This window comes from Pseudomonas sp. 10S4 (assembly GCF_034344865.1).
Lineage (GTDB): Bacteria > Pseudomonadota > Gammaproteobacteria > Pseudomonadales > Pseudomonadaceae > Aquipseudomonas.
On record NZ_CP133774.1, the window covers coordinates 4,532,169 to 4,761,631 of the forward strand.

A 229,463-nucleotide genomic window follows, 5' to 3' on the forward strand; every position below is an offset into this window, starting at 1 on the left:
TTTGGAGCTGGATGAAACCCGTCAGCCCGTGGCGCTTTTCTGCGTTGGCCAACCGGCAGTTTGATCGGCAGACTGAACATCGCCACTCAACGGATAGCGATTTTTCGACACAGGCAGGAGCCAGTTCGTAGCATGAAAAATACCGATGCACTCTTTCAACCCGATCGCCGTGATGCTTTCGACGAGCCCGCCACGGAGCGTGCAGCCATTGCCTGCATCGAAGCGTTTACCGACGCCTTCAACGCTCGGGACCTGGTGGGCATGGATCGCTTTCTTCACTTTCCTCACGTCATCCTTTCCGGGGAAAACCTGGTGATCTGGGACCGGGCCGGGCAGCTGCCGGATGATTTTTTTGTTGAGTTGACGCGCCAGACGGGCTGGGACCATACGGTTTACCAGGATAAACGTGTGGTCCTGGTGAGCCCTCGAAAGGTCCATTTGTATGTTCGGTATTCGCGCAATCGAGCGGATGGGGCCGTCATCACGTCTCATGAAAACCTGTGGGTGGTGACTTGGGACGAAGGGCGGTGGGGAATAAAACAGCGTTCGTATTGAGCCGCCCGTTCATCAAGACCTCACCGGAGCTGCCGAAGGCTGCGATCTTTTGACGTTGATCTTTTTCGACGGTGCTGAGATCAGGATCAAAGATCGCAGCCTTCGGCAGCTCCTACAATCTTCAGCGGAGACAGAAATGAGGTCGCCCCACATTCAATCAGGGCTCAAACGTAGTTCCATGATGATCGTGCGTTCAGCACCGTGAAACTCATCACGAACCTTTCGAAAGCCCAACTTCACGTAAAAGCCTTCAGCGGTAATGGAGGAGGGCACGCGCAAGACGTCGATGTTTGCGTCATTGGCGACGGCTTGAAGCGTGGCCATCAACTTCCTGCCAAGTCCTATCCCTTGATGGGCTGGGCTGACGAATACACTGCGGACAACATCACGGTCGAGGCTGGCGGTTGCAACGACTTGATGCGCGATGGTCGCCACAAAGACTTGGCGTTGGCCCATCAAAGTAAGAATGCACTCGGTAGAAAAGCTTTTTCCACCTGCGCAATGATGTCGGGCGTGTAGTCCTGGGCGTTGGAGTGGCGCAGGGACTGGATGATGACCTGGCTGATGGCTGCTGCATCCTGCAGGGTTGCGAGCCGAATCTGGTTGCTCACGTATAGACAACTCCAGGCGTTACACAGTCAATGTTGGAGCGAGCTTGCTCGCGATAGCGGCGTATCAGTGACCATCCCTATGACTGAATGACCGCAATCGCGAGCAAGCTCGCTCCCACAGGGGATTTGTGTTGTTCGGGCGATCAGGTGGCTTCGGCGCCCGGTTACTTATTCCGCGAGCCGTCAAACCACTCCATTGCCGTGCGCCAGATGCAGATCCCCAGGAAGTACGCCGACATCAGCAGCCAAAGCCCCATCACCAGCGGGTTGATCACCGGGTGGTTGACCACCAGCGACAAACTACACAGCAACCAGATGGCGGTTACGGCGATGTTGATCGGCATGAACTTGCGCACCCGAAACGGGTGCAGGAATTTCATTCGGGTCACGGTCAGCAGCGCCAGGCCGATGACGGTGAGCAGCGTCACCCACGGAGACGGGGCGATGATGTACAGGCACAACGCGACGACGTTCCACGCGGCGGGGAAGCCCTGGAAGTAGTTGTCTTTGCTTTTCATGTTGACGTTGCAGAAGCAGAACAGCGACGAGACGAGTATCAGCGACACGGTCAGCAGCAGCGTGTAGTCAGGCAACGGGATGTAGCGGTAGATGAACAGCGCCGGGATGAACACGTAGGTCAGGTAGTCGATGACCAGGTCGAGGATCGAGCCGTCGAAACTCGGCAGCACTGATTGCACATTGACCTTGCGTGCCAGCGCCCCGTCGAGGCCGTCGACGATCAGCGCCACGCCCAGCCACAGCAGGCAATGGACCGGCTGGTTTTCCAGCAGCGCGAGGGTGGCCAGGAAGGCAGTGACCACGCCGGTCGCGGTAAAACCATGGGCGCCCCATGCTTTGAGCCTGGCGATGTGTAAGGTTGATATCACGGGGGCGTTCTCCAAAAAGTGAAGCAAGCCAGTCAGCACCCTTCTATTGGGGGCGTCGGCAAACCGGGTCGGGTTGCAGGTATCGACCGGGAATCCGGGGATAAGGTTCACCACCTTTAAATCTTAGCGCGCTGTAGAAAAATACTTCGGATAAATCTACAGGGATGTTTGCCGAAAGGAGGCACACACACTTTGTGGCGAGGGGGCTTGCCCCCGTTGGGTTGCGAAGCAGCCCCCTATGTTTCCCGCACAGACCGTGTCCACAGGTTTGACGACTGCTGCGCAGCCGAACGGGGGCAAGCCCCTCGCCACAGGGTTCGCGTGGATGCTGATTTTTGTTACAACACCTTGCTCATAAACACCCGGCTGGTGCCCTCCGGCAGGCATGGCACTTCGCCAAAGCGCTGCCAGCCGTGCTTCTCGTAAAACGCCGGGGCCTGGAAACTCAAGGTATAGAGCACCGCCGAAAGACAGCCGCGACGGCGACCTTCGTCTTCACAGGCCTGGAGCAGTCGTGAGCCGAGTCCGGAGCCGCGCAGCGATTCGGGCAAGTAAAACAAGTCGAGAAACAGCAGGCCTAGCGATGTCCGCCCGGTCATCCCGCCCAAAACCTGTTGGGTCTCAGGATCGCGGATCGTCACCGCCAGTGCCTGCCGGTCGTTGATCCCGGTCGCCTGATCATTAAAAGCACTGAGCCCGGCACTGAGCACGTGCGCGACTTCAGGCTCGATCACGTCGCTGACGACGATCTGATGCTGATCCATGGCTGGGTTGATCCTCTGGGTAGCGGGTTAGCGAGGGTAGAACACTCGCAGCCGATGGTCATCGGGGTCAAGCGCGACGAAGGTGCGACCGAAATCCAGTTCCGTGGGCGGTTGCAGGATGCTCAAGCCGAGGCTGGACCATTTGGCAAAAATTGCATCGACCTGTTCGGCGGACTCAACCGGAAACGCCAGCTCCATGCCGCCGCCGGACATTCCCACCGCCGGCTCAGCGGTGTGCCGCGACCAGAGCCCCAGCTTATAGCCGCCATCAAGCACAAACAGCGCAAAGGTCGGGGATTCTTCCACGGGTTTGAGGTCCAGCAGAAACTCGTAAAACCGCGCACTGACGGCGGGATTTTCGACGAAAAGCAACATATAGCGAGGCGTGATCATGGGACGGCTCCGTTGTAGGTCGCACAAGCATAGAAGGGGGCAGTGTCAGTTTCTGTCAGTAGCGTGAGCGCTCGCGGTTTGACGGGTTCACGTCGGCCAAACGGTGCTGGCGCAATTGCCGGGCGGGGCTATCGTTGCCTGACTGCGTTTTGCCTATTAGCGCCACGCCGATTAATGAGGACGTCGTCATGAACACCAGCGATTTGCTCGAACAACTGTTGCGGGCCGGCCAAGGCTCCACGGCGCAACCGGGTGGCGCTTCGTCGTCCCAGGGAGGCCTGGGCGGTCTCGGCGGATTGCTCGGCGGCCTGCTGGGTGGTGGCGCCGGTTCCAGTGCTGGCGGTAGCGGGTTGGGTGGCTTGCTCGGTGGTTTGCTGGGTGGTGGCTCAGCGTTGGGTGGCTCGACCCAGAGCCGTTCTTCGGGTGGCACCAACTACGCGGCGCTGGCGTCCCTCGGGATGATGGCGTTCCAAGCCTATCAAACCTGGCAGCGCAGCCAGACCTCAGCGCCGCAACAGGCGCCGCGCACAGCCGACCTGTTGTCCGGCCCGGAAGTCGAGGAGCACAGCCACGCGGTGCTGCGCGCGTTGATCGCTGCCGCGAAGGCTGACGGCCGGATCGACGACAAGGAGAAACAGATGATCAGCGCCGAAATCGGCCGCCACACCGACGACCCGCAACTGCAGCAATGGCTCGACGCCGAAGTCGCCCGGCCATTGAACGCCGCCGATGTGGCGCAATCGGCCACCGATCCGGCCATCGCTGCGGAAATGTATTTGGCTAGTGTGATGGTGGTGGACGATCAGCAAGATGCTGAGCGTAATTATCTGGATGAACTGGCGGCGGCGCTGAAGATTGATCCGCAGTTGCAGGTGCATCTGGAGCAGCAGGCCAAGGGTGGCGCGGTTTAGTTGCCCATGTCTTGAGTGATGCGTTGTTTATTCGGCCGCCTTCGCGAGCAAGCCCGCTCCCACAGGGGGTTTGTGAACGGCACAAATCAAGTGGGAGCGGGCTTGCTCGCGAAGAACGATAACGCGGTCGCTCTGCCGAAACCCCCGCATTCCCTGGAAAAAATCGCCCCTGCCCATGGATTCAATCCCTTAGAATCGCGCCTCGGTTATAAAAACGGCTCAGGGACGCAGTAAATGGCACTCAAGGTAATGGTGATCGGCGGCTACGGAAACTTCGGCAGCATCGTCTGCCGGCATCTGGCGGTGATGTCGGGCATCGATCTGGTGATCTCCGGGCGCGATCCCCGCAAGTTGTCAGCCAAACTCGAAGCATTGAAAACCCAATCCGGCAAAACCTGTGAAGGCTGGTGCGGCGATGCCATGGGCGTCGATTTCAAGTCGGCCCTGAGTTCGCTGGGCGTTCAATTGGTCATCCACACCGGCGGCCCGTTCCAGGGACAGTCCTATGCGGTGGCCGAGGCTTGCATCGAGGCGGGCGTGAATTACTGTGACCTGGCCGACTGCCGCACCTTCGTCAACGGCATTCATGTGCTGGACGCCCGGGCCAAAGGCGCGGGTGTGGCGGTCCTCAGCGGCTGCAGCTCGGTGCCGACGTTGTCGTCGGCGATCATCGATCAGCACCGCGGGCGGTTTAAACGCATCGATTCGATCGAACACGGCATTACGTCCTCGGCCAAGATGCCGGGGCTGTCCACCGTTGCCGGCGTGCTCGCTTACGCTGGCAAACCGATCAAACAGCTGAAGAACGGGCAGGTGCACGAAGTGCTCGGCTGGCAGGACCTGACCTTGCGCAAGATGCCGCAGATGGGGACGCGGGTGCTGGCCAATGTCGATGTGCCCGACATGGACATCTTCGCCGGTCGTTACGGCGCCCACACCTTGCGATTCAAGGCCGGCGCGGGGCTCAAGCTCGGTGGCGTGGCCAACTACTTGTTGGCCCAGGCCCTGCGAACCGGGCTGATTCGCGACTACGCACCATGGGCCGCCCGGTTACACCGCTGGGGCTGCTGGTTCGAACGATTTGGCGATGGCAAAAGTGCGATGTACATCGACGTCCAAGGCCTCGGCATGGATGAAAAGCCACAGTCCTTGACCGTGCAGCTCACCGCGTTCAACGACAAAGGACCCGAAATCCCGAGCTGCGCCGCCGTCGCCCTGGCGGCGAAAATGCTTCAGGGCTATGTGCCCGAACCCGGCGCTCGACCGTGTGTCGGTGAAATCAGCGTCGATGAATACATGGCTGCCATTAACGACCCGGACAATCTGCAGATGTCCGTGGTTTTTTCTGACGGGCAGGGCTGAACATGCTCTACCTCGGCCTCAAATATGCCCACATCATCGCCGCGATTTTTCTGTTTGGTTTCGGTATGGGTTCCTACCTGTATCTGATCGCCGCCAGTCGCACGGCCAATCCGCTGGTGATCGCCCACGTGGCGCGAATGGTGGTGCGGTTCGACACCTGGATCACCACGCCGGCAGGCTTCATTCAAATCTTGACCGGGTATGGGTTGGTGAAACTCAGCGGGCTGCCGTTGGCCACGGAATGGGTGCTGACGGCGCTGGTGATTTTCCTGTGCACCGGGGCGCTCTGGCTGCCGGTGCTGGTACTGCAGAAGCGATTGCAGGTGCTGGCGTTGAGCGCGACGGAAACGGGGCAGGGGCTTACCGTCGAATACGATGCGGTTTACCGCAAGTGGTTCTGGATGGGCGTGCTCGGGTTTCTGGGGATGTTCGTGATTGTGCTGATCATGGTCACCCGAATGACGCCGGGGCAGTGGGTGGCGATGCTTGGGTAGTCTTGCACTTGATTATGATGTTGCTGGATATGCCGTCTTCGCGAGCAAGCCCGCTCCCCCATTTGGAATGCATTCCCTCTGTGGGAGCGGGCTTGCTCGCGAAGAACGATAACGCGGTCTATCTGGCCTAGCGTATAAACGCCTGCAAATCGGCCGTCAGCTTGTTGATCGCCGCTTTGAAGTCATTGACGGTGATCTTCTGACTGGTATTGCTCAACTGCTCGCCAAACACCTTGCGCACCACTTTGGCCACGACCTGGTTGTTGCTCGCGTCCACCAACTCGGCTTCAAGAAACAGCGTGGTGTCCTGAGTGCGATGGCCGGAAGCGGCACTCACCCCACCAACCACCGCGGCGACCGGTACTACTTCATACCATTGCATACCTTCGTTAGACGCGGTTACACCGGTGATAGCCGCCCGCAGGACAAGCGTTTTGGAGCCTGGCGGTGCTGCCTTGGCACTGCTCACGATGCGGTATTTCTGCCCGAGCACACCTCTGGCGTTGCTGGTCATGTAGTTCTGCAATTCTTGCAGCGTCCGGAGGTCGACTCGATCGTTGGGTTTTGGCGCCGGATAAAGCTCAAGTTTCATGAAGGCCACGGTGTCATAGGCGTTGGGGTTCCACGACGGGCTGACCCAGCGCATGGCTTTCTCGCCGCTGGTGGTGGTCACTTCCTGAAGGTTGTTGTAGTTGGGCAGGAAGCCCGAGTACTGGTCCTGCTCGGTGACTTTGGAGGTGCAACCGCCCAGCAACAGACTGGCTAGTGCGGCGCCGACGAATATTTTTCGGGACAAGTTCATAGTGCTGTGTGCTCCGTGGGGTGATGTCGTTATTTTTCGATAACGGTAGTTCAAAAACGCCAGGTCATGTTCCCGGTCACGGCTTGAATCCAGGCATTGTCGAACTGACCTGACGTTCGCACGCCTGATACGGTTTTGGTTTGATCCACCGGCATGTCGCCGAGCCAGACCAAGGCCCAGCTGACGTTGACGTCGGTATCCTTGTTCAGCGCATAGGTGGCTCCAGTGCCCAGGCGCCAGGATTCGCCCATGGGTGCGTTCAGCGTGCGGTTGGCGTCCGACACGGCACTGCTGTCATACGCCACGCCGACGTTCCACAACAGTTGACGGGTGGCTTGATATTGCGCGCCGAGCGCCAATTGCCAGGTGTCCTTGAAATGAGCGTTGACCGTGGTCGATTGCGAACCGGCCGCCGTGGTATCGACCTGCACCGCGACATCGCCGAACTGCGACCAGTCTTGCCAGTTCACCGTGGCCAGCAAGGCCCATTGCGGATCGAGTTGCTGGAAAAGGCTCAGGGTTGCGGTTTGTGGTACTTGCATGTCGAGTTTGGTGTTCAGCCCGTTCAGACGATCAAGTCCGGGACCGGTGCCGTGGATATTGAGCTTGTCTTCGAAATTCAGATCGACTTTGCTGGTGTAGGCCAGTCCGATCCGCGTGCCGGGTTGTGGGGCGTAGATCACACCCAGGTTGGCGCCATAGCCCCAAGTGCTGTCTTCGTATTTAAAATAGCCGTCGCTGCGGTTGGTCAGGCCAAATGGCGAGCGGTCGATTGCTGTCTGGTCCTGCAACATGCCATACATGGCTTTTACTCCAACGCCCACCGACCACTGATCGTTGAAGCGGTATGCCACGCTGGGCACCAGGGACAGCCCGGCAAGGCTGACGTTCTGCGCAAAATAGCGTCCGGACCAGTCATTGTTGTAGTTCGCCGCCAGCCCGAAGTCACCGTAAGAGCCAAAACCAACGCTCCAGTTGTCATCCAGTTGATGACTGATGAAGAAGCTACCGCCGGGGATGGGGTCCAGAGCATTGCCACTGCCGCGGCCTGTACCGTTGGTATTGGCATCCCGGTCGAACGTCAGGTTGCCATAAAGGAGTTGCGCACCGGCTGTGATCTGCGTTCCCTGCAAGTAACTCAGACCCGCCGGATTACTGGCGATAGTGGAGGGGCCTTGAGCCCGAGCGGCGGCACCCGCGTTGGCCAGGCCAACGTTATCGGTGCCAATTTCGTAGAGCATGATGCCGCCGGCATGGGCGTACTGGCAGTAAAGCGCGAGCAGGGTGACGGCGGGCAGGGTGCACGTTTTCTTTTGCATGGAATTCCCCTTTACCTCAACAAACCTCCATCAGAATTGCGGGTGGCGAGCCGTGGCCACCCGCAAGTTCCACTGCTTACTTGGCCATGGCGGCTCGGGCCGCCTCGATCTTGGCCTTGACGGCATCGAGGTTGAAGCTCGCGCCTTTCTGCATCGGCGGATACTCGATCGCCGTCTGCGCCAGTTTGATCACCTGATCCTGCACAAACACGAAGCGCCAGAACTGGAACTTGAACCACTGGAAGTATTCCGCGAGCCGCTGGCCGCCTGGTCTTCCGGCCAGCCCATGCGCTCGAACGGGTCGAGGCGCAGGTTGGTCAGGATCGGCATGTCCAGCGCGACCTTGGCGCCCAGCCAGCCACCGGGCTGATCGATAAAGCGATACTTGAAGTCATCGATACGAATCGCGCCCAGGGTGCTTTCGCCGAAGTAGAAGATTTCATGGCGATTTGATGGACCTTTGCCGGTGATCATCGGCGTCTGGTCATAGCCGTCGAGGTGAACCTTGTAGGTGGTGTCGCCCAGTTGTTTGCCTTTGAGCAGTTCAGCCGAAATGTTCGGGTTACCGGCCGCCGTGATGAAGGTCGGGAACCAGTCCATGCCGGACATGATGCCGTTGGAGATGGTGTTTGGCGGCACTTGGCCCGGCCAGCGAATGATCGCCGGTACGCGGAAGCCACCTTCCATCACCGTGCCTTTGCCCATGGCAAACGGGGTGGTACCGCCGTCCGGCCAGGTGAAGTTTTCCGCGCCATTGTCGGTGGTGAACATCACGATGGTGTTGTCATCCATGCCGTCTTTTTTCAGCTTGGCCATGACGTCGCCGACGATATCGTCAAGCTGCGCCATCCCCGCTTCCTGCTCCGACCAGCCATTTTGCGAATTACGCATCGCTTCGTATTTGTCAGACAGGTGCGTGACGATGTGCATGCGCGTCGGGTTGAGCCACAGGAAGAACGGTTTGTTGTCCTGTTTGGCCTTGTCGATGAAGGCGAAGGCTTTGGCTTGAATCTCGTCATCGACGGTTTTCATCCGGTCTGGATAAAGCGTCCCGGCGTCTTCGATTTTCTGTTTGCCGACCTTGCCCCAACGCGGCATGACAGTCGGGTCATCCGTGGCTGTCGCCCAACTGTGCACCATGTTGCGCGGGCCGACGGAATCCAGAAGCTCCTTCGGATAATTAGGGTGAGCGGGGTCTTCCATGGCGTCGAGGTGATAGAGATAGCCGAAAAATTCATCGAAACCGTGCACGGTCGGCAGGAACTGATTCAAGTCGCCCAAGTGGTTCTTGCCGAACTGGCCAGTGGCGTAACCCATGGATTTAAGTGCAGTGGCAATGGTCACTGCTTCGGCGGGAATACCAATAGGGGAGCCGGCCTGGCCGACCGTGGTCATGCCGGTACGAATCGGTAATTCACCGGTAATGAAGTTGGCGCGCCCGGCCGTGCAACTGGCCTCGGCGTAGTAATCGGTAAAGCGCATGCCTTCATTGGCGAGTTGATCGAGGTTCGGTGTCCGACCTGCCATCATGCCCTGGTTGTAGACGCCGATATTGGACCAGCCGATATCATCGCCCATGATCACCACGATGTTGGGAGGCGGCTTGTCGGCGGCCATTGACGTTGCGGGTACTGCCATGATCGATAGCAATGCCGTTGCGGCAAACACGGTGGACAGTGATTTACGGTTCATGCCGAGCTCCTGCAAACATTAAACAATGTTTCGAGATGAGCCCCCTGATAAATCCTCGCTCGATATTCGAATCCCCTGAAAGAGCCTAGGTATGAAGCTCGAAATATCAAGAAAATAAATGATCATCACACCAGAATGGTTGCTGGCATTGATAGCTCGCCCTGTATGAAGGATGAATCGGCGTTGCTTGCGTGAAATTATTGCTGTAGTTTTTCATGAAATTATAAAAACATAATTTCATGGAGCATCCTGTGTTTCAGCAATCCAAGCGACATGTCGCCAGCTATTACGCCCACAGTTGCGCCAATCTCCTGAGCTCTCGGCCTGCGCTGGTGGGGGAGCAAGACACCGAAGTTGTGATCATCGGTGCGGGTTTCAGTGGTCTGCATACCGCGTTGCGTCTGGCTTTGGCCGGCAAGCGCGTAACGCTGCTGGACGCCAGTCGCGTGGCGTGGGCTGCCTCCGGACGTAACGGCGGACAGGCCATTCTTGGCTGGTCGTGTGACATGCCACCACTGGAAGCTGCGCTAGGGTATGAACGGGCAAGGCGACTGTGGGACGGTATGCGCTGGGCCGCACAGGAGTTGCGCGAATTGTCTGGGCGCCATGGTTTCGATTGCGATTATCGCGCCGGCCATCTCTGGACCTCGGTCATGCCCCGTCGGGTCAGTCTGTTGACCGAATGGCAACACGAGGCCAGCCACAAATGGGGCCACGATGGATTGCAGTTCATCCCTCGTGAGCAATTGCCTGAATGGGTGGCCAGCGAGCGTTATCAGGCCGGTCTCTACGACCCTGAGGGTGCGCACCTCAATCCGCTAAAACTCGCACTGGGCCTGGCGGCTGCTGTCGAGCGTGCTGGCGGCTGTATTCATGAACAAAGCAAAGCGTTGAGCTACCGAGAGGAGGGCGGCCGATTTCTGGTGAACACCGAGCGTGGGTCAATTCGGGCGGATGTGCTGGTGCTTGCCTGTAATGCGTATCTGGATCGACTCGACCCGAAATTGGCCAGTTGTGTATTGCCGGTGGGGACTTATCAGGTCGCCACGGCGCCGCTGACGCCAGAGCAGGCCACGGCGCTGCTGCCGAGCAATGTCTGCGTCACCGACAACCAGTTCGTCCTCGATTATTTCCGGCGCACGCCAGATAACCGCCTGCTGTTCGGTGGTGGCTGCACCTATCTGGGCGGCATGCCCAAGGACATCGCCGGGGCGACGCGACCTTTTCTGGAACGGGTGTTCCCGCAGCTAAAAGGTGTCGAGTTGGAGTTTGCCTGGGGCGGGCATATCGACCTGACCCTCAACCGCACCCCTGACATTGGCCGACAGGGCGACCGCTACTGGCTGCAGGGCTATTCCGGGCATGGCGTCCTTCCAACGCTGGCGGCGGCCCGTGCCGTGGCCGATGCCATTCTCGGCCAGCCGGATGAATTGACGTTGTATCAGGGCCTGAGTAATGGCAGTTTTCCCGGCGGTAAATACCTGGCAGCGCCGCTGGAAGCTATCGGCAAGGCCTGGTATCGGCTGCGCGACAGCATCTGATGGACCATTTTCGGGAATCCCTGGCATGAACAAGCAAGAAGAAATTGCCGCACTCGCGATCCTTATTCACGACCTGCGCAAACACAAGAAATACACCTTGAAGGACCTAGCCGACAAAATTGGCCGTTCGGTGGGTTTTGTGTCGCAGGTCGAGCGTGGCTTGTCACGGCCCACGGTCGCCGACTTGACGGCGATCAGCGAAACCCTGGGCGTGCCAACGACCTATTTCTACAGCTTGCCCAAACCCAAGGAATTGCCATGGGTGACCCGGCCAGACGAACGCCGCACGCTGTACTACGCCAACGGCATTACCGACATTCTGGTTTCACCGAAGATGAGAGCCTCGTTTTCCATGCTTGAAAGTCATCTCGAAGCGGGTGCCAGCAGCGGTGAGCGGCACTTGAGTGACAGCTCGGAACAGGGCGGCTACGTGCTCGAAGGCGAACTGACGCTGTGGCTTGGCGATGATGACGAGCCAGCCACTTTGCAGGCTGGGGACAGCTTTCAATTCGACAGTCACACCCGTTGCCGCTACGGCAATCTCACCGAGCATCTCACGCGAGTGCTTTGGGTCTACACCTGATAACAATAAAAGGAACAACAACGATGGATGCTGCCTGCTCTGATCTGCTGGCCGAAGTGCGTGCCTTTCGCCAACGCTTCCCCGAGGTGCGTTACGTCGACCTCATTTCCCTGGACATTCCAGGGCATTTTTATGGCAAGCGCTACCCCGTAGAAATGCTGGAAAAGGTTGCCGCCGGCAGCGCGCTCAAGCTGCCGCAAAACTGCGTGCTGCTGGGTACGCAGGGAGGGCTGTTCAAGATTGGTGACTACTGCTTCAACGACGGCGACCCGGACGCGTTGCGTCGGCTGGTGCCGGGCACGCTCAAACCGGTGACCTGGGAGGCGCAGCCACTGGGGCAGATGCTGATCACCTCGGATGGCACCCAGAAGCCGATTGTTTTCGAGCCACGCGAAGTGCTCGCACAAGTCCTTGATCGGCTGGCGGGTAAAGGCATTCATCCGGTGGTGGCGTTCGAACTGGAGTTCTATCTGTTCGATAAAAAGCTGCGCGACGGCGTGCCTCAGTTCGCTCGCGATCAACTGAGCGACGATGCCGATGACCAGCCGAATATGCACATCGAACGCCTGTCGCGCTTTGCGCCCGTACTCGATGAAATGGTCGACGCCGCGCGGATTCAGGGCATCGATACCACGGTGATCACCGCTGAACTGGGGCCAGGTCAGTTTGAGATCAATTTCGGTCACCTTGATGAGGGGCTGCGTGCCGCTGACTGGGCGGCGCTGTTTTGCCGCAGCACCCGTGGGGTCGCCCTTAAGCACGGTTACCGTGCCAGTTTCATGGCCAAGCCTTACTTGCAGCATCCGGGCAGTGGCATGCATGTGCATGTCAGTCTTTACGACGCGGCGGGTAATAACGTGTTGGCCGCCAACCGCCAACAATCCTTGCGTCATGCAGTGGCCGGTTGCCTGGAGTTGCTGCCTCACTGCATGCCGATTTTCGCGCCGAACCAGAACGCTTTGCGGCGCCTGGGCGGCACGGTGAACGTAGCGACGAAAGCGAGCTGGGGTTACGAGAACCGCGATGCTTGCCTGCGCATTCCCGAGTCAGATTCGAAAAACCTGAGGATCGAACACCGACTGGCCGGCGCCGATGCGAATCCGTACCTGGTGCTGGCGGCAATTCTGGTGGGGTTGGAGCGAGGGTTGGATACGGGGTTGGAGCCGATCCCGTCGCTTAATGACGACCGCAACAGCGGCATCGACTTCCCGCTGGAAATGCTCGATGCCGTGCGTGCCATGCAGCATCAGCCGCAGTTGCGCGAAGGCTTGGGCGCCGAGTTTGTGGATGTGTACTGCGAGAACAAACGCCAGGATCACCTGGCGTTCCTGCAAGAGATCAGCGCTCGCGAATACCGCTGGTACCTTTAAAACCTGAGTCGACATCCTCGTGGGAGCGAGCTCCCACAGGTTGTGCGCCTCAACTGATTTTTCGGCTGGCGCCCTCCCAATATTTCTCCCTGACCTGCCGACGCAAGACCTTGCCGACGACCGAGGTCGGCAGTTCGGTGACAAACACCAGCGACTTCGGCGCCTTGTAGCCGCCCAGCCGAGTACGGGTTTGTGCAATCAACTCTTCGCACGTCACTGTTTCACCCTGACGCAGGATCACTTCGGCATGCACCGCCTCGCCCCATTCCGGATGGGGAATGCCGACCACCGCGGCCATCAATACCGCCGGGTGCGCGGCGAGGGCAGCTTCGACTTCCACCGCGTAGACGTTGAAACCGCCGCTGATGATCATGTCCTTGAGCCGGTCAACGATATACAGATAGCCGTCACCATCGAGATAACCGAGGTCGCCGGACTTCCAGGCACCGTCGTCGAACTCCGCCGCTGTCGCTTCCGGGTTCTCGTAATAACCCTTGATGATGGCTTTGCAGCGAATGCGGATTTCACCGGTTTCGCCCACCGCGAGCGGGTTACCGTCGGGGTCGGCGATGAACACTTCGACACCGGGGGTAGGGCGACCGGCCGATGACAAGTGCCGCAACGCAGCGGCATCGCCGGGTTGGTGAGCGGCCTTGTCCAGCGAGGCGATGATCATCGGCGATTCGGTGGCCGCGTAGCCCTGGACGAAGATCTGCCCGAAACAGGCGACCAGTTCGCCGAGCTTGTCCGGGCTCATGGGCGCGGCACCGTAGATCAGCGTGGTCAGGGACGAAAAGTCCTTGGGCGCCGCCCGTTGCATTTCCAGCAAACGGTAGAGCACGGTTGGCACCAGGAAGGAATGGGTGACCCGCTCCTGTTCGACCTGTTGACGCCAGGACTCCATGTCCAACTGGTTCATGGTCAGGTTGGTGCCGCCGCCATACACCGTCGGGAAAAACAACATCAAGGTGCCGTGGGACAGCGGCGACACATGCAGCAACCGGGTAGCGCTGGACAGCCCCAGGTCAGTGTTGATGAACGCTGCATCGCGGCAGGCCATCCAGTTGTCGATCGAATACATCGCGCACTTGCCCTTGCCGGTGGTGCCACCGGTGAAGCGCAACATGCAGATGTGTTGGTCGGTATCGAGGCTCACGTCGTTATCGGCATCGGACGCGGCGTCCACCAGCGACCAGAAGCTGTGGACCCCGGCCAGTGTGGCTTGCTCTGCGGTGGGCGGGTCCATCACCACAATCTCGCAGCCGCGACTGCGCAGCATGCCGTAGTAACTGTCCAGCAAGCGGGTTTCGATAAACACGACTTTGGGGCGAACCAGATCGATCTGCCGCGCATGTTCGTCGAGCGGGTCGCGCAGATTAGTCATCACCACCGTGCCTTCTTGCTTGAAGGTACTGGGAAACATCATCAGGCTGAGGTTGTCGTTCTCCAGGATCAGCATGAAGCGTTCACCCGCGCGCACCTGCAGCATGTTGCGCAGGACGTCGGCCACGCGGTTGGTCAGCAGGTGGTATTGCTCATAGGTGTAGCGCCGGTTGCGCTCGATGTTGACGATCGCCTCCTGCTCGCGATGACGCAGGGCGAGCAGGCGCATGATCCGGCAAAAATTCATTTTCATGGGTGAGTGCTCTCGGTAGCCCGCAAGGATCGAAACGCCGGGTTACCGGGCACGCATGCGCGACGCAGCATCGAGGCGGATCGTTTCGCCGTTGACGTAGGCGTTCTCGATCAGGAAGGCGCAGCAATGGGCGAATTCGCGGGTGTCGCCCAGGCGCTTCGGTGCTTCCATCTGCTCTTTGAGCGAGTTGAGGATCTTCTCGTCGAGCCCGGCGACCATGGTGGTCAGGAACAGCCCCGGTGCAATGGCGTTGACCCGCACGCCAATCGCGCCCAGCTCGCGGGCAGCCGGCATGTTCAAACCAATGACGCCAGCCTTGGTTGCGGCGTAGGCGCACTGACCAACCTGGCCTTCGTACGCCGCGCCGGACGAGACGTTGATCACCACGCCGCGTTCTTCGCCGGCTTCGGCTTCATTGTTGGCCATGTGCTCGGCGCACTTGGACATGACGTTGAACACGCCGTTGAGGTTGATCGCCGTCGCCTGGGCGAAACGCGCCAGTGGCGCGGCCTTGCCTTCCTTGCCCAATACTTTGAACCCGGTCGGCACGGCGGCGCCGTTGATGCACACATGGATCGCGCCGAAGCGGGCGATGACGGCCTCGACGGCGTTTTGCACCGAGGCTTCGTCGCTGACGTCGGTTTGTACGAACATTGCGCGTTCGGCGCCCAGTTCAGCCACGGCTTTTTGCCCGGCCTCGACGTTGATGGTCGAAGATCGCCACGCGGGCGGCTTTCTCTTCGATCAGGTAGTGAGCGGTCGCCAGGCCCAGGCCCGAAGCACCGCCGGTGATAACCACGACTTTGTCTTGAATACGCATGTGAGTGTCCCTGTTCGCTGCCCGGCCCAAGTGGGCCGGGTTGTTATTGTTGGAGGTCGAACCGACGGTCGATCAGAACGCGTTGACCCCGGTCAGGGCGCGGCCAATGATCAATTGCTGAATCTGCGTGGTGCCTTCGGGGATCGGCACGATGATCGCTTCACGGGCCAGTTTCTCGACCAGGAAGTCGGTGGTGACCCCGGCGCCGCCGTGAATCTGCACGGCTTGGCGGGCGATGGTCACGGCGGACTCACAGGCGAAATACTTGGCCATCGCGGCTTCCATTTCCGCCGGGATGCCGGCACCGATCATCTCGGCGGCGCGGTAGGTCAGCAGGCGCGCGGCGTCGACGTTGGTGGCCATTTCCGCGAGCATTGCGCTGATCAATTGGTGGCCGGCAATCACTTTGCCGTGCTGCTTGCGCTCCTTGGCGTAGCGCACCGCTTCTTCCAAAGCGCGACGGCCGATGCCCAGGCCTTGGGCGGCAACGAACACTCGGGAACGCTCGAAGAACGACAGGGTATTTTTCAGCGCTTCGCCTTCGTTGCCGATGATGTTGCTGGCCGGCACCCGCACGTCGTTGAGGAAGATCTGCGCGGTGGACTGGCTGTTCCAGGCCATTTTGTGGATGTTCTGCACTTCGTACGGGTGTTCTTTGCGGTCCAGCAGGAAGTGCGTCAGGCCCTTGCGCGGATCATCGCCGGTGCGGCAGGTGCAGATCAGGAAGTCCGAGTAAGAACCGTTGCTGATCCAGGTTTTTTCGCCATTGATGATGAAGTCATCACCGTCGCGACGGGCGCGGGTTTTGATTTCCAGCACGTTGGAGCCGACGTCGGGCTCGGAGATACCGACGCTGACAAACAGGTCGCCGCTGATCAGGCCCGGCAGGTAGCGTTCGCGCAGATGATCCGGGGCGAGTTTTTCGAGCATTTGCGCGCCGAAGGAGTTGATCACCACCGGCGTCGACAGGTCCACCGAGCAGGCGGCGACTTCTTCGAAGAGCATGATCATGGTCGGCCAGTCCAGGCCCAGGCCGCCGTGGGCTTCGCTGACGGCGCCGCTGATCATGCCGAACTCGGTGAGCTGGCGCATGACCTCGGCCATCTTCTCTTTCGGGATGAACTTGTCGCGGTATTCCTGGTTGAAAATCGGATCGATCTTGTCGGCCAGGAAACGTCGGAAACTCTCGACGGCTTCGAGTTGTTCGGGGCTGCGCATTACGTGTCCCATGGGGTTCTCCTTAAGTATTTTTGTTGGCGAGAATGTTGACGGCGACCACGGCTTCTTCGATGCCGAACAGGCCACCACCGTTTTCCTGAATGGCAATGCGCGCACCCTCGACCTGACGCTTGCCGGCTTCACCGCGCAGTTGCGTGACCAGTTCATGCAGCTGTCCCAGACCAGTCGCACCAATCGGGTGGCCCTTGGATTCGAGGCCGCCGGACGGGTTGATCGGCATCCGCCCGCCGACCGTGAAATCACCGCGTTCAGCCGCCGGGCCGCCTTCGCCGAATGGCACCAGCATCAGCGACTCGGCGTTGAGGATTTCACCGATGGCCGAGGCGTCATGGACTTCTGCGACATCGACGTCAGCCGGGTCGATGCCGGCCAGGGCGTAGGCCTTTTTCGCCGCCAGGTGCGCGACGATTTTTTCCGGTTCGTCGAGGCCACGATGGGTGCCGGTCTGCACGACGCTGGCCAGCACGCGAACGGCGCGATCGCCGGCGTTTTTCAAGCGCTTGAGACCGTCGGCGTTGCACAGCAGCACGGCGGCGGCGCCGTCGCTGATCGGCGAACACATGAGCGTGGTCAGCGGGTAGCAAATCGGCGGCGAGGCCAGCACTTCATCGATGCTGAAGGCTTGCTGGAACTGCGCCAGCGGGTTGTGCACCGAGTGTTGGTGGTTCTTCGCGGCGACGGCTGCGATCTGTCGTTGCGTGGTGCCGTAACGCAGCATGTGGTTGCGACAAATCGCGGCATACACGTCCATGAACACGCTGTACGGGCGTTCGGAAACCGTGCCCGGCGGCGGCACAATGCCTTCGCCCATGGCCAGCAAGGTGTGCTTGTTTTGCTCGACGGTGGACACGTCCCAGCCGCCATCGAACACGGCAAACATCTTCGCCTTGTCGGGGATGTTCATTTTCTCGGCGCCGACCGCCAGGGCGATGTCGCACTGACCGGCCCGCAGCGCCAGGGTCGCGAGGTTGAACGCGGCCGAGCCGGAGGCGCAGGCGTTTTCCACCGAGAACACCGGCACGCCTTCGATGCCGATGCGGCGCATGGCAATCGGGCCGGGAATGCCGGTCTGGCCCTGCAACATGCCATTGGTCATGGTGCTGTAATACACCGAGCCGACGTCCGCCGTGGTGGCGCCGGCATCCTTCAACGCCAGGCCCACGGCTTCCTCGACCATGTCGTAGACGCTGCGCTCCAGCAAGCGGCCAAACGGCGTCATGCCAACGCCCACTACGTAGATATCGTTCATTGTCTGTTCCTGCTGATTCCGGGGGGCGGAGACGGGGCGGCCTAGCGGCCCTTGAAGTTCGGTGCGCGTTTTTCGCCAAAGGCCTGCAAGCCTTCCTGGAAATCGGCGGTGCGCAGGTGCTGGCGCAACATCACTTGCTCATGCAGCAAGGCGTCGTCGCGGGATTTGTCCGCCGAGGTGCGAGCGACTTCTTTCATGCGGCGCAGGGCAATCGGGCTCTTTTTCGCGATCTGATTGGCCAGCGCCAGGGCGGCGTCGGCGAGTTCGGCATCGGCGTGGACTTCACACACCAGGCCATAGACTTTCATCTCGGTGGCCGACAGGGATTTGCCGGTCAGCAGCAAGTACATCGCCATGTTCAACGGGATCAGCCGTGGCAATACCGCCGCGCCGCCGGCACCCGGATACACCCCGAAGTTGGCGTGGGCGTCAGCGAGGGTGGCGGTTTGCGCAGCCACTACGATGTCGGCGCACATGGCCAGTTCGAGGCCGCCGGCCATGGTCACGCCGTTGAGGGCGGCGATCACCGGTTTGGGGAAGTTGCGCAACTGGCCGAAGACCTTGTTGGCGCGGTCGAGAAAGTCCGCTTCGCCGGCCGGCAGGCTTGAACCGGCCAACACTTCCTTCAAGTCAGCACCGGCGCAAAAGGCCGGCCCGTTGCCGGTGAGGATCACCACCCGCAGTTCGTCATTGAGGGCAATGTCGTTCAGGCAACGTTCGAGCTCGGCGAGTGTCGCCAGGTTCAACGCATTCATGGCCCGGGGCCGGTTGAGCGTCAGGCGCGCCACCGGGCCGACGATTTCATACAGCAAGACCTCTTCACTCATGACAACTCCCCTTTATTGTTCTTCGCACTGTTGGCGTCGTTGATGGGCCGATAGTAGGAAGGGCGCCAAGGGCTGCGCAGGTCATTGCAACGAAAGCGGTTGTCCGCAGGGGGAGGTGCAGGTCTTGTGCCCTACGAACACTTTGTGGTGAGGGGGCTTTTGTGGCGAGGGGGCTTGCCCCCGTTCGGCTGCGCAGCAGTCGTCAACCAGTCGGCGCGGTGCGTCAGGCAAATCAAGCTGCTGCTTTTGGGGCTGCTTCGCTGCCCAACGGGGGCAAGCCCCCTCGCCACAAAAGCCCCGCGCCACAAGTGTTATGTGTTCCGCCTCCGCGCCTGTGAAGACAGACGAATTGATCGAGAAGACCGGCGGGTCACGGGCGCTTGCTTGCACCATCGCTACGGCTATCCAATAACAATTAGAGAGAGACCCTGCGATGAAAACATTCCGTGTCGTGCTGACGGTGTCCGTGTTGGCCGCCAGTATTGCCGGTGCTTTGCACTGGTCACGCGGCCAGGCCGGTGTTCCCTGGCAAGCGGTTCAAAACAGCGCAGGGCAGGGCGGCCAGAAAGTGGCGACGGCGGCGACCATTGCGGTCAACGCGGCCACGGCGCACACCATGCCAGCGGTCGATCCGCAGGTCGAAGCCGACATCCAGCACGGATTTATCGCCACCATCCCCGACGCCGAAACCACCGCTGCCGATGGGCATGTGGTGTACAGCCTCAAGGGCTACGAATTTCTCGACAGCGCCGAGGCACCGGCAACGGTTAACCCGAGTCTCTGGGGCCAGGCACGCAAAAGCATGGCCGCCGGGTTGTTCAAGGTCACCGACGGGTTTTACCAGGTGCGCGGTCTCGACCTGACCAACATGACGATCATTGAAGGCCAGACCGGCCTGATCATCGTCGACTGCAACCTCGCCACCGAAGTGGCGCATGCGGCCCTTGAGTTGTACTACCAGCATCGGCCGAGAAAACCGGTGGTGGCGGTGTTTTACAACCACAGTCACGTCGATCACTTCGCGGGCATTCGCGGCATCGTCGATGAAGCGGACGTGAAGTCGGGCAAGGTGCAGATCATTGCCCCGGCCGGGTTCATGGAGACAGCAGTCGCCGAAAACGTGATGGCTGGCAACGCCATGAGCCGCCGCGCCGAATACCAGTTCGGTACCACGTTGCCGCGCAGCGCCCAGGGCCAGATTGACCTGGGCGGCGCGAAGGCGTTGTCCAACGGCACCATCACCCTGATCCCGCCCACCCTCGAACTCAGCAAACCGGTGCAAACGCTGAATATCGATGGCGTCGAGATCGTCAACATGCTGGCCCCCGGCACCGAGGCGCCGGCCGAGTTCATCCATTACTTCCCGCAGTTCAAGGTCCTCGATACCGGTGAATTGGCACTGCCGACCCAGCATCAATTATTGACCCTGCGCGGTGCGACCATTCGCGATGGCCTGGCCTGGTCGAAATACCTCAACGAAGCCCTGCATCAATTCGCCCCCGGCGCCGACATTCTGGTCGGGCAGCATGGCTGGCCGGTGTTTGGTCACGAGCGCGTGGTCAACTATTTGTCCAAGCAACGGGACATGTACAAGTGGTTGCACGACCAGTCATTGCGCCTGATCAACAAGGGCTACAAACCGGTCGAGATGGCTGAATACATGCGTGATCACGTCCCGGCGAGCCTGGCCAGCGAGGCGTTTACCCATGGTTTCTACGGTTCGGTGCAGCGCAACTCCAAGGCTGTGTATCAGCAATACATGGGCTGGTATGACTCCAATCCGGCCAATCTGGATGCGCTGTCCGACACGGATTACGGCAAGAAGTTTGTCGAGTATGGCGGCGGTGCCGATGCGGTGCTGGCCCGTGCCCGCACTGACTTTGCCAACGGTGAATACCGCTGGGTGGCACAAGCCATGAGCCATTTGATCTACGCTGAGCCGAACAACAGCGCCGCGCGTGAACTGGCGGCCGATGCCCTTGAACAACTGGGTTATCAGGCTGAATCGGCGGTCGAGCGCAACAGCTACCTGGCCGCCGCCATGGAGCACCGCAGCGGTGGCAAGAAACTCGCCTCGCCGCTGCGCACCGCCAGCCCCGACATGCTGCGGGCGCTGACCATCAACAATATTTTCGACTACCTGGGTGTGCGGCTGAAGGCTCCGGATGTTGAGGGCAAACACATCGTCCTCAACTGGAACTTCACTGACGTCGGTCCGTCGGGCCAGCGCTACATGCTCAATCTGGAGAACTCGGCGCTGACTTACATCGCCGATTACAACGCTGACAAGGCTGACGCCACGCTCACCCTGACTCGTGAGACGCTGAACGCGATCCTGGCCGAAAAAATGTCTCCGATTGAAGCAGTGTTCAAAGGTGACTTGAAGATCGATGGCAGCAAAATGGCGGTGTATGACGTGCTGGGTTCGTTGGACAAATTCTCCCCGGACTTTGAGTTGGTCGGGCCGAATGCGTCGGCACACTAGAGGCGCAGCGTAAAGGCGCACGGCTTGTCGGCGATGGTGTTCTTGAAATCGCCTTCGCGGGCAAGCCTTGTTCCTACAGAAAGCCATTTTTCGATACTGGAGAGCCTGACCATGCACGCTGCGCTACACGACTCCAACACGCAGGCCGATACGCTCGCCGAACGGGTGGCGGATGTTCTCGCCCGTCAGCAGGCCGCCTCTTTGTCCGAGGGACCTCCGTCGGCGGACTTGCGCATTGCACGGATCAACCGGGTGATCAAGCTGTTGCTCGATCATCAGCAGCCACTCTGCGAGGCCTTGGCCAAGGACTTCACCTGGCGCAGTCATGACCAATCGCTGATGGCCGATGTGCTGTTGCCGGTGCAGGGGCTCAAATACGCCCGCGACCATGTGCACCGCTGGATGCACCCGCAACGGCGCAAAGCCGAACTGGGCAGCGGTTGGCTGGGCGCCAGGGCCGAGATTCACTTTCAGCCGCTGGGCACCATCGGCATTATCTCGCCGTGGAATTTCCCCATCGCCATCGCGCTGGGGCCGTTGGCCGAGGCGCTGGCGGCGGGTAACCGGGCGATTCTGCTGTTTTCCGACCAGTCCCCGGCCACCGCAGGATTGTTGATTGAACTGCTGGCCGAACAGTTCGATGACACCGAAGTCGCGGCGTTTATCGGCGGTGCCGAACTGGGCGCGGCATTCTCCGCGATGCCGCTGGATCACCTGGTGTTTACTGGCAGCCCCCGGGTCGGGCGCCTGGTGATGCGCGCTGCCGCAGAAAATCTGACGCCGTTGACCCTTGAACTGGGGGGCAAATCGCCGACGATCATCGGCCAGGGCGCTGACCTGGAAAACGCCGCCCGGCGTATCTGGGCCGGGAAGGGCATCAGTAGCGGGCAGGCCTGTATCGCGCCGGATTACGTTTGGGTGCACGAGGCGGATCGCGAGCGGTTGTTGAGCTGCATGCAAGCCGAACTGCGGCGCCTGTTCCCGACGCTGCTCAATAACCCGGACTACACGGCCATGGCCACGCCCGGTCAATACCGACGGATGCAAGCCTGTGTGCACGACGCCCGCCAACACGGTGTACGGGTGATCGAGGTCAATCCGGACAACGAGGACTTGAGCGCTTCGCGCAAGATCGCCCCGACCCTGCTGGTGGACCCGCCGGACAGCACGCTGGCGATGCAAGAGGAAGTGTTCGGCCCGCTGCTGCCGATCCGCAGCTATCGCCACCTCAGCGAGGCGCTCGACTACATCAACGCGCATCCGCGACCGCTGGCGCTGTACTACTTCGGCCACGACCGTGACGAGGCCCGGCATGTGCTGGAACGCACCCATTCGGGCGGCGCGTGTATCAACGAAGTGATGCAGCACCTGTTCCAGAACGACTTGCCCTTTGGCGGCTGCGGTCACTCGGGTTTTGGTCGTTATCGCGGTGGTTATGGTTTCAAGGCGTTCAGCCTGGAACGTTCGGTGTTCACACCACCGTTCTGGGACGTCATGGGCCTGCTGCGGCCGCCTTACGGCACGCTGTTTCAACGGGTGATGGGCGCGCTGTTGAAACCCTGACTCAAGCCATACACAAATCCAATGTGGGAGCGGGCTTGCTCGCGAAAGCGGTGTGTCAGCCAATATCAATGTTGGATGTGATGGCCTCTTCGCGAGCAAGCCCGCTCCCACAATGAGAACAAGGAACTCCTGATGATTGCGTTCAAACCACTTGCCCTGGCAATCTGTTGCCTGGCACTCGGCACCCAGTGTTTCGCCGCACCCAAACGCCCAAACATCGTAGTCCTGGTCGCCGACGACTGGGGCTACAGCGATGTCGGCTCCTTCGGCAGTGAAATCGCCACGCCGAACATCGACACCCTGGCCCGCGAAGGTGTGCGTTTCTCCGATTTCCACGTGACTGCGTCCTGTTCGCCGACTCGCTCAATGCTGATGACCGGCGTCGACAACCACCGCAATGGCGTCGGCAACATGCCGGAAACCATGCCCGACGAACACCTGGGCAAACCCGGCTACAGCGGTGTGCTCAACGACAATGCGATCACCGTCGCCAGCCAGCTCAAGGACGGCGGTTATCACACCTACATCACCGGCAAGTGGCACTTGGGCAAAACCGCCGACACCTTGCCCAACAACCGTGGCTTCGAACGTTCGTTCATCCAGGCCGATAGCGGCTCCGACAACTGGGAAGAGCGGCCCTACGCGCCGCTGTACGACAAGGCTGCCTGGTTCGAGAACGGTCAGCCGGCGCACCTGCCCAAGGATTACTACTCCTCGACCTTTATCGTCGACAAGGCCATGGAATACATCGCGGCGGATCGCAAGGACGGCCAACCGTTTTTCGCCTACCTCGGGTTTCAGGCCAATCATGTGCCGGTCCAGGCGCCCAAGGATGTCATCGACAAGTACCGTGGCCGGTACGACCAAGGCTGGACGGCCTTGCGCCAGGCCCGTCGTGAGCGCGCCATCGAACTGGGGTTGATTCCCGCCGGGAGCGGCATGCAAACCATGGCCAGCACCGCCGACTGGGATGCCCTTGACGAGCATGAAAAACGTTACGAAGCCCGACGCATGGAGGTGTACGCCGGCATGGGTGAAACCATGGACCGGGAAATCGGCCGCCTGATCGCCCACCTCAAAGCCACCGGCGATTACGACAACACAGTGTTTGTATTCCTCTCCGACAACGGCAGCGAACCTACCGATCCGTACGCAATTCCAGCGATCCGGCTATGGCTGGAAATGCACTACACCCGCGAGCTTGATCGCCTGGGCAGCAAGGGCGCGTTCACCAGCATCGGCCCGAGTTGGGCCAGCGCTGCCGCGTCGCCCCTGAGTGGCTACAAGTTCTTTGCCGGCGAGGGCGGATTGCGCACGCCGTTGATTGTGTCCGGCGTGCCGAGCATGCAAACCAACCGCATCGTCAAAGCGTTTACCCACGTCACGGACATTGTCCCGACCTTGCTCGATGTCGCCGGGGTTGCCGCGCACAGCGGTGAATATCAGGGACGGGCCGTAGAGCCGATGATCGGCAACAGCCTGGTGCCAGTGCTGAAGGGCACAACGGATCGCGTGCACCCCGAAGACCAGGCCATCGGCTATGAACTGTCCGGCAGCGCAGCGCTGTTCAAGGGTGATTACAAACTGGTGAAAAGCCTGAAACCGGTGGGCAATGAGCAATGGCACCTCTACAACATCGCCACCGACCCCGGAGAAGTGAATGACCTGCAACAGCAAATGCCCGAGCGCTTTGTCAGCATGCAAGCCGACTACGCCGAGTACGCCCGCCTCAACGGTGTACTGCCGATGCCGGCCGGTTATGACTACATGCACCAAGGGCAAATGTATGCCTTGAAGCACGTGGTGATGCCCAAGCTCAAGGCTGCCGCACCGCCGATTGCAGCGGTGCTGCTGTTGTTGGTGGGCGTGCTGGTGTGGCGTCGTCGTCGCAAGCAGGCGGTTTGAATGATGATCGACGAGGTCGATGAGTGGGGGCGCCGGCTGATTCACCGGCGCAAGGTCGAATGCCAGGGCTTTTTGCGCACCGATGGCCTGTGGGATATCGAAGGGCGGTTGAACGACAGCAAAACCCATCCGGTGACCCTTGCTGAAGGCCGGATCGTCGCGGCGGGGCAGACCTATCACGGCATGTGGATTCGGCTGACCCTGGACGATGACTTCATCGTGCGTGAGGTTCGGGTATCGATGCCTGACGTGCCGACCAGCGAATGCCGTGGGGCAATGCCGGCCTATGAAAAACTGCTGGGGGAACGGATCGGGTCAGGGTTTTCGCGGCGGATCAAAGAACTGTTTGGCGGGATCGGCGGTTGCGTGCATTTGACCGAGTTGCTGCTGCCGATTGCCACCACGGCGTTCCAGACGATTCCCATGGCCCGCGCGATGGTTGCGCCGCGTACGGCCGAGGATGTCGAGGCTTATCGTGATGCTACCGGGCGGTTGCTTAACACCTGTCACGCGTTGCGCGAGGACAGTCCGGTGGCGGTGTTCCTGAAAAAATGATGTTAGGTCTTCCTGGACCTTAAAATCTGACACTGACCCTGTGGCGAGGGAGCTTGCTCCCGTTGGACTGCGAAGCAGTCCCTTTCTTTTGCGAACAAAGGGGGCCGCTTCGCAGCCCAGCGGGAGCAAGCTCCCTCACCACACAAGCTCGCTCCCACAGGGGATGTGTGTTTAGCCGATCTGCAACCGTTCTATCCGGCTCTCATCCAGACCAGCCTTGCGCAAGATCTGCGCCGTGTGCTCCCCACGCTTGGGCACTGAACCCGCTGCCGAAGGCGTCGCCGAAAACCGTGGAGCCGGTGCGGCTTGCAATACGCCTTCGGTGCGCGAATACACGCCACGCTCGGCCATGTGCGGATGGTTCAGGGCTTCGGCCGGGGTCAACACCGGGGCGAAGCAGGCGTCGCTGCCTTCCAGCAGGTCGATCCAGTGCTGGCGGGGCTGGCTGGCAAACACCGTGGCCAGTCGTTCGCGCAACGTGCCCCACAGGCGCGGGTCGTAAGGTTTCTTGAAGTCCGGATCGTCGCCTAACCCCAGTTTGTTGAACAGCAGCGCATTGAACTGCGGTTCAAGGGCTTGCACGCTGACGAACAAGCCATCGGCGCAGGCATACGTGCGGCCCCAATGGGCGCCATCAAGCAACCCGCAACCGCGTTCCAGCGGCTGTTGGCCGGCGGCATGCGCCGACAGCAAGAGGTTCATCAGGTTGGCACTGCCGTCGACAATCGCCGCGTCCACCACCTGACCGACACCGTTGGTGCTGGCATTGATGATCCCCGCCAGAATGCCCATCGCCAGGTACAGCGCGCCGCCGCCCAGATCACCGACCAGAGTCGGCGGCGCCATCGGTGGCTGGCCGGCCTCACCACTGAACCACAAGGCGCCGGACAGGGCGATGTAGTTCAGGTCGTGGCCGGCGGCCTGGGCCAATGGGCCGTGCTGGCCCCAACCGGTCATGCGCCCGTAAACCAGACGTGGATTGCGTGCCAGGCACACTTGCGGGCCCAAGCCCAGGCGTTCCATGACGCCGGGGCGCATGCCTTCGATGAGCGCATCGCAGCCTTCGATCAGACGCAGCACCGCTTCGATGGCTTCGGGGTCCTTGAGGTCCAGGGCTATCGACTGTTTGCCGCGATTGACGATGGCGTGCTGGCCCAGGTCGAGCAGGTCGGCGCCCTTGCTGCCGGCACGCTCCACCAGAATAACCTCGGCGCCCATGTCCGCCAGCAACATGCCGCAAAACGGCCCCGGCCCGATGCCGGCAATTTCGACGATACGAACGCCGTCCAATACGCCCATGTGCGTACTCCTTTGGATCAATGGATTGAGGGATTCAATGTTGCATGGCGAGTGAGGAGGGACAGGTCATTGCGGGTTGAACGGTGATCCGCAGAATGCCCATAGTCCCATGTGGGAGCGGGCTTGCTCGCGAAGAGGGTGTGTCATTCCACACATGTGTTGAATGTGAAACCGCTTTCGCGAGCAAGCCCGCTCCCACATTTGATTTGCGTTGGGTTGGGTTAGCGGCGAAGCAGCAGGAGGGTCATCACGCTGTGAAACACCACTGCGGGCCACAACAAGAGACCGCTGCTGACAAACACCCCGACATACGCCAGGTACAGCGCAATTGCCCCGTTGTAGACCTGCATCGCCCGCACCGCGCCGACACTGATGGGTCTCGGCCAACAAGCAATCCCAAGCGCAATCAGCGCAATCCCGAAAAACCGCGCAAACAGATTGGTCACGTCGGTCCCGACAATCCCCAGCAGCACATTGCTGACAATGCCGGGGGTGAGCAGCAGGGCCACGCCGGTGGCGAGTTCGACGACGGCGGCAACCGTCAGCAGCTTAGGCGTGGTGATGAGCGGCGCTGGGTTCATGATCGTCCCTTTGGGTGATGGCGGTGCCGGCCGCGCGGTCCTGGCGGATAAACTCGGCGGCTTTTTCGCCGATCATCACGGTGGCGGCCGTGGTGCTGCATCCAATGATAGTCGGCATGATCGACGCGTCGACCACGCGCAAGCCTTCCAGGCCGTGCACCTTAAGCCGGGCGTCGACCACCGCCATGGCGTCGGCGCCCATTTTGCAGGTGCCCACCGGGTGATAAAGGGTGTCGGAACGGTTGCGCAACACCTGCTCGATCTCGGCATCGGTGTTCATTGGCGCGTCGATTACATCCCGAGGGCTAAGCGCCTTGAAGGCCGGAGTCGCCATGATTTTCTCGATCACGCGGTAGCCTTTTATCAGTGTCTTGATGTCATCGGGATGGGTCAGGAACGCCGGATCAATCAGCGGCGGCACCATCGGGTCGGTGCTGGCGAGGCTGAGCTGGCCGACACTTTTCGGGTGCAGCAGGCAGGCATGCACGCTCAAGCCGTGGCCGCGATACAACGTGCGCCCATGGTCGGCAAACATGGCGATGGTCAGGGCCAGTTCGATGTCTCGCCTGCGGCAGGTCCGGGGTGGTTTTGACGAAGGCGCAGGCCTCGGCGAAATTAGTGGTCAACGGGCCGCTGCGCTGTCGCCAGTAGCGAAACGCGGCTTTGGTGATGTCCCAAATGCCTGCCAGCGATAAGCCGATCAGGTGCCGGGATTTGACCCGGTAGGAATGCACGTAATCGATGTGATCCACCAGGTTGCGGCCAACACCGGGCAGTTCATGCACCACCGGAATATCGAACTTCAGCAGTTCTCCTTTCGGGCCGACCCCGGACAACAGCAATAGCTGCGGCGAGTTGAACGCGCCGGAGCTCAGGATCAGCTCATGTCGGGCACGCAAGGTACGCTTGACACCGTTTTGCAGGAATTCGATGCCCACCGCACGCTTGCCGTCAAACAGGATTCGGGTGGCGTGGGCGTGGGTTTCGATGCTCAGGTTCTGCCGCTGGCGATTGGGCGTCAGGTAAGCGCGGGCGGCGCTGCAACGCTGTCCGTCCTTTTGCATCACTTGCACGCGGCCAAAGCCTTCCATGCTCGCGCCATTCTGATCCGGGCACGCCGGGTAACCCGCCTGAATGCCGGCCTCGACGAAGGTCTCGCCAAACGGGTTGGGCGAGGAATGGAAGCGTACGTTCAGCGGGCCGTTCTGGCCGTGCAATGGGTCGGTGAAGTGTTCGTTGTGTTCGGCGCGCTTGAAGAACGGTAGCACCTCCTGATAGCTCCAGCCCGGGTTGCCCAGGGCGGCCCAGCGGTTGAAATCCTCCGGGTGGCCGCGGTGATAGGCCATGGCATTGATCGAAGAACTGCCGCCCAGGGTCTTGCCCCGTGGCTGATAACCGACCCGACCATTCAAGCCGGACTGCGCCACCGTCTGGTACTGCCAGTTGTTGATCGAAGTCGGAACCATCGCCGCGACACCGGCCGGCATGTGCACCAGCGGGTTGGTGTCCGGCCCGCCGGCTTCGAGCAGGCAGACCGAAATGTCCGGATCTTCCGACAAGCGACTGGCAACCACGCAGCCGGCAGCGCCCGCGCCAACTACGATGTAATCGAATTGCGTGTTCTCGTTCATGCGTTCTTCTCTTTATTCGCTGCACAACGTGAACGCATTGTGGGCAGAACCACCCTGGCGTTACCGGTCAATTGAATGAATTCAAAGGTCAGCGGGACAGGTGACTAACACGCCAAGCACCGGAACATCCGGGATACTGGCCGGGTGGGTCATTGACCCAGGCGTGGCCTGCGGTGAACATCGGCTTTCGCATCCCTAGCAGGCAGGCTCATGTCAGATTCGAAAATGTCAGGTTCGGAATTGGATTCGCCCGACACCGAACCGTCGTTGCGTGAAGACGCGTTGCAGCCCACCACCATCGGCAGCTACACCGTGGCCATCGCCCGGGCGCTGGACGCCAGCGGTGTGGACAGCAAGCGGATCTTTACCGCCATCGGTATTCCGCTGGACGTCTCCACTGACCCGATGACCCGCCTGCCGGCCGCGACGATGAGCAAGCTGTATCGAGCCTGCGTCGATGTGACCAACAACCCGTATTTCGGCCTGACCGTGGCCAAACACATTCACCTCACGCATTTGCATGCCTTGGGCTATTCACTGGCGGCCAGTGGCACGCTGCTGGATTTCTGCCGGCGGCTGGAGCGCTATTTCCGTCTGGTGTCCCAGGTTGCCAAGGCCAGTCTCAATCAGGCTGACGAGCAGGTGTTGATGCGCTTCGATCACTTGGTCGGGCTCAGCAACGAGACCGAAGATGCGTTTTTCGGTTTTCTGATTCGTACCATGCGCCTGCTCTACAAACAGGAATTCAAACCGGTTCGCGTGGAGTTGTGCCGGCCGATGCCCCACGAGGGCGCCGGCCCGTATGAAGCGTTGTTCAGGGCGCCGGTGTTGTTCGGGCAGGCGAGTAGTTTGCTGGTGTTCGACAAGGCCGAACTGGCACAACCGCTTAGCGGCTCCTGCCCGGAGCTGGCCCAGGTCAACGACAACATCATCATCAGTTATCTGGCGCGGCTGGACAAAAGTGACGTGATCACCGGGGTGACCCAGAAGATCATCGAGTTTCTCCCGGACGGTGATTGCAGCCGTGACAAAGTCGCCAGTGCGCTGTGCATGAGCCCGACCAAACTGCAGCTCAAACTGTCCCAGCGCGGCACCCATTTCCAGCAACTGCTCGATGACACGCGCAAAGAGCTGGCCTGCAGTTACCTGAGCCAGGCCTCACGCCCGGTGACCGAAATCACCTTTCTGCTGGGCTTCAGCGACACCAGCAACTTCACCCGTGCCTTCAAGCGCTGGACCGGACTGTCGCCGACGGATTTCCGGCAGCAGTTCTAAACCGTCCAACGCTAACCCTGTGGGAGCGAGCTTGCTCGCGAAAGCGGTGTGTCAGTCGACTTCGATATTGACTGACACTGCCTCTTCGCGAGCAAGCCCGCTCCCACATAAATCCCAACCACATCCCACATAAATTGCGCTGACCGACGATTTGGCCCAATTGACCGGCAGCCTGCCGGTCGCTCGCGATACAACAACCTCGACCGATCCGGCCAGCGCCCCCGCGCAGGAGTGCACCGGCCAGTCGCATGTTCTTGAATCAGCCAAGGCGAGCACGCTAGATGAATAACAACAATAAGATCTGCCATCCAAATCTGCGACGTGGGCTCCTGGCATCGGCGGTTCTCGCCGGGCTGGGTATCGGTCCCGTCTATGCTTTTGAGTTCAACACCGGCAACGATGACTTGTCGGTGCGCTTCGACAACACCCTGAAGCTCAACTATGCCCAGCGGGTCGAGGGCGCGAACAGCAAGCTGTCCAATACCTGGAACAGCAACGACGGTGACCGCAACTTTTCGGCGGGCAGCCCGGTCTCCGAACGCCTTGATGTGCTGTCGGAACTGGACGTGGTGTTCAAGCAGAACCTGGGTTTTCGGGTCAGCGCCAACAGTTGGTACGACCATGCCTATGACGACGTTGGCAGCACCAACCCGTCGACCAATCAGCTGAATAACGGCAAGCCCGATTCGAACCGCCAGAGTGGCTATGTCGACCGCTACTACAACGGACCGTCCTCCGAGTTGCTCGATGCGTTTGTGTTCGGCAGCACCGAGATCGGCGACGAATCGTTGCTCAGCGGCAAGTTGGGCAAGCACAACGTGTACTGGGGCGAAAGCATTCTGGCGTTCGCCCATGGCAACAGCTACGGCCAGGCAGGCCTGGACCTGACCAAAGCACTGACCGTGCCCGGTACCGAATCCAAAGAGCTGTTTATTCCGCGTAAACAGTTGTCCACCAGCCTCACCGTCAACTCCGAATTGACCCTCGCCGCACAGTACTTTTTCGGTTGGGATGCCTCGCGCATTCCGGAGTCCGGCACCTTCCTGGGCTTCAACGACGGGATTCAGAATGGCGGCCACGATCTGTCGCTGATCGGCGGCGCCAACCCGTTGTTCGGCGTGCCCGGGCCGGTGGGGGCGAACGAGTACCTGCGACTCAACAACGGCCATACGTTTACGCCGAGCCAAAGTGGTGACTTCGGCCTGATGGCCAAGTGGAGCCCGGCATGGCTGGACGGCACGCTGGGTTTCTACTACCGCAAAACCTCCGACATGCTGCCCAACATTGCGCTGCAACCGACCGCCGTTGGTATCCCGCAGCTGATCTCGGGTAACGCAGGCAGCTACAACCAGTTTTACGTGGATGACATCGACATCTACGGCATCAGCCTGGCGAAAAACATTGAAGGGGTCAGCTTCGGGCTGGACGTGAACTATCGCCACAACATGCCGCTGTCCAGCGTGCCGGCCACTGTCAATCCTTCGCCGGCAGCGGCGGGGCAGCCGGGTGTTATCAGCAGCTTCAACGGCGAAAACGGCGTCGCCCGCGGCAACACCGTGCACGCGGTGCTCAATGGCTTGACCACCTTCGGCCCGACGCCGGTCTGGGACACCGCGCCGTTGCTGGTGGAAGTGGCGTATAGCCGCTGGCTGGACGTGACCGAGAACCAGCAGTTGTTCAAGGGCGATGACTGGTACCAGGGCATCGATAAGGTCACCAAAGACAACTACATCATGGGGATGAACTTTACGCCGACCTGGTACCAGGTTTTCCCCGGCATCGATATGTACCTGCCGGTCAGCTACAACGTCGGCCTTGCAGGCCAGTCCTCGGTGCAATTGGGCGGTAACAAGGGCACCGGCAGTTACTCGGTCGGGGTCGGCATGGACGTGCGCACTCAGTACCGCTTCGACCTCAAGTACGTTGATAACTTCGGCGACTTCGACACGTGTGGCTCTGCCGGCAGTGCCTCGGCACATGGCGACGGTGCCGCGCCCGGCGCCAACGGCCAATACAACTGCGTTCCAGGCCAGGCCACTTCGTTTGCCGGCATCCCTGCGCAGCTCAAGGATCGCGGCATGGTTGCCCTCACATTCAAAACCACCCTCTGAACCAAGAGCTGTGTGTTAACAGGAGACACCCCATGAATTTCGTCAAATCAATCCTGGCCAGCGCTCTGGCGCTGACCGTTGCCTCATCTGCCTATGCCGCCGTCAGCCCTGACCAGGCGGCCAAACTGGGCAGCAGCCTGACCGCCGTCGGCGCGGAAAAAGCGGCGAATGCCGATGGCACTATTCCGGCGTACACCGGCGGCCTGACCACGATTCCGGCTGAATTCAAGACCGGTGATTCGTTCCGCCCGGACCCGTACGGCAATGAAAAACCGCACCTGGTGATCACCACCCAGAACCTCGCCGAGCAGAAAGACAAACTCACCGCCACCACCCAGGCGCTGCTCACCCGTTACCCGACTTATCGCCTCGACGTGTACCCGACCCACCGCACCATTGCGTTGCCCAAAGGGGTGCTGGACAACACCGCGAAAAATGCCGTGACCGCCAAGACCACCGACGGTGGCCTCGGTCTGGAAAACGTCTTGCCGGGCGTGCCGTTCCCGATTCCGGCTGACGGCAACGAAGCGATGTGGAACCACTTGCTGCGCTATCAAGGCGTGGCGATGACCAACAAGTACGACTCCTGGAACGTTGACTCCTCGGGCGCGGCCTCGCTGAGTTCCACCGGCAACTTCTTCATCGAATACCCGCTGTACGCGCCGGCACGCCCGGCTGGCCCGGTATCCGCCGATGAGGTGTTCTACAAGATCAAACTGGCTTACTCGGGTCCGGCCCGTCGCGCCGGTGAAGCACTGTTGCTAATGGACTCGGTCAACCCGCTGAAACAGCCGCGTCGCGCCTGGCAATACCTGCCGGGGCAACGTCGGGTGAAGCTCGCGCCGGACCTGGCCTACGACACGCCAAACCCAGGCACTGTCGGCGCCGCCACCTACGACGACGCGTTCCTGTTCAACGGAGCGATGGACCGTTACGACTTCAAACTGGTGGGCAAAAAGAACTCTACGTGCCGTACAACACCTACAAGTTGAGCTACCACAAAGACGCGGCCGACGTGATGAAGGCCAACCATGTGAACCCCGATCTGCTGCGCTGGGAGCTGCACCGGGTGTGGGTGGTCGAGGCCACGCTCAAACCGGGCAAGCGCCACATCTACAGCAAGCGCACCTTCTATCTCGACGAGGACAGCTGGATTGCTTTGGCATCCGACGAGTATGACGCCCGTGGCCAGCTCTACCGTGGCGGCTTCTCGCACCTGACCTACAGCTACGACGTGCAAGCCCCGGACACCATCAACCACATGCTCTATGACCTGGTTTCCGGCGCCTACAACATGAACGGTTTCTACGGTCCTTACGGTGGCTTGAAGTACATCGAGCCACTGTCCAAGGCCCAATGGTCCGCCGAGTCGCTGGCCGGTACCGGCATCCGTTAACCCCGATCCCTGTAGGAGCGAGGCTTGCCCGCGAAGGCGGTGTGTCAGTCGACATCATCGTTACTGATACACCGCCTTCGCGGGCAAGCCTCGCTCCTACAAGGAGGCGGTGGTGTGCACCCGAGATAATAAAAATGACAACGATCAAGTGGTTTTTGCTGGCCGCATTGGCGGCAGCGATGGCGGTGCCGTTTACCCATCCGGCGGTGGCCGGTGAATTTGCCGATGTGCTCGATACACCTGCGCTGCCCAGCGCCCTGGCGGCCCACGCCACACTGACGGGATTGGCCCGGGCCGGCGAGCGGTTGATTGCCGTGGGTCAGCGCGGGCACATTTTGTACTCCGATGACGCCGGCCAACATTGGCAGCAGGCCTCGGTGCCGGTCAGTTCCGACCTGGTGGCGGTGCACTTTCCAAATCCGCAACAAGGTTGGGCGGTGGGGCACGATGGCGTGGTGTTGCACAGCAGCGACGCTGGCCAGACCTGGAACCGACAACTGGACGGCCGTCAGATCGGCCCGATCATGCTCGACTATTACCGGCAGCAACTCGCCCGCCAACCGGACGACGCCGACCTGCAAGCGCGGGTCAATGACGCTCAACGCATGGTCGAGGAGGGCGCCGACAAACCCTTCCTGGATGTCTGGTTCGAAAGCGATCAGGTCGGCTACATCGTCGGTGCCTTCAACCTGATTTTTCGCACCGACGATGGCGGTCGCCACTGGACGCCGTTGCTGGAGCGCACCGACAACCCGACTGCGCTGAACCTCTATGCGCTGCGCCCGATCGGTGACCAATTGTTCATCGTCGGCGAGCAAGGGTTGGTGTTGAAACTGGATCGTCCAAGCGCTCGATTCAAGGCAACGCCCACGCCCTATAACGGCAGCTTTTTCGGCATCACCGGCAAACCCGGGGTTGCGCTGGTATTCGGCTTGCGCGGCAACGTCTACCGCAGCACTGACGACGGCGCGAGCTGGAACAAAGTCGAACTCGGTTTGCCGATCAGCATCACCGCCAGCAGTGTGACCGCCGACGGCCGGATCGTCCTGGTCAGCCAGGCCGGGCAAGTGTTGGTCAGCGCTGACGACGGCGCCAGTTTTCAGATTCAACCGAACACTTCACTGGCCCCGGTGGCCGCCGCACAGATCACTAAAAGCGGCGCACTGGTGCTCGCGGGCACCCGTGGTTTGCGGCAATTGCCCCTCGAATAAGCCCGGCATAACAAAGAGAACAGCATGATGGGTCACTACGAACTTGAAACAATGCCGGTCATCCGCGAGCTCAAGGGCTTCGATGCCCGCTCCGGAAACACCCTGGAACGGCTGATTTTTAACAACCGACTGTGGGTGGTGCTGGCCTGTTTGCTGGTGACGCTGGCGCTGAGTTTTTTTGCCTCGACCCGGCTGACGCTCAATGCCAGCTTCGAAAAAATGATCCCTCAGAGCCAGCCCTTCATCAAAAACTACCTGGAAAACCGTCAGGCCCTTCGCGGCCTGGGCAACGCGGTGCGGGTGGTGGTGGAGAGCAGCAACGGCGATATTTTCGATCCGCATTACCTCGATGCCTTGAAGGAGATCAACGACGAACTGTTCGTGACCCCGGGCGTTGATCGTGCCTGGATGAAGTCCCTGTGGACCCCGGCCGTGCGCTGGACCGAAGTCACCGAAGAAGGTTTCCAGGGCGGGCCGGTGATGCCCGACTCCTACGACGGCTCGGCCCAGAGCGTTCAGCAGTTGCGGCAGAACATTGCGCGCTCGGGGATCGTCGGTAGCCTGATCGGCAACAACTTCAAGTCGAGCATGATCTTCGTGCCGCTGCTGGAGAAAGACCCGGTTACCGGCCAGGGCATCGACTACCACCAGTTCTCTAAAACCCTCGAAGAGAAGCTGCGCAACAAGTACGAATTCGAAGGCCGGGTGCGGGTTGCGGGGGAAGAGGGCAAAGGCCCGATCAAGATCCGCGTGATCGGCTTCGCCAAACTGGTCGGTGACCTGATCGATGGACTGATGCAGGTGATGCTGTACTTCGGCGTCGCCGCGCTGATCGCCACGGCGATCATTTTTACTTCACCCGCTGCGTGCGCAGTACCGCGCTGGTGATCCTCTGCTCGGTGATCGCTGTGGTCTGGCAATTGGGCCTGGTGGCGCTGTTCGGTTTTGCCCTGGACCCGTTTTCGATTCTGGTGCCGTTCCTGGTGTTCGCCATCGGCGTGTCCCACGGCGCGCAGAAGATGAACGGGATCATGCAGGACGTCGGGCGTGGCACCCATCAACTGGTCGCCGCGCGCTACACCTTCCGCCGCTTGTTCCTCGCCGGACTCACCGCGTTGCTGGCCGATGCCGTGGGTTTTGCGGTGTTGATGCTGATCGATATCCCGGTGATCCAGGACTTGGCCATCACCGCCAGCATCGGCGTCGCGGTGCTGATCTTCACCAACCTGGTGCTGCTGCCGGTGTTGCTGTCCTACTGGGGCGTCAGTCGCAAAGCCGCCGTGCGCAGCTTGCGCGCGGAAAACGAAGAGCTGCGCGGCAAAGGCATGGGCGCGCTCTGGAGTTTCCTCGACAAGTTCACCGAACGCCGCTGGGCCACCATCGCCGTGAGCGTGGCGACGGTGTTGGCGGTGGGCGGGATTGTCGTCAGCCATCATCTGAAGATCGGCGATCTGGACCCCGGCGCCCCGGAACTGCGCGCCGATTCGCGTTACAACCGCGACAACGCCTACATCACTGCCAACTATTCGCTGTCCAGCGATCAGTTCGCGATCATGCTCAAGACCCCCAGCGAAGGCTGCCTGAAATACGAAACGCTGGTGGAGGCCGATCGCTTGGGTTGGCTGTTGCAGCAGCAACCGGGCGTGCAAACCACCGTGTCGCTGGTCAACGCGGTGCGGCAGATCACGGCTGGGTCTTACGAAGGCAACCCGAAGTGGCTGACCATCGCTCGCAACCAGAATGTGCTGAATTACGGCGCGCAGCAGGCCTCGGTCAGCAGCCCGGACCTGTTCAACAATGATTGTTCGATGATGCCGATCGTGGCCTACCTGTCCGATCACAAGGCCGAAACCCTGGACCGCGTGGTGCAAGTCGCCGAAACCTTTGCCCGTGAACACAGCAATGGTGATCGCCAGTTTATGCTGGCCGCCGGCAGTGCCGGGATCGAAGCAGCCACCAACATCGTTGTGCGCGAGGCCAACCGGACCATGTTGCTGTACGTCTATGGCGCGGTGATTGTGTTGTGTTTCATCACCTTCCGCAGTTGGCGAGCGGTGGTGGTTGCTGTGGTGCCGTTGATGTTGACCTCGATTTTGTGCGAAGCGCTGATGGTCTGGCTCGGCATGGGAGTGAAAGTCGCGACGCTGCCGGTGATCGCCCTCGGCGTGGGGATTGGCGTCGACTACGCGTTGTACTTGCTGAGTGTGCAGTTGGCGCAGCAGCGTGCCGGGTTGTCGCTGACCGAGGCGTATCGCAATGCGGTGGCGTTCACCGGCAAGGTCGTGGCGCTGGTCGGCATCACCCTGGCGGCAGGCGTCATCACTTGGGCTTGGTCGCCGATCAAGTTCCAGGCGGACATGGGCATCCTGCTGACCTTCATGTTTATCTGGAACATGGTCGGGGCGTTGGTGCTGATTCCGGCGTTGTCGCACTTTTTGCTGCGTAAAGTGCGCTAGCTCTCAAGACCACTGCAGGCCCTGTGGGAGCGGGCTTGCTCGCGAAAGCGGTCTGTCAGTCAACTTATGGGTTGAATGTGCTGGCGCCTTCGCGAGCAAGCCCGCTCCCACAGGTTTTGCGTACTTTCAATGAGGCCTGGTGCTTGCCCGCCGCCGCCAACAGATTTTTCAAGCAAGGGATGCGGCGGTGAAACACTTAGGCATCGCGCAGCAAGTCGTTGGCGTTGAGCAGCTCGTAGGCGATCTCCGGGCGCTTTTCCAGGCTTCGGCGGATGGCGGCCGGAATCGCCGCGCGGGTCTTGCGGCATAGGCCCGGCAGTTCCTCGATCTGTATGCCGATGCCGCGCATGGTTCGCACTTCGTTGAAGCTCGGCATCAGTTCAACTCGAATGCCTAAGCGCCCGTACATCAGCTGCTGCACGTGTTCAAGGTCGGCCAGGCTTTGCAGGTTTTCCAGGCGCTCAAGCAGGCGTTTCTCATCCTGACGGGTCAGAAACAGGATGCGCACGTCCGCGCCGGGAGTTTCCAGCAACGGGTCACGCCCGCAAATGCAGGCACCGGGTGGGCAGGGTGAACGGATCGGGGCCGAGGTCGTCATGGGCTCAATCATAGTGGCCCGTGATCAGTTTTGCCCATAGCGTTCGAGCGCAGACCAAGGGCAGGCATTTATACAAGCCTGCCCCTGATACTCACGCGAGTGAACATAGGTGGTTAGTGAGGCGCTGGCCCTTCGTATTGAACGAGGATCGCATTGGCCAGGTCTTCGTCGGTGGCGTTGAGGCCAGGGTTGTCCTGGCGGATCTGATGCAACACCGCTTCCATGTAGACCCCACGAATAGCGCCGTCACTGGCGACAAACGCAGAGACGTCATCCCGAGCCGGAATCACCATTTTGTGGTCTTTGAAGGTTGAATAAAGGGAAGCGGAAACCCCTGCCGAGGTCGCAACATCCTTGCCGCTTACGGCCAGGGCTGACCCGATGGGCAGGCACAATATCAGAGAAGTAATGAGTAGCATGCGGCGCATGGCGTCGTCCTCCAACAGCGTAAAGCGAAAAGGAAGTAACACATTACTTAGGAGGTGCGGCGGGGCTCAGGAGTTCAATTCCTGCGCACAAACCTTGTAGAAGGGAATCAGTCATAAGTGCTGTAGGGTCCCGTCGTTCCCAAGGAGAGTAGAGATGATCGAACTGGCAACGTGGTACTTGACGATCCCGGTCGGAACACCCGCCAAAGTCATCGATACGCCGCGACTGTTGGACTGCTATACCGATCAGTACTTTAGATCCGGCGATTCACTTTTCTTCTGGTCACCACAAATTCCCCCTATGGGAGTGAGCCTGCTCGCGAAGGCGGAGTGTCAGCCGACATCCTTGCTGGATGTGCCGCCCTCATCGCGGGCAAGCCCGGCTCCCACAGGGTCCGGTGTTGATCGGTAATTACGTGCCCAACGCCGATTCACTGTGGGAGCGGGCTTGCTCGCGAAGGCGTCAGACCAGACACCCTTTAACTGGCAGACAAGTCAGATATGGAAAGCCTGACGCCCAACCAACAACCATTTCCCATGTTGTTTCTGCCAAATCTGCAGGTTCTCGATCTCGGTCGGCACCACTTCAGTACCGTTGAGCGCCTGTGCCGAGAAGTGGTTGCGGACCAGCGCCGTATCACCCGACAGGGTAATGGTCTGGTTCTGCATCTCTAATGTCTTGAACGCGCTTTTGCCCGTTTTGATATCGGCAATGAAGGCTTTCTTGTCCTGGATTTTACCGCTGGAATGCCCATAGCTCAGGTTGGCCGCCGTCAGCGCTTCCAGGCCGGGAATGTCCTTGTGCAGCATGGCTTGGGTCAGATGGTCCACGGCTTGCGCCACGTCTTTGTCCGCAGCAGCCGGGGCGGCGGCGACATAGCCGCTGAAGAGACAGAGAAAACCGATCAGCACTTTGGTTTTTGTCATGGGTGTTTCCTTGTTGTTGTGGGGGGCGCGACTGATTAATTTGTCAGTCGTCGTACAACGTAGCAGATATTTTAGGGAGAAGTCAGCAAGCGATTCGGGCGTTTACCGCCATTTGTCGGGCGCGAGGAACGGCCCTTCAACTCGACACTTCCAAGGGGAAACGACCCACGGAAGCTCGACCATGAATGATCAAGCAAAGCAGCAAGCCTTGGCTGCGTGGTACCAATTGCTGAGACAACCCGAGATCCGCATGGACAGCGAAGAGCACTACGACGAACTGCTGAAGGCTGCCGATGAGATGGAACGCAAAGGACTCATCAACAGCGCAGAGTGGCGTGTGCTGGTGCGGGAGGCGGGCGTCGTCTTTGCCAATTCGATAGCGGGACTGGGAGGTGGGACCTGAATCGGTGTCCAGAGCGGTTTATATCGGCACCGCAGGCTGGAGCGTGCCCCGGGAACACGGGGCGATGTTTCCTGATACCGGCACCCACTTGCAACGGTATGCCGCGCAACTGTCAGCCGTTGAAATCAACAGCTCTTTCTACCGCCCGCATCAGCCACAAACCTATCGGCGCTGGGCAGAGTCGGTGCCGTCGACGTTTCGTTTTTCGGTGAAGATCCCCAAGCTCATTACCCATGTTCAGCGCTTGCAGAACTGCGAAGCGTTGCTCGACGAGTTCCTTGCTCAATGCACGCAGTTGGGCGACAAGTTGGGTTGTCTACTGATCCAGTTGCCGCCGTCGCTGGCCTATGACGCTGAAGTAGCCGCAGGGTTTTTCCGGATGCTGCGCCAGCGTTATGAGGGTTCGGTGGTGCTTGAGCCTCGACATGAAACCTGGCGTGCGGCCAATGGGTTGCTGATCGAACAGAGGATCGCTCGGGTCGCGGCCGATCCATCGCCCATCACCGGTGGCGGGGTCGCGAGCGGGTGGTCGGGCGTACGTTACTGGCGGCTGCATGGCTCGCCACGGATTTATTACAGCGACTATGAGCTGAGTCGATTGCAGGTATTGGCTGCGCAGATTCAAGCGTCGGTGCGGGCGGGGGCCGAGACGTGGTGCGTTTTTGATAACACGGCGGGTGGGTTTGCCACTGGTAATGCGTTGAGCTTGCAGGCGCTTCTGAAACCATCCGTTTGATGGTCTCTGTGGGGGCCTCTTCGCGAGCAAGCCCGCTCCCACAATTGGGCGGTGTCGTATGTGCAGATGTTGTGTTCACCGAAGATCCCCTGTGGGAGCGGGCTTGCTCGCGAAGAGGCCGGCCCAGACACCTCAAACCCACACCATCCACCACCAGGTTTTGCCAGCCACCGCCGATATATCCAGACACAGATACAGACCACCAAGTCGGGAACAGACGCGCGGGTTTGCCGTGTCGTGATATTCTGCCCGCCAACTTGCTTTGACCTATTCAGTTCGTTCGCCCTAGCGGCGTGCAAACAGGATCAATGTCGCTCAAGTAGCTGAAGCCAATAATGATAAAAAGTCAGTTCAGTAGGGACATATAAACTGAGGTCGATGGAACCGTCGGCCTTGTGTGCCCACCCTCCAATCCTGATGTGCGGGAACCCACGACATGCTGCCTGCGTGCCGTGAACCAGGGGCCTTCGCGTGTGAGGATGGAAGGGCGGATGGCGTTTTATCATAGGTGCAACAGATGCTTAAAAAACTGAACACGGCCCTATTGGGGCTGGCTTTGTCGATGGGGATCACGTCCGTTCACGCGGAAGAGGCAAAGAAAGTCGATGTGCTGCTTATTGGCGGCGGCATCATGAGCGCGACCCTGGGTGTGTGGCTCAATGAGTTGCAACCGGACTGGTCGATGGAAATGGTCGAGCGCCTCGACGGCGTCGCCCTGGAAAGCTCCAACGGCTGGAACAACGCCGGTACCGGTCACTCCGCCCTGGCAGAGCTGAACTACACCCCGGAAGACGAGAACGGTAAAGTCCAGATCCCGAAAGCCGTTGAAATCAACGAAGCCTTCCAGATCTCCCGTCAGTTCTGGTCGTGGCAGGTTCAGCAAGGCGTTCTGAAGAACCCGCGTTCGTTCATCAACTCCACTCCGCACATGAGCTTTGTGTGGGGCGATGACAACATCAAGTTCCTGAAAAAACGCTACGAAGCCCTGCAAGCGAGCCCGCTGTTCGCCGGCATGCAGTACTCCGAAGACCCGGCTGTGATCAAGAAGTGGGTTCCGCTGATGATGGAAGGGCGTGACCCGAACCAGAAAATCGCGGCTACCTGGACTCCGATCGGCACCGACGTCAACTTCGGCGAAATCACCCGCCAGTTCGTTGCGCACCTGCAAACCACGCCTAAGTTCGACTTGAAACTGTCCAGCGAAGTACAGGACATCACCAAGAACGCCGACGGCACCTGGCGCGTAAGCTACAAAAACCTGAAAGACGGCACCACCACCGAAACCGACGCCAAGTTCCTGTTCATCGGCGCGGGCGGCGGTGCACTGCACCTGCTGCAGAAGTCCGGCATTCCTGAAGCCAAGGAATACGCAGGCTTCCCGGTTGGCGGCTCGTTCCTCGTGACCGACAACCCAACCATCGCCGAACAACACCTGGCCAAGGCCTACGGCAAAGCCTCCGTTGGCGCACCGCCTATGTCCGTTCCGCACCTGGACACCCGTGTCCTGGACGGCAAGCGCGTCATCCTGTTTGGCCCATTCGCGACCTTCAGCACCAAGTTCCTCAAAGAAGGCTCGTACCTGGACCTGCTGACCAGCACCACCACCCACAACATCTGGCCGATGACCAAAGTCGGCATCAAGGAATACCCACTGGTTGAGTACCTTGCTGGCCAACTCATGCTGTCCGACGAAGACCGCATGAACGCCCTGAAAGAATACTTCCCGAACGCCAAAGCCGAAGACTGGCGCCTGTGGCAAGCCGGCCAACGCGTGCAAATCATCAAGCGTGATGAAGCTGCGGGTGGCGTGCTGAAACTGGGTACTGAAATTGTTACCTCCGCTGACGGCACCATCGCCGGTCTGCTGGGCGCTTCCCCAGGCGCATCGACCGCTGCACCGATCATGCTGACCGTGCTGCAAAAGGTCTTCAAGGATCAGGTTGCAACGCCGGCGTGGCAGGAAAAGCTGCACCAGATCGTGCCGAGCTATGGCACTCAGTTGAATGGCAACCCAGCCAAAGTGGCTGAAGAGTGGGCTTATACCGCCAAGGTATTGCAGCTGACTCCGCCGCCGGCGATTCCGCAGTTGGCGGCTCCGGCTGCTGCTCCGGCTCCGGCTGACGCTGCGAAGGCTGTTAAGCCTAACGCTGCAAGTGATATGGCTCTGTAACTAGAAGCCTTATTTGAAAAAGCCCACTGAACCGGTGACGGTCAGTGGGCTTTTTTGTGGGCGGGGTTCAGCTCTGGCAGGCAACGCAAAATCCGATGTTGGCAAATACCTGTGGTGAGGGGGCTTGCCCCGTTGGGCTGCGCAGCAGCCCCAAAGCAACCTCACTCATTGCCACACATCAACTCCAAACTCTCAATCCACTCACTGCTAGCCTCGAACCGCACGTAATACGCCTGCTTCTCCAAACCACTTAACCGAGTGAAAAATGGAAGGAAGTAGTTATCGTTGTAATACCCCTGAGCCCCCTGCATATCGCCTCCCCACCAAGAAGCCTTGTAACCCTCAAACGCAATCCACGGCGGCGGAACAGCCCATCCCGACCCCTGAACAACACCCAGAAAATCGACGCTATTCGTCACCATACGAACCGTTGTGGCGTTGAACTCAGAATCGGAGTTGAAGTAGATCAAGTGCTCGTCTTTACGGCCGTTGGAATAGCGCTTTACGGGATGGTTATTGAATGGTTTTTCAACCACGAAACTGAAATTCGATTCGACCAGTGCTGCGAATTCATCAGCGTCTTCCGGTGTGGTTAGAAAAGTAGAGTAATAGGCGAGAACACCGACATCCTCCAACGGCACCACTGGCGGATAGTCGGCAAAGGGACGAGCGGGGCCTAATAACGGCGGAGTAAAAACCGACTTCAAATCTGGAAGGGAGTAACCGACGACTTGCTCTTGAGGGCCGCGTCTAACGAGGCTTTTCAGTCCACTGAGAATGCTCATTTCCTATCCTCGATCCTTGAGATTTCCAATCAGTTTCGTAAGCGGGCAGGCATCACACCTTGGCTTGCGAAATACGCACAGACGATCACGACTCGGGCAGTCCCTGTACAACCAGTTCGATTAGCCGCATCAGCCCTTTGGCCAACGGGATAACCAAACCGCTGACGTTAGTCGTCTTCGTATCATCACATGCACAGACGACGGGTCAGATCATTCAGAAGCCATCGGCCTGCTTTCCCTAAAGAGCGATTTTGCATGTGCGCTGCGTAGATCGTAAGTGTGTCTGGTGTGCGCTGAAGTTCGGCGGTTAACTCAAGCGGCAGGAGGCGTCCTGAAGCCAGATGATCCGTAATCAGATGCTCTGGCATTCGGCACCAACCGAACCCGGCGAGCAAAAAATCCAGCCGCCGTGCCAAATCTACAAACCGCCACTGGTGACTGCCCGTCACTCCATCGCTAGGGCCGTCGGGAGAAACCGGATCGGAAAGTACCAGTTGCACATAAGGCTTGAGGTCTGCACTTGTTGCCCGATGGCCTAACATCGCCAGGGGATGCCCGCTGGCGACTACTGGCCTCAAGTCGACGCTGAGCAGCGGCAGTGCGACGACATCGTCGGGCACTGTCGGAATCAATGTGCAAAGCGCCAGTGCCGCATCGCCGTTGCGCAATCGGCGCTCTGCGCCGCCCAAGCCTTCTGTAGAAAAACTCACTGCCAGATGCGGAAAAGCCTCGCGGAGAGCGCGCAGGCTTTCGATGAGCGGTGCGCTAGGGACCAAAGGGTCTATGGCGAGCGTCAACTCCGGCTCAACCCCTGCTGCCGTACTTGCTGCCATTGCTTCAAACTGGGCAGCGCTTGCCAGCACTGCGCGCGCTTGAACCACTAGCACTCTACCGACCTCAGTGAGCGTTGGGCGATGGCCGCTGCGATCAAACAGCCTCACACCTTGAACTGACTCAAGTGTGGCAATCGACTGGCTAATGGCAGATTGAGCACGCCGCAGGTGACGTCCCGTTGCCGAAAAACTGCCTGTATCAGCAATGGTTACAAGGATCCGCAACTGATCCAGGCTGAGATTTCCGATCATGAACCATCACTTAAACAGATGGACTTAATCATATTTACATCACTCCTGCTTAGAGATCGCATTGGGTAGAGTGTGTCGCACATCGCCTAAAGCGACAACGCAAAACCTACCGCCGCGTCACCGCGCAGGAGTTACTTCCATGTCCAGGCTTCTCTCCATTGAAACCAGCTCACGTGGGGATGCTTCAATCTCCCGGCAGCTCACTCGCCGATTTGTCGCCGCGTGGGAAGCTGCACACCCTAGGGGCGCTATAAAAATACGGGATCTAACGGACACTCCGCTTACGTTCGTGACGGCCCCCTGGTTACAGGCTTACTTCACCCCGCAAACCCAACATTCGCCTGAAATGAAAGCCGTGTTGCAGCTATCCGATGAGCTTACGGCCGAGTTGCTGGAAACCGATCACGTGGTTATTTCAACGCCGGTCTACAACTATAACGTCCCTGCGGCGCTCAAGGCGTGGGTGGATCACGTGGTACGTAAAGGCCTGACCTTGGGCTTTGATGGTAAAGGGCTGGTGACCGGTAAAAAGGCAACGGTGCTGCTCGCCTCGGGAGGTGTTTACACCAACGACTCCCCGATTAGAGACCGTGACATTGCGACCCACTATTTGAAACTGATCCTCAACGTCCTGGGTATCACTGATGTCACCTTTATTGCGGCCGGCGGCGCTAAAGCGGTAGATCTCGGAGAAATCGGTATGCACGATTTTCTAGATGCATTTGATCATCAAATTCAAAAGTCGCTGGTTTAGACAGCATTTCTCCTGACCCATATGATTCTGCTCTATCGACTTCGCGTGGTTAAACGGGCATCCACTTATGCGGCAGTAACTGATCGATTTCACTTGCTCGTTGTGTCGGTAGACTCGTGAGAACATCTTTATCCGCGATGGACTAAGTTCTCTGAGGCTGACTACGTGGCGCACATAGATGCCATCAAGTTGCTGATGGCCGGAAATCCGCACCACCAGGTCGAGGAATACTGGGAGCTCTGAGCAGATCAGAGGCTGGGGCGAGTTTTAGCCAACTTGGAGCACTCCCGAGAGGTAGCTATGGGGCGATTGCAGCCGGCTTGTATCGGCCAGAAGCGGTCGTTCAATCTCGGTTTGCTAGCGATTCGGCAGCGAACTTCCGCAGTTGACGACTACATAGCTGAACCCAATTCCTCTTACACCACCTCTGGTTAAAAATTGGTCATGACGCACTAGGGGCAAGCCTTTGAACAGGCATTTAATAACCGTCAATTGGACAGTGGGCAGGTGGTCTATCGGGCCTGCGATGCTATGCAGCAGACGATTTTAGGCCATGTGAGTCATGACCACAGTAAGCCTTATCTAACAGTGGATATGGCGGTGATCCGGCGTGCTTTTGAGCTTGCGCTGGCATAGTGATATCGACGATTCTTCGCTGGACATGCATGACGCCACGCTGGAACAGCTTCACGAAATCGTGGCCTTCGCCGAGCGGTTGAAAGAGGGGGCGTTGGTCGAAATGTATCAGTGGGAGCGAAAGGCTAATGGCGTCGATGCTCGGCATCTGATTTTGCCCCTAAAGGGCTATGCCGGATACAACACGAAAAGTTGTGGGAAAAGTTCGCTGCGTACCACTGGCCTGTGATTGGGCCTTTGGCAGCAACTCATGTAATGGATAACAACCTCATATACTAATAGACAAGGAGACAAGCATGGCTGGCGAACTTTATGTAGAGTCCCTCAGTAGCAGTGACGTGGATAACCTTGTCCGGTGTGGCGGCGAGTTAATAGAATCCGTATTCCACTCGGACAAAAGTGACTTGGCTGTTCTGTATACTCGGGCAGCCCTTGCTGCCGGAGCGCAAAATAGAACAAACCTGCCAGCACACTGCTACATCCGCTTTACGCAAAACAAAACCACGCAAATGGATGTCCTTCGGATGGGCAGGATACTGAATCAGACCTCTCGTCCTCCGGTCATCGTTTCAACAAGGCAGACCCTTGCTGGCTGGGCTCTGCTCAATGATATCCAAAAGGCACAACTACTCTGGGTAGAGCTTGGCAGAGCAGCCGTAACGCTCGAGTTCTACAAGGTCGGACTTTCAACCGTGAATTCCTACTACAAGGATTTCACCATGGTTCCAGAGTGAATTCGACAGACAAAGCAAACAAGCCGAGTTGTTCAGGGGTGCCTGCAAGCCACTGGTGTCCAGCACGGCACGCTGGAGCAGGCAGTACACGACTGCACCGGCCAAAATGCCGATGAAATGAACATGAATAACCCAAGATTGGAATTGTTCGGCATGTCACCCAAAGCATGGTTATTACCTTTGCTTTAGGCATTGCACTGATTCTCCTGTTTAGCATCTGGATCGGCCTGCTTGCCGTCGTGATCATATCTGGCGTAATCCAATATCGAAATATCGAGCAGGTCGACCAGAGGCAGCGTATGAGGTCACTGAAAACAGCACTCGGCAACTGTGGAATGACGGTCCAAAAATGTTCGCTTCCCACAAGCGGTCTGCGGCTCAGCCCAACAAGCCCGAATAGCACGGAAAAGAAATGGCAACATACATTATCCAGGCAGTGATATGGACCCTGTGCGTAGGAGCGCTTTGGATTTCGTACTGTAACTATTCACGCTACATCGACGCGAGGCGGGACCCTGAAAAATCTAGGCGCAGTCTGCAAGCCGCCCTGTACGCGCGTAACGATGCTGCTATCGGACAGGCGGAATTCGAGGAGATTGAAAGCTCGCATTACCGTCCTTACCTGAAGCGTTTCAGAGTTGCGATTTTCTTAAGTTTAAGTTTTGGGGTTGTGGGTTTGACTCTCCTAATCGCTTAGTCGCGAATAACATTTCGAGCCATGGAAATGAACGCTGCACACCACAGGCTCTTGATTGGGCCTTTTGCATTACCAGGATGCGGGTTTCGCACTCGTGAAAACTGAATTGCCTTGGGTTTTATAGATACCTTCCAAGCTCGCTGCGTACAGTTTTCAAACTCTACCGGCGACTGTTTCGCAGAGAAACGGGGTGACCGCTTTTGGCCGATTTCTGCCGTAGCGGACGTTCAGATGAAGATAAGGGGGATGCCAGATATCGGAAAAGGGCCGCAATGACCGATTGCACATTGACATCACGGGAGGGCGCGCCGAAACTCAAAAAATAACCCCCGCAATGATAAGGATATCCTGTAATGAAAAAGCGTTCTTTTCTGGTTCCTCTGGCTACCCTGGCCGCAGCAATAGCCACAGAACAAGCTTCAGCGATAGCTACCCATGAGGTTGTCGAGCCCGGTACCGACGTCACGAACACGTTCCAGGCCGATGCCCAAGGCGAAAACCTTTTGGTACGCAGTGGCAATGATCAATTCGCCTTTGTTCTCAAACGTGGGGACCAAGGTCAGATGATGGCTTACCACAGTTCTCACAGTTCTCATGCCTCTCACGTTTCTCATGCCTCCCATACCTCGGGCTCCTAATGGCGCTCTCAGATACGCTCGTCTTTGACGAGCGGCTTTATGACGTGCAGGTTCTGCAAAAAGCCGCTTATCGCTCAATCAATTCACTGACGGTTGATATCACATCAACGGGGGGCAATTTATCTGCGCCTTATCCTCGAATATTGGTGTTGACGAGCCTTCCTTTCTGTTTGCTATCCAAGAGTTCAAGAAGGACGTACTTGACTACCAGCTACGCCACCGGCTGAACGCAGAGACGCAGCCGATCAAGAACCTGATCCTTGGGCTGGCTTTTTCAAAAACCGGGCTGACTAGTGAGTAAATTCCAGAAGCTGGAGTTCTACGCGCAGCAACACACCTACGAGTTGCTGCCCTTCAAATTTGACCGCCTGAATGACGATGAGTACGTCATCACCAACATGGCCGGTGAGTTTCACGTCATACCGGCGCCGATGCTTGAGCCGATCATAAGCAAGACGCTCGCGCTCTCATCAGAACTGATCGCTACGCTGCGGTCCAAACAGTTCATTCGCTTCTCCAACGAGGAGGCGCCACTTCAGCTTCTGGCACTCAAGATTCGCACGCGGCTATCCAGGCTGGCCCAGTTCACCAATCTGCATATCTTTGTGGTGACCCTTCGCTGCGACCATAGCTGCCCATATTGTCAGGTGTCGAGGCAGTCGGAGAGCAAAGGCGAATTCGACATGACTACGGAAATGGCAGACAAGTCGTTGGATTTCGTTTTCAGGTCTCCGAATCCAGCCATCAAAATTGAGTTTCAGGGTGGCGAGCCGCTGCTGAACTTCGAATTGGTGAAGTACGTCGTTCTTGAGGCAAAAAAACGTAACCTCAAGGAAGGGCGTGACCTGCGGTTCGTCATTGCGACCACGCTATCGCTACTGACCAATGACATGCTCGATTTCTGTAAGCAGCACCATATCGTGCTTTCATCTTCTCTCGATGGGCCAATGGATCTGCATAATGCAAATCGCCCACGGCCTGGCCGAGATAGTCACCAGCGTTTCGAGGAAGGCTTGAAGAAAGCCCGTGCAGCCCTCGGCTATGATCAAGTGTCAGCCCTGATGACAACCACAGATAAGAGCCTGCCACGAGCACGTGACATCATTGATGAATACTTACGCCTGGGCTTTGATGGCATTTTCCTGCGCACGCTTTCCCCTTATGGCTTTGCGATCAAGACCAAGAAATTCATGTCCTATGACACGGAGCGCTGGCTGGAATTTTACAAGGAAGGTCTGGAGTACATCATTGAACTAAACAAGTCGGGCATACGATTTGTAGAGCAGTATTCCGCGATCGTGCTGACAAAAATGCTGACATCGGGGGACCCAGGGTTTGTTGATTTAATGAACCCTGCCGGTGCTGGTATTGCAGCCATCGTGTTCAACTATGACGGATCGGTCTACGCCTCAGATGAAAGCCGTATGCTTGCCGAAATGGGTGATCATACGTTCCGGTTGGGGAGCATTCTTGAGAATTCATATGAGGAGATCATCCTCTCTGATCAACTTCTGGATGCACTGGAAAACTCCTTCACTTTAAGTGCCCCCATGTGTTCTGACTGTGCGTTCGAACCCTACTGTGGTGCTGAACCTGTCTACCATCACGCAATACACAAGGATGTGGTGGCAAGAAAGCCTGAGTCGGCTTTCTGCAAGCGGAATATGTCGATCTTCAGGCACCTCATTGAACTGATGGGAAGCGATGAGCAAACGAAACGGATTTTTATGGGGTGGGCCAACCGATGCTGAAGCTCGGCGGAAAGATTATCCGAATACATGCGGTTGATGTTGATAAGGCCATCACCTTAGCCAAAGTATCAACCAGTCGAAATCTGCCTGAAGTTTTGCGACGAGAAATGGCCTATCTGGTTTCCGATAACCAGATACCTCACGGATTTGCGCACTATCTGCTGGTTGATAAACATCGGCATCTGGTTGATGCGCTCCCTTCCGGTTCCGACTTCTCAATTCTACCGGAGGACTATAGCTATATCGGTGATGGCGACGTTATCCGGCTTTCAGCGGATCGTCAGAGCATCCGAGTGTTGTTTCGTGCATCGTCGCCGCATAACAGTATCCTGGTAACAGAGCAGTGTAATCATTACTGCCTTATGTGTTCCCAACCGCCGAAAGCCGCTGATGACTCATGGATACTCGACGAAATCGAGAGCCTGATTCCGCTGATTCCAAAAGATACCCGCGAGCTGGTGTTTACTGGGGGCGAGCCTACGACCAATCGGGAGCGCTTCCTTAAAATCATCAGCCTCACAAAAAGTTATCTGCCAAGAACCGCAATCCACATTCTCTCGAATGGGCGCAGTTTCAAAGACCCAGCGTTCGCTGAACAGTATGCGCAGATTGAATTGTCTGACGCGATGATCGGAGTTCCTGTCTATTCAGAAGATCCGACACTGCATGACTACATCGTTCAGGCCCGAGGCGCATTCGATGAAACCATTCAGGGCATTCTCAACCTGAAGCGCTTGGGTCAGAAGGTTGAGATCCGAGTGGTCATTCACAAGCTGTCGGTGCAGCGCCTGCCAGAACTGTGTGAGTTCATCGCACGCAACCTGCTGTTTGTTGACCATGTGGCGCTGATGGGCCTTGAGATGATGGGCTTTACTAGGGCCAATCTTGATGAGCTGTGGATCGACCCAATCGAATACAAAGACACACTCAGCAAATCCGTTGGCATCCTCTCCAAATACGGAATGAATATCTCGGTCTACAACCATCAACTCTGCTTAGTGAACTCAGATATTTATCCCTACTACCGCAAGTCAATCAGTGACTGGAAGAATGAATACGCCGTCGAGTGCGAGGTATGCACTCGCAAGTCGGACTGCGGAGGATTTTTTTCGTCAGGGATCAAGCATGGCTACAGTAAGAGTCTAATACCTTTTTGTTGATCTACGTTAAAGGTCGGCATCAAGATTATTCTATGAGTTGTTGCGCAGCGGAGTAAGTTTAAATTATAGAAAAATACAGTCGACATAAAAAGCCAATATCCAATGAGTCGTCAAGTTTTTTGGCGAGAGAGATATCAGGACTGAATTTACCTGAAGGGTCTCTTGCCCTTGATTTGGGGTGCGGCTATGGTCGAAATTCCGCACTATTATCAAGGTACTTCGAGAATGTAATAGCCGCTGATATTTCTTGTAAAGGTTTCAGTAGTTTATGGTATTTGGATTGTAAAAATATACACCCGGTGATCCTTGATTGCGGGCAATTACTCCCGTTTTTAAATAATACATTCTCAGCTGTAATAGTTGTGCATCTATATCATGAAGACTTAATTGCCAACTTGATTGATATAATCCAGCCGGGCGGCTTTTTTATTTATGAAAGTATTTCTGGTAATGGCGAAAACTGGCGAGAGTTGAGTCTTTTTGGAGAAGTAAAAAGGCTTTTGGAAAAGCAGTTCATTGTCAAGTATTACTTAGAGAGCCCTGTAGGTCCTGACAAAAAAAATGCCACCGTGAAAGTGGTTGCCCAGAAGAAAAAACTGAATCGCTCGCAGCTTTATAGGCGCATCTGGTCGTCGGCTTCGGGTTCAGGCTGTGTGAAAATGCCAAGGATTGCGAAACGTTAGGACGGGCTTCTGGCGTCGATGTAGAAAATCCAATTTGACGTTTTTACACACTCAGGGCCGATAGCTGCCCTAAGATTGAAGCCTCACACGCCTCAGAAACCTCCCACACCCAATTAGGCTTGCCCGTCAGACCCCCACTCGCTAACCGCCCTCCCGTCGCCGCCAATGCAGCGACCGGGTGTGGTAGCCCGATCTTCATAGAACCCCAATCCATTGGAGTTCAAATGCTCGACAAAGACGTAAATCCATCCGAAACCCCAGAGTCCCCAAAAACCGACTCAACACCTGTGTGTTCCTGCCTAAACTCAAAAAAACTCCATGACGCCTTGATCCACGCCATCGAGCAATACTTGACGTCACGTCCATCCAAACCACCGCTCGCCGACCGTCGCCGCCGTTCTTTCTTCCTCACCGATCCCAGCGTAGATAAAGAAAGCCTCCTGGCCCACTGCTGCGAAACCCTCGCGTCCGCGAACGTCATGGCCAGTGAATTGGCGTTCAGCCTCACCGGCCCGCAATGCAATCTGATGTTGGGAATCCAGCAGATGATTTCCCTGGCAGAGGTGTCGGCGAACCGCGTTCTGGATCAGGTCGATCCACAGGAGTAGGTGAGGGCATCACCATTCCCGCTGTGCAATGAAAAGCCCGCTGACTCTTAGATAGTCAGCGGGCTTTTTTGCATTCAAGGGCCAGCCAACCAATGCGGCGAGATAAACACCTCGCCAACCCAATCTAACCGGATCAGGCAATAATTCAGCAGAATGCAGCCATCGCCCCCACCTCCCCAAGCCTTACCCTATCCGCAACGCGGCTCACCGCAGCCGCCAACGTTCCTCGACGGTCGACCACCAAACCGACCATCCCCGTCATCCACTTGAACGATTCAGCACCGACACTACTCCTCTTATATTCAACCTCTGACTTAAAAGGTGACCGCAATGGCCAAGACTTACAGTTACGCCGCGCAGGGTTCCAAGGACTCGCTCAAGCCTTTCACCTTCGAACGTCGCGCCCCAGGCGCGGACGATGTGCAGATCGATATCCTCTATTGCGGCGTGTGCCATTCCGACCTGCACACCGTGCGCAATGAGTGGCACAACACGCTGTACCCCTCGGTGCCGGGCCATGAAATTGTCGGTCGAGTGACTGCGGTCGGTGCAAATGTCAGCAAGTTTAAAGTGGGCGATCTGGCCGGCGTTGGCTGCATGGTCGACAGTTGCCAGCACTGTGCGTCGTGCGCGGAAGGCGAGGAGCAGTATTGCGAGAGCGGTTTCACCGGGACTTACAACGGTCCGGTGTTTGGTGGCGAGAATACGTTTGGTGGTTACTCGGACAATATCGTGGTGAAGGAGAAGTTCGTTCTGCGCATTTCCCACGACAACGCCAATCTGGCCGCCGTCGCGCCGCTGCTGTGTGCGGGCATTACCACGTATTCGCCGTTGCATCACTGGAAGGTCGGGCCTGGCAAGAAGGTCGGGGTGGTTGGCCTCGGTGGTCTGGGGCATATGGCGGTGAAGATTGCGCATGCCATGGGCGCGCATGTGGTGTTGTTTACGACGTCGCCGAACAAGCGTGAGGACGGTTTGCGTCTGGGCGCGGATGAGGTGGTGGTGTCGAAGAATCCGGATGAGATGGCGAAGTTTGCCAACACGTTGGACTTCATTCTGAACACGGTGGCCGCGCCGCATGATCTGGATGCTTTCCTCAATCTGCTCAAGCGCGATGGCACGATGACGCTGGTGGGTGCGCCGGACAGTCCGCATCCGTCGCCTTCGGTGTTTAACCTGATCTTCAAGCGCCGCAGTCTGGCGGGGTCGTTGATAGGCGGGATTCAGGAAACCCAGGAGATGCTGGATTTCTGTGCCAAGCACGGGATTGTTTCGGATATTGAGATGATTGATATCCAGAACATTAACGAGGCTTATAGCCGCATGCTGAAAGGCGATGTGAAGTATCGGTTTGTGATTGATATGAACAGTTTGAAGAAGGAAGCCGAGGTTGCTTGATCGGTTTTTGGATCAAAGGATCGCAGCCTTCGGCAGCTCCTACGGGGGAGGGCGCATCTGATATGGTTTTTTCGGCGTCACCTGCATCTGTAATGCACCGGGCCGGCGGCTCACAATGCCGGCACGGTTCGCGGTCGCGGCCGGTTTGCACCGCACATTCATGATGTAGGAGGCCCGATGGGTAAGATGGCGATTTTCCTGGGTGGATTTCTGGTCCTGACCATATTGCTGGGGGCCCTTGCCACGATTTCTCCCGTTTAGTCTTTCCTGATCCGCAAACAGTACAACGCCTCCACATTGGGAGGCGTTGCAGTTTTCAGCGTTAGGGTTTGTGTTACTTCACTTCAAAGCGGTCCAGGTTCATCACTTTGGTCCACGCGGCCACGAAGTCTTTGACGAACCGCTCCTTCGCGTCGCTGCTGGCATAGACTTCCGCCAATGCCCGCAACTGCGCATTCGAACCAAACACCAGATCAACCCGGGTTGCCGTCCATTTCACTGCGCCAGTTTTGCGGTCGCGGCCTTCGAATTCCTCCTTGGTCTCCGACGTCGGTTTCCACTCAACGCCCATGTCCAGCAGGTTGGTGAAGAAGTCGTTGGTCAACGCTTCAGGCCGCTGAGTGAAGACGCCGTGCTTGGCTTGGCCGATGTTGGTATTCAGCACCCGCAGGCCGCCGATCAACGCGGTCATTTCTGGCGCGGTGAGGGTCAGCAGTTGCGCCTTGTCGATCAACAGTTGCTCGGCCGGAACGCGGTAGCGGGTTTTCAGGTAGTTGCGGAAGCCGTCGGCGATGGGCTCCAGGAAGCCGAACGATTCCACGTCCGTTTGCTCTTGGGTGGCGTCCATCCGTCCTGGGGTGAACGGCACCGTGACGCTGTGGCCAGCGTTTTTTGCCGCTTGTTCGACGCCGGCGTTACCGGCGAGCACGATCAGGTCGGCCAGGGAGACTTTCTTGCCGCCGCTGTTGAACTCGCTTTGGATACTTTCGAGTTTCGCCAGCACCTTCGCCAGTTGTTCGGGCTGGTTGGCTTGCCAGGATTTTTGTGGCGCCAGCCGCAGACGTCCACCGTTGGCGCCGCCGCGTTTGTCGGAGCCACGGAAGGTGGAAGCGGCTGCCCAAGCGGTGGACACCAGTTGTGAAACGCTCAGGCCCGAGGCGAGGAGTTTGCCCTTGAGTGCGGCGATGTCGCTGTCGTTGACCACGGCATGGTCGAGCGCAGGGATCGGGTCTTGCCACAGCAGTTCTTCGGCGGGCAGTTCCGGGCCGAGGTAGCGTGAGAGTGGGCCCATGTCGCGGTGGATAAGCTTGAACCAGGCGCGGGCGAAGGCATCGGCGAGTTGGTCGGGATTGGCCAGGAAGCGCCGTGCAATTGGCTCGTAGATCGGGTCGAAGCGCAGCGCCAGGTCCGAGGTCAGCATGGTTGGGTTGCGGCGTTTGGACGGGTCGTGGGCATCCGGGATGGTGCCGGCGCCGCCGCCATTTTTGGGTGTCCACTGGTGCGCGCCGGCCGGGCTTTTCGTCAGTTCCCAATCGAAGCGCGAACAGGTTTTCCAGGTAGTTGTTGCTCCCACTGTGGTCGGGGTGGTGGTCCAGGTCACTTCCAGGCCGCTGGTGATGGTGTCGGCGCCTTTGCCGGTGCCGAAGCTGTTCTTCCAACCGAAGCCTTGTTCTTCCAGGCCCGCAGCTTCGGGTTCTGCACCGACGTTGTCGGCAGGGCCGGCGCCGTGGGTTTTGCCGAAGGCGTGGCCGCCGGCGATCAGCGCCACGGTTTCTTCGTCATTCATGGCCATGCGGCCGAAGGTTTCGCGGATGTCTATGGCGGATCTGATCGGGTCTGGCTCGCCTTCCGGACCTTCCGGGTTGACGTAGATCAGGCCCATTTGCACGGCAGCCAACGGGTTCTCAAGGTTGCGACCGTGGTCGGTGCGGCTCTCCTCATTTTTTCCCGGTTCGGCTACGAGTGGACCTTCGCCGGGTGCTTCCACGGGGGCGTTTTCTTTGCCGTAGCGGGTGTCGCCGCCGAGCCATTTGTTTTCAGAACCCCAGTACACGTCTTCGTCCGGTTCCCACACATCGGGACGACCGCCGGAATAGCCGAAGGTCTTGAAGCCCATGGACTCCAGCGCGACGTTGCCGGTGAGGACGATCAGATCGGCCCAGGAAATGTTCTGGCCATACTTTTGCTTGATCGGCCAGAGCAGCCGGCGCGCCTTGTCGAGGCTGACGTTGTCCGGCCAACTGTTGAGCGGCGCAAAGCGTTGCTGGCCGGAACCGGCACCGCCACGGCCATCACCGGTGCGGTAAGTGCCGGCAGCGTGCCAGGCCATGCGGATAAAAAACGGCCCGTAGTTGACCGAAGTCCGCCGGCCACCAGTCTTGGGAATCGGTCATCAGCGCATTCAGATCGGCTTTGACCGCCGCAAAATCGAGTTTTTTGAACGCATCGGCGTAGTTGAAGCCCTTGTCCAAAGGATCGGACAGGGTCGAGTGCTGGTGCAGGATTTTCAGATTCAGTTGATTCGGCCACCAGTCGCGGTTCATCGTGCCACCGCCAGCGGCGTGATTGAACGGGCATTTCGATTCGTTTGCCATGTAAGAGCTACCTTCGGTCGTGTTCATCCAGCCATCCGGCCCGGCCTGGGCCCGCAATAGCAATGAGCGAAATCAATGACATAGGCTGCTGGGCCAAGCAGTTCGATCAACTGCTCATTGTGGCCACACGGGACGTCTAGAGATTGGCGATCGATTCGCCAGCACGCGGGCCCACGGCAAGCCTGTGACTCTTTCTTATCTCTTCATCAGGTATTGAACGGCCAGCGTACGCCGGCGCACGGGTAAGACTAGACCCTCTGAGGCGGACTGCTAATAGGCGCAGTGTTGGGGTGTGATAGGCGGAATCTTTTGCGCGCACAGCAGGAGCAAAGCTTGCTCGCGATAGCGGTCTCACGGGTGCCTTCGCCGGCAAGCCGTGCTCCTACGGGTGCGGCAAGCTATAAGTACTCAACACCTTAATGGCTGCTCACCCTGCCAGTTTGTCTGGAGCTGCGTCTAACATGGAAAATCCGCTGAATCTACCCGTCCAAACCGCAGCGAAAGCGGTTTTGCAGCAACTCGTCGAGCATATAACGCCAGACTCCACCGAAGCATCCATTGCTCACCTCTCCGCACAGGCACTGGCCCGATTGGGCTATCTCGACACCTGGTATTACGATTGCCCGGCCTTCGTGCTACTCGGGTCTCGCAGCTTGCTCTCGATTTCAGGGCGCGATTACCGGCCGAGCGATGAGGCTGTTGGTCTCCACAATTTAATAACGGTCGATTTGAGCCCAAAATCCGGCAATGTCTGGGGCGACTGCGCGCGTTCGTTTTATATGGAGGACGGCGTGTGCAGAGCGGTGCCCATCGGGGATGAATTCGGCAGAGGGTATGCGGTTGAGCGGCTGTTACATGAGTCGATGTGCCGTTTTACCCGGCCAGACACTACCTTTCATGAGCTGTATGAGTTCACCAATGATTCCATCATTTCGGCCGGGTTTGAGAACCTCGACTTCAGCGCGAATGTTGGGCATAGCCTGTGCGAGCGGCGGGGCGACAGGTTGTATATCGAGGCCGGGAATGACCGGCGTTTAGGGGAGGTGGAGTGTTTTACTTTTGAACCTCATATTCGCCAGGTCGAAGGTGTCTGGGGGTTTAAGCATGAAAACGTTTATTTCTTCAATGACGTTGATTACCCGACTGAGCTTTGAGTGAAAAGGCGACGGGTATTTTTATTGTAGGAGCAAAGCTTGCTCGCGATGGCGATCTCACGAACGCCATCGCCGGCAAGCCGTGCTCCTACAGGTGCCCCCGATCCGTTCGATACCAAGCAACCGGCGAAAGCAGCAGAACCGCCAACAAAAACGCTACCTGTGAAAGATAGAACGGCTCAAGCCATTGCTGATTCACGGCCACGTAAAACGTGTTGTGAGCGACATCTGCGATGATGATGGCCGCCGTGAGTGCGATGCCTGTCCGGGGGTTGATGAAAAGCAGCAGTGCCGCCAAAGGATCAAGAATCGTCAGTGCCCCCAGAACACCCGGCTGGCCCAATAAGCTCCATTCCCGTAGCCGTAGTCCCAGAAAAATCCATGTTGAAAATCCGCCCGCAAATGATTGGCCGTGGCGACCAAAAGACAGCAGGCGAATAACACGCGGATGGCAAATGATGCGCCAGGCATGGGCCTACGATTCACTCTCACGCCAGCGCCGCGCCTGCACAATCACCGCCGGTGCAAAGTGCAGCACCACCATCCGCACCAGGTGATGCGTCAGGATGAACACCACATTCAGCCCGCCACCGAACGCGACGATGGCGATGGTTTCGATGGCGCCGGGCATGTAGGCCATCCACAAGGACAACGGATCGCTGCCCAGGACTCGTCCGGCCACGCCGGCAAATGCGGCGGCGATCAGCAGCATCAGGGCGACGGCCATCACCCCGGCGCGGCCATGGCGGATCAGTTCTGCGAAGGAGATGTCTTTGAATTTCGAGCCAATGAGCACGCCAATGATCACTGTTGCGGCATCGACGCTCCATTCCGGCATTTGGAAGTTGTGGAGATAGCCCATCTTGATAGAGGCGGCGGTGGCGACGATAGCGGTGAGCATGAACGGTGCCGGGACGCCGATGCGCAACAACAAGCGGCCGATGCCGATGCTCAGGGTGATCAACGACAGCACCGTGAGCACGGTGCTGAAGACTAGCGGGCTGCTTTCGGCAAGCGCCATGCCGGTTTGCGCGGGAATCAGAAAACTGACCAGCACAGTGATCGACAGCAGCCGCACCAGGTGCACGACGATGACTTTGCCGGACGCTCGCTCGGACTCGAGCAGATCAAACACCGCAGCGAGGGCGCCGGGGTAGACGGCCAGCAGCGAGTCCTTGAGGTTCCAGCCCGAGACCTTGAACAGCCAAAAACTGGCCATCGCAATCTGGGCGGTCAGGCACAGGAATAGGATGCCGAGGCTGGGTAACATAGCGGCGGCAGTGTGGCTGTCCCACGCCTTGAACATCAGGCCGGTGGCGATCCCCAGCACGATTTGTATGAAGCCGAGGCCCAAGGGCAGGGTGGGGGCGAAGCGCAGGTTGCTGGCGATTAGCGAGGTGGCGAGAATCGAGCCGAGTAACAGGCCATGGGGTACGCCGAGATACTGCAGCGCGGTGCCGACACCGGTGGCGATCAGCAAACACAGTAAGGTCTTCATGAGTCTTCCTTGATTCTAGTGTTACTGAATGTGTCGTCCATTTAGGCCATGCACGTTCTCCCATCTAACGGTGCGCGGGTCAAGTGGTTGAGCGCTTCTATCTCGCGATGGCCCAACGTAATCTGTCACCTCGACATTTGGAGGGAACCCAACCATGCCGCTCACCTATCGCCCAGTCAGTGCTGAAGATGTACTGACGATTTGCGAATTTCCTCAAGATCCCCAAGAACTGTTTTTTATGTTCCCGACCGGCCAGTACCCGCTGACGGAGGCGCAACTGGGCGCATCGATTGCCAAGCGCTCGGACTCGACGGTGATCGAGCAGGACGGCGCCATTGTCGGGTTTGCCAACTTCTACAAGTTTGAGCGTGACGGGATCTGTGCGATTGGCAATTTGATTGTGTCGCCCGAGGCGCGAGGGCAGGGTGTGGCGACGTTTTTGGTGGCGACGATGGAGCGGCTGGCGCTTGAGCGTCATGGGGCGCGGGAGGTGCAGTTGTCGTGTTTTAACGAGAATACCGCGGGGCTGATTTTGTATCCGAAACTTGGGTTTGTGCCGTTTGATATTGAAGAACGGGCGTCGCCGGACGGGCGTCGTGTGGCGTTGATTCATTTGAGGAAGGTTTGGGGATGAATGTTTTCAGGGCTTGAATGTGCGGTGAGTTTTAGGACCTCTTCGCGGGCAAGCCTCGCTCCTACGGGGGGACGGGGTGATCAACAAAAAAGCCCCGATGCCTTTTATGGGATCGGGGCTTTTGTTAGTGGGCTTTAAACGCTGCCTTCCACGTCTTCGAGGCTGAATGTCTCGGTGTGGTCGTCGTAGGAGAAGATCTCCGCGTAGCGGCCCCAGGTAATCACGCTTTCCAGGGTTTTTTCGACGAACGCATCGGTCAGCGAATCTTCCAGTTCCTGCTCAAAACGCACTCGCGGCGCGCGGTGGCCGTTGCGTTCCTGCAAGACCTGGCGGATGCGGGCCGCCAGTGGCACGTGTTTGACCAGGTGTTCGGCGAACAGGGTTTTGCGCTCTTGGGTGCCGTAGTCGGCAAAGAGTTTGCCGGCCTCGGTCAGGGTGATGTCGGCGCCTTTGAGTTCGGCGAAGCCCAGGTGTTCGAGCATTTCCGCGACCGGGAACAGGTCGTCCACTTCCAGCAAGCGCCGTTCGGCGACGTCGGGCAGGCCGGCTTCGCCGTTATAGGGCTCGGCCGCCAGGGTTTCGATCAGGCCGGCAATCAAGTTGGTAGAGACTTCTGGCAGCGGGCTGCCCATTTTCAGTTCGGATTTGCCTGTGCTCGTGGCGTCTGCGCTGCGGCGGTCGGTCATCAGGGCATAGATGTCGTCGACCATTTGCCGAAAGGTCGGGTCCAGTCGGTTGCGTGGGTGCTCGAACGGTACTTTGATCTCGGCGACCACGCGCCCTGGGTTAGAGGACAGCACCAGGATGCGGTCGCACATCAACACCGCTTCTTCGATGTTGTGGGTCACGATCAGAATGGATTTGATCGGCAGTTGTTTACCGCTCCACAAGTCCAGCAGGTCGGTACGCAGGGTTTCGGCGGTCAATACGTCGAGGGCGGAGAAGGGCTCGTCCATCAACAGCAGCGTCGGGTTGACCACCAGGCCGCGGGCGAAGCCGACCCGTTGGCGCATGCCGCCGGACAATTCCCGAGGGTAAGCGTTTTCGAAACCATCGAGGCCGATCAAGTCGATCGCCGCCAGTGCGCGTTTGCGCGCTTCCTTGCGTTCGACCTGTAGCGCCTGCAACCCGGCCTCTACGTTCTCGAGCACGGTCAGCCAAGGGAACAGCGCAAAGGTCTGGAAGACCATGGCCACGCCTTCCGCCGGCCCGTTGAGCAAGTGGCCGTTGTAGCGGACTTCGCCCGATGTCGGTGGGATCAGGCCGGCAATGATGCGCAGCAACGTGGACTTGCCCGAGCCGGAGCGGCCCAGCATGCCGACGATCTCGCCTTCACGCAGCGTCAGGTCGACATTGGTGAGTACTTGCAACTCGTCCTTGCCCTTGCCAAACGCCCGGCTCACGTTGTTCAACGAGTAGATTTCGGGGGATGCCTGTGTGTGTTCGGTGTAGGTATTCATGACATCGAATCCCGTTAATTGAGACGGAGTTTGTTTTCAGCAATGGCGTACATCGGTCGCCATACCACGCGATTGAAGGCCACCACAAAGAGCGACATCACCACCACGCCGAGGGTGATTTTCGGGAAGTCACCGGCGGCCGTGTTTTCGGCGATGTAAGCGCCCAAACCGTGGGCTACCACCTTGTCCTGTCCCCATGAAACGAATTCGGAAACGATACTGGCGTTCCACGCGCCGCCAGACGCGGTGATCGCCCCGGTCACGTAATACGGGAAGATGCCCGGCAACATGATCTTGCGCCACCACAGCCAGCCGCGAATGCGGAAGTTCGCCGCCGCCTCGCGGAAGTCGTTCGGGAACGCGCTGGCGCCGGCAATCACGTTGAACAAGATGTACCACTGCGTCCCGAGCACGATCAGCGGGCTCAGCCAGATGTCCGGGTTCAACTGGTAACGCAGAATCACGATGACAAACACCGGGAACAGCAGGTTGGCGGGGAAGGCCGCGAGGAACTGCGCCAGCGGCTGGATTTTCTCGGCCAAGTGCGGGCGTAAACCGATCATCACCCCCAGCGGCACCCAAATCAGCGAGGCCACGGCGATCAACAGCACCACTCGCACCAGGGTAATCAGCCCCATGACGAGCACGTGCCCGACCTCGCCAAGTGTCACTTCGCTGCTCATATAGAGGCCGATGTGGTACAGCGTGTAAAGGGTCAACACGGCAATCAGCGTGCCCCACACCCAATCGATCAGCCGTGAAGTGGCCGGGTTGACTGGCGTGGTGGTGCGGTTTGTGCGCGGCAAGCTGAAGCGGCGGTTGCCGATTCGGCCGACGGTGCGGGTGATCGGGCGCAAGATGCGCTGGACCATGCGGGTGCGCTGGATCAGTTTCAACACCCAGGACTCCGGCGCGCCGGCCTGGGAGGCGGTGTTTTCCATGCGGAACTTGTCGGCCCAGGCTACCAGCGGGCGGAACAGGAATTGGTCGTAGATCAAGATCACTGCGATCATCGCCAGGATGACGTAGCCCACGGCATGCAGGTCTTGCTGCTGGATGGCGACGGCCAGGTACGAACCCACGCCCGGCAGCATGACGGTCTTGTCACCAACAGTGATGGCTTCGGAAGCCACCACGAAGAACCAGCCGCCGGACATGCTCATCATCATGTTCCAGACCAATCCCGGGATGGCGAACGGCACGTCGAGCTTCCAGAACCTCTGCCAGCCGGATAGCTGGAGGTTGCTGGACACTTCTTCCAGGTCACGGGGCAGCATGCGCAGTGACTGGTAGAAGCTGAACGTCATGTTCCAGGCCTGACTGGTGAAGATGGCAAAAATGGCGGCGAACTCAGCGCCGAGCACTCGCCCTGGAAACAACAGCAGGAAAAACGTCACCGTGAACGAGATGTAGCCCAGCACCGGTACCGATTGCAGGATGTCCAGCACCGGCACCAGCAATTTCTCGGCGCGCCGGCTTTTGGCCGCCAGGGTTCCGTACAGCAGGGTAAAGACCAGGGAGGCAGCCATCGCTGCGAGCATGCGCAGGGTGGTGCGCATCGCATACTCGGGCAGGCTGGATGGGTCGAGTGAGATGACTTCACCTTGCAAGGTGGACATCGGCGCCCAGGTTTCCCGTGCGGCTATCGAGAAAAATAGCAAGAAGCCAATCACCAGCGGCAAAGCGACCAGGTCCCAGCGGTTGGGCAGTAGTCGCAGCGTCGTGGCCGGGATGTAGTGGCGCAATACCTTGTTCATATTCAGTGATTCCAACAGCGATCTGAGTGGAAGGGCAGGACCACAAGTCAGTACTTTCTTGAGCGCGCGCGTCTGAACCACAACACGGCACACCCTTGAGGGTTGGCAAAGAGCAGAGTGAGGTCACGCAAACGGACGCTGAAGGCACCAGCCCAAACGCCACGTTGAACTCATCAGGCAACAGGGCGTGGGACTTTCGTGAGCTTAGCTTCTGTCTGCATGACCCACCGAGAATGGGCAGGGTCCATGGCCGGACGCTCCTTTGGCAGGTTGGGCATTGGGGGGCCTGATTGAGGCCATCGGGCCAGCAATTGCGGGGTTCATCGACGCTGGCGTCGATGCACCGCTACGCTGGCGCGGATTATACGTTTCCAATTGTTACAAAAACATAAATTACCTGTCATGTTTACGTATTAAAACCATCGAAAAGCGACTAGCGGTGGTGCGTAAGTTGGGGCTGTGGGGGTTGTTCGGGCCTCTAGCGGGCGAGCCTTGCTTCTACAAGGGGAGGTGTCGTTCAGGGAATGGAGGGCGGGATTCGCTCAGGAGTTTGCTGAATGCCTGTTTGTCGATCGGGCGGCTCATAAAGAAGCCTTGCACCTCGTGACATTGATCTGCGCCCAGAATGTTGAGTTGCTCTTCGGTTTCGACCCCTTCGGCGGTCACGGTCAGACCCATGGCCTTGCCCAGTCCGATGATCGCCTGAACCACCGCGCGGTCGTTGCCGCCGCTGCTCATCGAGGCGATGAAGCGTTTGTCGATCTTGATCCCGTCGAACGGGTAGGCACGCAGGTAGCCGAGTGAGGAATAACCGGTCCCGAAGTCGTCCATGTTCAGGCGCACGCCCAGTTCCTTGAGCGCGTTCATGGTGGTGAGGGCGCCGTCGATGTCGTTGAGCATCACGTTTTCGGTAATCTCCAGTTCCAGGCGACTGGCCGGGAAGCGCGTTTCGACCAGCACCTCGCGGACATCCTCGACCACGTCACTGCGGGCGAATTGTGCCGGGGAAAGGTTGACCGATAACAGTAAGTGGGCCGGCCAGGTCAGGGCGGTTTCGCAGGCTTCGCGTAAAACCCAGCGGCCCAGCGGCACGATCAGGTCGGTTTGCTCGGCCAAGGGAATGAACACTCCGGCCCGAGCAGGCCTTCGAGGTCGGATGCTGCCAGCGAACCAGCGCTTCAACCGAGACAATTTCCTTGCCGTCGACTTTGTAGCGCGGCTGGTAATGCAGTACAAACTGCTGGTTCTGCACCGCCAGGCGCAGATCGTCTTCCAGTTGGCGACGCTGTTGAATCTGGTCGTTCATGTGCGCTTCGAAATAGCACCAGGTGTTTTTACCGTCGGACTTGGCCTTGTACAGCGCGATGTCGGCGCAGCGGATCAATTCGCCGGGCAGGTAACCCTGGCGGCGGCTGAGGGCTATGCCGATGCTGGCGCCGATATGCAGCGCATGGTTTTCATAAGGGATGGGCCGGTGCAGGCTGGCGATAAGTCGGGTACAGAATTTGTCGATTTCGCTGTGGCTGTCCATGCCGTGCAGCACCACGACAAATTCATCACCGCCCAGCCTGGCCACGATGTCATGGTCGCGGGTGCATTCACGCAAACGGGCGCCGACCTCCTGCAACACCGCATCGCCGGCAGGGTGGCCGAGGGAGTCATTGATGGGCTTGAAGTTGTCCAGATCCAGCATCAATAACGTCAGCGGCGCCGAGTACTCTTTGAGCAGCAACGCCTCGTCAAGGTAGCGCGCAAGCTTGTTGCGGTTGGGCAAACCGGTCAGCGCATCGTGCATCGACAGATGCTGGATTTGCGCGTGGGCGGCGACTTCATCGGTGATGTCGCTGGCGGTGCCCCGATAGCCAATGACGGCGTGGTGGTCGAAAATCGGCCGGGCAGATACGCGGCAGTAGCGTTGTTGTCCGGTGTGATCGCGGTAGGTACAACGCAGGTCGCTGACATCGGCTTGCTCGGTCAGTTTGTTCAACCAGAGTGCCAGGGGCGTGGTGTCGCAATACAGCAGTTGCTCGATGTTTTGGCCCACCCATTGCTGATTGGAGAACCCAGTCACTTCACTGAATCGCCCGGACAGGTAGGTGATGGACTGGCGTTGATCAATTTCCCAGATCCAGTCCGACGCCGCTTCCGCCACTGCACGAAAGCGCTCTTCGCTGGCTTCCAGCGCCTGGTTGGCGGCTTGCAACTCCTCATAACTGGTGTCGACATACCGCGAGGAGCGCAACGCATAGCGAAAGAAATAGGCGGTCAGCAACATCAGCACCGTCAATGTCCCTGCCAGCGGCGGCAGTAATGACCACAATAAATGCTGCCCGGGCTTTTCGAGTTTGGCGATCAGGCTATAACCGGTGCTATCCAGGGGGACCTGCGGCAGGTTTTTAGCGATGCTGGCATCGGCGGCGAGGCTCAACTCCTCCAAGCCATAACTGACGCCCAGGCTATGCAGTTTGGTCGCGGCCAGTTGATCGACGAACACCAGCAGCGAGGTGCTTTTGGGGTCCGCTATCGTGCGGTCGTCATTGGGTATGACCGCCGAAGCGGTCAGCAGCGCCGGCCGACCCTCGAACATCGTGTACAGGCTCATCGGTTTGGTCAGGTCGGCCTGGCCCTGAACCTGATCGATCAGCGTCGCGGCAGACGCGGTCAGGTAACTGGAAAAATCACCCTGGACCAACTGCCCCCGAATCACCGCGTACTTGGTGCGCTCCCGATCAACGACAAATACGCCTTCGTAGCCATCGTTGGTGAACAGCGTTTTCCCGATATTTTGCTGGGTATAGGCCCAATCGGTGTCCACTTGGCCATTCAAATGCTCATAGGCGGACGTCCAGTAGGCATAACTGGTGATGTAGTTTTTTGATGCGGTGACGCGGTTTTCCAGCGCGCGTTCGGTGTAGAACCGGGTATCGCTGAGGTCTTCGGCGTCGAGGCCGGCGGCGATGCTGAACAGCGTGCCGAGCGCGATACCGACCCCAGCGATAAACACAATGCCCATTGCAAACGCCAGGCGCCGTGTCACCGAGCTTTGGCGGGTATGGGCCGGGGCCGCATAGGCTGAAAGGTCCATTGACTCGTCCTTGATCCATTCTCACAGCGTCTGGGCAACCTGAACTGTTGCATTGCTCAGGCTGGCCAGCGATTCAGTCATCCGCGATCGTCGGTGATGAATCTATTGGCGAGAGTATAGGCAGCGTGGACCAGAACGCCGGGCCATCCCTGGATTTGCGGTGTTTGTTCGGGCCTCTTCGCGAGCAAGCCCGCTCCCACCGGGGTTTTTTGTTGTACACAAATGAGTGTTCCAACACAGATCCCCTGTGGGAGCGGGCTTGCTCGCGAAGACGTCAGCCCAAACACCACACTTTCCAGATCCTCATCAACGACCGCTAAACACCGCCACCCTGCGCTGCGCAAACGCCGCCAACCCTTCACCAAAGTCGCTGCTCTCACAGGCCTGTCGCCGCAACTCGGCAATCTGCTCCATCGCCTGCACCGGCATCGGTTGCAAATCTTCAAGAATGCGCAGCTGTTCCTTGACCGCCGCCACCGCCAGCGGCGCTTTGGCGGCGATGCCCTGGGCCATTTCCAGGGCGGTCGCTTCCAGCTCGCTGCTGTCGACCAAGCGGTTTATCACGCCAAACCGTTCCGCGCGTTGCGCGTCGAGTTTCTGCGCGGTGAAGAACATTTCCTTGAGCACATGAATCGGCAAGTTGTTGAAGAATCGCAGCAAGCCGCTGGTGGTGTAGGGCAGGCCAATGTTCACCGGGGTCATCGCAAAACTGGCGCTGTGGTCGGCCACCACCAGGTCGCAGCTCATCGCCAGGTCCACCGCGCCGCCCCACACTGAACCGGAGATCAACGCAATGACCACGCCGGGGTAGGCGCGGATCCGGCGCAATACTTGTTCGAGGGGTTTGCCGTAGGCGATCGGGTCGCGGTCGTGTTGCAGTTCGCGAATATCGTGGCCGGCGCTCCACACCGGTTGGCCCACTTCAGTACCGAGTATCACCACGGGCACGCGTTGAGCGGCGAGGGCGGCGAGGCTTTCGTCGAGGGCGCTCAGCAGTTGGGCGCTGAGGGCGTTGCGGTGGGTGGGATTGCTGAAGACCAGTCGGGCGATGCGCTCATCGATCTGGTGGACGGTGACGGTCGAGTTCATTGGGCGGTTCCTGTGGCGTGTGCGGATGAGTCGTCGGTGTCCTGGAACACGACGTTGGCGGCGAGCAGGGCGTTGATCGAAGCGGCATCTAACCCCGCCTCGCGCAGCACCTCTATAGTGTGTTCACCCAACAGCGGTGGTGGGCGGCTGGCGGCGCTGTCGGTAGCGCTGAACACCGGCGTCACCACTTGGCGAAGTGCACCGAGGGTCGGATGGTTGAGGGTTTCAGTCAGTTGGCTGTGCAGCACTTGCGGATCGTCGAAAACTTCGTCGAGGGTGTTGATCGGGCCGGCGGGCAGGCCGGCCTCGATGAACAGCTCGGTCCACGCGTGTTTGCTGCGGGTTTTCAGACGGCTTTCGAGGATCGCCTTCAGCTCTTCGCGACGCTCGACCCGAGCTTCATTGGTGGCGAAGCGCGGATCCTCTGGCAGAGAAGGCAAGTCCAGCAACACGCACAAGCGTCCCCACATGGCCGAGGTAATCGGCGCCAGGTTGAGCGGACCGTCCAGGGTCTGAAACACGCCATAAGGCGCAATCACCGAATGTGCATTGCCGGTACGGCGGGGCACATCGCCGAGGCTGAGATAACGTTGGCCATGCACGCTCAACAACCCCACCAGACTAGCGAGCAACGACGTACTGACATGCTGGCCGCGCCCGGTCGTCGAGCGTTCCAGCAGGGCGGCCATCACTGCCGTCACCAGCCACATCCCCGAGGTCAAATCACCGATGGCCGTGCCGGTGCGGGTCGGGTCGCCGTCGACGAAGCCGGTCAGGCTCATCAGCCCCGAGTAGCCTTGGGCGATCTGGTCGAAGCCTGGCCAACTGCTCATCGGTCCGTCGGCACCGAAGGCGTTGATGCTGCCGAGGATCAGTCGTGGATTGCGCGCACTCAGCACCTCAAAGCCGAGGCCCATGCTTTCCAGGGTGCCGGGTTTGAAGTTCTCGATCACCACGTCGGCGTCGTCGATCAGTCGCTGGATCGTGGCCAGTCCTTCGGGGCGGCGAAAGTCGATGCACATCCCGCGCTTGTTACGGTTGCACGAGAGGTAATAGGTGCTGACGCCCCGATCGAACGGGCCCCAGGTGCGGCTCATGTCGCCGGTCGGGCCGGGCTCTCGATCTTGATCACGTCGGCGCCGAGGTCGGCCAGCACCATGGTGGCAGAACGGTCCCGACAGTGCCCGGCTCAAATCGACAATCTTCACGCCTTTTAACGCTTGCATAGGGTTCTCCAGTTCACTGATCAGGGCGCTATTGCGGCAGGGTTTGATCACGGGTTTCGACGGCAAACGGCAGGATCAGAATCCCGGCCACGAACGCGGCGGCGGTCCAGGCGATGGGCGCGCCGAGCGAGCCGTGCCAGTGAATGGCCGCCGCCAGCAGGAAGTTGACCCCGGCGCCGATGAAGCGCCCGACCGAGGCGTTGAAGGCGAATGCCGTGGCGCGGATGCGGGTCGGGTATTGCTCGGGCAACCAGAGCGAGAAGATCGCGAAGTTGCCGCCGAAGAAACCGAGGAACACCAGCGACACCATGAACAGGTGCAGGCCATCGTCCATGTAAAACACCCAGCCAAATGCGACCACGATTGAGGCGGCCATGCCGGCGAAGTAGATGCCCAGCGCCTTGCGCCGCCCGACACGTTCCGCCAGCCACGGCGCGATAAGACAGCCGAGGATGGTGCTCAGCGACAGGATCGCCGCGCCAATCGAGGCCAGGTGTACCGCGCCGACATGGTCGATGCCGGCGCGGGTCGCCAGGGTCACCACGGCGGTGGCTTCGTACACCGAACCGGCCCACAAACCGACAATCGCGACCCCAACCAAAGCCGAGCTGGTGAGCGTGCGGCGACGAAACGCCGGGGCGAAGATTTCCAGCCACGAGCTATGCGCTTTAGCGCCTTTGACGTGGATGACAGGCTTGTGCGGTTCTTTGACTTTCAGCGCGGTATAGATCGCCACGAACGCGGGGAACAGGCCGCAGAGAAACATCACGCGCCAGCCATAAGTGGCGCCGACGGTGTAGTTGAGCAACGCGGCGATAAAGAAGCCCAGGTAGTAGCCGGTTTGCAGGTAACCGGCGCCCATTTTGCGGCGGTCTTCCGGCCAGCACTCGGCCACGTAGGTCCCGGCCAGTGCCCACTCGCCACCGACGCCGATTCCGGCGATCAACCGAAACGCCGCCAGTTGCCAAATGTTCTCGGAAAACGCCGCCGCGCCGGTAAACAGTGAGTACACCAGGATGCTCGCCGCCAGCATCTTCACCCGGCCAAAGCGGTCGGCCAGCGGTCCCCAGATAAACGACAGACCCCAGCCGATCAGGAACAAACCGAATAGCAGGGAGCCGTACATGGCGATGTTGGCAGGGGTGGCGGTGATGCCGGAGTTGGGCAGCAACTCGGTCATGGCCGGGATCAGCACCAGGGCGAAGATGACCGAATCCACGCCATCGAGCACCCATCCCAGGTAGACCGTCCAGAAGCCGCGAATCTGCTCGCGGGTCAGGGGCGTTTTGATCGGTTTCTCGCGTGTTGCAGATGCAGTCATTGCTCTAGACATGGCGATCTCCCAGTGGCCTTTTTCAGGCCTATGGAAGCGCTGCCCGGCGGTTGCGGCCGATAGCGCTTCGTTTGTTGTGAGACGAGTCTAGGCGCGGTATCTCATAAGCCTCAAATATGATATTCCTCTGCTCCCAACGGAAAATACGATGGCTTCGGAGATGCCCATGGACCTGCGCCAATTGCGTTATTTCATCAAGGTCATCGAGTGCGGCAACATCACCCGCGCCAGTGAAGCACTGCACATCGCCCAGCCTGCGATCAGCCAACAGATGCGCAATCTGGAGCAGGACATGGACATGCAACTGCTCGAACGCAGCGTTCACGGCGTGGTGCCGACGGCGGCGGGACGCACGTTGTATCGGCATGCCGTCGAGCTGCTGCGCCAGGCCGATGGCACCCAGGAACTGTTGCGCCAGGACGCCGAGTTCCCGAAAGGCAAGGTCTCGGTCGGCATGCCGTCGAGTACTGCGCGGATGTTGGCGATCCCGCTGGCGCGGACCATCCGCAGCCGTTATCCGGGGATCAAACTGGAACTGATCGATGCGCCGAGCGCCGAGCTTGGCGGCCTGATCACCGTCGGGCGGGTGGCGCTGGCGGTGAACGTCGATGTGGTCGAAACCCGAGGCGTGGTCTCGCAACGACTGCTCACTGAGACGTTGTACCTGGTGGCGTGGCCGGAATTTGCTTTACCGGATGGCCGGTGTCGATTGAGGTCCTGGCGAAGATGCCGCTGGTGCTGCCTTGTGCGCCGAACACGATTCGCAGTCGGGTCGAATCGGCTTTTCAAGAGGCCGGCCTGCAGTGTGAGGTGGAGTTTGAGGCCAACTCCACGGACCTGCTGTTCTCGGCGGTCAAGGCCCGGCTCGGCGTGACGATCCTGCCGTGGGCGGCGGCGCATGTTGAGCTGGAGCAGCACAAGCTGAAACTGGCGAGGATCGATCATCGACTGTTCACCCGGGAGCTGTCGTTGTGTTGGCATGACAGCGCGGTGCAGAGCAATGCGGTGCAGAAGGTCAAGGCGACCATTTTTGAGTTGTTCGACGGGTTTGAGCGCCAGCCGGGATGGGCGGATGGGCGGTGATGCGGCATTTTTGTGTTGTGTTTGAGGGCCGTCATCGCGCATACACCACGAATCCCGGATCAGTTGTACTCTTCAAGCCACCACCAAGCCCCACCTTCAGGATCAACCACTGTGAGATAGACTCAACACGGTGTACCGAACGGTGGGAGTAACACCTGTGGCGCAATTCAGATGGACTCGCTAATCACCGCAGCAGCCCGAGCACTCGCGGCGGGTGACCCCCTCGGTGCGCTGAACCGCATAGCCTTGCGCGACGATGCGCCGGCGCTCGCGCTGCGGGGCATTGCAATGGCGCAGCTCGGTGAGCTGGTGCGAGCCCGGGCGCTGGTGCAACGGGCGGCGCGGGCCTTCGGGCCGAAAGAGGCGTTGGCGCGAGCGAGGTGTGTGGTCGCAGAGGCTGAGATCGCACTGGCCTCTCGGGATTTGGGTTGGCCGGTAAAGGCTCTCGGCACGGCACGTTTGACGCTTGAAGCCCACGGCGATTTCGTCAACGCCGCCCATGCGCGCTATCTGGAGATTCGGCGCCTGCTGCTGATCGGGCGCCTGGATGACGCGCAGCACCTACTCACCGAACTTGACCCTGCGCCACTGCCGCCGGCCTTGCGCACCGTCCATGAACTGGTCGTGGCCGGGATCGCGATGCGGCGCCTGCAATCGAACATGGCACGTGCTGCGCTGAGCAGAGCCGAAGAGGCCGCCCGGCAAGCAGCGATTCCCGCTCTTAGCTCCGAGGTTGAACACGCTGTCCTGGCGATGAACACGCCCGTCGCACGACTGATTGCCCAGGGCCAGGAACGTCCGCTGTTGCTGGACGAAGTCGAAGCGCTGCTCGCCTCAACCTCGCTGGTGGTGGACGCCTGCCGCTACAGCGTGCGCGGCGCCGGCATGTCGGTCTCACTGGCCTCGCGCCCGGTGTTGTTCACCATCGCCCGGGCACTGGCCGAAGCCTGGCCCGCTGACGTGCCGAGAGAAACGCTGATCGCCCGAGCCTTTCGCTTGAAACTCAGCGATGAATCCCATCGCGCCCGGTTGCGCGTCGAGGTCGGTCGCCTGCGTGCGGCGCTTGAGCCGCTGGCCAGCGTGACCGCGACCCCGCGCGGGTATGCCCTGGTGTCGCGGGATGAAACCGACGTCGTGCTACTGGGGCGGCCCGTTGAAGAAAAATTCGCTGCGTTGTTTGCCTTCCTCGCTGACGGGGAATCGTGGTCGAGCTCCGCCCTGGCGCTGGCCCTTGGCACCAGTCAGCGCACGGTGCAACGGGCACTCGACACACTGGCGGCCGACGCCAAGGTGCAATCATTCGGACGCGGACGGGCGCGGCGCTGGATGACTCCGCCGGTGCCGGGTTTCGCGACGACTTTGTTACTCACGGCGCCGTGGCCCAGTGATTAGGATCACCTCACCAACCCGTGACGAGGAAACCATCATGAAACACTCAGCAGCCGAAATCCTCCGTGAATATGGCCCTTTTGCCGGTGTCGACGCTGTGCATGGCGTGAGCTGGGACGGCCAGAATGTCTGGTTCGCCAGCGGCGAAAAACTCAACGCCCTCGACCCGGCCAGCGGCCAGCCCCTGCGCTCGATCGACGTCACTGCCGATGCGGGCACCGCGTTCGACGGCGAGCACCTGTTCCAGATCGCCGCCGACCGTATCCAGAAAATCGACCCCAGGACTGGCCGCGTGCTTCACACCATTCCCGCGCCCGGCCCCAGTGATTCCGGGCTGACCTGGGCCGAAGGAACGCTGTGGGTGGGCGAGTATCGCGACCGTAAAATTCATCAGATCGATCCCGAGACCGGGGCGATTCTGCGCACCATCGAGTCCAACCGTTTTGTCACCGGCGTGACGTGGGTCGAAGGCGCGTTGTGGCATGGGACGTGGGAGGGCGATGAGAGTGAATTGCGGCGCGTAGATCCGGCATCGGGCGAGGTGCTGGAAAGCCTGACAATGCCCGCAGGCGTCGGCGTCTCGGGGCTTGAGTCCGATGGCGCCGATCAGTTCTTTTGTGGTGGCGGGGGTAGTGGAAAATTGCGGGCGGTTCGTCGGCCGAAATGAGGTCGAATAGATAGTTTTGCGGCGGCTAAATGGGCCTCTTCGCGAGCAAGCCCGCTCCCACAATGGACGGTTGTGAACATACTGTTTGTGAACGACAACAATCCAGTGTGGGAGCGGGCTTGCTCGCGAAGGGGCCCTAAAGACAGCAAAAAAACTGTCTGACAACAAACCAGTGTTCGCCACAAGCGCGCAGGATCGTATGATTGGCGCTTCCCCTCGCCACTCACAAGGATCAACCCATGGCTTTAAGCAAGCGCGATCAGGCGCACATCGAACGTCGCCTGGTCGCCACCCTGACCGAAGCCTGTGAAACGGCCAAAGCGGAAATCGTCGGCTTCTGCTGGCTGACCCACGAGGTTGATTACGCCGAGTTTCCTTCCAGTCTGCGGGTGATCTGGGTCTTCGATACCGAGGCTGAAAAGCAACAGGCATTGTCCAGCGGCCAGGGCGAACGCATGGTCGAATTGACGGCCGAGGCGTTAGCGCAAGCGGACGTACTCGTCAGCCCGGTCGCGGCTCATGTGCAGTTCGATTCCGAAGAACAATGCCAGCGAGTTAACGGCGGCAATTGGGCGCAACGCCTGGCGCGCAAACGCTAGACGCGGATGGCTGTAAACGCGGTCAACGTAGGAGCTGCCGAAGGCTGCGATCTTTTGACGTTGCCTTTTGAAAGACCCAATCAAAAGATCGCAGCCTTCGGCAGCTCCTACCGGGGGCGATTTTCAACGCGGTGAATGTGGTCGACTCACAACCGCACTCACAACCCGGCGCCGATCAATTTGAGGTACTCGGGGCTCTCGGAGATCGAGTTGTGCCCCACACCGTTGATGACCTTCAGCGTCGCCACACCCGGAGTGAACTGTCCATAGAGCCGCTCTGTGCTCACCCGCGGTATCACCTCGTCGTGTTCAGCCATGATCAACAGTGTCGGGACGCTGATGTGCGCCGCGTATTTCCTTGAATCAAACGTGTCCTTCAACAACCACTGCACCGGAAAAATCGGGAACTGGCGGGCGGCGAGTTCCAAAAGGCTGTCGTAGGGCGTGATCAGGATCAAGCGCGACGCCGGGCGTTGGCTGGCGAGGCGGATGGCAACGCCGGTGCCGAGGCTGCGACCGACCACTGCAATCTGCGGGTGTTCGGCGTAGACCCGGTCAAACAAATCAAGCGCATCGCGGGCAATCGCTTCCTCGGAAGGTGACCCCGAGCTTCCTCCGAAGCCTCGGTAGTGCAGTAGATAGATCGCCTCGTCGGGGAAGGCTTTGGAAAACGACGGCAGGTTTCGAGAGACGTCCTCGGCGTTACCACCGAAATAGATCAACGCCTTGGGGCCCACGTGTGGCCTGACGGATACCTGCAGGTCCGCGTCGCTAACCGACAGTTTGAGCAACGTATCCGGGGTCTCGATGGTGCTGGGTTGGGGGAAGTAAATCAGGGCGCGCTGAAACACGAACAGCGCGGCACAGAGCAGCAAGTACACGGCTGCAATCGATACGAGGATGTACACCAGGATTCGTGGCATGCGCCTGCTTTTTCTGGACAACATTGAGTGCTCTGGGCCTGAAGACGGCGTTAGCAGTCTAGTCCATTGATTAGCGGGCCACCCGCCGCAAAATGCTGTCCGCTACCAGGCCGAATCGCCCCGCAACGCCACATCGGCGCCATCCGTCGCAGATGAAGAAAAGACGCCAATCCATTCACATCAACGTATTTTTCGGCAACCCCAACAACCCGTTCAGCGTATTCATGATCGCCTGCTGCCGCGCCCGATCCACCTGATGCCCGGCCTCGGCGGCGGCCACATCCGCAGCGCAATGAGGGCACGTCACTTCATGCGGGTGGATGTACTGCAAACATCCCCGGCACAACGCCAACTGCGTCGGAATGCGCCCTTCGTCCGGTGATTTCTGGCCCTGATTCGCCCAGGCCAGTTTGATCACCTGACCACTGTCGCTAACGCTGCTCACCGTTTCGCCGGTCTCGATGCGTTCAGTGATGAGATCAAAACGCCCGACCGCGAAGGATTTTTGCGCGGCGTCTTCAATCTTGACGATGCGTTCGCGCAGCCCGCGTTTTTGCAGGTCCAGCGCGCGGTAATGGCAGTACGGGTTGTTGCCGGGTTTGCCGAGCAAGGAGTGCGAAGTCCAGGTGCAGCCGCCACGGCAGACGTCGTTGTAGTAGCAGCTGCGGCAGTAGCCCCACAGGTCGTCGACCGAGCGCAAGCGACCAAAGTGCATGCCTTCGCTGTAATGCCAGATGTCGTGCAGGCTCATGTTGCGCACATTGCCGCCCGAAAAACCGACGGTGGCCAACGAAGGGCAGCCTTTTACGGTGCCATCGGCCTCAAGTGCCAGCACGGTTTGCCCGGCGGCGCAGCCGCTCCAGTGCACGCGTTCGTCGCCGAAGCCGCGCCACATGTGTTCATACGGGCCGTAGTAACCGATGTTGTTGCCGACGTTCATCAGCAAACCGCGATCGACGCCTTCGCGGTAAAGCCGTGCCAGCAACGGCATCACTTCCAGCAGTTGATAGGGTTGCAGTAACAGCTCCGGGTGATCGACGGCGTTGCCCATGGCGACGGTCAACTGGATCTGCCAATGGGTGGCGCCGAGGCCGATGATCACCTCCATCAATTCGGGCAAATCGGGCAATGTGGCGGCGCCGATCTGGGTGTTGACGCTCACTGCCAGCCCGGACTGTTTGGCGCGGCGCAGGGTATCCACGGCTTTGTCGAATGAGCCCGGCACGTTGCGCACGGCGTCATGCAGCGGTGCCAATCCATCCAGGGAAACACCGACACCATTGAGCCCGGCATCCACCGCGGCCTGCATTTTCGCCGGCGTCAGGTTGCGCCCGCCGGTTTGAATCGCGCAGTACATGCCGTGATCGTGGATGGCCTGGATCAGCTGGGTCCAGTCCTTGCGCAGATAGGCTTCGCCGCCGATCAGGGTGATCTCGCGGGTGCCGAGCGCGGCCAGGGAGTCGATGACGTCGAGGCATTCCTGGGTGTTCAGTTCATCGGGTCGCCGATGGCCTGCGCGGGAGCCGCAATGCAGGCATTTGAGGTCGCAGGCCAGGGTGATTTCCCAGACCACATGCACAGGCACGTAACGTTTGAGGTCGGTTTCACTGAGGTAGCGGGCAGGGCGATTGTCTGACATGTGAGCTCCTTGCGCACAGTTGTGGCGAGGGAGATTGCTCCCGTTGGACTGCGCAGCAGTCCTTTTCCCAAGGGCCGCTTCGCGGCCCAACGCGAGCAAGCTCCCTCGCCACAGGTTACTCATCGTTAGTTCAGGCAGCGCTAGCGCGCTTCCAACCGTGCGATTTCGGCGGTCAACTGCTCCAGCGCACTGCGCAAGGCGCCGCTGTGAGCCACTTGCTGTTCGCCGCGCTGCACCACCGATTTCAGTTGCGCCAGGTCACCCGTGGTTTGCGCCTGCTGCACTGCGACGGCGTAGAGCGGCTGGACGTGATGAGGCGGCTCCACCGGGCCAATCACGGGCGATGGACTGACGGCGGCGTGCTTGACTTGATGCCAGACGCCCTGCTCGTAGTAGCGATAGTCGACAAAGCCGCTGACCCAGTCCGCGCCGAGGATGCCCTTCAAATGAAAGGTCTGGGCGATCTGGCTGAGTGGGCCGCTAGGGCTGCCATCCAGGGTGAGGATGATGTGGCTCTCGGCCGTCGGAATCAGTTTGGCCTCGGAATATTCACCCCAGACCCGAGCACGGAAGTGCACTGGCGGATGGGTGGCTTGAACGAGGCTGGCAATACCGCTGACTTTCTTTTTAACCGTGTCCACCAACAGGTCCAGGGTTAAAACCGGTGCGCCGATTAGATGATTGCTGACGTTGAGGCGAGTGTGGAAAAGTCCGATTGACATGGTGCAACTCCCTTAAGTGTATTCAGGACAAACCAGGCACATTGAGTGTCCGGGTCAGCGGCGTTCGAGTCGGCTGATTTCGCCCTTGGCGGCTTCCAGTGCGCTTTGCAGTTGTGGCTGCTGATCCAGTTGTTGCTTGGCCAGGCTCGCGAGGTTTTTCATCTGGGCCAGGTCACCGCTGGCAATGGCGCTTTGAATCGGCGCTGCATACAGCGGCAGGATCGGCGAATACGAAAAATGCGGCGGCATAACCGGGCCGGGCTCCAGCGGCGGGAAGGCAGTGGAACGCACCGCTTCGGTGAGATGAGCCGGAACGTTATTCACCTCGACCCAGCGTTGACCATCAAGGTAGGAATAGTTGGCGACACCGTCCTTCCAGTCGGTGCCGACCACCAGGCGTATCTTGAAATTCACGATGGAGTTCGAGCCTGGGCCGCCGTGATTGCCCTGTGCGGTGATCAGGATTTTGCTGACACCGGGTGACATCACAGTCAGGTAGGTGTATTCGCCCCAGACATCGGAATGGATATCCAGCGGAGGGTTGGTGGCCTGAGTGATTGTCGCGGTGCCGCTGACCGTCTCTTCAGGGGTAAAGACCAGCAGATTGAATGCCAGGCTTTGTGCACCCGGTGCCGAAGTACCAATTCGATAGGCGAGTGGGAATAAACCGACAGGTTGTTGGTGAGTACCAGACATGGTTATTGCCTCCATTGCAATAAGGGGAGAAAACAGAGCTAGTGTTTTTCCTGGCGCGAAACTTCCTTGGCCAGTGTGTCGTAAGCGGTCTGTAGCTCTTTGGGTTCAGGCTTCGATGCGTCGCGTTGTTTCAACAACGCTTTCATCTGTTGCAGGTTGCCTTCCTTGATAGCGTTCTGGATGGCGACCCCGTACGGCGGGATTGGATGAGAAGATGAATGGCTCATAGCGACTCCTTCCGTGGTATTAGCAAGTACTGCCGTCATTAGCAGTTTTTGCAGTTAAGCAGGACTCTTTAAATATGCAATGTCCAATGGAGGCATAATGCCTTTTAAATTTTTAATCCGGTTTTACTCATCGCGAAGTGTTTGGTTGACGCTAGTTTGATATTGAGAATGGCGATTAAGAATGGCCGATTCAGCTTTTTTCTCATAAATAACCGACGTCCTTATCGCCATTAATAATGACTTTTCAATATAACGTTTGGCATTAAACTGCAGTGTCTTTTGATATTGGTTTCAGGCCAAAAACCGGGAGTACAAAATGACCGAGCGCCACCTGATTCACACAGAAACCCTGTCGAACGGATGCAAAATCGAGGTGAAAGCCAAGATCCTGAGGGACGGCTCGTTGGAAATGTTCATCGGTGTCTACCGGCCAGATGGCACGGTTATCGTTGAGGACAACGACCCGTCGCCGCATCTGCTGGACATGGAAGCCGCGCTGGACTGGGGAATTGATATCGCCAGAAGTGTCGGTAACGGTCAGAAAGCCTGACCGTTATTCAGGACGCCAGATATCGCCCAAACCAATCCAGCGTCCGGCTCCAGGCGAGCTTGGCAGCGGCTTCATCGTATCGAGGCGTGGAGTCGTTGTGAAAACCATGATTCACGCCTGGATAAATGTAGCCTTCATAGGTTTTGCCCGCCGCTTTCAATGCCTGCTCGAAGGCCGGCCAGCCTTCAGTGATGCGGGTATCCAGTTCGCCGTAATGCAGCATGAGCGGCGCCTGGATTCGCGGCACATCCTTGGCTTCGGGTTGTCGGCCATAGAAAGACACTGCCGCCGCCAGTTCCGGGTAGGCCACCGCCGCCGCATTGACGACGCCACCGCCATAGCAGAAACCGGTGATGCCGACTTTCCCGGTACCGGCGGCGTGATTCATCAGCCACTCGATGGCCGCGAAAAAGTCATTCATGAGTTTTTCCGGGTCGACAGTCAGTTGCAGCTCACGACCCTTGTCATCATTGCCGGGATAGCCGCCGACCGACGTCAGGCCATCGGGGGCGAGGGCGATGAAACCGGCCTTGGCCACGCGCCGGGCAACGTCTTCGATGTAAGGGTTTAGCCCACGGTTTTCATGCACGACCACCACCGCCGGCACCTTGCCGGCGGCTTTCGCCGGGCGCACCAGATAGCCGCGAACCTGGCCGTGGCCCTTGGGTGACGGGTAGGTGATGTACTCGGCGAGGATGTCCGGGTCGGTGAATTCCACTTGCTCGGCCAGGGCGTAATTCGGGCTAAGGGCGGCGAGCAGCGCGGACGCGGTCAACCCGCCGAGGGCGAACAACGCCGCGCGGTCGAGAAACTCCCGCCGGTTGATCTGGCCATGTACGTAGTAGTCGTAGAGTTCCAGCAACTCAGGGGCGAAGTCTTTCGCCGTCAGACGGTTCATTGGCTTGCTTCCTGTCGATTCTGCCTAGGCATTGCTCACTTTGGCGGTTCGAATGAACAACGCGCGCACCTTGTCCCAGAAGTTGCCGCCCAGCACGAAAAAGCTGCCGATCAGCATCAGGTCGCCCAAGACTTGAACCTGCCAGAGGTTTGGCCGCAGCCCCGGCCAAATGCTGTCGACGTAGGGTTCAAGAAAGGCCGAGATCAGCGGCACGCAGAACATGACGAGCCCGATGCTATGCCGCACCGGGCCGACTTCGAGTTCGGCGCTGGGCGCCAGTGAGGTCACGTAACCAAACACGCTGCGCTTCAATTGCTGGAAGCCGGCCTTGCCCATGACGGCAATCACCAGAATCAGCAGGACCTTATTGCTGATAAACAAGACTCCCGTCAGCGCGGCGACCTTTGAACCCGGGACACCGACCGCTGCCGCGAGCGGCACCATCAACCACGACCCCAGCATCAAACACAAAATGACGATGCCCAGTTTGAAGCGCCAGCCGGCTGAGTGAGGTTGGGTAGTCATGAGGGCCGTACCTTTTCTGGATGGACTGCAGCGGTTAGTGGCACTTGAAAAGCGTAGCAGCTGATACGCCGCTACGGACGAGTTCGCGTTTTGATTGGGGCGGCTATGCTCCAAGTCATCTATCTGGTCGGGCCCCGTCATGTATCCACGTGCAGCCATGTTGATCCGGTCAGGATCGCTCCTGTTGCTGGGCGCGCTCGGCCTCAGCGGCTGCATGCGTGTGGGGCCGGACTTTCAGTCCCCCGGCGAAGACTGGGTCAAACACTGGAGTACGCCGGCGCTGGAGCAATCCAGCGAACGGGGTACGAACCCGGATATCCGTCAGTGGTGGCAAGTCTTCAATGACCCGGTGCTCGACCAACTGATTGCTGACGCCGATGCGCACAACTCCAGTCTGAAGATTGCCGGCCTGCGGATAATGGAAGCCCGGGCGCAATTGGGCATCGCCCAGGCCGGACGTTACCCGCAACTGCAACAGGCCAGTGTCGACGGCCTCTACGTTGCACGCCGTCAGTACAGCGGCAGCAATCCGCAGAACAGCCAAATCTGGCAATTCAGTGAAGGTTTCGACGTAGCGTGGGAACTGGACTTCTGGGGCCGCTTCAGTCGGGCCATCGAGTCCTCGGATGCCAGCTACTTCGCTGCCCAGGCCAACTACGAAGACGCGCTCGTGCTGCTGCGCGCCCAAGTGGCGGACACCTACTTTTCACTGCGCACCACCGAGGCGCGATTGCGCGTCGCCCGCGACAACACCCGGCAGCAAGAGCGCAGCCTGGACATCACCCGCAAACTGTTCAACAGCGGCCAGACGGCTGAGCTCGATCTGCAGCAGGCCAAGACCCAGTACCTCGGCACCCTGGCGAGCATTCCCAATCTCGAAGATCAGCTGCATCGAACCCGCAATGCCTTGTCGGTGCTGACCGGGCAAGCGCCGGGTGAGTTGCCGCAAGTGACGGACAATGAAGGGCTGATCCCGCTGGTGGACCGCGCCGTGCTGCAGGATGTGCCGGCCAACCTGCTGCTGCGCCGGCCCGATGTGCGCGCGGCCGAGCTGAACGTTGCTGCCCAGTCGGCGCTGATCGGCGTGGCCGAAAGTGATTTTTATCCGTCGCTGAGCTTGGTTGGCAGCATCGTCTGGTCGGCCAGTTCGGTGGGCGGCACGTCCAACAACCTGGACTTTATCGGAGGCCCCAGCCTGCGCTGGAACCTGTTTGATCACGGCAAGATCAGCAACAACGTGCGGGTGCAAGACGCGCGTTTGCAGCAGTTGATCGAGTCTTACCGCGACACTGTGCGCCAGGCCGCCCGCGAGGCTGACGATGCCGCCAGCGGCCTGAGCAAATCCCTGGAGCGCGAACGCATCCTGCGCCAAGGCGAGGTGGCGGCCAAACGTTCGCTGGTGCTGGCTAGCGCGCAGTATCGCGAAGGCTTTTCAGACTTTCAGCGGGTGCTGGATGCCCAGCAGGCATTGCTCCAGCAACAGGACAACTACCTGATCAGCCGCAGCGATGCCGTGAGCAACCTGATTGCCCTGTACAAAGCGCTCGGCGGTGGCTGGTACGCCGCCCAGCCAACCATCGACAGCGCCACGCGCAAGCAAATGGAAAAACGCACGGACTGGGACGACCTGCTGGACGACCCCACCGCTGCGCAGCCCGCCTATCCACTGCCCGACAAGGTGAATAACCATGAGTGAAGCCGCACCGCCCCCTGTCGAAGCGTCGGCGCCGAAAGCCACGGCACCGGCCGCCGACCCGGCGAAAAAAGGCATCAAGTGGGTGCTGCTGTTGATCATCCTCAGCCTTGTCTGGTACTTGCTCGCCGACCGCTTCACGCCTTACACGCAGCAGGCGCGGGTCGGGGCGTTTGTCATTCCGGTGGCGGCGGAAGTGGCGGGGCGGGTGATCCGCGTCAACGTGCGCAACAACCAGGACGTCAAGGCCGGGGACATTCTCTTCGAGGTCGATCCGCAGCCGTATCAGATCGCCGTTGATCGCGCTCGCGCGGACCTCGAATCGACCCGTCGCCAGATCGGCGCCGGCACCGCTGGCATCGCCTCGGCACAAGCGTCGTTGCGATCGGCCCAGGCCAACGAGCTCAAGGCGCGACAGGATAATCAGCGGCTGGAAGGCTTGTATCGCGAAGACCGGGGCACGGTGTCTGTGCGTCTGCTGGAAGTGTCGCGGGCCAATCTCGAACAGGCCGCCAGCCAAGTAGAGGCGGCCCGTGCCGAAATTCAACGGGCGAAGGAGCAGGAGGGCGGCAACGAGGCGGAGAACGCACAACTGCGCAGCGCTGCGACGGCGTTGTCGAAAGCCGAGCTGGACTTGGCCAATACTCGCATCTACGCGCGTTCGGCGGGTTTGATCACAGACCTGCGCACCGACGCCGGACAGTTCGCCGCCGGCGGCAGCCCGGTGATGACCCTGATCGCCATCCACGATGTGTGGATCAGCGCCGACATGACCGAAAACAACCTGGGCCTGATCCAGCCCGAAACCCCGGTGGCCATTGTGCTGGATGCGCTGCCGGGCGAAGTCTTCGAGGGACGTGTGCGCAGTGTCGGTTATGGCGTCAGTGTTGGCCAACCGACAGCGCCCGGCACCTTGCCGAGTATTCAGAACAGCCGTGACTGGTTGCGCCCGGCCCAGCGCTTCCCGGTGGTGATCGAGTTCGGCGAAGACGCCTTGAACAGCCTGCGCGACAGTCGCGCCATCCGCGCTGGCGGTCAGGCTGAAGTCATGGCGTTCCCGAGCCAAGGCAACCCTTTGAACCCGCTCGGCCGGATATTTTTGAGTCTGATGAGCTGGTTGTCGTATGCCTACTGAGCGCACCGCCCGGGATCAGCGCGCCCTGCGCCTGGCCACGGGTACGGCGCTGTGCCTGGCCGCCAGTTTCGGTCTGGCATTGCCGATTCCCTTTCTCGCGCCCGTTTTGGCGCTGCTGTTCCTTGCCACCCTTAATCAGCCGCTGCCGCTCAAGGCCGGGGTGGCACTGGCGTTGGTGGCGATGCTGACCACCGGCATCGGGCTGTTGTTGATTCCGCTGCTGCGCTATTACCCGGTCAGTGGGCTGTTGCTGATTGGCCTCGGTCTATTTGTGGTTTTTCGTTTTGGCCTGCGCGGCGGCAACAACCTGATCGTGACGTTTCTGGTGATTGGCTTGACCATGATTTCGGCGGCCGGGTTCGCCAGTTTCGACCTGGCACTGATGGTCATCGGAGCGCTGGTCAAGGGTTTGCTGCTTGCCGTGATCGTCGTGACATTGAGTCATGGGCTGTTTCCCGAGCCGGCCAATACACCGCCAGCACCCGCCGCGCTGACACTGCCGGCGGAAGACGTCGACCGGGTCGCTTTGCGCGCCACGTTGATCGTGTTGCCGGCATTCCTGCTGGCGCTGATCGATCCGGCCCGCTACCTGCCGATCATCCTGAAAGCGGTCAGCCTCGGTCAGCAGAGTTCTACCACGACCGTGCGCAACGCCGGTCGCGAGTTGCTCGGCTCGACGCTGCTCGGTGGCGCATTGGCGATCCTGTTCTGGTGCGCCCTGAGCCTGTTTGTGCACCTGTGGATGTTCTTTCTGTGGATGCTGCTGTTCGGCCTGGTACTGGCGCGCAAACTCTATGCCCTGAGCCCGACCCGCTTCAGCCCGGGATTCTGGCTCAACAGCCTGATCACCCTGATTATTCTGCTGGGCCAGTCGGTGCAGGACAGCGCCGCCGGCAAGGACGTCTACACCGCGGCCGCCGTGCGCATGGGGCTGTTTATCCTGGTGACGTTGTATGCCTGCCTGATGGTTTACCTGCTGGAGCCACGCCGAGTGAACATTGCCTGAACGTAAGCTGAACGGTAATCCAATGACAAGCACTTCGCAGGAGGGCGCGCCTTACACTTCGACACCTGTCCAACCCCCGAAGTCAAAGCCATGTCTGAAGCGTTCGAAGTCCCAAGCCCACACGAAGAACATGTCGAACACGTCACCCACCACGCCCATGGCAAGGGTGATAATTTCGCCAGCAAGATCGCTGTCATGACGGCCATCATGGCGACCGTGGGCGCGTTGCTCAGCTATCAGGCGGGCTCCACGGAAAGCGAAGCGGCGATGGACAAGAACAACGCCGCCATCGAGAAAACCGAAGCGTCCAACCAGTGGAATTACTACCAGGCCAAGTCCAGCCGACAGAACCTGTCCGAACTGGCGACCCACATCCCCGGCCTCGATGCCGCGCACTACGTCGCCGAAGCGGAACGCTACAAGAAAGAAAAAGAAGTGGTGCGCAAGAAAGCCGAAGCGCTGGAGGAGGAGGTTCGCGTGTGGGATGCGAAGTCCGAGGAGGCGTTGCACCAGCATCACCGCTGGGCCCAGGCGATGACAGCGATTCAGATCGCCATTTCCCTGGCCGCGATCACCTTGCTGACCCGCAAGGAGTGGCTGAAAAAACTCGCCTACACCGCAGGCGGCGCCAGTGTCGTGTTGGGCACACTGGCCTGGCTGCATATATAAACCACGCCCCGAGGGCACGGCCTGGCGCCGTGCCTATTCAATGCCCGCCCACCACCATATGAGTGAACGGCGCCACATACGCCTGCAACGTCACCAACCCGCCGACCAGAATCGCCAGCACGATCGAGTGGAAAAACACGTAGCGCAGAATCTCCCCTTCATGGCCGTACCAGCGTGTTGCGGTAGAGGCGACCACGATTGACTGCGCATCGACCATTTTGCCCATGACCCCGCCGGAGCTATTAGCGGCGGCCATCAGGATCGGGCTGATCCCCAGTTGTTCGGAAGTCACCCGTTGCAAGCCGCCGAACAGCACGTTGGAAGCCGTGTCCGAGCCGGTCAGCGCCACGCGCGAGCCAGCCGAGCAGGGTCGCCGAACATCGGGTAGAAAATCCCGGTGGCGGCGAACGCCAGGCCCATGGTTGCGTCGAGTCCCGAGTAGCGCGTGAGGTAACCCAAGGCGAGCATCGCCGCGATGGTAATCAGCGAAAAGCGCACCACCCACAGCGTTCGCAGGTACTGGCGCGCCAGTTGCGGGATCGAATAGCCCATCAGCAACCCGCCGATAATCGCCGACAACAAGATCCCGCTGCCGGTGGCGGTGAACCAGGTGAACTTGTAGATCGCTTCTTCGGTTTTCGGTTGTGGCACTACCGGCGGCACCTTCTGGACTTGCTGGTGCAGGGTGGTGAAAGTCAGGGCTGGCGAGAAGATCGGGTTCGCCTCGATCAGCGGTTTGCCCTGCGGGTCGAGCATCGCTGAGTGGGTTTGTGGGTCGGTGACGGCGCGGGTATCGAAGAGGTTTTTAAAGCCCTGCGTGCCCCAGGCGAACACGAAAACCGTCAGAATGATCCACGGCATCCAGGCGCGCATGACCGCCGGTTTGGCGTCGCTGGCGAAGGTTGCGCTGGCCACGGGTTTCTCATCGTCAGCCGCATCGATTTTCGAGTTATCGATACGCCCCGACAGGGCTGCCGAGGTGTAAACGGTGGCGGGTTTCCAGACCTTGAGGAACAAGGTCAGGCAGGCCATGGAAATCAACGCGGCAATCACGTCCACCAGCATCGGTCCGTGGTAGTTCGACACGATGAATTGCGGCACGGCGAAACTGACCCCAGCCACCAGAATCGGCGGCCAGATTTCCAGCATCTTGCGCCAGCCGGCGAAGGCCCAGATCAACCAGAACGGCACCAGCACCGAGAAGAACGGCAACTGGCGGCCGACCATCATCGACAGCTCCATTTCATCCAGCCCGGTGACCTTGGCCAGGGTGATGATTGGCGTGCCGAGGGCGCCGAACGCCACGGGTGCGGTGTTGGCGATCAACGCCAGACCCGACGCGGCCAATGGCGAGAAGCCCAACCCGATCAGAATCGCCCCGGTCACCGCTACCGGTGTGCCGAACCCGGCCGCGCCTTCAAAGAACGCGCCAAAGCAGAAGGCAATCAGCAGCAGTTGCAGGCGTCGGTCATCGGTGATGCGCGCCAGGGAATCCTGCAGCACTTTGAACGAGCCGTTCTCGGTGGTCAGCCGGTGCAGGAAGATGATGTTCAGCACGATCCAGCCAATCGGCAGCAAGCCGTTGGCCGCGCCAAACAGCGCCGCCGAGCCCGCCATGTTCGCCGGCATGCCGAAAGCGAAAATCGCGATCAACAAAGCCGAACCCAAGGCCAGCAATGCGGCCATGTGTGCCTTGATATGAAAAAAGCCAGGGACGCCAGCATCACCACCACCGGCGTGGCCGCCATGGCCGTCGATAACACCGGATTGCCGAACGGGTCGTAGATTTGCTGCCAGACCATGTTCCACCTCTGCTTATTATTGTTGGAGGCGCAAATCCGTTGCGGGGTAGGTTGTCTGGAGTATAGGTGGCAATTCGCCGCTGTCCTTGCCGGGCTTGGCTTGAGGTTTATGGTGGTCTGTTGGGCCACTTCGCGGGCTTGCTCGCGAAAGCGGTCTTCAAGTCACCACAGTTTCTCGCTTGACCCTGAACCCGCTACAGGGTGTCCACTCTCCCCAAACAGAACACCCATGGAGCGACCGATGAGCGCAGGACACAGTCACGGACAAGCACGGGCCGGGCACGAGAAAAAGCTGTGGTTCGCCTTGGCGTTGACCACCAGTTTCATGGTCGTAGAAGTCATCGGTGCTTACGTCACCGGCAGTCTGGCGTTACTGTCCGATGCGGCGCACATGCTGACCGACGCCACCGCGTTGGCGATCTCGCTGGTCGCCATCCAGATTGCCAAACGCGCGGCGGACAAGAAGCGCACCTTCGGTTATGCCCGGTTTGAAATCCTCGCCGCCGCGTTCAACGCCATTCTGCTGTTTCTGGTTGCTATCTACATTCTGTACGAGGCCTATCAGCGCTTCCGGACCCCGACAGAAATCCAGTCCACCGGCATGTTGATCGTCGCCGTGATCGGGTTGTTGGTGAACCTGATCTCGATGCGCCTGTTGATGTCCGCCAGTGACGAAAGCCTCAACGTCAAAGGCGCGTACCTGGAAGTCTGGAGCGATATGCTCGGCTCCATCGGTGTCATCGGCGCGGCACTGATCATTCGCTACACCGGCTGGTCCTGGGTCGATTCGTTCGTCGCTGCCGCTATCGGTTTATGGGTGCTGCCCAGAACCTGGGTATTGCTCAAGGAAAGCACCAATATCCTGCTGCAAGGGGTTCCCGAAGGCATCGATATCAATGAAGTAGAGGCGCGTATCCGGGCGGTTGACGGCGTCGAGGACCTTCATGATCTGCACATTTGGGCGGTGACCAGTGGCAAGAACGTCCTGAGTGCGCACTTGGTGGTCCAGGGTTCTTCCGAGGCCGGGCAAGCCGTATTGGCTGAAGTGACACGCCTGATGAGCGAGGCCTTTCACATCAGCCACACGACCCTGCAACTGGAGCACTCGCAGTTCCATGCCGGGCTCGAAAAAGACCTCGGCATGGAGCACTAGCCGGCGGTGGATTCCTGCCGTTTGGATGGCCAAGGGGTTTGCCCGTCGAGGTTGGGAAACACCAGCCTGAACACCGTGACGCTGCCCGGCAGGCTTTGCACCTCGGCGCTGCCCTGATGCAGGCTCATGATCGAACGCACAATCGCCAGACCAAGCCCGGTCCCGCCTTCAGCGCGGGACCGGCTGGTGTCGACCCGATAGAAGCGGTCGAACAAATGCGTCAGATGCTGCGGTTCAATCCCGGCGCCAGGGTTGCCCACCAACAGTGAAACCTCGCCGGCATGGTTTTCGATGATCACCGAAATGGCCTGGCCGGGCGGGCAATGGCGTATGGCGTTGGACATCAGGTTGGAAATCGCCCGCTGGATCATCAACCGGTCGCCAAGGGTCGAGCCGCTGCCGGTAACGCTCAGGCTGATCCGTTTCTCTTCCGCCGACAGTGAAAACAGATCGACGACTTTCAACGCTTCATCCTCCAGCGCAATGGTCTCGAACGGGACCAGCGCGGCGGGGTGACTGACCTGCGCCAGAAACAGCATGTCTGAGACAATCCGCGTCACGCGGCCCAACTCTTCGGTGCAGGACTCCAGCACCGCTTTGTACTCCTCGGCCGGTCGCTCCCGGGACAGGGTCACCTGAGCCTTGCCCATCAGGTTGGTGATCGGCGAACGCAGTTCGTGGGCCAGGTCATCGGAGAACTGCGACAACTGCTGAACATCGCCGTCGAGGCGGTGCAGCATGAAGTTGATGCCGTGGGCCAGCTCACTGAGTTCCTGGGGCATCTTGACCACCGACAGTCGATGGCTGAGGTCCTGCGCCGAGATCATCGCCGCGACCTTGCGGAACTCGCGCAACGGCGCAAGGCCTCGCTGGACCACGGCCCAGGCGCTGATGCCGATGAGGATCAGCAGCAACGGCAAGGCAATGATCGTCGAGCGCAGGTACGCACTGAGCAGCGTGTCGTCGTTGGCGCAATCAATCGATAGCAACACGGCGACGCTCGTGCCGTTGGGTAGTCGAATGAGCCTGGACGCAGTCAGGAAGTGCCGACCTTCAGCATCAGTACTTCGGGAATACGAAACCTGGTCGATGGCCGATGCCGCGGCCTTCAACTCGACCCTTGGGTCGGTTAACCCCGTGCCGAATTTCAATAGCGGCGAGCGCAGATTCTTCAGGTCATAGAGGGTCAGGTTCAGGTTGTCATGGCCCATTACCTGATCAAGCAACGCGTGGGGTTCGGCGTTGATGTCGCCGGGTTTTTCATAGCTCGAAAGGCTGTGCTCGATCTGCTGCATTTTGCTGTCGAGGCTGCTTTTGGAGAGTGTGTCCAGCTCATGGGACAGTGCGATAAACGCGAGCACCGCTAGCAACACCACCAGCAACGCCCCCAGAATACTCACGGTCAAACCCAGTCGCATCGACAGGCTCGCCGGCTTCATTCCCGGGCCTCCAGCACATAGCCAACGCCGCGCAGGGTATGGATCAACTTGTTGTCGAACGGGTCATCGATCTTCGCTCGCAGGCGCCGGATCGACACCTCGACCACGTTGGTGTCGCAGTCGAAATTCATGTCCCAGACCAGCGAAATAATCTGTGTACGAGAGAGCACCTCGCCTGACTGGCGCATCAGCAGGTGCAGCAACGCGAACTCCTTGGTCGTCAGGTCGATGCGCTGCTCGCCACGAAAGGCCCGGTGGCGGCCCTGATCGAGTTCGAGGTCGGCAACTTTGAGCACTGGCGGCACGGGAATGTGCTCGCTGCGACGCATCAAGGTTCGGACTCGGGCCAGCAGTTCGGGAAACTCGAACGGCTTGACCAGATAGTCATCGGCGCCCAGATCGAGGCCTCGAATTTTATCCGCCAGACGCCCGCGTGCGGTCAGCATCATCACCCGGGTGTTGCTGCTTTGGCGCAGTTGCTCAAGCACACTCCAGCCATCAAGTTGCGGAAGATTGGCATCAAGTATTACCAGGTCGTAGGCCTGTTGGCGGGCCAGATGAAGTCCATCTGCACCATTCGCGGCCCGGTCAACTACATAGCCACTTTCCGTCAGGCCCTGATGCAAGTACTCGGCAGTTTTAAGCTCGTCCTCAACTACAAGGATTCGCATGATAGTTCACCTTTTTAAATAACAAAAAATAGTGGGATTACTCAGAAAAGTTAGTTGTTGTTTTAGGGTTCTCTGACCGAATGTAAAGTGCGTTTGAAACGCTTCAATGATCGCCACCGTAAAGCCTGAAGCTGCTACAGGGTCAAGCCAAAGCCTTGTTCTTGAGCGGTTAATTCAAGGTTTGCGACAACATGTCGCATGAGTCTGGACGGCTTACATGGTTGTGAGACTTCGGCAAGTGCTGTGCGGCGGATAATTGGCCAGCATTTGTTTCTTCATATTGCTTGTGGGGTTATTAGGTTTTTACCCCTCCATATTAGTGCAAGAAGTACCGCCAGAACGTTGGATAACGTATTTGTAATTTTGCAGTCACCTTGTTGATAGTTGTGCAACTCTACATTGATGCCATTGAATTATTAGTGCTTTAAAGGAAGTCTGAAATTGCGCTGGCATCGAACGTTAATAATTCCCCTGAACATAAGCAGAATTCTCGGTTTAAGTTGCCTGCTCTCATGGGCCGGTTCCAGCGTTGCGGCAACTTCGGCCTCATCAGCGCTGACCATGGATCAAGCCCTGCAAACGGCGTTTGCCAACAACCCTGACCTGGCAGCGGCCCAGTGGGAAATCGGCATCGCCCAGGGCGATCGGCAGCAAGCGGGATTGATCCCCAACCCCGAAGTGTCCTGGGAGGCGGAAGACACCCGCCGCAATTCGCGAACCACGACGGTGATGCTCAATCAACCTATCGAACTCGGTGGCAAGCGCGGGGCCCGGATCGACGTCGCCAGTCGCGCCCAGGATGCGGCGGGCATCGAGTTGGAGCGCAAGCGCAACGTGTTACGGGCCGACGTCATTCAGGCGTTCTACGGAGCCTCGACAGCGCAGCAACGGTTGTTGCTGTCACGCCAGTCGCTGGAACTTGCGGAACGCGGTGTGCGGGTGGCGCAAGGGCGGATCAACAGCGGCAAGTCATCGCCGGTTGAAGGGACGCGCGCCGAGGTGCAGCTCTCGGAGGTCAGCCTGGAACTCAGAAGGGCCGAGCGCGACGAGGCCAGTGCCTGGCAGCAACTGGCGCAGGTCATGGGGGCGCCGCTGCCGACCTTCGTCAGCGTGAGCGATTCTGACCGCTTGATGCCCGCCGTGCCGCCCGCTTCGCGGCTGCTGGCACGCATCGAAGACACCGCAGAACTGCGACTGGCCAAGCTGCAGATCGATCAGCGCGAAGCGTCCCTGGGCCTGGAAAAAGCCCAGCGGATTCCAGACCTCACGGTGAGTGTCGGCAGCCAATACAGCGAGCTGGAGCGCGAGCGGGTCAACGTCGTCGGGCTGTCGATGCCGATCCCGCTGTTCAACCGCAATCAGGGCAACATCCTCGCCGCCGCACGCCGCGCCGATCAGGCCCGCGACCTGCGCAACGCCAGTGAGCTGCGCTTGCGCACGGAAATCCAGACCACCCTGGATCAATGGCTGACCGCCAACACGGAAATCCAGTCGTTCGACCAATCGATCCTGCCGGCGGCGCAAAGCGCCGTCGACACCGCGACCCGTGGTTTTGAGATGGGCAAGTTCAACTTCCTCGACGTGCTCGATGCCCAGCGCACCTTGATCAGCGCCCGCGCCCAATACATCCAGGCGATTGCCGAGGCCACTGACGCCTGGGTGCGCATCGAGCGGATTTTCGGCGATGTCGAGACGCTCGCGCGCAGCCGTTGATTTCATTTTTTATCGCTGCCCGGTCAACGGCGCGGCGCAGGGAGTCTCCATGGAAAAAAAACACCTATTTGTCACCGCACTGACCCTCGCGGTGGGCATTGGCATTGGCTCATCCTGGATGGGCGGCGCAGCGTCACCGACGGCCGCCGTCCAGGCGCAGGACGAACAGGGCCACGACGATCACGCCGGCGAAGATGAAACGAAAGCCTCCCACGCCGAAGGCGAAACCGAAGAAGGTCACCTGACGCTGAGTGCCGAGCAGATCGCCTCGGCCGGTATCCAGTTGGCCGAAGCCGAGGCGCGGGACATCAGTCTCTCGTTGCCGTTTCCCGGCGAAATCCGTTTCGACGAAGACCGCACCGCCCACGTGGTGCCGCGTGCGCCGGGTGTGGTCGAGTCGGTGCACGTCAACCTCGGTCAGTCGGTGAAGAAAGGCCAGTTGCTGGCGGTCATCGCCAGCCAGCAGATCTCCGATCAACGCAGCGAACAAGCCGCCGCACAACGGCGTCTGGAGTTGGCGCGTACCACCTACGCCCGTGAACGGCAGCTATGGCAGGACAAAATCTCTGCCGAGCAGGATTTCCTCCAGGCTCGTCAGGCCCTGCAAGAAGCAGAAATCGCCCTCGGCAATGCCCGCCAGAAAATCAGCGTGCTCAGCGGCAGTTCGGTGGCCAGCGGCGGTAATCGCTATGAACTGCGGGCGCCGTTCGACGGTGTGGTGGTGGAAAAACACTTGGGGTTGGGGGAGGTCGTCAGCGAAACCACCAATGCTTTCACACTCTCGGATTTGTCGCGGGTGTGGGTGACCTTCGGTGTCTCGCCGAAGGACTTGAACAAGGTGCTGGTGGGCAAATCGGTGACGGTCAGCGCCCCGGAGCTGAACGCCGAAGTCAGCGGAACCGTGGCCTACGTCGGCAGCTTGCTGGGCGAGCAGACCCGCACTGCCACGGTCCGCGTCACCTTGGCCAACCCGCAAGGCGCCTGGCGTCCAGGGTTGTTCGTCACCGCGCGGGTGGACACCGAAACCCGCCAGACGAAGGTCGCCGTGCCGGAAGCCGCGCTGCAAACGGTGGAGGACAAACCCACCGTGTTCGTTCGAACCGATGACGGCTTCAAGGCGCAGCCGGTGGTGATCGGCAGCCGCGCGGCAGGCCTGGTCGAGATCACCGAAGGCCTGGCGCCTGGCGTGCAAGTCGCGACCGCCGGCAGCTTCATTCTCAAATCGGAACTGGGTAAGGCCTCGGCCGAGCACGCTCACTAAAGACGCCCACCGATCCGCCATTGCCACGAGAAGGTCCTCATGTTTGAACGCCTGATTCAATTCTCCATCGAGCAGCGCATCATCGTGTTGCTCGCGGTGCTGCTCATGGCCGGCCTCGGCATCGCCAGCTATCAAAAGCTGCCGATCGACGCGGTGCCCGACATCACCAACGTGCAGGTGCAAATCAATACCGGCGCGGCGGGTTTCTCGCCACTGGAAACCGAGCAGCGCATCACCTTTCCCATCGAAACCGCCATGGCCGGTTTGCCGGCGCTGGAGCAGACCCGTTCGCTGTCGCGTTCGGGGTTGTCGCAAGTCACGGTGATCTTCAAGGAAGGCACCGACCTGTTCTTCGCCCGGCAATTGGTCAATGAGCGATTGCAGGTCGCCAAGGAACAATTGCCCGACGGAGTGGAGGCGGTGATGGGGCCGATTTCGACCGGGTTGGGGGAGATTTTTCTGTGGACAGTCGAGGCCGAGGAGGGCGCGCTCAAAGAGGACGGCAGCCCGTATACGCCGACCGATTTGCGGGTGATCCAGGACTGGATCATTAAGCCGCAACTGCGCAACGTGCCGGGCGTGGCGGAAATCAACACCATTGGCGGCTTTGCCAAGGAGTACCAGATTGCGCCCGATCCAAAACGCCTGGCGGCCTACAAGTTGACCCTGACCGACCTGGTGACGGCGCTGGAGCGCAACAACGCCAACGTCGGCGCCGGTTACATCGAGCGCAGCGGCGAGCAGCTGTTGATTCGCGCCCCAGGCCAAGTGGCGACCACCGAGGACATCGCCAACATCGTCATGGCCAATGTCGACGGCACGCCGATCCGGATCAAGAACGTCGCGACCGTGGACATCGGCCGCGAATTGCGCACCGGGGCCGCGACCGAAAACGGCCGTGAAGTGGTGCTCGGCACGGTGTTCATGTTGATCGGCGAGAACAGCCGCACGGTGTCCCAGGCCGTTGCTGCCAAGCTTGAACAAATCAACCGCTCGTTGCCCAAAGGCGTCGTCGCGATCACCGTCTACGACCGCACGCATCTGGTGGACAAGGCAATTGCCACGGTCAAGAAGAACCTGGTGGAAGGGGCGATCCTGGTGATCGCGATTCTGTTCCTGTTCCTGGGCAACATTCGTGCGGCGCTGATCACCGCCATGGTCATTCCGCTGGCCATGCTCTTCACCTTCACCGGGATGTTCACCAACAAAGTCAGCGCCAACCTGATGAGCCTCGGCGCGCTGGACTTCGGCATTATCGTCGACGGCGCGGTGGTGATTGTCGAAAACGCCATCCGGCGGCTGGCCCATGCGCAGCAGCATCACGGGCGCATCCTGACGCGCTCCGAACGCTTTCATGAAGTGTTCGCGGCGGCCAAGGAAGCGCGCCGGCCACTGATTTTCGGCCAGTTGATCATCATGGTCGTGTACCTGCCGATTTTTGCCCTGACCGGCGTCGAAGGGAAAATGTTCCACCCGATGGCGTTTACGGTGGTGATCGCCTTGCTCGGGGCGATGTTGTTGTCGGTGACTTTTGTTCCGGCGGCGATTGCGCTGTTCGTGACTGGCAAGGTCAAGGAAGAAGAGAACGTCATCATGCGTGGCGCCCGTCGGGTCTACGCCCCGGCGTTGGAGTGGGTTATGGGCCATCGCTCGATCGCATTCGGCGCGGCATTGGCCGTGATCGCGATATCGGGAGTGGTGGCCAGTCGAATGGGCAGCGAGTTTGTACCGAGTCTCAGCGAAGGCGATTTTGCCCTGCAAGCCTTGCGCGTGCCGGGCACCAGCCTGACGCAATCGGTAGAAATGCAGCAGCGCCTGGAAAAACTGGTACTGGAAAAAGTGCCCGAAGTGCAGCGCATGTTCGCGCGCACCGGGACCGCGGAAATTGCTTCCGACCCGATGCCACCGAATATCTCCGACAGCTACGTGATGCTCAAACCCAAGGACCAATGGCCTGATCCGAACAAGTCCCGAGAGGCGCTGATTGCCGATATCCAGAACGCCACGGCGCTGATGCCGGGCAGCAACTACGAGTTGTCCCAGCCGATTCAGTTGCGTTTCAACGAACTGATTTCCGGCGTGCGCAGTGACGTGGCGGTCAAGGTGTTCGGCGATGACATGGCGGTGCTCAACAGCACGGCGGCGAAAATTGCCGCGTCGATGCAGAAGGTCAGCGGCGCTTCCGAGGTCAAGGTTGAACAGACCACCGGGCTGCCGGTGCTGACCATCAACATCGACCGCGACAAAGCCGCGCGTTATGGCCTGAACGTTGGTGACGTGCAAGACACCATCGCGGTGGCGGTCGGTGGGCGCCAGGCGGGGACTCTGTATGAAGGTGATCGTCGATTCGACATGGTGGTGCGCCTGTCCGACGCCATGCGCAAGGACGTCGAAGGCCTGTCGACGCTATTGATTCCGGTGCCGGCGCTGCTCAATGGCAGTGCCGCTCAGATTGGCTTCATCGCGCTGTCGGAAGTGGCCAGCCTTGATCTGGTGCTCGGGCCGAATCAGGTCAGCCGCGAAAACGGCAAGCGTCTGGTGATCGTCAGTGCCAACGTGCGCGGGCGCGATATTGGTTCGTTTGTGCAGGAAGCCAGCCGCGTGATTGAACAGCAGGTGCAGATCCCGGCCGGTTACTGGACCAGTTGGGGCGGGCAGTTCGAGCAACTGCAATCGGCGGCCAAACGCTTGCAGATCGTAGTTCCGGTCGCTCTGCTGCTGGTGTTTGCCTTGTTGTTCATGATGTTCAACAACCTCAAGGATGGGCTGTTGGTGTTCACCGGGATCCCTTTCGCACTGACCGGTGGGGTCATGGCGTTGTGGCTGCGGGACATTCCATTGTCGATCTCGGCGGGGGTCGGTTTTATTGCCTTGTCCGGGGTCGCGGTGCTCAACGGTCTGGTGATGATCGCGTTCATCCGCAATCTTCGGGAAGAAGGTCGCTCGCTAAGCAGCGCGATCAATGAAGGTGCGCTGACGCGGTTGCGTCCGGTGTTGATGACGGCGCTGGTGGCCTCGCTCGGCTTTATTCCGATGGCGTTGGCCACCGGCACCGGGGCGGAGGTGCAACGGCCGCTGGCGACCGTGGTAATCGGCGGGATCCTGTCCTCGACGGCACTGACGTTGCTGATCTTGCCGGCGCTTTATCAGTGGGCACACCGTCGGGAGGAGGATGAAGTTAAATCGATGGCCTAGTTGGTTGTTATTTAAAGTAACAAACATAACGAATATGTAATGTTGGCGCCACCGTCGTGACAGGTTCCAATTGATACCCTGACAGCGTCAATTATTAATGAGGTGTCACAAATGAAACTTGCTCAAGTCTGTGCGTTTTTAGGTGCTTTGATTCTTTCTTCCGTTGCAATGGCTGAAGGCGGTGGCGACAGGACGTTTGACCGGATGATGACGTCTAATGACCAGGCAGTGCAGGCGTTTGCGGCCAAAGAATCGAAGGGTGATCCGGTGGTGTTGAATGCTGCCAAGGATGATAAAACCAAACAAATGTAATCGTGCTGCACATGAACAAGCCCGTCATCGAACTTCGATGGCGGGCTTTTTTTATGGGCGGTTTATATCGTTTTTGTAATGTGGGTGCAACGTCTTCGATAGCGGCAAGTTGATACTATTTTGGTTTTTCCTATATGAGGTATTGGGCATGAAGTTCATGAGTGTGATGAGTTGTGTTGCTGTATTGGCGATGTCTTCAAGTGTATGGGCAGAAGGGGGCGGTGACAGGGCCTTCGACAGGATGATGAGCGCCAACATGCAAGCCATGGAGCAGTATGCGGTGAGCCAGGGCAAGTCAGCGCCAGTCGTCAAAGAGTATGAATACGGGATGAAGATGGACGTGGTTAACGTCGTGAGCGTCGTGCGACCTGAAAAGCGTTGCGCTGTGGTGCCGGCGGCCATGACCTATGAAGACTCCCAAGGGCAGCTCAATACGGTCAAGTACACGGTGGCGGGGGAGTGTCGCCAGCAGCGCAGCTAGTGCATTAAACACACTTCCCACAGGTTTTGTATGTGCCTCGCGATTTCTACATCGCAGGCATAAAAAAGGCGTCCCAAAGGACGCCAAAAAATTCACCTCTTCCAAAGGAGCAAGGAGCTTCTAAAGGTGAATGTGCAGATTTAACTGAGCAGCAGGGTCTTACAGAATCGCCAGCGGGTATTCGACAATCACGCGCACTTCATCCAGGTCCGACTCGAACGCCGTTGCCCGGGTATTGGCTTGGCGCAGACGCAAGGACATGTCTTTCAACGTGCCGGTTTGCACCACGTATTTCACCTCGATATCGCGCTCCCAGCGTTTCTGGTCGGTTAGCGGGTTACCCTCGGCATCGCGGCGCATGTACACGGCGTTCGCGTTGGAATAGTCGGCGCCGGAGCCACGGCCGTAACGGGTCATGAATGACAGGCCAGGCACGCCATACGGGCTCATGTCGAGGTCGTAGCGGACCATCCAGGAACGTTCTTTGGGCGAGTTGAAGTCGCTGTACTGGATCGAGTTGTCGAGAAAGATCGAGTCCGACTGGCGCAGATAATCGAAGTCGTCGTTGCCGTTATTTCGTTGGTGGGACAGTGCCAGCGAGTGGGCGCCGTACTTCACGCCGATCCGGCCGCTCCAGATGTTGTTGTCGAACTTGCCGAGCAACTGCTTGCCCTCGTCGACGGCTTTGTAATAGTTCAAGCCACCAAATACCGAGAGTTCATCCGACAACGAGTGATTCAACGCGGTGCCTGCGTAGTATTGATTCCAAGCGTCTTTGAGGCGGCTGGAATAAAGACTGAAGCTGACATCTTTGTTCAGTGCGTAGTCACCGCCGAAGTAGCCAGCCCATGGTGAGTTGACCGGGCCGGCGTAGAACGTCGCGAAGTTCTCGCGCATGTTGCTGGAGACCGGTTGGCTCATGGCGTGAAGTCGACCGCCCTGAAGTGTCAGGCCTTCAAGGCTGGTATTGGTCGCGGTAACGCCCCGGAAACTTTCCGGCAGAAGCCTGGAATCACCAGCCGCCACCACTGGGGTGGAAGGGAACACATCACCGACTTTCAGCACGGTATCAAAGGCCCGAACTTTGGCTGCACCACCGACCTTGGTGTATTCATCTCGCGCCTCGCCGTCGCTGTTGACGGGCAATACGTCGAACGAACTACGGCCGCCGTTGCGACCATCACCGGTATCAAGCTTCAGCCCGATCATCGCAAATGCATCAACGCCGACACCGACAGTGCCTTGGGTAAAACCGGATTCGAACTTGCTGATAATCGCGTGGGCCCAGGCCTCGGAATAGCCATTGCCCGTGGGACTCGACTGACCATTGCGGTGATCACGATTGAAGTAGTAGTTACGGTTGAGCACGGTCAGGCTGCTGTCTTCAACAAATCCCCCGGCCTTTTCCTCAGCCGCTACCAGGGACGGCCCGGAACTGACAACCATCGCTAAAGCGGCCATCGAATACTTTGTAGGGTTAACCATCAATCACTCCTTGGGTTCGGCAGAACTGGAACGTTCTTCGGCTTGGTTTTATTTTTCTACGGCAAGGGATTTACCCTTGCGTAAGAGCGCCGAGTGACATCGTTGCAATCTGCAGATAACGGGGAGGTGATGGGGGAATTACAATTCTGTCAGCAGGGGAATACTCCCCTGCTAGAAGGTGAACTGGCGTGATGAACGCTGGGCCATTTCGGTATCGAGCAAATGCTCGACCAGTACATCATTCAAAAACCGGAACTGATCGTTAAGCCCAACCACTTCGTTACTGAAATGGTTGGCCGCTGCCGGCATCAGCAACGCTTCGAACTGTTTGTCGAACACCAACGCAACTTCTTTGCGCGAGACGGCCTGTTGCGAATAGTAGTTGCTGCCGAACACCGGGAAACTCACGGCCAGGGTGACGATGTGGATCATGATGGGTGCTCCTCGGATGGGTCGATGTCCAGAAAGAAACGGGAAAACAAAGTCAGCGTGACGGCGGTCAAGGCCAGGCAGGTCAGCAGATGGATCAACATGGTTCGCCCCTCTGATGCAGGGTTTGCGTTGGGTATGGGGCTGATCCTGCGCTGGACGGTTTTTTTGCGGAAGGCTTTCATTACGATGGTGCATATCGACAGGAATGATGGTGAAGCTTTTTTCATCGTTTTTGCGGGCCGCATCGCGAGCAGGGATTGCATCGGACCCGTAGGCGCGAGGCTTGCCCGCGAAGGCGATGTGACGGACGCCGGGATCTCTAGTGGATTTGCAGGCCTCTTCGCGGGCAGCCTCGCTCCTACAGGGGAGTGCATTTCAGATGTGGGAGCGGGCTTGCTCGCGAAGGCGGTTTCAAGGGCGCCACCATTCTCCAGACGAACGGCCAAAACCCGCGGCCTATACTCAACTCAATAGCTTTATGAGCACCGGGCATTTCGTTCGGGGGCGACTGTAGGACATCGCGATCTTGAACCTGCGTTCGCTGATCGTTGCCGTGATGCTGGTGTTGGCGGGGTGCGCCACGTCTGCGCGTGCCCCAGTGCCGGAACCAGCGGTATTCGTCTCACCCAGCACCTGGCAGCAGGTGGACCGGGAGATTGTCAGCGCCTCGCAACAGGCCACCGAACAGGCCCGACAGTTCGCGCGTGGCTCAATGGAGCACTGGCGCACCCGGGTTTACGAACAGACCGAGGAGAAGTTCATCCCGTGGTTCAGCAGTTACTGGACCCAGGAATGGCTGTCGATGAAAGTCAGTGTGTACACCTTGAGTGCAGGCGGCGAGCAGGATGCCTCGACCAAGCGCTTGGCTGCCTATTTGCTGGAGCAGTATCAGAAGCGGGTGCTGGCGCCGGTGGCGGTGGAAATTGATCCCGACGCTATCCTCGCCCAAGCCACAGTGTTTTATGTGCAGACCCTTAGCCAGCAAATGCAAGTCATCGCCCAGCGCCATGGCATACCCATCGCGCAGCTCAACGGCCGGATTCAGAAAGTCCCCGCCATCGCCCTCGGACCGCCTCCGGCCCGGGATGCCTCGCTGTATCAAGTCGTCAGTACCGAGCCGCTGAACGCGTTGCCGGCTTACGCGGCGTTGATCGACACGATCCACAAGGCCGGCGGTGACAAAAGTATCGCCTCGCCAGATGCCGGCATGGCGCCGGTAGCCAAGCGCGTCAGCCAACGAATGGAGGCCGAGATGGCCCTCGTGGCGCGGCCAGTGCGGTGGCTGCAGCCGCCGGCAAACTGGCCGGGGGCTTGATCACCGTGGGGGTGGCGGGGATCCGGGCGATCATTCAGGCCAGCGACCGGCCGGACAGCGAGGCGCTGATCCGCAGCAGCCTGGGCAACACGTTCGACAAGGCCTGGACGAAACTGCTGCAGAACCCGACCAGCGGCGTCATGGCCGGGACGCTGTACATGGCCAAGCAGGTTGAGGGCAGCCTGGGGAGCAGCGTTGAACCGTCGGTCGGCTCGGGGGAGGGCACTGTCGATTTGAGCCCGAGCGGATCGACTACTCAACAGATCGACCCCTGACCAATGCCACCAAGTCGCCAAGAATGCACACCGTCCCTGTGGCGAGGGAGCTTGCTCCCGCTGGACTGCGCAGCAGTCCCATTCTTTGGGGCCCAGCGGGAGCAAGCTCCCTCGCCACAGGTGCAGTGTCACAACCGGTATTGGCCTTTAACCCATGCAGGAGAATGACCATGTCTTACATCGATGGCCTAATCGCCGCAGTCCCCACCGCCAATCGCGAAAAATTCAAGAAGCACGCCGAGATCGCCGCCGGGATCTTCAAGGAGGCCGGTGCCTTGAGCATCACTGAATGCTGGGGCGATGACGTGCCGGACGGCAAAGTGACGTCGTTTCCGATGGCAGTGAAACTCAAGGAAGACGAAACCGTGATTTTTTCCTGGATCGTCTGGCCCGACAAGGCCACCCGCGATGCCGGGATGCAGAAAGTCATGGTCGACCCGCGCATGCAGCAGGACGTCAATCCCATGCCGTTCGATGGTCAGCGCATGGTCTTTGGCGGTTTCAAAGTCCTCGTCCAGGCCTGACAAACGACCACAGGGTCACTCCGATGATGGGGTGATCCTGCAACTCTTGCGGTTGCGGATTTCACTGTCCGTCGGCCGCTCCTTGATGAACTCGAAACGCGGCTCACCTTCGCTATAGTGAACCAGCCAGCCCCATTCCAGCTCGGACTCAGCCTGGCCGGGTCTCGGTGGCATCGCCCACCATGGCTCTTTGCTGATGATTACTCGCATGGCGCCCTCCCGTTAATTCGGTTGGTTCAACTATAACGTGCATGTCAGGAGGTGCCAGGCGTGAGCGATGAATCCCTTGAACCGGTCAAACGGCTGTTTTTTGCCTTGAACTGTGCGGCGCCGCAGCGGCGGGCGATTGCCCAGTGGCGCAGCGCGCTGCAACTGCGCAGTGGACGCCCGGTGCCGGCGGAAAACTTTCACCTGACGCTGATGTTTTTGGGGGCGGTGGGCGTGGCGCAGATTTCGGATATCTGCACCGCGGCAGCGAATGTTCGGGTGCCGGGCGTGCCGTTGCGGGTGGTGCTTGATCGCCTGGATGTCTGGCGCAAGCACGGCGTCATGGTGCTCGCGTCGGAGCAGGCGTCGCCGGAGTTGTTGCGGCTGGTTTACGCACTGGAGCAGGCGATGTTGCCGTTTGGATTCGAGGATTCGCCGAAGGAATTTCGACCCCACCTGACGTTGATGCGTGACTACCGATTGCCGGTGCCTGAGTCGACTGAGCCTCCCGAGTTTGTCCTGCGGGCCGAGCACTTCACGCTGTTCGAATCCCATAAGGGTCGCTATCGAGCGCTGGCCGAGTGGCCGCTCGCGCCCTGAATCGGCAGCACAAAAAAAGCGCCCGAGGGCGCCTGAAATTCACCTTGACCGAGGAAGCCAGGTGAGGCCGTTCGAAGGAAAAGCAGCGGTGGTAAGGCGCTGCGTGAACGGAAGAGGGAAAAGCGGATATCTGTGTTGAATGTGATGGCCTCATCGCGAGCAGGCTTTGCTCCTACAGGGAGTGCGGGTTATTTACCGAGTTTCACCCGCGTCCAGCCCCGGGTCATGACCCGCTGAATGCCGATTGGCATGTCCGGGATGGCATACAACGTCGCCATCACTTCTTGCGGCGGGTACGAGCCCGGGTCGTCACGAATCGCTTCATCCACCAACGGCGTCGCCGCCGCGTTGGCGTTGCTGTAGCCGATGTTGTTGGTGATCTCGGCGATGATGTCCGGGCGCATCAGGAAGTTCATGAACAGGTAAGCGTTCTCGACGTTCGCCGCGTCCCGTGGGATGGCGACCATGTCGTAGAAGCTGCCAGCGCCTTCTTTCGGGATGCTGTAGTCGATCTTCACCGTGTCGCCGGCCTCTTTGGCGCGAGCCTTGGCCTGCAGCACGTCACCGGAATAACCGACCGCCACGCAAATGTTGCCGTTGGCCAGGTCAGAGATGTACTTCGAAGAATGGAAGTACGCCACCGACGGTCGAATCTTCATGAACAGCGCTTCAGCTTCAGCAATCTGGCCCTTGTCCTGTGAATTCACCGGGTAGCCCAGATAGTGCAGGGCGGCCGGGAGCATTTCGGTTGGCGAATCCAGGAAACTGATGCCGCAGGCTTTTAGCTTGGCGGCGTTTTCCGGTTTGAACAGCAGGTCCCAGGAGTTGGTCGGCGCGTTGGCCCCGAGTACTTCCTTGACCTTGGCCGGGTTGAAACCGATGCCGATCGAGCCCCACATGTACGGGAAGGCGTGACCGTTATCCGGGTCGCTGGCCGATGCGTTTTTCAGCAGCACCGGGTTGAGGTTTTTCCAGTTCGGCAGCTTCGATTTGTCCAGCGTCTGGTAGACGCCAGCCTTGATCTGCTTGGCCAGGAAACTGTTGGACGGCACCACGATGTCGTAGCCGGATTTACCGGCCAGCAAGCGGGCCTCAAGGGTTTCATTGCTGTCGAATACATCGTAGGTCACGCGGATGCCGGTCTCGTCTTCGAACTTCTTGACGGTGTCCGGGGCGATGTAATCCGACCAGTTGTAAACACGCAGAACCTTGTCGTCGGCCTGGGCAACCGTAGCCATGGCGCCCAGTAAGGACAGTGTCAGCAGAGTCCTGCCAAACATTTTCATCGGTACAACTCCATTCTTTTTATTCAAAAACGCAAAGCAAAAGTGCGGTGAACACAAGACCTGTGGTTAGGGGCTTGTTGTGGTGAGGGGGCTTGCCCCCGTTGGGTCGCGAAGCGGCCCCAAAACCTGCTGCGCAGGTATATCAAGCACACCGCGTTCACCGACTTTACGACTGCTTCGCAGCCGAACGGGGCAAGCCCCTCACCACAACAAGCCCTTCACCACAGGTTTTGTGGTCACTTAAGTAAAAGCAAAGACACTAGGCCGCCACTTCAACTCGTTGGTTTTTCGGTTGTGACCAGGATTCGCTGGCCGTCTGGTCCATCGCTTCCTGGATCGCACGTTTGCGGGTGGCTTCGGCGCGGCGGCTGAAGTACCAGACCATAAACGTGACAATCGACACCGCCAGCAAAATCAGACTGGCCACAGCGTTGATCTCCGGTTTCACACCCAGACGCACCGCCGAGAACACTTCCATCGGCAGAGTCGTCGAACCAGGGCCGGACACGAAGCTCGCCAACACCAGGTCATCCAGCGACAGGGCAAACGACATCATGCCGCCGGCCGCCAACGATGGCGCGATCATCGGAATGGTGATCAGGAAGAACACCTTCAACGGCCGCGCACCGAGGTCCATGGCGGCTTCTTCGATGGACAGGTCCAGCTCACGCAAACGCGCCGAAACCACCACCGCCACATACGCCGCACAGAACGTCGTGTGAGCAATCCAGATCGTTACCAGGCCACGCTCTTTCGGCCAGCCGAGTAATTGAGCCATCGCCACAAACAGCAGCAACAGCGACAGACCGGTGATGACTTCCGGCATCACCAATGGCGCCGTCACCAGGCCACCGAACAGCGTGCGGCCCTTGAATCGAGTCACGCGAGTCAGCACAAACGCGGCCAATGTCCCCAACGCCACCGCGGCAATCGCGGTGTAGCAGGCGATTTCCAGCGAGCGCATTACCGAGCCCATCAGTTGGGTGTTGTCGAGCAAGCCGACGTACCACTTCACCGACCAACCGCCCCACACCGTCACCAGTTTCGAGGCGTTGAACGAGTAGATCACCAGAATCAGCATCGGCAGGTAGATAAACGACAAGCCGAAAATCAGCATGAACTTTGAAAATCCGAAGCGTTTCATCCCCGTGCCTCCATCTCTTTGGCCTGGCTGCGGTTAAACAGCAGAATCGGCACAATCAGGATCAACAGCATCACCACCGCCAGGGCAGACGCCACCGGCCAGTCGCGGTTGTTGAAGAACTCTTGCCACAGCACGCGACCGATCATCAGGGTCTCCGGGCCGCCCAGCAGTTCCGGAATCACGAACTCACCGACCACTGGAATGAACACCAGCATGCAGCCGGCGATAATCCCGTTCTTGGCCAGCGGCACGGTGATTTTCCAGAAGTTGTTGAAGTTGCTCGAACCGAGGTCCGACGCGGCTTCCAACAGGCTTTGATCGTGCTTCACCAGGTTGGCGTACAGCGGCAAGACCATGAACGGCAGGTAGGCGTAAACGACCCCGATGTAAACGGCGGTGTTGGTGTTGAGGATCTCGATGGGTGACGAAATCAACCCGGTCCACATCAGGAATGCGTTGAGCAAACCGTTGTTGCTGAGGATGCCCATCCACGCATAAACGCGGATCAGGATTGCGGTCCAGGTCGGCATCATGATCAGCAACATCAGGACGTTTTGCGCTTCCTTGCTCGCCTTGGTAATCGCGTAGGCCATCGGGAAACCGATCACCAGGCACATCACCGTACTGAAAAACGCGACCTTCAACGAACCGAGGTACGCCGAGATGTACAACTCATCCTGAGTCAGCAGCGCGTAGTTGCCGAGGTTCAGCAGCACTTGCAGCTTCTGGTCGACGAAATTGTAGATCTCGGTGTACGGCGGAATCGCCAGCGCCGCTTCCGAGAAGCTGATCTTCATGACCAGGAAGAACGGCAGCATGAAAAACAGGAACAGCCAGATGAACGGAATGCCGATCACCATTTTGCGCCCGCTGGGGACCAATCTCAGGAACTGCTGATTGAAGGTTTTCATGAACGCAGTACCACGCCGCTGTCGTCTTCCCACCACACGTAAACCTGGTCGTCCCAGGTCGGACGTGCGCCCCGGCGTTCGGCGTTGGCCATGAACGACTGGACGATCTTGCCGCCAGGTAATTCGACGTAGAACACCGAGTGGCCGCCGAGGTAGGCGATGTCATGCACTTTGCCCTTGGACCAGTTGTAGCGCTGCTCGGGCTTGAGGGTGCTGACCAGCATTTTTTCCGGGCGGATGGCGTAGGTGACTGACTTGTCCTGCACCGAAGTGCTGACGCCGTGACCGACGTAAATCTTCTGTTCCAGGTCCGGGCTGTGGATGATCGCGTGACCTTCGAGGTCTTCCACAACGGTGCCGTCGAAGGCGTTCACGTTGCCGATGAATTCGCAGACCATGCGGCTGACCGGCGCTTCATAGATGTCGACCGGGCTGCCGATCTGGGCGATCCAGCCCAGGTGCATGATCGCGATGCGTTCAGCCATGGTCATGGCTTCTTCCTGGTCGTGGGTCACCATCACGCAGGTCACGCCGACCCGTTCGATGATTTGCACCAGTTCCAGTTGCATCTGCGAACGCAGTTTTTTATCCAGCGCGCCCATTGGTTCGTCGAGCAACAGCAGCTTCGGACGTTTGGCCAGGGAGCGGGCGAGGGCGACGCGCTGACGCTGACCGCCGGACAACTGATGGGGTTTGCGTTTGGCGTATTGGGTCATGTGCACCAGACGCAGCATCTCTTCAACGCGGGCGTCGATTTCGCTGGCGGACAAACGATCCTGCTTCAGGCCAAAGGCGATGTTCTGCGCCACGGTCATGTGCGGGAACAGCGCTGAAGCGACTGGAACATCATGTTGATCGGCCGCTCGTAGGGCGGCATGTCGGTGATGTCCACGCCGTCGAGCATGATCCGCCCTTCGGTCGGGCGCTCGAAACCGGCGAGCATGCGCAGCAGGGTCGATTTACCAGAGCCGGAACCACCGAGCAGGGCGAAGATTTCGCCCTGATAGATTTCCAGGGACACATCGTCCACGGCGGTGGTTTCGTCGAACTTCTTGGTCACGCGATCGATTTTCACCAAGACCTTTTTCGGTGCCTGGTGACCTTCAAGAGCCTTCCTGTAAGTGCTGGAGGCATTTGCCATGTGAAACTCCCAACAGGTTTCAGTCGTCGGGCCAACGCGGCCTGACTTAATAGTTGATTGCAAGCCTGAGCTGTACGACGCCAGTCAATTCAACGGTGAGCCCCTGTGGGAGCGGGCTTGCTCGCGAAAGCGGTGTATCAGGCAGCATCAATGTCGACTGACACTCCCTCTTCGCGAGCAAGCCCGCTCCCACCCTGGATTTGCGTTTGGCTCACTGGCATCACCCATACCGCTCGGGCTTATTCGGCGCCGCCGTCCTGGCTGCCTGGTAGTACTTGTTGTTATCGCGGTGTGTTGTTGTCGTGAGGGACGGGCGCACAAACGCGCGCCCGCCTGGCCCACGGGGGCAGTAAATGGATCAAATGTGTTTTACGTCAGCGCGAGTTGCGCAGCGCCGCGCGTTTGCGGCACGCGTCACCAAACGCCTGGAAAATACTCAAGTAAGGAGGGTTGCTCAGCACCTGCCATTCCGGTCGCCGATGTGCACGCCGACCGCGAAGGTCGGGCTGTGATCCACCGAAATCGCCTCGATCAAACCGTCCGGCGCAATCGCTTCGGCGCGCAGGCCGGGAGCGAGTCGGTCGATGCCCTGGCTGTGAATCGAGTTCACCTGGAACACCGTCGGCAGACCCATGGCTTCGAATACGCCGCCCGGTTGCACAGTCACCGCATGAGCCGGCGCGTACTGCACCGCCAACTCCGGACTGTCCGCCTCGCGATGATCGAGCATGCCGGGCAATTCGTGGACCTTCTGATGCAGGCTGCCGCCGAACGCCACGTTCATCTCCTGGAAGCCGCGGCAGATGCCCAGCACCGGCACGCCGGCGGCAATCGCTGCACGCAATAAAGGAAGAGTCGTGGCATCCCGCGCCGGATCGTGATCCGTGCCGGGTGCGCTGGCGGGGCCTTGATAGTGGAAAGGTTCCACATTCGAGGGTGAGCCGGTCAGCAACAGACCGTCGAGCTGCGCGAGCAGGTCCTCGATTTCGGTCAGTTCGCCCAAGGAAGGAATGACGACGGGCAGCCCCAGAGCCGCGACGCTGACAGCACGTAAGTACTTGTCGCCGCTGACGTGGTAGGGGTGCAGGCCAATCTGTTTGACGCACGCTGTAACGCCGATCAATGGCTTGAATGCCATTTTTATCACCTCGAAGTTTCACACTTGAACGAGCTTTTCCGGAGCTTAGCCTTGTTGATTTTAATTAACAACTCTCATGTAAAAAATTCTAAACGCCGGTCGTCCGATCCTCAGGATTTACACGGTGCGCAGGACTTCCCTGGCACTCGCGTGCCCATAAAAGGCCCGAAAATAAAGGTTGAAAGGCCAAGTGTTCGCTATTGACTTCACTTTGTCTTTCGGATTGACTGGGCTCGTGAACATGAAGTGAACATAATAATTAACAGCTAATAGGTGCATCATGTCGGTCCCTCTGCGTGCCGTTCAACTCAACGAAGCAAACGCATTCCTTAAGAAATATCCTGAGGTTTTGTACGTCGACCTTCTGATTGCGGATATGAACGGTGTGGTGCGCGGCAAGCGCATCGAACGCACCAGTCTTCATAAGGTTTACGAAAAAGGCATTAACCTCCCGGCGTCGCTGTTTGCTCTGGACATCAATGGTTCTACGGTGGAAAGCACCGGCCTGGGTCTGGACATCGGCGACTCAGACCGAATCTGCTTCCCCATCCCAAACACCCTCAGCATCGAGCCATGGCAGAAGCGCCCAACCGCGCAACTGTTAATGACCATGCACGAACTCGAAGGCCAGCCGTTCTTCGCGGACCCTCGCGAAGTACTGCGTCAGGTCGTGAGCAAGTTCGATGACATGGGCCTGACGATTTGCGCAGCCTTTGAACTCGAGTTCTACCTGATCGACCAGGACAACGTGAACGGTCGTCCGCAATCGCCACGCTCGCCAGTCTCCGGCAAGCGTCCGATGTCGACTCAGGTGTACCTGATCGACGACCTCGACGAATACGTCGATTGCCTGCAAGACATCCTCGAAGGCGCGAAAGAGCAGGGCATTCCTGCTGACGCCATCGTCAAGGAAAGCGCCCCGGCGCAGTTCGAAGTGAACCTGCATCACGTCTCTGATCCGATCAAGGCCTGCGACTACGCGGTGTTGCTCAAGCGTCTGGTGAAGAACATCGCCTACGACCACGAGATGGACACCACCTTCATGGCCAAGCCGTATCCGGGCCAGGCGGGCAATGGTCTGCACGTGCACATTTCGATTCTCGACAAAGAAGGCAACAACATCTTTGCCAGCGAGGATCCCGAGCAGAACGCCGCACTGCGTCACGCGATCGGCGGTGTGCTCGAGACCCTACCGGCGCAGATGGCGTTCCTGTGCCCGAACGTCAACTCGTACCGCCGCTTCGGCGCGCAGTTCTATGTACCGAACTCGCCAAGCTGGGGCATCGACAACCGTACCGTTGCGGTACGTGTGCCGACAGGTTCCGCGGACTCGGTGCGCATCGAGCACCGTGTTGCCGGCGCCGATGCCAACCCGTACCTGTTGATGGCCTCGGTCCTGGCCGGTATTCACCACGGCCTGACCAACAAAATCGAGCCCGGCCCACCGGTCGAAGGCAACAGCTACGAGCAGAACGAGCAGAGCCTGCCGAACAACCTGCGCGATGCATTGCGCGAGCTGGACGACAGCGAAGTCATGGCCAAATACATCGACCCGCTGTACATCGACGTGTTCGTGGCGTGCAAGGAAAGCGAGCTGGCCGAGTTCGAGAACTCCATCTCCGACCTTGAGTACAACTGGTATTTGCACACCGTCTGATGGCTATTGAATAACCCTGTAGGAGCTGCCGAAGGCTGCGATCTTTTGACTTTGCTTTTTAAGGTCAAGATCAAAAGATCGCAGCCTTCGGCAGCTCCTACAGGGGATTTGTGTCGTTCACAAACCGTGCGGACAACACCGATCAAATGTGGGAGCGGGCTTGCTCGCGAAGACGGCGGCATAGTCAACATGGATGTCGCCTGACACACCGCTTTCGCGAGCAAGCCCGCTCCCACAGGGATCGCTGTTTTCTGATCCTAAATGGGTTGGCTTTAGTCCGACGACTACTTATTCCCCTGCGTCGAGTCACAACAATGACAAACACTCGCAGCGACTGGGAGCAACGCTTTCAGTCCTTAACAATAGAAGGCCGCGCCTTCATCGACGGTCAGTACCGCGCAGCACTGAGCGGTGACACCTTCGAATGCATCAGCCCGGTCGACGGCCGCTTTCTGGCGAACGTTGCCAGCACCGATGAAGCCGACGCCAACGCAGCCGTAGTGGTTGCACGGCAGACCTTCGAGTCCGGCATCTGGGCGCGTTTGGCGCCAGCAGAGCGCAAGCGCATCCTGATCCGTTTCGCCGACCTGATTCTGGCGAACCAGGAAGAGTTGGCCCTGCTCGAAACCCTCGACATGGGCAAGCCGATCAGCGACTCCATGAGCATAGACATTCCAGCGACCGCCAACGCGATCCGCTGGAGCGCCGAAGCCATCGACAAGATCTACGACGAAGTCGCGGCCACGCCGCACGACCAACTCGGCCTGATCACTCGCGAACCAACAGGCGTTGTCGCGGCCATCGTGCCGTGGAACTTCCCGTTGATCATGGCCAGTTGGAAGTTTGCCCCGGCCCTGGCGGCGGGTAACTCGTTCATCCTCAAGCCTTCGGAAAAATCGCCACTGACCGCGATTCGTATCGCGCAATTGGCGCTGGATGCGGGCATCCCGAAAGGCGTGTTCAACGTCTTGCCGGGCTACGGTCACACCGTCGGCAAGGCGCTGGCGTTGCACATGGACGTCGACGTGCTGGCCTTCACCGGCTCGACCGCGATTGCCAAGCAACTGCTGATTTACGCCGGGCAGAGCAACATGAAACGCGTTTGGCTCGAAGCTGGGGGAAGAGTCCAAACGTGGTGTTTGCCGACGCGCCGGATTTGCGCGCGGCAGCACAAGCAGCGGCCGGGGCGATAGCCTTCAACCAGGGCGAAGTCTGCACCGCTGGTTCTCGTTTGCTGGTGGAGCGCTCGATTCGCGAGCAGTTCATTCCGCTGCTGGTGGAAGCACTGCAAGCCTGGAAGCCAGGGCACGCCCTCGATCCGGAAACCACCGTCGGCGCCGTGGTTGATCAGCGTCAACTGGACAACGTGTTGCGCTACATCCAGATCGGCAAAGACCAGGGCGCGCAACTGATCGCGGGCGGCAGCCGTACCCTCGAAGCCACCGGTGGCCTGTACGTGGAACCGGCAATTTTCGACGGCGTGACCAACGCCATGACCATCGCCCGGGAAGAGATTTTCGGCCCGGTGCTGTCGCTGATCACCTTCGACACCGAGGAAGAAGCGCTGGCGATTGCCAACGACAGCATCTTCGGTCTGGCGGCGGGCGTGTGGACCAGCAACCTGAGCAAGGCCCACACCTTCGCTCGCGGCTTGCGCGCCGGCAGCGTCTGGGTCAACCAGTACGACGGCGGCGACATGACCGCGCCGTTCGGCGGGTTCAAGCAGTCGGGTAACGGTCGGGACAAATCGCTGCATGCGTTCGACAAATACACCGAACTCAAAGCGACCTGGATCAAGCTCTAATACTTCTACAGCGGCGGTCGCTGGCACGTGCCAGCGGCCATCGGAGAAACCTATGAAACAAACGCATGTAAACAGCTACTACGCCGCGACCCGTAACTTCACCGGCGACTTCCCGGTGCTTGAAGAACTGGTTGAGTGCGACGTCTGCATCATCGGTGCCGGCTACACCGGTTTGTCCTCGGCACTGTTCCTGGCCGAAGCCGGCTACAGCGTCACCGTGCTCGAAGCCGCCAAAGTCGGTTTCGGCGCCAGCGGTCGCAACGGCGGCCAACTGGTCAACTCCTACAGCCGCGACGTCGACGTGATCGAAGAACGCTACGGCGACAAGACTGCCGAAGTCCTCGGCAGCATGATCTTCGAAGGCGCCGATATCATCCGTCAGCGCATTCAGCACTACGACATCCAGTGCGACTACAAGCCCGGCGGCATCTTCGCTGCGCTGAACAAAAAGCAACTCAAAGGCCTGGCCGAGCAGAAAAGCAGCTGGGAACGCTACGGCAACAAAAACCTGAAAATGCTCGACGCGGCGGACATCCAGCGTGAAGTCGGTTGCGACAACTACGTCGGCGGCCTGCTCGACATGCAGGGCGGCCACATCCACCCGCTGAACCTGGCGCTCGGCGAAGCCTCGGCGATCATCGGCCTGGGCGGCAAGATCTACGAACAGTCGGCGGCGGTGGAAATCACCTACGGCGAACCGATCACCGTGCGCACCGCCAAAGGCGTGGTTCGGGCCAAGTACCTGCTGATCGCCGGCAACGCCTATTTGCCGCAAGACCTCGACAACCGCGTCACGCGCAAAAGCATGCCGTGCGGCTCGCAAATCGTCGTCACCGAACCGTTGTCCGAGAAGGTTGCGCGCAGCCTGATCAAAAACAACTACTGCGTCGAAGACTGCAACTACCTGCTCGACTACTATCGCCTCACCGCCGACAACCGCTTGCTGTATGGCGGCGGCGTGGTCTACGGCGCCCGCGAACCGGATGACATCGAGCAACTGATCAAGCCGAAAATCCTCAAGACCTTCCCGCAACTCAAGGACGTGAAGATCGACTACCGCTGGACCGGCAACTTCCTGCTGACCATGTCGCGTATGCCGCAATTCGGCCGCATCGAGAAAAACGCCTACTACATGCAAGGCTACAGCGGCCACGGCGTCACCTGCTCGCACCTGGCCGGCAAACTGATCTCGGAAATGATCCGCGGCGACGCCGAACGCTTCGACGCGTTCGCCTCGTTACCGCACATGCCAATGTTCGGCGGCCGCACCTTCCAGGCCCCGCTCACCGCCATGGGCGCCGCGTACTACGCACTGCGCGATCGCTTCGGCATCTAAGCCTGCCGCAATCCCACAGGGGATCCAAGCCAAGCACAAAATCTGTGCCCAGCCGAGATCAAAACTGTGGGAGCGGGCTTGCTCGCGAAGAGGCCATATCAGCCACCTTCAATACCCCCTGAAACACCGCAATCCCAAGCAAACCAACCCCAAAACTCACGCACCAAAACCGATCAACATCAGGCCCACCAGCCTTTTTCACCCACCACCCATCGAACCTGCTGAGCAACACGAACAAACGTGATTTAATACCCGCCTTTCACTTTTCCGGGACAGGGAAGCGGTGTTCCTCGCGGCCAAAAGTCGCCCGCCATCCACCCCCATAACCCCTTAAGTACTTCACACATAAGGCTGTCATGGACACGGGCTCACGACTCAAATTAGTACGCGAAAGCTACAAAATGTCCCAGCGCGAGCTGGCCCGGCGTAGCGGCGTCACCAATGCCACCATCTCCCTGATCGAACAGAATCGCGTCAGTCCCTCCGTCAGTTCCCTCAAAAAACTGCTTGAAGGCATCCCGATGTCTTTGGCGGACTTCTTCACCTTCGACCAACCACCGCGTGAGCATCAATACGTGTTTCGGGCTAACGAACAGCCGGACCTCGGGCGTCACGGGCTGCGGTTGCTGCTGATTGGCGCTTCGGTGCCGAGCCGGCAGATGCGCTTGTTGCGCGAGCAGTACGCGCCAGGGGCTAGTTCTGGTGAAGAGCCAATTGTTCACTCGGAAGGGGAAGAGTGCGGGCTCGTGACTCGGGGCACGGTGGAGTTGACGGTTGATGGGCAGATTAGTGTGCTGAATGCCGGGGATGGGTATTACTTCCCGACGACGCTGCCGCATCGGTTTCGGAATATTGGGGCGGATGAGGCGGAGATTATTAGTGCGAACACTCCGGCGAATTTCTGATAAATAAGGATGCTGCCCCATAATGTGCGCATTATTAACTTAACAACTTAGCGCGAAATGGTCGGGGCATAAGCGTTCTGCTGAAAAATTGAGTTTTTTAATATTTTAATTGGCTAAAGTATAAGATTTTCTCTATCTTGGTAAGTGGATGTATCATGGAAGCTAGCACATTGTGGAAGCAGTTGACGTTGCCAGTTGTGGCTGTAGCATTGCTACTCAGTACCGCAGCTATTTCTGGATTGCTGTGGTACTCGGCATCCAATAATTTGACATTTCTTATCTGGGGAAAGGAGTTTGGTGCGGTAGCAAATAAACCGCTCCAAAAATCGACCGATGAGAAGGTAGAAAAACTGGAAGAGAGAATAAAGCTTTTGGAGCAACATATTGCGGCGGACGAAGCAACCTCCGATTCAAAAAAATCTTCCGCTGTTAATATAGTAAAACCTTTAAGCAAAACACGTATTTTAGATTATGGTCAGCAGTGGGAAGAGAAAGAGCTGTCGTTCAGTATCAGCTTGGAAAGCTTCTCCCGTCTCGATGATGTTTCAAAATTTACTGTCCGAATTAAAACGCCTGAGTCACCTCTATACGAGACTTACGTTTATAAGGGGTGGCATCGTAATTTTGATGTTGGTGCGCGGAAGATGACGTTGAGTATTATTGATGCGGATGTAAATATTGGTAGTTTAACTATTTCATTGACTGAGTCTTAAGCGTTATTTCCATGGTGGATACACGGATCGCTTTGTTAACCCACAGATTGGCAATTAGAAAGTTGGTGCATTTATTTTGCCACCAGAAATTGACAAGCCGGATTAACCCAAACACTATCTGATGATGACCTACACACACCGCATGAACATGATGTGCTCCTCCATGACCGCTTCCGGCGGGCCATGAGGTCATGCGTTCATAGGATTTGACGTAGATACCCAAAGCCCCGCCAGAAATGGACGGGGCTTTTTAGTTCTCGGTCCACGGATGGCTAAAGGAGAATGAAATGCTCGAGATCAGACGCGCTACGCCAAGCGATGCCCAAACGGCGTTCGACATACGCTTGCAAGCGATACGGCACCAATGCATTGGTGCTTATACCGAGCAGCAGATGCTCGCCTGGACAGCAGGAGCCGCCAAGGACGGGTACGACAGCCTTATGGAGAAACACTTTTATCTGGGCTGGATTCAGGGTGAGCCGGTGGCGACAGGGATGCTTGATCTGGAGAGCAGCGAAATCGGCGCGATCTTTGTGCTGCCGGGTTTTATGGGGCAGGGTATTGGGTTGAAAATCCTGAATCACTTGGAAGGTTTGGCGCGGGATTTGGGGCTGGAGGAAGTCAATCTGGATTCCACATTGAACGCGGCCGACTTTTACCGTCGGTGCGGTTTTGTGGGTGATGTGCCTGCTATTTACCATTCACCTTCGGGGCTTCAGTTGGCTTGTGTGCCTATGGTGAAAGGGCTTTTGTTTTAATTGGAGTAAACAACCGGTCATAAAAACCCGCAGTAATGCGGGTTTTTTACGGCTTTAATTTGGTCACTGACTCTTGGGCGTATCAAACCCACGCTGCTCAATCACCCGAAACACATCGCGCACATCCTGGACCATGATCCGGGCGATGTTGGTGACGGTGTTGATGTCGTTTTCGGCGTAGTCCGGCAGGCTGGTGCAGGCCATGAGGTTCAGGTATTTGAGGACGGCGTTGAGGCGTTCGCTGACGCAGTTGTGGAGTTCGCGTATTGGGGCTTCGGTGTCGATGAGGAGGACGGGGTAGTCGGTAGCGAATTGGGACATTGGGATGAAGCGGCGAGGCGGATTGTTCGTTGTCATAGGATCAGCTCTTCAAAAGATACGAATTGCCACCTTTCTGCTGCGAAACAAATGGGTGGCAGCTATGTGCGGGTTCGCAGACCGGAGAAGAGACTAAAACCGGCAGACCCGAAGGTCTCCCACACACAGCCGCCATAAAACGTAACGGTGGCGAATTTTGCCACAGTTGCTATTTGACGGTGTGTATCACTTCTACAGGGCTGCGAAACCCTATCGCCAATTGCTGTCGGCGACGGGTCGAATATAGGTGTCCACTTTGGTGCTCGCAACCGAGGGGTAGGACGCCTTTAACGCCATTGAGGTGAAGGGTATTTGCCGCGTTTAGTGACGAAGCCCTTGTAAACCGGGCGTTCGGAAATGTCTTAGGAAATCGCGGGCAGGGGATTGGGGTTGCTTCGCTGCCCAGCGAGGGCAAGCTCCTTCATCACGGCGGGGGTTTTCCTACGCGTTTTTCGGACGTGAAGATCAAAAGATCGCAACCTTCGGCAGTTCCTACGCCGATTGTGGGATGGCAGGTCGCTTGGCGAGTCAGGTAGAAATAAAAAAGCCCCGAATCACCGGGGCTTTGTTCTTTTGAATTTTCGCAGTGCTCAGATCGGTATCGGGTTATTGCCTGGCCTGCGGTGAATGCGGGTCGTGCGCAACGTGCTTCGGTCCGGCGAAGGCCCACAGGATGAGCCCAATCAACGGCACGAACACGATCACCACGATCCATACGCCTTTGTTGTCCACTTTTCCCGTGCTTTTGACCACTCTGTTGATCGCCCACAATTCAACCAGCAAAAGAATTGCGGCGAGTACGATCCAGATCGTTTCGATTTGCATTAGCCACCTCCTGATAGTCATTCAGTTAGGCGGCCGGTCGCGGGCAGGGTTCATTTTATTGCGGTGCAAAGCTCCACCAACGCCTCGCGCTTTGGCGCGTACAGCAAACAGACTCGTTTGTTTCTCAGCTCGGTACAGGCCAGAGCATTGTCTGAACCCTGATGTGCGGGTGACTGGCTAACGGTTCCCATTCATCGATGAAGGTGAAACCCTGCCTTAGATAGAAGTTCGAAGCTCTTGCGTTGTCCGGAGCGACGTCCAGAAAAACGTGTTCGTGGCTTTTTTCAATCGCGCGAGATTTAACTGCCTCAACCAGCTGAGTGGCCACGCCAGAGCCCCGCTCAGCAGGTTCAACCCACATTCCAATCAAGTTATAGCGATTCGATTGACTGACCGCGGCACCGATCATGCCGATTGGTTTGTCTTCCTTGAGGGCCAACCAGAACTGCGTTCCGGTGACTGAAGAGGCGCGCTCTTTCCATTGCTCGTCAGTGTAATTAGCGGCGGTTTGATAACTCACACCGAACGCCGTCGGCGCGTCCAGCAGTGCCGCGAGGCGGACGTGCTTCAACAGCATCCAGTCTTTTTCTTCCGTGAATCGAATGTCCATGACCTTCCTGAATGGGAGTGGGTGAAAAGGGGACAGATCTATTTTTTTGTAAATTTTAAAGCGTGACTAGCACCAATCACTCAGCGCCGATGTATCCAACGCCTGCCACGCTTGGGCATTACCCATTTGATCTTTCGTCAGCCAAAGGCCAGCGCTCGGGCACAGGTCTTCGGCGGGGATTGCCAGCAGGTCGCTCAGCGTTATCACCGTGACCGAGCCGCGATCTCTGTCATCCTCGGCTTCCCAGTCGCGCTCAAACAAACGCACCTTCAAAACCTCGGCTTTAAAACCTTCAAACTGCGGTCGATTGCGCAGCCACTGGGGTGAATGCCTCAAGGTTCGCGCCTGAACATCCAACAGCAAGATCTGCCATGCCATCCGACCTCCATGATCATCGTCGACGTCGGTATGAAGTCGAGTCAGCGCGAGATAACGGGCATCCTCGGACCAGATCATCGAAGGCGCGAGATCGCTGATGGCGCAACCAGACGCCGTCAGCAGATGCCCGCCGAGGCGTGGGCTCTGGACGCGCAGCCAGCTGTCGGCGTATTCGGTTTCACAGCCGAACAGCCACGCGGCATCTTTATCCTTCGGGGCTGGCTGGATGAAGTTACCATCGGCTATCGCCGATTGCGGCTGTTTAACCAGGCGCCAGTCGGGGAGGGCGGTCAGGCCTTGTGGGCTGACATTCAGCTCACACCACTCATAGTAAAGTCGCGAGTCCTGTCGATACTGGCAAAACTCAGCGGCATCGTCCGCCTCGGGTGGCGCTTGATCAATGCGTTGCAACGGAGTGCTTAGCCGATCCTGATTCAGGCGACCGCGAATCACCGCCACGCTCAGTTTCAGTCCACGAAAATCCAACAATCGTGCAGCCAATAGAGGTGGGCTGTTCATCAATTGCCGTTCCTGTGCGTCCGCCACCACCACATGACCTGCGGTGGCGGGCGGCAGGGCGAACGGTATCAACGCAATGTAACGCCCGGTGTTTGACACGCGATGATCGAGCAGCCAAACCCCTGGCAACGCCCAGTCGCCAATCCGGCAGCTATAACCGCCGAGCCCGAGGCTGTTGTCTTGCTGCCAAGTAAATTGAGCCCGGGTTTTACCGCTCAAGGGTGCCGACTCGACCATCGTCGCGCCGCGCTGCCCATCACCCGTCAGTGGCACAGCCAATTGCACGCGAGTCAGTTGCCGCTCCGCGACCTGAATTCGACCATTCGAGTCGTGGCCAACCTGAGCATCACAGTCGCTGTGGACGCTGTGCAAGCCGTAACCATAGCGACCGCGATCCGGCTGCGGGTAGTCGAAGTAGGACGCTAGCCGCAGGTGGTGGTCATCCAGCGCCAGGGGTTCGCTCCAACCCATGGAAGGTTCGCTGTCGGCGGGTGTCCACGGGCAGGGCAGTGTTTGCCAACCTCGGTCTGCGTGCCAGAGCCAGTAGTCGAGGGCTTGCGGTGGCTCATCATCCATCCGTGCACGGCAAGCGAAAGAGCGGCCATCGGGATTCCAGATGATGGCGGTATCGGCCGTGATCAACAATGAAGTGGGCTCACCGTTCAGGCTCACACGGTATTCCGGATTCCTCAGCGGGTCGCAAGGTTGTGGCAGTTCGCGCAGGCTGGCCGGCAGCGCCAGAGTCCCGCCCAGGCGTTGCTTGCCATCGGGGGAGGTGTTCAGGAGCGTTTCGCGTGCAAGGTTTTTCTGCCAGTTACCCGGCTCAAGCCAAAGGTCAGCAACGGCTACCAGGCTGATTTTTTCTGCCGTCGTCAGCAGTTGCTCCAGGCTGATCTCCCGTGAACCGTTGTCGACCAAAGGGCTGTAACGCCCACTCAAGGTGTCGTCGTTAAAGGCATCCAGTTCCCAAAATTCATCACACGAACACTGGTAGAGCTGACGCAGTTGACGATCCAGAATCACCAATCCCCATGCCTGGCGCGAGGGTAACGGTGCGGCGAAATAACGTCCGTCATTCGAGAAGCGAGCCGACGACCCAAGGCTCTGGAGCAGCACCCCATCGGGGAACAGGTAATCGCACAGGACCGGCCCGCCCATGGCGATTTCACTGTAGTTGAACACGCGGATGGGCTCCCCTCGGGTGTCTGTCGGGGCTCATCCCCACCCCAGGCACTGGCGCCGCCGGAAGACTGACCACCTGATTTTTTCGCCGACGACTTGGCCTGCGTCTTATCGACAAGGCCAAAACGTCGTTCCAGATGACTGACGCACGCCAGCCCGGAAAACATCACAGCCGCTGCCCCGGCGATGTCCCAGTATTGCGGCAACGCCCGGCCCAGATTAAAACCCAGACCTATTGCGGCAGAGGTCATGAGCCTGGCAAACCCTCGACCGGTTCTCAGCCAACCGGCCCGTGCCGCCAGCCACATCAAGGCAGCACAAACCAGCACCACACCGAGCGCCCAGAGCAACGGTATGACCGTTACGAGGAATATCGGGATCAACAGCACGGCGATTTGCCAAAGCAGATCGAGCAGTAATCGAGGCAGGTTTTTTCGTCAGCGCGTTGATCGGAAGAGTGGGGCACCAGGACCTCGACAATAGATGGGCAGTTTCAAAAATGGGCTGAATGGTTTATCGACCTACCAATGGGTAATGCTTGATGCGACAGGCATAGTCATTGCCACCGCCTTTACAGATGCCATAAAGGTTTAATGGGACTGATTATTGGGGGCGTCTGAAACGTTGTTCCGCGTCAGGTGATTTTGGCAGCAACTCTGCAACAAATGGTTTTATTTTGTGCCCTGACGATCTTGCGGTCGGTCTCAACCTGATTCGGCAAGGTCTGCCGACTGTCATTGCCCAACGATTGGATTTACGGATGAAACCAACGCTACGCCTCCCGTTCTACACACAGAAAATCATCGCCATCACCACCTTGTTTCTGTTTCTCACTGGCTGCGTCGGCGTGATGGTCTCGGTGCCGGAAGAGCGCACAAGCTACACATCCCCCGACTTGACCACGCGGGCGTGGTGTGGGGTCACGCTTTGGGCGGTGATCGTGCCGATTCCCTTGCAATTGCCGGTGTGCACGCTTCACCAAGGGCAGTATTTGACGTCGCCTTTTTATGCCTGCGGCCCGCTAATGTTCCTGGGCGGTCTTTCTCCGATTTACGAAGGGTATGGGCTGTGTGGAATGTTTCCCAAGTAGTCGTGACCAGCCGAAGCCACTTCATCATGTAAGGTCCGTGCGGGCAGGAACCTCCCTCGACGAGTCTTGGCGATCAGAATGCAAACGCCACCCAGCACTAATGTGACTTGTCATGGTCAATAAATCCCGCACGACCATCAGCGGTCGTGCGACTCGCATCGGTATTTAGATCAAGGACAGTAAAAGCATGCTCGCCGCCATGTAATCAAAAACCACCGCCACTTGGTTCCGTGAATCGGGACTCGCCGTACGTATTCCCCTCTATCCAATTCGAAGAATTTAAAGCATGCACCTACGCAAAATTGCAGTTGGGCTCTCGGCCCTTGTTTTGCTCTCGACCGGGGCGCAAGCCCGCAGTCTGCTGGATCTCCTCAAGCCGCCCACCGAGCATCAGGAACAAACGCATCGCTCTGGCTCGATCAGCCAGAACGCGGCCCTGGACCTCTATTCAAGCAAACAGCAACAGGCATCGTTTGACGGTTGCGCCGATCTGTTCCCGGCTGCGAAGCCGATCAACCTGGCCACTGTGCCGGCAACCATGAAACCCCTGGCGTTGTGTTCCGACAACTTCGCGGTGCTGTACTCGCAAACCAGCAAGACGCCGATAGTCGTGGTCGAACGCCTTAATTCGGCTCAGTTGCAGGACGCCAAAGGGGAGGAGCGCACCAACCAGTTCTACCCGGACCCACGCATCCCCAAGGGTGCTCGGGCCGAGTTGAGCGATTACCGCAGCCAGCATCCGGCCGTGGACCGTGGCCACCAATCCCCGGCCGCCGATGCACCGAGCCCCAATGCCATGGCGCAGTCCTTTGCGCTGTCGAACATGGTGCCGCAAGACCCTACCAACAACCGGAAGATCTGGAGCAAGGTCGAGGCTGACGTCAGGAAGTTTGCCAAGCGCGCCGATGGCAATGTGTTTGTCTTTACCGGCCCGCTCTTTGATGAAGGCCACGCCACCATCGGCGACAACAAGGTCTGGGTGCCGACTCGCCTGTTCAAGCTGGTTTACGATGTATCCTCCAAGCGCGCCTGGGCCTACGTACTACCCAACGCTGAGACCCGTATCGAGAAGCCGATGGACTACGATACTTTCGTGAAAAGTACCGGGCTCAAGTTGTTGGGCAATCTACCGGTTACCGGTTCCGTAGGGCGCACTTGATGGCTTGACGAACCGCTCCCGGCCTACCTGAAAAGAACAGAAAAAACCCGCAACCGAGTGCGGGTTTTTTTGCTTGAATGGTGCGCGTTATCCCTGACACAAGTTCCTCGACGAAGACGTTGGCGAAACCTTCGAAAATCTTGGCAAGGGTTCGTGTCGGCTTGCTTTGATCGAGAAGTAGTTATCAAGCAGATACAGGATCAAGCCCACTGAGAGAAGCTCGCCAAGATTCCGGGGAGGGTCGGTGGCAATGCTGAACGAATGCTGAACGGAATTGAAGTTTATGAGGTTGGATCGGAGAGAGATTGACCTTTTTTTGCCTGAGCAGTGTTGTTATTTGTGGAGTAAGCAGTGGTGAGTACTTTAATTGTAGAGTTTGTGTTACACAGTTCGTCAGTTGAAAGTCAAGCCTGTGATCAACTAACTCTTTGATTTATATAGTATGTATGGTGCGAAAAAATCGAGTTTGTATATTTGTTATTTGATTTTCGATACAAATTTGATGCTGAGTTATTGGTTTTATTGGCGCTGCAAACAAACGTTTTGGGATGGAAAACAAAGTTTTTGGGTAGCAGTGATAGGTGCTAGCCTCTGATGGCTCTTTGATATTTTGCTTGGCTAAGTATCAAGTGCTGGATGTCTGACAGGTCGCGATTTTAGCGGCAACGCTTTTTGAATGTATTCGCCTGCTACAAGGTCGGTTCGACGCGCTTGATCTAAGTACGACGTGCTTCCATCATTCGTTAATGCCGTTGAGTCGCCATGACTGACCCTAACGCAAGGACCCGCGTTTCGCCCGAAACGCCACAACACAATGGAAGTGAAGACAGTGGTATTGCATCACTCGTCGTCATTGCCCAGTTGTCCGGCGTCGCCATCAGCGCCGACCGCCTCAAACACCTGTCAGGGCTGTCCCGGCCTATCGATGCCTTGACGTTGGTGCGTCTGGCCCGGCAGGTCGCGCTCAAGGCCCGCTCTACCACCAGCCAGATCAGCCGCATTGCGCAGACGCCGCTTCCCGCTATCGCCGAACTTCGGGACGGACGCTTTCTGGTCGTGGCCAAGTGTGCGAACGACAACGTCTTGCTGCACGATGAAGTGCAACAGCGCACCTTTCAACTCACCTTGGCCGAGTTTGAACAAATCTGGTCCGGTCGTTTAATCCTGATTACTTCCCGCGCCATCCTGGCACAAGGCGGCGGCAAGTTTGATATGTCGTGGTTCATTCCGTCGATTGTCAAATATCGCAAACAATTTCTGGAAGTGTTGGCTGGCTCGTTTTTCCTGCAACTATTCGGTTTGGTTTCGCCGTTATTTATGCAGGTCGTGATTGATAAAGTGCTGGTGCACAAATCAATGTCGACTCTGGATGTATTGGCGTTCGGCCTGATTACCATCTCCGTGTTCGAAGCATTACTGGGTGGATTGCGCACTTACGTGTTCAGCCATACCACCAACCGGGTCGATGTCGAACTGGGTGCGCGCCTGTTCAATCACTTGCTGGGGCTGCCGCTGGCGTATTTCCAGGCGCGGCGAGTGGGCGACAGTGTGGCGCGGGTGCGCGAGCTGGAAAATATCCGCAACTTCCTCACCGGTAACGCGTTGACCGTGGCCATGGATATGTTTTTCACCCTGGTGTTCTTCGCGGTGATGTTGACCTATTCGCCCATGCTGACCTTGATCGTGTTTATCTCGTTGCCGTGCTACATCGCCTTGTCGGTCATCGTGACGCCAGTGCTCAAGGCCCGACTCGATGAAAAATTTCGCCGTAGCTCGGAAAACCAATCGTTCCTGGTGGAGTCGGTGACCGGCATCGAAACCATCAAGTCGATGGCCGTCGAACCCTTGATGCAGCGTCGCTGGGAAGAACAGCTGGCCGGCTACGTGTCCAGCGCCTTCAAGGCTTCCAGCCTTTCCAGTTCGGCCAATCAAGTGGCGTCCCTGATCAGTAAGCTCACCACCGCGGCCTTGTTGTGGTTTGGCGCCAGGCTGGTCATCGGTGGCGACCTTTCGGTGGGCGAACTGATTGCCTTCAATATGCTCTCCGGTCGGGTCAGCGGCCCGGTCTTGCGTCTGGCGCAACTGTGGCAAGACTTTCAGCAAGTGCGGCTGTCGATGGACCGCTTGGGCGACATCCTCGACAACCGCGCGGAATCCGGCGTCTCTGCCGGGCAAGCTTCAATGCCGCCGGTCAAGGGTGAAGTGGTGTTCGATCGGGTGGTGTTTCGCTACCGCGCCGACGGTCCGGAGATTCTGCGCGGTTTGTCATTGACCGCCGCAGCCGGCGCCGTCATCGGCATCGTCGGCCCCTCCGGTTCTGGCAAAAGTACCCTGACCAAATTGATCCAGCGCCTCTATTCACCCGAGCGCGGACGGGTACTGATCGACGGCATGGATTTGTCGGTGCTCGATCCCGCGTCACTGCGGCGGCAGATCGGAGTGGTCCTGCAAGAGAACATGCTGTTCAAAGGCACGGTGCGCGACAACATCGCCTTCGCTTCGCCGGGCATGCACTTTGATCAGGTGGTCGAAGCCGCAGAACTGGCCGGTGCCCACGAGTTCATCCTGGAACTGCCGCAAGGTTACGACACCGAACTGGGGGAGCGCGGCAATGGTTTGTCCGGTGGTCAGCGCCAACGCATCGCCATCGCGCGGGCACTGGTGACCAATCCGAAAATCCTGATCTTTGACGAAGCCACTTCCGCACTGGACGCAGAATCGGAATCGATCATTCACGGCAACATGCACAAGATCTGTAAGGATCGTACGGTGTTCATCATCGCTCACCGGTTGTCGGCGGTCAGAATTGCCCAACGGATCATCACGGTCGAGAAAGGCCTCATCGTCGAAGAAGGCAGCCACGACGAGCTGCTGCAACAAGACGGTCGTTACGCCTCGCTGTGGCGTCATCAGACAGGGCACCTGCATGTCGCTGCTTAATCGATGGTTCCCACGGCTGCAGCATTACCGCGACATTGCCCGCGCGGCACTCGATGCTGAAAAAGCCCAAGGCAATCCCCTGCAACGCCAGCGTGACGAAGTCGAGTTTTTGCCGGCGGCGCTGGAGGTACTGGAAACGCCCGTGTCCCCGGTCGGTCGCGGCTTGATGTGGGCGCTGATGCTGTTGTTCGCCATTGCCCTGGTCTGGTCGACTGTCGGCAAACTCGACGTGGTTGCGGTGGCGGAGGGCAAGGTCGTCCCCAACGGCAAAAGCAAAACGATCCAACCGCTGGAAGCCGGCATCGTCAAGGCGATCCTGGTCGACAACGGCCAGCACGTGACCCAAGGCCAGGCCCTGATCGAACTGGACCCGACCGAGGCCACGGCGGATGTCGGTAAATCGAGGACGGCGCGGGTCGATGCAATGTTGACGATCAACCGCGCCCAAGCCCTGCTCGATGCGCAAACCGTCAATCGGACACCGACCGTCCAACCGGTGCCGGACGCTACCGAGGATCGACAACGAGATACCCAACGCTTCGCCGAAGGCGCCTTCTACGAACACCGCAGCAAACTCACCAGCTTGCGCTCGGAGTTGCAAAAACGCGTGCAGGAACTGCAAACCACCCAGCACAAAATCAGCAGCCTGCAGCAGACCTTGCCGATGACCCGCGCGGAAGAGGAGGACTACCAGACCTTGCTCCAGCAAAGCTACGTACCGCGCCATGCCTACCTGGAAAAGGTGCAAGCGCGCATCCAGCAGGAACAGGAGCTGGCCGGGCAACAGAGTTACGCCAAAGAACTGCAAGCCACGATCCAGGAACAACGCGACGACATCGACACCGCCATCGCGCAATTTCGCCGCGAACAACTCGACGCCCTCAATCAGGCGCAACAGCAACTGACCCAGGACCAGGGCGACGAAACCAAGTCCCGACAACGGCAATCGCAAACCCATTTGACTGCACCGGTGGGCGGCACCGTGCAGGAACTGGCCGTGCATACGATTGGCGGCGTCGTCACCCCGGCGCAAGCCCTGCTGGTGATTGTGCCGGACGACGCCGGACTGGAAGTTGAAGCGCAGATTCTCAACCGCGATATCGGCTTTGTCCGCCCGGGGCAGGACGCCGAAATCAAGCTGGATGCCTTTCCGTATACGCACTACGGGACTATTGCCGGCAAGGTCATGTCGATTTCCCAGGACGCGGTCAAGGACGACAAGTTGGGGCTGATTTATCCGGCAAGGATACAACTCAGTACGCATGTAGTTATGGCGGATGGAAAAAATTCAACTGGAGCCGGGGATGTCGAGTTCGGTGGAGATCAAGACCGAGCAGCGGCGGATTATTGAGTATCTGTTGACACCATTGTTGAAGTATCAGAGTGAGGCGTTGAGGGAACGGTGAAATATATGACCAGGTTGGGGATGAGGGGAGCTTTATGACGGCTAAAGAGAAGATGTCCTGGTTCACCGCGTTTTATCAGATGTGGGGCGGGAAAGCCGTTGGGCTTGGGAAAAATCATCGAGCGAAATCGGTATGGATGATAGCAGCGGTAATTTTATCCATTTTGGGTCCCCTATTTCAGATTATGCATAGCCAAAACTACTCAGGTGCCTTGCCGCCTGAGGCGCCTATGATAAAAACGACAGGCACATTCATTCGTTATATTGGGCATGCGGGTCTGAAAGAAGTGCCCTATATCGTGTTTACTACCGACAGTGGTATCACTTACCGCACTGAAGATATCGTCGCTCCTGGGGTGCTGTCCGACTTGGGCGATAAAAAGCCGCCCGTAAAAGTGTATGCCGAAGGCTTTCTTCTTAATAATGGGGCAGGCTCATTTTACCCGCTCTATTTGGCTAATCTGAATGGAGTACCTTTAGCCTCGTCAGATAAGTTGATGGCTCAGCTTTTGATCGGTAGAGATCCATTTTATTATAAAAAAATGGAGTTTATTTTGTTGATGGTTGTTATTTCTTGGGCAGGGGCGGCCTATTATGCTTGTCAACTGAGGAATCTGGGTTTGGAGAAAAATAGAAGGGGTGTTTGAGATTGATTTTTGCACAATTTCGTTGCAGGTCGTTTTTTGTTTGGCTGCACAGGGTGGGTGATTGATAGCGCATCAAGCGCGCGTAGCATGGGTTTATAAAATGGGTGTTATATATTTTTCACGCCACTTAAGTAGTGTGCGTGCAGGGGGTTATCATGTCTGAAATAACAACGCTCGATGCTCTTGCTAAACTCATCGGTGGTCAAATGATTGGCGGAGCCGCATCAAGTGCGGACGCCGCCAATGAAATAATAGCCACAACGGATACTAAGGAAACCGACTTTGGAAAAATCGCCGATAGCATAGTTGCAAGTTCTGATTTGGCGGGTATCGCTGCCGGTAATATTCAAATGTTTCAGCAGTTTTTGTCTGCGTCGAGTGAAGCGGGAGCTTTGGCTGCGGGACTTGCGACCAGGGCTGGAGCTATTGGAGTGGTCGCGAACATCCTGGCAATGGGTGACACTGCCCTGGAGCGAGGGTATGACAAAATCAAAACGGGTACCATTGTCAGTACCGTTGGAGGTGTATTGCTGACTGCTGGAACGGTGGCTCTTGCACCAGAGGCAGTCATAGCATTGGGCATTTTGGGTGCAGGCCTGACTATTGCCGGACTGACTAACCTGGGTACGGTTGGTAGTAACGAGGCTTGGCTCGCAAGTGCGTACAGTTCCATGGCTGACACGATAAAGCCTTACTACGACAGTCTTTCGATAGACGAACAGACCTCCTTCCAGAGTGCGCTGACAAATGCCGTTCAAAGCACTTTAAATGGCGGCATGTTGGTCCCGACAATCGATTCGGACGGTCAAATTGACGGGTATTCAATGCAAGCCCCGACTTCTGTCGTCCAACAGGATAATGGCAGTACGGTCAGCTACTTTGACGGTGGCATAGGGGTTGTATCTCCTGCCCCCGGCGATACCTCGTCAGGTTTAGTTTGGACTATTCCTCAGCCAGGCTCTGAAAACTCAGTAGAGATTTCAACGTACAAGGATGGAAGTTATACGTACAACAGCGTTGACCAAAGTCAAACAAAGATCAGCATTGACAGCAATACTGCAAACACAGCTACAGCGTCTGCTCAAAACGAGGAAATGATTCAGACGTCGTCAAACGGTAGTGTTAGCGCGACCTTGGGTGGCACAGGCGCTACCGCGAACTTAAACAACGCTAACGAGGTGTTGATTGATGGTGCTAGTGCGACAATAACGGGTTCCAACAACAACGTTAATGCCGGTGCAGATAGCCAAACCACCATCAATGGCTCCAGCAATAACATCACAGGCGATACTGGCGCCACAGTAGATCTGGCAAACGGATCGGACTGGGATGTCGTGACGATGATGAAAAATGGCGAAGTCATCATCGCTGACGCAGATACCGGAATAACCATCAACGCCAGCGACAGTACTGTGGCCATTGGCACCTATGCCAGCGTTTCAATCAACGGCAGCACTGACGTAGTTACTGGAGGCAATGGTGACAACGTCACCACCCAGGGAACTGGACAGAACATCACACTGGGTACTGGAAGTACATTGGTCATGACTGGCACCGATGAAGAAGCCAGCCTGTCCAACGGTACCGTTTGGTTGGGAGCGAACACAACACTGACCGGTAGTGGTTTAACCGGTTCCAACGATGTTTTAAACGTCAGCCAGAACGACTCCGTCGTCGAGAACGGCAAGGACGACACCGTTAACCTGAGTTCAGGTGACAGCCTGGTCAGCAATGGCGGGGGGAATAACATCATCAATGCTGGCGTAGATGACACTGTGGTCATCGACAGTATCACCGCGGGGTATACCGATACGGTGAACGCCACCGGTGATCAAAGCATCACCTTGGGCAACGACGTATCGGTCGATGTCGTGGGCAGTGGCAATACGATTTTCGTGGCAGGCACCGGCGACGTGTTGACGGACTCGGGCGACACGATTGCAAGCAGCAATGCCTCCCTGACGATAATGAACACCTCGGGGACTGCGGATCTTATCAGCGGCAGCAACGACACGATTACGGCCAACCACAGTTCGATTTCGTTCAGTGGGATGGACGAGGTTTTGTCTGGAGTCTATGACACGGTAGGGCTGGAAACGGGTAGTTCGCTGACGCTATCGCTCTATGACGACACCCTCAACCTGAGTTCAGGTGCCAGCGTGGTCATTAGTGGAGGCGTTGGCAGCGGAAACGTCATCAATGCTGGCGTTGATGACATCGTGGATATCGACAGTATGACTGCCGGGTATACCGATACGGTGAACGCCACAGGTGATCAGAGCATCACGTTGGGCAACGACGTGTCGGTTGATGTGGTGGGCGGTGGCAATACGATTTTCGTGGCAGGCACTGGCGATGTCTTGGCGGATTCGGGTGACACGATTGCAAGCAGCAATGTCTCCTTAACGATTATGAACACCTCGGGGGCTGCTGACCTTATCAGCGGCGACGGCGATACGATTACGGCCAACCACAGTTCGATTTCGTTCGGTGGGGTGGGTGAGGTTTTGTCCGGGGTCTATGACACGGTTGGGCTGGAAACGGGTAGTTCGCTGACGCTTTCGCTCTATGACGACACCCTCAACCTGAGTTCAGGTGCCAGCGTGTTCATTAGTGGCGGCGTTGGCAGCGGCAACATCATCAATGCTGGTGTTGATGACATCGTCGATATCGACAGTATGACTGCCGGGTATACCGATACCGTGAACGCCACGGGTGATCAAAGCATCACGTTGGGCAGCGACGTATCAGTCGATGTTGTGGGCAGTGGCAATACGATCACCGCCAATGGCGGCGATAGCGTGTCAGCCAATGGCGATACGATCCTGATCGCAGGAATCGGCAATTCGCTTGCGGGGGCGGGCGACACGATTTCAAGCAGCAATATCTCCTTAACGATTATGAACACCTCGGGGGCTGCCGATCTTATCAGCGGCGACGGTGACACGATTACAGCCAGCCACAGTTCGATAATGCTCAGTGGAGTGGGCGAGGTGATGTCCGGAAGCTATGACACGATCGTGGTGAACACGGGTAGTTCGGTGACGCTGACTAACTATGACGACACCATCAACCTCAGTTCAGGCGCCAGCCTGGTCACCAGTGGAGGGGGGCAACATTATCAATGCCGGTGTGGATTCCACCGTGTATATCGGCAGTACCACAATCGGTGCTGACGATACAGTGAACGCCACCGGTGATCAGAGCATCACCTTAGGCAGCGATGTATCAGTCGATGTGGTGGGCAGTGGCAATACGATTTTGGTTGCAGGCACCGGCGATGTGTTGTCGGGTTCGGGTGACACGATTTCAAGCAGTAATGTCTCGCTGACTATTTTGAATACCTCGGGTACTGCCGATCTTATCAGCGGTAACAACGACACCATTACGGCCAACCACAGTTCGATTTCGTTCAGTGGGATGGATGAGGTTTTGTCCGGAAACTACGACACGGTTGGGCTGGGCACGGGTAGTTCTGTGACGCTGACCAGCTATGACGAAACCCTCAATGTGAATTCGGGGGCCAGCGTCGTCATTAGCGGAGGAGGTAATAACATCATCAATGCTGGCGTTGATGACACCGTGGTCATCGACAGTATGTTTGCGGGATATATTGATACGGTGAACGCCACAGATGATCAGGGCATCATCTTGGGCAGCGACGTATCGGTCGATGTGGTGGGCGCTGGCAATACGATCACCGTCAATGGCGGCGATAGCGTGTCAGCGAATGGCGATACGATCCAGATTGCGGGAATCGACAATTCGCTTTCGGGTTCGGGCGATACGATTTCAAGCAGCAATGGCTCCTTGACGATTATGAACACCTCGGGGGCTGCCGATCTTATCAGCGGTAATAGCGACACGATTACAGCCAACCACAGTTCTATTATGTTCGGTGGGGTGGGCGAGGTGTTGTCTGGAAACTACGACACGGTTGGGCTGGGCACGAGTAGTTCTGTGACGCTGACCAGCTATGACGATTCCATCAACCTGAGTTCAGGTGCCGGTGTGGTCATCAGTGGAGGGGGAAACAACATCATCAATGCTGGCATTGATGACAGTGTTGTCATCAACAGTAGCTCTGACGGGTATGCCAATACAGTGAACGCCACGGGTGATCAGAACATCACTTTGGGCAGTGATGTATCGGTCAATGTGGTAGGCAGTGGTAATACGATTTTGGTGACAGGTACTGGCGATGTGTTGACGGACTCGGGAGACACGGTTTCAAGTAGCAATATCTCCCTGACGATTATGAACACCTCGGGTACTGCCGATTTTATCAGCGGCAACAACGACACGATTACAACCAACCGCAGTTCGATTATGTTCGGTGGGGTGGGCGAGGTGATGTCCGGAAACTACGACACGGTTGGGCTGGCCACGGGTAGTTCCGTGACACTGGCCAACTATGACGACACCGTCAACATGAGTTCAGGTGCCAGTGTGATCATTAGTGGAGGGGGAATAACATCATCAACGCTGGCGTTGATGACACCGTGGTCATCGACAATAGCTCCAGCGGGTACACCGAAACGGTGAACGCCACGGGTGATCAGGGCATCACCTTGGGCAGCGACGTATCGGTCAATGTGGTGGGCAGTGGCAATACGGTCGCCGCCAATGGTGGGGACAGCCTGTCAGCGAATGGCGATACGATCCTGATCGCAGGAATCAACAATTCGCTGACGGGTTCAGGTAATACGATTACCAGCAGCAATATTTCCCTGGCAATTGTAAATGCGTCGGCAGTCGCAAATACAATCACTGGTGATCACGATGTCATTGCTGTCAGCCATAGTGTGCTCAATCTGAATGGGTCGAATGAGGTCGTGTCCGGTAACGATGATGTGATCACAGTTGCACACGGTGAAAGCGTCATCATCAGTGGTGCAGGCAACACCGTCACAGGGTCTTCTGACCGCATCACGTTATCTGGTGATAACAGCTCGCTGACTATCCAGGGGAACGGCGACAACCTGACGGCGTCGGGTGTCAATGACCGGATCATTGACAATCGTGCCGATGGCTCGTCGGTTCTCTACGGTTGGAACAGCAGTGGGACCGAAACGGAAACCGTTTATTCCGAGGCCAACGACGGTGGTCAAATAATCGGTGGATATGGGTATTCGGGGCCGGGTATAGGTGTTGACGTCCCGGTTGGATATGGCGGCGATGACGGTGGTGATGGTGGTGATGGCGGTGGCTATGGCTTTGCGGGTGATCGATCTCTAGTGTCGTCTGCTGTTGGCAAGAACATCGGCGCCATCGCGCAATACGATCTCAATCACGCAAACCTGTCTGCCGCGGATGCTGCTGAGGTTGCGCAGCATCAGGTCCAGGCCATAGCGAGCCAGGCATCCACAACCGGAGCAGGTTCCGCAGTGCTTGAAGGCGCCAAATTCGACCAGCAGGTCATTACCTGGAGTCTTGCGGACACTCAGGGAACCCAGGCCGCGCAATTCAGTGGCTATATGGGGAGTGCCGACGAGTCGGTCGTTCAGGGCGCTTTTAACACCTGGGCTGCCGCCATGCCGGGCGTGACGTTCAAAGAGGTGGCCGACTCCGCGCAGTCTGACATCCGGCTGGGCTTTGGCGATTTCAACACCGCGACTACCGGGGTTATCGGCTACACCAGCTATCAGGCCAATGACGGTCAGATTGAGCCCGATGCCATCGTGCGCGTGGAGGATTCTGCCCAGGATGCGCTGACAACAGGCGCCGACGGGCAACAGATCTTCGCCGGCACCGACGCCACCCTGTCGCAAGTGTTGCTGCATGAAATTGGCCACGCGCTGGGCCTGGGAGACAACGCCGATCAAAACTCGGTGATGAACTACCAGCTCACCACCAGTAACCGGGCGCTGGACCGTACGGACCTCGGCGGTATCGGTTCGCTTTATGGTGCTGGCGCGAGTACCGCGCCAGTGGGCGGCAGTGGTGTGAGCCAGTTGATTCAGGCCATGTCTACCTTCAATGCGGATGCCGGTGTCGCCGATACCGCCTTGCTGCCGGCCTCGTTATCAACGAGCAGCATCACCTTGGCCGCCACCTCGCGCGCGGCCTGACAGGCAGTTTTCAAAGCGTAAAAGCTGTCACGACATCCGCGTGGTTTGCAGCGGATGTCGTGCTCCAGCTATGGCGCAACGACGCCTGTCCACAACACGTTGACCGTTCTGATCGAACAGGGAACAACTTTGAAAACCAGATTTCATTTGATTTCCGGCCTGCCACGCTCAGGCTCGACCCTTCTCTCGGGCCTCTTGCGCCAGAACCCGCGTTTTGCGGCCACGATGACCAGTCCCGTGGCTGCACTTGTCGGCACCGTGCACCCGAAGATGTGCGGCGGCGAGTTCGGCGGGTTCTTTGACGACACCAAACGGGCAGCCATTCTGCGGGCGGTGTTCGAGTCTTATTACGCCGACACACTCGCGACGATGCCCGGCGACGCGGTGGTGTTCGATACCAATCGCACATGGACCGGGCGCGCTGCGTTGTTGGGATCGATTTATCCTGAATCGCGGATTATCTGTTGCGTACGCGATGTCGGCTGGATCATCGACAGCATTGAAAGCATGCTCGCGAAAAACCCTTTACAACTTTCACGCATGTTCAATTTTCAACCCGGTGCTTCGCTTTATGCGCGAGTTGAAACGCTGATGAATTCAGATAGTGGCCTGATTGGTTTGTCCTGGAGCAACCTGCGCGAAGCCTGGTTTGGCGCAGAAGCAAAACGTCTGATCGTGGTGCCTTACGACCATTTGGTGAAAGAACCCGCGCGTACCTTGCAGCGGCTGTATACGGAGTTGGGTGAAGCTTATTTCGAGCACGATTTTCATAATGTTGCGTATGACGAGCCGGACTACGACGCCCACATCGGCATGCCAGGTCTGCACAGCGTCCGAAACAAGGTCGAATACCGTGAGCGTAAGCCGTGTATTCCACCGGATGTCTTTGCCAAATATGCGAGTACCCACTTTTGGGATAAGGCCGAACTCAATGTTCGAGGTGTGACCATTGTTTAAACCGAGGTTGTCGAGGCGATCTGATCAATCACGCGGTGAGTTCCAGGTCAAAAGGATGAGTGGTCAGGCATGGTGAGTTTTAGTCGAGCGGCCCTGCGTACTGGCGTCGCGTGTGTTCTTTTTTGTGTGGGTACGGGCCAAAGTTTTGCTTTCGAATTAGCGCCAACTGATCCGTTGCGGCAATTAAAGGGTGTATCTGCCACGCCGGCCAATCACATGTTCGATCCGTCGTCCGCATTGGACGTGTGTGCGGGCGATGCAAAGACCGATCTGACGTTACTCGATATCGTCTCCAGCGCGTTGTGCCACAACCCGAAAACCCGTGACGCCTGGGCCAATGTCAAAGTGCAAGCTGCGCAGGTCGGTGTATCCGAGGCCGCCTATCTGCCGACGTTGAATGGCACGATGCAGGCAGCGAAAGATAATTCGAACAGTCGCGGAACCGCCGCCGATCCGTTCGACGTTCAATCCAGCAGCCGCTACCAGAGCGCCGGATTGACACTGACGTGGCTGCTCTATGATTTCGGCGCCCGATCGGCAGGCGTCGATTACGCCAAGAGCAAGCTCGCATCCGCTCTGGCGGGACAAGACAGCGCATTGCAGACGGTGTTTGCCAATACGGTCAAGGACTACTACGCCGCCTTCGTCGCGCAAAAAAACATGCAGGCGACGCGAGACATTGAAGCAGATGCAAAGCGTGTATTGGACGCGGCAACGGTACGAGTACAGCACGGCGTGGCGGCCGTCAGCGATCAGTTGCAAGCGCAAACGTCGTATTTCCAGGCGACCTTCAATCGCCACAAGGCCGAGGGCGATTGGTTGTCTTCGCTTGGCTTGATGGCGATCGACATGGGACGACGTCCCAATCAACCCTTGCATCTGGTCGACGCGGACAACGTCACTTTGCCCACCAAGTCCTTTGGGCGGTCTGTCGATCAATTGCTGCAAACCGCCCAGGAGCGACACCCTTCATTAATCGCTGCCCGAGCTGATCTGGCGGCGGCGCAAGCCAACGAAGAAGTCGTCCGGGCGCAGGGCCGACCGACGATCAGCTTTGTCGGTAAATACAACTACGATAATCAACCCCAGAGCTCAGGCGCCGGTCAGCAATATTTTGGTGAGACCGTTCGGGACCGCTCGGTCGGGCTACAAGTCAACATCCCGCTTTTTGAGGGGTTTACCCGAACCTATCAAGTGCGCGGCGCGCAGGCTCAGGTCGAAGGCAAGGAAGCCAGCTTGAGCGATGCTGAACTGCAAGTAGCGTCCAGTGTCTGGACCGATTACCAGACATTGACGGTAGACACGGAAAACGTGCACACCAGCCAGCAAATTCTCGACAGTGCCCATCAGGCATTCGATGCCGCGCAAGCGCGCTATGGGAAGGGCGTGACCGGTATCCTTGAGGTCATCACGACCCAGACGGCATTGGCCAACGCGCTGCAACAGCAGATCAGCGCGCTGGCTGGCTGGCAGAACGCACGGATTCAATTGGCGTCGAGTTTGGGGAGCCTGGATTTGAAGAGTCTTTACTCGACGCCTTGAAGTCCGCTCGGCGTATCCGTACCGTTTTGGTTGGTTTTGTTCCACGACTGACCAGTCTCCGGTCATTGGTGATTACCTGATGTACCCACTTGGTAGCCACCAATAGTAGGTGCGCTGCTCGACAAGCGAATGGAGAGGCGAGCATTTGAGAAGGCACAGTCGGTTGAGCGCCCTCTACAAGGGGCAATACGTTTAGCTTCAGCAACTCATCGCGAATATCCAAAATTTGATGGCTTGATGAAATGCTCCCGGCCTACCTGAAAAGAACAGAAAAAACCCGCAACCGAGTACGGGTTTTTTTGCTTGAACGGTGCGCGTTATCCCTTACACACCCATCGCCAGTTTCCCACCCGACAACCGACGCTTATACGCGCTGTCCCGACTCGCCAGCCACCAGTACAACGGCGTCGTAATCAGCAACCCGACCACCCAGGACAAATCCGCGCCATCGATGTGCGCCGAGATCGGCCCGACGTACAGCGGCGTGTTCATGAACGGAATTTGCACCACGATCCCGATCGCATAGGCCAGCAGCGCCTGCGGGTTGTAGCGGCCATAAATCCCGCCATCGACGTGGAAGATCGAATCGATGTCGTACTGACCTTTATGAATCGCATAGAAGTCGATCAGGTTGATCGCGGTCCATGGCACCAGCACCACGAGTAGCACCAGCACCATGTCGACGAAGTGGCCGATGAAGTTGGCGGAAGCACCGACGGCGGCGAAGCAGCAAGCGCCCAGGACGATGATCGAGATGACAGCGCGGCTTTTCGCCGTGGGGATCCAGCGGTAAGCGAAGGTCTGCACCAGGGTGATCAGTGACAGCACGGCACCGTAGAGGTTGAGGGCGTTGTGGCTGATGACGCTCAGCAGGAACAGCAACAGCATCAACGGGCCGATGGAGCCGGTGGCGAGTTTGACCGCGTCCATGGTGTCCATGCCGACGGGCGTGGCGAGGACCGCGACGGCGCCGAAGATGAACGACAGGCTGGAGCCGAGCACGGTGCCCAGATACGTGGTCCAGAAGGTCGAGGCCACGGGCACATTGGCCGGCAGGTAGCGCGAGTAGTCGGAGACGTACGGTGCGAAGGCGATCTGCCAAAGTGCGGCCAGGGACACGGTGGCCAGCCAGCCTGAGATGTTGAAGCTGCCGCGGGTGAGGAAGTCGGCAGTCTGCACGTGGGTGAAGATGTAGCCGAAGCCGAGCACGATGCCGGCGCCGAGCACCCAGGTGCCGATGCGGTTGAGCACGTGGATGAAGCGGTAGCCGATGATGCCGATGATGCCCGAGCCGAGGGCGCCGATGACGATACCCACCGGCACCGGCACGCTGTCGACCACGCCGTGCAGGGACTTGCCGGCGAGGACGATGTTGGAGGCGAAGAAGCCGATGTACATGATGCCGGCGATCAGCACCACCAGCAGTGCGCCGAGGGAGCCGAACTGGGCGCGGCTCTGGATCATCTGCGGAATGCCCATTTGCGGGCCTTGCGCCGAGTGCAGCGCCATCAGCACGCCGCCGACCAGATGCCCGACCAGAATGGCGACGATGCCCCACACCAGGTTCAGGTGAAACAGTTGCACGCCGAGGGCGCCGGCGACGGTGAGGCAGCGGCGCGATATTGCCGCCGAACCAGAGGGTGAACAAGTCCCGGACCTTTCCATGGCGATCTTGCGGTGGGACGTAGCCAATCGTGTGCTTCTCGATCAGCGGGGCGGAGGTTGTTGCGGAGGTGACCATGACGAACTCCAAGGCAATATGAGTACGTGTACGTACTTCGGTGAGCGCCACGTGAGCGACGCTTTTCTTGTTGGAGTGATCATGTGCAATGCTTCGGGATAGATAAATTAGTAAGTTTGTTGCTTCAAACCTTAAAAAATATATGCCCGGGGTTTTGGCGGCTCCGGTATGTTCTGGGTTGATCATTTGCCCAAAATCTTCAGGTCTGACACGGACCTGTGGCGAGCGAGCTTGCTCGCGCTGGGCTGCGGAGCGGCCCCCAAATCCGGGATCGATTGTAGATTTTGTGAGTGCTACGCACTCAAGCGGGAGCAAGCTCCCTCGCCACAACAGCATATGGGTGCACCCCGATGTTTTCTGGAGGTCCGCATGGCCGCTTACAACCTGCGACAGCTTCGCTATTTCGTCACCACCGCCGATTGCGGCAGCGTGGCGGAAGCTTCGCGCAAGCTCTATATCGCCCAGCCGTCGGTGTCGACGGCGATCAAACACCTGGAAGAAAGCTTCGGCGTGCAGCTGTTTATCCGGCATCACGCCCAGGGTGTTTCGCTGACGCCGAGCGGGTCGCGGTTTTACCGCAAGGCGCTGGAGTTGCTGCGGGTCGCGCACGAGTTTGAGCAGAACGCGTTGGCGGACAACGACGTGGTGGCGGGGCAGATCGATATTGGTTGTTTCGAAACGGTGGCGCCGCTGTACCTGCCGCGCCTGATCGCCGGTTTCAAAGAGCGCTGGCCCGGCGTGGAAATCCGTATTCGCGACGGCGAGCAGCAGGAGTTGGTGCATGCACTGACCGCCGGCAGCATCGACGTGGCGATGCTGTTTGAACACGATCTGGACAGCACGATTGAGACCGTTGCACTGATGCCGCCGCAGCAGCCTTACGCGTTGCTGCCGGTCGATCACCGTTTTGCGCAACAGGCAAAAGTGTCGCTGGACGACCTGGTGCTGGAGCCAATGATTTTGCTCGACGTGGTGCCGAGCCGGACCTACTTCGTCAGTATCTTCGAAGAGCGCGGGCTGACGCCGCACATCGTGTTCAGCTCGCCTTCAATCGAGATGGTGCGCGGGATGGTCGGGCGCGGTTTTGGCTTTTCGATCCTGGTGACCAAGCCGTTTTCGCCCTACACCTATGACGGGCAAAAAGTGGTGTGCGTACCGCTGGCGCAAACCGTGACCGGTTCCGGATTATCGGCGGCATGGTTGAAAAGGTCGCAGCTGACCAAACCGGTGCAGTTGTTCGTCGATTATTGCCAGGAAGAACTGGCCCGACTCTATACCTGAGCGTCGGGCCAACCCTCAGCAGCAGATCGATAGCAGCATCCGTTGCAGCATGGCGTCGCAGCTATTCAGTTGCTCAACGCTGACAAACTCGTCCGGTTTGTGGCCTTGATCCATGCTGCCTGGACCGCAAACCACTGTTGCAATTGCGGCAGCGTCAAACAGGCCACCCTCGGTGCCGAACGCCACTGTGCCGAACTCCCGAGAGCCCGAAAACGCAGCGATCAACTCAGCGGCTTCGCTGTGCGCATCGGTGGCCAAACCGGGGTACGCCGACAACTCGCTGAAGCGGATTTCACTCTGATCACTCACGGCACGCATACGCGGCAAAACGTGTTGTTCGGCGTAGGCTTTCAGCTCCTGCGCGACATCGCTTGGGTCGTATGAGGGCAGGGCGCGGATTTCAAAGTCGAAACGGCAATCGGCGGGAACGATGTTCAAGGCTTTGCCGCCAGAAATCACTCCGGTTTGCACCGTGCTGAACGGCGGATCGAAGCGTGCGTCGTGAAGCTCGGGGGCTTTGAGTCGTTGGCCGATGCGCCCGAGCTCACCGATCAGTTCGGCGGCGTATTCGATGGCATTAACCCCGAGCGGCGCATACGCCGAATGACAGGCTTCACCATGAATGTCGCAGCGCATCGCCAGTTTGCCTTTATGGCCGAGCACCGGTTTGAGCTCGGTCGGCTCGCCAATGATGCAGAGCATCGGTTTGACCGGGCGCTGCTCCAGCACTTTGAGCAATGAGCGGACGCCGAGGCAGCCGATTTCTTCATCGTACGACAGCGCGATGTGCACCGGCAGCCGCAGCGAGGCCTGCACCAACGATGGCACCAGGGCGAGTACGCAAGCGATGTAGCCTTTCATATCCGCTGCGCCGCGCCCGTACAGCTTGCCGTCGCGCTCGGTGAGTTCGAATGGCGGCACGGTCCAGGGTTGGCCGTCGACGGGCACCACGTCGGTGTGCCCCGACAGCACGATGCCCGGTCGATCCGCCGGGCCAATGGTCGCGAACAGATTAGCCTTGCTGCGTGGCTCGTCGTAGACCAGTTCGCACGGCACATCGAAGCTGGCGAGGTAGTCACGGACAAACTCGATGAGGTGCAGGTTGGATTCGCGGCTGGTGGTGTCGAACGCCACCAGCGTTTTCAGCAAATCGCGACTGTGGCTCATTGGTCGTCTCCGGCGACGCCGTAACCAGGGGATTTGTCCGGGGCGAGGGCGCGGTCGATGTAGTCCTGAACTTGTGGGCGATAGGCGTCCCACAAATGTTCCAATTGGCCGATTGGGTCTTCATCGGCCCAATCGACGCGCAGGTTGATGATTGGCCAGGTCAGTTCGCCGACCACCACCATCGCCGCCGAATGCACCGGCCCGGCTTCGCCGCCCGCCACGATGGCGGCTTGCATTGCCGCCAGCAAGCGATCGGCCAGTTGACCTTCGCCCTGTTCGAATGCCCGGACCATCGCCTCTACAACAGAACGATCCGCCAACATGTTGCCGGCTGCGACGCATTGTTCGCCGCAGACCGCGTTGTGGTTGCCGAGGGTTTGCGCGCCGCTGAAGTGCGCGGTGCGACCGAGGTGGTCAATGGCGGTGATCTGGCGATATTGGCTGTAGCCGTTGCGGGTCAGGACTTTGTCCAGCGCCTCGGCAGGCGCGAGGCCTTGCTCAATAAGGGCGAGGGTTTCCGGGCCGAGGGATGGCAGGGTGATGTTTTGAGTGGAAACGGCGCCAACGCCGGGCAGCAGCCACGGGCAGCGGGCGCCGACGGCGATGCTGGAGGAACTGATGGCGATGCCGAGCTGACCGGTTTCGGGGCAGCGGGCGGCGATGGAGAAGGTCATGGTTTTGCTCCTTGTTTTGCCTTGGCGAAATGGTCGTCTGTGCGGGCGCCTTCGCGAGCAGGCTCGCTCCCACATTTGATCTTCGTCGTACATAAATCTGTGCCCACTGGAGATCTAGTGTGGGAGCGGGCTTGCTCGCGAATGCCGCGACGCGGTCTACCGGTGTTTACTCAGGAATCACCGCAATCACATCAATCTCCATCAACCACTGCGGTTGCCCCAACGCCGACACCACCAACCCGGTCGAAATCGGAAACACGCCTTTCAACCACTTGCCCACTTCCTGATAAACCGGCTCGCGGTAACGCGGATCGATCAGGTAAGTGGTGGTTTTCACGATGTGGCTAAGGTCGCTGCCAGCCTCTTCCAGCAACTGTTTAACGTTGCGCATGGCTTGCTCGGTTTGCGCCCGCGGGTCACCGAGGCCGACCAGTTGGCCCTCGAAATCGGTCCCGACCTGGCCACGAACATAAACGGTATTGCCCGCCCGGACCGCTTGGCACAGGTCATTGTCCAGGCTCTGGTTCGGGTAGGTTTCTTTGGTGTTGAACATGCGAATACGGGTATGGGTTGGCGTGGACATTTGCAGCTCCTGAAAAGAATTCGACGTGGCGCGCTTAAGCGCTGACCGTGGTTTTATGGGCGAGCGGGGCGGCTTCTGCTTCGCGTTGCTCTGCATCGCGGTAGTCGAGGTAAGAACGCTGGATGCCGATGTGATCAGCCACGTACTTGGCGTCGTGCCAAACACCCCAGATAAACGAAGAACCGCGCCGCGACTGCCATGGCAGACCAAGGAAATACACGCCTGGCTCGCTCGAAACGCCGCGCTGATGTTTTGGTTTGCCGTTTTCGTCGAAGGCATCAACCTTCAGCCAGCTGTAATCCGTGGCGAAACCGGTGGCCCAGATGATCGAGGTCACGCCGGCCTGGGCCAGGTCGAGTTCCAGAATCGGGTTCGTCACGCAGTCCGGATCCGGGAAGGTGATGCGGGCTTCAGGCTCTTGCGGCAGGTCCAGGCCATTGCGCTCGATGTAGACGTCCGCAGCATTGAGCAGCGCCAGATAGTTCTCATCGCCGCGTGCCAGGTTGTCGGCCAGGTTCGGTTGGAAGGTGGCCACGGAACCGTTGAACGATTGAGTCAGGCCGACCAGCGTCATGCCGCGATGGGCCAGGCCACGGAAGTCCACCGTACGACCGCCGTGCGCACCGCTGACCGCGATGGTCACGTGTTCCCGGCCGGGTTTCATGGCCGCTTGATCCCACTCACCGAGCACGCCCAGCCACCAGCAAAAATCACGGTTGCGATAGGCGCGAGGAGGGCGGTCATGGGCGCCGACCGAGAGATAAACCTTTTTGCCAGAACGCTGCAGTTCATCGGCGATCTGTACCCCCGACGACCCGGCGCCCACCACCAGCACAGCGCCTTCAGGCAACTGCTGCGGATTGCGGTACTCGGCGGAGTGGATCTGGGTGAATGGCGCGTCTTTCGGCGCAATCGGCGGAATGACTGGACGCTGGAAAGGCCCGGTCGCGGCCACCACGCGGCTGGCTTCGATCACACCCCTAGAGGTTTCAATGGTGAAGCCCGGACGACCGATATTGCGCTCGACTTTCAGCACGTCGACGCCCGTTTGAATCGGCGCCTTGAACTTCTTGGCATAGGCTTCGAAATAGTCGGCCACTCGCTCTTTCGGGGCAAAGCCGTCAGGGCTGACGTCGTCGAACTCAAGGCCCGGAAACCGGTCGTGCCAGGCCGGACCATTGGCCACCAACGAATCCCAGCGCCCGGTGCGCCAGCGCTCGGCAATGCGGTTACGCTCGAGCACCAGGTGCGGCACTCCGAGTTCGCTCAAGTGCTCACTCATGGCCACGCCAGCCTGACCGGCGCCGACAATCAAGGTGTCTGTTTTTATTGTTTCTGTGGTCATCTCTCTACCCTTCGAAGTGGGAGTCAGGTCGGTTATGGCCTGCCATCTCTTGGGTTCAAGACTAGGGATCACCTTGGTATCGGTAAAATATTATTAAGCTGGGAACTGAGCATAAATAACGGAGGCAGAGCGTATGGTTCAGGATTGAAAAGGTTTAAAGGGAGATAGTGAGCCATGAACAAGCACGCACTCAGCGACACCTATCGCGCCTATATCGACTGCCTCAACCGACAGGATTGGCCAGCCCTGAGTCAACTCGTCGATGAAAACGTGCACTACAACGGCCTGCGCGTCGGGCTGTCCGGTTACCGGGCGATGCTGGAACGCGATTTTCGCTCGATCCCCGATCTGCACTTTGTGATCGACCGCCTTATAACCGACCCGCCGCATATCGCCGCCAGGCTGTGCTTCGATTGCACGCCAGTGGGGGAGTTGTTCGGCCTACAGGTGAATGGTCGGCGAGTGGTTTTTACCGAAAACGTGTTCTATGAGTTCAAGCACGCAAGGATCTGCAACGTCTGGTCAGTCATCGACAAGGCTGCGGTCCAGGCGCAGATTATTTAAAAGGGGCAGATACACTTTTCGAAGTACCCACGAACCCCTATGGGATGATCCTTTAAAAGGGGACTGGCTTATTTTCGAGAAAGTAAACCTGCCCCTTTGTCGTTTAAAGATCAGGCCTGCTAGATTGGCCCTTCAATCAACCTGATCAGTACCACCCTACGATGACCGACCTGAACAACGGAATGTCCTTGCCCGCGTCACAACCCGCCGATGCCTCCATGCGTCGCCGATCTTTACTGGCGGCTTGCAGCGCGCACGCCGTGCATGATGGTTTGACCGACGTTATCTACGTGTTGCTGCCCCTTTGGCAGTTGCAGTTTGGCCTGAGCTTCGCGCAGGTCGGGCTGTTGCGCGGCGCCTATTCCGGGGTGATGGCCAGCATGCAGCTGTTGGCGAGCCGTGCGGCCAAACGTTGGGGGCGCGGACGCCTGCTGGTGGGCGGAACAGCACTGGTTGGGGTGGCTTATCTGTGTGTGGGGCTGGCGGATGGGTTGCCGTTGCTGTTGCTGGCCCTGATGTTGGGTGGGTTGGGCGCGAGTACCCAGCATCCACTGGCGTCTTCGATGGTCAGTGATACTTTCGAGGCGGGCGGCGGGGTCAAGGAGGCCTTGTCGCAATACAACTTTGCCGGCGACATCGGCAAGATGCTGATACCGGCACTGGTCGGCGTATTGCTGACGGTCGTCAGCTGGCGCACCAGCGTGACGCTGATGGGTTTGCTGGGCCTGGCTGCCGCTGGGTTGTTGGGGTGGTTGATTGCGGCGCGCGGCGTGCCAGCCTCCCGTTTGAAGAAAGCCCCCAAGGTGTCGGCCGGGAACGGCTCGGTCGGCGGGTTGCGGGCACTGCTGGTGACCGGCATCCTGGACAGCGCGGTACGGATGGGGTTTCTCACCTTCTTGCCCTTTCTGTTGACGAGTAAAGGTGCCGGGACGGCGGGTATCGGTCTGGCGTTGGCGTTGTTATTCGTGGGCGGCGCATTCGGCAAGTTGCTGTGCGGCTATCTGGGCGCACGTATCGGCATGATGAAAACCGTGTGGCTGACGGAATCCGCGACCGCACTATTGATCGTTCTGGTGGTTTATTTGCCGCTGACCAGCATGATGGTGATGTTGCCGCTGCTAGGGCTGGCGTTGAACGGCACATCGTCGGTGCTCTACGGCGTGGTGCCGGAGTTATCGAATGCAGACAAACGTGAACACGCCTTCGCACTGTTCTACACCGGCACCATCGGTGGCGGGGCGCTGGCGCCGGTGTTGTTTGGGCGCCTGGGGGATGCTACCGGGATCCCGGTAGCGGTGATGACGCTGGCGGCGATTCTGTTGCTGACACTGCCATTGGCCTGGTGTGTGCAGCGGGGGCTGGACCGCAATAGTGGCCTGAGTCAAAGCCAGGCTTAGAGCAAAAGGGGCAGATACACTTTTTGAAGTACCCACGACCCCCTGTGGGAGCGGGCTTGCTCGCGAAGGCGGTGTGTCTTTAGCATTGATGATGACTGACACACTGCCTTCGCGAGCAAGCCCGCTCCCACAGGGATGATAGAAATCGGTCAGGCTTTACTGGCGGCCAGGTAGGCGCCAAGACGCTGGCCCATTTCTGCGCCCAACGCCTGCAAGCCGCTCAGCGGACGGACCATGACTTCAAATTCAACGATTTTTCCTTCTTCGTTGAACTGGATCATGTCTATCCCTTTCAGCTCTTTGCCGCCAACCGTCGCGCTGAATTCCAGCACGACATTCAACCCGTCCGCCGTCGCCAATTCGCGGTGGTATTCAAAATTCTCGAAGACGTCGAGCACTGTTGCGAGAATCATCGCAACCACGTTCGCGCCCGGGTAAGGCGTGTGCGCCATGGGCGAGCGGAACACCGCTTGCGGGTCCAGTAATTCGGGCAGGGCTTTCAAGTTCCCGGTGCTGATCATGTGGTGCCACTGCTTCAGGGACTCCGCGGCGTTAGGGTGCAAGTTCAGTTCAGACATTTTCAACTCCTGTTTTATTGTTGTTCTGCAAGCGTCAAACGGTGCGCGTTGGCCCGTAAATACTCAGCCATCGCGACAAAGCGCTGGCGGGTTTCATGTTCGAAAAGACGGTTGGCCAGCGAGTCGGGCAACCATTCCAGCTAACGCGACCGTAAATGTACGCTAAAGGTGTAGATCAACTCCGAGGTGTTGTCATCGAGATCACGATGGTGCATCGACGCGGCCCACCACTCAAATACGCCTTGCGGCTCGACCAACAGGGCCGCTGCGACCTGTGCAGGCTGAAGGTTGACGAAACGGGCACGCATTGAAAAATAACGTTTCCAGCCCGTTACCGGAGGCGATATCGGTTTTCAGGCACCAGGGTGGGGAAGGTCGGCTTGAGGTGCGCGCGCTGATCGGGTGGCTTGAAGAGCAATTGCGAAGTGAGCGCTGACCTGAACGGGGGCTGCAACGCTACCGGAAAACCCCTCCAAAGCGCGGCACTCTCGGATACACTCCGGTGATGCCAAAACATCATCACGCGCCCCTGAATCTCGCCCGCATCGGTAACAGCATCGTCACGCGACTGCTGATATTGGCGTTGTGCATCGTCATTTTCGGTGCCGTGGTGCGCTATTACGTGTTGACCAACTTCTTGCGCGAAGATTTGAGCGCAGTGGTGGAGGGCCAGCAGTTAACGCTGGCCACTTACGTCGCCCGCGATATCGATAACAAAATTGTTCAGCGCCAGCAGTTGTTGGAGCATCTTGCCGCCACCGTCCCGGCTGATCTCCTGACGCAGCCCGAACGGCTGAAAGCGTGGCTGAAAGAGCATTACGACGACCAAACGCTGTTCACCGCAGACTTGTTCATCGTGAACACAAAAAGGCGTTTACTTGCGAACTATCCCGTCCTGGATACCGATTACCCTGACGGTGATTACATTCAGGCGGGGTTGGCGGGGCGTCCGTTTATCGGACAGCCGAGGATGGGGCGCGCCACTAAAGCACCGATCCTGCCGATGTCGGCGCCCATCAAGGATGCCGGCGGTGAGGTCCAGGCTGTGCTGGTTGGCGTGACCGCGCTGGGTGCTTCAGGGCTGCTTGATTCGTTGCTTCAAAGCCGCGTGGGCGACGCCGCCAGTGATTTCCTGTTGGTGTTCCCGGACAGCAAGTTGTTTGTCGACACCTCGACACTGAATGTGCAGCTCAAGCCAACGTCGTCTCCCGGCATCAATGCGCTGCACGATCGAGCCATGGCCGGGTTTCGCGGCGCCGGGATAACGCTCAACGCCAAGGGTGTCGAGGAGGTGGCGGCGATGGCTTCTGTCCCAAGCGCCGGTTGGTTCATAGTTGCCCGTTTGCCGACCAGCGAAGCGTTTGCCACCGTGGATCGAACCCAGCACTTTTTGATCAAGGGTGCGTTTTTATCGATTCTGTTTTTTGCCACGTTCGCCTCCATCGGTTTGTACTTTGTCTTTCGTCATCTGTTTAGTGCTGCCGCCCAGGCGGACCGCATGACCCGAGATGAATTGCCGCACGCGCCGTTGGCGGTTGTTCGGGATGATGAAGTCGGGCACTTGATCTCGGCGTTCAATCGTTTGCTGGTCAAGTTGAATGACAAGCAGGACGAACTGAAAAAGATCGCGCATCACGACACCCTGACAGGGTTAACCAACCGGCATTATCTTTCCGGCCGGCTTAGGCTGGTGTTGGCCCAGGCACAACGCAACCAGACGCAGGTGGGCTTGTTGTTTATGGACCTTGATGGGTTCAAGCACATCAACGATTCCCTCGGGCACGAGGCTGGCGATGAGGTTCTGCGGCAGGTAGCGCGGCGTTTTTCAGCTGTCGTGCGAGTGAGCGATACCCTGGCCCGCATCGGCGGAGACGAGTTTGTGGTGCTGCTCAATGACCTCGGCGACAATGCCGAAGAGACATTGACCCGCGTGGCGACGCAATGCATCGATGCCTTGGCCGCGCCGTTTTTTATCTCCGGCTCGGTGTGCATCGTCGGCGTTTCGATTGGTATCGCGCTGGGAGACGGGCAGAGTTCTGCCGATAAACTGTTGCTGGCCGCTGATCGAGTGATGTACCAGGCCAAGAAAACCGGGCGCGGTCGGTATCTGACCTACAAGCTTTAGGCCGCTACGACGTTTAACCCGAGGAGCACCAAGATGACCCAGACCCTGGAACGAGCCATTGCCATCGCTGCTGCCGCCCATGCGGGACAGGTCGACAAGGGCGGGGCGCCTTACATCCTGCATCCGCTGAAAGTCATGCTGCGGGTCAACACCCTGGAAGAGCGGATCGTCGCGGTGCTGCATGACGTGGTTGAAGACACCGGCATCAGCCTCGAAGACTTGCGGCAAGAAGGCTTCAGCGAAACGGTGCTGACGGCCATTGCCTCGGTCACCAAGGTGCCGGGGGAATCCTATGAGGCATTCGTCGAGCGTGCGGCGTTGAACCCGATTGGCCGGGTGGTCAAACTCGCGGATCTGGAAGAGAACAGCGACCTGTCCCGGATTGCGCAACCGTCCTGGGAAGATCTGGAACGGATCGAGAAGTATCGGCGGGCGATCGGAGTTCTACGCTCTTAAGCGCTACGCCAAACCTTGTGGCGAGGGAGCTTGCTCCCGTTCGGTTGCGCAGCAACCGCCTTCAAGGGCCGCTACGCAGCCCGGCGGGAGCAAGCTCCCTCGCCACAGGTTTTCATTGCACCACAGGACCTGTTCAACTCTCCCCATACCTTTGTCGCACGCTGCAAAGGCGTAGACTCGCCAAGTTGTGTCCTGAAAGCGCTGCTCCAATCCCGATTTCCTCATCAAATCGACCGCTGATTCACGCGCCGGGTCAGTTCTTCAGCTGACTCCTTGCGCTCCGAATAGCGGTCAACCAGATCCGGACGATCCCGAAGCAGCAGCGTGAACTTCACCAGCTCCTCCATCACGTCCACAACCCGGTCATAGAGCGCTGAGGGTTTCATGCGGTTGCCTTCGTCAAATTCCAGATAGGCCTTCGGGACCGAGGATTGATTGGGGATGGTGAACATCCGCATCCAGCGCCCCAGCACGCGAAGTTGATTAACGACGTTGAAGGATTGCGAACCGCCACACACCTGCATCACCGCCAGGGTCTTGCCCTGGGTCGGGCGAATCGCGCCAATGGCCAGCGGCACCCAGTCTATTTGAGCCTTGAACACCGCAGACATGGAGCCGTGGCGCTCCGGTGAGCACCAAACCTGGCCTTGCGACCACTGCATCAGTTCCAGCAGTTCCTGGACTTTCGGGTGGTCGTTCGGTGCGTCGTCCGGGAGCGGCAGACCGGATGGATTGAAAATCCGCGTCTCGGCGCCGAAGTGTTCGAGCAAACGCGCCGCTTCCTCGACCAGCAATCGACTGAAAGAGCGGGCGCGGGTTGAACCGTACAACAGCAAAATCCGGGGTTTGTGCTGGCCGTTTTGATCGGTGGCGATGGGTTGAGTCAGTGATGGGTCGAGGTTGGGCAGCGGGTGAGTCATGAGGCGCTCCAGTTACAGCGTGCCGATGCGGTCGAGTTCACGCTTCAGCGCATCGCGATCAAGTTGGGCGAAGGGCAGTGCCAGAAACGCCCGGCAACGGGTTTCGATTCGCGCCAGGGTCGAGTGAAAGGCGGCGGATACGGCCGCTTCGTCACCCGTGACCTCCGACGGATCTTCCAGTCCCCAGTGGGCTTTCAACGCCGGCCCGAAATACACGGGGCAGGCCTCACCGGCGGCCTTGTCGCAGACGGTGATGACGATGTCCGGTGGGTTGCCCTCGAAGGCGTCATTGCCTTTGCTGCTCAAGCCATCAATGGCGATGCCGGCTTCTTGCAGTGTGGTCAGGCTACGCGGCAAGACCTGGCCCTTGGGAAAGCTGCCGGCGCTGACCGCCTCGAAACCTTCTGGCGCCAGGTGATTGAACATCGCTTCGGACAGGATGCTGCGGCAGCTATTGGCGGTACACATGAACAGAATGCGCATGGAGACTCCTTTTGTCAGGCGGACAAGCCGAGGCGCAGGGCCAGGGCGGATAAGGTGATGAACAGGATTGGCACGGTCAGCACGACACCGACCTTGAAGTAGTAGCCCCAGGTAATACGCAGGCCTTTACGTTCTAGAACGTGCAGCCAGAGGAGCGTCGCCAGGCTACCGATCGGGGTGATTTTTGGTCCCAGGTCACAGCCGATGACGTTGGCGTAGATCATGGCGTCGCGCACCACGCCAGTGGCGTCGCTCGCCTGAATGGACAGCGCGCCCACCAGTACCGTGGGCATGTTGTTCATGCCCGAGGACAGCGCTGCCGTCAGAAAGCCGGTTCCCAGCGCGGCGCCCCACACGCCGTAGTTGGCCAGGTAGTTCAGGGCTGTGGTCAGGTAGAGGGTCAGGCCTGCGTTTTTCAGTCCATAAACAACCAGGTACATGCCCAGCGAAAAGATCACCACTTGCCACGGCGCCTCGCGCAACACCCACCGCGTCGAAATCACATGGCCGCGTGCAGCCACGGCGAACAGCGCGGCAGCACAGACGGCGGCAATCGCACTGATGGGAATGCCCAGCGGCTCCAGTGCAAACAGGCCGACCAGTAACACGACCAACACACACCAGCCGACTCGAAACGTCAGCGGGTCTCGCACCGCGAGACGCGGATCTTGAAGCTCTTGGACGTTGTAGCTGCGCGGTATATCGCTCCGGAAAAACACGTACAGCGCGCCCAGCGTGGCAGCCACTGCCACGAGGTTGACCGGCACCATCACCGAGGCGTACTCGCTGAAGCCCAGGCCGAAGTAGTCGGCCGAAACAATGTTGACCAGATTCGACACCACCAGCGGCAGGCTGGCCGTATCGGCGATAAAGCCAGCGGCCATGACAAACGCCAACGTAGAAGCCGGCGAAAAGCGCATCGCGATCAGCATCGAGATAACAATCGGGGTCAGAATCAGTGCTGCGCCGTCATTGGCAAACAGGGCTGATACGGCGGCGCCAAGCAGTACCGTAAAAGCGAACAGGCGACGACCATCGCCTTTGGCCCAACGCGCCACATGCAAAGCAGCCCACTGAAAGAAGCCCGCTTCATCCAGCAACAAACTAATGATGATGACCGCGATAAACGTGGCGGTCGCGTTCCAGACAATGCCCCACACCAGTGGAATGTCGTCCAGCGTCACCACGCCTGTGGCCAGCGCCAGAATGGCACCCAACGATGCACTCCAGCCAACGCCCAAGCCCTTGGGTTGCCAGATGACCAAGACAATGGTGAATAGAAAAATCGAAACCGCAGCCAACATGAGAACGCTCGATGAGTAAGAGAGTCAGCAGCACGCTGCAGTATTGAGAGGCCGGTCGCCCATCTGTCTGAGCCGGGCGCTGTTTTCTTCAAGCCAGTCGGCGTTGGCTTGCAGCGTGGTCTCAAGGACAGCGCGTACCCAGGCAGGCAGTTCGGGATTGAGTCGGTAATACACCCATTGCCCCTGGCGTCGATCAAGCAGCAAGCCGCACGCCCGCAGTTGTGCCAGGTGACGAGAGATCTTCGGCTGACTGTCGTCCAGGGCACAGACCAGCTCGCAGACGCATAGCTCGCCTTCACGGGTGATCAGAAGGGTGGCGCGGGCGCGGGTCTCGTCGGACAGGCATTTGTAGATGGCTGGAGGGCTGAGCATGGGGCTGCCTGTAATGTGTGGAAATCCGAATATACGGATATCCATATGTATTGCGCAAGACGCTTTTTTGTTTGAGTTGAGGCAGGACTCCTCTCGCTGGAGTGAAATGTACGCAACGACAAATGACCGGGTTTGAATCAGCACATCGAAAAAGCTGTCGCTGCTATTCGAAACCTTCCTGATCTTCCGTTTACCTCAAGTCCTTCGGCATTAAAGACCCTGATTTTCGAGGTGTTTTTGGAAAGCCCCAAGCGCCGTACTGATCTGTGGGCCCATCACAGGATCATCGGCAATGCTTTCGGCACTCAACTGGGTGGACAGGAGGTTAACCGTAATTGACGCTTCCTCAATGAGGCGAGCTGACATCGTATCTAAAACCAGCCGCAGTGCGGCCTGCGCATGGCTGGCTCTGGGCGAGGCGTTGAAAAGTGCGACCGATTTGCCCGGGAAGGCTTCACTGCTGACGAGCCAATCGAGCATATTTTTGAACGAGCCCGGAATCCCTCGAGCGTATTCCGGGCATGAAATCAGAAGCCCATCGGCCTGGGCGATAATCGAGTGTAATTCCAGGATTTTCTCAGGAGGATGTTCAATCAAGTCCGGGTTGAAGTGCGGTAGCTCACCGATCCCTTCGTAATGCGTGATCAAGACCCCTTTGGGGCGCAAAAGCTCGGTTGCACGTAGCAAAATCGAGTTGGAAGAGGCCTGGCGCAGACTTCCTGAGACCGCAAGCAAATGCACCATTTCAACACCATCCGTGATTTATAAGTCGGTGGAGTTTCGCACGAGGCAGACATGACTGCCATCGCCCCACCCAGTACTCGCCCCTTCGCCAACCATTCGTCCAATCGATAGTCATCATCAAAAAAGCGAGTTTCGTTTTTCCAGCAACGGAGGAGGATAGCGCTATACCGATCTCGCTTCTGAAGGAACCTGCGCGATGAGAATCTCAACTGTTTTGGCCCTTATCGCCGTACTGACCAGCGGTTTTGCCGCCACCGCCCCGGCCTACGCTGGCGACCCACAAGCCTGCCATTTCCTGCCGATGGGCGACAGCAGCGCCAACCTGAAGCATTCCCAGTCGGTGGGTGTGCTCTACAGCGAAAACACCGTCAACACTATCGAATACCTTGAGCGTTACCATTCTGTTGCGGTGAACGGCAGCAAGAACCCTGCACTCGATTCGCGCATCAGCAACGCGTTCGTCAGCAGCTCTGATCCGAAACTGGCGATCAACTGGCTGATGAGTTCGCTGCAAAAAGAATTCGCCTCGGTGACCGTCTACGACAACCTCGACGCACTGGTGCAAGCGCACCCGGACGTGGTGGTGATGCTTGACACCTACAGCCGTCTGGTCAGCAAACGCAATGATCAGGTCGAAGCACGGTTCCTCGCCAAGTTCTACGATTCGAACCTGCAATACATCGGCCAGGCCGAAGGCTCCCGTGAACAGAAAATGCCTTCGGTATGGGTTCACGGCAAAGCAGCGTCGGAGATTGCTGCGCAGATCGACCAGCAAACCGCATTGCAAGTGAACGCCTTGAAGCAGTTCGATGCGTCGCTCAAAGCGTTGGTGACCTCGGGCAATGTGGCTCAGGTGGCGAACAACTGAGGATGCGGTTATCTGGCTGTTGCGCTCAGGAGTTTTGCACGATACTGGCTGCCCATCATGATAGTCAGAGCGCAAATGATGCCCGTATCACCTGATCAAAATCCGTCGCTTGTTCTGGTCCCTGCTCAACAAAACGACCTGGACCCACTTGTCGCCATTCGAATTGAGGCCATGCGCGAAAGCCTCGAGCGCGTCGGGCGATTTGATCCGGTGCGTGCGCGTGAACGTTTTGCCAGCGGCTTTGACCCCACTAGCACACGTCACATCGAAGTGGCCGGTGAGCGGGTTGGTTTTGTGGTGGTCAAGCATCACCTCAATGAACTGCTGCTTGATCACTTGTATGTGAAACCGGGGGCGCAGGGATCAGGGATTGGCGCCGCTGTTCTTGCTCATGTTTTCAAAGAGGCGGATGCAGCCGCGCTGCCTGTCAGGGTGGGCGCGCTCAAGGAAAGCGCTTCCAACCGCTTCTACATCCGCCATGGCTTCCAATTCGTGGAAAGCGCTGAATTCGACCATTACTATGTTCGGCCGAGCGTTCCTGCAACTCGTCCAGCCGATTAGCCTGCGGTCATCCGTTGGCTACGTTTAACCACACCGACACACGCAAACCGCGGTTTTGTACCTCATCGGCGAAGCCCAGGCTAACCCGTGCCCCGGTACGCTGCGCAATCGCCTGAACAATGGACAACCCCAGCCCGGACCCAGCCTCATCGGTCCCCAGGCTGCGATAAAACGGATCAAACACCCGCGCTCGCTCTTCCACCGCGATCCCTGGCCCCGAGTCCTTGATCTGCAGCAGCGCCGTACCGTTATCCATGACCACAGAAAGGTCAATCCGGCCACCCTCCGGTGTATAGCGGATCGCGTTGTCCACCAGGTTCTTGACCAGTGTCATCAGGTCCATTTCGTTGATCAGCACCCGCACGTCCTGCTCACCCTCGACGCCAACGTCGAGGTGTTTTATATCGGCCAGCGGCAACAGATCTTCCAGCACCCGACGATAGACCTCATGCACCGAAACCGGCGACGTCGGCGCGCTGGTTTCGGCTTGCACCTTGGCCAGGGTCAGCAGTTGATCAATCAGGTTTCTGCCGCGCTCAATGCCCCGGCGCAATGGCACCAGACGCTCATGGGCCACGGCCGACATATCGGCGCCAGACAGGCGTTCGGCCTGCAAGGAGAGGGCGGTCAGCGGTGATCGAAGTTCGTGGGCTGCGTCGGCGACGAAGCGGCGCTGGGTTTCCATCGCATTCGCCACACGTTCGAGCAAGCGATTGATCGCCACCACAAAGGGCCGGATCTCGGTCGGCAAATGGCTTTCGTTGATTGGATGCAGTTCCTGCTCGGCGCGCTGATCGATTTCAGAAGAGAGTGTCGCGATGGGTCGAAACAGCTTGCGCACCAGGTCGCCGACCACCAGCAACAGCACCGGAAATAAAATCAAAAACGGCAGCAGACTGCGCCAGGCACTTTCGCGGGCGTCCTTGTCACGGGCGCCGGTTTCCTGGCCAACGGCAATGCGTTCGCCACGGGCGGTGGTCCTGACCAGCACGCGAAACGCTTCGCCGCCGACATTCACCGTGGACAAGCCATCGGCCAGCGTCGTCGGGAAGGGCAGCGGTGCAGTGTCGTCATCGTTACCGGAGGCTTTGTTGCCATCGGCCAGGTGCTGAATAATCAGTCGGGATTCTTCATCGTCGCCGGCAATGCCTTTGCCTTCGGGATATTTCAGCGTCATGTGTTGCCGATCAAACAGCACGGCCACCTGGCGCAAGGTGTCATCCTGCATTTCGTGGGCTTCGTCGAACGCGGAAATGAACGCAAAGACACCGGCCACAATCGCGACGATCAGGATCGCCAGCGACAGGGTGACGGACAGCCTGAGTTGTACCGATTCGCTCAAGCGTTTTTTGAAACCATCCATCCCACACCCCTAACGTTCTTGATGACTTGGCTACCCAACTTGCGCCGCAATGCATGGATCAAAAACTCCACGGCGTTGCTTTCCACTTCATTGCCCCAGCCATAGAGGCGGTCTTCGAGTTCGCTGCGCGAAAGGATCGCGCCCGGCCGGATCAACAACGCCTGCAGCAGGGCGAACTCGCGGGCCGAAAGCTGCACGCCGGGACTCTCTGCGGTCGAGGCTTCTTTGCTGACCAAGTCCAGCGACACCACGCCGTTGTCGAGCACGGACAGGGCGCTGCCGCCCTTGCGCCTTAAAACCGCGCGCATGCGCGCCAGCAACTCGGCCATGTCGAAGGGTTTGAGCAGGTAGTCGTCTGCACCGCCATCGAGGCCGCGCAGCCGGTCGTCGAGGCTGTCTCGGGCGGTGATGATCAGTAACGGCACGGGATTGTTGTTGGCGCGAATGCGGGTCAACACGTCGAGGCCGTCCTTGCCGGGCAAACCGAGGTCGAGCAGCACCAGGTCGTAGTGTTGAGTCTCCAGCGCCGCCAGGGCGGTGAGGCCGTTCTTCACCCAGTCGGCGGCATAACTCGCATCGTTCAGTGCACCGTGGATTGCATCGCCAATCATCGGGTCGTCTTCGACCAGCAGTATCCGCATGTCCCGCTCCGGCAAAAAAAGGCGCGAGGGTCATGACCCGCGCGCCTGTATTGAAGCATCTGTGCCCGGTTACTGCTTCCCTTTCATCGAGTCGAAAGCCTTCAGCAAGTCATCCATCGCAGCTTTGCAGTCACTCTGCTTCGGGCTGCTGGCACGCACGGCATCGAGGGCGCGGTCGATGGCTTTGTCTACCACGTGCCAGTCGCTCGCGGCGCGGGGCTTGATGCCGGCTTCTGCCGAGTCCCAGGAGGTTTCCAGGTCCTTGATGCGGGCCTTGGCGGCGGGCAGATCGTTTTTGTCGACCAGGCCGGCAACGTCGGCGGCGATGTTGCGGAACTCGGACAAGTCGCCGAGTTTAGAGGCCGAACCCTGGGTCATCTCGACCGCCGAAGTCGTATCGGCCTTGGGTTTGTCGGCCGGTTTCGAGCAACCGGTGGCGATGCTCAGCATGAAAATGGCCGAGACAATGCACACGTGACGAATGAGGTTTTGAACGTGGCGCATGGTGATTCCTTAATGGCTTTTGAATGAGTTATTGAGTGATTGCTTTACGATTGCCGACGCTCATTTGCGCTACGGCGACCAGAATGACGATGACGCAGAGGAACAGCGCGCTGGTCCACATGGCACCCATGCCGAGGCCGCCATAGGTTTTGGCCTGGGTCAGCAAGTCGCCCAGGGACGCACCGAATGGGCGGGTCAGGATGTAGGCGATCCAGAAGGTCAGCACCACATTGCCGCCCAAGCGCCAGGCCAACAGGGTGGCGGCGATCAGCGCGCCGAAAATTACCGCGCCGAGGGTGAAACCCAATCCCAGTGCTTCGGTGGCCAGGTCACCTGCCGCGGTGCCGAGGGCAAAGGTGCAAAGTACGGTTGCCCAATAGAACAGCTCGCGCCGTGGCGTGACGATTTCGCGGATCGACAGGCTGTGTTCCACCCGGTACCAGACCCAAAAGTTGACCGCCAGCAGCACCGAAAAAATCGCCGTGCTGGTGTACAGGCTGACGTCGAGCTTGTCGGTCAGGATGTCAGTGATCTGCGTGCCGACGATGCTCACCAGCACCACGGTCAACCAGTAAATCCAGGGTGTATAGGCCTTGGTCCGCAGTTGGCAGAACAGCGCGATCGCCAACAGGACCGCCATGCCGATACTGGTCCAGCCCGCACCGAAGCCGGCATCGACGGCCAGGAAATCGGCGCCGGTTTCGCCCACGGTGGTGGACATGATCTTGATCACCCAGAACGACAGGGTGACCTCGGGGACTTTGTTGAGCCAGCCGGCTAGGGTCGGATTCATCTGGATTGTCTCTCCTGAGCAAGTGCTTTAAGTGCGTGAGGGAGAGGCTACGGGCCGAAACTTAGCTGAGACTGAGGCGCGGGAAATTAATCGGGTGGTGCAGCTGGATTGTGTTTGCCTGGCGCTTTGGCTAATCTCGCATAAACCCGCAAAAGCAGGCATTACCATGCAAGGTCAGCATTCCATCGCCGAGCTTCCTTCGTTGCGTCGGCAGAAAATCCTGTTGATCCTGGAGCGTGACGGCAAGGTCATGGCGTCCGAGCTCAGTCAGCATTTCGCTGTGTCCGAAGACACCATCCGCCGCGATCTGGCAGAACTGGACAACGCCGGCCTGGTGCAGCGGGTGCATGGCGGGCGCTGCCGCGACCCAAGGACACCGGCAAGGACTTCTTCACCCGGGTCGGCGAAACCGATGAGGTGAAAACGAACCTCGCGCAATTTGCTGCCCGGCGCGTGCAGGATGGCCAGATTGTGATGTTCGATTCCGGCTCCACGACGCTGCAGATCGCCCGGTCGCTGCCAGCAGACATCACCATCACTGCGGTCACGGCTTCACCGATGATCGCGATCACCCTGGCCGAATACAAAGGCATCAAAGTGATTCTGGCCGGCGGTCAGCTCAACCCGGCCACGATGTCGGCGAGTGGGCATGAAACCCTGCGATTGCTTCAGGGCATCAAGGCTGATCTGGTGTTCACCGGTGTGTGCGCGATTCACCCCGACGTCGGCATCAGCTCGCTGCATTTCGATGAGGTGCCGGTGAAGCAGGCGATGCTCGACAGCGCTGCCCATGTGGTGGCCGTCACCACGGCGGACAAGCTGGGTGCGGTAGAACCCTTTGTTGTCGCGCCTTGCGGGCGCATCCATACGCTGATCACCGAGCGTCATGTGGCCTCGGGCGATATCGAGTCTTATCGACGGCTGGGGATCGAAGTGGTGCAGATGGACGCATGAAGCGCCTCGAGCATTCAACCTCTGAGCCGTTAAGTCAGGTTGTGTGAGTCAGCCAGTTAACAAACAGAGCGAACGCTGAATAACCTGTGGCGAGGGAGCTTGCTCCCGTTGGGCTGCGCAGCGGCCCCAACGTCTATAAACCGCTGCCGATTTTTGTGAGTGCTGCGCACTCAAGCGCGAGCAAGCTCGCTCGCCACAGGTTTAGCGGTTATGTCGCAGCAACTCGATCTGCTCTGCCGGGATCAGCGTCCTCAAGGTTTTGTAGAGGGCACGGGTTTCCAGCAGGTTCCATACCCGCAGCATGGTTTCCAGGGCATCCAGCGGTTTACTGATGAAGTCCTTGGCGCCCAACGCCAGGGCGCGCAGGCGAGTGTCGCGGGTGGCGTCGGCGGTGAGCACGAGGATCGGCAGGTATTCGCCGTGCGGGATGCGTCGGTTGAGTTGTTCGAGTACCGCAAAGCCATCGAACTCCGGCATGTGCAGGTCGAGAATTACCAGGTCCGGCTCGAAGCTGTTGAACAGGTCCAGGGTGCGCAGCGGCTGGGTGCTGCTCAGCACGTTGGTCAGCCCCTCGCGCACCAGCAGTTGTTCCACCAGATCGAGATTGGGCCGTTGGTCGTCGATGATCAGAATGCGCAGGTCGGTGTTCACACGGGCTCCGGAAAGTACTGGTCGAGGTGGGCGAGGAACGAGGGGACGTGAATCGGTTTGGTCAGCACCGCCGTCGCGCCCGCGTCGCACGAAGGCCAGATGAGTGAGGTCGCTGGCGTCGGCGGTGATCATCAGCACCGGCGTGGTCCGGGTGATCACCGACTGGCGCAAACGCTGCAGAACGTTCAGCCCGTCGATGTCCGGCAGTGAGACGTCGAGCAGAATCAATCGCGGCGCGTGTTGCGCGGCCAGGTCCAGCCCCAGTTGGCCTTGCATGCTCGACAGCAACTTTATCCCCGGCCGGCGTTGCAGCAAGGTTTCGATCAGCGCCAGGCTTGAGAGGTTGTCTTCGATGCACAACACCTTGCCCTGAATGTCAGGGCCGGCGAGGGTGGGGGTCAGTGGTGGCTGCTCGACGGGCGCAGCAGCGGCGGTTTGCTGCAGGCGCACAAAGGGCAATTCCAAGGTAAATCGGGAACCGGCGCCGGGTTGGCTTTGCACGTTCAGGCTGCCGTTCATCATCTCCAGTAGGCTCTTGCTCAGCGCCAGGCCGAGGCCGCTGCCTTCCACGTTCGGGTCGGTCTCGAGGCGTTCGAAGGGCTTGAACAGCTGACCCAAACGATCAGCCGCAATGCCCTTGCCGGTATCGCTCACAGACACGGCAATACGTTGTTGATCGATCGCGACCTCGATACCCACCTGACCCTGAGGCCGGTTGTACTTGATGGCATTGGACAGCAAGTTCAGCAACACCTGAGTCAGGCGTTGTCGATCCGCGACGATTGCTTGGTCAGCGGCCATCGTCGGCAATGGAACCAGATGGATGCCAGCGTCGGCGGCCATCGGTGAGACCAGATTCAGGGCTTCTTGCAGCGCAATCGCCAAGGGCACCGACTCGATGTTCAGTGGCAGGCGCCCGGCTTCGATCTTGGCAATGTCGAGCACTTCGTTGATCAGCGTCAGCAGGTGCTGGCCGGCGCGCAGGATGTGACCGATCTGGGCCTTTTGCCCGGGCGGCGAATCCATGTCCAGCAACTGCGCAAAACCCAGGATCGAGTTCAGCGGCGTGCGCAGTTCGTGGCTCATGCGCGAGAGGAATTCGCTTTTTGCCCGGCTGGCGCGCTCGGCTTCTTCGCGGGCGGTGCGCAGCGCAATTTCGGCGGCGCGGCGGTCGGTAATGTCCCGGGTGATCTTCGAGAACCCACGCAACGCTCCGCTGCTGTCGTATTGCGCAGTAATCACCACGCTGGCCCAGAAGCGGCTGCCATTCTTGCGAATGCGCCAGGCTTCTTCCATGTAGTGACCGTTGCGCGTGGCCTCACGCAGGGCCATGTCGGGATGCTGCGGGCACTCTTGCGCGAGGTAGAACACCGAGAAATGCTGGCCGATGATTTCCTGTTCCGTGTAGCCCTTGATCCGCTCGGCACCGGCGTTCCAACTGGTGACATAGCCTCGGGTGTCGAGAGCGAAAATCCCGTAGTCCTTCACGCCGTCGATGATCAGTCGCAAGCGTTCTTCGTTGTCACGCAATGCGCGCTCGCGTTCGGCCAGTAGCAGGCCGGCCTCCACCAGGCGGGTGCCCAACTGACCAATCTCATCGTTCTCCGGCGGTTGCGGCAGCAACGGCTGACCGAGGGCCAGGCGTTGGGCATTACCCTGGACTTTCTGCACTCGGGCAACGATGCCCTTGGACAAAAACAGCACCGCGACAATGGCGCCAAACAGTCCGCAAAGGGCCGCCAGTAACGTCGAGAACAACAGCCGTTGACGGGTCGCAGACGCGGCGGCAGTGCGCTCGGCCAGCAACGTGTCCTCAAGGGTGAGCATGGTGCTGATGTGTTCGCGCAATTCGTCGAGGATGTGTTTGTTGCTGATCAGGATGCTGGTGATCGCTTCGGGTCTGGCGTCGCGATCACGGAGCATTTCCTCCAGTCCTTCGACTTTGTTGTTGATCAGCGGCGTGATCGCGGTGAGCTGCGCGCGCACCCGTTCATCGCGCACGTTGCTGTCGAGCCGACGCAGGGCTGATTCGATCAGCGGCTTGGCTTTCAGGTAACCCGGCAGGAAATCTTCGCGATGGGTCAGCAGGTAGCCGCGCACGCTGGCGGCCGCTTCGGCGAGCAGGGTGTGCACAGTCTGGATGTCGCCTTGAACCAGCAACACCCGACGCACGTCTTCTTCGGCGCGGGCGGTCTGGCGCTCGGTGATGTAGATCAACACCAGCGACAACAACAGCACCACCAACGGCAGGGAAATCACCACCAGGGCTTTGCCCCGCAGTGGCAGATCGGCCCAGCGCCGGGCGTAAAACACCTTCATGGTTGAGTCACCAGGCCCAACGCAATTCCGCGCACGGCAGCCTGGGTCCGATCTGCCGCCCCGAGTTTGCCAATGACCCGTTCGACGTGGGCTTTGGCGGTGCCGGTGGTAATCCCCAGTTGCTCGCCAATTTGACGATTACTCATACCGTTGGCCACCAGCGCGAGTACCTGGCGTTCCCGTGCGGTCAGGTTTTCGGACGGTGTGCCGCCACTGGCATTGCGCTCGGTCATGCGCCGTAGCAGACGGGCGCTGACTGCGCTATTCAGGGCTTCTTCGCCAGCGGCGACCCGCTGCAAGGCGTCGATCACTTCATCACGGCTGGCGTCTTTGAGCAGGTAGCCCACGGCGCCGGCATTCATCGCCGCTTCGAGGTGATCGGGGCTGTCGTCCATGGTGAAAATCACCACTTTCAATGCCGGCAGGCGTTGTTGAAGCAGGCGTGCGGCGCCGAGGCCGTTGAGCACCGGCATGCGAATGTCGAGGATGACGATGTCGGGCAGCAGCTGTTCGCACAGTTCGACCGCTTCCTGGCCATCACGGGCCTGACCAACCACTTCGAATTGCGGATGACCGGCCAGCAGCGCGACGAAACCGGTGCGTGTGACTTCGTGATCGTCGGCCAGCACCAGGCGTAAGGCTTGGCTCATTGCGGTGTTCCATTCAGGTCAAAAGGTACGCTGACGCGCAGGTGCGTTCCGCATTCGGCACTGCTGACACAGGTGAGTTGCCCGCCCAGCAGGCTCGCGCGCTCCTGCATGGCCGCCAGCCCCAAGTGCCGGGCGCCGGCCGTGTCGAGGCGTTGTTCGACGGCAAACCCTTTGCCGTTGTCGTCCACCCGCAGCAAGGCCTGGCCTTCGTGCAGTTCCAGTGCCAGTTGTGCGTGGCTGGCGTGCGCGTGTTTGAGGATGTTGTTGATCGCTTCCTGGGCGATCCTGAACAAGGCGATTTCCACCTGGCTGGGCAACCGCGCCTCGCAGCGGGTGACCCATTGCACGCTGATCCCGGCATCGCGCAGGCGATCGGCTTCTTTGTCGACGGCTTTGAGCACACCGAAATCGTCGAGCACTGTCGGACGCAAGCCGCCGATCAGTTGCCGGCCTTCCACCACGCAATGCTGGGCCAGCGCCAAAATGGCCTGCAGGTCTGCACCCAAGGTGTCCGGCAGTGTCGGGCAGCGTCCGGCAAAACCTTGCAGGCGCTGGTGCAGCCCGGCGAGGGTTTGGGCCAAGCCGTCATGCAGGTCGTAGGCCACGCGTTTGCGTTCGTCTTCCTGGGCGCGAAACAACCGGTTGACCAGGTCCGACAGCGTGCGATCCCGCGTCTTGAGCGTCGTCAGCAGTCGATCGTTTTCAAGGTGCGCGGCCAGCAGGGTGGCGAGCAAGTGCAGGGATTCGATGTCTTCGTTGTCGGGCGCCCGCAGGCTGACGCTGTTGGCCAGCACCAGTGCGCCAAAGGCATTGCCGTCGCCGCCGCGCAACGGCACCCGCAGCACGTTGGGCAAGGCATCCCCCGGACGATCCTGCCAGCACGGCGTGCGCATTGTGCTGTCGGCAACCGCTTCCAGGCTGTTCACTTGATCGAGGCTGCCATGTCGGGCGGTGATACTGACGCGGCCGCCGGCGTCCCATTCCAGCAGCAGCCCGTGGTCCATCGCAAGGAACGCGCAAGCCCGGGCCAACACGCATTGGCGCATGGCGTCCGGGGCCAGTTGGGTCAACGCTTGCCCGGTGTCCACCAACAATCGCAGGCGCGCCGCGCGACTTTGGGATTGTCGATACTCAGTGCGAAAGGACAGGGCGCTACCGGGGTCGTGCGGTGGGCTTTGCATGGTTCGGCTCCGGATTTAGACAGGCCCGCGGGCGCACGGGAAAGTCATTAAACCTTGTTAACGGGGGCGGGCGCTATCTGCCGAATGGCATAGGCAAATGACTCCGGTTGGCCGATGTCGCACGCTTGGCGAGTCGGCAAAGTGTGCTCATCGACCACCCCTGGAGCATCGTAATGAAATTGAAGATCCCGGCCATCGCCCTGTTTTTTGCCCTCAGCGCCCCGTTTGCACACGCAGCAGAGCCGGCCCCGCACGTTTACCGGTCGGTCGCCAAACAGCCGGTTAATGCCAAAGACCGGGAAATCGCTGGGCTGTTTGACCGCTGGAACAGCGCCTTGAAAACCGGCGATGCGCAGAGTGTGACCGCCCTGTACGCACCGAATGCTGTGCTGCAACCGACGGTGTCCAATCAGGTGCGCACCACGCCCGCAGAGATCAAGGACTACTTTGATCACTTCCTGCCGTTGAAACCGGTGGGCCAGATCAACTACCGCGAGATCCGCCAACTGGGCAGCAACGTGGCCATGGACAGCGGCGTCTACACCTTCACCCTGACCGAGCCAACCGGCAAGACCAAGCATGTGCAGGCGCGCTACACCTTCGTTTACGAACAGGTCGATGGTCAGTGGAAGATTCTCAACCACCACTCTTCGGCAATGCCGGAAGCGCAGGCGCAACACGCGTCGAAGTGATCGTGAACCCAGCGTCCATACCCTTCGAGGGTGGACGCTTTTTGCGATCCGCTAGCGCAACAGGTGCACGGCCAGACCGATCAGCGCACAGCCGATCAAGACCTCGATCACCCCGCGCTTGAAGCGAAACAACGCAATCGCTGCCGCAATGGCAATCAGCAACGAAGGCCAGTCGAGGTGACCGCTGAAGCCATTCGGCCACAGCACGTGGTAGCCGAAAAAGCACGCCAGGTTGAGGATTACCCCGACCACAGCGGCGGTAATCGCGGTCAGCGGTGCGGTGAATTTCAGTTCGTTATGCGTCGATTCCACCAGCGGTCCGCCGGCGAGGATGAACAGGAATGAAGGCAGGAACGTGAACCAGGTCACCAGCGTGGCGGCGAGGGCGCCGGCCAGGAACACGTGGTCGGCGCCGAACACCTGCTGCACATAGCCGCCGATGAAACCGACGAACGCCACCACCATAATCAGCGGTCCGGGGGTGGTTTCGCCCAGTGCCAAGCCATCGATCATCTGCGTCGGCGTGAGCCAGCCGTAATGGCCGACCGCGCCCTGATACACATACGGCAGCACGGCGTAGGCGCCGCCAAACGTCAGCAATGCGGCTTTGGTGAAGAACCAGCCCATCTGGGTAAAGGTGCCATCCCAACCGAACAGCGCGGTGAGAATGCCCATTGGCACCAGCCACAAAACGGCGCCGACGACGGACAGTCGCAACAGTTTTATCGCGCTGAAACGCGCATGTTCAGGTGTCGGGGTGTCGTCATCAATCAATGCCGTGCCGTAGGATTTTTGCGCTGCACCGTGGCCGCCAGTCTTGAACGTTTCCGGCGCCAGACGTCCGCCGAGATAACCGATAACCGCAGCCCCCAGCACAATCAACGGAAACGGCACATTGAAGGCGAAAATCGCCGCGAACGATGCCGCCGCGATGCCCCACAACCAGTTGTTCTTCAGCGCCCGTCCGCCGATTCGATGGGCCGCTTGCAGCACAATCGCAGTCACCGCGGGTTTGATTCCATAAAACAGCCCGGCCACCACCGGCACGTCGCCGAAGGCGATGTACATCCACGACAACCCGATCAGGATGAACAGCGACGGCAGCACAAACAGCACACCGGCAATCACGCCGCCCCAGGTCCGGTGCATCAGCCAGCCGATGTAGGTCGCCAACTGCTGCGCCTCCGGGCCCGGCAGCAGCATGCAGTAGTTGAGTGCATGCAGAAAGCGCCGCTCCGAGATCCAGCGTCGGCGCTCGACCAGTTCCTGGTGCATGATCGAAATCTGCCCGGCCGGGCCGCCGAAACTGATGAAACCGAGTTTGAGCCAGAAGAGGAAGGCTTCGCGCAGGGGAATTGCCTGAGGTTTTGGTTGAGCCTGTTCGAGTACGTCACTCAAGAGAGGAGCCTTTTTTCAGAGACCGGCGGGTTGCTTACAGTAGCGGGGAAGGGCCGGTTCGGATAGTCGGATAGTCGGCTAGGGGCGTGAGGTGGGCGTCGTGGGTGTCGGGCAGGGGCGGACTTCTCGAAATGGCAGCGCGGTGCGCCATTTTAGAGGCCCGGCGGTTCAGAGATTAGTCAGCTAAAAGGCATTTACCCTATTAGGGTGGCTCATGAATCGAGCCACCTGTGAGAACTCTAGCCAGGCAAACCCTGTGGCGAGGGGGCTTGCCCCCGTTGGGTCGCGAAGCGGCCCCGGCATTCTTCCAGTCTTACCGTGCAAGCAGGTATTGCGACTGCTTCGCAGTCGAACGGGGGCGAGCCCCCTCACCACAGGTTTTGGTGAATGCTCAGGTGTGGGGCGCTTCAGCCCTTATAACGCAACGCATCCAGCAACAGCGCAAACGCCGGTGACGCCTGCCGGCGGCTCGGGTAGTAGAGGTGGAAACCGGCAAACTGTGGGCACCAATCTTCAAGCACTCGCACCAATCGGCCATCCGCCAGGTGCGGCGCCACCAGGTCTTCAGGGATGTAACTCAAGCCGAATCCATCCAGCGCCGCGTTCAGGAGTTGATAAACACCGTTGAACGTCACCTGGCCAGACACCCGAACATTCAGGCTTTCCCCGGCCTTTTCAAACTCCCAGGCGTACAAGCCACCGTTGGTGGGCAGCCGCAGGTTGTTGCATTGATGCTCAGTCAGGTCGCGAGGTGTCTGGGGACTCGAGCGGTCGGTAAAGTAGGCCGGCGAACCCACCACGGCCATGCGCATGTCTGGGCCGATACGGGTGGCGATCATGCCTTGGGCGACGTCTTCGCCCAGGCGCACACCGGCATCGAAACCTTGCGCGGCGATGTCGACAAAGCTGTAGTCGCAACAGACTTCGACCGAGATGTCCGGGTATTTCGCCAGGAAAGGTTTCAACACCGGCCACAGGATGAACTCCAGCGCGTGGTCCATCGCGTTGAGGCGAATATTGCCGGCCGGTGTGTCGCGCAGGTCGCTGAGGGCCGCCAGCTCAATTTCGATTTCTTCGAAGTGCGGGCCGATGGTTTCCATCAGCCGTTGCCCGGCTTCGGTCGGCGACACGCTGCGGGTGGTGCGGGTCAGCAGACGCAATCCCAGTCGCGCTTCCAGGCCACGAATCGTATGGCTCAGCGCCGATTGTGAAACCCCCAGTTTGGCGGCGGCCTTGGTGAAACTCCGCTCCCGCGCAACCGCCAGGAAGGCGAGCAGATCATTGGCGTTTTCCCGCAACATCCATGAGTCCCCCTCATAAGTCTTTTCGAATTGTAGCGGCTAATCAGGAGAATACGCGGCTGATAGATTGAACGCACTTTCATAGGCTCAGGAGACCCCGATGCTGACCGTTACCCCCAATGGCTCTCAACCTTCGGCCAAAGGCCCCGCCGACTATTTCACCGGGACCGTGCGTGTCGATGCGCCGTTCAAAGGCACCGAACCGGCTCAGGTCAGCGGCGCCACAGTCACCTTCGAACCCGGTGCCCGTACGGCTTGGCACGCTCATCCGCTAGGGCAGACGTTGATCGTCACCGCAGGCTTGGGTTGGGTGCAGGAATTGAACAAACCCGTCCAACAAATCCGGCCGGGCGACACCGTATGGATTCCACCCCATGTGAAACATTGGCATGGCGCCACCGCCACCACCGCCATGACTCACATCGCGATTGCCGAAGTGCAGGACGGCAAAGTGGTGGACTGGATGGAGCAGGTCAGCGACACGCAATACCCTGCCGCGCAATAACCCCTTCAGATCATCGCGGGCAATTTATCCAGGATCTTGTCCAGCGTGATGGGATACTCCCGAACCCTTGCGCCGGTGGCGTTGTAGACCGCGTTGGCGATGGCCGCACTGACGCCGCACAACCCCAGTTCGCCGACGCCTTTTGCCTTCATCGGCGACGAATAAGGGTCGGTTTCATCGAGGAAAATCACTTCTTGATGTGGGATGTCCGCATGCACCGGCACCTCATAGCCAGCCAGGTCGTGATTGACGAAAAAGCCCTGGCGCTTGTCCACAGCCAGTTCTTCCATCAACGCCGCGCCCACGCCCATGGTCATCGCGCCGATCACCTGGCTGCGCGCCGAGGTCGGGTTGAGGATTCGCCCGGCGGCGCACACGGCCAACATGCGGCGTACGCGGATTTCCCCGGTGGCGCTGTCGACTGCGACTTCGACAAAGTGTGCGCCAAAGGTCGATTGCTGGAACTGTTTGGCCAGATCACCAAACTCGATCGAGTCTTCGGCGACTATTTCTCCGGCCTGCGCGGCATCGCGCAACGGCACGCTTTTATCGCTGGCATGCACCTGGCCATCGGTGAACAGCGCATCCTCTGCGTTCATGCCCAGCCGTTGCGCGACCGCTTCGCGCAGCTTGACGCAAGCGGCATAGACGCCCGCCGTCGAGCAGTTTGCGCCGAACTGGCCGCCAGAACCGGACGACACCGGAAAGCTCGAATCGCCCAGGCGCACGACCACGTTATCCAGCGGCACGCCCATCATTTCCGCTGCCGTCTGAGCAATGATCGTGTAGCTGCCGGTGCCGATATCGGTCATGTCGGTTTCCACGGTCACCGTGCCCTGGCCATCAAGCCGAACCCGTGCCCCGGACTTCACCAGATTGTTATTGCGAAAAGCCACGCCGACACCCATGCCGATCAGCCAGCGACCGTCACGTTGTGTGCCAGGTTGTGGGTGACGCTGGCTCCAGTCGAACTGTTCGGCGCCGGTGCGCAGGCATTCGATCAGTTGCCGCTGCGAGTAACGCCGTTCTGGATTGGTCGGGTCGACCTGGGTGTCATTGAGGATGCGGAACTCGATGGGGTCGAGGTTCAGTTTTTCGGCCATTTCGTCCATGGCGATTTCCAGCGCCATCAACCCCGGGGTTTCGCCCGGCGCGCGCATGGCGTTGCCTTCAGGCAGGTCGAGGGTGGTGAGACGCATGGAAACCACGCGGTTGGCCCCGGCGTACAGCAATTTGCTTGGCTGTGCAGCCCGCTCGACTTTGCCGTCGGGCAAGTCGCCCGACCAGCCTTCGTGGGCGATGGCGGTGATTTTGCCGTCGCGCGTGGTGCCGATACGGATTCGCTGAATGGTGGCGGGACGGTGCGTCGAGTTGTTAAACATCTGTGGCCGGGTCAGCGCCACTTTCACCGGCCTGCCGGCCATACGCGCGCCGAGGGCGGCGAGCACCGCATCAGCCCTGAGAAACAGTTTTCCGCCGAAACCGCCGCCGATGTAGGGCGAGATCAACCGCAGGTTTTTCCTGGGCATGCCCAATGTGGTCGCGATGTCGGTAGCGGCCCAGTCGATCATTTGATTGGAGGTCCATACCGTCAGTTGATCGCCGTTCCAGACCGCCATTGAGGCGAAGGGCTCCATCATCGCGTGGGCCTGGTCGGGGGTGGTGTAGGTCGCATCCAGTTGCACCGGCGCGGCGGCAAATGCGCCCTCGAAATCGCCGTGGACAACATCTGGCATATCCTTGGGTTCCAAACCGGAGTCGCGAATGCTGGCGAGATCGAAGGCGCCGTCGGTACTGGCGTAGGTGATGTCGAGCAACTGCGCGGCGGCCCGCGCTTGTTCGAAGGTTTCAGCCACGACTAATGCGACGGCCTGGTGATAATGCTCGATGTCGGGTCCGGCGAGCAGTTTTGCGGTGTTGTATTTGCCCTTGCCGAGTTTTCCCGCATTCGCGGCGGTGACAATCGCAATCACCCCCGAGCGCAGACTTCGCCTCTTCAAGGTTCATCGATGTGATGCGGCCCTTGGCGATGGCCGAGCCGACCACGAAGCCATAAGCCGGGTTCGAGGCGACGTCGTGGTGTTCGTAGGCGTAAGGCGCGCGTCCTGTGGTCTTCAAGTGCCCTTCAATACGTGTCGTTGGCTTGCCGACTACCTTCATCTGGTCGATGGGGTTGGTGCCGGCCGGGGTCTCGAACTTCATGCGTGAGTCCTCGCTTGCGCCATCACCGAAGCGAGCGTGCGCTCGACCAGCGTCAGCTTGAAGGCGTTTTGATCGGTGGGTGTGGCCCCGGCGAGCAACTGCGCCGTGACCGCTTTTGCGCCTTGGGACATGGCGGCTTCGGCGCTCTCGTTGCGCCAGGGTTTGTGCGCGACGCCGCCGAGCGCGATACGGCCTGAGCCATCGTTCTGAATGACCGCAGCCACCGAGATCAGGGCGAAGGCGTAAGAGGCGCGGTCGCGAACCTTTTGGTAAATGTGCGTGCCGCCGAGTGGTGCGGGCAGCGTGACGGCGGTGATTAACTCGTGCGCGCCGAGGGTGGTTTCGATGTTCGGTGTATTGCCCGGTAGGCGATGCAAGTCTGCAATCGGAATGCTTCGGGTGCTGCCGTCCGGGCGGACTGTCTCGACCTGTGCGTCGAGCAGCCGCATTGCTACCGCCATGTCGCTGGGATGGGTGGCGATGCAGGCTTCGCTGACGCCGATGATCCCGAGCGGGCGACTGAATCCGCCGATGGCCGAACAACCACTGCCGGGCTGGCGCTTGTTGCAGGCCTGATTCGTGTCATAGAAGTACGGGCAACGGGTGCGTTGCAGCAGGTTGCCGGCGGTGGTGGCGACATTGCGCAACTGGCCGGAAGCGCCGGCGAGCAGGGCGCGGGAGAGCACCGCATAGTCCTTTCTGATCCGCGGGTCGGCAGCCAGGTCGGTGTTTCGTACCAGTGCTCCGACTCGCAAACCACCCTCAGGCGTGGCTTCAATCCGGTCCAGGGCAAGGCCGTTGACGTCGATCAGGTGCGTCGGCGTCTCGATGTCCAGCTTCATCAGGTCCAGCAGATTGGTCCCGCCGGCAATGAACCGCGAGCCGTTGATCTGCGCCGCCAATGCCGCGGCTTCGGTTGGGGACTGGGCGCGAGAATAGGTAAAGGGTCTCATGCGCTAGCCTGCGCAACGTCGGTGATGGCCTCGATGATGTTGGAGTACGCACCACAGCGGCAGATATTGCCGCTCATGCGTTCCTGCAATTCACTGGCGATCAGCCGGGGTGGTTCGGTAAGGCTGGGGCTGGCATGACTGGGAATCCCTTGGCGGATTTCCTCCAGCACGGCGACAGCGGAACAGATTTGCCCCGGCGTGCAATACCCGCACTGGTAACCATCGTGCTTGATGAAGGCCGCTTGCATCGGGTGAAGTTTTTCAGGACTGCCAAGGCCCTCGATGGTGGTGATTTTCGAGCCCTGGTGCATGACCGCCAGGGTCAGGCACGAATTGATCCGCCGACCATCGGCAATCACCGTGCAGGCGCCGCACTGGCCGTGGTCGCAACCCTTTTTGGTGCCGGTCAGTTGGAGGTGCTCACGTAGCGCGTCGAGCAGGGTGGTACGGGTATCGAGGTCCATGTCGTGCAGTTCGCCGTTGACCTCGATGGACAGTTTTGACAGGACCGGCCGTGCGGCGTTGGCGGCACTGGCTTGCGCGCAGATGAAGGGCGGCAGGGCGATGGCCGTCGCGGTCACGGCGCCGATAATTAGAAAGGTGCGGCGGGAAATCGGCTTCTGCTCACGGGCGTCCATGGGGTCGATTCCTCTATCTGGCGTTTTTCGCGCAGCAACGTGCCTGCGCCATGGCGGTACTCGTTAGTAAGAGTGACCTGCGCGCGAGCGAAATGTTTTTGCGTTATTCGTCTATAGAGTTATGCGTAGGGCTCATGAATCGTCAGAACTGTAGAGCGAAGCTTGCTCGCGAAAGCGGTATATCTGTCACATCGTCGCAGGATGTGCCGCCGTCTTCGCGAGCAAGCTTCGCTCCTACAGGGGAGGAGTGCGCTGGAGATTTATTGAGTACCAAACATCGCCGTCCAGTAAATCCCCGCATCGCTCTTCGGGTCCACCGCATACGCTGCGCCCAGTTCACGGAACTGCGGGTTCATCAGGTTGGCGCAGTGCCCTGGGCTGCCGAGCCAGCCATCGACGACTTTGCGGATGGTGTCTTGCCCGGCGGCGATGTTTTCGCCGATTTGCTGGTAACTGTAGCCGGCGAGTTCAGCCCGGTCGCCCGGCGTGCCGCCCGTGCGGTCCTTGTGGTCGAAGTAATTGTTGTTGGCCATGTCCCGACTGTGAGCTTCGGCGGCAGTGCCCAGCGTGGCATTCCAGGCCAGTGGCGCGGTGGCGGCAAACGGTTGGCCGCCGCACTGCCGCGGCTGGGCGCGGGCGGCGTTGAGCAGTTCGAGGAGTTTTTGGCCTTCGGCCGAGGCGTCGCCCAGACGCCCGCTCAACAGCGGACGAGCGAGCACAATGCGCCATTCGCTGCCGGAGCGGCTGACCCCGACATCAATGAATTGCGGGTTCAGCACCACTTGGCAGAAGCTCTCCTGCACAGCCTTCATGGCCGACAGCGCATCACGCGGGCCGGACAGGGTGATCGCCTGCACGTTGACCATCGGATAGCCCGCACGGGCCATCGACTGCTGCAGGTCAACGGCGCCGCTGGCGGGCAGGATCAGGCGCGGATCGGCTGCCAGCGGTGGCAGCTCCGGCGAAGCCTGGCCGCCGCAGCGCTGTGCCTGGCTGCGATAGGTGTTGATCGACTGAACCAACTGCGTCTCGTCAGTGGCCAGGGCCGACGTGGCAAACACCAGGCCCGACGACAACGCCGCAACACGCAAAACGGATGATAGAACGCGCATGAAAATCCCCCTTGAACGGACTGCGCCCATGATGCGCGATTTCGCCCCTCACAGGGCAACGGGTTTTTGCCGTTTGTGGGGCGTTTGATGGCGCGATTTGCCGGCTACAATTAAGCGAAGTCGGCCATCGACGTCCTACAGAGCCTGCCCATCATGCGCCTCCCGTGGATAGCAACCTGCCTCGCCCTTACCCTGCTTGCAGGCCAGGTCATCGCTGATGACCAGGAGCAAAAAAGAAGTCGCGGTGGACAAGGCCCAGGTCCTGGAACAGAAAGCGGCCGAGAAGGGCGGTGAAGCACCGGCGCCGAAAAAGGCCGAGACCATCACTCAGTCCGAAGTCCAGGCCGTCGACCCGACGGGCACCGCGCCAATGGACGAGGCCATCACCTGCCTGGCCCGCTCCATTTATTGGGAGGCCAAAGGCAAGGACTCCGCCGCCATGGAGGCCGTTGCCAACGTGGTAATGAATCGCCTCGGGCACGAGGGCTTTCCGGATACGGTATGCGGGATCGTCAAGCAAGGCTCGGAAAAGCATGCCTGCCAGTTTTCCTGGTGGTGTGACGGCAAGCCAGACACGGCCCAGGAAGAAGCGCCTTACGCGATCGCCAAGGAAATCGCCAGAAAGGCGCTGAACAAACAGCTACCGGATCGCACCCACGGCGCGATGTATTTCCATGACAGGACGGTGAAGCCGAATTGGGCGCATAAATACATCAGGACCGCCCAGGTCGGGCTGTTCACGTTTTACAAACCCCATGACGGTTCGGCGAAGTAGCGTTTCTCGCTCAGACGTGACTCAGCGCAATGGCGAAAGACACCACGATCATGCAGGCAATCGCCAAATTGAAGTTCATGACAGAGTCGTCCGAGCGGTTAGGGGAGCGGCTATCGTGAACAGGTCGAGGCGAAATGAAAAATTCGCTTTGGTGATTTGTATGATCGAAAGAAATGATGGGTTATCGGCGAGGGTGCAATATCTGCACTGACTGTCAGTCCGCCTTCGCGAGCAAGCCCGCTCCCACAGAGGATGTATGACCGACACAGATCCAATGTGGGAGCGGGCTTGCTCGCGAAGGGGCCATCAGCGCCTATTCAGTAAGCCCGCCAATGCCCCGGCACCCACATCCACTGATTGTGCCCCCAACGATAATGCCCGGCTACCCAGTGGTAACCCGGTGCCGGCATGACCGGCACGACTTCAACCAGCGGCGGCGGCCGGTGCGGGCGTGCTGGCTCGACGATGCAGCCTGACAGGGTAATCGCCGTGAGACTGGCGACGATGAGCGTCTTGAATGTTCGCAGCATGGCTGGATTCCTGGTTTTCATACTTGCGAGCGCCTGAGTGGCAGGCTCGCAAAGGTTTAACGTCGGCCGACGGAAAATCCGTCGCCAGCGGCTAATTCTTGTTGGCGGCCTTGCCCTTGGCGTTACCCCGCGCATACAGCGAATCAGCGAGGGTTTGCCGCTCTTTGGCCGGCAATGTGGCGGCGAAGTCCGCCAGGTTGGCGTCGACCTTCGCCCGCAGCGTGATGTCCGCGTCACGGGCCTTGGCCAGATCGCTGTCCAGCGCGGCGCGATCCAGCGTCGGCGCTTGTAGCTGACGCACCACGTCGAGCCGTGCATCGCGGCTGGCGGCGATCAATGCCTGATTCTCGTCTCGAGTCTGGCGCAGCAACTGGCGCAGTTGATGGCGTTTGGCGGGCGGCAACTGCAACATCACCTGGCGCACGCCGTGTTGCGGCAGTACCAGCGCGGGTTTGGCCTGGCTGTGCCACTGATAGTAACCGCCGACCGCGCCGCCGATCAGGAACACGTTGAGCACTAGCGACACCGCCAGCAGGGCTTTGAAATGCTTGGGTGGCTGGGTCACTGGTCACTCTCCTCGGCGTTGATACTCATGACGATATCGGCATCGCTCTGCTCAAAAATGCTGGGCAGGGCTTCGGATGAGCTCGGCAACGGCAGGCCCAATGAAACCACCAGCATCCCCGCCGCAATGCCGGCCAGGCCAGCGCCGACGAAACCGATACGTGACAGCCAGCCCGGATGCCGGCCCCAGAACGACGGCGGTGCGGCCGCTGGCGCTGATGCGACGATGCGCCGAATCAGCTCCGGCGTCGGTGCGGCGACCCGATGGCTATCGAGCAGACCATCGAGCCAGCGCGCCTGGTTCAAGGCTTCAAGTAACTCGGCGTTGCCCTCGGCGAGTAACGCCTGAGCGCCGGCGCGCTCAGAGGCGGGCCAGCGTTGCAGGTCGGCGCCGTAGGCATCGGCCAGATGAGTGAACCGTTCGGGCGTCATCTTTTTCCCCTCCTTAGGCGCGCGGGGTCGTGGGCATCGACCAGATGATTGCGCAAGTTGCGCCGTGCCCGCGACAGCAGGCTTTCCAGTGCATCGACGGTAATGTTCATCAGCGCCGCCGCCTCGATGTTCGACAGGTCCTGGTAATAAGTCAGCACGATGGCTTCGCGCTGGCGGTCGGGCAACGCGGCCAGTGCAGCCGCCATCAGTTCGTTGCGCGCGCTGGCTTCCAGTTGCTCTTCCGGCAGCGGCGCAGGGTCCACCGGCTCGGGCAACTCATCGTTGTCTGGCAGGGGTTGTTCTTTGCGACTGCGCAAGCGGTCGTAGCACAGATTGAGCGCGACCCGATGCAACCAGGTGTCAAACCGTGCCTGCCCGCTACGCCAGTTCGCGGCCTGTTTCCAGATCCGCAGAAAGCTTTCCTGAGCGACGTCTTTCGCTTCATCGGCATCGCCCAGCAAACGACTGGCGAGTGCCAGCAGACGGGGCAGCTTGCGCGACACCATCTCGTTGACGGCCTGTGCCTCGTTGTTGCCGATACGGGCCAACAACTCGACGTCCGGATCAGTTTCGTTCAAATGACAGCTCTCGGTCCGGTGGCGGGATCAGATTGTGCCGGGCAGGGAAGGGGACGAACCCGGTTCGTCCCGTGCCGATACCCCCGTGGGATCAACGTACCCAGCGCCCTTCGATCCAGTACCAGTTCGGCCCGCGCGCTTCCCAATGACCGGGCATCCAGCGTCCGCCGTGGTGCATCCGCTGCCAATGACCGGGCGCCCAGACATAACCGCGACCGTCCCAGCGCCAGTGGCCGTTATCCCAGGCATAACCGGGACGTGCCATGGGCACCTGCTCCATGCGCACGGGCGGTGGCGCCTGGCGAATGATGATCTCGGGCTGAGCAAACACCGGCGTGCTCGCCAGCGCCGCCAGCGCCAGGGGAATGAGCAAAATCTGCCGCAACTTGATCAGGGGGTGCACAACTTTCATGACAACTCCTCAAGGCTTGCATCCGAAAGTGGATGTTGCTGATGAGTTGAACGCCGGATCAGCAAAAGATCCGTCGCACGGAATATGAAATTTTTTTCAGGTTGGGGCGCGACGGATATCGGAGGGCAACCCGTTCAATCAATAACCGCCAGCGCAGCGTTTTGTGCCGGCATTTATGATTGACCCAAGAGGAATCGACCATGTCCCGCCCTTTGAAACTGTTTGCCTGTGTAGCCGTATTCCTGACCTTGAACGGTTGCGTCTATTGGGGGCATCCGCACCGTTGCTGCTGGCGGTATGACGCTGTTGAGGTGCGTTGAGAAAGTATGGCACTCACCGACGCTTGCGGATCAGCAGTAGCAACAACGACGCGGCGGCCAGCACCGCCCCGGCGGTAAAGGTCGATTGCGAGCCTGAGGCTTGCCATAGCCAACCCGCCAGAACGCTAGCGATCAACAGGCATGCGCCGCTGACCAGATTGAACAGACCGAACGCCGTGCCCTTGAGATGGGCGGGCGCGGTGTCGGCGATCAACGTGGCAAGGATGCCTTCGCTGAACCCCATATGCAGGCCCCACAAGGCCACACCCAGCATCATCGTCATGACCGAGTTTGAGTACGCCAATACAAGGTCCGCCAGGATCAGCAGTCCCATGCCGACGCAGAGCAGTGTTGTGCGGCTGATTCGGTCTGACAGCCAACCGGCAGGGTAGGCCGACAGGGCATAGAGCAACGACATGACTACCATCACCATCGGCACCCAAGTGATCGACAGGCCTGCCCGTTGCGCTTTCAATATCAGAAAGGCTTCGCTGAAGCGGGCAAGGGTAAACAGCCCGCCAATAATGACGACCCACCAGTAACCGGATGAAAAACTTCGCAGGACGCTCCAGTGGATTGGCGAGCGGAATCGGTGTTCATCGCCAACCTGGACCGGTTCTGTTATGCCACCGACAATCAGTGCCACCGCGATGACGGCCGGAATCACGGCGAACCACAGCACGAGCTGGATTTGCCCAAGCCAAAGCATCAGCACAACTGCCAACAGCGGGCCAAGTATCGCCCCAACGGTATCCATCGACTGACGCAGACCAAAGCAGGCACCGCGGATCTCCGGCGGTGACACATCGGCGATCAAGGCATCGCGCGGAGCGCCACGAATCCCTTTACCGATGCGATCCAGAAAGCGTGCGCTGAACACCAGTTCTACAGAGTGCGCCAGTGGGAACAGCGGTTTAGACAGCGCGGCCAGTCCATAGCCGATCAACAACAGGACTTTGCGCCGGCCAATAAAGTCGCTGATGGCGCCAGAGAACACCTTGACCAGCATGGCAGTCGCTTCGGCGATGCCTTCGATCACCCCGACGGTCAAGGCGCTGGCGCCTAACGTGGTGACCAGGAATACCGGTAGCAGGCTGTGCACCAACTCGGATGACACGTCCATGAACAGACTGACAAAACCCAAGGCCCAGACCGTGCGCGGAATGGACAAGGATGGGTGTGCAGTCTTTGCGGGGGGCTGACCACGGCTAACCCTCAATGACGGGCGTTGATCAAGTAAGAGCCGCGAACGGTGGGAGCGAGCCTGCTTGCGATGACGGCGTGTCAGGCGACGTGGATCTCGACTGATGCATCGCCTTCGCGAGCAGGCTTGCTCCTGGAGGTTTTTACAGTTCCATACCCAGGAAAATCAGGGTGTTGCCGTGAGCCTCAACCGCTGCACGCTGGTTATAGCTCTCGCGGTGCGAGCAGTTGAAACCGTGCTCGGCTTCCGGATACACGACGATTTCAACGTTGTCGTTGGTGTCGAAACGCTCGGCGATTTTCTCCACGGCTTCCAGGGAGATGTGGCTGTCCGCTTCACCGAAGTGCATCAGCAACGGCACCTCGATTTCATCGGCACGGTCCAACTGGTTCTGGATGCCGCCGCCGTAATAGGCGATGGCCACGTCCACGAAACCGTTGGCGGCGGTGTGGTACGAAAGCAAGCCGCCGAAGCAGTAACCGATGGACGCGATGCCGCCATCCAGGCCCGGTTGGGCTTGCAGGGCATCGATGGCTAGCTTGATGTCGGCTTGAGCTGCATTCACGTCGGTGGCATTCATTAATTCAACCGCACGTTTCCAGCCGGCTTCGTCGTAGCCCAGCTCGATGCGCGGGCCGCTGCGCCAGAACAGATCCGGTGCAATCACCAGGTAGCCGTCGGCCGCATATTGTTCGGCGACCGAGCGGATGTGTTCGTTGACGCCGAAAATCTCCTGAATCAGCACGATCCCCGGGCCTTTTTGGGTATGGGGGATGGCCAGGTAAGCGCCGAATTTGCCTTCGGGGCTATCGATTTCGATCCATTGGGTGGTCACGCTCATGGTGGCTCCTGTCTTCGCAAGTGGGGGAGGTTGCAGCTTATTAAGTGGGTGTGTCAGTCAGTGTGACAGTGCCCTGGGCAAGTTCACCCAATGTAGACCAATCGGCTGGCCAGTGAACAGCCGCCGTTTCAACGGCCGTCACCATAACCCGGCAAAGCCCGGCACTTCCAACCACCCCAATACCAATGTGGGAGCGGGCTTGCTCGCGAAGAGGCCGGCACATGCTGCATCAATGTTGTTCTGATAGACCGTTTTCGCGAGCAGGCTCGCTCCCACAAGGGATAAGTGGTGAAGGGCGCTGCAACATTCACGAACTAAACTGTGATCTACCTCGCACCAGCGCAGTCTAGCGTCTGTGACCCCGCAATCCCATGGGGCGAGACTTCGGAACCCGGCATGCAAGCGCTGTTGAACGAGATTCTTGACGCAGTTCGTCCCCTGATCGGCCAGGGCAAGGTGGCTGACTACATTCCTGCCCTTGGCACCGTGCCGGCCAATCAACTGGGGATTGCTGTGTATGGCAATGACGGCGAGTTGTACTGCGCCGGCGACGCGCACACGCTGTTCTCGGTGCAGAGTATTTCCAAAGTGTTCAGCCTGGTGCAAGCCATCGAACACTCCGGCGAAGCGATCTGGGAACGCTTGGGCCACGAGCCATCCGGCCAGCCGTTCAACTCGCTGGTGCAGCTGGAATTCGAACGCGGCCGCCCGCGCAATCCGTTCATCAACGCCGGGGCGCTGGTGATCTGCGACATCAACCAGTCACGTTTCGACCGCGCCGGCCCTGTCGATGCGCGATTTTGTCCGGCGCTTGTCCGGCAACCCGCAAATCATGGTGGACGGCAAGGTCGCCGAATCCGAATACCAACACCGCGCTCGCAACGCCGCCATGGCGTACCTGATGCAGTCGTTCGGCAACTTCCACAATGACGTCGAAGCCGTGCTGCGCAGCTATTTCAGCCACTGCGCGCTGCGCATGAGTTGCGTGGACCTGGCGCGAGCGTTCTGCTTCCTGGCCAACGACGGTTTCTGCAAACACAGCGGCGATCAAATCCTCACCGCCCGCCAGACCCAGCAAGTCAACTCGATCATGGCCACCAGCGGTCTCTACGACGAAGCCGGTAACTTTGCTTACCGCGTCGGATTGCCCGGCAAGAGCGGTGTGGGCGGCGGGATTGTCGCGGTGGTGCCGGGGCAGTTCACAGTGTGCGTCTGGTCGCCGGAATTGAACGCCGCCGGCAACTCGCTTGCCGGGATGGCGGCGCTGGAGTTGTTGAGTCAGCGGATCGGCTGGTCGGTGTTCTAAAGCGGTGTGGGCGGGCGTCGGTAATGACGCTTCGGGAAATTTGCTATACATTTTCCGGCCGCCCACTGCATGGTGAAACTGCTTCATGTCCCTGATGCTCGAACGTCTCGTCGCTGGTACGCCGATTCCTTTTGCCGGTAACCGTGTCTCGGTGGTCAGCCCCGAATTGGCGGCACGCTTTCAGCCCGGTGACCATCTGCTGGTGGAGCAGGTCAGCGGTGAGCTGTTGCTGATCCCGGTGGTGGACCAGCAAGCGGCGGCGGTGGCGATTGAGCGCGCACAAACGGCGTTTACCGCGATGTCGGCAGTGTCGGATGAAGCCATCAGCGAGTTCTTTGATCGGTTTGCCGAGCGCCTGGAAACCCCGGCCTGCTGGGCCTTGATCGAGGCCGCCAACCTGGCCGACATCGAGCGCGCCAAGGCCCGCGGGCGTTCCACCACGCGGTTGCTGGCCGACGAACGCATGCGCCGCGACATGATCGCAGGCCTGCGTGCCTGGCGCGATGCGACGGCCACCCGTGGCAAAGTCATCAGTTGCGTCGAGCATGACGGCTGGAAAGTCGAGCAAGTGGTGTCGCCGCTGGGCATCGTCGCTTTCGTCTTCGAAGGCCGACCGAACGTCTTTGCCGACGCCGCTGGCGTACTGCGCACCGGCAACACCGCCGTGCTGCGCATTGGCAGCGATGCGTTGGGCACAGCGCAAGCCATCGTCACCCACGCCTTGAACCCGGCACTGGCTGAGGCCGGCTTGCCGGTGGGCGCGGTGTCGCTGGTTGAAAGCGTCAATCACGCGGCCGGTTGGGCGATGTTTGCTGACCGACGTTTGTCGTTGGCCGTGGCCCGGGGTTCGGGCCGGGCCGTCAGCCAACTGGGCAGCATCGCCCAACAGGCCGGCACCGCCGTCAGCCTGCACGGCACTGGCGGTGCCTGGCTGATCGCCGATAAAGACGCTGATGCCACGCGTTTTGCCGCCGTGGTGCGCAACTCGCTGGATCGCAAGGTCTGCAACACCCTGAACGTCTGCCTGATCCAGCACGACCGTGCTGCCGAACTGGTGCCGCTGTTTCTCGATGCGCTGCAACAGGCCGGCACTGCCCGTGGCCAGGGCTGCAAATTGCACATCGTCGAAGGCAGCGAGTCGTACTTGCCGAGCGATTGGCAGGGCGCCAGCGTCGAGGTCTACCGCGCCGAAGGCTACGTCACCGAACCACTGGCCGAACCGCTGGCGGAAGATCAATTGGGCCGCGAGTGGGAATGGGAAGAAACCCCGGAAGTCAGCCTGAAAATCGTCGACGACCTGGACCAGGCCATTACGTTATTCAATCGCTACAGCCCGCAATTCACCGTGTCGCTGATCAGTGAAAACGCCGAGGCTCATGAGCGTTTCTACAACGCGGTGAATGCGCCATTTGTCGGCAACGGCATCACCCGTTGGGTCGACGGCCAGTACGCGCTGAACAAGCCGGAACTGGGGCTTTCGAACTGGGAGAGCGGTCGCCTGTTCGCTCGCAGTGCGATTCTGTCGGGCGATGGCGTGTTCACCATTCGCAGCCGCATGACTCAGATAGATTTGTCAGTCAAACGCTGAACGCTCCAGCCGCAAACCACAGGCGCACTATAATTAATGTGTCTGTTTTTGCGTGACAGAGGGTTGCACCATGAAACTTCATTCCTTTGAACATTATTCTCATGACCTGGCCATGGTCGCTCACGATACATTGCTGACTGCCAAGGTGAAGTCGGCCCTGACCAAGGCCGAACCCATCTTTGGCCTGCATATCCACGTCAAAACCCATGGCGGCGAAGTGCTGCTGAGCGGCATGGTCGACACTCATCGACAAAGTGAGCAGGCAGTTGACCTGGCTCGCTCGGTTCCGGGTGTCATCGACGTCGATGCCAGTGGCTTGCGCACGCATGTGTTCAAACCGGGTAGTCCTGACGAATGAGTCAGGTGATCAGCGGGAAAACTTCCTCGCCCCGGCCACACAAAGGATCACCGCAACGGTGACCCCCAGCATGCCCAGGCTGACCTGCTCGTGCAGTAGCGTGGCGGCCAGCGCCAAGCCAAAAAACGGTTGCAGCAACTGAAGCTGGCCCACTGCGGCAATTCCGCCTTGGGCCAGCCCGCGATACCAGAAAACGAAACCGATCAGCATGCTGAACAGCGAGACATACGCCAGGCTCAGCCAGGCCGGTGTGCTGACCGTCGAAAACGACGCGGGCAGCAAAAACCAGGTCAGCGCCGCCATCACCGGCAACGACACCAGCAACGCCCAACAAATCACCTGCCAGCCGCCGAGGGTTCTGGATAGTTTTGCCCCTTCGGCATACCCGAGCCCGCAAACCACCACCGCCAGCAGCATCAGCAGGTCGCCTTTGGGCGAGGCGGTCAGTCCTTTAGAAACCGCATAACCGACCACCAGCAAACTGCCGAGGATCGAGAACAGCCAGAAGGCCCGCTTTGGTCGCTCACCACCGCGCAGTACACCAAACACCGCGGTGGCCAGCGGCAGCAGGCCGATAAAGACGATGGAGTGAGCGGAAGTCACGTATTGCAGGGCCAGCGCGGTCAACAGCGGGAACCCGAGGACCACGCCCAGCGCGACGACGATCAACGGCACAATCTGATGCCGGGCCGGGCGCTTTTCCTTGAACAGCCACAAAAGGCACAGCGCAAGGACACCGGCAATGGTCGCGCGCGCCACCGTCAGAAACACCGGGTCGAACTCCAGCACCGCCACCCGGGTGGCCGGCAGCGAGCCGCTGAAGATCACCACGCCGATCAGTCCATTAAGCCAACCGCTGCTGCCTTTTTTCGATAGCGTCGGGCTGTTCAGGTTCGAGGTACGTTCCATCGGATTCACGCTCCGGGCAAAGGGCTGATGTGGCGGGTTGCGTTAAGCGCATCCTATGACTGAGTATTAAGACAATCAAAAAATTGTCATGGATACATTCCCGATGCCGCGCTCCCGGTACAAGTCATTGGTTGACCGTTTTGCCGCCGATATCCGTTCAGGACAATTGCCGCCCGGTACACGCTTGCCGACCCACCGGCAGCTCGCGGCGACGGAAGGTCTGGCGCTGGTCACGGCCAGTCGGGTTTATGCCGAGCTGGAAGCCATGGGTTTGGTCAGCGGCGAAACCGGTCGCGGCACGTTTGTCCGGGAGACGGCGCTGCCGCCGAGTCTGGGCGTGCATCAGCCGAGTGTTGTCGCGGGGATGATGGACCTGAACTTCAACTATCCGTCGTTGCCGGGCCAGGCTGATCTGTTGCGTACGGCGTTGCGCCAGTTGGCGTTGTCCGGTGATCTGGAATCTCATCTGCGCTACCAGCCTCACGCCGGGCGTCTGCATGAACGGGCTTCGGCGGCGCGACATCTGCGTAGTCGCGGCTTGAACGTGGCGGCTGAACAGGTGCTGATTGTCAGTGGTGCCCAGCACGGGTTGGCGGTGACGATGATGGGGTTGCTGCAACCCGGCGACGTGATCGCCGCCGATGCGTTGACCTATCCGGGGTTCAAGGTCCTGGCCGAAGCGCTGCATCTGGAGGTGGTGCCGATTCCGGTCACGGACACCGGGCCTGATCTCGCCGCCCTGGAAAAACTCTGCCGAAGCCGTTCGGTCCGGGCCGTCTACAGCATGCCAACCCTGCATAACCCGTTGGGTTGGGTGATGGACGCCGATCAGCGCGAGCACCTGGTGTCGATTGCGCGCCAGCATGACCTGCTGATCATTGAAGACGCCGCTTATGCGTTTCTGGCTGAAGCGCCGCCACCTCCATTGGCTGAGTTAGCGCCCGAAAGGACGGTCTACGTGACCGGCTTATCCAAGAGTATCGCCACCGGGTTGCGTGTCGGTTTCGTCGCCGCGCCAGCGTCAAGGGTGCCGGCGCTGGAGCGCACGATCCGGGCGACGACCTGGAACACCCCCGGGGTGATGACGGCGATTGCCACGGCGTGGCTCGACGACGGTACCGTCACGCTGCTGGAAGCGCAAAAACGCGCCGATGCCCAGACCCGACAGGCCTTGGCCGACGAGGTGCTGAGCGGGCTGCGTTACGTTCGTCATCCGTCTTCTTACTTTGTGTGGCTGCCCTTGTCGGAAGAGGCAAGGGCAGATCAGATCGCCATGGCGTTGCTGCATGAGCAGGTGTCGGTGTCGACTGCCGAACCTTTTGCGACGTCAGTCCATGTCCCTCATGCTATTCGGCTAGCCCTTGGTTCGGTCGACATCAACACGCTTCGACGGGCGCTGATGAAAGTGAAGCAAGTGGTTGGGGCTTATTCATAGCGCTTTACGGTGTTGTTCAGGCGACTTGCGAGGCCTTGGCGTACACCGCGCAGGTGGTCGGATGCTCAACCAGGGAGACAAAGCTGCGGCTGTCGGCGTCCAGCGCATCGATCGAACCGGTTTCGATGTCGTACACCCAGCCGTGCAGGTTCAACTGACCTTTTTCCTGGGCCAGACGCACGCTCGGGTGAGTCTGGATGTTGGCAAGTTGGGCGATCACGTTCTCGCGCACCATCGAACTGACCTTGGCCGCTTCATTGGCGTGAGGGCGAGATTCGTTGATGACTTTCGCCGACTCCGCGTGCTGCAACCAGCCGCTGACAGCGGGCAGGTGATCCATGCATTTGCACTTGGCAACGGCGGTCATGGCGCCGCAATCCGAATGGCCGCAGATCACGATGTCGGTGACGCCGAGCACGGCGACCGCATATTCGACCGTGGCCGATACACCACCGGGATGCGGGCTGTAGGACGGGACGATGTTGCCGGCGTTGCGGATCACAAACAGTTCGCCGGGTTCTTGCTGGGTCAGCAGTTCAGGCACTACGCGGCTGTCGGAACAGGTGATGAACAAGGTGCCGGGGTGCTGGGTGGTGGCCAGGTGTTTGAACAAGTCAGTGCGTTGTGGGAAGGCTTCGTTCTGGAACTTCAAAAAACCGTCGATGAGCGCTTTCATGTTTGCTTCCTCAAAAGTGATGAACCGTGGCGACTCAGTTCGAGCAACCGGTACCGAATTCGCTGTACTGCAAAATGTGCGTAACGCCTTTGGAGTCGAGGTAGGTCATCTCCACCGGCGTCGGACCGCAAACATCGGCGACCGGGGTGATGTTCACGACCCGAGCGATGTCCAGGTCCATGCCGTACTGGTAGGCAACGGCGCCGTCCTGGGCTTGAGCCTGGGCAGCCAGGCCGGCGATCAACGACAGTGCGAAGAGAATTTTTTCATGGGGCATCCTCCAGATGAATTTGGTGAATGAAATGTTTTGGGTGGTGGGCCCGCACGTTAAGTGCGGGCCGGTACTGATTTAGAAAGGACGCAGTGGCAGGAACTTGCCGTCCAGGGTGATCACGGCGCGGGAGCCGCCTTCCGGGTCTTCGACTTTCTTCATGTCGAGCTTGAAGTTGATCGCGCTGATGATGCCGTCGCCGAACTGCTCATGAACCAGGGCTTTCAAAGTAGTGCCGTAGATCTGGATCATTTCGTGGAAACGGTAAATGGTCGGGTCGGTCGGTACACCCGACAGGCTGCCGCGCAGCGGGATGATTTGCAGACGGGCGATGCTGTCAGCGTCTAGGTCCAGCTTCTCGCCGACCACTTTGGCGGCGGCTTCCGGCAGCGGGTGCTGGCCGAGCAGGGCAGCGGTGACGTAGGCCAGGCCGAGGCCGGTGCCATCGGTCAGGTCCTGCCAGGACAGGTTTTTGCGGGCCTTGGCATCAAGGATCGAAGTGGTCAGGGCCAGACTCTGGTCGTTGTAAGCGTGGGACTGTTGCATGGTGTGACTCCTATCGGGTTGAGCTATTGGGTGGTTGCTGTGTGTGGAGCAATCTTCTGCCGATTGACTCATAGCGTCCAAGACCGATATACAATGTTGCGCATAAGTACAGCCTATAGATGGAATGTTCCCATGCTGCTCCGACATCTGCGTTACTTGATAGCGGTCGCTGATAACGGCGGCTTCACCCGCGCAGCCGAAGCGCTGCACGTTTCTCAGCCGACTCTGTCCCAGCAAATCCGCCAATTGGAAGAAACCCTGGGCGTGACCTTGTTCGACCGCACCTCGCGCACGGTCAAACCCACCGATGCGGGCGAGGCCTACATCGAATGCGCCCGACGGGTGTTGGTGGAACTGGAGGCGGGTAAGCGCGCGCTGCATGACGTGAAGGATTTGTCTCGTGGCGCTTTGCGCCTGGCCATGACGCCGACTTTCATGGCGTATCTGGTGGGGCCGCTGGTGCGCGATTACACAGCACGGTTCCCGAACATCCACCTGGAGATTTTCGAGCTGTCCATGGACGGCATCGAGGCCGGGCTGGCGGATGACTCACTGGACATCGCTATTGCCTTTACGCCAGTCAGAAACCCCGAGATCGAGTGCATCCCGGCGTTTATCGAGACGTTGGGGATTGTGGTCGGGCGTGATCATCCGCTTTACGAGAGCCAGGGTGCGCTGGCGCCGAGCGAGGTAGCGCAACTGGAGTTCGCGTTGCTGGCGCCGGAATTCATTACCCGATCGTCCATCGACGAATACTTCCGCCAACAAAGCATCACGCCCAAAGTGGTGATCGAGGTGAATTCGGTGAGCACCTTGCTGGAGGTGATTCGCCATACGGCGGTCGCGACCATTTTGCCGGAGGCGATTGCCACCGAGGATCGAGCGTTGCGCAAGATTCCATTGCAAGGTGAAGCGCCGCAGCGCGGGGCGGCGTTGTTGCGTCGTCGCAATAATTACCACAGTGCGGCGGCGCTGGCGTTTGTGGAGTTGGTGTTGGGAGCAGAGCTTTCCTAGTCACCGTCATTCAACTGTGGGAGCGAGCTTGCTCGCGATAGCGGTGGGTCAGTCGACAGTGATGTTGAAGGTGATGGCCCCTTCGCGAGCAAGCCCGCTCCCACAGGGATTTAGGGTGTTCACTAAACGTGTGTGAAAACCCATGCATAAAAAAGGGCCTTCTCCTTGATGGGAGCAGGCCCTTTTTTCAATCTTACTCAGTAGAACCGATCAATCACCCGAACTTCGTTCTGGTTCTGCATCGATGCCCACGCCTGTTTCAGAGTTTGCAGAACATTACCCATGAAGTCCTTGTCGGCTGCGGCTTTCTTGCCGACATAACCCTGGCCGCGACGGTACATCTTCAGTCGGGCCAGCAGGTCCTGGTTGTTCTGGTCGAACTCTGCTTCGTGAGCATGGGGCGACAGGCTGTCCATGTGCACCTGGCCCGACTTGCTGATCCACAGGATATGGCTGTCGTGGCTGTCTTTCTGCGCAGCGAACATACGAGCCAGTTCATCGATAGTAGGTTGATTGTTCAGATTCATATTAAGCCCCTTGACCATTTGGTGATCTTTCAAAGTTGATTCGCTAATACAGGTAGCCCATCGGTTAGTTGATCCCTGGCACCGAAACCAGGACGTCAGCGGTCAGCCGTCGAAATGACGGGGTCTCGCGTCTGTTGCATGTAGTCGTGTTGAATAACTGCTACGCAATAGCGTCACAACGAAGAGAAGCGGCGAAAACCTGGAGGCCACTGCCGACGTTTTCAGGGTCGGCCACAAGCTTCATGAGAATGTTTCGCCAGCGCTTCTCGTCTTTGTACTGGACGTTCGGGCCAGGTCAGCTTCTTCAATCTGCCTTGTGGGCAGCGTGTATCCGGGAAAAACAGCTCGGCGGTCAGACGAGCTTGCTCAAACGTGTTGCCTGTACTCCCGATCGGGGAGACGTCTGCATCATGCAAGGGCAAATCGACGGCGTCAACGGTTATGTAGTGATTATTTTTAGTCACTACATATTGTCGGACAAAGTGGTTTTGGTATTAGGAAAGGGTGTCTAGAGCCCGGTGGTTGGGCTTTCCAAGCGGTAGAACGTGCAGGGATAGCCGTCTACCGTCTGTTGCTGCGTTGTGAAATTTTCCTGCGCAAGGGCAGGGATCACCTTTGCCCAAAACAACCGCGCAGGCTGGTTCGCATCGATGTGGAAAATTTGCCATTGACCGGGGAGCTGGCTCAAGAGGGTGGATGCGACAAACTTCGCGACGCCTTGGCCACGAAAGCGTCGGCTGACAAAAAAGTAGCCGATGTTGAGATATGCGCCAGGCAGGTGGGTTTGATCATCCACCGTTACGAACCCGGCCAGCTCTCCATCAACCTTGATCAAAAACGGCCGCGTCGCCGGTTTTCGCCAGTAATCCAGCTTCGGCTGAATGTTGAACAAACCCTGTTCGCCAAGCTTCAGCGGCAGCCACTCGCTGAAGTCGTACGTGTAGAACTGCATCAGGTTTTCAATCGTCTCCAGTTCGTCGCGTTGCGCGGCGTAAAGTTCTATGAGAGGCATGGCGGGCTCCTGATTTCGCGGACCATCCCTGGCCCGCAGATGTTCACTCAGTGGGGCGCGAAGTCGTACTTGCCACCCTTTTTCAAGGCGGCGATGTAAGCCGGGCGCGCCTGGAAGCGTTCAATCCAGGCCGCTACATGAGGGTAGTCGCGAAGCTTGCCCTGGGCCCTGGCGATTTCGCCAATGAAACTCATCTGGATGTCGGCGGCGCTGAATTCATTACCCAGCAGGTAGTCGGACTGGCTCAGTGCCGTGTCGAGGTAGCTCAGGTAGTTGGCCACTTCCGAATTGATGCGCGGATGCAGCGGCGCGCCGGCTTCACCCAACTTGCCCACATAGAGATTCAGCATCATCGGCAACATCGCCGAGCCTTCGGCGAAGTGCAGCCATTGCACGTATTGATCGTAGGCGGCGGTGGATGGATCAGGTTGCAGGCGACCCTGGCCGTGACGGCGAATCAAGTAGTCGATGATCGCGGCGGACTCGATCAGCTTCTGCGAGCCATCCTCGATCACCGGCGATTTGCCCAAGGCATTGATCGCTTTCAACTCTGGCGGCGCGAGGTTGGTTTTCGGGTCGCGCTGATAGAGCTTCAGTTCGTAGGGGATGGCCAGCTCTTCCAGCAGCCAGAGGATGCGCTGGGAGCGGGAGTTGTTCAGGTGGTGGACGATGATCATGGTCGGTACCTTTTCAGAAAGTAGGGCGATCGCCGGGCTTGAGCAACACTAGACCATCCGTGGCTTGTCGAAGTGCCCTCATGCTTTGCTCGCCGGTTTGGCGGCGCGTTTTGCACCGGCTGCGGGCTTGCGCGGGGTGGACTTGCGTTTCTTCTTCCAAGGAGTTGCGCCGCTACCGGCGGGGCTGGCCGGCCCGCTGATGGTCAGGCTCAGGCCGGCGCAGCGAGCGACCTGCTTGCTCATCCAGGCGGCCTGCTTGGTGACGAATTCTTCCAGGCTCATTTCACCACTTTGCACCATGTCCAGCGCCTGTTCCCAGATCGCGGTGGTGCCAGGGTCGGCGATGGCTCGGGGCACGGCGTCGATCAGGCTGAACGCGGCCGGCGTTGCGGCCAGGGCCTTGCCGTTCTTCACCAGATAACCCCGGTCGAGCAGGCCCTGGATGATCGAGGCGCGGGTCGCTTCGGTGCCGATCCCGGTGGTGTCCTTGAGTTTTTGCTTGAGCAGCGGGTCTTCCACCAGTTTGGCGACGTTCTTCATTGCCTTGATCAAGTCGCCCTCGGTGAACGGCTTGGGCGGTTGGGTCCAGAGGTCCTTGAGTTTGACGTCGGCCACCGCACAATCGCGCCCTTCGGTCAGGGCCGGTAGGGTTTGTGGCGCTGGCGCCTCGCGGCCCTTGGCCGGAGCGAGGGCCTCGGGCAGGGCACGCTTCCAGCCAGGTTCGACGATCTGCTTGCCCACGGCGCGCAGAGCTTCGCCAGCACAGTCGAAGTCGGCCTGGGTGCGGTCGTATTCATGGTTGGGCAGGAACTGCGCCAGATAACGCGCGCGGATCAGCGTGTAAACCGCCCGTTGCTTACCCACCAACCGCTCGAGGTTTTTCGCTGCCGCGGTGGGGATGATGCCGTGGTGAGCGCTGACCTTGGCATCGTTCCAGGCCCGTGAGCGTCGCTGAGGCTCCAGATGCTCGTTCAAGGCGTTGAGGCTTGGGTCGGCCTGGCGCAGAGCGGCGAGAATGCCAGGCGCTTCGCTGTGCTGACTCAGGGGCAAATAGCCGCAGTCACTGCGCGGGTAGGTGATGACTTTGTGGGTTTCGTAGAGTGCCTGGGCGATGTCGAGGGTTTCCTGGGCGCCGAGGCCGAGCTTCTTGCGCAGACTTCCTGCAAGGTGCCCAGATCAAACGGCAGCGGAGCGATTTCGCGCATGCGTTCGGTCCGAAGTTTGATCACCCGGGCGCTTGACGCACTGCCCATCGCCGCTGCCGCTTGCTGCGCCAGAGCCTGATTCAGGCAGCGATCCTGATCGTCGCAAACGTCTGATGCTGCGCGCCATTGCGCGGTGAACGCCGTGCCATCGTGCAGCAATTGCACGTCGATGGCCCAATAGGCGACAGGGACGAAATCGGCAATGCTGCGATCCCGATCCACCACCAGCCGCAAGGTCGGGGTTTGCACGCGGCCGACCGGCAGCACGCCTTGATAACCGGACTGTCGCCCCAGCAACGTGAACAGTCGACTCATGTTCATCCCGATCAGCCAGTCGGCCCGGGAGCGGCCCAGCGCCGAGTGGTAGAGGCTGAAGGTCTCGACCCCCGGCTTGAGCGCCGCTAAGGCCTTGCGGATCGACGCATCATCCAGCGCCGATAGCCAAAGCCGCCGGATCGGCCCGCGATAGCGGCAATGCTCCACCAGTTCCCGGGCGATCATCTCGCCCTCGCGGTCGGCGTCCGTGGCGATCACCAGTTCAGTGGCCTCGCCAAGCAAGCGTTTGACCGCTTTGTACTGGCTGGCGGTACGCGGCTTGACGGTCATCTTCCATTTGTCGGGGATGATCGGCAGGTCTGCCAGCACCCAGCGCTTGTAGCGCGCGTCGTAGGCATCCGGCGGCGCGGTTTCCAGCAGGTGGCCGATGCACCAGGTCACCGTGACGTTCGTTCCCAGCCAGCAACCGTCGCCCCGGCGCTTGGCGCCGAGCACTGCTGCAATGTCTTTGGCCTGGGAAGGTTTTTCACAGAGGTACAGCTGCATAACCACCATCGTTCAAGTCGGTTTGAAGAAGGTGGACAGAATGCGCAGGGATTACGATTGGAGCAACCTTTATCTGTATGGATATACAGATAAAAGGTTGCCGATGATGACGAGACCTTAGACCGAGGCTTCCGAGCCTGCGACCGCTTTCCAACCCGCCAGCGGCGTCAGGAAGTGCAGCTCGAACCGGCGTTCAATGAACGCCCAGCGGCCATCACGCCATTCGAATCGATCGTGATACAGGCCGCTGATCTGCACCTGTCCCATTTCGACATGAGTACACAAACAGTCCACCGCAACCCGCCCGGCGGCGGTTTCGCCGTCGATATCGATCACGGCGTTGGCCATCCAGTGATGCATGTGGGGCATCGTCGCCCAGTTGCTGTGGGCCGACTCGATGATCGCGTCGATGCCTTGATAACTGCCGAACGCTGCACCCAGATCCAGTCGTGCGCCGTCGTGCCAGATACTTCTGAGCAGGTGTTCGTCGCGGCCCTCGAAGGCCAGGACGTATTCGGCGATCAGCCGATGGGCGACGCTGCCGCCAACAAGCCCGCTCCCACAGGGGATTGCGGTCGTACACAAACTCCCGACTCATCCACGATCAAAGGTGGGAGCGGGCTTGCTCGCGAAAGCGGTGTGTCTGGCGATAATCGATGGTGAATGTGCCGGCCTCTTCGCGAGCAAGCCCGCTCCCACACAGGGGAATGGCAGCATCACTCAGTGCGACGACACAAACACCGAATCCTCCATTGGCGGCGGCAAGGCAAACGCACCTTTCATCCGCGCCACTTCATCGGTGGGCGTACGGCTGAACAGCCTTTTGAATTCCCGGCTGAACTGTGAGCCGCTTTCATAACCGACTTCAGACGCCGCCATCGCCACGCTATAGCCGTTGCGTGCCATCAATAGGCGAGCCTGATGCAGGCGTGTCGATTTCAGGTACTGCATCGGCGAGGTGTGGGTGATGGCTTTGAAATGCGCGTGAAAGGTCGGCACGCTCATGTTTGCTTCCGCGGCCAACTGCTCGACGTCCAGCCGTTCACCGAGGCTGCCGTGGATTTTTCGCAGGGCTTGGGACACTCGGCCGAAGCGACCTCGAGCAGTGAGGGCTGCACACATCGATCCACCCTGGGCACCGGTGAGAATCCGGTAATAGATTTCCCGCAGCAGTGACGGCCCAAGGATGCGGGCATCCAGCGGCGAATCGAGGGCTTCCAGCAGGCGCAGGACGGATTGGTTCAAGCGCGGTTCCATCGGCGAGGCGTACATGCCTTTAGGCTCGGCGGTGGGCTCGTCGTTGAGTTGCAGCATCAGATCGGCGGCGAGTTTGAAGTCCAGGTGAAAGTAGATCGCCAGCAGCGGTTCCTCGGCGCTGGCATCGGTTTCCATGGTGAACGGTACGGGCACGGCAACTGCCAGATAGTGTCGGGCATCGTACAGGTAAGTCGCGTTGCCCCAATATCCGCGCTTGCGCCCCTGACAGACGATGACGATGCCCGGATCGTAGAGCACCGGCGTGCGCTCCAGCGCACGGTTGGAACGCAGTAAACGCACGCCCGGCAGCGCCGTGAGGTTGTAACCCTCATCCGGTGCGAGCTTCGTCAGCAGCGCAATCATCCGTGGCTGGCAATCGTTTTGATCAACACCTGAATTGCTCAACTGATCTACTCGCTCGATAACACAGGGCTTGAATGTGAACTCGCTCGCCCCGCAAATCAATCGACTCAGAGGAATAGGCAAAAGACCCACAGTTATGGGCGTTCATTCAGGGGGGCTACGCTCTTAGCATGGCTGTCAGCTTGACTGCCGCGTGGTGCGGCAGCAAAACACCAGGTGGAACGTGATCATGACTGCAAAAAAGACCCTCTTCATAACCGGTGTCAGCAGCGGCTTTGGCCAGGCGCTGGCCAACGAAGCACTGGCCGCGGGGCACCGCGTGATTGGCACCGTGCGCAGCGAAGTGGCCCGGGCCGAATTCGAACAACACGCCTCAAAGAATGCGTTCGGTCGGTGCCTGGATGTCACTGATTTTGAAGCCATCGATGTTGTCGTCGCTGAGGTCGAAAAAACCTCGGGCCGGTGGATGTATTGGTCAACAACGCCGGTTACGGCCACGAAGGCATTTTCGAGGAGTCGGCGCTGGAAGAGATGCGCCAGCAGTTCGACGTCAATGTGTTTGGTGCAGTGGCCGTCACCAAAGCGTTTGTGCCGTTTTTCCGCCAGCGCAGGGCCGGGCACATCATCAACATCACGTCCATGGGCGGCTTAATCACCATGCCCGGCATCGCTTATTACTGCGGTAGCAAATTCGCCCTGGAAGGGATTTCCGACACCTTGAGCAAGGAGCTCAAGCCTTTCGGTATCTCCGTCACGGCGGTGGCGCCAGGATCGTTTCGCACCGATTGGGCCGGGCGTTCGATGCGCCGCTCCGAGCGCAGCATCGCCGACTATGACGCCTCTTTCGACCCGATCCGAACAGCGCGCCAGAACAAAAGCGGCAAACAGTTGGGCGACCCGATCAAAGCTGCCCAAGCCATGCTGGCCTTGATCGCCAGCGATTCACCGCCAGCGCATTTGCTGCTGGGCAGCGATGCGCTGCAACTGGTGCGCGAGCGGTTGGCTCACATGGCGCAGGAGATCGATGCTTGGGAAGCGGTGACTCGATCCACGGATGGCTGACCCGCCCCTGGTATCGAGAAATTGATTAGCGCCAGGTTTCAAGCTGTGTCAGTTTCACCGCGCCTGCATTAGGCGAGTGACAGGACGATCTCGCCAAGGGATCGCCGTGGTCTGTCGGAAACTGACTACTTTTAAACAAGGACGTAAGCAATGTCTCAAGCAAAATCCCGGGCCAGTGACGCCTACTCGACAGTCGACACCTTCAGCCACTTGTACGACCGTGGCGGCAGCGTTTTGGTGAACGGCAAACCTTCGTTCACCGCTGATCAGGCCGCCGACCAGATTCTGCGCAAGGGCGCGTCCTGGCATGACCAGAATAGCGACGGCAAGATCGACCTCAGCTACACCTTCCTGACCTCGAAACCAGCGAACTACAATCCGGCCCTCGGCACGTTCGGCGAATTCAGCGCCCAGCAAAAAGCCCAGGCGGTGCTGGCGATGCAATCCTGGTCGGACGTGGCCAAAGTCACCTTCAGCGAAGGCACCGGCGGCGACGGTCACATGACCTTCGGCAACTACAGCAACAACACTGGCGGCGCGGCGTTCGCCTATTTGCCACAAGGCAGCCAGTACGACGGCCAGTCCTGGTACATGATCAACGACCAATACCAGGTCAACAAAACCCCGGACACCAACAACTACGGGCGCCAGACCCTGACCCACGAAATCGGCCACACCCTGGGCCTGTCGCATCCTGGTGTCTACAACGCCGGCAACGGCAACCCGACCTATAACGACGTGACTTACGCCCAGGACACACGTGGCTACAGTCTCATGAGCTACTGGAGCGAAAGCAACACGCAGCAGAATTTCAGCAAGGACGGCAGCGGCGCCTATGCCTCGGCACCTTTGTTGGACGACATCGTGGCGGTGCAGAAACTCTACGGCGCCAACCTGGAAACCCGCGCCAGCGACACGGTCTACGGCTTCAACTCCAACGCCGAACGGGACTTCTACAGCGCTACTTCGGCCGCCTCGAAAGTGGTGTTTTCGGTGTGGGATGGTGGCGGTAACGACACCCTGGACTTCTCCGGTTTCAGCCAAAACCAGAAGATCAACCTCAACGAAGGCTCGTTCTCCGACGTGGGCGGTCTGGTCGGCAACGTATCCATCGCCCACGGCGTGACCCTGGAAAACGCTATCGGCGGTTCGGGCAATGACCTGCTGATCGGTAACGCGGTGGCGAACATCCTCGAAGGCGGGGCCGGCAACGACATCATCTACGGTGGCGGTGGCGGTGATTCGCTGTGGGGCGGGGCCGGGGCGGACACCTTTGTGTTTGGCGCCGCCAGCGATTCGACCATGACCGCACCGGACTGGATCATGGATTTCACCAGCGGCCAGGACAAGATCGACCTGTCAGGCATTGCCGAATTTGCTGCGGGCAACGCGGCGCTGAACTTCGTCAGCGGTTTCACCGGGCACGCCGGCGACGCGATCCTCACGTACTTTGCGCAGACCAACCAGACCAGTTTGATGGTGGATTTGACCGGGCACGGGGCTGTGGATTTTGCGGTGGGAACGGTAGGGCAGGCATTGGCGACCGATATCGTCGCTTGATTTGACGACAGATAAAGATCAAAAGATCGCAGGCTTCGCCAGGTCCTACATTGACCGTGTAAACCGTGATGTTTGTACTGCGCTCGTACCCTGTAGGAGCTGCCGAAGGCTGCGATCTTTTGACTTTGTTTGTGAACTTGTGGCGAGGGAGCTTGCTCCCGTTCGGCTGCGAAGCAGTCGCATAGCTCAAACTTGGGTTATACCTGACAGTCGGGGCCTCAGGTTTTGGGGCCGCTCTGCAGCCCAGCCTTGCTCCTACAGGTTCATCAGCGTCATGAGGAACGTATTCCATGAAAAGCTCCGGTCCCAGTCCTGTCATCACCATCGCCGAGCAGCCCGGCTGTCTGTTGGTGAAGTTTCACGGTATTCAGGTGGCCGCGTCCGCCCGGGCGCTGATTCTGATGGAAGCCAACTATCCGCCGGTGTATTACGTCCCGCGCGAAGACATCGACGAAAAGTACTTTGCCCGCACCGATCACACCAGTTATTGCCCTTACAAGGGCGATGCCAGCTATTTCAGCCTGCAAATCCCGGGGCATGAAGGCGCCAATGCGGTGTGGAGTTATGAGAACCCCAAGGTGTCGGTCGAGCAGATTCGCGACCACGTGGCGTTCTATCCCGATCAAGTGACGTTCGAGATTCTCGAAAATTACGAGTGACTGTGGCGAGTGCGCTTGTTTGTGGTCAAGGAACTTGGTTGTGGCGAGGGAGCTTGCTCCCGCTGGGCTGCGTAGCGGCCCCAAGATTTTGTGAGCGCTGCGCACTCAAGCGGGAGCAAGCTCCCTCGCCACAGGTTCGGTGTCAAAAGCCTACTACCGAAGCGTTTCCACCAACGTTGATTCATTGATCTGACTGATCGAAGTCACCCCGGTCAAGGTCATGGCCACGCGCATTTCCCTGGCGAAAATATCCAGCATGTTTTCGACCCCGCGTTGACCATCGGCCGCCAGTGCGTAAGCCATGGAACGCCCCAGTAGTACGCCTTTTGCGCCCAGCGCCAGCATCCGCACGACATCCAGCCCCGAGCGGATGCCCGAGTCGACCAGCACGGTCAGGTCATTGCCCACCGCTTGCATGATCGGCGGCAACGCCTTGGTGGTCGAGAGCACGCCGTCCAGTTGCCGCCCGCCGTGGTTCGACACCACGATGCCGTCAGCGCCAAAACTGACCGCGTCCCTGGCATCTTGCGGGTCGAGAATGCCTTTGATGATCATCGGGCCTTCCCAGAACTCACGAATCCACTCCAGGTCGCTCCAACTGATCGAAGGGTCGAAGTTATTGGCCAGCCAGCCCATGTAGTCTTCCAGCGTTACGGCTTTGCCGAGGTACTTCGAGATATTGCCAAGGTCGTGTGGGCGCCCCATGACCCCGACGTTGAATGCCCAGTCGGGCCGGGTCATCGCCTGCAAAATACGCCGCGATGAAGCAAAAGGCCCGGACATCCCCGAGTGCGCGTCCCTATACCGGGCGCCGGGCGTGGGCATATCGACGGTAAAGACCAGGTTTTTACACCGGCAGCCTTCGCCCGTTCCAGTGCGTTCTTCATGAAGCCACGGTCTTTCAACACGTACAGCTGAAACCAGATCGATTGTTGGCTGTGTGCCGTCACTTCTTCGATCGAACATACCGACACTGTTGAAAGGCACAGTGGAATCCCTTTGTTCTCTGCCGCTTTGACCGCTTGGACTTCACCACGGCGGGCGAACATCCCGGTCAGGCCTACCGGCGCCAGGATGATCGGCATTGAAAGGGGTTGATTGAAGAGGGTGGTTTCAAGGCTCAGGGTTTCGACGTTTTTCAGAATGCGCTGACGAAGCTTGATATCCGTCAGATCGGCGCTATTGGCCCGCAGCGTGTGCTCGGCATAAGCGCCGCCATCGATGTAATCAAACAAAAATCGGGGAAGTTTGCGACGTGCCGCCTCGCGATAGTCAGATGCAGATGAAATGATCATGGTGCCTCGGTCTGGGGAGTGGCGGGGCTGTAGTGTTCATCGAGCTTAACGAAAATGTGGGCAATGAGGATGAACACTTCACCTGTGGCGAGGGAGCTTGCTCCCGCTGGACTGCGCAGCAGTCCCATTCTTTGGGGCCGCTTCGCAGCCCAGCGGGAGCAAGCTCCCTCGCCACAGGGGGTTGCAGTGAACTCAGGCTCCGTCAGTTGGTATCCAGATCCACGTTCTTCGTCTCCCGCAAACAAATCAGCCCCACAATCAGGCTCACCCCGGTAATCACCACCGGGTACCAAAGCCCATAGAAAATGTCCCCGGTGTACACCACCAACGCAAACGACACCGTCGGCAGGAACCCGCCGAACCAGCCATTGCCGATGTGGTAGGGCAGGGACATCGAGGTGTAGCGGATGCGCGTCGGGAACAGTTCAACCATCAGCGCCGCCAGCGGGCCGTAGCACATGGCGGAGATGATGATCAGCGCGACAATCAGCGCGACGATCATCGGTTTGTTGATCTGCTGGGTGTCGGCTTGCGACGGATAACCCGCCAGCGTCACCGCGCCACGCAGGGCCGCTTCGTCGTAGCCATCGATCTTCACGTCACCCACGCTGACCTGCACGCCACTGCCTGCCGGGGCCGCCGCACTGGTGTAGGGCAGGCCCTGCTTGACCAGAAAGGTTTTGACCTTGTCGCACGGGCTATCAAATTTCGCCTTGCCCACCGGGTCGAACTGGAAGGTGCAAGTGGCCGGGTCGGCCAGTACGGTGATCGGTGCCTGATGGCTGGCCTGGTCGATGGCCGGGTTGGCGTAGTGGGCCAGGGTCTTGAAGATCGGGAAGTACAGCGCGGTGGCCAGCAACAGGCCAATCATCAGCACCGGTTTGCGCCCGACCTTGTCCGACAGCCAGCCGAAAAAGATGAAGAACGGCGCGCCGATGATCACGCTGACAATCAGCAAACTGTTGGCCAGCGCCGGGTCCATTTTCAGGAATTGGGTGAGAAAGAACAGCACGTAGAACTGCGCAGCGTAGAAGGTCACCGCTTGCCCGGCGTTGATGCTGAACAGCGCAATCAGTACGACTTTGAGGTTCTCCCATTTCCCGAAGGAATCGCGCAGCGGTTGCTTGCAGAGCTTGCCTTCCTCTTTCATTTTCACGAAGGCTGGCGACTCGTGCAGGCTCAGGCGAATCCAGGTCGAGATGCCCAGCAGCACGATGGAAAACAGGAACGGAATGCGCCAGCCCCAAACTTCAAACTGGTCGCCGGTGAAGTAACGGCAACCGAGCACCACCAGCAGCGACAGCAACAGGCCGAGGGTGGCCGTGGACTGAATCCAGCTAGTGTGGAAACCGCGTTTGCCCATCGGTGCATGTTCTGCGACGTAAGTCGCGGCGCCGCCATACTCGCCGCCGAGGGCCAGGCCCTGGAGCATGCGCAGAAGCACCAGAATGATTGGCGCGGCGATGCCGATGCTGGCGTAGGTCGGCAGCAACCCGACACAGAACGTCGCCAGGCCCATGAGGATGATGGTTGCGAGGAAGGTGTATTTGCGCCCGATCATGTCCCCCAACCGACCGAACACCAGCGCACCGAACGGCCGCACGATGAACCCGGCGGCAAACGCCATCAGCGCAAAAATGAACGCCGTGGTGTCGTTGACCCCGGCAAAGAACTGCTTGCTGATCACCGCCGCGAGGGCGCCGTAGAGGAAAAAGTCATACCACTCGAACACCGTCCCCAGGGACGAGGCGAAGATGACTTTCTTGGTGCCGCTGCTGACGCCCGCGCTGCGCGTGGCTTCCAGAGGCTGAACGTGTTCTGACATATCGGTATCCCTCACAGTGATTGTTTTTGTTGTTCCACTGTCGGCGCCGGCCTTGTGGGCGGGTGCCGCGTTTTTCCATAAATCGGGGTGTACATCGATCCTGTGGGAGCGAGCTTGCTCGCGATGGCGGTCTTCCAGTCAAAGAGATATTGCCTGACACACCGCTATCGCGAGCAAGCTCGCTCCCACAGTGTGATTCAAGCGTTACTCAGCAGTTCCTTCTGTGGATTGAGGCTTCTTGTGCCGGGGTTAAGGATCAACTGCGCAGCCTTCTCGGCAATCATCAGCGTAGGCGAACACGTGTTGCCCGAGGTGATGCGCGGCATGATCGAGGCGTCGGCGATGCGCAGGCCAGGAATGCCGTGGACGTTGAGCTGCGCATCAACCACCGCATCCGCGTCGCTGCCCATCCGGCAAGTGCCCACCGGATGGAAAATTGTCGTGCCGATTCGCGCAGCGGCTTCGTGCAATTCCTCTTCACTCTGCAAACTGTCACCGGGCAAATACTCAACCGGTTTGAACGCCGCCAGGGCCGGCGCGGCAACGATGCGGCGTGTCAGGCGAATCGCGTCCGCCGCGATGCGCAAATCCTCGGGATGGCTCAGGTAATTGGGCTGAATCAGCGGCGCTTCCTGCGGGTCAGCGCTGCGGATTTCAATGCGGCCACGGCTCTGCGGGCGCAGATCACAGACCGACGCGGTGAACGCAGGGAAGGGGTGCAACGGCTCGCCAAAACGCTCCAGCGACAGCGGCTGCACATGGTATTCAAGATTCGCCGAAGTCTGCTCCGGCCCCGAACGGGCAAACGCGCCCAACTGACTCGGCGCCATGGACAACGGCCCGCTGCGGTCATACAGATAACGCAGGCCCATGCCCATCTTGCCCCACACGCTGCCGGCGATCTGGTTCAGGGTGCGGGCGTTTTCCAGTTTGTAGATAAGCCGCAGTTGCAGGTGATCCTGCAGGTTGCCGCCAACCCCCGGCAGTTCATGGGCAACGCCGATCCCCAAACGTTGCAGCAGCGAACGCGGACCGATCCCGGAGCGTTGCAGGATGCTCGGCGAACCGACGGAGCCGGCGCACAGGACGATTTCCTTGCGCGCCTTGAAGGTCTTCGCCTGGCCCTTCCAACGGGTGAGGACCGCCGAAGCGCGACCGTTTTCCAGCAATACGCGATCGACTTCAACATCAGTCAAAACAGTGAGATTGGCGCGATGACGGATCGGCTTGAGAAATGCCTTCGCCGCGTTCCAGCGAATCCCGGCCTTCTGGTTAACCTGAAAGTAACCACAACCTTCGTTCTCGCCCTGGTTGAAGTCATCGATGCTGGCGATGCCGCTTTGCTCGGCGGCGCTGCGGAATGCATCGAGAATCGGCCACGACAACCGCTGACGCTCCACGCGCCATTCCCCGGCAGCGCCGTGAAATTCCGAGTCGCCGGCAAAATGGTTTTCGCTTTGTTTGAACAGCGGGAATACGTCTTTCCAGGACCAGCCCGGATTGCCCTCGGCCGCCCAGCCATCGTAATCGCCAGCCTGGCCGCGCATGTAGATCATGCCGTTGATCGAGGAGCAGCCACCGAGCACTTTGCCCCGTGGGTAACTCAGTGCGCGACCTTGCAGACCGGGTTGCGCTTCGGTCTTGAAGCACCAGTCGGTGCGCGGGTTGCCGATGCAGAACAGGTAACCCACCGGGATGTGAATCCACGGGTAGTTATCGCGCCCGCCGGCTTCGAGCAGCAGCACCCGGTGTTGCGGGTTGGCGGACAATCGATTGGCCAGCAAACACCCGGCCGGCCCGGCGCCGACCACGATGTAATCGAATTCATCTAGGGAGGTCTGCATCCCTTACCTCTGATTGTTTTTGTTGTTGGGGTCATCCTAGTTGTTAGCTTTCGTATAAAGAATGTTAGATTTTGCGCAGCCGCTGTGCGTTTTTAGACAGTGCTTCTATCAGCGTAGCCCCAAGGAAGATTCATGTTCGATTGGAATGACCTGCGGTTTTTTCTCGAATTGCAGCGCAGCGGCCGCTTGCTCACCGCTGCCCGGCGCTTGAACACCACCCACGCCACCGTGGCCCGGCACATCGAGGCGATTGAAAAGAGCCTCGGCACCGCGCTGTTTGTCCAGCACGCCCAAGGCTATCAACTGACCCCGGCCGGTGAAGCGCTGCTCAAACACGCCGAAGCCATGGAAAACGTCGCGCTGCTGGCCCAGGAAGAAATCACCCAATCCACCGCGCCACTGGGCAAAATCCGCGTCGGCGTGACCGAAGGACTGGGCATCATGTTCCTCGCCAGCCGCATGAACGGCCTGTTCGAACGCTACCCAGGGCTCGAAGTGGAACTGGTCGCCGTGCCGCGCTTCGTCAGCATCCTCAACCGCGAAGCCGAAATCAGCATCCACCTCGAACGCCCGGCCGCCGACATGCTCGTCACCCGCAAACTCACCGACTATCGCCTGGCGCTCTACGCCAGCCAGGCCTACCTCGACAAGGCACCACCGCTGCGCAGCCGCGAAGACCTCGGCCGCCATGCGTGGATCGGCTACGTCGATGATCTGCTGTTCAGCCAGGAGCTGATGTTTCTCAACAGCTTCTGTCGCAACCCCCAGGTCGTGTTCCACAGCACCAGCGTCATCGCCCAGCATCAGGCTGCGCGTTCGGGGTTGGGGATCGCGGTGTTGCCTTGTTATATGGCCAATGCCGATCCGGAACTGGTGCCGTTGCTGCCGGATGAGAGCATTCAGCGCAGCTACTGGATCAGCACGCGGCGGGAGTTGCACAAGTCAGTAAGGCTGCGGGTGTTGTGGGATTACGTGGTGGAGTTGTGTGAGCGCGAGCAGGGCCTGCTTCTAGGCCCCAATCCCCTGTAATTGCAAATTCCCTGTGGGAGCGGGCTTGCTCGCGAAGGCGTCAGGTCTGGCGCACCGCATAAACATGTTTAACGGCGCCTGTTTAAAGACACTCGCGGTTACGTCCTAAAGGCTACAACGCCTTGCGCCGTTACCTACGCCTAAGACAGAATCCGCCGGCTTGTGCGTCTACATGGCGGGCTATATCGTTTCCCGGTCACTGAAAAACAGTGATCGGGTTTGGTAGCCCATTCATGAGATCTGCATAGCATCACCATTCGCGGCGTCTTTCGTCTCGGCATTATGGTGGTCATGCGCAGGGCACCTTCGGGTGCGCCGGTTTCCTTATGTCCCGGTCTACCAACCTGCGTATGGCCACCACCCTTCGTTTGGTAGCGAGGTTGGTTGGCTCCTTTACTAACGGCATAAGGAGTTTCATCCATGTTCAAAGTCACGCCGAATCCCCCAACTCTTGATCCAGTACCCTTCGACGCCTCTCTTGACCCCAAAAAACTGAAAGAGGCGGCAGACCGCGCGCTCAACTTCTACCTCAACCCCGGGGCGCTGAAAGAGCCGATACCGCCCCGCAAGCCGGGCATCATCTTCCTTATCGACCCCACGGTGGATGACGAAACGCTGCTGGTCCAAGCCTGCGAATCGCTGGGCTCGGCCAGCGACATGGCGAGTGAGATCGCCAGCTTAATGGACGGCCCGCAGCGCAATAAGATGCTGATGCTGCAACAGGCGATCATGTTGAGTGGGTTAGTGGTCAATCGGGTGCTGGATAACCACAAGCCAGGCTGATAGCCCGGCATTTCCCCTGTAGGAGCGAAGCTTGCTCGCGAAGGCGTCAGGTCTGACACACCGCGTTATCGTTTTTCGCGAGCAAGCTTTGCTCCTCCAGACCTCAAAATAGTTCGGTCTCTTGATGAAACACTCTGTGGCGAGGGGGCTTGCCCCGTTGGGTTGCGAAGCAGCCCCAAATCGGTCATCGAGTTCTTTCTGAAAGACCGCGTCAGCTTTATTGGGGCTGCTGCGCAGCCCAACGGGGCAAGCCCCTCGCCACAGTGTTCAGCGATCAGAATTGATATCAGGGGAGGATTTCGAATGAGGTGCTGGCCAGCCGTTCGCCGTTGACCATGATGTGCACTGCATGCTTGCCGGCGTAATGCCGGCGTGTGGTCAGTTCCTTGATCTGCTGCCCACGGCTAACGAATTCACTGGCATGACCGGGCAGGGTGAGTGCCTTCAGCTTGAACACTTTCGCCGAAGTACTGCCATTCGCTTTGACGTAATCAATCGCATAGTCGATCACCAGCCGCTGACTCTCCGCCACCGTGGATTTCACGGTAAACGACAAAGTGATTTTCTCCCCGAGCCGAATCACCGCCGGTTCAACCTTCACGCCAATAATCTCAACTTCGGGTTTGCCACCCGCGCCATTAACCGCCAACGCCCGCTGATTCCCCTGTTTGATCAAACTACGCAGCGCATGCTTGGCGATCCAGGCCGTGTGCTTGTTCTCCAGCGACCAACCTTCAATCAAATCCAGCACCCACTCCGGATGATCCTTGGTGATGTCATTAAGGTGATTGGCCACGGACTTGCGCACGTACAGGCTTTCATCAGCCTTGAGATTATCGAGGATCACCGCTGCCAGGCTCGGGTCAGCCTGAACCGGTTCCAATCGAAACGACCACGGCAATCGCGGGCGACTGCCTTCGCTTGCGAGCCGCCGAACGTGTTCGTTTTCATCCTGCGACCAGACCTCCATCAGCGCCAATGAACGTTCAAGATCACTGCGCAGAAAATGCCGGATTGCAAACTCGGAAGAACCGAACGAGGTGAAAAACTTGAGCGCTTCCATCGACTGCTCAAAATCATGAGCGCCATACATCGCCACATAATTCGGCAACGAGATACTGACAAAACCACTGTTCAGCCGAGGGGCCAGGGCACGCAGCACCTCAAGTGACTCTTCATATCCGAGCGGCAGCACCGCATGCAGACACTCACTGACCCGCGCCATGCGCTGCATGATCGACAATTCAGCAAGGCCTTCATTGGCCATTTTCAGAAAGGCCTTGGCGTTGAACGCCGGGTAAACCGCCGTCATCTCGGTCGCGATGTGCTTGAGGCGCTCGGCGTTGAAGATTTCCTTCAACGCCGGGGCAGAGGTGTCAGCGGTGGTCATGAGCGAGTCCGGGACGATGGGCGGCTCAGGTTATCGGGGTACTGATGAACGCCTCAAGCTTTTCTGCCTGCGCGGTGAATTGAGCGATGTGCGGGAAGCGCGAGTCATCGACTTGATCCGGCACCACTAGGTTGGTGAAGCTCCAGGCGACTGCGACGGTGATTCCGTCCTGCGCAATCGCGCTGCCATTCACCAACGGCTGCTTTTCAAGCTCTCGCTCCAGCGCTGAATAGGCCGCAGCGAGCTGGCCTTCAACCCGCTCAACCCACGGCTGATACTGAATATCCGCCGGCCGCAGATTCCGTTCGTAGTAAAGCTGCACCGATTTTTCGCACGCCGCCAGCGCCAACCCGATCACCCGTAACGAGCGCGCCCGTTGCTTCAGATCACTCGGCATCAAGCTTTTCGAAGGCCCGGCGAGGGCTTCGAGGTAGTCGATGATCAGCGTCGAGTCCATCAACACTTCACCGTCATCCAGCACCAACGTCGGCGCCTTGACCACCGGGTTGATTTGCTGGAATTGCTCGAAATGCCGGAACACCGACACCGAGTCGTGCTCCAGCGCGATGCCCAAGTGTTGGGCAGAAATGGCCACGCGCCGTACATAAGGCGAATCCAGCATGCCGATCAGTTTCATGACACGTTCCTTCAAGTCGAACTGGGAGAGGGCATAACCTATCCGAGCTTGAAGGAATTGTCAGTCCTCGAAACCGACCTGCTCATGAATCTCATCCACCTTCAATTCCAACCGATACGCCACCGCAATAAACAACGCCTGACACAAACACAACGTCGCACTCAGCGAACGAAACGCAAACGAACTCCCTTCATTCACCAGCAACACTGTGCTCGCACGCTTGGCCAGCGGCGAAAGGTTGCTATCCGTGATGATCAAGGTTTTCGCCTGATGATGCTGGGCGATGCGCAGGCAGTGCTGGGTTTCCTTGCCATAGGGCGTGAAGCTGATGGCGATCACCAGGTCATTGGCGCGCACGCTGCGCATCTGCTCGCGGTAGCTGCCGCCAAGCCCTGAAACCAGGTGAATACGCTTGTTGGTGTGTTGCAGGTTGTAGACCAGGTAGTCGGCGACCGCGAACGAGCGGCGCACCCCGACCACGTAGATGTTGTCGGCATTTACCACCAGATCCACTGCCTTGTCGAAGGCGACGTCGTCGAGTTCCATCCCCAGCCGTTCGATGCCCGACAGCGTGGCGTTGACGCATTCGCGCGCCAGGTCGCCGCCGCTGGCCTTCTGCGACTTGTTGGCGATCATGCTGCGGATGCGCTGCTGGTAGTTCTGCACCGGCGTGGTTTTGTGCGTGTAGGCCTCGCGGAACAACGCCTGCATTTCGCTGAAACCGCTGAAACCAAAGCGCTGGGAGAAGCGCACGATGGCCGACGGGTGCACTTCGCACTCACGGGCTATGTCGCTGATGCGATCAACCATGATCCGGTCGCTTTGCTGGCTCATGTAGCTGGCGATGCGTTTGAGCTGGCGCGGCAGGCTTTCGTATTCGTTGGTGATCAGCTGCAGCAAACGCTCGGCATTGATCGGGGGGCTGGGGAGGTCGCTCTCGGGCGTGCTCTCGGTGGTAGCCGGCTGATCGGTGCGGGACATAAAGGATCCTTCTGGCTTGTTCTTATAGGAATGACGAAAAGGTCATCCCCTGACAATAGGTTGGCTGTGCGCAGTCTACAGGGTAGGCCGGAATAAAATCTTGAGCTTGCCGATCGACAGACACTTGCTGAAACGATGCACTGTGTCTGGAGCGCTCGTTCAGAGTTTATTGGAAAAAATATTCCACGTAAAAAATATATAGAATAAATATTGATTATTCAGTCCGAGACGTTTTAGTCTGCATCCACCAAGAGTGTTCGGCACGGCCATCGTCCCGAACGCAGGCTGATAAAAATAACAGGAGCCAGCATGGGCCAGACTCGTTTTGCCAGTGGGCGTCAATTGGATCTGATTTGCCTGGGGCGCCTTGGCGTCGACCTTTATGCGCAGCAAGTCGGGGCGCGGTTGGAGGACGTTTCAAGCTTCGCCAAATACCTCGGTGGATCGTCCGCCAACATCGCTTTTGGCACCGCGCGCCTGGGCCTCAAGTCGGCGATGTTGAGCCGGGTAGGGGACGACCACATGGGCCGCTTCCTGCTCGAATCCCTGGCCCGCGAAGGTTGCGACGTCAGCGGCATCAAGGTCGATCCGGAACGCCTGACCGCCATGGTCCTGCTCGGTCTCAAGGACCGCGAAACCTTCCCTTTAGTCTTCTACCGCGAAAACTGCGCCGACATGGCGTTGCGGGCCGAAGACATCAGCGAAGCCTTTATTGCCTCCAGCAAAGCCTTGCTGATCACCGGCACCCATTTCTCCACTGACGGCGTCTACAAGGCGAGCATTCAGGCGCTGGATTACGCCGAGAAGCACAACGTCAAACGTATTCTGGACATCGACTACCGCCCGGTACTCTGGGGCCTGGCCGGTAAGGCCGACGGCGAAACCCGTTTTGTCGCCGATCAGAATGTCAGCCAGCACGTGCAGAAAATCCTCCCGCGTTTCGACTTGATCGTCGGCACTGAAGAAGAGTTTCTGATTGCCGGCGGCTCCGAGGATTTGCTCACCGCGCTGCGCAATGTGCGGCGTCTGAGCGCCGCGACCTTGGTGGTCAAACTCGGCCCGCAAGGTTGCACGGTGATTCACGGGGTGATTCCGGTGCGTCTCGAAGACGGCGCGATCTATCCCGGTGTTCGTGTCGAAGTGCTGAATGTGTTGGGTGCCGGCGATGCCTTTATGTCGGGCTTCCTCGCCGGTTGGCTCGAAGACGCCAGCGACGAGCGCTGCTGCCAGTTGGCCAATGCTTGCGGTGGTCTGGTGGTGTCGCGCCATGCCTGCGCCCCGGCGATGCCGACCCGCGCTGAACTCGATTACCTGTTCAACAGCCCGGTGCCGATCACCCGGCCGGATCAGGACGCGACGCTGCAACGCCTGCATCAGGTCAGCGTGCCGCGCAAACAGTGGAAGCAACTGTTCATCTTCGCCTTCGACCATCGCGGGCAACTGGTGGAACTGGCGCACAAGGGCGGTCGCGACTTGAGTGCGATCTGCGAACTGAAACAACTCTTTATTAAAGCAGTGGAGCGCGTCGAAGCCGATTTGCGTACGCAGGGCATCGAAGCCGATGTCGGGCTGCTGGCCGATCAACGCTTTGGCCAGGACTCGCTGAACGCCGCTACCGGTCGTGGCTGGTGGGTGGCGCGGCCGGTGGAAGTCCAGGGTTCACGGCCGCTGGCGTTCGAGCACGGGCGCTCCATCGGCAGCAACCTGATTGCCTGGCCGCAAGAACAAATCATCAAGTGCCTGGTGCAATTTCACCCGGACGACGAGCCGCTGTTGCGGCTGGAACAGGAAGCGCAGATCAAGGGTTTGTATCAGGCGTCTCAGGTCAGCGGTCACGAACTGCTGCTGGAAATCATCCCGCCCAAGGATCACCCCTCGACGCACCCGGACGTGCTCTATCGCGCGCTGAAACGCCTCTACAACCTGGGCATCTATCCGGCGTGGTGGAAGATCGAAGCGCAAAGTGCCGAGGAATGGAAACAGCTCGACGAACTGATCCAGGAGCGCGACCCGTACTGCCGTGGCGTCGTGTTGCTGGGCCTGAATGCCCCGGCGGCGGCCTTGGCCGAAGGCTTTCAACAAGCCAGCCAGAGCCAGACCTGTCGCGGGTTTGCCGTGGGCCGGACGATCTTCCAGGAGCCGAGCCGCGCGTGGATGGCCGGTGAAATCGACGATGAAACGCTGATCCGCCAGGTGCAGGGCACGTTTGTCGAACTGATCGATGCCTGGCGCACAGCACGGGCCTGAAGAAACACCGCAAAACCAATGTGGGAGCGGGCTTGCTCGCGAAGAGGCCGGCACATTCAACATCAATGTTGCCTGACCCACCGCCTTCGCGAGCAAGCCCGCTCCCACAGGGGATTAGCGTCGGTCTTACTGATTTGTAAAAACAATAATAGGTGCAGCCATGCCCGCTATCCGAATTGGCATCAACCCGATCTCCTGGAGCAACGACGACCTGCCGTCCCTCGGTGGCGAGACGCCGCTGAGCACCGCGTTGAGCGAAGGCAAAGAGATCGGCTACGAAGGTTTCGAACTCAACGGTAAATTTCCCAAGGATGCCAAAGGCGTCGGTGATGTGCTGCGGCCTTACGATCTGGCGCTGGTCTCCGGCTGGTACTCCAGCCGTCTGGCCCGCCGTTCGGTGGCCGAAGAAATCGACGCCATCGGCAGCCACGTCGAGCTGCTGGCCAAGAACGGGGCCAAGGTGCTGGTCTACGGCGAAGTCGCTGACTCGATTCAAGGCCAGCGCATTCCACTGGTCGAACGCCCGCGTTTCCACACCGAACAAGCCTGGCAGGAATACGCCGACAAACTCACTGAACTGGCGCGTTTCACCCTGTCCCAAGGCGTGCGTTTGGCGTATCACCACCACATGGGCGCTTACGTCGAATCCCCGGCCGACATCGACAAACTGATGGCGCTGACCGGCAGCGAAGTCGGCCTGCTGTTCGATTCGGGCCACTGCTACATGGGCGGCGGCGAACCGTTGCAGGTGCTGCGCAAACACATCGAACGAATCTGCCACGTGCATTTCAAGGACGTGCGCAAACCGGTGGTGCAACTGGCGCGCAACAACCTCTGGAGCTTTCCGGACTGCATCATCAACGGCACCTTCACCGTGCCCGGCGATGGCGACATCGATTTCGGCGCCTTGCTCGACGTGTTACTTGCCGCTGATTACCACGGTTGGCTGGTGGTCGAAGCTGAACAGGATCCGGCAGTAGCGCCAAGTTATGTCTACGCCAAAAAAGGCTTCGACACCCTGCGCGCACTGCTCGATGAGAGGACTAAGTGATGAGCCTGCTGGTCAAAAGCAATGCCCGTGGCCGGACCATGGTCGAGCTGGGCAAAGGTGAATTGGAATACGTCGGTTTCGCCGCGTACCGCTTGAGCCTCGGTGAAACCTTGCCGGTGCCTGCGGGCGATAAAGAACTGTGCCTGGTGCTGCTCAGCGGTCGCGTCAGCATCAAGGGCGAAGCGCCGGGGCAGGGCGCGTTCGATTGGGACAACCTCGGCGACCGCCAATCGGTGTTCGAAGACAAATCGCCGTTCGCCGCCTACTTGCCGCCGGGCAGTCAGGCGCAAGTGGTTGCGCTCAGCGATGTGCAAATCGCTGTGTGTGCTGCGCCGGGTTCGACGAGCAATGGCATCGGTCCGCGCCTGATCAAACCCGACACCATGAAGCGCAGCGTGCGCGGCAAGGGCGCCAACACCCGTTACGTCTGCGACATCCTGCCGGACACCGAGCCCGCGCATTCGCTGCTGGTGGTGGAAGTGCGCACGCCGTCCGGGCACTCGTCGAGCTACCCGCCGCACAAGCACGACACCGACGACCTGCCGCACCAGAGCTTTCTCGAAGAAACCTATTACCACCAGATCAACCCGCCCCAGGGTTTTGTGTTTCAGCGGGTCTACACCGACGACCGCAGCATCGATCAAGCCATGGCCGTGGAAAACAGCGACCTGGTCGTGGTGCCCAAGGGTTACCACCCGGTCAGCGTGCCGTACGGCTACGAGTCGTACTACCTGAACGTGATGGCCGGGCCGAAACGCGTCTGGCAGTTCCATAACGATCCGCAGCACAGTTGGCTATTGGATCTTTGAATTAGAAAGCCTGAATTCCAACACTTTCACGGAGAACAAGAACAATGAGCAACGCCCCGGTTTTAGGCCATTACATCGACGGTCAGGTGCAGGACAGCGGCAGTGAGCGGTTCAGCAACGTGTTCAACCCGGCCACCGGCGCGGTCCAGGCACAAGTCGGTCTGGCCAGCCAAAAGACCGTCGACCAAGCCGTCGCCTCGGCGTTAAAAGCATTCCCGGCCTGGTCCGAGCAATCGTCCCTGCGTCGCTCCCGGGTGATGTTCAAGTTCAAGGAACTGCTCGACCGTCATCACAACGAGCTGGCGGAAATCATCAGCCGCGAACACGGCAAGGTGCTGTCCGACGCCAAGGGTGAAGTCACTCGCGGCATCGAAATCGTCGAATACGCTTGTGGCGCGCCGAACCTGCTGAAAACCGATTTCAGCGACAACATCGGCGGTGGCATCGACAACTGGAACCTGCGTCAACCGCTGGGCGTTTGCGCCGGGGTCACACCGTTCAATTTCCCGGTGATGGTCCCGCTGTGGATGATCCCGCTGGCGCTGGTCACCGGTAACTGCTTCATCCTCAAGCCGTCCGAGCGTGATCCGTCCGCCAGTTTGCTGATGGCCCGTTTGCTCACTGAAGCCGGGTTGCCGGACGGTGTGTTCAACGTGGTTCAGGGCGACAAAGTGGCGGTGGATGCCTTGCTGCAACACCCGGACATTGAGGCGATTTCCTTTGTCGGTTCGACGCCGATTGCCGAGTACATCCACCAGCAAGCCACTTCTCGTGGCAAACGCGTGCAAGCGCTGGGCGGGGCGAAGAACCACATGATCGTCATGCCCGACGCCGATCTCGATCAAGCCGCCGACGCGCTGATTGGCGCGGCTTACGGCTCGGCTGGCGAGCGTTGCATGGCGATCTCGATTGCCGTCGCAGTCGGTGATGTCGGCGACCAATTGATTGCCAAACTGCTGCCGCGCATCGATCAACTGAAGGTCGGCAACGGCATGCAGGGCGACAGCGATATGGGGCCGCTGGTCACCGCCGAGCATAAGGCCAAGGTCGAAGGCTTTATCGGCGAAGGCGTGGCCCAGGGCGCACAGTTGATCGTCGATGGCCGCAACTTCAAGGTGCCGGGGGCCGAGAACGGTTTCTTCGTTGGCGCGACGCTGTTCGATAACGTCACGACCGAGATGAGCATCTACCAGCAAGAAATTTTCGGCCCGGTGCTGGGCATCGTCCGCGTCCCGGATTTTGCCAGCGCCGTCGCGTTGATCAACGCCCATGAGTTCGGCAACGGCGTGTCCTGCTTCACCAGTGACGGCGGCATTGCCCGCGCATTTGCCCGCACGATCAAGGTCGGCATGGTCGGCATCAACGTGCCGATCCGGTGCCGATGGCCTGGCATTCGTTCGGTGGCTGGAAGCGCTCGCTGTTCGGCGATCACCACGCGTATGGCGAAGAAGGCATTCGTTTCTACAGTCGCTACAAAAGCGTGATGCAACGCTGGCCCGACAGCATCGCCAAAGGTCCTGAATTCAGCATGCCAACCGCCAAATAACTCACCCTTTTGGAGAACAACAATAATGAGCAAGCCCCTGCGTTTCGCCTTGAACCGTATGGTCGCCCCCCGTTTGTCCCTGCCCGCGTTCATCGAGTTGGCGGTGACCCTCAAGGCCGACGCCATCGAGATCCGCAACGACCTAAGCGGCGTCGAGATCGAAGACGGCACCGCGCCTGAGCGCGTGCGTGAGTTGTGCGCGGCCAAAGGCATCACCGTGCTGTCGATTAACGCGCTGTACCCGTTTGATGTGTGGAATGACGAGCGTCGGGCTCAGGCTGTGAAGCTTGCCGCTTATGCTCGTGATTGCGGCGCTCAAGGTTTGGTGATGTGCCCGTTGAATGATCGCGCCGACTCGCGCAATGAAGCCGAACGTGCTTCGGGTTTGCGCACGGCGTTGACTGAACTGGCGCCGATCCTGCGCGATCACGGCATTCTCGGTTTCATCGAACCGCTGGGGTTTGAAGAGTGTTCACTGCGGCGCAAACGCACGGCGGTGGACGCGATCAAGGTGATTGGCGGGCTGGATGTGTTCCGGTTGGTCCACGACACCTTCCACCATCACCTGGCCGGGGAGCAGGAGTTCTTCCCTGAGCTGACCGGGCTGGTGCACATCTCTGGCGTCGAGGATGCCGAAGCACCGCTGAACAGCATCCGCGACGGCCATCGCGTGCTGGTGGGCGAGAGCGACATCCTTGGCAATGCGGCGCAGATTGAGAAGTTGCTCGCCAGCGGTTACAGCGGCTATCTGTCGTTCGAACCGTTTGCCGACAGCGTGCATGGTCTGGCGGATATCGAACAGGCGATCGGCGCGAGCATGAACCACCTGCAAAAATCTCAAGGTTAATGAAGATCCCCTGTGGGAGCGGGCTTGCTCGCGAAAGCGGTAGGTCCGCCAACGAAGATGTTGAATGTGACGGCCTCTTCGCGAGCAAGCCCGCTCCCACAGTGATTGGATTTCAGAGCACATACCGGATTTAGCTTCAAAGGAAGGTGCAAGCATGACCACAACAAGACTGACCATGGCCCAGGCCCTGGTGAAATTCCTCGATAACCAGTACATCGAGGTCGATGGGGTTCAGAGCAAATTCGTCGCCGGGATCTTTACCATTTTCGGCCACGGCAACGTGCTCGGTCTGGGCCAGGCCCTGGAGCAGGACAGCGGCGACTTGATTGTCCATCAGGGTCGCAACGAGCAAGGCATGGCCCATGCGGCTATCGGTTTCGCCAAGCAACACCTGCGCCGCAAGATCTACGCTTGCTCTTCATCGGTCGGCCCCGGCGCGGCGAACATGTTGACCGCTGCCGCCACCGCCACTGCGAACCGCATTCCGTTGTTGCTGCTGCCTGGCGATGTCTACGCCTGTCGCCAACCAGATCCGGTGCTGCAACAGATCGAACAGTTCCACGACCTGAGCATCAGCACCAACGATGCCTTCAAAGCCGTGAGCAAATACTGGGACCGCATCAACCGTCCCGAGCAATTGATGACCGCGGCGATCCACGCCATGCGCGTGCTCACTGACCCCGCGGAAACCGGCGCCGTGACCCTGGCCTTGCCGCAAGACGTGCAAGCCGAGGCCTACGATTACCCGGATTACTTCCTGCAAAAACGCGTGCACCGCATCGAGCGGCGTCCGGCCACCGAAGCCATGCTGGGTGATGCGCTGGCGCTGTTCAAAGGCAAGCGCAAGCCGCTGATCATTTGCGGTGGCGGCGTTCGTTATTCCGGGGCCAATGCCGCGTTGCAGGCGTTTGCCGAGCGCTTCGATATTCCTTTCGCTGAAACCCAGGCCGGCAAGAGCGCGGTGGTGTCGAGCCATCCGCTGAACGTCGGCGGCATCGGCGAAACCGGTTGTCTGGCGGCGAATCTGCTGGCCAAGGACGCTGATCTGATCATCGGAATCGGCACCCGTTACAGCGACTTCACCACCGCGTCGAAGTCGTTGTTCCAGCATCCGGACGTGCAATTCCTCAACCTCAATATCAGCCCGTGCGATGCCCTGAAACTCGACGGCGTGCAGTTGTTGGCCGACGCCAAAACCGGTTTACAGGCACTGGCGGTCGCATTGGGCGATTACCGTTCGAGTTGGGGCGATCAACCCCGTCAGGCCAAGGCGCAACTGGACGAAGAAGTCGACCGCATCTACCAAGTCGAATACCAGGCCAAGGATTTCATCCCGGAAATCAACGACCACATGGACCCGGCGGTCCTGCGGGAATTTATCGAACTGACCGGCTCCTGCCTGACCCAAAGCCGCGTGCTCGGCGTGCTCAACGAAACCCTGGCCGACGACGCGGTGATCGTCGCCGCTGCCGGCAGCCTGCCCGGTGACTTGCAGCGCAGCTGGCGCAGCAAGGGCGTGAACACCTACCACGTCGAGTACGGCTATTCCTGCATGGGTTACGAGGTCAACGCCGCACTCGGCGTAAAACTCGCCGAGCCGGAGCGCGAGGTCTATGCGCTGGTCGGTGACGGCTCTTACATGATGCTGCACTCGGAGCTGGCGACCTCGATTCAGGAGCGGCGCAAGATCAACGTGGTGCTGCTGGACAACATGACCTTCGGCTGCATCAACAACCTGCAAATGGAACACGGCATGGACAGCTTCGGCACTGAGTTCCGTTTCCGTAATCCGGAGACCGGCAAGCTCGATGGCGGCTTCGTCCCGGTGGATTTCGCCATGAGCGCAGCGGCTTATGGCTGCAAGACTTACAAGGTGAACACCGTTGAAGAGTTGCAAGCGGCGCTGGCGGATGCGCGGTTGCAGACGGTTTCGACCCTGATCGATATCAAGGTTCTGCCCAAGACGATGATTCACAAATACCTGTCGTGGTGGCGGGTCGGTGTGGCGCAAGTCTCCACCAGCGCCCGTACCGATACGGTGGCCAAGACCCTGAACGAACGACTGGCCAAGGCCCGTCAGTACTGATTGCCCTGAACGAACAACTACAACTCCAGGAGTCTCTACATGTCTTTAAAGATTGGCGTCATCGGCACCGGGGCCATCGGCCAGGACCATATCCGTCGTTGCAGCCAGACCTTGCTCAATAGCCAGGTCGTTGCCGTCACCGACATCAATTTGCAGCAAGCGGCGAAAGTCGTGTCCGACCTGAAACTGACCGCCGAGGTTTATCCCGACGGTCATGCGCTGATCAAGGCCCCGGAAGTCGAGGCAATCCTTGTTACCTCCTGGGGCCCGAGCCACGAAGAATTCGTATTGGCTGCGATTGCCGCCGGCAAACCGGTGTTCTGCGAGAAACCCCTGGCCGTTACCGCTGAAGGCTGCCGCAAGATCGTCGAGGCCGAAGTGGCCCACGGCAAGCGCCTGGTGCAGGTCGGTTTCATGCGTCCGTACGATGAAGGTTATCGCGCCCTCAAAGCGGTGCTCGACAGCGGCCAGATCGGCGAACCGCTGATGCTGCACTGCGCACACCGTAACCCGACCGTGGGCGAGAACTACAAGACCGACATGGCAATCACCGACACGCTGATCCATGAACTGGATGTGCTGCGCTGGTTGCTCGATGACGATTACGTCTCGGTGCAAGTAGTGTTCCCACGTAAGACCAGCAAAGCCCTCGCACATCTGAAAGACCCGCAAATCGTCCTGCTGGAAACCGCCAAGGGCACGCGCATCGACGTCGAAGTCTTCGTTAATTGCCAGTACGGCTACGACATCCAGTGCGAAGTGGTGGGGGAGACCGGCATCGCCAAATTGCCGGAGCCGCAACAGGTGCAGTTGCGCAGTGGCGCGAAGCTGTCGAACGCGATTCTGATGGACTGGAAGGATCGGTTTATCGCGGCCTACGACGTTGAGCTTCAGGCCTTCATTGATGGCGTGCGTGCAGGTCAAGTCGGTGGCCCATCGGCATGGGACGGCTTCGCAGCAGCAGTGGCGGCGGACGCGTGCATCGAAGCACAAAACAGCGGCCAGATCGTCAAAGTCGGCCTGCCAGAGCGCCCACACTTCTACGGTTAACAATGGTCCCCTGTGGGAGCGAGCTTGCTCGCGATAGCGGTGTGTCAGGCGACTTCAATGTTGAATGTACCGCCGTCATCGCGAGCAAGCTCGCTCCCACAGGGGAGTGGTGAAGGAGAACAAGAACATGCGCATCGCACTAGACCCCTACATGTACCGCAATCTGTCCCTGGGCAAGATGGTCGACAAGGTCGCCGAGCTCGGCTACGAACACATCGAGCTGTCGCCTCGGGAAGATTTCCTGCCGTTCTACAAGGCCCCGCGCGTCGACAAGGCGCGGATCAAGGAATTTCGCAAAGCCCTGAGCGACACCGGGGTCAAACTCTCGTCTTTATTACCCATGTACCACTGGGCCGCCGCCGACGAAGGCCTGCGAGTCGCCGCCGTGCGCAACTGGAAGCGCGCTATCCAGATTGCCGTGGAGATGGACTGCGAACTGGTCAATACCGAATTCACCGGCCAGTCGGACAACCCGCTGGTGTGCGAAAACCAGTTCATGCGCTCCATGGATGAGCTGATGCCCGAGTTCGAACGCGAAGGCATCAAGCTCGACATCCAGGCGCATCCGTATGACTTCTGCGAGCGCAACAACGAGTCGGTGGACATCATTCGCGGGCTGGATTGCGAGTGGATCAACTACCTCTACGCCGCGCCGCACACGTTTTTCTATGACGACGGCGTCGGTGATATTGCTTCGATGCTCAAGTACGCCGGCTCGAAACTCAGCCACCTGATCATCGCTGACACCTACAACCACAAGGCCTCTTCGGGGTTGCGCTACATCGTCAACCCGCCGGGCGTCGTCGCCACCGTGCACCAGCACTTGGACATCGGCCAGGGTGAGGTCAATTGGGATGCGTTCTTCGGCACGTTGCGCGAGATCCAGTTCGACGGCATTGCCACGGTCTCGGTGTTCGCCTGGGAAGACCGGCCGGACGAGTCCAACCGGATGATGCTGGAACGGGTCAAAAGCGAACTCTGCCGCTAAGCCCACCACAAAACCCTTGTGGGAGCGGGCTTGCTCGCGAAGGCGGCGGACCAGTCAATATTGATGTCGGCTGACACACCGCTTTCGCGAGCAAGCCCGCTCCCACAGGGGCCGCGTACACCCGGTGAGTGGTTAACAGAACAATAAGAAGGAATGCACACATGCGTATCGGACTTGTCGGTTACGGCCATGGCGGCCGGTTTTTCCATGCTCCGCTGCTCAGCAGCCTGCCGGGCGCGACCTTTGTTGGTGTGGTCACCCGTTCACCAGAGCGCCGACAATTGCTGGCCGCCGAACACCCCGGCGTGCCGGCCTTCGACAGCATCGGCCAACTGGTCGAAGCCGGGGTCGATGTGCTGGTGGTGTCCACACCGCTCAAGGGCCGGCCGGCGCTGGTACTCGACGGCATCGAGCACGGCGTGGCGGTGGTCAGCGACAAACCGTTCGCCGCTGATGCGCAACAGGCGCAAACCCTGATCACCATGGCCGAGCGTCAGGGTGTGCGGCTCAGCGTCTACCAGAACCGGCGCTGGGATTCGGACTTCCTCACCGTGCGCAAACTCATTGAGTCCGGCGCGCTGGGCCAGATCACGCGTTTCGAATCGCGGATCGAACGCTACTCGCCGCAAGCGGTGAACAATGGCAGCGGCGGCGGCTTTCTCCGCGACTTGGGCAGCCATCTGGTGGATCAGGCGCTGCTGCTGTTCGGTCCGGTGACGCGGGTGTACGCCGAACTGGAATACCTGGAAAAAGGCCAGGTCTTCGACAACGGCTTCTTTATGTCCCTGACCCACGCCAGCGGTGTGACCTCGCACCTGGGCGGCAGTTGTCTGCAAAACACCCCCGGACCGCGTTTCCGCGTGACTGGCACCCAAGGCTGCTACAGCGTCGACGGTCTGGACGGGCAAGAGGACTCGGTGCTGGCCGGGCTCTCGCCTAAATCCGAAGGCGACCGCTGGGGCGTGGAAGAACACCGACGCTGGGGCTGGTTTGAACAGGGCGAGGTGCGCGAGCGGGTTCCGTCTGAGCGTGGCTGCTGGAATCAGTTCTATTTACAGCTACAAGCCGCGTTGCAGAGCGGTGGCCCACTGCCCGTCGAGGCCCGTGATGCACTGGCGACCACTCGCGTACTGGACGCTGCGCGAATGAGTGCTGAGCGCCATCAAGTGGTGGATTTGGGGCAGTTCGACCACCGTGGAATAAAAACAGAATAAAATTCTAAAATTAGTTGATATAGAAATTATTTTCCAATAAAGTCATTTCCAGGTTGCCGACTATCAACGTTCAATCTCGCTCAAGCCACGCTCGAACGAGTGCAGGACGAACCAAAAACAAGAAACAAAAGCCAGGTACCGTCGATGAAAACCTTTAACGCTGCTTTGCATGTTTTACGTTCCGCTACACATCTCTTTCGCGACCTGCCTCGCGCCTCGTTCCTTTTCTTTACCCGCTTGTCCATTCCCCGCTTGCTCTGCGTTGAACGCAAGGGTGCCCTGGTCTGCTGCATTCCCGGTGCGCCGATTGTCCGCTTGCCCAGTCACTGAAATCGTCACGCCTTATCCATAAAACCAACAAGAATGTGGAGAAAGACTTTTCATGAAGACCCAGATCCGTTTCACCGCACTTGCCTTGTCCCTGATGTTCGTCAGCGGCGCTGCATTGGCCGATATGAGGATTGGCGTAAGCATGTCCCAGTTCGATGACACCTGGCTGACCTACCTGCGCGAATCCATGGACAAGAAAGCCAAGGCCTATCCCGATGGCGTGCAGCTGCAGTTCGAAGATGCCCGCAGCGACGTGGTCAAGCAATTGAGCCAGGTAGAGAGCTTCATCAGCCAGAAAGTCGATGCCATCGTGGTCAATCCGGTTGACACCGCCGCCACCAAAAAAATCACCGAAGCCGCCGTCAAGGCTGGCATTCCGCTGGTCTACGTCAACCGCCGCCCGGATGACCTGAAGTTGCCTAAAGGTGTGGTCACGGTGGCCTCCAACGACCTGGAGGCCGGTGAAATGCAGATGCAATACCTGGCCGACAAAATGGGCGGCAAGGGCGACATCGTGATTCTGCTCGGCGACCTGGCCAACAACTCCACTACCAACCGCACCAAAGGCGTAAAAGAGGTGTTGGCCAAGTACCCGAACATCAAGATCGAGCAAGAGCAGACCGGCACCTGGTCGCGGGATAAAGGCATGACCCTGGTCAACGACTGGCTGACCCAGGGTCGCAAGTTTGACGCGGTAGTGGCCAACAACGACGAAATGGCCATCGGCGCTGCGATGGCCCTGCAACAGGCCGGCGTCGAGAAGGGCAGTGTGCTGATTGCCGGTGTCGACGGTACGCCGGACGGCTTGAACGCGATCAAGAAAGGCAACATGGCGGTGTCGGTGTTCCAGGACGCAAAAGGTCAAGCGGACGGCTCCATCGACACGGCCGTGAAAATGGCCAAGAACGAGCCGGTTGAACAGGCCGTGTGGGTGCCATATCGCCTGATCACCCCGCAAAACGTCGATACCTTTAAATAGTCCGTCCGTTCAATAACAACAATAAGTACGCAAGGTCGCCACCGCGATCTTGCTGATGGAGTACCTGATCATGTTCGCTTCAGCGACTGCTTCGAGCACCCCGTTGGTGGGTATCCAGCCAACCGCAACACCTGTCGATGAGCCGTACCTGCTGGAGATCATCAACGTCAGCAAGGGTTTTCCCGGTGTGGTGGCCTTGTCCGATGTGCAGCTTCGGGTGCGTCCCGGTTCCGTGCTGGCCCTGATGGGCGAGAACGGCGCAGGCAAATCCACCCTGATGAAAATCATCGCTGGCATCTACCAGCCGGACGCTGGCGAACTGCGCCTGCGGGGCAAAAAGGTCGTTTTCGAGACGCCTTTGGCGGCGCTCCAGTCCGGGATCGCGATGATCCACCAGGAACTCAACCTGATGCCGCACATGAGCATCGCCGAGAACATCTGGATCGGGCGTGAGCAGCTCAACGGTTTTCACATGGTCGATCACCGCGAGATGCATCGCTGCACCGCGAAACTGCTGGAACGCCTGCGGATCAACCTTGATCCGGAAGAACAGGTCGGCAACCTGAGCATCGCCGAGCGGCAGATGGTCGAGATTGCCAAGGCTGTGTCCTACGACTCCGACATTCTGATCATGGACGAACCGACCTCGGCCATCACCGACAAGGAAGTCGCCCATCTGTTCTCGATCATTGCCGACCTCAAGAGCCAGGGCAAAGGCATCATCTACATCACCCACAAAATGAACGAAGTGTTCGCCATCGCCGATGAAGTAGCGGTGTTCCGTGACGGCGCCTACATCGGCCTGCAACGGGCCGACAGCATGGACGGCGACAGCCTGATTTCGATGATGGTCGGTCGCGAACTGAGCCAATTGTTCCCGGTGCGTGAGAAGCCGATTGGCGATCTGCTGCTTTCGGTGCGCGACCTCAAGCTCGACGGCATTTTCAAAGGTGTGTCCTTTGATCTGCACGCCGGGGAGATTCTGGGGATCGCCGGATTGATGGGTTCGGGGCGGACCAACGTCGCCGAAGCAATTTTCGGCATCACCCCCAGCGACGGCGGCGAGATTCGCCTCGACGGCAAGGTAGTGCGTATCAGCGATCCGCACATGGCCATCGAGAAAGGCTTCGCGCTGTTGACCGAGGATCGCAAGCTCAGTGGCCTGTTTCCGTGCCTGTCGGTGCTGGAAAACATGGAGATGGCCGTACTGCCGCATTACGCCGGTCACGGTTTCATTCAGCAGAAAGCCCTGCGGGTGTTGTGCGAAGACATGTGCAAAAAGCTGCGGGTCAAAACCCCGTCGCTGGAGCAGTGCATCGACACTTTGTCCGGCGGCAACCAGCAGAAAGTCGTGCTGGCTAAGTGGATGTTCACCGATCCGGACGCATCCTGATCCTCGACGAGCCGACCCGGGGCATCGATGTCGGCGCGAAGTACGAGATTTACCGGCTTATTTCCTACCTCGCCAGCGAAGGCATGGCGGTGATCATGATTTCCTCGGAGCTGCCGGAAGTGCTTGGCATGAGCGACCGGGTGATGGTCATGCACGAGGGCGACCTGATGGGCACCCTCGACCGCAGCGAAGCGACCCAGGAACGGGTGATGCAACTGGCCTCGGGCATGTCCGTGGTTCACTAATTCAAGGGTAAACACAATTTCTGTGGCGAGGGAGCTTGCTTGTGGCGAGGGAGCTTGCTCCCGTTGGGCTGCGAAGCGGCCCCAATGGCATGGGACTGCTGCGCAGTCCAACGGGAGCAAGCTCCCTCGCCACAATTAAGCGCCCTGGCCACAAGCAATCTCAGGCCACAGGGTATGTAGTCGATACCGGATTTTTTAGAAGGGTGAGTGGTTATGAACGCGATACTGGAAAACAAGCCAGCAACGGCACCGACCAAGAGTCGTCGGCGCTTTCCGACCGAACTGAGTATCTTCCTGGTGCTGATCGGCATCGGCCTGGTCTTCGAAGTGTTTGGCTGGATCGTGCGCGACCAGAGCTTCCTGATGAACTCCCAGCGCCTGGTGCTGATGATCCTGCAAGTGTCGATCATCGGCCTGCTGGCCATCGGCGTAACCCAGGTGATCATCACCACCGGTATCGACCTGTCGTCCGGTTCGGTGCTGGCGCTGTCGGCGATGATTGCCGCCAGCCTGGCCCAGACCTCGGACTTCGCCCGGGCGGTGTTTCCGTCGCTGACCGACTTGCCGGTGTGGATACCGGTGATTGCCGGGCTCGGGGTCGGATTGCTGGCGGGGGCGATCAACGGCAGCATCATTGCCGTTACCGGGATTCCACCGTTCATTGCCACCCTCGGCATGATGGTCTCGGCACGTGGCTTGGCGCGGTATTACACCGAAGGCCAACCGGTGAGCATGCTCTCCGATTCCTACACTGCCATTGGCCACGGCGCGATGCCGGTGATCATCTTCCTGGTAGTGGCGGTGATCTTCCATATCGCCCTGCGTTACACCAAGTACGGCAAGTACACCTACGCCATCGGCGGCAACATGCAGGCGGCGCGGACCTCCGGGATCAACGTCAAGCGGCATCTGGTGATCGTCTACAGCATCGCCGGGTTGCTCGCTGGCCTGGCCGGTGTGGTGGCTTCAGCCCGAGCCGCGACGGGGCAGGCCGGGATGGGCATGTCCTATGAACTGGATGCGATTGCCGCTGCGGTGATCGGTGGTACGAGCCTGGCCGGCGGCGTAGGGCGCATTACCGGGACCGTGATTGGCGCGCTGATCCTCGGGGTAATGGCCAGTGGCTTTACCTTTGTCGGGGTCGATGCGTATATTCAGGACATCATCAAAGGATTGATTATTGTGGTGGCGGTGGTCATCGACCAGTACCGCAACAAGCGCAAACTCAAGCGCTAAAACCGCTATAAACAGCAAAATGCGCCACGCCTGACCCGCGTGGCGCAGCCGTTTGTCTTCTATATACAGCCGCTGGACTGAATTTCTTGCTATAAACGCACTCCGATGACCGCCACAACGGCTGCCATAGAGCACTTTCCGGGTGTTGTCGGACAAATTCGCTGTCTTTTCAGTTGCTGAGGCCTCAAGTCGGCCTTAGACTGCCGCCCCTCGTAAATTGAGTGCCGGGTGGCGCTTGGAATAAACGGCGCCTTTCCGACGGCCTTCGAGGTTCGTCGGAACGCTCCCTAATTCGCCTTAATGCACGTTTTTTTATAGAGATATCAATGACAAAGGACAAGTTGCTGGCCATGCCGGCGGATGACTACATGAATGCCGAGCAACATGCTTTTTTCTTCGAGCTGTTGCAGAACATGAAAGTCGAAACCCACGAGCGCATCGAGCAGAACCGCATCGCCATCGAAAGCCTGGACACCCCGGCTGACCCGGCCGACGCTGCTTCTGTTGAAGAAGAGCGTACCTGGCTGGTCAACGCGATCGATCGCGACCAGCGCATGCTGCCTCAGTTGGAACAGGCTCTGGAACGCATCAAAGAAGACAGCTTTGGCTGGTGCGATGACAGCGGCGAGGCCATTGGCCTGAAACGCCTGCTGATCAGCCCGACCACCAAGTACTGCATCGAAGCTCAAGAGCGTCACGAACAGATCGACAAGCACCAGCGTCAGGCCTGATTCAGTAGCGCCGCAATCGCGGGCAAGCCTTGCTCCTACACACATCTTGTAGGAGCGAGGCTTGCCCGCGAAGCTTTTCGCCGTCCGCAAAACCCGAATACTTCTATTGACCTGCTGCAACATCCGCTACTAACGGACCATAGATAATGGCCCACTAGTGGCGTTTAATGCAGTCACAACAAATAGAAGACGCATGGGGTGACGAAGATGACGAGAGACGGATCTCTGGTTGGGGCAGTACCTGCTCCCGTGCCAGCGCTAAAAAACCTTTGGCTGACGCCCACCTTGCAAAGCATCGCCCTGGTGCTGTTGCTCTGTGGCATCTCCTTGGGCGGTGCATCGCTCTACATCGGCCTGCCCGTGGCCGTGCTGGTCATCTGGCTGCCGCGCCTGCGCGCGCGCGCGATCCCCGATTCAACCCCTGCCGATGGCTCAAGCGCCATCGCCGAGCTGACCCGCGATCTTTCCTACACCACCAGTCATAACGCGTTGTCCGCCGCTGGCGTGGCCTATTCAGTCAAGCAGTTGGCCGAGAAGGTGCAATCGCAACTCGATGCAGCCAAGCGGATCGTCAGCAACGCCGAAGTGATGATTTCCACCGAACAGGCGACGTCGACACTCAGTCGAGAAGCCTTGAGCGCGGCCAGCGAGGCCCATCAGAGCAGTGCGGCGGGGCGAACCGAACTGATCGAGTCGATCTCGCGTATGCACCAGCTCAGCCAGCGGGCCAGCGCCAGCCGTGAACTGATCGAAGCCCTGAGCCTGCGCAGTGACGACATCCAGCGGGTCACCCTGGTGATTCAGTCCATCGCCAGCCAGACCAATCTGCTGGCGCTGAACGCCGCCATCGAAGCCGCGCGCGCCGGGGAGCACGGTCGCGGGTTTGCCGTGGTGGCGGATGAAGTTCGTGGTCTGGCCGCGCGCACGGCGATGGCGACCGGCGAAGTCGGAGAAATGGTTGCCGACATCCAGCAACGCACCGCGCAAGTGGTGGAGCAGATCCGCCAGCTCTCCAGTGATCTGGACGTCGGGGTCAAACAGGTAGAGCACACCGGCCAACATCTGGAAAATATCGCGCGCCTGGCTGCTGGTGTCGAACACCAGGTCGGCGAAATTGCCCGCGGTGCCGACACCAACCGCGAACAACTGGACAGCCTGTTTCACGCCATCGAACAGATGCGCAGCGACCTGGCGATCAGTGATCAGCAGACTCAACGCCTAGCCCAGGCCGCCGTGCAAATGGAAGGTCAGGCCGAAACCATCAGCGAGCGCTTGGCAGAGGTCGGGCTCGATGACTATCACCAACGGATTTACGACCTCGCCCGCGAAGGCGCGCGCCAGATCGCCGCGCGTTTTGAAGCGGATATCGATCAGGGGCGTGTCAGCCTCGATGACCTGTTCGATCGCAATTACCAGGCCATTCCCAACACCAGCCCGGCCAAGTTCCAGACCCGCTTCGATCGCTACACCGATCAGGTCTTGCCGGCGATTCAGGAACCGCTGCTGCCGCGCCATGAAGGTTTGGTGTTTGCCATCGCCTGCACTCAGCAAGGCTACGTGCCGACTCACAACACGGTATTCAGCCAGCCGCTGACCGGTGATGCGCTGGTCGATACCCTGCAAAACCGTACCAAGCGCAAGTTCGCCGACCGCACCGGCATCCGCTGTGGCAGTCATCAGCAACCGGTGCTGTTGCAGACCTATACCCGCGACACCGGCGAATTGATGCACGATTTATCCGTGCCGATCATGCTCAAGGGCCGGCATTGGGGTGGATTGCGACTGGGCTATAAGCCGGAAAAGCCGCGCTAGACACCTGATTGTTACCGGTTGTGCAACGAACCTGTGCACGGCGCTTGCTGTTTCCTCACGAAAGAACTCATTACTCTGCCTATATAGTTAGGTGGCTAATGAAAATTCGAGAGGTCAGCATGCAAAGTAAAGTCGATGTTGCGGTGATGATCGGCAGCGGTGTGCCTGCCTGTTTGCGCGCAATGGGGCAGAGTGTTTGCTGGGTCGTGCTACTGAATGGCGAGCGCCGGGGGACGGCGTTTTCCAGTCGCGATGAAGCCGAAGAGTGCAGGGCTGCCTGGCTGGCGCAACTGAGTGTCGAGCGACCTGACAGCCTGCATTGACTGCCCGGGCTAGTGAGTCTGATGCATGCGCAGGTTCAGGTCGTCGACCACCCGCGCCCAATCGGCATCTTCACGCAGTTGTTCTTTGAGAAAACCGGCCTGTTGCGGGGTCCAGAATTCGGCATCGATCAGTTTTTTGTCGTCGGCCATGGGTGAGTGGCTGGCGATGAAATCGTCGATGGCCTTCTCGCTGGAGTCCAGGCCGAGCTGATCGAACAAGCCTTTCAAGTCGTGTGTAGGTGAATCCATCTTCATCTCCTTGCGGGTCGCGTCGAATGCGAAATCTGAGGTGCGGCTTCAATGCATCTGAGGGAGCCGCGCTTCAGGAGTTCGATAGCGATGGTCAAAAGCAGGAGTGAGCATAGACTGCAAACCGGAGTCAGACTTTCAATGCACCTTCATCGACCGCCAGCTTCAGGGCCTTGGCGGCTTCCTGGGCAGCGATGGCCGCAACGTCCGAGGTCTTGAACCAGCGATCCTTCTCGACCTGGTGATAGGTCACGGTGTTCAAGGGTGGTTTGGCGCGCATGATAATGACAGCCTGGAATTCGCCTTCGACCTCTCTGGCTTCGCCCCGGATAAAAAATTCGCCGATATCAAATTCCGTCACGTAGCAGCCTTCCCTTGGAAATAGTCTGTTGTAGTGAAAGCCGTCCGCCGAGGGGACGGGTTTCATGGGGCGCGCAGTATGGCAGTAGTTGCCCGCCGACGGCTGAGTTAAGTCGTCGGCATGACGAAACGTCATTTGATGCTCGGCGTCAGGTACGCGCTGCCAGAGAGCGGGCGAGGGCGCAGGCTTCGTTATGGTCGGTGCGGAAACCTCTGACGCGACCGGTGGCGGTTTCCTTGATGTGGAAGAATGACTTGCCGGCCGGTACCACCTGAAAACGCGGCAGGGCAAGCGCTTGAAGGGGCAGGGCATGGGCCTGAAACAGCAGCGGGTGCAGGGGCGCAAGGTGGTTTGTTTGAGGCGTTGAGTGATTTGCAAAGTGGGTCATCGTGCACATAAGAAGTCCTTTTCCTGTTTTTACCGACGTGTGTGCGTCGTTTTGAGTAGTCGGGTTGAGCATCGCTGCTCTAGAATCGCCATCAGTGGTTGGCGATTGGTAGCCATCTAAAGCAATTTTTTACGGGCGATATGTCGGAAAAGTGCTTTTCTTGAAGCGTTTTTTCCCTAAAGTTAGTAGTCCGGCTTTTCTGGTCCCCAGAAGGATGTTTTCCTTCAACTTCTGGCGAACGTCAGGGAGGACGGCGCGAGTGACAATCCAGTAATCTTACTTACCTCGCGATGGATGAGCGCTCTGCTCAATCCAGGATTTCAACTCGGCTCATTCGGCAACACATTCGCCATGGCCGCTTTTTTCTGCTGTGCGTTTTTCCTGCGTACAGCATCATTTTCGATGTGGGGATGTTTCCTTGGCAGTAAGTAATCTTGATATGCATGCGTTGTTCGTACTGGGTGATTTGCGTGCAAAGTTGGTTAAACAGTTTCAGTCGCGTTTTGTCTATGTCACCGAACAGAACGCGGAAGGCATTTACATTGCCGAAATCGATACCGAAGCCGCCCTGGTGGTGGACGACAAACCTGGCCTTAAACTCAAGGTCGGCGATCATTTCAGCGCCTCGGTATTACCCAGCCGCGAAGGCGGCAAACTGGACATCAAGTTCCGCGAAATCAAACTGACCGTTTACGGCTTGGGTGACTATGCGTTTGTGACGACAGCTGACGGTCACGGCATTGTGTTCAAGGAAGGTCATAGCGTGGTGATGGTGTTCGCCGCCCACGAGCAGTTGCAGGAAGGCCTGACCAAAACCCTGAAAGCCGTGACGGCCAAGGCTGCCAAGTGGCGCAAGGGTGAACTGGTGACCTTCAAGGCCAGCGAGTAATGCCGCTGACCCGCGCCGATTTCCACGAGCAGAACCTCGCCAGTGCGCAAGCCGAGGCCCAGCGCCTTTTCGCACAAAAGGCTGTTCTGCAAGGCGGTTGGCTGACTTGGGTGGCTTCACAGCTCTACACCTTGCGTCCGGCGGAGTACGCCAGCATGGTGCGAAGGGAGCTTGCGTGCTTGCAGCAACCTTCTGAAAAATAATTACGCCCCTCGTTTGCCGCTAAAAAGCAGGAACCTCTACTACAGTCAGTTGACTGAGTATTCAGAGGCTTGCGGTCTAGTCTGTCAGGCCATCCTGCTATTGCTGTGAACAGCATGAGGTGCAAAAGCATGAAAGGACTTCGACGGTTGCTGGCCGCTACCCTGGCCACGTTCGGTTTGCTCGCTGCGCCGGTCCCGGTATTTGCTGCCCAGGCCCCGATTCACTTCGCCGACCTGAACTGGGAAAGCGGCAGCCTGATCACCGATATCCTGCGGATCATCGTCGAAAAGGGCTACGGACTGCCGACCGATACCTTGCCGGGAACCACCATCACCCTGGAGACCGCCCTGGCCAACAATGACATCCAGGTCATTGGCGAAGAGTGGGCCGGGCGCAGTCCGGTGTGGGTCAAGGCCGAGGCCGAAGGCAAGGTCGCCAGCCTGGGCGATACGGTGAAGGGCGCCACCGAAGGTTGGTGGGTGCCGGAATACGTGATCAAGGGCGATCCGGCCAAGGGCATCAAGCCGCTGGCGCCGGACCTGCACAGTGTCAGCGACCTGCCGCGCTACAAGGATGTGTTCAGTGACCCCGAAACCCCGGGCAAGGGGCGCTTTCTCAACAGCCCGATCGGCTGGACCTCCGAAGTGGTCAACAAGCAAAAACTGACGGCCTATGGGTTGAACGACAGTTATGTGAATTTCCGCAGCGGCTCGGGTGCCGCGCTGGACGCGGAAATCACCTCGTCGATCCGTCGTGGCAAGCCGGTTCTGTTTTATTACTGGTCACCGACGCCGTTGCTCGGGCGCTTCAAGCTGATTCAGCTGGAAGAGCCGCCGTTTGACGCCGAAGCCTGGAAAACCCTGACCGACGCCGACAACCCGAATCCGAAGCCGACCCGTTCGTTGGCCTCGAAACTGTCGATTGGGGTGTCCACGTCGTTTCAGAAGCAGTACCCAGAGGTCGCCGCATTCTTCAGCAAGGTCGATTTGCCGATTGGACCGTTGAACAAGGCCCTGGCCGAGATGAGTGAAAAGCACACCGCTCCGCGTCAGGCTGCCGAGGCATTTATGAAGATGCATACGGAGGTTTGGCAGGCGTGGGTGCCGAAGGATGTGGCGGATAAAGTTACCGCCAGCCTTCAGTGAACATTGTGGCGAGGGGCTTGCCCCGCTCGGCTGCGCAGCAGTCGTAAACACTGAAAACGCGGTGCGACTGAACAAATGCCGGGGCCGCTTCGCAGCCCAACGGGGCAAGCCCCCTCGCCACAGGTATTTGCAGGTTTTAGAACTTCGTCTGTACGGCTAACTCGAAGGTGCGCGGTGTGCCGAGGTAATACGCCGGCGAAACATGCGCAAACTCGGCATACACCTCGTTGGTCAGGTTACGCACCCGGCCGGTGACGGTGGTGTGCCGGTCGACCTTGTAGCTCAGGAAACTCCCGAGCAACGTATAGGACGGCACGGTCATGGTGTTGGCGCTGTCGGCAAACACCGAGGCGACGTACCGCGCATCGACGCCGCCCTGCCATTGCGGCGCGAAATCGTAGGTCAGCCACAGGTTGCCGACCCGATCCGGCACGTTAGTCGGCGTGTTGCCCTTGCGTGAGACCACCACGCCAGCGGCGTTCTTCTCGGTGAACTCGTCGTATTGCGCATCGACCCAGGCGAAGTTGCCTTCGGCCAACAACTTGTCGGTGATCCTGAAGGAGGTCGCCAACTCGATGCCTTTGGATGTTTGCTGACCCACCGGGATACTTTGGGTCGGGTCCAGCGGATCGGTCACGGCAAAATCCTTACGCTCAATCGTGTACGCTGCCACCGTCGCCGAGCCGCGACCGTCCAGATAATCGAATTTGCTGCCGACTTCCCACTGCTTGCCGGTGGACACGTCAAAGTCCTGCGTGCCGCTGGGCTGTTCGGCGGCGGTGCTGTACTGCACGTAGACGTTGGCTGTGGGAATGATCTGGTAGGTCAGGCCGGCCCGGCCGGTAATCGGCTCCCAACTGCGCTTGATGTGTCGAGGATTGCTGGCGGTCACGGCCCGGTGATTGGTCACGTCCAGGTCGATGTCGTCGTAACGCAGGCCGGTCAGCAGCGCCAGTTTGTCGGTCAATGCGAGTCGGTTTTCGACGAACAGGGCTTTGGTGGTGACCTCATTGGTCTTGTCGCTGACCCGTTCTGGATTTGTGCCCGGGATGTCGTAGAAGTGCCCCGGCTGGAAGTTGTTCGGGTCGACGCTGCTGGTGCCTTTGACGTTCAGCGGCGAGTTGGTGGTCTGGTTGACCTTGTACTCGAAGCCGCCGGACCAAGTGGTGTCCAGGCCCAGCAGGGTATTGTCGTGGCGCAGCTCGAACTGGTTGCCGTTTTGCTCACCCTGATGCCGAACCTGATACGCCGTGGAGCGATTCACCGCGCTGTTGTCGGCGTTGTACTGATAGGTTTCGAGGTTGCGGTAATCGCGCTGGCTGTCGAGGTGGTAAAGCGTGTTGCGCAGCGTCGTGCTGTCGTTGATTCGGTAGTCGATGATCGAGCGAACCCAGATCGTGCGCTGTTCGTAGCGCCCGTCTTCGACGTTGTAGTTGTTGAATCGGTTGTGTTTGTCGATCTTCAGCTCGCCAGCCTTGGGATTGAGCACCGGAGTGCCCCAATAAGGACTGTCCTCATGTTCGTCCTGATATTCCAGGGCCAGGGTGTGGGACAGGTTTGGCGTCAGGTCGCTGAGCAACGAAAACGCCACACTCCAGGCATCTCGCTCCTGACGGTCGATGTAGCCGTTGCTGGTGTTGTGGCTGACGTCGAGTCGCGCGTAGTGCTGCACGTCCGCGCCGGCTTCGCTGAGGGCGTGGTTGAGGCCGAATGCGGTCTCGGTGGTGTCGTAGCTGCCGTAGCTGACCCGACCTTCGACCGCTTGCTCCTCGCGGGTGGCCAGTTTGGTCACGTAATTCAACGAGCCACCCACGGAACCAGCGCCATTGATCAGCGACGACGGGCCGCCCACCAGTTCGACCCGATCATAAATCCACGCGTCCACGGGGCGAGCCAAGCCGCCCGATACGTTGATGCCATTGAACATCTGGGTGATCTGGTTGCTGGTAAAACCGCGATAGGACACAAACCCGCCAAAACCCGGCGGTGCACTGGCATTCACGCCGGGCAGGGTGTTGGCGGCGTCCTGGAAGTTCTGCGCGCCGTGGCGCTCAATATCGTTGTGATTGGCGATGGCCACTGACGCCGGGGTTTCGCGTACGCTCAGGCCCAGCCTGGAGGCCGTACCGCTGGATTGGTCAAGGCTCAGCCCCGGTTCGGCATTGGCCTCGCCATCAATGGTGATTGGCGCCAGATCGACGGTGGATTGCGCCCAGGTGTTAACGGACAGGCAGCCGAACAGGCTGGCCAAAAGAGGAAGGTGTTTCATCGATGAATCCTGAATTCTTGACTAGGAAACAGCGCACAGGCAAACGCCACGCGTAGGCGAAGTGGGCTGATCGGAAAGACGAAAAATCAGGCGAAAGGTGGGGCGCGAGGGTTGGCCGAAGGCCAGGTGTGGCGGGCAGGAAGGTCGATGCTGGCAACGGCGGCCAGCGGCGGGCTGTGTTGTTGCGGGAGAATCGCCAGGGTCAGGCTGGAGTTGAGCGCCGGGCCCATGCCGCCGGTGGAGCACAGCGGGCAACCGAACGCCTTGGACAGGGTCGGCAGCTTTTCCTCGGAGGTGTTCGACGAGGCTGGCGCCTGAGTTGCCGGGTCCACGCGAACAACAACTGGCCGCCGAGGCCGTCGTAGTTGCATCCCGACCATTTGCCCATGACCGATGCTGCAGGCGAACACGTTGAACAGGACGCAGCAATAAAGCATCCAGGCCATCAATGTGCGATCAGTTCGGGCGAATCTCATGGGGCGGCACTTTACCTCGCCGAAGACGAATACCCTTACAAAAAAGTTCAATGAAGTTCATCCTGCTGCGACATTTCACGCTGGATGTCTGAATATGAGCCTAATGGTCGCGCAATGGATTGCTGCAATCTTCCTGTTGATCAGTCTGGTCCACCTGTATTGGGCCGCGGGCGGCACGCTCGGGAGTGAAGCGGCGGTGCCGAGAATCCCGGGAGAGGGTGGAGGGGAATCAAGGCCGGCGTTCAAGCCTTCGGGCTTTGCGACGTTGCTGGTGGCGGTCGGTTTACTGCTGATCGCGATGCTGGTGTGCCTGCGGGTCGGCTTGTATTTGCCGACGGTGCAGCACTGGTCGCTGCAATGGGTGATCAGCGCCATCGCGATGCTGATGTTTGCCCGGGCAATCGGTGATTCGAACCTTGTAGGGTTCTTCAAGCAGGTCAAGGATTCGAGATTTGCCCGGCTCGACACCTGGGCTTATTCGCCGTTGTGCGTGGTGTTGGGGGCCGGGTTGTTGGCCGTTGCCTGGGTCTGATCGGCAGGTAAAGCAAAATCAAAAGATCGCAGCCTTCGGCAGCTCCTATGGGTGTACACATTCCCCTGTAGGAGCTGCCGAAGGCTGCGATCTTTTCGCATCTAGCTACCGATTTCGGTACGCCGACTACTCACCTCGGCCGGCACATCATCCCCAGCCATGCGCTTGCGGAACAACGCCGCCCGCGCCAGCAGCAACGTGGTCACCGGCACCGTAATCGCCAACAGAATCGGAATTAGCCATGCATGCAGCACTGGCGCGGACTTGAGCGCCGAAAAGTAAATGATCGACGCCAATGCCACACACCACGCGCCCAAGGTCGAAGCCAGGGCTGGCGGGTGCATGCGCTGGAAGTAATCCTTCATTCGTAACAACCCGACCGCGCCAATCAGTGCAAACAAACTGCTGAGCACCAGCAGGATCGCCACCGGAATCTCGACCCACAACGACAGTTCGCCGTTCATTCGATCACCTCGCCACGCAGCAGGAATTTGGCCAGGGCAAACGAACCGACGAAGCCGAACAGGGCAATCAGCAGCGCTGCCTCAAAGTAAGTGTCACTGGCATAACGAATACCCAGCGCCAGCATCATCAGCATGGCGATGATGTACAGATAATCCAGCGCCAGAACCCGGTCCTGGGCCGATGGTCCCTTGAATAGCCGGATCAGGGTCAGGATCATCGCCAGCGAAAAGATGAACAGGCTCAGCACGATCGCGTTCGACAGCAATTCGCTCATTCGAAGATCTCCATCAAAGGACGCTCGTAGGCCGACTTGAAGTGCTCGATAAACGACGCCTCGTCATCCAGATCGAACACGTGCAGCAACAGAATGCTGCGGTCCAGCGCCAGTTCCGACCAGACCGTGCCGGGCACTACCGTACAGATCATTGACAGCGCAGCCAGGCCGTTGGCGTCGCGCAAGTCCAGCGGCACCTTGATGAACGCCGAGCGCGGTGGCCGTCGACCGGCGTTTAGTACGCCCCAGGCCACGGCGATGTTGGATAGCACCACGTCACGACCGATCAGTAAAAACAACCGCACAATCACCCCTGGTCGCCGAATCCGGATAGGCAATGGCCGCAATTTGCGCATCATCAACGGCGCGCAAAACCCCAGCATCGCGCCCAACAGCAGATTGCCAGGGCTGATCGACAGGTTCAGCACCAGCCACAACAGCCACAGTGCCAGGGACAACCACGGCGCAGGAAACAGACGCTTCATGGTTGCACCTCCAGCATCGCCGCTTTCGCTTCGGGACTTGGGACGGCGCGGGTGCCGAGCACCGCCATCACGTATTGCTCCGGGTTGTTCAAGGCTGTTGCGGCGGCCTGGGTGTAGCGCATCAGCGGTTCGGCCTTGAAGGTCAGCGCGATGCTCAGCCCCAGCAGGGCGATGATCGGCACGCACTCAAGGCGTCGCAGCAGCGGCGATGGCCGCTCCTTGGGGGTCCAGAAACGCTGGATACCCAACCGCGAGAAAGCAATCAGCGACGCCAGCCCGGACAGGATCAGCAACGCCAGCAAGCCCCACGCCGCGTTTGATATCGGGACGTCACCGCTGTTGCCAATCCCCAGCGGGTTGAGCAGGGCACTGAGCAAACCGAGCTTGCCAATAAACCCGGAGAGCGGCGGCATGCCGATGATCAGCAAGGCGCAGGCAATGAAACTCAAGCCGAGGAAGGCCATGGTCCAGGGGATCACTTGGCCGACCACGGCTTTCTGTTCGTCGTCGAGGTTGATGCCTTTGGTCGGTTGCAGGGATTGCGGAGGTCGCGTAATGAGATCGGCATCGTCGAACAGCGGCATTTCATTGACTGAGCGGGAGCGCTCGATCAACTCGGCCAACAGGAACAGCGCACTCAGCGCCAACGTCGAGCTGACCAGGTAGAACAGTGCCGCGCCGATAAGGTTTGGTTGTGCGAAGCCGATGGCCGACAACAGAATCCCGGCCGACACCAGAATGCTCAGGCTGGCCATGCGTTCCAGCCGTTGCGCGGCAAGAATCGCCACGGCCGCGCAGACGATGGTCGCCATGCCGCCGTAGATCAGCCAGTCGCCACCAAAGTAGGCGGACGCCCCGGCCTGGCCGGAGAACAGTAGCGTCCACAGTCGCAGCAAGGTGTAGACACCGACCTTGGTCATGATCGCGAACATCGCTGCCACTGGCGCACTGGCCGCGGAATAGGCCGGTACCAGCCAGAAGTTCAGCGGCCACATCCCGGCCTTCGCCAAAAACGCCACCGCCAGAATTGCCGCACCAGCATGCAGCAGGCCGCGATCAGCTTCAGGTACCAGCGGGATTTTCAGCGCCAGGTCGGCCATGTTCAGCGTGCCGGTGACGCCATAGATCAGTGCCGCGCCAATCAGAAACAGCGACGAGGCCAGCAGGTTGATCGAGATGTAATGCAGCCCCGACGACACCCGTGCCCGGCCCGAACCATGAAGCATCAAGCCGTAAGACGCGGCCAGCAGCACTTCGAAGAACACGAACAGGTTGAACAGGTCTGCCGTCAGGAATGCGCCGTAAAGGCCCATCAACTGTATCTGGAACAGCGCGTGGAAGCTCGAACCGGCGCCGTCCCAACGGGCCATGGCGAACAGCAGGGCGCTGACGCCGATGATCCCGGTCAGCACCAGCATCATCGCCGACAGACGATCGACCACCAGCACGATGCCGAACGGTAATTGCCAGTTGCCCGGCAGGTACACCCCAATGGAGCCAGGCACGCCGGTGGTTTGCGTCCATTGCAGCAGCATCACGGAGATGCCCAGGCCCAGCAGGCTGGAGAACAGGTTGATCTTGGCTTTCAGCGGGCGATGTTTCTCGCCGAGCATCAGCATGATGGCGGCGGTCAGCAGCGGCAGCAGAATCGGTGCGGCGATCAGGTGCGTCATCGCATTCATTCTTTAGGCTCCCGGCCATCCACATGGTCGGTACCGGTCAGGCCCCGAGAGGCCAGCAGCACCACCAGAAACAACGCGGTCATGGCGAAGCTGATCACGATTGCGGTCAACACCAGGGCTTGGGGCAGTGGGTCGGTGTAATGCA

General features: G+C 59.1%; 198 protein-coding genes and 26 pseudogenes (2 of these 224 cut by a window edge). 109 read left to right on the top strand and 115 right to left on the bottom strand.

Annotation, left to right across the window (positions count from 1 at the left end; all coding sequences use genetic code 11):
- A protein-coding gene (locus tag RHM58_RS21310; RefSeq protein WP_322268098.1) for a SagB/ThcOx family dehydrogenase crosses the window boundary here: on the top strand, positions 1 to 64 show its 3' end. 536 nt of this gene lie to the left of the window's left edge; only the last 64 of its 600 coding nucleotides appear in the window; the start codon falls outside the window, past its left edge; the stop codon is at positions 62 to 64.
- 68 nt (positions 65 to 132) lie between these two features.
- Positions 133 to 555 (top strand): hypothetical protein, encoded by a 423-nt coding sequence (locus RHM58_RS21315; protein WP_322268099.1) that lies wholly within the window; start codon positions 133 to 135, stop codon positions 553 to 555.
- Positions 556 to 708: 153 nt separating this feature from the next.
- Here RHM58_RS21315 and RHM58_RS21320 read toward each other — a convergent pair.
- The 4 genes and pseudogenes from RHM58_RS21320 to RHM58_RS21335 all read right to left on the bottom strand — a co-directional run bounded on the left by RHM58_RS21320 (position 709) and on the right by RHM58_RS21335 (position 3,210).
- Positions 709 to 1,166, bottom strand: a pseudogene (locus RHM58_RS21320) (GNAT family N-acetyltransferase).
- 164 nt (positions 1,167 to 1,330) lie between these two features.
- On the bottom strand, positions 1,331 to 2,053 hold the full coding sequence (gene pcsA / locus RHM58_RS21325; RefSeq protein ID WP_322268100.1) for a phosphatidylcholine synthase: 723 nt from the start codon (positions 2,051 to 2,053) through the stop codon (positions 1,331 to 1,333).
- Positions 2,054 to 2,391: 338 nt separating this feature from the next.
- Positions 2,392 to 2,817 carry a GNAT family N-acetyltransferase gene (locus tag RHM58_RS21330; protein ID WP_322268101.1) on the bottom strand — a complete coding sequence of 142 codons (426 nt, stop codon included), beginning with the start codon at positions 2,815 to 2,817 and terminating at the stop codon, positions 2,392 to 2,394.
- Positions 2,818 to 2,844: 27 nt separating this feature from the next.
- Positions 2,845 to 3,210 carry a VOC family protein gene (locus RHM58_RS21335; protein WP_322268102.1) on the bottom strand — a complete coding sequence of 122 codons (366 nt, stop codon included), beginning with the start codon at positions 3,208 to 3,210 and terminating at the stop codon, positions 2,845 to 2,847.
- Between the two features lie 188 nt (positions 3,211 to 3,398).
- On the opposite strand from RHM58_RS21335, the gene RHM58_RS21340 reads away from it, so the two are divergent.
- The 3 genes from RHM58_RS21340 (at position 3,399) to RHM58_RS21350 (ending at position 5,977) form a co-directional block, all read left to right on the top strand.
- A complete protein-coding gene (locus RHM58_RS21340) occupies positions 3,399 to 4,121 on the top strand; it encodes a tellurite resistance TerB family protein (RefSeq protein ID WP_322268103.1) in 723 nt (240 codons plus the stop codon).
- 234 nt (positions 4,122 to 4,355) lie between these two features.
- The gene (locus tag RHM58_RS21345) at positions 4,356 to 5,483 is read left to right on the top strand and encodes a saccharopine dehydrogenase family protein (RefSeq protein ID WP_322268105.1); all 1,128 of its coding nucleotides are present in this window, start codon (positions 4,356 to 4,358) and stop codon (positions 5,481 to 5,483) included.
- 2 nt (positions 5,484 to 5,485) lie between these two features.
- The gene (locus RHM58_RS21350; RefSeq protein WP_322268106.1) at positions 5,486 to 5,977 is read left to right on the top strand and encodes a DUF2269 family protein; all 492 of its coding nucleotides are present in this window, start codon (positions 5,486 to 5,488) and stop codon (positions 5,975 to 5,977) included.
- Positions 5,978 to 6,104: 127 nt separating this feature from the next.
- Here the strand turns inward: RHM58_RS21350 and RHM58_RS21355 are convergent, their stop codons facing one another.
- From RHM58_RS21355 to RHM58_RS21365, 3 genes and pseudogenes are all read right to left on the bottom strand, one after another.
- A complete protein-coding gene (locus RHM58_RS21355) occupies positions 6,105 to 6,779 on the bottom strand; it encodes a DUF3313 domain-containing protein (protein ID WP_322268108.1) in 675 nt (224 codons plus the stop codon).
- A 50-nt stretch (positions 6,780 to 6,829) separates the two neighbouring features.
- The gene (locus RHM58_RS21360; RefSeq protein WP_322268109.1) at positions 6,830 to 8,098 is read right to left on the bottom strand and encodes an OmpP1/FadL family transporter; all 1,269 of its coding nucleotides are present in this window, start codon (positions 8,096 to 8,098) and stop codon (positions 6,830 to 6,832) included.
- 76 nt (positions 8,099 to 8,174) lie between these two features.
- A pseudogene (locus tag RHM58_RS21365) lies at positions 8,175 to 9,790 on the bottom strand (arylsulfatase).
- Between the two features lie 251 nt (positions 9,791 to 10,041).
- Between RHM58_RS21365 and RHM58_RS21370 the strand changes: the two are divergent.
- The 3 genes from RHM58_RS21370 to RHM58_RS21380 are packed head-to-tail and all read left to right on the top strand — an operon-like array spanning position 10,042 to position 13,284.
- Positions 10,042 to 11,331, top strand: a complete 1,290-nt coding sequence (locus tag RHM58_RS21370; RefSeq protein WP_201203598.1) for an NAD(P)/FAD-dependent oxidoreductase — start codon at positions 10,042 to 10,044, stop codon at positions 11,329 to 11,331.
- A gap of 25 nt (positions 11,332 to 11,356) precedes the next feature.
- A complete protein-coding gene (locus RHM58_RS21375; protein ID WP_201203600.1) occupies positions 11,357 to 11,914 on the top strand; it encodes a helix-turn-helix domain-containing protein in 558 nt (185 codons plus the stop codon).
- Positions 11,915 to 11,937: 23 nt separating this feature from the next.
- The gene (locus RHM58_RS21380) at positions 11,938 to 13,284 is read left to right on the top strand and encodes a glutamine synthetase family protein (protein ID WP_322268110.1); all 1,347 of its coding nucleotides are present in this window, start codon (positions 11,938 to 11,940) and stop codon (positions 13,282 to 13,284) included.
- Positions 13,285 to 13,333: 49 nt separating this feature from the next.
- On the opposite strand, the gene RHM58_RS21385 is transcribed toward RHM58_RS21380, so the two are convergent.
- From RHM58_RS21385 to RHM58_RS21410, 6 genes are all read right to left on the bottom strand, one after another.
- Positions 13,334 to 14,920 (bottom strand): class I adenylate-forming enzyme family protein, encoded by a 1,587-nt coding sequence (locus RHM58_RS21385; protein WP_322268111.1) that lies wholly within the window; start codon positions 14,918 to 14,920, stop codon positions 13,334 to 13,336.
- A 42-nt stretch (positions 14,921 to 14,962) separates the two neighbouring features.
- On the bottom strand, positions 14,963 to 15,601 hold the full coding sequence (locus RHM58_RS21390; RefSeq protein ID WP_322268112.1) for an SDR family oxidoreductase: 639 nt from the start codon (positions 15,599 to 15,601) through the stop codon (positions 14,963 to 14,965).
- Positions 15,594 to 15,740, bottom strand: coding sequence for an SDR family NAD(P)-dependent oxidoreductase (locus tag RHM58_RS21395; RefSeq protein WP_322268113.1), 147 nt, complete (start codon positions 15,738 to 15,740; stop codon positions 15,594 to 15,596). Before RHM58_RS21395 ends, RHM58_RS21390 begins: the two co-directional genes overlap by 8 nt.
- A 72-nt stretch (positions 15,741 to 15,812) precedes the next feature.
- Positions 15,813 to 16,970: an acyl-CoA dehydrogenase family protein gene (locus RHM58_RS21400; protein ID WP_322268115.1), complete on the bottom strand. Its 1,158-nt coding sequence runs from the start codon at positions 16,968 to 16,970 to the stop codon at positions 15,813 to 15,815.
- A 10-nt stretch (positions 16,971 to 16,980) separates the two neighbouring features.
- Entirely contained in the window at positions 16,981 to 18,228 is a 1,248-nt protein-coding gene (locus RHM58_RS21405; protein ID WP_322268116.1) for a thiolase family protein, read from the bottom strand.
- A 41-nt stretch (positions 18,229 to 18,269) separates the two neighbouring features.
- Positions 18,270 to 19,055, bottom strand: coding sequence for an enoyl-CoA hydratase/isomerase family protein (locus RHM58_RS21410; RefSeq protein ID WP_322268117.1), 786 nt, complete (start codon positions 19,053 to 19,055; stop codon positions 18,270 to 18,272).
- 433 nt (positions 19,056 to 19,488) lie between these two features.
- On the opposite strand from RHM58_RS21410, the gene RHM58_RS21415 reads away from it, so the two are divergent.
- The 4 genes from RHM58_RS21415 (at position 19,489) to RHM58_RS21430 (ending at position 25,563) form a co-directional block, all read left to right on the top strand.
- Positions 19,489 to 21,540 (top strand): alkyl/aryl-sulfatase, encoded by a 2,052-nt coding sequence (locus RHM58_RS21415; RefSeq protein WP_322268118.1) that lies wholly within the window; start codon positions 19,489 to 19,491, stop codon positions 21,538 to 21,540.
- A gap of 111 nt (positions 21,541 to 21,651) precedes the next feature.
- Positions 21,652 to 23,103, top strand: coding sequence for a coniferyl aldehyde dehydrogenase (locus RHM58_RS21420; protein ID WP_322268119.1), 1,452 nt, complete (start codon positions 21,652 to 21,654; stop codon positions 23,101 to 23,103).
- 132 nt (positions 23,104 to 23,235) lie between these two features.
- Positions 23,236 to 25,008, top strand: a complete 1,773-nt coding sequence (locus tag RHM58_RS21425) for an arylsulfatase (protein WP_322268120.1) — start codon at positions 23,236 to 23,238, stop codon at positions 25,006 to 25,008.
- Complete coding sequence (locus RHM58_RS21430; RefSeq protein ID WP_322268121.1) at positions 25,009 to 25,563, top strand: DUF2889 domain-containing protein; 555 nt, start codon at positions 25,009 to 25,011, stop codon at positions 25,561 to 25,563.
- A 171-nt stretch (positions 25,564 to 25,734) separates the two neighbouring features.
- Here RHM58_RS21430 and RHM58_RS21435 read toward each other — a convergent pair whose 3' ends face one another.
- The 4 genes from RHM58_RS21435 to RHM58_RS21450 all read right to left on the bottom strand — a co-directional run bounded on the left by RHM58_RS21435 (position 25,735) and on the right by RHM58_RS21450 (position 29,074).
- Entirely contained in the window at positions 25,735 to 26,862 is a 1,128-nt protein-coding gene (locus tag RHM58_RS21435) for a CaiB/BaiF CoA transferase family protein (RefSeq protein ID WP_201257399.1), read from the bottom strand.
- Between the two features lie 221 nt (positions 26,863 to 27,083).
- Positions 27,084 to 27,443, bottom strand: coding sequence for a hypothetical protein (locus RHM58_RS21440; protein WP_201257398.1), 360 nt, complete (start codon positions 27,441 to 27,443; stop codon positions 27,084 to 27,086).
- Entirely contained in the window at positions 27,412 to 27,930 is a 519-nt protein-coding gene (locus RHM58_RS21445) for a GMC family oxidoreductase (protein ID WP_322268122.1), read from the bottom strand. The genes RHM58_RS21440 and RHM58_RS21445 overlap by 32 nt, the downstream gene beginning before the upstream one ends.
- Positions 27,848 to 29,074 (bottom strand): GMC family oxidoreductase, encoded by a 1,227-nt coding sequence (locus RHM58_RS21450; RefSeq protein ID WP_322268124.1) that lies wholly within the window; start codon positions 29,072 to 29,074, stop codon positions 27,848 to 27,850. The genes RHM58_RS21445 and RHM58_RS21450 overlap by 83 nt, the downstream gene beginning before the upstream one ends.
- Positions 29,075 to 29,284: 210 nt before the next feature.
- On the opposite strand from RHM58_RS21450, the gene RHM58_RS21455 reads away from it, so the two are divergent.
- The 5 genes and pseudogenes from RHM58_RS21455 to RHM58_RS21475 all read left to right on the top strand — a co-directional run bounded on the left by RHM58_RS21455 (position 29,285) and on the right by RHM58_RS21475 (position 37,523).
- Positions 29,285 to 30,349: an AraC family transcriptional regulator gene (locus RHM58_RS21455; protein WP_322268125.1), complete on the top strand. Its 1,065-nt coding sequence runs from the start codon at positions 29,285 to 29,287 to the stop codon at positions 30,347 to 30,349.
- 281 nt (positions 30,350 to 30,630) lie between these two features.
- On the top strand, positions 30,631 to 32,460 hold the full coding sequence (locus tag RHM58_RS21460; protein ID WP_201257396.1) for a DUF1302 domain-containing protein: 1,830 nt from the start codon (positions 30,631 to 30,633) through the stop codon (positions 32,458 to 32,460).
- A 32-nt stretch (positions 32,461 to 32,492) separates the two neighbouring features.
- Positions 32,493 to 33,856, top strand: a pseudogene (locus RHM58_RS21465) (DUF1329 domain-containing protein).
- A 134-nt stretch (positions 33,857 to 33,990) separates the two neighbouring features.
- The gene (locus RHM58_RS21470; protein ID WP_322268126.1) at positions 33,991 to 35,067 is read left to right on the top strand and encodes a WD40/YVTN/BNR-like repeat-containing protein; all 1,077 of its coding nucleotides are present in this window, start codon (positions 33,991 to 33,993) and stop codon (positions 35,065 to 35,067) included.
- Positions 35,068 to 35,094: 27 nt separating this feature from the next.
- Positions 35,095 to 37,523: pseudogene (locus RHM58_RS21475) on the top strand (efflux RND transporter permease subunit).
- 196 nt (positions 37,524 to 37,719) lie between these two features.
- Here the strand turns inward: RHM58_RS21475 and RHM58_RS21480 are convergent.
- Both RHM58_RS21480 and RHM58_RS21485 read right to left on the bottom strand, forming a co-directional pair.
- A complete protein-coding gene (locus tag RHM58_RS21480; RefSeq protein ID WP_322268127.1) occupies positions 37,720 to 38,121 on the bottom strand; it encodes a hypothetical protein in 402 nt (133 codons plus the stop codon).
- 113 nt (positions 38,122 to 38,234) lie between these two features.
- Positions 38,235 to 38,549 (bottom strand): DUF2388 domain-containing protein, encoded by a 315-nt coding sequence (locus tag RHM58_RS21485; RefSeq protein WP_201193261.1) that lies wholly within the window; start codon positions 38,547 to 38,549, stop codon positions 38,235 to 38,237.
- Positions 38,550 to 38,703: 154 nt separating this feature from the next.
- On the opposite strand from RHM58_RS21485, the pseudogene RHM58_RS21490 reads away from it, so the two are divergent.
- Positions 38,704 to 38,838 (top strand): annotated as a pseudogene (locus RHM58_RS21490) (polysaccharide lyase family 7 protein); the annotation flags it as partial.
- A 206-nt stretch (positions 38,839 to 39,044) separates the two neighbouring features.
- On the opposite strand, the gene RHM58_RS21495 reads toward RHM58_RS21490, so the two are convergent.
- Positions 39,045 to 39,476 carry a nuclear transport factor 2 family protein gene (locus RHM58_RS21495; RefSeq protein WP_322268128.1) on the bottom strand — a complete coding sequence of 144 codons (432 nt, stop codon included), beginning with the start codon at positions 39,474 to 39,476 and terminating at the stop codon, positions 39,045 to 39,047.
- Positions 39,477 to 39,657: 181 nt separating this feature from the next.
- Here RHM58_RS21495 and RHM58_RS21500 point away from each other — a divergent pair, with 181 nt between their 5' ends.
- The 3 genes from RHM58_RS21500 (at position 39,658) to mqo (ending at position 42,785) form a co-directional block, all read left to right on the top strand.
- A complete protein-coding gene (locus RHM58_RS21500) occupies positions 39,658 to 39,879 on the top strand; it encodes a hypothetical protein (protein WP_201257390.1) in 222 nt (73 codons plus the stop codon).
- A gap of 4 nt (positions 39,880 to 39,883) precedes the next feature.
- A complete protein-coding gene (locus RHM58_RS21505) occupies positions 39,884 to 40,615 on the top strand; it encodes a DUF72 domain-containing protein (RefSeq protein WP_322268129.1) in 732 nt (243 codons plus the stop codon).
- Positions 40,616 to 41,132: 517 nt separating this feature from the next.
- Positions 41,133 to 42,785, top strand: a complete 1,653-nt coding sequence (gene mqo, locus RHM58_RS21510; RefSeq protein ID WP_201257388.1) for a malate dehydrogenase (quinone) — start codon at positions 41,133 to 41,135, stop codon at positions 42,783 to 42,785.
- A 161-nt stretch (positions 42,786 to 42,946) separates the two neighbouring features.
- On the opposite strand, the gene RHM58_RS21515 is transcribed toward mqo, so the two are convergent.
- Together RHM58_RS21515 and RHM58_RS21520 are read right to left on the bottom strand one after the other, a co-directional pair.
- On the bottom strand, positions 42,947 to 43,570 hold the full coding sequence (locus RHM58_RS21515) for a hypothetical protein (RefSeq protein ID WP_322268130.1): 624 nt from the start codon (positions 43,568 to 43,570) through the stop codon (positions 42,947 to 42,949).
- Positions 43,571 to 43,755: 185 nt separating this feature from the next.
- Positions 43,756 to 44,655: a LysR family transcriptional regulator gene (locus tag RHM58_RS21520; RefSeq protein ID WP_322268131.1), complete on the bottom strand. Its 900-nt coding sequence runs from the start codon at positions 44,653 to 44,655 to the stop codon at positions 43,756 to 43,758.
- A 139-nt stretch (positions 44,656 to 44,794) separates the two neighbouring features.
- Between RHM58_RS21520 and RHM58_RS21525 the strand changes: the two genes are divergently transcribed.
- The 10 genes and pseudogenes from RHM58_RS21525 to RHM58_RS21570 all read left to right on the top strand — a co-directional run bounded on the left by RHM58_RS21525 (position 44,795) and on the right by RHM58_RS21570 (position 53,714).
- Entirely contained in the window at positions 44,795 to 45,409 is a 615-nt protein-coding gene (locus RHM58_RS21525; RefSeq protein ID WP_242486417.1) for an FMN-dependent NADH-azoreductase, read from the top strand.
- A 610-nt stretch (positions 45,410 to 46,019) separates the two neighbouring features.
- Entirely contained in the window at positions 46,020 to 46,274 is a 255-nt protein-coding gene (locus tag RHM58_RS21530) for a hypothetical protein (protein WP_322268132.1), read from the top strand.
- Between the two features lie 67 nt (positions 46,275 to 46,341).
- Entirely contained in the window at positions 46,342 to 46,779 is a 438-nt protein-coding gene (locus RHM58_RS21535) for a hypothetical protein (RefSeq protein WP_322268133.1), read from the top strand.
- Positions 46,780 to 47,829: 1,050 nt separating this feature from the next.
- Positions 47,830 to 48,114 carry a His-Xaa-Ser repeat protein HxsA2 gene (gene hxsA2, locus RHM58_RS21540; protein WP_201257383.1) on the top strand — a complete coding sequence of 95 codons (285 nt, stop codon included), beginning with the start codon at positions 47,830 to 47,832 and terminating at the stop codon, positions 48,112 to 48,114.
- Positions 48,114 to 48,415 (top strand): annotated as a pseudogene (hxsD, locus tag RHM58_RS21545) (His-Xaa-Ser system protein HxsD). Before hxsA2 ends, hxsD begins: the two are co-directional and overlap by 1 nt.
- Positions 48,408 to 49,865 carry a His-Xaa-Ser system radical SAM maturase HxsB gene (hxsB, locus tag RHM58_RS21550; protein WP_201257382.1) on the top strand — a complete coding sequence of 486 codons (1,458 nt, stop codon included), beginning with the start codon at positions 48,408 to 48,410 and terminating at the stop codon, positions 49,863 to 49,865. Before hxsD ends, hxsB begins: the two are co-directional and overlap by 8 nt.
- Positions 49,859 to 51,025 (top strand): His-Xaa-Ser system radical SAM maturase HxsC, encoded by a 1,167-nt coding sequence (hxsC, locus tag RHM58_RS21555; protein WP_322270876.1) that lies wholly within the window; start codon positions 49,859 to 49,861, stop codon positions 51,023 to 51,025. The genes hxsB and hxsC overlap by 7 nt, the downstream gene beginning before the upstream one ends.
- Positions 51,026 to 51,144: 119 nt before the next feature.
- On the top strand, positions 51,145 to 51,708 hold the full coding sequence (locus RHM58_RS21560) for a class I SAM-dependent methyltransferase (RefSeq protein WP_322268134.1): 564 nt from the start codon (positions 51,145 to 51,147) through the stop codon (positions 51,706 to 51,708).
- 224 nt (positions 51,709 to 51,932) lie between these two features.
- Positions 51,933 to 52,316: a DUF6124 family protein gene (locus RHM58_RS21565; RefSeq protein WP_322268135.1), complete on the top strand. Its 384-nt coding sequence runs from the start codon at positions 51,933 to 51,935 to the stop codon at positions 52,314 to 52,316.
- Positions 52,317 to 52,646: 330 nt separating this feature from the next.
- Positions 52,647 to 53,714 (top strand): NAD(P)-dependent alcohol dehydrogenase, encoded by a 1,068-nt coding sequence (locus tag RHM58_RS21570; protein ID WP_201257378.1) that lies wholly within the window; start codon positions 52,647 to 52,649, stop codon positions 53,712 to 53,714.
- Between the two features lie 334 nt (positions 53,715 to 54,048).
- Here the strand turns inward: RHM58_RS21570 and katG are convergent, their stop codons facing one another.
- Positions 54,049 to 56,043: a catalase/peroxidase HPI gene (gene katG, locus RHM58_RS21575; protein WP_322268137.1), complete on the bottom strand. Its 1,995-nt coding sequence runs from the start codon at positions 56,041 to 56,043 to the stop codon at positions 54,049 to 54,051.
- On the bottom strand, positions 56,006 to 56,308 hold the full coding sequence (locus tag RHM58_RS21580; protein WP_322268138.1) for a hypothetical protein: 303 nt from the start codon (positions 56,306 to 56,308) through the stop codon (positions 56,006 to 56,008). Before RHM58_RS21580 ends, katG begins: the two co-directional genes overlap by 38 nt.
- Before the next feature lie 461 nt (positions 56,309 to 56,769).
- On the opposite strand from RHM58_RS21580, the gene RHM58_RS21585 reads away from it, so the two are divergent.
- A complete protein-coding gene (locus tag RHM58_RS21585) occupies positions 56,770 to 57,462 on the top strand; it encodes a M24 family metallopeptidase (protein WP_322268139.1) in 693 nt (230 codons plus the stop codon).
- A gap of 88 nt (positions 57,463 to 57,550) precedes the next feature.
- Here RHM58_RS21585 and RHM58_RS21590 read toward each other — a convergent pair whose 3' ends face one another.
- Both RHM58_RS21590 and RHM58_RS21595 read right to left on the bottom strand, forming a co-directional pair.
- Complete coding sequence (locus RHM58_RS21590; protein ID WP_322268140.1) at positions 57,551 to 57,805, bottom strand: hypothetical protein; 255 nt, start codon at positions 57,803 to 57,805, stop codon at positions 57,551 to 57,553.
- Between the two features lie 132 nt (positions 57,806 to 57,937).
- A complete protein-coding gene (locus tag RHM58_RS21595; RefSeq protein ID WP_322268141.1) occupies positions 57,938 to 58,960 on the bottom strand; it encodes an AbrB family transcriptional regulator in 1,023 nt (340 codons plus the stop codon).
- Between the two features lie 154 nt (positions 58,961 to 59,114).
- Here RHM58_RS21595 and RHM58_RS21600 point away from each other — a divergent pair, with 154 nt between their 5' ends.
- A complete protein-coding gene (locus tag RHM58_RS21600; RefSeq protein ID WP_201257373.1) occupies positions 59,115 to 59,594 on the top strand; it encodes a GNAT family N-acetyltransferase in 480 nt (159 codons plus the stop codon).
- 134 nt (positions 59,595 to 59,728) lie between these two features.
- Here RHM58_RS21600 and RHM58_RS21605 read toward each other — a convergent pair whose 3' ends face one another.
- From RHM58_RS21605 to RHM58_RS21635, 7 genes and pseudogenes are all read right to left on the bottom strand, one after another.
- Positions 59,729 to 61,054 (bottom strand): AAA-associated domain-containing protein, encoded by a 1,326-nt coding sequence (locus RHM58_RS21605; protein WP_201257372.1) that lies wholly within the window; start codon positions 61,052 to 61,054, stop codon positions 59,729 to 59,731.
- Positions 61,055 to 61,068: 14 nt separating this feature from the next.
- Positions 61,069 to 62,811 (bottom strand): ABC transporter permease, encoded by a 1,743-nt coding sequence (locus RHM58_RS21610; protein WP_201257371.1) that lies wholly within the window; start codon positions 62,809 to 62,811, stop codon positions 61,069 to 61,071.
- Between the two features lie 498 nt (positions 62,812 to 63,309).
- Positions 63,310 to 65,896: pseudogene (locus RHM58_RS21620) on the bottom strand (EAL domain-containing protein).
- A gap of 306 nt (positions 65,897 to 66,202) precedes the next feature.
- Positions 66,203 to 66,985: a methylmalonyl-CoA decarboxylase gene (gene scpB, locus RHM58_RS21625; RefSeq protein ID WP_322268143.1), complete on the bottom strand. Its 783-nt coding sequence runs from the start codon at positions 66,983 to 66,985 to the stop codon at positions 66,203 to 66,205.
- A complete protein-coding gene (locus RHM58_RS21630; RefSeq protein ID WP_416195331.1) occupies positions 66,982 to 68,082 on the bottom strand; it encodes a CaiB/BaiF CoA transferase family protein in 1,101 nt (366 codons plus the stop codon). The genes scpB and RHM58_RS21630 overlap by 4 nt, the downstream gene beginning before the upstream one ends.
- A complete protein-coding gene (locus tag RHM58_RS34080; RefSeq protein ID WP_416195332.1) occupies positions 68,079 to 68,144 on the bottom strand; it encodes a CoA transferase in 66 nt (21 codons plus the stop codon). The genes RHM58_RS21630 and RHM58_RS34080 overlap by 4 nt, the downstream gene beginning before the upstream one ends.
- A 95-nt stretch (positions 68,145 to 68,239) precedes the next feature.
- The gene (locus tag RHM58_RS21635; RefSeq protein ID WP_201257367.1) at positions 68,240 to 69,544 is read right to left on the bottom strand and encodes an MFS transporter; all 1,305 of its coding nucleotides are present in this window, start codon (positions 69,542 to 69,544) and stop codon (positions 68,240 to 68,242) included.
- Between the two features lie 166 nt (positions 69,545 to 69,710).
- On the opposite strand from RHM58_RS21635, the pseudogene RHM58_RS21640 reads away from it, so the two are divergent.
- The 4 genes and pseudogenes from RHM58_RS21640 to RHM58_RS21655 all read left to right on the top strand — a co-directional run bounded on the left by RHM58_RS21640 (position 69,711) and on the right by RHM58_RS21655 (position 73,282).
- Positions 69,711 to 70,627 (top strand): annotated as a pseudogene (locus RHM58_RS21640) (LysR substrate-binding domain-containing protein).
- A 171-nt stretch (positions 70,628 to 70,798) separates the two neighbouring features.
- Entirely contained in the window at positions 70,799 to 72,019 is a 1,221-nt protein-coding gene (locus RHM58_RS21645; protein WP_322268145.1) for a helix-turn-helix domain-containing protein, read from the top strand.
- Between the two features lie 34 nt (positions 72,020 to 72,053).
- Positions 72,054 to 72,683, top strand: coding sequence for a PQQ-binding-like beta-propeller repeat protein (locus tag RHM58_RS21650; RefSeq protein WP_322268146.1), 630 nt, complete (start codon positions 72,054 to 72,056; stop codon positions 72,681 to 72,683).
- Between the two features lie 239 nt (positions 72,684 to 72,922).
- Positions 72,923 to 73,282, top strand: a complete 360-nt coding sequence (locus tag RHM58_RS21655) for a hypothetical protein (RefSeq protein WP_201257364.1) — start codon at positions 72,923 to 72,925, stop codon at positions 73,280 to 73,282.
- A gap of 158 nt (positions 73,283 to 73,440) precedes the next feature.
- Here the strand turns inward: RHM58_RS21655 and RHM58_RS21660 are convergent, their stop codons facing one another.
- From RHM58_RS21660 to RHM58_RS21680, 5 genes are all read right to left on the bottom strand, one after another.
- A complete protein-coding gene (locus tag RHM58_RS21660; RefSeq protein WP_322268147.1) occupies positions 73,441 to 74,205 on the bottom strand; it encodes an alpha/beta hydrolase in 765 nt (254 codons plus the stop codon).
- A 175-nt stretch (positions 74,206 to 74,380) separates the two neighbouring features.
- On the bottom strand, positions 74,381 to 75,844 hold the full coding sequence (locus RHM58_RS21665; RefSeq protein ID WP_322268148.1) for a GDL motif peptide-associated radical SAM/SPASM maturase: 1,464 nt from the start codon (positions 75,842 to 75,844) through the stop codon (positions 74,381 to 74,383).
- A gap of 140 nt (positions 75,845 to 75,984) precedes the next feature.
- Positions 75,985 to 76,566 carry a DUF1842 domain-containing protein gene (locus RHM58_RS21670; protein WP_201257361.1) on the bottom strand — a complete coding sequence of 194 codons (582 nt, stop codon included), beginning with the start codon at positions 76,564 to 76,566 and terminating at the stop codon, positions 75,985 to 75,987.
- Positions 76,567 to 76,620: 54 nt separating this feature from the next.
- Positions 76,621 to 77,262 carry a DUF1842 domain-containing protein gene (locus RHM58_RS21675; protein WP_201257360.1) on the bottom strand — a complete coding sequence of 214 codons (642 nt, stop codon included), beginning with the start codon at positions 77,260 to 77,262 and terminating at the stop codon, positions 76,621 to 76,623.
- A gap of 38 nt (positions 77,263 to 77,300) precedes the next feature.
- Complete coding sequence (locus RHM58_RS21680; RefSeq protein ID WP_201257359.1) at positions 77,301 to 77,489, bottom strand: DUF1843 domain-containing protein; 189 nt, start codon at positions 77,487 to 77,489, stop codon at positions 77,301 to 77,303.
- Between the two features lie 316 nt (positions 77,490 to 77,805).
- Here RHM58_RS21680 and RHM58_RS21685 point away from each other — a divergent pair, with 316 nt between their 5' ends.
- Positions 77,806 to 78,039, top strand: coding sequence for a hypothetical protein (locus tag RHM58_RS21685; protein ID WP_201257358.1), 234 nt, complete (start codon positions 77,806 to 77,808; stop codon positions 78,037 to 78,039).
- Positions 78,040 to 78,046: 7 nt separating this feature from the next.
- Here the strand turns inward: RHM58_RS21685 and yghX are convergent, their stop codons facing one another.
- Positions 78,047 to 78,937 carry a YghX family hydrolase gene (yghX, locus tag RHM58_RS21690; protein ID WP_201257357.1) on the bottom strand — a complete coding sequence of 297 codons (891 nt, stop codon included), beginning with the start codon at positions 78,935 to 78,937 and terminating at the stop codon, positions 78,047 to 78,049.
- A 24-nt stretch (positions 78,938 to 78,961) separates the two neighbouring features.
- Positions 78,962 to 79,462, bottom strand: coding sequence for a transporter suffix domain-containing protein (locus RHM58_RS21695; protein WP_201257356.1), 501 nt, complete (start codon positions 79,460 to 79,462; stop codon positions 78,962 to 78,964).
- A gap of 157 nt (positions 79,463 to 79,619) precedes the next feature.
- Between RHM58_RS21695 and RHM58_RS21700 the strand changes: the two genes are divergently transcribed.
- From RHM58_RS21700 to RHM58_RS21715, 4 genes are all read left to right on the top strand, one after another.
- Positions 79,620 to 81,158, top strand: coding sequence for an efflux transporter outer membrane subunit (locus tag RHM58_RS21700; protein ID WP_201257355.1), 1,539 nt, complete (start codon positions 79,620 to 79,622; stop codon positions 81,156 to 81,158).
- A complete protein-coding gene (locus tag RHM58_RS21705) occupies positions 81,151 to 82,290 on the top strand; it encodes an HlyD family secretion protein (RefSeq protein WP_201257354.1) in 1,140 nt (379 codons plus the stop codon). The genes RHM58_RS21700 and RHM58_RS21705 overlap by 8 nt, the downstream gene beginning before the upstream one ends.
- Positions 82,280 to 83,296, top strand: coding sequence for a DUF2955 domain-containing protein (locus RHM58_RS21710; protein WP_201257353.1), 1,017 nt, complete (start codon positions 82,280 to 82,282; stop codon positions 83,294 to 83,296). Before RHM58_RS21705 ends, RHM58_RS21710 begins: the two co-directional genes overlap by 11 nt.
- A gap of 90 nt (positions 83,297 to 83,386) precedes the next feature.
- Positions 83,387 to 83,965, top strand: a complete 579-nt coding sequence (locus RHM58_RS21715; RefSeq protein ID WP_201257352.1) for a DUF4337 domain-containing protein — start codon at positions 83,387 to 83,389, stop codon at positions 83,963 to 83,965.
- A 37-nt stretch (positions 83,966 to 84,002) separates the two neighbouring features.
- Here RHM58_RS21715 and RHM58_RS21720 read toward each other — a convergent pair.
- Positions 84,003 to 85,767 (bottom strand): annotated as a pseudogene (locus tag RHM58_RS21720) (L-lactate permease).
- Between the two features lie 241 nt (positions 85,768 to 86,008).
- Here RHM58_RS21720 and RHM58_RS21725 point away from each other — a divergent pair.
- Complete coding sequence (locus tag RHM58_RS21725; protein ID WP_201257350.1) at positions 86,009 to 86,920, top strand: cation diffusion facilitator family transporter; 912 nt, start codon at positions 86,009 to 86,011, stop codon at positions 86,918 to 86,920.
- On the opposite strand, the gene RHM58_RS21730 is transcribed toward RHM58_RS21725, so the two are convergent.
- Together RHM58_RS21730 and RHM58_RS21735 are read right to left on the bottom strand one after the other, a co-directional pair.
- Positions 86,917 to 88,359: a heavy metal sensor histidine kinase gene (locus tag RHM58_RS21730; RefSeq protein WP_322268150.1), complete on the bottom strand. Its 1,443-nt coding sequence runs from the start codon at positions 88,357 to 88,359 to the stop codon at positions 86,917 to 86,919. The genes RHM58_RS21725 and RHM58_RS21730 overlap by 4 nt on opposite strands.
- Positions 88,356 to 89,030 carry a heavy metal response regulator transcription factor gene (locus RHM58_RS21735; RefSeq protein ID WP_201204618.1) on the bottom strand — a complete coding sequence of 225 codons (675 nt, stop codon included), beginning with the start codon at positions 89,028 to 89,030 and terminating at the stop codon, positions 88,356 to 88,358. The genes RHM58_RS21730 and RHM58_RS21735 overlap by 4 nt, the downstream gene beginning before the upstream one ends.
- Before the next feature lie 504 nt (positions 89,031 to 89,534).
- On the opposite strand from RHM58_RS21735, the gene RHM58_RS21740 reads away from it, so the two are divergent.
- The 5 genes from RHM58_RS21740 to RHM58_RS21760 all read left to right on the top strand — a co-directional run bounded on the left by RHM58_RS21740 (position 89,535) and on the right by RHM58_RS21760 (position 95,992).
- Positions 89,535 to 90,743: a TolC family protein gene (locus RHM58_RS21740; protein ID WP_322270879.1), complete on the top strand. Its 1,209-nt coding sequence runs from the start codon at positions 89,535 to 89,537 to the stop codon at positions 90,741 to 90,743.
- 49 nt (positions 90,744 to 90,792) lie between these two features.
- A complete protein-coding gene (locus tag RHM58_RS21745) occupies positions 90,793 to 92,004 on the top strand; it encodes an efflux RND transporter periplasmic adaptor subunit (protein ID WP_322268151.1) in 1,212 nt (403 codons plus the stop codon).
- Positions 92,005 to 92,043: 39 nt separating this feature from the next.
- The gene (locus tag RHM58_RS21750; RefSeq protein ID WP_322268153.1) at positions 92,044 to 95,199 is read left to right on the top strand and encodes a CusA/CzcA family heavy metal efflux RND transporter; all 3,156 of its coding nucleotides are present in this window, start codon (positions 92,044 to 92,046) and stop codon (positions 95,197 to 95,199) included.
- 111 nt (positions 95,200 to 95,310) lie between these two features.
- Positions 95,311 to 95,511 carry a co-regulatory protein PtrA N-terminal domain-containing protein gene (locus tag RHM58_RS21755; protein ID WP_201257345.1) on the top strand — a complete coding sequence of 67 codons (201 nt, stop codon included), beginning with the start codon at positions 95,311 to 95,313 and terminating at the stop codon, positions 95,509 to 95,511.
- A 148-nt stretch (positions 95,512 to 95,659) separates the two neighbouring features.
- The gene (locus RHM58_RS21760) at positions 95,660 to 95,992 is read left to right on the top strand and encodes a DUF2790 domain-containing protein (protein ID WP_322268154.1); all 333 of its coding nucleotides are present in this window, start codon (positions 95,660 to 95,662) and stop codon (positions 95,990 to 95,992) included.
- Between the two features lie 159 nt (positions 95,993 to 96,151).
- Here the strand turns inward: RHM58_RS21760 and RHM58_RS21765 are convergent, their stop codons facing one another.
- Together RHM58_RS21765 and RHM58_RS21770 are read right to left on the bottom strand one after the other, a co-directional pair.
- Positions 96,152 to 97,477: an OprD family porin gene (locus RHM58_RS21765; RefSeq protein ID WP_322268155.1), complete on the bottom strand. Its 1,326-nt coding sequence runs from the start codon at positions 97,475 to 97,477 to the stop codon at positions 96,152 to 96,154.
- Positions 97,478 to 97,648: 171 nt separating this feature from the next.
- Entirely contained in the window at positions 97,649 to 97,909 is a 261-nt protein-coding gene (locus RHM58_RS21770) for a hypothetical protein (protein WP_201257343.1), read from the bottom strand.
- 24 nt (positions 97,910 to 97,933) lie between these two features.
- On the opposite strand from RHM58_RS21770, the gene RHM58_RS21775 reads away from it, so the two are divergent.
- The 3 genes and pseudogenes from RHM58_RS21775 to RHM58_RS21785 all read left to right on the top strand — a co-directional run bounded on the left by RHM58_RS21775 (position 97,934) and on the right by RHM58_RS21785 (position 100,023).
- On the top strand, positions 97,934 to 98,383 hold the full coding sequence (locus RHM58_RS21775; protein ID WP_201257342.1) for a hypothetical protein: 450 nt from the start codon (positions 97,934 to 97,936) through the stop codon (positions 98,381 to 98,383).
- A gap of 52 nt (positions 98,384 to 98,435) precedes the next feature.
- Positions 98,436 to 99,499: pseudogene (locus tag RHM58_RS21780) on the top strand (hypothetical protein).
- Between the two features lie 170 nt (positions 99,500 to 99,669).
- Positions 99,670 to 100,023 carry a DUF1428 domain-containing protein gene (locus RHM58_RS21785; protein WP_201257340.1) on the top strand — a complete coding sequence of 118 codons (354 nt, stop codon included), beginning with the start codon at positions 99,670 to 99,672 and terminating at the stop codon, positions 100,021 to 100,023.
- Positions 100,024 to 100,038: 15 nt separating this feature from the next.
- On the opposite strand, the gene RHM58_RS21790 is transcribed toward RHM58_RS21785, so the two are convergent.
- Entirely contained in the window at positions 100,039 to 100,233 is a 195-nt protein-coding gene (locus tag RHM58_RS21790) for a hypothetical protein (RefSeq protein ID WP_201257339.1), read from the bottom strand.
- Positions 100,234 to 100,293: 60 nt separating this feature from the next.
- Here RHM58_RS21790 and thpR point away from each other — a divergent pair, with 60 nt between their 5' ends.
- The gene (thpR, locus tag RHM58_RS21795) at positions 100,294 to 100,830 is read left to right on the top strand and encodes an RNA 2',3'-cyclic phosphodiesterase (RefSeq protein ID WP_322268156.1); all 537 of its coding nucleotides are present in this window, start codon (positions 100,294 to 100,296) and stop codon (positions 100,828 to 100,830) included.
- Between the two features lie 188 nt (positions 100,831 to 101,018).
- Here the strand turns inward: thpR and RHM58_RS21800 are convergent, their stop codons facing one another.
- The 5 genes and pseudogenes from RHM58_RS21800 to RHM58_RS21820 form a co-directional block, all read right to left on the bottom strand.
- Entirely contained in the window at positions 101,019 to 102,116 is a 1,098-nt protein-coding gene (locus tag RHM58_RS21800) for a polyamine ABC transporter substrate-binding protein (protein ID WP_322268157.1), read from the bottom strand.
- Positions 102,117 to 102,375: 259 nt separating this feature from the next.
- Positions 102,376 to 103,260 (bottom strand): ABC transporter permease subunit, encoded by an 885-nt coding sequence (locus RHM58_RS21805; protein WP_201257337.1) that lies wholly within the window; start codon positions 103,258 to 103,260, stop codon positions 102,376 to 102,378.
- A complete protein-coding gene (locus RHM58_RS21810) occupies positions 103,257 to 104,171 on the bottom strand; it encodes an ABC transporter permease subunit (protein ID WP_201202578.1) in 915 nt (304 codons plus the stop codon). Before RHM58_RS21810 ends, RHM58_RS21805 begins: the two co-directional genes overlap by 4 nt.
- Positions 104,168 to 105,312, bottom strand: a pseudogene (gene potA, locus RHM58_RS21815) (polyamine ABC transporter ATP-binding protein). The gene RHM58_RS21810 and the pseudogene potA overlap by 4 nt, the downstream one beginning before the upstream one ends.
- Positions 105,313 to 105,686: 374 nt before the next feature.
- Positions 105,687 to 106,450, bottom strand: a pseudogene (locus RHM58_RS21820) (gamma-glutamyl-gamma-aminobutyrate hydrolase family protein).
- Positions 106,451 to 106,730: 280 nt separating this feature from the next.
- On the opposite strand from RHM58_RS21820, the gene RHM58_RS21825 reads away from it, so the two are divergent.
- The 6 genes and pseudogenes from RHM58_RS21825 to RHM58_RS21850 all read left to right on the top strand — a co-directional run bounded on the left by RHM58_RS21825 (position 106,731) and on the right by RHM58_RS21850 (position 113,623).
- Positions 106,731 to 108,107 carry a glutamine synthetase family protein gene (locus RHM58_RS21825; protein ID WP_201189043.1) on the top strand — a complete coding sequence of 459 codons (1,377 nt, stop codon included), beginning with the start codon at positions 106,731 to 106,733 and terminating at the stop codon, positions 108,105 to 108,107.
- A 314-nt stretch (positions 108,108 to 108,421) separates the two neighbouring features.
- Positions 108,422 to 109,911 (top strand): annotated as a pseudogene (locus tag RHM58_RS21830) (aldehyde dehydrogenase).
- Positions 109,912 to 109,963: 52 nt separating this feature from the next.
- Positions 109,964 to 111,247: an NAD(P)/FAD-dependent oxidoreductase gene (locus RHM58_RS21835; RefSeq protein ID WP_322268158.1), complete on the top strand. Its 1,284-nt coding sequence runs from the start codon at positions 109,964 to 109,966 to the stop codon at positions 111,245 to 111,247.
- Between the two features lie 356 nt (positions 111,248 to 111,603).
- The gene (locus tag RHM58_RS21840; protein ID WP_201189038.1) at positions 111,604 to 112,152 is read left to right on the top strand and encodes a cupin domain-containing protein; all 549 of its coding nucleotides are present in this window, start codon (positions 111,604 to 111,606) and stop codon (positions 112,150 to 112,152) included.
- Between the two features lie 155 nt (positions 112,153 to 112,307).
- A complete protein-coding gene (locus RHM58_RS21845; RefSeq protein ID WP_322268159.1) occupies positions 112,308 to 112,865 on the top strand; it encodes a hypothetical protein in 558 nt (185 codons plus the stop codon).
- A gap of 287 nt (positions 112,866 to 113,152) precedes the next feature.
- A complete protein-coding gene (locus tag RHM58_RS21850; protein WP_322268160.1) occupies positions 113,153 to 113,623 on the top strand; it encodes a GNAT family N-acetyltransferase in 471 nt (156 codons plus the stop codon).
- A gap of 63 nt (positions 113,624 to 113,686) precedes the next feature.
- Here RHM58_RS21850 and RHM58_RS21855 read toward each other — a convergent pair whose 3' ends face one another.
- The 4 genes from RHM58_RS21855 to RHM58_RS21870 form a co-directional block, all read right to left on the bottom strand.
- Positions 113,687 to 113,980: a fructose-bisphosphate aldolase gene (locus RHM58_RS21855; protein WP_322268161.1), complete on the bottom strand. Its 294-nt coding sequence runs from the start codon at positions 113,978 to 113,980 to the stop codon at positions 113,687 to 113,689.
- 606 nt (positions 113,981 to 114,586) lie between these two features.
- The gene (locus tag RHM58_RS21860) at positions 114,587 to 114,805 is read right to left on the bottom strand and encodes a PLDc N-terminal domain-containing protein (RefSeq protein ID WP_201257331.1); all 219 of its coding nucleotides are present in this window, start codon (positions 114,803 to 114,805) and stop codon (positions 114,587 to 114,589) included.
- 124 nt (positions 114,806 to 114,929) lie between these two features.
- On the bottom strand, positions 114,930 to 115,415 hold the full coding sequence (locus RHM58_RS21865; RefSeq protein ID WP_322268162.1) for a GNAT family N-acetyltransferase: 486 nt from the start codon (positions 115,413 to 115,415) through the stop codon (positions 114,930 to 114,932).
- Positions 115,416 to 115,481: 66 nt separating this feature from the next.
- Positions 115,482 to 117,494, bottom strand: coding sequence for a hypothetical protein (locus tag RHM58_RS21870; protein ID WP_322268163.1), 2,013 nt, complete (start codon positions 117,492 to 117,494; stop codon positions 115,482 to 115,484).
- A 760-nt stretch (positions 117,495 to 118,254) separates the two neighbouring features.
- Between RHM58_RS21870 and RHM58_RS21875 the strand changes: the two genes are divergently transcribed.
- From RHM58_RS21875 to RHM58_RS21920, 10 genes are all read left to right on the top strand, one after another.
- Positions 118,255 to 118,584: a hypothetical protein gene (locus RHM58_RS21875; RefSeq protein WP_201257328.1), complete on the top strand. Its 330-nt coding sequence runs from the start codon at positions 118,255 to 118,257 to the stop codon at positions 118,582 to 118,584.
- A 286-nt stretch (positions 118,585 to 118,870) separates the two neighbouring features.
- Entirely contained in the window at positions 118,871 to 119,743 is an 873-nt protein-coding gene (locus RHM58_RS21880) for a DNA/RNA non-specific endonuclease (RefSeq protein ID WP_322268164.1), read from the top strand.
- Between the two features lie 762 nt (positions 119,744 to 120,505).
- A complete protein-coding gene (locus RHM58_RS21885; protein WP_322268165.1) occupies positions 120,506 to 122,683 on the top strand; it encodes a type I secretion system permease/ATPase in 2,178 nt (725 codons plus the stop codon).
- Positions 122,670 to 124,034 carry an HlyD family type I secretion periplasmic adaptor subunit gene (locus tag RHM58_RS21890; protein WP_322268166.1) on the top strand — a complete coding sequence of 455 codons (1,365 nt, stop codon included), beginning with the start codon at positions 122,670 to 122,672 and terminating at the stop codon, positions 124,032 to 124,034. Before RHM58_RS21885 ends, RHM58_RS21890 begins: the two co-directional genes overlap by 14 nt.
- Positions 124,035 to 124,123: 89 nt before the next feature.
- Positions 124,124 to 124,735: a hypothetical protein gene (locus RHM58_RS21895; protein WP_322268167.1), complete on the top strand. Its 612-nt coding sequence runs from the start codon at positions 124,124 to 124,126 to the stop codon at positions 124,733 to 124,735.
- A gap of 155 nt (positions 124,736 to 124,890) precedes the next feature.
- Positions 124,891 to 127,911 carry a hypothetical protein gene (locus RHM58_RS21900; RefSeq protein ID WP_322268168.1) on the top strand — a complete coding sequence of 1,007 codons (3,021 nt, stop codon included), beginning with the start codon at positions 124,891 to 124,893 and terminating at the stop codon, positions 127,909 to 127,911.
- Positions 127,880 to 129,280 (top strand): hypothetical protein, encoded by a 1,401-nt coding sequence (locus tag RHM58_RS21905; protein WP_322268169.1) that lies wholly within the window; start codon positions 127,880 to 127,882, stop codon positions 129,278 to 129,280. Before RHM58_RS21900 ends, RHM58_RS21905 begins: the two co-directional genes overlap by 32 nt.
- Positions 129,238 to 130,806 (top strand): matrixin family metalloprotease, encoded by a 1,569-nt coding sequence (locus RHM58_RS21910; RefSeq protein ID WP_322268170.1) that lies wholly within the window; start codon positions 129,238 to 129,240, stop codon positions 130,804 to 130,806. The genes RHM58_RS21905 and RHM58_RS21910 overlap by 43 nt, the downstream gene beginning before the upstream one ends.
- 99 nt (positions 130,807 to 130,905) lie before the next feature.
- The gene (locus RHM58_RS21915; RefSeq protein ID WP_322268171.1) at positions 130,906 to 131,763 is read left to right on the top strand and encodes a sulfotransferase; all 858 of its coding nucleotides are present in this window, start codon (positions 130,906 to 130,908) and stop codon (positions 131,761 to 131,763) included.
- A 69-nt stretch (positions 131,764 to 131,832) separates the two neighbouring features.
- Complete coding sequence (locus tag RHM58_RS21920) at positions 131,833 to 133,305, top strand: TolC family protein (protein WP_322268172.1); 1,473 nt, start codon at positions 131,833 to 131,835, stop codon at positions 133,303 to 133,305.
- Between the two features lie 324 nt (positions 133,306 to 133,629).
- Here the strand turns inward: RHM58_RS21920 and RHM58_RS21925 are convergent.
- A pseudogene (locus RHM58_RS21925) lies at positions 133,630 to 135,046 on the bottom strand (purine-cytosine permease family protein).
- Between the two features lie 369 nt (positions 135,047 to 135,415).
- Between RHM58_RS21925 and RHM58_RS21930 the strand changes: the two are divergent.
- The gene (locus RHM58_RS21930) at positions 135,416 to 136,327 is read left to right on the top strand and encodes a LysR family transcriptional regulator (RefSeq protein WP_322268173.1); all 912 of its coding nucleotides are present in this window, start codon (positions 135,416 to 135,418) and stop codon (positions 136,325 to 136,327) included.
- Positions 136,328 to 136,342: 15 nt separating this feature from the next.
- Here RHM58_RS21930 and argE read toward each other — a convergent pair whose 3' ends face one another.
- The 4 genes from argE to RHM58_RS21950 form a co-directional block, all read right to left on the bottom strand.
- Entirely contained in the window at positions 136,343 to 137,494 is a 1,152-nt protein-coding gene (gene argE, locus RHM58_RS21935) for an acetylornithine deacetylase (protein ID WP_322268174.1), read from the bottom strand.
- Positions 137,491 to 138,168, bottom strand: a complete 678-nt coding sequence (locus tag RHM58_RS21940; RefSeq protein ID WP_322268175.1) for a DUF1028 domain-containing protein — start codon at positions 138,166 to 138,168, stop codon at positions 137,491 to 137,493. Before RHM58_RS21940 ends, argE begins: the two co-directional genes overlap by 4 nt.
- Before the next feature lie 166 nt (positions 138,169 to 138,334).
- Positions 138,335 to 138,751, bottom strand: coding sequence for a RidA family protein (locus RHM58_RS21945; protein WP_201194257.1), 417 nt, complete (start codon positions 138,749 to 138,751; stop codon positions 138,335 to 138,337).
- A 34-nt stretch (positions 138,752 to 138,785) separates the two neighbouring features.
- Entirely contained in the window at positions 138,786 to 140,132 is a 1,347-nt protein-coding gene (locus RHM58_RS21950) for a flavin-containing monooxygenase (protein ID WP_416195333.1), read from the bottom strand.
- 138 nt (positions 140,133 to 140,270) lie between these two features.
- Between RHM58_RS21950 and RHM58_RS21955 the strand changes: the two genes are divergently transcribed.
- A complete protein-coding gene (locus RHM58_RS21955; RefSeq protein WP_322268177.1) occupies positions 140,271 to 140,660 on the top strand; it encodes an ester cyclase in 390 nt (129 codons plus the stop codon).
- Between the two features lie 182 nt (positions 140,661 to 140,842).
- The gene (locus RHM58_RS21960) at positions 140,843 to 142,057 is read left to right on the top strand and encodes an MFS transporter (protein WP_322270880.1); all 1,215 of its coding nucleotides are present in this window, start codon (positions 140,843 to 140,845) and stop codon (positions 142,055 to 142,057) included.
- 149 nt (positions 142,058 to 142,206) lie between these two features.
- On the opposite strand, the gene RHM58_RS21965 is transcribed toward RHM58_RS21960, so the two are convergent.
- Positions 142,207 to 142,635: a nuclear transport factor 2 family protein gene (locus RHM58_RS21965; RefSeq protein WP_322268178.1), complete on the bottom strand. Its 429-nt coding sequence runs from the start codon at positions 142,633 to 142,635 to the stop codon at positions 142,207 to 142,209.
- Positions 142,636 to 142,649: 14 nt separating this feature from the next.
- Positions 142,650 to 142,964 (bottom strand): annotated as a pseudogene (locus RHM58_RS21970) (hypothetical protein); the annotation flags it as partial.
- 176 nt (positions 142,965 to 143,140) lie between these two features.
- Between RHM58_RS21970 and RHM58_RS21975 the strand changes: the two are divergent.
- Together RHM58_RS21975 and RHM58_RS21980 are read left to right on the top strand one after the other, a co-directional pair.
- Positions 143,141 to 144,760 (top strand): sensor domain-containing diguanylate cyclase, encoded by a 1,620-nt coding sequence (locus tag RHM58_RS21975; protein ID WP_322268180.1) that lies wholly within the window; start codon positions 143,141 to 143,143, stop codon positions 144,758 to 144,760.
- A 33-nt stretch (positions 144,761 to 144,793) separates the two neighbouring features.
- The gene (locus RHM58_RS21980) at positions 144,794 to 145,216 is read left to right on the top strand and encodes an HD domain-containing protein (protein ID WP_201256655.1); all 423 of its coding nucleotides are present in this window, start codon (positions 144,794 to 144,796) and stop codon (positions 145,214 to 145,216) included.
- A gap of 224 nt (positions 145,217 to 145,440) precedes the next feature.
- Here the strand turns inward: RHM58_RS21980 and arsH are convergent, their stop codons facing one another.
- The 5 genes from arsH to RHM58_RS22005 form a co-directional block, all read right to left on the bottom strand.
- Positions 145,441 to 146,136: an arsenical resistance protein ArsH gene (gene arsH / locus RHM58_RS21985; RefSeq protein ID WP_322268181.1), complete on the bottom strand. Its 696-nt coding sequence runs from the start codon at positions 146,134 to 146,136 to the stop codon at positions 145,441 to 145,443.
- 12 nt (positions 146,137 to 146,148) lie between these two features.
- Complete coding sequence (locus RHM58_RS21990) at positions 146,149 to 146,619, bottom strand: arsenate reductase ArsC (protein WP_201256657.1); 471 nt, start codon at positions 146,617 to 146,619, stop codon at positions 146,149 to 146,151.
- Between the two features lie 14 nt (positions 146,620 to 146,633).
- Positions 146,634 to 147,923: an arsenic transporter gene (locus RHM58_RS21995; protein WP_322268182.1), complete on the bottom strand. Its 1,290-nt coding sequence runs from the start codon at positions 147,921 to 147,923 to the stop codon at positions 146,634 to 146,636.
- 24 nt (positions 147,924 to 147,947) lie between these two features.
- Positions 147,948 to 148,295: a metalloregulator ArsR/SmtB family transcription factor gene (locus tag RHM58_RS22000; protein WP_201256659.1), complete on the bottom strand. Its 348-nt coding sequence runs from the start codon at positions 148,293 to 148,295 to the stop codon at positions 147,948 to 147,950.
- 210 nt (positions 148,296 to 148,505) lie between these two features.
- On the bottom strand, positions 148,506 to 149,039 hold the full coding sequence (locus RHM58_RS22005) for an NADPH-dependent FMN reductase (protein WP_322268183.1): 534 nt from the start codon (positions 149,037 to 149,039) through the stop codon (positions 148,506 to 148,508).
- A gap of 196 nt (positions 149,040 to 149,235) precedes the next feature.
- Here RHM58_RS22005 and RHM58_RS22010 point away from each other — a divergent pair, with 196 nt between their 5' ends.
- Both RHM58_RS22010 and RHM58_RS22015 read left to right on the top strand, forming a co-directional pair.
- Positions 149,236 to 149,907: an ATPase gene (locus RHM58_RS22010; protein ID WP_201256661.1), complete on the top strand. Its 672-nt coding sequence runs from the start codon at positions 149,236 to 149,238 to the stop codon at positions 149,905 to 149,907.
- Positions 149,908 to 149,985: 78 nt separating this feature from the next.
- Positions 149,986 to 150,468: a GNAT family N-acetyltransferase gene (locus tag RHM58_RS22015; protein WP_322270881.1), complete on the top strand. Its 483-nt coding sequence runs from the start codon at positions 149,986 to 149,988 to the stop codon at positions 150,466 to 150,468.
- A 7-nt stretch (positions 150,469 to 150,475) separates the two neighbouring features.
- Here the strand turns inward: RHM58_RS22015 and RHM58_RS22020 are convergent, their stop codons facing one another.
- The 4 genes from RHM58_RS22020 to RHM58_RS22035 form a co-directional block, all read right to left on the bottom strand.
- Positions 150,476 to 151,831 carry an ATP-binding protein gene (locus RHM58_RS22020; RefSeq protein ID WP_201256663.1) on the bottom strand — a complete coding sequence of 452 codons (1,356 nt, stop codon included), beginning with the start codon at positions 151,829 to 151,831 and terminating at the stop codon, positions 150,476 to 150,478.
- Complete coding sequence (locus RHM58_RS22025) at positions 151,807 to 152,472, bottom strand: response regulator (RefSeq protein WP_201256664.1); 666 nt, start codon at positions 152,470 to 152,472, stop codon at positions 151,807 to 151,809. The genes RHM58_RS22020 and RHM58_RS22025 overlap by 25 nt, the downstream gene beginning before the upstream one ends.
- A 69-nt stretch (positions 152,473 to 152,541) precedes the next feature.
- Positions 152,542 to 152,976, bottom strand: coding sequence for a hypothetical protein (locus tag RHM58_RS22030; RefSeq protein WP_201256665.1), 435 nt, complete (start codon positions 152,974 to 152,976; stop codon positions 152,542 to 152,544).
- 28 nt (positions 152,977 to 153,004) lie between these two features.
- The gene (locus RHM58_RS22035; protein WP_201256666.1) at positions 153,005 to 153,769 is read right to left on the bottom strand and encodes a hypothetical protein; all 765 of its coding nucleotides are present in this window, start codon (positions 153,767 to 153,769) and stop codon (positions 153,005 to 153,007) included.
- Between the two features lie 166 nt (positions 153,770 to 153,935).
- Here RHM58_RS22035 and RHM58_RS22040 point away from each other — a divergent pair.
- Positions 153,936 to 154,723: pseudogene (locus RHM58_RS22040) on the top strand (DeoR/GlpR family DNA-binding transcription regulator).
- A 201-nt stretch (positions 154,724 to 154,924) separates the two neighbouring features.
- Here RHM58_RS22040 and RHM58_RS22045 read toward each other — a convergent pair.
- The 4 genes and pseudogenes from RHM58_RS22045 to RHM58_RS22060 all read right to left on the bottom strand — a co-directional run bounded on the left by RHM58_RS22045 (position 154,925) and on the right by RHM58_RS22060 (position 159,524).
- Positions 154,925 to 155,374, bottom strand: coding sequence for a response regulator (locus tag RHM58_RS22045; protein ID WP_201256668.1), 450 nt, complete (start codon positions 155,372 to 155,374; stop codon positions 154,925 to 154,927).
- Positions 155,371 to 157,693: pseudogene (locus RHM58_RS22050) on the bottom strand (ATP-binding protein). Before RHM58_RS22050 ends, RHM58_RS22045 begins: the two are co-directional and overlap by 4 nt.
- Positions 157,690 to 158,343 carry a response regulator transcription factor gene (locus tag RHM58_RS22055; RefSeq protein WP_322268185.1) on the bottom strand — a complete coding sequence of 218 codons (654 nt, stop codon included), beginning with the start codon at positions 158,341 to 158,343 and terminating at the stop codon, positions 157,690 to 157,692. The pseudogene RHM58_RS22050 and the gene RHM58_RS22055 overlap by 4 nt, the downstream one beginning before the upstream one ends.
- Complete coding sequence (locus RHM58_RS22060) at positions 158,340 to 159,524, bottom strand: sensor histidine kinase (protein ID WP_201256671.1); 1,185 nt, start codon at positions 159,522 to 159,524, stop codon at positions 158,340 to 158,342. Before RHM58_RS22060 ends, RHM58_RS22055 begins: the two co-directional genes overlap by 4 nt.
- Before the next feature lie 173 nt (positions 159,525 to 159,697).
- Between RHM58_RS22060 and RHM58_RS22065 the strand changes: the two genes are divergently transcribed.
- Positions 159,698 to 160,216 (top strand): SgcJ/EcaC family oxidoreductase, encoded by a 519-nt coding sequence (locus tag RHM58_RS22065; protein WP_201256672.1) that lies wholly within the window; start codon positions 159,698 to 159,700, stop codon positions 160,214 to 160,216.
- Between the two features lie 51 nt (positions 160,217 to 160,267).
- On the opposite strand, the gene chrA is transcribed toward RHM58_RS22065, so the two are convergent.
- Positions 160,268 to 161,614 carry a chromate efflux transporter gene (chrA, locus tag RHM58_RS22070; protein WP_322268186.1) on the bottom strand — a complete coding sequence of 449 codons (1,347 nt, stop codon included), beginning with the start codon at positions 161,612 to 161,614 and terminating at the stop codon, positions 160,268 to 160,270.
- A 407-nt stretch (positions 161,615 to 162,021) separates the two neighbouring features.
- Positions 162,022 to 162,915, bottom strand: coding sequence for a LysR family transcriptional regulator (locus tag RHM58_RS22075; RefSeq protein WP_322268187.1), 894 nt, complete (start codon positions 162,913 to 162,915; stop codon positions 162,022 to 162,024).
- Positions 162,916 to 163,015: 100 nt separating this feature from the next.
- Here RHM58_RS22075 and RHM58_RS22080 point away from each other — a divergent pair, with 100 nt between their 5' ends.
- On the top strand, positions 163,016 to 163,420 hold the full coding sequence (locus RHM58_RS22080; RefSeq protein WP_201256675.1) for a cupin domain-containing protein: 405 nt from the start codon (positions 163,016 to 163,018) through the stop codon (positions 163,418 to 163,420).
- A 5-nt stretch (positions 163,421 to 163,425) separates the two neighbouring features.
- On the opposite strand, the pseudogene paoC reads toward RHM58_RS22080, so the two are convergent.
- The 4 genes and pseudogenes from paoC to RHM58_RS22100 form a co-directional block, all read right to left on the bottom strand.
- Positions 163,426 to 165,622 (bottom strand): annotated as a pseudogene (gene paoC, locus RHM58_RS22085) (aldehyde oxidoreductase molybdenum-binding subunit PaoC).
- The gene (locus RHM58_RS22090) at positions 165,619 to 166,575 is read right to left on the bottom strand and encodes an FAD binding domain-containing protein (protein WP_322268188.1); all 957 of its coding nucleotides are present in this window, start codon (positions 166,573 to 166,575) and stop codon (positions 165,619 to 165,621) included. Before RHM58_RS22090 ends, paoC begins: the two are co-directional and overlap by 4 nt.
- Positions 166,572 to 167,213 carry an aldehyde dehydrogenase iron-sulfur subunit PaoA gene (paoA, locus tag RHM58_RS22095; protein ID WP_322268189.1) on the bottom strand — a complete coding sequence of 214 codons (642 nt, stop codon included), beginning with the start codon at positions 167,211 to 167,213 and terminating at the stop codon, positions 166,572 to 166,574. Before paoA ends, RHM58_RS22090 begins: the two co-directional genes overlap by 4 nt.
- Before the next feature lie 260 nt (positions 167,214 to 167,473).
- Entirely contained in the window at positions 167,474 to 168,325 is an 852-nt protein-coding gene (locus RHM58_RS22100; RefSeq protein ID WP_322268190.1) for a CAP domain-containing protein, read from the bottom strand.
- A 153-nt stretch (positions 168,326 to 168,478) separates the two neighbouring features.
- Here RHM58_RS22100 and RHM58_RS22105 point away from each other — a divergent pair.
- A pseudogene (locus tag RHM58_RS22105) lies at positions 168,479 to 169,100 on the top strand (cell wall hydrolase).
- A gap of 317 nt (positions 169,101 to 169,417) precedes the next feature.
- Here the strand turns inward: RHM58_RS22105 and RHM58_RS22110 are convergent.
- From RHM58_RS22110 to RHM58_RS22145, 8 genes and pseudogenes are all read right to left on the bottom strand, one after another.
- On the bottom strand, positions 169,418 to 169,630 hold the full coding sequence (locus tag RHM58_RS22110; protein ID WP_322268191.1) for a YXWGXW repeat-containing protein: 213 nt from the start codon (positions 169,628 to 169,630) through the stop codon (positions 169,418 to 169,420).
- Between the two features lie 91 nt (positions 169,631 to 169,721).
- Positions 169,722 to 170,195, bottom strand: coding sequence for a periplasmic heavy metal sensor (locus RHM58_RS22115; RefSeq protein WP_322268192.1), 474 nt, complete (start codon positions 170,193 to 170,195; stop codon positions 169,722 to 169,724).
- Positions 170,192 to 170,626 (bottom strand): hypothetical protein, encoded by a 435-nt coding sequence (locus tag RHM58_RS22120; protein ID WP_322268193.1) that lies wholly within the window; start codon positions 170,624 to 170,626, stop codon positions 170,192 to 170,194. Before RHM58_RS22120 ends, RHM58_RS22115 begins: the two co-directional genes overlap by 4 nt.
- The gene (locus RHM58_RS22125) at positions 170,623 to 171,204 is read right to left on the bottom strand and encodes an RNA polymerase sigma factor (RefSeq protein ID WP_322268194.1); all 582 of its coding nucleotides are present in this window, start codon (positions 171,202 to 171,204) and stop codon (positions 170,623 to 170,625) included. The genes RHM58_RS22120 and RHM58_RS22125 overlap by 4 nt, the downstream gene beginning before the upstream one ends.
- Positions 171,205 to 171,295: 91 nt before the next feature.
- Entirely contained in the window at positions 171,296 to 171,616 is a 321-nt protein-coding gene (locus RHM58_RS22130; protein WP_322268195.1) for a YXWGXW repeat-containing protein, read from the bottom strand.
- Between the two features lie 333 nt (positions 171,617 to 171,949).
- Positions 171,950 to 173,107 carry an MFS transporter gene (locus RHM58_RS22135; protein WP_322268196.1) on the bottom strand — a complete coding sequence of 386 codons (1,158 nt, stop codon included), beginning with the start codon at positions 173,105 to 173,107 and terminating at the stop codon, positions 171,950 to 171,952.
- Between the two features lie 175 nt (positions 173,108 to 173,282).
- The gene (locus tag RHM58_RS22140) at positions 173,283 to 173,981 is read right to left on the bottom strand and encodes a dienelactone hydrolase family protein (protein ID WP_322268197.1); all 699 of its coding nucleotides are present in this window, start codon (positions 173,979 to 173,981) and stop codon (positions 173,283 to 173,285) included.
- A gap of 70 nt (positions 173,982 to 174,051) precedes the next feature.
- Positions 174,052 to 174,129 (bottom strand): annotated as a pseudogene (locus tag RHM58_RS22145) (DoxX family protein); the annotation flags it as partial.
- 248 nt (positions 174,130 to 174,377) lie between these two features.
- Here RHM58_RS22145 and glsB point away from each other — a divergent pair.
- From glsB to RHM58_RS22160, 3 genes and pseudogenes are all read left to right on the top strand, one after another.
- Positions 174,378 to 175,287, top strand: a pseudogene (glsB, locus tag RHM58_RS22150) (glutaminase B).
- 85 nt (positions 175,288 to 175,372) lie between these two features.
- The gene (locus RHM58_RS22155; RefSeq protein ID WP_322268198.1) at positions 175,373 to 176,875 is read left to right on the top strand and encodes an aldehyde dehydrogenase family protein; all 1,503 of its coding nucleotides are present in this window, start codon (positions 175,373 to 175,375) and stop codon (positions 176,873 to 176,875) included.
- 70 nt (positions 176,876 to 176,945) lie between these two features.
- Positions 176,946 to 177,233, top strand: coding sequence for a BON domain-containing protein (locus tag RHM58_RS22160; protein WP_201257549.1), 288 nt, complete (start codon positions 176,946 to 176,948; stop codon positions 177,231 to 177,233).
- 9 nt (positions 177,234 to 177,242) lie between these two features.
- Here RHM58_RS22160 and RHM58_RS22165 read toward each other — a convergent pair whose 3' ends face one another.
- A complete protein-coding gene (locus RHM58_RS22165; protein ID WP_322268199.1) occupies positions 177,243 to 178,142 on the bottom strand; it encodes a DMT family transporter in 900 nt (299 codons plus the stop codon).
- A 103-nt stretch (positions 178,143 to 178,245) separates the two neighbouring features.
- On the opposite strand from RHM58_RS22165, the gene RHM58_RS22170 reads away from it, so the two are divergent.
- Positions 178,246 to 179,577, top strand: coding sequence for a PLP-dependent aminotransferase family protein (locus tag RHM58_RS22170; protein ID WP_322268200.1), 1,332 nt, complete (start codon positions 178,246 to 178,248; stop codon positions 179,575 to 179,577).
- 16 nt (positions 179,578 to 179,593) lie between these two features.
- On the opposite strand, the gene RHM58_RS22175 is transcribed toward RHM58_RS22170, so the two are convergent.
- The 3 genes from RHM58_RS22175 to cynS all read right to left on the bottom strand — a co-directional run bounded on the left by RHM58_RS22175 (position 179,594) and on the right by cynS (position 181,070).
- Positions 179,594 to 180,253 carry a carbonic anhydrase gene (locus tag RHM58_RS22175; protein WP_201257546.1) on the bottom strand — a complete coding sequence of 220 codons (660 nt, stop codon included), beginning with the start codon at positions 180,251 to 180,253 and terminating at the stop codon, positions 179,594 to 179,596.
- Between the two features lie 34 nt (positions 180,254 to 180,287).
- Entirely contained in the window at positions 180,288 to 180,530 is a 243-nt protein-coding gene (locus RHM58_RS22180) for a DUF2790 domain-containing protein (protein WP_322268201.1), read from the bottom strand.
- A gap of 72 nt (positions 180,531 to 180,602) precedes the next feature.
- Positions 180,603 to 181,070, bottom strand: a complete 468-nt coding sequence (cynS, locus tag RHM58_RS22185; RefSeq protein WP_133836027.1) for a cyanase — start codon at positions 181,068 to 181,070, stop codon at positions 180,603 to 180,605.
- Between the two features lie 132 nt (positions 181,071 to 181,202).
- Between cynS and cynR the strand changes: the two genes are divergently transcribed.
- The gene (gene cynR, locus RHM58_RS22190; protein WP_322268202.1) at positions 181,203 to 182,084 is read left to right on the top strand and encodes a transcriptional regulator CynR; all 882 of its coding nucleotides are present in this window, start codon (positions 181,203 to 181,205) and stop codon (positions 182,082 to 182,084) included.
- Between the two features lie 197 nt (positions 182,085 to 182,281).
- Here the strand turns inward: cynR and RHM58_RS22195 are convergent, their stop codons facing one another.
- From RHM58_RS22195 to RHM58_RS22220, 6 genes and pseudogenes are all read right to left on the bottom strand, one after another.
- Positions 182,282 to 182,611, bottom strand: a complete 330-nt coding sequence (locus RHM58_RS22195; protein WP_201202847.1) for a hypothetical protein — start codon at positions 182,609 to 182,611, stop codon at positions 182,282 to 182,284.
- Positions 182,612 to 183,119: 508 nt separating this feature from the next.
- Complete coding sequence (locus RHM58_RS22200) at positions 183,120 to 183,623, bottom strand: GNAT family N-acetyltransferase (RefSeq protein ID WP_322268203.1); 504 nt, start codon at positions 183,621 to 183,623, stop codon at positions 183,120 to 183,122.
- Positions 183,624 to 183,670: 47 nt separating this feature from the next.
- Complete coding sequence (locus RHM58_RS22205; RefSeq protein WP_322268205.1) at positions 183,671 to 184,300, bottom strand: glutathione S-transferase family protein; 630 nt, start codon at positions 184,298 to 184,300, stop codon at positions 183,671 to 183,673.
- Positions 184,301 to 184,378: 78 nt separating this feature from the next.
- Positions 184,379 to 186,327: pseudogene (locus RHM58_RS22210) on the bottom strand (DNA topoisomerase III).
- Between the two features lie 117 nt (positions 186,328 to 186,444).
- Positions 186,445 to 186,912 carry a nuclear transport factor 2 family protein gene (locus tag RHM58_RS22215; RefSeq protein ID WP_322268206.1) on the bottom strand — a complete coding sequence of 156 codons (468 nt, stop codon included), beginning with the start codon at positions 186,910 to 186,912 and terminating at the stop codon, positions 186,445 to 186,447.
- A gap of 135 nt (positions 186,913 to 187,047) precedes the next feature.
- Positions 187,048 to 187,947 carry an AraC family transcriptional regulator gene (locus RHM58_RS22220; RefSeq protein ID WP_322270882.1) on the bottom strand — a complete coding sequence of 300 codons (900 nt, stop codon included), beginning with the start codon at positions 187,945 to 187,947 and terminating at the stop codon, positions 187,048 to 187,050.
- 229 nt (positions 187,948 to 188,176) lie between these two features.
- Between RHM58_RS22220 and RHM58_RS22225 the strand changes: the two are divergent.
- The 3 genes and pseudogenes from RHM58_RS22225 (at position 188,177) to RHM58_RS22235 (ending at position 191,228) form a co-directional block, all read left to right on the top strand.
- Positions 188,177 to 189,009 (top strand): annotated as a pseudogene (locus RHM58_RS22225) (oxidoreductase).
- Positions 189,010 to 189,159: 150 nt separating this feature from the next.
- The gene (locus tag RHM58_RS22230; protein ID WP_322268207.1) at positions 189,160 to 190,569 is read left to right on the top strand and encodes a serralysin family metalloprotease; all 1,410 of its coding nucleotides are present in this window, start codon (positions 189,160 to 189,162) and stop codon (positions 190,567 to 190,569) included.
- Positions 190,570 to 190,859: 290 nt separating this feature from the next.
- Positions 190,860 to 191,228 carry a DUF427 domain-containing protein gene (locus RHM58_RS22235; RefSeq protein ID WP_201257540.1) on the top strand — a complete coding sequence of 123 codons (369 nt, stop codon included), beginning with the start codon at positions 190,860 to 190,862 and terminating at the stop codon, positions 191,226 to 191,228.
- 153 nt (positions 191,229 to 191,381) lie between these two features.
- Here the strand turns inward: RHM58_RS22235 and lldD are convergent.
- From lldD to RHM58_RS22250, 3 genes and pseudogenes are all read right to left on the bottom strand, one after another.
- Positions 191,382 to 192,523: pseudogene (gene lldD, locus RHM58_RS22240) on the bottom strand (FMN-dependent L-lactate dehydrogenase LldD).
- A gap of 202 nt (positions 192,524 to 192,725) precedes the next feature.
- A complete protein-coding gene (locus RHM58_RS22245; protein WP_322268209.1) occupies positions 192,726 to 194,348 on the bottom strand; it encodes an MFS transporter in 1,623 nt (540 codons plus the stop codon).
- Between the two features lie 197 nt (positions 194,349 to 194,545).
- Entirely contained in the window at positions 194,546 to 196,192 is a 1,647-nt protein-coding gene (locus RHM58_RS22250) for a GMC family oxidoreductase (RefSeq protein WP_322268210.1), read from the bottom strand.
- Positions 196,193 to 196,324: 132 nt separating this feature from the next.
- On the opposite strand from RHM58_RS22250, the gene RHM58_RS22255 reads away from it, so the two are divergent.
- Complete coding sequence (locus RHM58_RS22255; RefSeq protein ID WP_322268212.1) at positions 196,325 to 197,221, top strand: LysR family transcriptional regulator; 897 nt, start codon at positions 196,325 to 196,327, stop codon at positions 197,219 to 197,221.
- A gap of 420 nt (positions 197,222 to 197,641) precedes the next feature.
- Positions 197,642 to 198,004, top strand: a complete 363-nt coding sequence (locus tag RHM58_RS22260) for a DUF6124 family protein (protein ID WP_322268213.1) — start codon at positions 197,642 to 197,644, stop codon at positions 198,002 to 198,004.
- A 286-nt stretch (positions 198,005 to 198,290) separates the two neighbouring features.
- Here RHM58_RS22260 and RHM58_RS22265 read toward each other — a convergent pair whose 3' ends face one another.
- From RHM58_RS22265 to RHM58_RS22275, 3 genes are read right to left on the bottom strand one after another with little or no spacing between them, the layout of a single operon-like run.
- On the bottom strand, positions 198,291 to 199,394 hold the full coding sequence (locus RHM58_RS22265; RefSeq protein ID WP_322268214.1) for a DNA alkylation repair protein: 1,104 nt from the start codon (positions 199,392 to 199,394) through the stop codon (positions 198,291 to 198,293).
- Between the two features lie 25 nt (positions 199,395 to 199,419).
- On the bottom strand, positions 199,420 to 200,031 hold the full coding sequence (locus tag RHM58_RS22270; RefSeq protein WP_201257531.1) for a glutathione S-transferase: 612 nt from the start codon (positions 200,029 to 200,031) through the stop codon (positions 199,420 to 199,422).
- A 60-nt stretch (positions 200,032 to 200,091) separates the two neighbouring features.
- Positions 200,092 to 201,012: a MurR/RpiR family transcriptional regulator gene (locus RHM58_RS22275; protein ID WP_201257530.1), complete on the bottom strand. Its 921-nt coding sequence runs from the start codon at positions 201,010 to 201,012 to the stop codon at positions 200,092 to 200,094.
- A gap of 309 nt (positions 201,013 to 201,321) precedes the next feature.
- Here RHM58_RS22275 and RHM58_RS22280 point away from each other — a divergent pair, with 309 nt between their 5' ends.
- The 16 genes and pseudogenes from RHM58_RS22280 to RHM58_RS22360 all read left to right on the top strand — a co-directional run bounded on the left by RHM58_RS22280 (position 201,322) and on the right by RHM58_RS22360 (position 219,899).
- The gene (locus tag RHM58_RS22280; RefSeq protein ID WP_322268215.1) at positions 201,322 to 203,259 is read left to right on the top strand and encodes a bifunctional 5-dehydro-2-deoxygluconokinase/5-dehydro-2-deoxyphosphogluconate aldolase; all 1,938 of its coding nucleotides are present in this window, start codon (positions 201,322 to 201,324) and stop codon (positions 203,257 to 203,259) included.
- A 160-nt stretch (positions 203,260 to 203,419) separates the two neighbouring features.
- Positions 203,420 to 204,310, top strand: a complete 891-nt coding sequence (gene iolE, locus RHM58_RS22285) for a myo-inosose-2 dehydratase (protein WP_201257528.1) — start codon at positions 203,420 to 203,422, stop codon at positions 204,308 to 204,310.
- Positions 204,310 to 205,119 (top strand): 5-deoxy-glucuronate isomerase, encoded by an 810-nt coding sequence (iolB, locus tag RHM58_RS22290; protein ID WP_322268216.1) that lies wholly within the window; start codon positions 204,310 to 204,312, stop codon positions 205,117 to 205,119. Before iolE ends, iolB begins: the two co-directional genes overlap by 1 nt.
- Positions 205,120 to 205,163: 44 nt before the next feature.
- Positions 205,164 to 206,665, top strand: a pseudogene (locus tag RHM58_RS22295) (CoA-acylating methylmalonate-semialdehyde dehydrogenase).
- A 25-nt stretch (positions 206,666 to 206,690) separates the two neighbouring features.
- Entirely contained in the window at positions 206,691 to 207,512 is an 822-nt protein-coding gene (locus RHM58_RS22300; RefSeq protein WP_322268218.1) for a TIM barrel protein, read from the top strand.
- Positions 207,513 to 207,666: 154 nt separating this feature from the next.
- Complete coding sequence (gene iolD / locus RHM58_RS22305) at positions 207,667 to 209,598, top strand: 3D-(3,5/4)-trihydroxycyclohexane-1,2-dione acylhydrolase (decyclizing) (RefSeq protein WP_322268219.1); 1,932 nt, start codon at positions 207,667 to 207,669, stop codon at positions 209,596 to 209,598.
- A gap of 39 nt (positions 209,599 to 209,637) precedes the next feature.
- A complete protein-coding gene (locus tag RHM58_RS22310) occupies positions 209,638 to 210,648 on the top strand; it encodes a Gfo/Idh/MocA family protein (protein WP_201257523.1) in 1,011 nt (336 codons plus the stop codon).
- A gap of 127 nt (positions 210,649 to 210,775) precedes the next feature.
- Positions 210,776 to 211,636, top strand: a complete 861-nt coding sequence (locus RHM58_RS22320) for a sugar phosphate isomerase/epimerase family protein (RefSeq protein ID WP_201257522.1) — start codon at positions 210,776 to 210,778, stop codon at positions 211,634 to 211,636.
- A 161-nt stretch (positions 211,637 to 211,797) separates the two neighbouring features.
- Positions 211,798 to 212,850 carry a Gfo/Idh/MocA family protein gene (locus tag RHM58_RS22325; RefSeq protein WP_322268220.1) on the top strand — a complete coding sequence of 351 codons (1,053 nt, stop codon included), beginning with the start codon at positions 211,798 to 211,800 and terminating at the stop codon, positions 212,848 to 212,850.
- A gap of 144 nt (positions 212,851 to 212,994) precedes the next feature.
- Positions 212,995 to 213,180, top strand: coding sequence for a hypothetical protein (locus tag RHM58_RS22330; protein ID WP_242486429.1), 186 nt, complete (start codon positions 212,995 to 212,997; stop codon positions 213,178 to 213,180).
- 52 nt (positions 213,181 to 213,232) lie between these two features.
- Positions 213,233 to 214,159, top strand: coding sequence for a sugar ABC transporter substrate-binding protein (locus RHM58_RS22335; protein ID WP_201257520.1), 927 nt, complete (start codon positions 213,233 to 213,235; stop codon positions 214,157 to 214,159).
- Between the two features lie 70 nt (positions 214,160 to 214,229).
- A pseudogene (locus tag RHM58_RS22340) lies at positions 214,230 to 215,797 on the top strand (sugar ABC transporter ATP-binding protein).
- Between the two features lie 213 nt (positions 215,798 to 216,010).
- The gene (locus RHM58_RS22345; protein WP_054052830.1) at positions 216,011 to 217,033 is read left to right on the top strand and encodes an ABC transporter permease; all 1,023 of its coding nucleotides are present in this window, start codon (positions 216,011 to 216,013) and stop codon (positions 217,031 to 217,033) included.
- 326 nt (positions 217,034 to 217,359) lie between these two features.
- Positions 217,360 to 217,764 carry a TraR/DksA family transcriptional regulator gene (locus tag RHM58_RS22350; protein ID WP_074875645.1) on the top strand — a complete coding sequence of 135 codons (405 nt, stop codon included), beginning with the start codon at positions 217,360 to 217,362 and terminating at the stop codon, positions 217,762 to 217,764.
- 588 nt (positions 217,765 to 218,352) lie between these two features.
- The gene (locus RHM58_RS22355; protein ID WP_416195334.1) at positions 218,353 to 219,576 is read left to right on the top strand and encodes a methyl-accepting chemotaxis protein; all 1,224 of its coding nucleotides are present in this window, start codon (positions 218,353 to 218,355) and stop codon (positions 219,574 to 219,576) included.
- Between the two features lie 119 nt (positions 219,577 to 219,695).
- The gene (locus RHM58_RS22360; RefSeq protein WP_201257518.1) at positions 219,696 to 219,899 is read left to right on the top strand and encodes a hypothetical protein; all 204 of its coding nucleotides are present in this window, start codon (positions 219,696 to 219,698) and stop codon (positions 219,897 to 219,899) included.
- 9 nt (positions 219,900 to 219,908) lie between these two features.
- Here the strand turns inward: RHM58_RS22360 and RHM58_RS22365 are convergent, their stop codons facing one another.
- The 3 genes from RHM58_RS22365 to RHM58_RS22375 all read right to left on the bottom strand — a co-directional run bounded on the left by RHM58_RS22365 (position 219,909) and on the right by RHM58_RS22375 (position 220,906).
- On the bottom strand, positions 219,909 to 220,148 hold the full coding sequence (locus RHM58_RS22365) for a DUF2789 domain-containing protein (RefSeq protein ID WP_201257517.1): 240 nt from the start codon (positions 220,146 to 220,148) through the stop codon (positions 219,909 to 219,911).
- A gap of 130 nt (positions 220,149 to 220,278) precedes the next feature.
- Positions 220,279 to 220,509: a hypothetical protein gene (locus tag RHM58_RS22370; RefSeq protein WP_201257552.1), complete on the bottom strand. Its 231-nt coding sequence runs from the start codon at positions 220,507 to 220,509 to the stop codon at positions 220,279 to 220,281.
- A gap of 148 nt (positions 220,510 to 220,657) precedes the next feature.
- On the bottom strand, positions 220,658 to 220,906 hold the full coding sequence (locus RHM58_RS22375) for a hypothetical protein (RefSeq protein WP_201257551.1): 249 nt from the start codon (positions 220,904 to 220,906) through the stop codon (positions 220,658 to 220,660).
- 409 nt (positions 220,907 to 221,315) lie between these two features.
- On the opposite strand from RHM58_RS22375, the gene RHM58_RS22380 reads away from it, so the two are divergent.
- The 3 genes from RHM58_RS22380 to RHM58_RS22390 all read left to right on the top strand — a co-directional run bounded on the left by RHM58_RS22380 (position 221,316) and on the right by RHM58_RS22390 (position 223,135).
- Positions 221,316 to 221,786, top strand: coding sequence for a hypothetical protein (locus RHM58_RS22380; protein ID WP_201202904.1), 471 nt, complete (start codon positions 221,316 to 221,318; stop codon positions 221,784 to 221,786).
- On the top strand, positions 221,786 to 221,989 hold the full coding sequence (locus tag RHM58_RS22385) for a hypothetical protein (RefSeq protein ID WP_201202906.1): 204 nt from the start codon (positions 221,786 to 221,788) through the stop codon (positions 221,987 to 221,989). The genes RHM58_RS22380 and RHM58_RS22385 overlap by 1 nt, the downstream gene beginning before the upstream one ends.
- A 129-nt stretch (positions 221,990 to 222,118) precedes the next feature.
- Positions 222,119 to 223,135 carry an ABC transporter substrate-binding protein gene (locus RHM58_RS22390; protein WP_322268223.1) on the top strand — a complete coding sequence of 339 codons (1,017 nt, stop codon included), beginning with the start codon at positions 222,119 to 222,121 and terminating at the stop codon, positions 223,133 to 223,135.
- Positions 223,136 to 223,271: 136 nt separating this feature from the next.
- Here the strand turns inward: RHM58_RS22390 and RHM58_RS22395 are convergent, their stop codons facing one another.
- Together RHM58_RS22395 and RHM58_RS22400 are read right to left on the bottom strand one after the other, a co-directional pair.
- Entirely contained in the window at positions 223,272 to 225,404 is a 2,133-nt protein-coding gene (locus RHM58_RS22395) for a TonB-dependent receptor (protein WP_322268224.1), read from the bottom strand.
- An 86-nt stretch (positions 225,405 to 225,490) separates the two neighbouring features.
- Positions 225,491 to 225,880 carry a DUF2946 domain-containing protein gene (locus RHM58_RS22400; protein WP_322268225.1) on the bottom strand — a complete coding sequence of 130 codons (390 nt, stop codon included), beginning with the start codon at positions 225,878 to 225,880 and terminating at the stop codon, positions 225,491 to 225,493.
- Between the two features lie 94 nt (positions 225,881 to 225,974).
- On the opposite strand from RHM58_RS22400, the gene RHM58_RS22405 reads away from it, so the two are divergent.
- Positions 225,975 to 226,412, top strand: a complete 438-nt coding sequence (locus tag RHM58_RS22405; protein WP_201257515.1) for a DUF3995 domain-containing protein — start codon at positions 225,975 to 225,977, stop codon at positions 226,410 to 226,412.
- A 101-nt stretch (positions 226,413 to 226,513) separates the two neighbouring features.
- On the opposite strand, the gene RHM58_RS22410 is transcribed toward RHM58_RS22405, so the two are convergent.
- The 5 genes in view from RHM58_RS22410 to RHM58_RS22430 are tightly spaced (each overlapping or abutting the next) and all read right to left on the bottom strand, a layout consistent with a single transcriptional unit that may run on beyond the window.
- Positions 226,514 to 226,876 (bottom strand): Na+/H+ antiporter subunit G, encoded by a 363-nt coding sequence (locus tag RHM58_RS22410; RefSeq protein WP_201202911.1) that lies wholly within the window; start codon positions 226,874 to 226,876, stop codon positions 226,514 to 226,516.
- Complete coding sequence (locus RHM58_RS22415; RefSeq protein WP_201196316.1) at positions 226,873 to 227,151, bottom strand: K+/H+ antiporter subunit F; 279 nt, start codon at positions 227,149 to 227,151, stop codon at positions 226,873 to 226,875. The genes RHM58_RS22410 and RHM58_RS22415 overlap by 4 nt, the downstream gene beginning before the upstream one ends.
- Positions 227,148 to 227,636, bottom strand: coding sequence for a Na+/H+ antiporter subunit E (locus RHM58_RS22420; RefSeq protein ID WP_322268226.1), 489 nt, complete (start codon positions 227,634 to 227,636; stop codon positions 227,148 to 227,150). The genes RHM58_RS22415 and RHM58_RS22420 overlap by 4 nt, the downstream gene beginning before the upstream one ends.
- Positions 227,633 to 229,318, bottom strand: coding sequence for a monovalent cation/H+ antiporter subunit D (locus RHM58_RS22425; protein ID WP_322268227.1), 1,686 nt, complete (start codon positions 229,316 to 229,318; stop codon positions 227,633 to 227,635). Before RHM58_RS22425 ends, RHM58_RS22420 begins: the two co-directional genes overlap by 4 nt.
- On the bottom strand, positions 229,315 to 229,463 hold the final stretch of the coding sequence (locus RHM58_RS22430) for a Na+/H+ antiporter subunit C (protein ID WP_201196321.1). It continues 196 nt past the right edge of the window; the window shows 149 of its 345 coding nt (coding positions 197-345); its start codon lies beyond the right edge, outside the window; it ends in the stop codon at positions 229,315 to 229,317. The genes RHM58_RS22425 and RHM58_RS22430 overlap by 4 nt, the downstream gene beginning before the upstream one ends.

Bases quoted from the DNA above. Each gene is read 5' to 3' on its own strand.
- RHM58_RS21665 (WP_322268148.1), bottom strand. From the start codon at position 75,844: ATGTCAGACAATCGCCCTGCCCGCTACCTCAGTGAAACCGACCTCAAA.
- RHM58_RS22220 (WP_322270882.1), bottom strand. From the start codon at position 187,947: ATGATTGCGCTGCTGACGAAGCTCGCACCGGATGAGGGTTACAACCTC.
- RHM58_RS21725 (WP_201257350.1), top strand. From the start codon at position 86,009: ATGAGCGCAGGACACAGTCACGGACAAGCACGGGCCGGGCACGAGAAA.
- RHM58_RS21760 (WP_322268154.1), top strand. From the start codon at position 95,660: ATGAAGTTCATGAGTGTGATGAGTTGTGTTGCTGTATTGGCGATGTCT.
- RHM58_RS21450 (WP_322268124.1), bottom strand. From the start codon at position 29,074: ATGAACGAGAACACGCAATTCGATTACATCGTAGTTGGCGCGGGCGCT.
- RHM58_RS21695 (WP_201257356.1), bottom strand. From the start codon at position 79,462: ATGACTACCCAACCTCACTCAGCCGGCTGGCGCTTCAAACTGGGCATC.
- RHM58_RS21945 (WP_201194257.1), bottom strand. From the start codon at position 138,751: ATGTCCACGCCAACCCATACCCGTATTCGCATGTTCAACACCAAAGAA.
- RHM58_RS21755 (WP_201257345.1), top strand. From the start codon at position 95,311: ATGAAACTTGCTCAAGTCTGTGCGTTTTTAGGTGCTTTGATTCTTTCT.
- RHM58_RS21520 (WP_322268131.1), bottom strand. From the start codon at position 44,655: ATGATCGGAAATCTCAGCCTGGATCAGTTGCGGATCCTTGTAACCATT.
- RHM58_RS21835 (WP_322268158.1), top strand. From the start codon at position 109,964: ATGAAACAAACGCATGTAAACAGCTACTACGCCGCGACCCGTAACTTC.
- RHM58_RS22275 (WP_201257530.1), bottom strand. From the start codon at position 201,012: ATGTCCCGCACCGATCAGCCGGCTACCACCGAGAGCACGCCCGAGAGC.
- RHM58_RS21385 (WP_322268111.1), bottom strand. From the start codon at position 14,920: ATGAAAATGAATTTTTGCCGGATCATGCGCCTGCTCGCCCTGCGTCAT.
- RHM58_RS22400 (WP_322268225.1), bottom strand. From the start codon at position 225,880: ATGAGATTCGCCCGAACTGATCGCACATTGATGGCCTGGATGCTTTAT.
- cynS (WP_133836027.1), bottom strand. From the start codon at position 181,070: ATGCAACAGTCCCACGCTTACAACGACCAGAGTCTGGCCCTGACCACT.
- RHM58_RS22255 (WP_322268212.1), top strand. From the start codon at position 196,325: ATGTTCGATTGGAATGACCTGCGGTTTTTTCTCGAATTGCAGCGCAGC.
- RHM58_RS21955 (WP_322268177.1), top strand. From the start codon at position 140,271: ATGAACAAGCACGCACTCAGCGACACCTATCGCGCCTATATCGACTGC.
- RHM58_RS21400 (WP_322268115.1), bottom strand. From the start codon at position 16,970: ATGGGACACGTAATGCGCAGCCCCGAACAACTCGAAGCCGTCGAGAGT.
- RHM58_RS22060 (WP_201256671.1), bottom strand. From the start codon at position 159,524: ATGCAAAGCCCACCGCACGACCCCGGTAGCGCCCTGTCCTTTCGCACT.
- RHM58_RS22320 (WP_201257522.1), top strand. From the start codon at position 210,776: ATGCGCATCGCACTAGACCCCTACATGTACCGCAATCTGTCCCTGGGC.
- RHM58_RS21840 (WP_201189038.1), top strand. From the start codon at position 111,604: ATGGACACGGGCTCACGACTCAAATTAGTACGCGAAAGCTACAAAATG.
- RHM58_RS21865 (WP_322268162.1), bottom strand. From the start codon at position 115,415: ATGGACATTCGATTCACGGAAGAAAAAGACTGGATGCTGTTGAAGCAC.
- RHM58_RS21380 (WP_322268110.1), top strand. From the start codon at position 11,938: ATGGATGCTGCCTGCTCTGATCTGCTGGCCGAAGTGCGTGCCTTTCGC.
- RHM58_RS21455 (WP_322268125.1), top strand. From the start codon at position 29,285: ATGTCAGATTCGAAAATGTCAGGTTCGGAATTGGATTCGCCCGACACC.
- RHM58_RS22000 (WP_201256659.1), bottom strand. From the start codon at position 148,295: ATGCTCAGCCCTCCAGCCATCTACAAATGCCTGTCCGACGAGACCCGC.
- RHM58_RS21805 (WP_201257337.1), bottom strand. From the start codon at position 103,260: ATGAAACGCTTCGGATTTTCAAAGTTCATGCTGATTTTCGGCTTGTCG.
- RHM58_RS21895 (WP_322268167.1), top strand. From the start codon at position 124,124: ATGACGGCTAAAGAGAAGATGTCCTGGTTCACCGCGTTTTATCAGATG.
- RHM58_RS21745 (WP_322268151.1), top strand. From the start codon at position 90,793: ATGGAAAAAAAACACCTATTTGTCACCGCACTGACCCTCGCGGTGGGC.
- RHM58_RS22180 (WP_322268201.1), bottom strand. From the start codon at position 180,530: ATGCCCCATGAAAAAATTCTCTTCGCACTGTCGTTGATCGCCGGCCTG.
- RHM58_RS22110 (WP_322268191.1), bottom strand. From the start codon at position 169,630: ATGCTGCGAACATTCAAGACGCTCATCGTCGCCAGTCTCACGGCGATT.
- RHM58_RS22410 (WP_201202911.1), bottom strand. From the start codon at position 226,876: ATGAACGGCGAACTGTCGTTGTGGGTCGAGATTCCGGTGGCGATCCTG.
- RHM58_RS22155 (WP_322268198.1), top strand. From the start codon at position 175,373: ATGTCCCTGATGCTCGAACGTCTCGTCGCTGGTACGCCGATTCCTTTT.
- RHM58_RS22170 (WP_322268200.1), top strand. From the start codon at position 178,246: ATGCCGCGCTCCCGGTACAAGTCATTGGTTGACCGTTTTGCCGCCGAT.
- RHM58_RS21535 (WP_322268133.1), top strand. From the start codon at position 46,342: ATGGCTGGCGAACTTTATGTAGAGTCCCTCAGTAGCAGTGACGTGGAT.
- RHM58_RS21890 (WP_322268166.1), top strand. From the start codon at position 122,670: ATGTCGCTGCTTAATCGATGGTTCCCACGGCTGCAGCATTACCGCGAC.
- RHM58_RS22365 (WP_201257517.1), bottom strand. From the start codon at position 220,148: ATGGATTCACCTACACACGACTTGAAAGGCTTGTTCGATCAGCTCGGC.
- RHM58_RS22390 (WP_322268223.1), top strand. From the start codon at position 222,119: ATGAAAGGACTTCGACGGTTGCTGGCCGCTACCCTGGCCACGTTCGGT.
- RHM58_RS21675 (WP_201257360.1), bottom strand. From the start codon at position 77,262: ATGTCTGGTACTCACCAACAACCTGTCGGTTTATTCCCACTCGCCTAT.
- RHM58_RS21860 (WP_201257331.1), bottom strand. From the start codon at position 114,805: ATGCAAATCGAAACGATCTGGATCGTACTCGCCGCAATTCTTTTGCTG.
- RHM58_RS21485 (WP_201193261.1), bottom strand. From the start codon at position 38,549: ATGCGCCGCATGCTACTCATTACTTCTCTGATATTGTGCCTGCCCATC.
- RHM58_RS21715 (WP_201257352.1), top strand. From the start codon at position 83,387: ATGTCTGAAGCGTTCGAAGTCCCAAGCCCACACGAAGAACATGTCGAA.
- RHM58_RS21730 (WP_322268150.1), bottom strand. From the start codon at position 88,359: ATGAAGCCGGCGAGCCTGTCGATGCGACTGGGTTTGACCGTGAGTATT.
- RHM58_RS21395 (WP_322268113.1), bottom strand. From the start codon at position 15,740: ATGCGTATTCAAGACAAAGTCGTGGTTATCACCGGCGGTGCTTCGGGC.
- RHM58_RS22055 (WP_322268185.1), bottom strand. From the start codon at position 158,343: ATGAGCCAAGCCTTACGCCTGGTGCTGGCCGACGATCACGAAGTCACA.
- RHM58_RS21410 (WP_322268117.1), bottom strand. From the start codon at position 19,055: ATGAGTGAAGAGGTCTTGCTGTATGAAATCGTCGGCCCGGTGGCGCGC.
- RHM58_RS21810 (WP_201202578.1), bottom strand. From the start codon at position 104,171: ATGAAAACCTTCAATCAGCAGTTCCTGAGATTGGTCCCCAGCGGGCGC.
- RHM58_RS22345 (WP_054052830.1), top strand. From the start codon at position 216,011: ATGAACGCGATACTGGAAAACAAGCCAGCAACGGCACCGACCAAGAGT.
- RHM58_RS22265 (WP_322268214.1), bottom strand. From the start codon at position 199,394: ATGACCACCGCTGACACCTCTGCCCCGGCGTTGAAGGAAATCTTCAAC.
- RHM58_RS21790 (WP_201257339.1), bottom strand. From the start codon at position 100,233: ATGCGAGTAATCATCAGCAAAGAGCCATGGTGGGCGATGCCACCGAGA.
- RHM58_RS22350 (WP_074875645.1), top strand. From the start codon at position 217,360: ATGACAAAGGACAAGTTGCTGGCCATGCCGGCGGATGACTACATGAAT.
- RHM58_RS21990 (WP_201256657.1), bottom strand. From the start codon at position 146,619: ATGCGCATTCTGTTCATGTGTACCGCCAATAGCTGCCGCAGCATCCTG.
- RHM58_RS21980 (WP_201256655.1), top strand. From the start codon at position 144,794: ATGACCCAGACCCTGGAACGAGCCATTGCCATCGCTGCTGCCGCCCAT.
- RHM58_RS22250 (WP_322268210.1), bottom strand. From the start codon at position 196,192: ATGCAGACCTCCCTAGATGAATTCGATTACATCGTGGTCGGCGCCGGG.
- RHM58_RS21350 (WP_322268106.1), top strand. From the start codon at position 5,486: ATGCTCTACCTCGGCCTCAAATATGCCCACATCATCGCCGCGATTTTT.
- RHM58_RS22025 (WP_201256664.1), bottom strand. From the start codon at position 152,472: ATGCGGATACTGCTGGTCGAAGACGACCCGATGATTGGCGATGCAATC.
- RHM58_RS22035 (WP_201256666.1), bottom strand. From the start codon at position 153,769: ATGAATCCGACCCTAGCCGGCTGGCTCAACAAAGTCCCCGAGGTCACC.
- RHM58_RS21585 (WP_322268139.1), top strand. From the start codon at position 56,770: ATGGAAAATCCGCTGAATCTACCCGTCCAAACCGCAGCGAAAGCGGTT.
- RHM58_RS21420 (WP_322268119.1), top strand. From the start codon at position 21,652: ATGCACGCTGCGCTACACGACTCCAACACGCAGGCCGATACGCTCGCC.
- RHM58_RS21900 (WP_322268168.1), top strand. From the start codon at position 124,891: ATGTCTGAAATAACAACGCTCGATGCTCTTGCTAAACTCATCGGTGGT.
- RHM58_RS22130 (WP_322268195.1), bottom strand. From the start codon at position 171,616: ATGAAAGTTGTGCACCCCCTGATCAAGTTGCGGCAGATTTTGCTCATT.
- RHM58_RS22335 (WP_201257520.1), top strand. From the start codon at position 213,233: ATGAAGACCCAGATCCGTTTCACCGCACTTGCCTTGTCCCTGATGTTC.
- mqo (WP_201257388.1), top strand. From the start codon at position 41,133: ATGCTTAAAAAACTGAACACGGCCCTATTGGGGCTGGCTTTGTCGATG.
- RHM58_RS21800 (WP_322268157.1), bottom strand. From the start codon at position 102,116: ATGAAAATGTTTGGCAGGACTCTGCTGACACTGTCCTTACTGGGCGCC.
- RHM58_RS22205 (WP_322268205.1), bottom strand. From the start codon at position 184,300: ATGATCATCGTCCACCACCTGAACAACTCCCGCTCCCAGCGCATCCTC.
- RHM58_RS21770 (WP_201257343.1), bottom strand. From the start codon at position 97,909: ATGATCCACATCGTCACCCTGGCCGTGAGTTTCCCGGTGTTCGGCAGC.
- scpB (WP_322268143.1), bottom strand. From the start codon at position 66,985: ATGAACTCGACCGTCACCGTCCACCAGATCGATGAGCGCATCGCCCGA.
- RHM58_RS21650 (WP_322268146.1), top strand. From the start codon at position 72,054: ATGAAACACTCAGCAGCCGAAATCCTCCGTGAATATGGCCCTTTTGCC.
- RHM58_RS21685 (WP_201257358.1), top strand. From the start codon at position 77,806: ATGACCGAGCGCCACCTGATTCACACAGAAACCCTGTCGAACGGATGC.
- RHM58_RS21345 (WP_322268105.1), top strand. From the start codon at position 4,356: ATGGCACTCAAGGTAATGGTGATCGGCGGCTACGGAAACTTCGGCAGC.
- arsH (WP_322268181.1), bottom strand. From the start codon at position 146,136: ATGACTCACCCGCTGCCCAACCTCGACCCATCACTGACTCAACCCATC.
- iolE (WP_201257528.1), top strand. From the start codon at position 203,420: ATGCCCGCTATCCGAATTGGCATCAACCCGATCTCCTGGAGCAACGAC.
- RHM58_RS21735 (WP_201204618.1), bottom strand. From the start codon at position 89,030: ATGCGAATCCTTGTAGTTGAGGACGAGCTTAAAACTGCCGAGTACTTG.
- RHM58_RS21335 (WP_322268102.1), bottom strand. From the start codon at position 3,210: ATGATCACGCCTCGCTATATGTTGCTTTTCGTCGAAAATCCCGCCGTC.
- RHM58_RS22405 (WP_201257515.1), top strand. From the start codon at position 225,975: ATGAGCCTAATGGTCGCGCAATGGATTGCTGCAATCTTCCTGTTGATC.
- RHM58_RS21355 (WP_322268108.1), bottom strand. From the start codon at position 6,779: ATGAACTTGTCCCGAAAAATATTCGTCGGCGCCGCACTAGCCAGTCTG.
- RHM58_RS21995 (WP_322268182.1), bottom strand. From the start codon at position 147,923: ATGTTGGCTGCGGTTTCGATTTTTCTATTCACCATTGTCTTGGTCATC.
- RHM58_RS22310 (WP_201257523.1), top strand. From the start codon at position 209,638: ATGTCTTTAAAGATTGGCGTCATCGGCACCGGGGCCATCGGCCAGGAC.
- RHM58_RS21700 (WP_201257355.1), top strand. From the start codon at position 79,620: ATGTTGATCCGGTCAGGATCGCTCCTGTTGCTGGGCGCGCTCGGCCTC.
- RHM58_RS22230 (WP_322268207.1), top strand. From the start codon at position 189,160: ATGTCTCAAGCAAAATCCCGGGCCAGTGACGCCTACTCGACAGTCGAC.
- RHM58_RS21360 (WP_322268109.1), bottom strand. From the start codon at position 8,098: ATGCAAAAGAAAACGTGCACCCTGCCCGCCGTCACCCTGCTCGCGCTT.
- RHM58_RS22260 (WP_322268213.1), top strand. From the start codon at position 197,642: ATGTTCAAAGTCACGCCGAATCCCCCAACTCTTGATCCAGTACCCTTC.
- RHM58_RS22355 (WP_416195334.1), top strand. From the start codon at position 218,353: ATGATTTCCACCGAACAGGCGACGTCGACACTCAGTCGAGAAGCCTTG.
- RHM58_RS22330 (WP_242486429.1), top strand. From the start codon at position 212,995: ATGAAAACCTTTAACGCTGCTTTGCATGTTTTACGTTCCGCTACACAT.
- RHM58_RS21565 (WP_322268135.1), top strand. From the start codon at position 51,933: ATGCTCGACAAAGACGTAAATCCATCCGAAACCCCAGAGTCCCCAAAA.
- RHM58_RS22160 (WP_201257549.1), top strand. From the start codon at position 176,946: ATGAAACTTCATTCCTTTGAACATTATTCTCATGACCTGGCCATGGTC.
- RHM58_RS21850 (WP_322268160.1), top strand. From the start codon at position 113,153: ATGCTCGAGATCAGACGCGCTACGCCAAGCGATGCCCAAACGGCGTTC.
- RHM58_RS21330 (WP_322268101.1), bottom strand. From the start codon at position 2,817: ATGGATCAGCATCAGATCGTCGTCAGCGACGTGATCGAGCCTGAAGTC.
- iolB (WP_322268216.1), top strand. From the start codon at position 204,310: ATGAGCCTGCTGGTCAAAAGCAATGCCCGTGGCCGGACCATGGTCGAG.
- RHM58_RS21470 (WP_322268126.1), top strand. From the start codon at position 33,991: ATGACAACGATCAAGTGGTTTTTGCTGGCCGCATTGGCGGCAGCGATG.
- RHM58_RS21875 (WP_201257328.1), top strand. From the start codon at position 118,255: ATGAAACCAACGCTACGCCTCCCGTTCTACACACAGAAAATCATCGCC.
- RHM58_RS22080 (WP_201256675.1), top strand. From the start codon at position 163,016: ATGCTGACCGTTACCCCCAATGGCTCTCAACCTTCGGCCAAAGGCCCC.
- RHM58_RS21495 (WP_322268128.1), bottom strand. From the start codon at position 39,476: ATGACAAAAACCAAAGTGCTGATCGGTTTTCTCTGTCTCTTCAGCGGC.
- RHM58_RS21375 (WP_201203600.1), top strand. From the start codon at position 11,357: ATGAACAAGCAAGAAGAAATTGCCGCACTCGCGATCCTTATTCACGAC.
- RHM58_RS21920 (WP_322268172.1), top strand. From the start codon at position 131,833: ATGGTGAGTTTTAGTCGAGCGGCCCTGCGTACTGGCGTCGCGTGTGTT.
- RHM58_RS22015 (WP_322270881.1), top strand. From the start codon at position 149,986: ATGCCCGTATCACCTGATCAAAATCCGTCGCTTGTTCTGGTCCCTGCT.
- RHM58_RS21405 (WP_322268116.1), bottom strand. From the start codon at position 18,228: ATGAACGATATCTACGTAGTGGGCGTTGGCATGACGCCGTTTGGCCGC.
- RHM58_RS22005 (WP_322268183.1), bottom strand. From the start codon at position 149,039: ATGGTGCATTTGCTTGCGGTCTCAGGAAGTCTGCGCCAGGCCTCTTCC.
- RHM58_RS21635 (WP_201257367.1), bottom strand. From the start codon at position 69,544: ATGTCTAGAGCAATGACTGCATCTGCAACACGCGAGAAACCGATCAAA.
- RHM58_RS21670 (WP_201257361.1), bottom strand. From the start codon at position 76,566: ATGTCAATCGGACTTTTCCACACTCGCCTCAACGTCAGCAATCATCTA.
- RHM58_RS21460 (WP_201257396.1), top strand. From the start codon at position 30,631: ATGAATAACAACAATAAGATCTGCCATCCAAATCTGCGACGTGGGCTC.
- iolD (WP_322268219.1), top strand. From the start codon at position 207,667: ATGACCACAACAAGACTGACCATGGCCCAGGCCCTGGTGAAATTCCTC.
- RHM58_RS22020 (WP_201256663.1), bottom strand. From the start codon at position 151,831: ATGGATGGTTTCAAAAAACGCTTGAGCGAATCGGTACAACTCAGGCTG.
- RHM58_RS22415 (WP_201196316.1), bottom strand. From the start codon at position 227,151: ATGAGCGAATTGCTGTCGAACGCGATCGTGCTGAGCCTGTTCATCTTT.
- yghX (WP_201257357.1), bottom strand. From the start codon at position 78,937: ATGAACCGTCTGACGGCGAAAGACTTCGCCCCTGAGTTGCTGGAACTC.
- RHM58_RS21975 (WP_322268180.1), top strand. From the start codon at position 143,141: ATGCCAAAACATCATCACGCGCCCCTGAATCTCGCCCGCATCGGTAAC.
- RHM58_RS22120 (WP_322268193.1), bottom strand. From the start codon at position 170,626: ATGACGCCCGAACGGTTCACTCATCTGGCCGATGCCTACGGCGCCGAC.
- RHM58_RS21660 (WP_322268147.1), bottom strand. From the start codon at position 74,205: ATGCCACGAATCCTGGTGTACATCCTCGTATCGATTGCAGCCGTGTAC.
- RHM58_RS22395 (WP_322268224.1), bottom strand. From the start codon at position 225,404: ATGAAACACCTTCCTCTTTTGGCCAGCCTGTTCGGCTGCCTGTCCGTT.
- RHM58_RS21605 (WP_201257372.1), bottom strand. From the start codon at position 61,054: ATGAATACCTACACCGAACACACACAGGCATCCCCCGAAATCTACTCG.
- RHM58_RS21655 (WP_201257364.1), top strand. From the start codon at position 72,923: ATGGCTTTAAGCAAGCGCGATCAGGCGCACATCGAACGTCGCCTGGTC.
- RHM58_RS21750 (WP_322268153.1), top strand. From the start codon at position 92,044: ATGTTTGAACGCCTGATTCAATTCTCCATCGAGCAGCGCATCATCGTG.
- RHM58_RS21965 (WP_322268178.1), bottom strand. From the start codon at position 142,635: ATGTCTGAACTGAACTTGCACCCTAACGCCGCGGAGTCCCTGAAGCAG.
- RHM58_RS22325 (WP_322268220.1), top strand. From the start codon at position 211,798: ATGCGTATCGGACTTGTCGGTTACGGCCATGGCGGCCGGTTTTTCCAT.
- RHM58_RS22090 (WP_322268188.1), bottom strand. From the start codon at position 166,575: ATGAGACCCTTTACCTATTCTCGCGCCCAGTCCCCAACCGAAGCCGCG.
- RHM58_RS21885 (WP_322268165.1), top strand. From the start codon at position 120,506: ATGACTGACCCTAACGCAAGGACCCGCGTTTCGCCCGAAACGCCACAA.
- RHM58_RS22175 (WP_201257546.1), bottom strand. From the start codon at position 180,253: ATGAAAGCGCTCATCGACGGTTTTTTGAAGTTCCAGAACGAAGCCTTC.
- katG (WP_322268137.1), bottom strand. From the start codon at position 56,043: ATGGCCTGGCACGCTGCCGGCACTTACCGCACCGGTGATGGCCGTGGC.
- RHM58_RS21845 (WP_322268159.1), top strand. From the start codon at position 112,308: ATGGAAGCTAGCACATTGTGGAAGCAGTTGACGTTGCCAGTTGTGGCT.
- RHM58_RS22100 (WP_322268190.1), bottom strand. From the start codon at position 168,325: ATGCGCGTTCTATCATCCGTTTTGCGTGTTGCGGCGTTGTCGTCGGGC.
- RHM58_RS21680 (WP_201257359.1), bottom strand. From the start codon at position 77,489: ATGAGCCATTCATCTTCTCATCCAATCCCGCCGTACGGGGTCGCCATC.
- RHM58_RS21930 (WP_322268173.1), top strand. From the start codon at position 135,416: ATGGCCGCTTACAACCTGCGACAGCTTCGCTATTTCGTCACCACCGCC.
- RHM58_RS22360 (WP_201257518.1), top strand. From the start codon at position 219,696: ATGCAAAGTAAAGTCGATGTTGCGGTGATGATCGGCAGCGGTGTGCCT.
- RHM58_RS22140 (WP_322268197.1), bottom strand. From the start codon at position 173,981: ATGAGCGTGACCACCCAATGGATCGAAATCGATAGCCCCGAAGGCAAA.
- RHM58_RS22235 (WP_201257540.1), top strand. From the start codon at position 190,860: ATGAAAAGCTCCGGTCCCAGTCCTGTCATCACCATCGCCGAGCAGCCC.
- paoA (WP_322268189.1), bottom strand. From the start codon at position 167,213: ATGGACGCCCGTGAGCAGAAGCCGATTTCCCGCCGCACCTTTCTAATT.
- RHM58_RS22030 (WP_201256665.1), bottom strand. From the start codon at position 152,976: ATGCGCCACGTTCAAAACCTCATTCGTCACGTGTGCATTGTCTCGGCC.
- RHM58_RS22385 (WP_201202906.1), top strand. From the start codon at position 221,786: ATGCCGCTGACCCGCGCCGATTTCCACGAGCAGAACCTCGCCAGTGCG.
- RHM58_RS21645 (WP_322268145.1), top strand. From the start codon at position 70,799: ATGGACTCGCTAATCACCGCAGCAGCCCGAGCACTCGCGGCGGGTGAC.
- RHM58_RS21630 (WP_416195331.1), bottom strand. From the start codon at position 68,082: ATGAGCCGCACCTGGGGCCCGTTCGATCGGGGCGTCAGCACCTATTAC.
- RHM58_RS21480 (WP_322268127.1), bottom strand. From the start codon at position 38,121: ATGACGACCTCGGCCCCGATCCGTTCACCCTGCCCACCCGGTGCCTGC.
- RHM58_RS22010 (WP_201256661.1), top strand. From the start codon at position 149,236: ATGAGAATCTCAACTGTTTTGGCCCTTATCGCCGTACTGACCAGCGGT.
- hxsA2 (WP_201257383.1), top strand. From the start codon at position 47,830: ATGAAAAAGCGTTCTTTTCTGGTTCCTCTGGCTACCCTGGCCGCAGCA.
- RHM58_RS22200 (WP_322268203.1), bottom strand. From the start codon at position 183,623: ATGCCTCTCATAGAACTTTACGCCGCGCAACGCGACGAACTGGAGACG.
- RHM58_RS21515 (WP_322268130.1), bottom strand. From the start codon at position 43,570: ATGAGCATTCTCAGTGGACTGAAAAGCCTCGTTAGACGCGGCCCTCAA.
- RHM58_RS21315 (WP_322268099.1), top strand. From the start codon at position 133: ATGAAAAATACCGATGCACTCTTTCAACCCGATCGCCGTGATGCTTTC.
- RHM58_RS22425 (WP_322268227.1), bottom strand. From the start codon at position 229,318: ATGAATGCGATGACGCACCTGATCGCCGCACCGATTCTGCTGCCGCTG.
- RHM58_RS21710 (WP_201257353.1), top strand. From the start codon at position 82,280: ATGCCTACTGAGCGCACCGCCCGGGATCAGCGCGCCCTGCGCCTGGCC.
- RHM58_RS21440 (WP_201257398.1), bottom strand. From the start codon at position 27,443: ATGAACCCAGCGCCGCTCATCACCACGCCTAAGCTGCTGACGGTTGCC.
- RHM58_RS21415 (WP_322268118.1), top strand. From the start codon at position 19,489: ATGAAAACATTCCGTGTCGTGCTGACGGTGTCCGTGTTGGCCGCCAGT.
- RHM58_RS21855 (WP_322268161.1), bottom strand. From the start codon at position 113,980: ATGACAACGAACAATCCGCCTCGCCGCTTCATCCCAATGTCCCAATTC.
- hxsC (WP_322270876.1), top strand. From the start codon at position 49,859: ATGCTGAAGCTCGGCGGAAAGATTATCCGAATACATGCGGTTGATGTT.
- RHM58_RS21880 (WP_322268164.1), top strand. From the start codon at position 118,871: ATGCACCTACGCAAAATTGCAGTTGGGCTCTCGGCCCTTGTTTTGCTC.
- RHM58_RS21775 (WP_201257342.1), top strand. From the start codon at position 97,934: ATGTCCAGAAAGAAACGGGAAAACAAAGTCAGCGTGACGGCGGTCAAG.
- argE (WP_322268174.1), bottom strand. From the start codon at position 137,494: ATGAGCCACAGTCGCGATTTGCTGAAAACGCTGGTGGCGTTCGACACC.
- RHM58_RS21600 (WP_201257373.1), top strand. From the start codon at position 59,115: ATGCCGCTCACCTATCGCCCAGTCAGTGCTGAAGATGTACTGACGATT.
- RHM58_RS21580 (WP_322268138.1), bottom strand. From the start codon at position 56,308: ATGGCAAACGAATCGAAATGCCCGTTCAATCACGCCGCTGGCGGTGGC.
- RHM58_RS21610 (WP_201257371.1), bottom strand. From the start codon at position 62,811: ATGAACAAGGTATTGCGCCACTACATCCCGGCCACGACGCTGCGACTA.
- RHM58_RS22280 (WP_322268215.1), top strand. From the start codon at position 201,322: ATGGGCCAGACTCGTTTTGCCAGTGGGCGTCAATTGGATCTGATTTGC.
- RHM58_RS21765 (WP_322268155.1), bottom strand. From the start codon at position 97,477: ATGGTTAACCCTACAAAGTATTCGATGGCCGCTTTAGCGATGGTTGTC.
- RHM58_RS21940 (WP_322268175.1), bottom strand. From the start codon at position 138,168: ATGACCTTCTCCATCGCCGCCCGCTGCCCCGAAACCGGTCAGCTCGGC.
- RHM58_RS21825 (WP_201189043.1), top strand. From the start codon at position 106,731: ATGTCGGTCCCTCTGCGTGCCGTTCAACTCAACGAAGCAAACGCATTC.
- RHM58_RS21525 (WP_242486417.1), top strand. From the start codon at position 44,795: ATGTCCAGGCTTCTCTCCATTGAAACCAGCTCACGTGGGGATGCTTCA.
- RHM58_RS21570 (WP_201257378.1), top strand. From the start codon at position 52,647: ATGGCCAAGACTTACAGTTACGCCGCGCAGGGTTCCAAGGACTCGCTC.
- RHM58_RS22075 (WP_322268187.1), bottom strand. From the start codon at position 162,915: ATGTTGCGGGAAAACGCCAATGATCTGCTCGCCTTCCTGGCGGTTGCG.
- RHM58_RS21500 (WP_201257390.1), top strand. From the start codon at position 39,658: ATGAATGATCAAGCAAAGCAGCAAGCCTTGGCTGCGTGGTACCAATTG.
- RHM58_RS21705 (WP_201257354.1), top strand. From the start codon at position 81,151: ATGAGTGAAGCCGCACCGCCCCCTGTCGAAGCGTCGGCGCCGAAAGCC.
- RHM58_RS21435 (WP_201257399.1), bottom strand. From the start codon at position 26,862: ATGGGCGTATTGGACGGCGTTCGTATCGTCGAAATTGCCGGCATCGGG.
- RHM58_RS22420 (WP_322268226.1), bottom strand. From the start codon at position 227,636: ATGAAGCGTCTGTTTCCTGCGCCGTGGTTGTCCCTGGCACTGTGGCTG.
- RHM58_RS22245 (WP_322268209.1), bottom strand. From the start codon at position 194,348: ATGTCAGAACACGTTCAGCCTCTGGAAGCCACGCGCAGCGCGGGCGTC.
- RHM58_RS21425 (WP_322268120.1), top strand. From the start codon at position 23,236: ATGATTGCGTTCAAACCACTTGCCCTGGCAATCTGTTGCCTGGCACTC.
- RHM58_RS22375 (WP_201257551.1), bottom strand. From the start codon at position 220,906: ATGTGCACGATGACCCACTTTGCAAATCACTCAACGCCTCAAACAAAC.
- RHM58_RS21595 (WP_322268141.1), bottom strand. From the start codon at position 58,960: ATGAAGACCTTACTGTGTTTGCTGATCGCCACCGGTGTCGGCACCGCG.
- cynR (WP_322268202.1), top strand. From the start codon at position 181,203: ATGCTGCTCCGACATCTGCGTTACTTGATAGCGGTCGCTGATAACGGC.
- RHM58_RS22165 (WP_322268199.1), bottom strand. From the start codon at position 178,142: ATGGAACGTACCTCGAACCTGAACAGCCCGACGCTATCGAAAAAAGGC.
- RHM58_RS22300 (WP_322268218.1), top strand. From the start codon at position 206,691: ATGAGCAAGCCCCTGCGTTTCGCCTTGAACCGTATGGTCGCCCCCCGT.
- RHM58_RS22270 (WP_201257531.1), bottom strand. From the start codon at position 200,031: ATGAAACTGATCGGCATGCTGGATTCGCCTTATGTACGGCGCGTGGCC.
- RHM58_RS22195 (WP_201202847.1), bottom strand. From the start codon at position 182,611: ATGAATCTGAACAATCAACCTACTATCGATGAACTGGCTCGTATGTTC.
- RHM58_RS21430 (WP_322268121.1), top strand. From the start codon at position 25,009: ATGATGATCGACGAGGTCGATGAGTGGGGGCGCCGGCTGATTCACCGG.
- RHM58_RS21340 (WP_322268103.1), top strand. From the start codon at position 3,399: ATGAACACCAGCGATTTGCTCGAACAACTGTTGCGGGCCGGCCAAGGC.
- RHM58_RS22065 (WP_201256672.1), top strand. From the start codon at position 159,698: ATGAAATTGAAGATCCCGGCCATCGCCCTGTTTTTTGCCCTCAGCGCC.
- RHM58_RS21785 (WP_201257340.1), top strand. From the start codon at position 99,670: ATGTCTTACATCGATGGCCTAATCGCCGCAGTCCCCACCGCCAATCGC.
- RHM58_RS21960 (WP_322270880.1), top strand. From the start codon at position 140,843: ATGTCCTTGCCCGCGTCACAACCCGCCGATGCCTCCATGCGTCGCCGA.